The sequence below is a fragment of the Psychroserpens luteolus genome (genome assembly GCF_021032705.1).
In the GTDB taxonomy this organism is placed as follows: Bacteria; Bacteroidota; Bacteroidia; order Flavobacteriales; family Flavobacteriaceae; genus Psychroserpens; species Psychroserpens luteolus.
Map to the genome: position 1 here is coordinate 1,038,087 of NZ_JAHVXI010000001.1, position 230,686 is coordinate 1,268,772.

Below are 230,686 nucleotides of genomic sequence, written 5' to 3' on the forward strand. Positions count from 1 at the left end.
AATCAATTGGTTCAACTCGCTAATAAAGACAGGCATCAAGTTGTTGAGGAACTGTTTTATATGTCATCGTCTATGACAAACTTAAGTATTGATACGACAGATTTAGATCATTATACTTCGGAAACGGTTATTGGAAATAAGAAAAAATTGTTCGAATTTAGAGATAAGAGCAAGGAGAAACTTAAAGCGTACAATTTGGCTTGGATAGAACGACTCATTAACACCAGTGAAGCTTTAAGAGAACGAATGACTTTGTTTTGGGCGAATCATTTTGTTTGTCGAGATGAAAATATTTTTCATATGGTGCAATACAATAATATACTTAGAGCGAATGCACTAGGCAATTTTGGAGATTTTGTCAAAGCTATTTCAAAAGAACCATCGATGCTCAAATATTTAAACAATAAACAAAATAGAAAGCAAAAACCTAACGAAAACTTTGCTCGCGAACTTATGGAGTTATTTATGTTAGGAGAAAGTCATTATTCCGAAGAAGACATAAAGGAGAGCGCTAGAGCTTTTACAGGCTATAATAATAATTTTGAAGGCGAATTTATATTCCGGAGAATGCATCATGATTATGGTTTTAAAACGTTTTTTGGAAGTACAGGACGTTACAATGGTGATGACATTATTGATATTATACTTGAACAAAAACAATGTGCTCGTTTTATCTGTAAGAAGATATACAGCTATTTTGTAAATGAAACTATTGACGATGCCAAAGTTGAAGAACTAACATCTATATTCTATAAAGATTATAATATTGAAAAGCTCATGCGACATATTTTTATGTCGGATTGGTTTTACCAACAAGAACATATAGGTGCTAAGATAAAATCGCCAATTGAGTTTTTGGTAGGGATTTGTCGAACAGTACCTGTGACATTCGAAAGTGCTATGGATGTATTGAAAATTCAAAAGTTATTAGGTCAAATGCTCCTCAATCCACCAAATGTTGCAGGTTGGAAAGGTGGTAAAAATTGGATCGATAGTAATACCATTATGATTAGATTGAAGTTGCCATCAATACTTTTAGCTAATGCGCGAATATCAACAAAAGAAAAAGGTGAATTTGAAGACGCTTTTGAAACGTATATTACGAAAAAACGAAAAAATAAGTTTGTCAATGTGACCGTAGATTGGGAAACATTTGAGAAGCAATTTGCAGATTATAGCATTAACGAATTACAAGAGTTACTCTTATTACCTAAGCTAAGTGAAGGAACGAAAACCTATTTAAAGACATTGAGCAAATCGTCAAAACAAGAGTATTGTGTTCAGTTAATGTCATTACCCGAATATCAAATGTGTTAGTTATGGACAGAAGACATTTTTTAAAACAATCCACATTAGCGAGTAGTCTCTTTTTTGTACCTAATTTTATAAAGGCCTTTGAAAGTTTACCTTCGCATACTTTAGGTTTTAAACGCTTAGTTGTTATTCAACTTTCAGGGGGAAATGATGGTCTTAACACAATTATCCCTTTCAATAATGATAACTATTATCGAAATCGACCAACTATTAGCATTTCTAAGAGTGATGTGTTAAGAGCAAGTGATGATTTGGGATTTCATAAGAGTCTACTACCTCTTAAGAAATTATTTGATCAAGGACATCTAACAATTATCAATAATGTTGGCTACCCAAACCCCAATCGTTCACATTTTAGAGCGACAGACATTTGGCAAACGGCCAGTAGTTCTAATCAATACTGGCAAACAGGTTGGATTGGCCGTTATTTGGATGAGTATGGCAATAAACCATTTAATGCTCTTGAGATTGATGATAGTTTATCGCTCGCGTTAAAAGGACAAAACACTACTGGTATTGCAGTTAAGAATCCTTATGTGTTGTTTAAAACATCCCAAGATCCCTATTTTAAAAATGTACTAAACCATTATCAAGATGAACATTTGAGTGAGCATAATCTTGGTTACTTATATAAAACAATGATTACTGCAGAATCCTCTGCAAAATATATTTTCGAAAAACATAAAACGGCAGTATCAAAACAAGATTATCCAAATAATGAGTTTGCAAGACAATTGAAAACAACGGCAAAACTAATAGCCTCTAATATTGAAACTAAAGTATTCTATTCATCACTTGGTGGATTTGATACACATGCTGGTCAATTAAATAGTCAGGCTCGATTGTTAAAAACATATGCCGAATCCATGGAAACTTTTGTTAAGGACTTAAAACAACAAGGTACTTTTAACGATACACTTATTGTCACTTTTTCCGAATTTGGAAGACGAGTAAAACAAAATGCGGCAAACGGGACGGATCATGGTGCTGCAAGTAATGTGTTTATTATAGGCAATCAACTAAAAACGCCAGGGTTTTATAATAATCTGGCAAGCTTAAGTGATTTAGATGATAATGGAGACTTAAAATACACGATAGATTTCAGATCAATTTATGCTACAATCCTAGATAAGTGGCTAGCTGTAGACGATGAAACAATATTAAATGCATCGTTTCAAAAATTAAAGTTCATATAGTATTAGAAAACAAAAACCCTGTTTCACATTCGACGAATCGGCATTGAAACAAGGTTATATGTAATTGATTAATAGCACTACAAAAATGCTAAAAATTAAGATTGATTTCTAAAAAAAACTATAAGTGGTCAAAAAAACTGTATGAATGGTAAATATGATCAATTTTAAAAATCACATCTGTTTTTTTTGATGAAAAATCACTTACATAAATTGCAGAAAAAAACAAAAACCTTATTTCGTTATTGACAAGTCAACATTGAAATAAGGTTATATGTAATTGATTAATAGCAGTGCTAAAATCGTAAAAAACAAGGGTGGTCGGTGAAAAAAACTATGAGTGGTTAAAAAACCTGTATGAATGGTGTTTTTTGGAAAATTTATCAGATTAACTGTATTCTGATTGGTGTAATAATCAAGTATAATCATCAACACCGTAAGAGTTTTCATATAAATAGTTTAGAAATTAGCTATTAATGTCTAATTATAAGATTTTCAGCGAATTAAATTGATTTCGTGTTAAAATAATTCTTAAATTAAACCTGCTATTAATCAATACATAACCAATTATGAAAACTTTTTTTAAGTTAATTCTGTTGACTTTTTTTGTTTCTTTTGCCTCGTGCGAGACAGAAGATGTGATTACAGAAAATAACAGTAATCGAGAACCAATTAATGAAAAGGAATGTGAAACGGCTTTTGCTTATGGCAAAGAAGATGAAGCCATATGTTTTTTAGATGATGATGATTTAAATTCGAATAGATGGGGATGGTCAATTGGACCTCTTACACCAGATCATTATGAGTCGTATCTTATTTATCAAGCTGCAGGTGGATGTAATTTAAATAATGGAGAAGTCATAGGAACTTTGAATGTTGTTTATGAAGATGACTACGTATTAGTCGATTTTGTTGCCAATGAAGGCTATGGATTTTTTGAAACACATTTGTATGTAGGTGCCACGAAGTATCCAACAAAAAGAAATGGCCAATATACCGTAGCTCCAGGGCAATACCCTTACAGTAATGATATTCCTGATGGAGCTTCAGATGATAGTTATAAAATCGATGATGTCGAAGGCGGCATCTATATTATAGCACATGCTGTTGTTTGTCCTTTTAAAAAAGACGAAAAAAACTAACGCCAACTTCTAAATACAGTTAACTGTAAAGTGACAATTTATGGTTAACTGTATTTTACTTTTCTTAAAATTCTGGTAGCTTCTTGATAAGAATTATAAACCGCTTTACTGTGTTTTTTTAAGTAAGGCTTGGCTTCATTTAATTTGTTAATAGCATCAGGAAAATCATTGAGGTAACAGATGAGGTAAGTTGCTGGAAGATTTTTTAGATCGAGTTCTTCGTGTTTATTCAAAACGAAACCTTTCTTTAATTTTTCTAAAATGGTATTATTTGAATTATTAATATGATGGAGTAATTTTTTTTCAAATTGTGGTGGCTTAAATAACAAATTGGTTTCAATAGTATAATTAGCATTATCTTCAAAATGAATAATGGTTTCTTCTAGTTGATAATACTTGTTTTGATTTTGAAGCCCTAAACTCACATATTCTATAATTTTAAATGTATCACTATCATAAGTAATTGACACTTCATCTAACGTAGAAAAGAACAAACGAACTTGCTCATTAATGAGTTCTATATCTACACGAGAATAAAAAACTTCGTCTTTAACTGCTTTTTTTTGCCCAGACCAACACAGCACAAAGTATTCTTTAAATACCTTGTATTGCGGATTGTAATCTTTTCGTTTATTCATAAAATCAAAAACACCATCTAAAGTATATTCAATGTTGTTTTGCGCATGGGACTCGATGGCACTTACAATTTTAGAGTTGACATCTTTAATCTCAATGTCAAAAACCTTGGGCATACTCATACTGCCATCTCTAAAAAATACGGTACCTCCATAATATTTCCAGATGTTTTTACGTAAGGATGTGAGATTGTCAATAGCTCTAATCGTAACTAAGCCAACAACTTTATCATCTGGTAAATGCGGAAATGGGATATTTTCATATTGTACTATAGGTGGATTAGATAGATACGCATTTATAAGATTTTGAATTTTACTATCGTCAAAAAAATTAACACCAATGATCTTATTGTCTTCGTCTTCAACACCAATAACAATATAAGAGTTGTTTTTTGGGTTGCTATTAGAAAGTGCACAAATGTGTTTTAAAAATTTAGCTTTTCCTTCTTTGTGTGTAATATCGACTTTTCGTTTTTTATCATAAAAACTATTCTCATCGTTATGAGCTAATAGATTTTTAATAAGTAGTCGTTTATTAATCATTGTTCAGTTTCAGCAATAATAACTCCAAAATTCCCATCCAATTGCTCCCATTTTTTCTTCGGAATATAAGTTCTTGAGACAAAACCATCAAGATACAATGCATTTTTACAACCAAGGTTTTTAAAAAATTCGGCGAAGTCATATAAGTTGATGAGATCTTTTGACATAGCAAATAAGACTTGACCATTTGGTAAAATTCCAACGCCATTTCTAATGTGTAAGTTCTTAGATCCTTTTACAAATTTAGAATGAATATGACCATCTATAACTAACATAGGGCCAGATTGTGTTGCATAGCTAATGCTTGGGTTTATTTTAAAATCGGTGGTTTTACAAACGACACCTTGCTTGTTTTTTGTGATGTAGAAAATGCCATTAGGTTGTAAATAAAAATTACCATACGCTTCTTTTGTGGTGTCTATTTGTGTTTTAACAATTCCATTTTCAATATATAAACCTTGAGGAGAACCATCTTTTAAATACATACCGCCATTCATGGCAAAACGTAACTTTTGACCCTTTTTTTCTAATCTGGTTTTGAGTTTTTGGAGACTACCATAATTAACTCCAGAGGAATCTTTTAAATAAAACTTCAAGGCTTGTGACTTTAGATCTACCACATGGCCTACAAATCTATCATCATCTATATCTTGTGCGACAGAGGTACAAGATATACATAACATCAAAAGTGTACTTGCTACTATTAGAAATGTATTATTGAAAGTTCTAATACTATAATAAATGTTATAATAAACTAATTTCTTTTTCAATATTTTGTCGGGCTTGCGGTTCAAATTTGTCTCGATATAATTGGGTAAAATAAATTGATTTACGTTTTAAAAAATGTTGCATTGCTTCTTTTCGACCTCTTTTGTACATAAAATCGGGATAGATTGCATATTCTTTTCTAATGTTTTTAATATAAGTCTGGTAAATATCCCAATCTGTTCCTAAAATAGATAAATCGATATCCAAAAGATAAGCATTGTCATTGTTTTCTTGTAAAACAATATCGTGATTTTGTGTCGATTTAATTAAAATAACGACGTTTTTGATGCGTTTTTCATCAAAATTGAATGATTTTAGGCTTTTTTGAGCAAATTCTGCACTTTTTGTTTCGTTGTTCTTTTTTGTGGCTTTGTAAATAATATCATGATACCAAATGGCAAATCTAAAGACATCATAATCTATAATCTCATGTGTAATATCTTTAGCTTGAACAAGCATATGATAAATATGAGTTAAATTATGATAATGCCTGTTTTTGGATGAGTAGTGTTTTTTAATAGCGTTCCAATAGTGAGCTATCAAAAGTTCGTCTTCAGTATATTTTGAAGACAACTGTGTCCATTCACTTAGCAACCAATCTATCATAGATCTTTGTTTAATATGGTATTATTGGCTTGTGCTGTACAAAACATAAGTACATCGGCAATATTAACATGTGCAGGGCGAGAAATGGCAAACTGAATGACTTCAGCGATATCTTCTGCTTGAAGTGCTTTATAGCCTTTGTAGACATTATCTGCAATAGGATCGCCTTTAAAACGAACTTGAGAAAACTCGGTTTCTACTAGACCAGGATTAATGGCTGTGACTTTTATTCCAAAGGGATTCAAATCAAGACGCATCCCTTCGGTAATAGCTAATACAGCATGCTTGCTACCACAATAAACATTACCTTTTGGATAGACTTCCCGACCAGCCGAAGACCCAATATTAATAATATGACCACTTTTGCGTTCGGTCATTTGAGGAATGATTGCTTTGCTTACATAAAGTAAACCCTTCACATTAATATCAATCATAGCATCCCAGTCTTCTAAATTACCAGTGTGTATCGGATCTTTCCCATAAGCATTTCCAGCATTATTAATTAAAATGTCAATCGTTTTAAAACTATCGGGAAGAGAAGCGATGGCATTAGAAGTTGCTTTTTTATCTCTTACATCAAAGTTGAGTGTATAAACCTCTGTTTGTTTGCTCAAGGCTTTTTGTATGGTGTCTAGCCGTTCTTGTCGTCTTCCGCAGAGAATTAAATGAATACCGTGTTTTGCAAATTCGTGAGCTGTGGCTCTTCCTATTCCGCTTGTTGCCCCAGTAATCAATGCTGTTTTTTTCATGCTTATTTTTTTGTTTATGGTACCTTATGACCTTGGCATGCCACCAATATTTTAAACCAATCTTCGAGTTCCAAATTAATGTCTACTGCTTTAATTGCATTTGAAATACGTTTTGCATTTGTTGTGCCAATTACAGGATGAATTCGAGATGGATGTTTTAAAATCCATGCTAAAAGTAATTGGTCTTCAGTTGCGTCGTATTTTTCCAATAATTCACCAAGCTGTCTATGAATGCGTCTTGTTTGCTCATTGTCTTCCCTAAAAACACTACCTAAAGGAGACCAAGCCATAGATGTTATTTGATTGGTCATCATATGGTCAAGCGTACCATCATGCATAGCCTCATGTTGGGTTAGAGAAAATTCAATTTGATTGACTGAAATATCAACCGATGTGGACAATAATTCTACTTGGGAAGGCGAGAAATTAGACACGCCAAATGATCGTATTAATCCTCTTTCTTTTAAATTAGAAACTGCTTCTGCAATGTCATCTGGTTGCATTAAGGGACTTGGTCTATGAAGGAGTAACACATCTAGGTATTCCGTTTTTAAATGTTTAAGAGATGATTCGGCAGACCAAATAATATAAGACTTACTGTAATCATAATGTTTTACTGTATTATTAGGTCTGTTGTCACTTAAATATTGAATACCACATTTGCTAATCAATTCAATAGTGTCTCTTTGTATACCACTTTCAGCAAACGCATTACCAAATTCGGCTTCGGTAGTATAGCCACCGTAAATATCAGCATGATCAAATGTTGAAATATTATGAGTTATACAATGATGTATAAGGTTAATCATGTCTTTCTTTGGGAGTTGTTTTCCCCAAGTACCCCAAGTCATAGTACCTGCAATTAATCGAGAATATTTCACTTTTTTTTCTGTTTATGCCGTTTTTTTTGCAATTCACGTATAAAAATAGTCAAATCTGTAAGAAGAAAGTATTATTGCCATGTAATAATTAAGTCACCCAAATCATGAAATTTTTAAGTCATTACAAAACTGCTATTTACAGTATCATATTCTTATTTTTTTTAAGTAGCTGTTCTAAAGAAATCGAAACAGAAACTTTTGACAATAATAGCCTGATAACTGTTAAACTTCAAGGAACAAAAAGCCTCCTTAATCGCGCAAATATTGAAGTATTGGATGTACAACTTAGAGTTTTAGAAGATGAATCAAGTCCAAATGCCTGGATGAGCCTCAATACAATTAATACTGGAATTCATGATTTAACCGATATAACAGATAATGAAGTTGTGACTTTGGTTGATTTTGATGTGATACCAACAGGATTTGTTTACAACATAAAATTAATCTTAGGTGATCGAAACTCTGTTGTGAAAAACGGTGTAGAGTATGTGGTGAGCATGGCTCCAGAATATGAAAATGAATCGATAAACATGATCGGAAAAGAATTGAATGCTAATAAGTTATATGAATTTTTAATTGAATTTGATGTTGACCGATCTATAGAATTTTCTTCTCAAGGTGAAGTCAATCTCAATCCTCAAATTAGTACACATTTAAGACGTTTTGAATTATTTTAAGTCCCTATAATTTCAAATAAAATATGTAAGAGCAGTACCAATGGTGCTGCTCTTTAACTTTTAACCAATTATTAACAGCATCACAGAAAAAATTTTAACAATTTGCATAACTAAATTAAAAAGAGATAATCACAGCGTTTAAAACATACAGATAATGGAAGAAACTGGAACAATTGACATTAAGAGCATCAATGAAAAAATAGAAAAAGAAAGTGCTTTTGTTGATTTGTTAATGATGGAAATGAACAAAGTCATCGTTGGACAAAAACATATGGTAGAACGATTGCTAATAGGGCTTCTTGGTAGAGGTCATATTTTGCTGGAAGGTGTGCCTGGACTAGCAAAAACGCTAGCGATTAACACATTATCTCAAGCTGTAGATGGAAGTTTTAGTAGAATTCAGTTTACTCCAGATTTGTTACCAGCCGATGTTGTAGGTACATTAATCTACAATATGAAACTAAATGATTTTTCTATCAAAAAAGGACCAATCTTCGCCAATTTTGTTTTAGCAGATGAGATTAACAGAGCACCAGCCAAAGTACAATCGGCTTTACTGGAAGCGATGCAAGAAAAACAAGTGACCATTGGTGACGAAACATTTATCCTAGACAAACCTTTTTTAGTAATGGCTACGCAAAACCCGGTTGAGCAGGAAGGAACTTATCCTTTACCTGAAGCACAGGTAGACCGTTTCATGTTAAAAACGGTTATAGATTACCCAAAGCAAGCCGAAGAGCAACTTATTATGAGAGCTAACCTCAAAGGAGACTGGGATAAAGTAAATCCAGTAGTATCTGTTGCCCAAATTATAAAAGCGCAAAGTGTTGTTCGAGAGGTTTATATGGATGAAAAAATTGAAAAATATATTCTCGACATCATCTTCGCAACACGTTATCCAGAACAATACCGACTAGCCGATTTAAAACCACTCATATCATTTGGAGCTTCACCTCGTGGTAGTATCAATTTAGCAACTGCTGCTAAATGCTATGCGTTTATAAAAAGAAGAGGTTATGTGATTCCAGAAGACGTTAGAGCTGTTGTTCATGATGTACTTCGTCATAGAATAGGAATTACCTATGAAGCAGAAGCTGAAAATGTGACTTCGGAAGACATTATCAACAAAATTGTAAATGAAATCGAGGTGCCTTAAGAAATGGATCTGAAGAATTTCGACTTCAAAATTTTTCAAAAAAACATTTAGACAAAGTTCAGGATGCGCATCATAAGCATCAATAAAATTTTATGTCAAAACGATAGTTGAAAATAATGGATACTAAGGAATTATTAAAAAAAGTACGAAAAATTGAGATTAAGACACGTCGATTGTCTGATCATATATTTGGAGGCGAATACCACTCGACGTTTAAAGGTCGTGGTATGACTTTTTCCGAAGTACGCCAATATCAATTTGGAGATGACGTTCGTAATATCGATTGGAATGTTACTGCACGCTACAATGAACCTTTTGTTAAAGTGTTTGAAGAAGAACGAGAATTGACCATGATGCTTATGGTTGATATTTCGGGATCAGAATTGTTTGGTACTGATGTTCAATTTAAAAATGAAATTGTAACCGAAATTGCAGCAACCTTAGCCTTTTCGGCAACACAGAATAATGATAAAATTGGACTTATCTTGTTTTCAGATGATATTGAACTTTATATCCCTCCAAAAAAAGGACGTTCGCACGTACTAAGAATTATTAGAGAACTCATTGAATTTAAACCAAAGAGTAAACTGACTAACATCGCCGAGGCATTTAAGTTTTTATCTAATGTCATGAAAAAGAAAGCCATTGTATTTGTGCTTAGCGATTTTATTGCAGATGATTACAAACAGAATTTGAAAATTGCTGCAGGACGTCATGATATTACAGGGATACGTGTTTATGACAAGAGAGAAGAAGCCATTCCAAATTTAGGAATGGTGCAAATGGAAGATGAAGAATCTGGAGAGTTGGTGTTGGTGAATACAGCATCAAAGACTGTAAGAAACAACTACAGTAAATACTATAATGAAAAAGTAGAGTACTATAAAGACACCTTTACAAAATCAGGTTCGGGTACAATTAATTGTCGTGTGGACGAAAGTTATGTAAAAAAGTTATTAGGCTATTTTAAAAGAAGAGGATAAGCAGTGACAGGATCAAAAATTAAACATATAATAAATGTCTTGAGTAAGCAACTTACCGTACTCACGGTTTGTTGTTTTTTCTTTACAATAGCTTCCAATGCTCAGGTAACATCATCAATTGATACCACCAAAATTAAAATAGGAGAGCAAATTACCTATAAGATTCAAGTTGAAGCAGATACTACCGATCTTGTTGTTTTCCCTGAAGGTCAAACCTTCACGCCTCTAGAAATGATTGAGTCTTACAAGGTGGATACCACAAAAAATAATGCGAGATTCAAACTAATAAAAAAATACGGGCTAACACAATTTGACTCTGGGTCTTACATGATTCCAAAACAAAAGGTTGTCATTGGGACCAAAACGGTATTTACAGATTCGCTAAATGTTGAGGTCTTTTCTGTAGCTGTAGATACGACCAAGCAAAATTTATACGATATCAAACCGCTTATTAAAGTTGAAAAAGGAGCAAGTAATTGGTGGATTTACCTTTTAATTACTTTGATGGCTTTAGGTTTGATCGGATTTTTACTGTATTGGTTTATTTGGCGAAAAAAACCATTAACCGAAGAAGAGGAGATTGCAATGCTCCCACCTTATGACAGGGCAAAACTCGCACTAAAAAAACTTGACGAAAGTAACTATTTGCAACGATCAGAATTAAAAGATTACTATTCTGAGTTAACCTTTATCATTAGAAAATATCTTGACGAAAAAGTATATGATCGTGCCCTAGAAAGTACGACAGATGAGTTGGTAGATCGACTAAATATGCTTAAAGATGCCAATCAAATAGAATTGAGTCAAACAGATATTGATAATATTGAAACGATATTGAAACGTGCCGATTTGGTGAAATTTGCTAAGTCTGCTCCAGATATCGAATTGGCGAGAATTGATAGAGATACCATTGATGTCGAAATTGATCAAGTGAAAGAAGCATTACCAGAACCTACTGAAGAAGAAAAACTACTAAATAAACAATATAAAGAAGAACAAGATCGCAAGAAGAAACGAGAGAAAATCGTACTTACCGTTTGCGCTAGTATTTTAATTTTGGTAGCGACTTATGTTGGTTTCGGACTCAAATACGGATTCAAGTACGTTGCAGATACAATCATTGGGAATGAAACTAAGGAACTCTTAGAAGGAGATTGGGTTAAAAGTGATTATGGTGTACCACCAATTATGATATCAACACCAGTTGTTTTAGAACGAATAGAATTACAGGCTATTGACACAATTCAGCAAGTTAAACGAACGGCATTTGGTTATGGAGATCTAGATAGCGCGTTTAATATTGGTGTTGGAACCACTCAATATAATCTCCCAGAAGGTGAAGAAATTGATATAAATGGAGCTGTTGAAGAAACTATAAAATCCTTAGAAAATAATGGTGCAAGAAATCTTATAGTAAAGCAAGAACAATTTATTACACCAAATGCTGCTGAAGGATTAAAAGTGTTTGGTACAGGAGAGTTTCCAACTGATGTTAAAGATCAATATAGATCTGGAGAATATTTGATTCTAATCTTTGTTGCTGATGATAAATCTGTAATGCAAAAAGTGGCATTGATTTGGAATAATGAAGATGAATATACGAATCAAATTATGGATCGTATTTTAAATTCTGTAGAACTTAAAAAAGTAGAAGAGTGATGTTTGAAGGTGTAGAGTTCTTAAATAAAGAGTTTTTCTGGTTGTTTTTATTGCTGCCTATAGCTATAGTTTGGTATGTGTTTAAGAGAAAACGTCAAACCGCAGAGCTCAAAATATCTAGTATTAAAGGATTTCAAGTAGGACAGTCTATTTTGCCTAAACTACGTCCAACGTTATTTGTTTGTCGTTTATTGGCTTTAGCATTTTTGATTACGGCACTTGCAAGACCAAGAACTTCAGATGAAACTACCAAAACGAAAACGACTAAAGGTATTGATATCGTTATGGCTATTGATGTATCGGCAAGTATGTTGGCAAAAGACCTATTACCTAATCGTCTTGAGGCCTTAAAGAAAGTAGCTGCAGAATTTATTCAAGGACGACCAAATGATAGAATAGGTTTGGTTGAATATGCAGGAGAAAGTTATACAAAAACACCAATTACTAGTGATAAAGCAATAGTTCTACGTTCACTTAGAGATGTGAAATACAATGATATCATAGAAACGGGAACAGCTATAGGTATGGGGTTGGCAACCTCAGTAAACCGATTAAAAGATAGTAAGGCCAAGAGCAAGATTATTATTTTATTGACAGATGGTGTCAATAATTCGGGGTTTATAGATCCTAAAATCGCAAGTGAGTTAGCGGTAGAATACGGTATTAAAGTTTATACAGTTGGACTTGGAACCAATGGTATGGCTTTGTCACCTTATTCAATGAATAGAAATGGTACATTTCAATACCGAAGAGTACAAGTAGAGATCGATGAAGACTTACTAAATGAAATTGCAGATGTTACAGGAGGTAAATATTTTAGAGCGACTAATAACAAGAAATTAAAAGAGATTTACAACGAAATAAATAAACTGGAAAAAACTGAAATCGAAGAGATCAAATACACAAGCTACGATGAGAAATATCGTCCGTTGATTTTGATAGCTCTTGGCTTTTTAATTATTGAAGCCTTATTACGATTAACCGTTTTTAGAAGTTTTGTATAGCGATTATGTTTGATTTTCAATTAGAAGAAAAAGTTTGGTTTTGGATATTACTGGTAATTCCGGTGATTATCTTCCTGTTTGCTATACTACAGTTTTGGAAATATAGAACTCAAAAGCGATTTGCAAATTCGCAATTGTTAAAACGATTGAGCCCCAACCAATCCCTATTCAAGTCTATTTTAAAAATAGTAGTGCTAAGTCTCGCATTTGCTTGTCTAGCGATTGCCTTGGTAAATCCTAAAATAGGGACGAAATTAGAGACTGTAAAGCGATTAGGAGTTGATATTGTGTTTGCTGTAGATGTTTCAAAAAGTATGCTTGCCGAAGATATAGCACCTAATCGCCTAGAAAAATCAAAACAGTTAGTAACGCAGATTATAAACAATTTGGCTAGTGATCGTATTGGGATTATCGCCTACGCTGGCAAAGCATTTCCGCAGTTGCCAATTACCACAGATTATGGATCGGCAAAAATGTTTCTCCAAAATTTAAATACCGATATGTTGTCGTCTCAAGGAACAGCGATTAATGAAGCGATTGAATTGGCAAAGACTTATTTTAATGACGAAGAACAAACCAATCGCGTATTAATTATTATTTCCGATGGTGAAGATCACAGCGATATTGCCAGTAATGTTGCTGAAGAAGCTGGAGACGAAGGCATTCGAATTTTTACTATAGGTGTAGGAGATGAGAAAGGTGGTCCAATTCCTATCAAACGAAATGGCGTGCTTTTAAATTACAAAAAAGACAATCAAGGTGAGACTGTAATTACCAAACTCAACGAAGAAACACTTAAGGATATAGCAGATGAAGCCAATGGCGCATATATTAGAGGAAATAACACTTCTGAGGTAATCGATGAGATCAAAGATATTTTGAATCGGATGGAGAAAACCGAATTTGAAGCCAAAGAATTTGCCGATTTTAAAGATCAATTTCAATGGTTTTTAGGTTTTGGGATCTTCTTTTTGTTTATAGATATTTTCTTCCTCGAACGAAAAACAGGATGGTTAAAACGACTCAATCTTTTTAATGAGAATATGTAATCGTTTCGGTATTATATATTTTATAAATTCTTTAACTATATCAAGCCCTACAGTTTTTTATCTTGCTATTTACTAAATATGAGAATGAACCACATAAAAATTATAATTTTAGTCTTAGTGTTACCATTACTAAGTTTTGGTCAGGATAAAGATTTGTCTATATTCGAAAATCTAGTTGACAAAACTTGGAGTGCAGAAGGACAATGGGAAAACAACGGCCCAAAGTTTAAACAAGATGTGCATTTCAGTTTTGATCTAGAGCGTTCGGTTGTAATAGCAAAGTCAAAAGGCTTTGTGAATAAAGAACAAACCGAGTTTGGAGACAGAAACCATGGCGTTAGACACTATGATAAAACGACCAATACGATCAAGTTTTGGGAGTTTGATGTTTTCGGAAATGTAACTAAAGGAAAAGTGTTAGCCGAAGGTAAAAATATCATTTATCAGTATCAATATGGAGAATCAATAATTACTGATATGTGGGAATATGTAGATGATTCTACTTATAATTTTAAAGTAGGAAGTTACTACAACGGAACATGGGAACAAGTTTACTTGAATACCGTTTTTAAAGAACAGAAGTAAAATGAGGAAACTACTTATAATTTGTACGGTCTTAATGACGACCTTGAGTTTTGCTCAAGATAAAGACAAAGAGCGTGAAGAAAAATTAAAACTAGAGAAAGCTACTAATTATGTATATGAAGGCAACGAATTGGTAGATGCCGATAATTATATCTCTGCTGAGATGGAATACAGAAAGGCAATTTCTAAAGCACCTTCAGTGGTTGCTGGCTCGTATAATTTGGGAAGTACATATTACGAAAAAGAGAATTACGATGAAGCTTTGTATCGTTTAAAACTTGCTGCTGATAATTCAGAATCTAAAGAAGAAAAACATAAGATATTTCACAATATTGGAAATATCTTAATGAAACAAGACTTATGCGAAATGGCTGTGGAGTCTTTTAAAAATGCATTAAGAAACAATCCAACTGATGATGAAACGCGTTACAATTTGGCTATAGCTAAACAATGTGCTGAGCAGCAAAAGAAAGATCAAGACAAGGAAGAAGAGAAAAAAGACGAGGATAAAGAAGACGAAAAGAAAGACGAAGAAAAGAAAGAGGACGAGAAAAAGCAGGACCCTAAAGATGAAGGCGATCAAGATAAAAAGGAAGGAGACGATGAGAAAGATGAAGAAGGAAAGCCAAAAGATGAAAAAGATAAGGGAGAAGGAAAAGAAAAAGAGGATAATAAGCAAAAAGGAAAGCCAAAACCAAAACCTGGGCAGCTATCACCACAGCAAATTAAAAACTTGCTAGAAGCTATGAACAATCAAGAACAGAAAGTTCAGGAAAAAATAAATGCTGATAAACAGAAAGGAGTAAAAGTCAAACCTGAAAAGGATTGGTAGTACCCTTTTAAACATACAACCAAAATCCGAACACTATGAAATCTATTAAACAAACGCTATTGCTGCTGAGTATTTTTTCAGTTGGAATAGTATTCGCACAAGTGAATTTTGAAGTTAAAGTTAGTAAAGATAAAGTGGCTCCTAATGAATCTATTCGAGTAGATTTTGAGATGGATGCAGAGGAAGAGGAGTTTACACCACCAAGTTTCAGTGATTTTGAAGTGGTAAGTGGTCCACAAAAAAATGTGAGTAGAAGTTGGATTAAAGGCGAAGAGAGTTATAAAAAAACCATAACTTATTATGTTGTGCCTCAAAAGCAAGGCGATTTAACAATTGATCAAGCTCGAATGACTGTTGATGATGAAACTTACCTAACAAAACCAATGTCTGTTAAAGTTAATGATATGTATAAAAGTAAGGAAGATAATCCTCAACTTTTAAAATTTAATAATACGGTTCACTTGGTTGCTGAGGTATCTAAGAAAACGGTTTCAGTAGGAAGCTCTATTGAAGTTACCTATACACTGTATGTGTCTCCAGAAGTTGGAATTTCAAATTGGAAAGCATTGACTAAACCAGAATATGAAGATTTTGAATCTGAAGACATTGATGTAAAACCACTGAAAGTTGAAGACGGAACGTATAAAGGTGAAAAACAGCGCTATGTAGTGTTGAGCAAAACAAAATTAACGTCTAAAGAAAAAGGGCAGTTTCAATTAGAACCTTTAAAACTCAACGTCACAGTAGAAATGCCAACAGATAAGAATGATATTTTTGGTAGCCCTGTAATGCAAACTATAAATAAAACATTAACGACCAACGTTATTACAGTTACAGTTAAATAAAAAATAGAAACGAATCTATTGAGATGAAAATCGTAAAACACATAACATTATTACTTATTGTACTGACTTCGAGTATGGCTTCTACGCAAGTTAAATTTGAAGCAAAATTAAGTAAGCAAAAATTAGGTGTCAATGAACGGTTACGTATCGATTTTGTAATGAATAAGGATGGTGATAATTTCAATCCGCCAGATTTTGCAAATTTTAATGTGGTTGGAGGCCCTAACACTTCAGTGAGTAATTCCTGGCTTAATGGACAGCATTCTTATAATAAAACCTACAGTTATTTCTTAGCACCTACAAAGAAAGGTAAACTAAAAATTAGTGAAGCCAGTATCGAAATTGAAGGTGTAGTTTATAAAACAAAAGCCGTAACGGTAAATGTGACTAATGCTGTAAAACGACCAAATGATCCTTATAATGTTGACGGTGTTGCAGCCGAAAACATACATTTAGTTGCCGAAGTTTCTAAGTCAGATCCTTACCTTAATGAAGCTATTACTGTGGTTTATAAACTATACGTTTCGGCAAATACAGGTGTAAGCAATTGGAGAGAAGTTGATAATCCAAGGTATAACGATTTTTGGAGTCAGAAAATTGATACGAAAGGATATCGCATTCAAAATGGAAAATATAAAGGTCAAGATTATAGATATGTCGTTCTTCGTAAGACTGTACTTTACCCTCAGAAAACAGGAAAGCTAGAAATAGAGCCTTTAACACTGGATATCACAGTAGAAGTGCCAACTAAGAGGCGAGACATTTTTGGAGGAAGACATATGGCTCAAACCAATAGAACGGTTTCTGCTGGAAGTAGAACCATTAACGTAAAACCTTTACCAGACGAAGGAAAACCAGAGAATTTTACAGGAGCTGTTGGTGATTTTAAATTTAATGTCATTACGTCAAAATCTGAGTTAAATGCATCAGAATCTCTACAAGCTAGAGTTGAAGTGACTGGAAAAGGTAATTTGAATTTGTTTCAGTTGCCAAAATTAACTGTGCCGAGTTCTTTAGAGGTTTACGAACCAGAGCATAATGAAAACATAAGAACGAGATTAGACGGAATGTATGGTTCTATCTCAGATAGCTACACTATTATCCCACAATATAAAGGGAAATACCCGATACCAAGCCTTTCCTTCTCTTACTTTGATTTAGAGACCGAAACCTATAAAACCGTATCATCTGGTGAAATAGTTATTGATGTTATCGAAGGCCCAGTTAATAACAGTTCTAGTGATGATAATATTGCTGAATCTGATAGCAATAAAAAAGAAGTTACCTTAAATAGTGCGCAATTTGCATTTATAAAAACAAAAGCTAATTTAAAACCAACTAAACGAGAAAATTTCTTCAAGTCTGCTGAGTTTTGGAGCTCATTATTACTCCCATTATTAGCCATTCCATTAGCACTTGTATATCGTAAGAAAAAAGAAGAGCGTAATGCTGATGTCTTCGGAAATAAAATTAGAAAAGCAGATAAATTAGCAAGACGCTATTTAGGAGAAGCTAAAAAATCATTAGGGCATAAAGAAGCATTTTATATTGCTTTAGAAAAGGCATTGCATAATTATTTGAAAGCCAAGTTGCATATTGAAACAAGTGATTTTAGCAAAGAAAAAATCGAGACCATATTAATAGAGCGTCAAGTAAATGATATCACAGTTAAAGAGTTTATTAGCATTTTAGAGCATTGCGAATTGGCGCGATATACACCTATCACTAACGTGGAGATGCAACAAGATTATGACAAGGCAGCGTCAACTATTTCAATTATTGATAAGGAAATCAGGTAAGAATGAAGCAGTTATTTTACATATTAATAGTGTTTATAAGTACAAGTGCGTCTTTTGCTCAGAATGAAGCACTATTTAACGACGCTAATGCACATTATAATGAAGGAAATTATGCTGAAGCCATAGACAAGTATGAGTCTATCTTAGACACTAAAGAGCATTCTGCCGAATTGTATTTCAATATGGCCAATGCACATTATAAACTCAATCATATTGCGCCTAGCATTTATTATTATGAAAAAGCACTGCTGTTAAAACCTCGTGATAAAGATATTCAGAACAATATTGCTTATGCGAGAAATATGACAATCGATGCTATAGAGGTTATTCCCGAAGTTGGCTTTTCCAAACTCATACAAACTATTACAAATACCTTTAGCTTTAATAACTGGGCTAAGTTATCTGTAGCTTTAGTCGTTCTGTTTGTCATCTTATTTTTAGGATATTACTTTTCCAATAGTACTGCAAAAAAGAGAGTTGCTTTTGTGACGAGTTTGTCCTGTTTACTTCTAGCATGTGTAGCTGTTGCCTTTGCATTTCATAAGTATGACTTGGTGGAAAAGGATCAACCAGCTATTGTTTTTGCAAAAGAGGCTCAAGTTAAGAGCGAACCTAATTTAAGAAGTACAGAGGCCTTTAAACTTCATGAAGGCACTAAAGTTCAAGTTCTGGATACCGTGTCTAGTTGGAAGAAAATTCAACTATCTGATGGGAAAACAGGCTGGATTTTAAACGAAGATGTTAAAATGTTGAAGATTTTTTAGATGTTCTTTAACAAAATTATCAAAATCAAAGTTTATATTTGTAACTTTCATTTGTAATATGAGCAAAAACCAACTAGCCATTTTCTTTTCAATATTTTTTTTGTCGCTTACAACAGCGCCAACTATTGTGATGGTTGTTGATGATTCTATGGATGTATCATTTCTTTATGATATATCAGAAGAAGAAGAAGAAAAAAAAGGCAAAGACAAGAACAAAGAATTTGAAAAATTTCTTATCGATTCAGATAAGGATTTAGATGATTTTCCAGCCCTTAAAAAGGCAAATAATCTTGATTACGCCTATAAAACATACCCCAAACCACATCTCAATTTAATTTTCCCACCTCCCGAATTCATTTCATAATTTTTAGAGTACTTCGGATGTAATCATCCAAAAAAATTATTGAAATAAGCTATTGAGTTTCTCTTTAGCCTAAATGAATTTATATATGTTTAAAACTATTAAGAATGACTTGCCAGCGAGTATAGTCGTATTTTTTGTCGCACTACCTTTATGTTTAGGTATTGCATTAGCCAGTGGAGCACCTCTTTTTTCAGGACTTATTGCTGGTATCGTAGGAGGAATTGTTGTTGGAGGATTAAGTGGATCTAAAATTGGAGTTAGTGGACCTGCTGCAGGATTAGCTGCTATCGTATTAACTGCCATAGGTACTTTAGGAGGTTATCAAAACTTCCTTTTAGCTGTGGTCTTAGGAGGTATTATCCAGTTGATTTTTGGATTTCTCAAAGCAGGAATTATCGGGTATTATTTCCCGTCGTCTGTCATAAAGGGAATGCTAACAGGAATTGGTATTATAATTATTTTAAAACAAATACCTTATTTCTTCGGATTAGATAAAAACCCAGAAGGTGACTTCGCCTTTTTGCAATTGGATGGTGAAAACACCTTCACAGAATTGCTAAAATCAATAAATGCATTAATAAGTGGAAACTTTGATAAAGGAGCAACACTTATAGCATTTGTTGCTTTAGGAATATTGCTACTTTGGAGCAAAGTGTTGAGTAAAAAAGGCAAATTCTTTGAAGTTGTACAAGGACCTTTAGTTGCTGTTGTTGTAGGAATTATATTCTTTGTAATAACCAAATCTAACGATACATTAGCTTTAGAGACATCGCACTTAGTAAGTGTGCCTATTCCAGAAGATGCATCATCGTTTTTTGGACAATTTAGTTTCCCTAATTTTTCGGCAATTACAAATCCTGAAATATGGATTGTCGCCTTTACAATAGCACTCGTTGCAAGTTTAGAAACATTGCTTTGTGTTGAAGCTACAGATAAATTAGATCCTCATAAAAATGTGACACCTACTAATCGCGAATTATTAGCACAAGGTACAGGAAACATTGTTTCAGGAATGATTGGAGGGCTACCAATTACGCAAGTAATTGTAAGAAGTTCTGCCAATATCCAATCTGGAGGACGTAGCAAGGCATCTGCAATTATTCATGGTTTCTTTTTACTGATATCGGTGATTCTAATTCCGAGACTATTAAATATGATTCCATTGTCAGTTTTAGCTGCAGTTTTATTTATTGTAGGATTCAAGTTGGCAAAGCCTTCATTATTTAAAAAGATGTATAACCTAGGATGGAAACAATCTATTCCATTTTTTGTCACAGTTTTAGGTATCGTTTTCACCGATTTATTAGTAGGAATCGGTATGGGATTAGCGGTTGGAATCGTAGTGATTTTAATTAAAAGCTACCAGAATTCTCACTTTTTGCACATTGAAGATAAAAGTAATGGGAAGCATAAAATAAAAATGACGCTTGCCGAAGAGGTGACGTTCTTTAACAAAGGTGCAATCTTAAAAGAACTAGATAGTTTACCAAGAGATACCTACTTAGAATTGGATGTAAGAAAAACAAGATACTTAGATAATGATATTATCGAAATTCTTGATGATTTTGCATTTAAAGCAAAAGAGAGGAATATTGATATACAACTTATTTCAGAGCGTGGTGTTGTAGAAAACCCAGATAGCTTTTTAGAATTTTTCAAATTAAGACCAAAATCTGCTTAAAAAATTAATATTATGAAAACCAATAACAATAAATATAAAATACTTGTGCTTTCAGATATGAAAGACACAACTTCTAGAACACTTAAAAGTAGTGTTAGTCTCTCTAAAATGATAGATGGAAACATCCATTTTTTTCACGTTAGAAAACCAACTGAAATCATTGAAAAGGAAAGTCAGTTGTCAGCTATGAGAACTATTAACAAGGCTTATGTCTCTATTTCAAGTGAGATAAAAAATATAATAGAACCCATAGCTAAAGATTATAACACAGATATTACTTATAACCATACTTTTGGTAATGTAAAGAACGAAATTTTGAATTGCATTGAAACGCATAAGCCCGATATTATAGTGCTAGGAAAACGCAAATCAAAGTCGATTAATCTGCTTGGTGATAATATTACAGATTTTATAATCAAAAACCACAATGGTGCTATAATGATTGCATCAGAACAAGGATTATTAGAGCCTGAGACAGAATTGTCAATTGGACTGCTTGACGATTCAAACACCACCTATAATTTAGAATTTGTTGATGCGTTATTTAATCACACTCAGAAACCTCTAAAATCATTTAGAACGGCGAAAAAAGAAAGTCATAGTGGTGAAGAAAAGACGTTTGCCAATAAAGATACTGTAGAGTTGGTTTTCGATTATGGAGATAATTCTATTAAGAGTTTATCTAACTATTTAGCAAAGAGTGATGTTAATTTATTATACTTAAATAGAGCTAACAATAATAACACAAATCAAAGGTCTAAGATAAAGGATTTGATTAGTAATGTGAATGTGTCATTGTTTATTTCAGAAGAACAAAAGCAATAATCATAAATTCATGTTAATTGGAACAGGTAAGGGAGGGTTTAGCTTTTATTTGTTTAAAAAGTGCTAAATTTAGGGTTAACCTAACATCTCAAATATGAAAAATTTGTTTTCTAATATCAAGGGTGATGCCTTTGGTGGTATCACTGCTGGTATTGTAGCCTTACCTTTAGCCTTAGCTTTTGGAGTTTCTTCTGGGCTTGGTCCTAGCGCTGGATTATATGGGGCTATCTTTATTAGCTTCTTCGCAGCACTTTTTGGAGGAACCAGTACACAAATCTCTGGTCCTACTGCACCAATGACTGCTGTAAGTATGGTAATTATAGCAGGCATTATTGCGGCCAATGACGGAAGTGTTGAAAAGGCCTTACCTGCAATTTTATCGGTGTTTTTATTAGCTGGTTTAATGCAAGTAGGATTAGGAGCCATTGGGTTAGGTAAGTACATTCGATATATTCCTTATCCTGTTGTTTCTGGGTTCATGACAGCTATTGGTGTTATTATTTTAATCACACAAATCTTGCCGTCTCTTGGGTATTACCCTAAAGAGGATATGGATTATGTCAATGAGTTTAAACCTCAGGCAGAAGAGGTTATTCTAGAAAACATTTTGAAAGAAGAAGCTGCTGAAGATATTTTAGTGTTAGAAGACTTTAGGGAAACTATTTCTCGAGCCGAAAAGATTACCCAAGACGATATTTTAAAAGAGTCACAAACATTAGCTGCTAAAAATGCTTCTGGTGTTTTAGGAGCACTCAAGGTATTACCAAGGGCTTTAAAGAATATCAGCTGGCTTGAAGTCATACTAGCTTTAGGGACTATATTTATAATTTATGGATTTAAACGAATAACGACTAAAATCCCGAGTACTCTGGTAGCTCTGGTCGTCATGTCTACTATTGCTATTCTAGGAAACTTAAATTATAAACCTATTCCAGAAATTCCAGAAGGGTTACCAGTGCCAAATTTAGCAATTATCACAAGCTTTGAATTAAGTTCAATAACACCTTACTTTTTTACGGCATTAGCATTGGCGCTTTTAGGGGCAATAGATTCATTATTAACGAGCATCGTGGCAGATAATATGACCAAAACGAAACATAAGCCTAATAAAGAATTAGTGGGTCAAGGTATTGGTAATAGTATTGCAGCTTTATTTGGAGGTATTCCTGGAGCAGGTGCCACTATTCGTACTGTAGTGAACATTAATTCAGGTGGAAAAACAAAACTATCTGGTATGATTGCTGGAATATTATTGTTTAGCATCTTAATGATTCCTGGCTTGCCAAATTTGGCCTCTCAAATTCCTGCAGCTGTGTTAGCAGGTATATTAATTACTGTTGGTATTGGAGTGATGGATTATAAGGGCTTAAAAGCAATTCCTGCGATGCCAAAAGATATTAAATTGGGACCATTAAAACTGAGTTCAGAAGTATTGATAATGCTTGTAGTACTTATACTTTCTTCTTTTTGGGATTTAGTTTACGCCGTAGGTATTGGTTTGGTCATAGCGTCTCTAATGTTTATGAAAAAGATTGGAGATCTTACCGCAGAACGATCCGATGTAAAATCGTTAAATGAAGAAGCCTGGGCAGATGAAGGGAGTTTTCCTACTAATTTAAAAGAAGAAGTTTTTGTTAAGCACATTAAAGGACCTTTATTTTTTGGATCCACTAGTGATTTTCAAGCCTTGGCTCAGCAAATTCCAGGGACAGCGTCTTCCGTTATTATGCGATTAGACCGAATGCAATATATGGATCAATCAGGATTATATGCGATGGAAGATATGCTTCAAGATTTAAAAGTCAAAGGTGTCGATGTGCTATTTGTAGGACTGCTAAGACAACCACGTTATATGATGGAGCGAATTGATATCATACCCGATTTTATTTCTGAAGAACACATCTTCCAGTCATTTGATGAGTGTATAAACTGGATAAAAACAAACATAAAAGACGAATATTAATATTTAATTACAACAACAAATGAAAAATATAGCAATAACCAAAGACGTTCAAAGCGCATTAACACCTGATAGTGTTTTACAAGATTTATTACAAGGAAATAACCGTTTTGTTAGCGGGAGTTCCCAAGCAACAGATAACTCTGCTCTGATAAACCAAACTACAGGAGGACAATATCCTAAAGCAGTTGTACTATCTTGTATTGATTCTCGAGTACCAGTCGAAACTGTATTAGATCAAGCCATTGGAGATATATTTGTGGCTAGAGTTGCTGGTAATTTCGAAAATGTAGATATTCTAGGAAGTCTAGAATACTCATGCAATGTTGCAGGAAGCAAACTCATTCTTGTATTGGGTCACGAAAGTTGTGGTGCAGTAAAAGCAGCTTGTGATGGTGTCGAATTAGGAAACATAACAGCAATGTTGGATAATATTATGCCAGCAGTTAGAAAATCTGCCGATGAGGTTGATGGTGAAGCAAATTCATCTAATAAAGAGTTTGTAGCTAAAACAGTTGAAAATAATGTGCGATTGACGATTGACCGTATTCGCGAGAAAAGTAAAATTCTACAGGAAATGGAAGACAATGGAGAAATCAAGATTGTTGGTGGCGTGTATAATTTACATACCGGAAAAGTAGATATGTTGTAAAAATATCAATCTTAAAAAGCCGCTCATTGAGCGGCTTTTTTTTATCAAAATTTAACAGATATAAAAGTGTTATAACGAATACATTAGTAATGGTGTATTAGGCTTCAGTAGTGTCTTCTGAAGTGTCTTCATTTGGATCATCTTTTCCTTTATTCAAGATACTTGGGAAAATCATTGGCGCTAATGACTTTACAGGTTCATAAAGAATAGAATCTTCTAAGTCTTCCTTATCAGCAAATGGAATCGAATTATTCATATTATCAAAAACGATAAGTAGTACACTTAAAATTAAACCAATTTTTAATGCACCAAATACACCTCCCAAAAGTTTGTTCAATACACCCAATGCCGCAAAATCGGCTAACTTGGTTAGGGCTTTTCCTGCCAAGGCAATAACTAAAACTATAATGACAAATGTAATAGCAAACGCAACAATATTGATGTATTTTTCATCCCAATCCAGCCTGCTATCTAAGAATTCAGCCGCAAAATTACTAAAGTGAATAGCACCATATACACCTGCAATTAAAGCAACAAGAGACGCCACTTCTACAAAAAGTCCTTTCATAAAACCTCGTATCAATCCAAATAATAAAAGCGCTCCTAATATGATATCAATTATAGCCATAGTTTAGTCAGTTTTAACAAACCTACATAATTTTTCTCATTTTAAAATAATAACGCTAAAGTTGAGCTTATAGTTTATTAACTTTGCAAATTAAATAGCTTCGGTAAGAACTTATGGCAAGAGATGAGCAATTAAAACAACGTTGGGAATTAGTTGTAGAGAAATTATCTGCACGATTTTCAGATGGAGATCCCTTAGATCTAGACGCTATTATTTATTTAATAGGCGTTCAAGAATTAGGGCAACTGGATAGGCGTTTTAAAAAAGACCACAAGCTGGATCTGATGCACATTGCCATTTGTAAACTTTTATCGCCTTACGGTTATTACGAATTCGATTTTGTAGATGAAGAAGGCTGGCCGCATTACAAGGTAAAAGAGCAATTACCGCCTTTAAAAGCAGGTGAACAAAGTGTCTTGATGAAAGACGCTATTGTTAACTATTTCATTGAAACCGAATTTATAGAGTAATTAGTTAGTTGGGCGTTACCGCAAGGGTCGCGCTCTCGTCAGTCGCTTCCAGATAAAAAGTGTCTGGAGAGCTCCAACAAATGCCTCCATCGCTAACGCAAATCTCGATAAAATGATTAAATTTGCGTTTCATTTTCAGGTATTATGATAGATAAGATAAAAGAACTCATCGCTGAAGCCGAAGCATTTACAACCCAATCTAAAGAAGAGGTTGAAAGCTTCCGTATCAAGTATTTAGGGTCTAAAGGGCTCCTAAAGCAGTATTTTGCCGAGTTTAAAAATGTAGCAAATGAGCAGAAAAAAGAGTTTGGTCAAACCATTAATCAACTCAAAAAGACTGCTGAAGAAAAGGTTAATGCTCTAAAAGAGGAATTGGAGAGCAAGGAGGAAACAGCTGGTGTTTATGGTGATTTGTCTCGTCCAGGTGAACCTATAGAGATTGGTGCACGTCATCCAATTTCAATAGTAAAAAACCAGATTATCGATATCTTTTCTCGCATAGGTTTTAATGTAAGTGAAGGTCCAGAAATTGAAGATGATTGGCATAACTTTACCGCATTAAACTTACCAGAGTATCACCCAGCTCGTGATATGCAGGACACCTTTTTTGTGCAAACCAATCCAGATGTATTACTACGTACACACACCAGTTCGGTGCAAGTACGTTATATGGAGAATAACAAGCCACCTATTCGTACCATTTCTCCTGGTCGTGTATTTCGTAACGAAGCCATTTCGGCACGTTCACACTGCTTTTTCCATCAGGTAGAAGGTTTATACATTGATAAAGATGTGAGCTTTGCCGATCTCAAACAAACACTTCAATATTTCACTACAGAAATGTTCGGGAAGTCAAAAATTCGTTTACGTCCATCGTATTTCCCTTTTACTGAGCCTAGTGCTGAGGTCGATGTGTATTGGGGATTAGAAACCGAAACCGATTATAAAATGACCAAAGGAACCGGTTGGTTAGAAATTATGGGTTGCGGTATGGTAGATCCTAATGTATTGGAAAACTGTGGTATTGATTCTAAAGAATACTCAGGTTTTGCTTTTGGTATGGGAATCGATCGTATTGCTTTACTGCTTCATCAAATTAGCGATATTCGATTATTAAGTGAAAATGATGTGCGTTTCTTAGAGCAATTTAAGAGTGCCTTATAAGTTGTGAAAAAAGATATCCAAATCCCAGAGGTTAAAGACGTATTTGTTGCTGTTGTTCAAGAACAACATCCTGAGTACAAAACTGATGATTGGAACGCCTATATCATCAACAATAAAGATGTCGATCTCGATACCGTTTTAATCGTATCTAAAGGCTATTCCGAAGATAAGATGACACCGGTAATGCGTCATACTATAAAGCTACTTCCTGCCAGAAGCTATGCCAAAATAGAATTTATGCAAAATGATGTGTTACAGTTAAACAATGAGTTTAAAGTGACATTTTTTGAAGGTAATGCGATGTTAGACAAAACCTATGTGTTTAGAAAGAATACGATTAATGTTAAGGCTTTACAAACCATTCCGTTAATGCAATTAAAAGGAGTTTTGGTTAAGTAATGGTTTGTCATTGCGATAGAAACATTAGTTTTATTTTCTTGATTCTAAATTAACTAAGATCTCTCGACAAGCTCGAAATGACAAATGATTGCTATTCACATATGATGTATTGTCATTCCGACCAAAGCGGAGGAATCTATCATTTAGATAGTATCATTTAAAAATAACCATTTCGGATTGTTTAATTTTATTAGAGCTTCTTTTTTGTTTCTATTCCACTTTTTTAATTGCTTCTCTCTTTTTATGGCATCTTCAACCTTGAAAAAATGCTCGAAGTAAATAAGATATTTGCATTTATACCGATGTGTAAATGATTTAGAATTAGAGGAAGGAGTATTATGATAATGGAGTCTATTACGAAGATTATTGGTCATTCCAATATATAAAACCGTTCGACGCTTATTAGTTAAAATGTAGATGTAATAATTATGATTAGCGATTAATTTCGTCATGAATTAAATTAACTAAGATTTCTCGACAAGCTCGAAATGACAAATGATTTCTATTCACATATGATGTATTGTCATTCCGACCAAAGCGGAGGAATCTAATCCAACTTCTCCGTCAGTTTCTTAAAGACCTTCTTAGGGTTCTTGTTTTCATACAAAATATCGTAAACCGCATTTATGATTGGTAAGCGTGTTTTTTTTGTATTCTTCTTATTAAGCTCATGAGCACTTTTTGTAGCATAATAACCTTCGGCAACCATATTCATTTCCATTTGCGCAGATTTTACGGTATAGCCTTTTCCAATCATGTTACCAAACATACGATTACGAGAAAAGGTAGAATAGCCTGTTACTAATAAGTCACCTAGATATGCTGAGTTATTGATATTGCGTTTCATTTTATGCATTTTCTTGATAAAACGCTTCATTTCACGAATCGCATTACTCATCAATACACTCTGGAAATTATCACCATAACCTAATCCGTGAGCAATTCCAGCAGCAATAGCATAGATGTTTTTGAGCATAACGGCATATTCGGTACCAATAATGTCGTCACTAATTTTCGTCTTGATATAATTACTTGACAATGCGTCGGCAATGGCTTGAGCTTTATTAGCATCTGCACAAGAAATGGTAAGATATGACAATCGCTCTAACGCTACTTCTTCTGCATGGCAAGGTCCAGCGATAACAGCAATATTTTCAAATGGGATATGGTAAATATCATGAAAATGTTCTCCCACTAATAATCCAGACTCAGGCATGATTCCTTTTACAGCAGAGACCACAATCTTTTTTGAGATATCTACATTTAATTTTTCGAGTTCACCATGAATAAATGCCGATGGAATCACGAAAATCAAGACATCTGCCCACTCGGCGATATCATTAATATCATTACTTATGTTGAGTTGTTCGGTTTTAAATTCTACAGAACTGAGATAACTAGGGTTGTGTTGTTCTTTCAATAAATGCTCTTTAGTATATACACTTCGCATATACCAACCAATCTCATCGAGATTTTCAGAAAGCATCTTAACGATAGCAGTAGCCCAACTTCCTGCGCCAAATACAGCATATTTTAATGGTTGACTCATAAATGGATTATCAATTTCAGTTATTCAAAAATAAGGAATTTATGCGCTTTTCCGAAGGGAAACCAGCAGACTTTCAATTTTTGGCACGCGTTTTGAAAGTTAGTTATTAGAAATCAAAAAAGGGACAATTATGAAATGAACATAAACTTTAAGATCTGAATTTTGTAACCAAGATTTTTTAAAGTTTTGTGAATTCCATTTGACGGCATTTTTTTATAAAACATGGACAAATGAAAACGATGAAACTACTTTTAAGCTTTGCTTTAACCGCAACATTATTTACCTCTTGTTATACAGAGGAAGTTATTATCACAGATAACAATCCTGGAATTTCATTAAACCAGTTGTTAAACTCCTATGAGTTATGGTATGTAGATATCAATCAAACTTTAGGACCTGGTGAGACACCGTTTTTACAAATTGCATTTACGGTTTCATTTAGAAATGGGGTATTGTATGCTAATAACAATTTGGTTGGTTTTGGTAGCCAAGGTAATGGTTATGGCATAGACGTTGGAACTTACGATGCATACAATATGATTTTAGATATCAATCACGATATTGATGGCTTTGAAACCTTTGATGTGTATCAAATTGATAACAATACTATAGAATTATATAACCCATTTAATGATACCTCTTATTTTTTAAATGGATACCAAAGAAACACCTTTGATTATGATTTTGTATTCTATGATAACATTCACTATTTCTTGCAGGAATATGAGGCATGGGAAAAGACCTATACGAGTGAAATGGGTGTGTTAAATGAATTTGATAATGAAAACTACCTTCAGTTTTTAGCTGGTGGAAATGATTCAGAATTTAGAAGTTCTCAAGATGTAAATATCTCAAACCCAGATAATATCTATTGGGATTATACAGGAGTTTATGGTGTTGGAGACGTAAATGGAAACATGTATTTGAAAACATTAACACTAGATTATGATTTCTTTGACAATGAATTCTTCGAATTGAGCGTTATTAATGATCAAAGGATAGAATTATTCCATCCAGCATCTGAAACGGTGTATGAATTTACAGGACGAGGATACATTCAGTTCTTAAGAGAAGCAGATGCTTCAGGAAAGCGTATCACAGGTACGAAACAATTGAAAAAACGTAAGCAGAAAACTGCTAAAAAAGATAACCCTAGGGTAAGTACAAGGAGCTAGATTTTGGTTGGTTATTTAGACTCCATAAGGCGTCCATCTCAAATTATTTTGGGATGGGCGTTTCTTCTTTTATAAGGTGAAGTGACCTGAGCATATATCTTGTGTCCTAACTATTGGAAGCTGATTACATTATTGGAATAGAATCAATATTTTGTCAACTTTACAATAACAGTATTAACCTTAAAACAATATACAACTATGGGATTATTTTCATTTATTAAAAACGCAGGCGCAAGAGTTTTCGGAATAGGAAAAACAACAGAAGAAGAAGCGGCAGCAGCCAGAGCAAAGGCGAGGAGAGAAGCAGATGCAGCCGAGCTAAAATTAGAGGAAGCAGCAGCACGTAATTTGGAAGAAACCATTACCGATTTACAATTACAAGTAGAAGGACTTAGCATTTTTGTTGATGACGACATGGCTAGAGTATCTGGTATGGCTTATGATCAAGCTACAAAAGAAAAGGTGGTATTGGTGATTGGAAATACAGCAGGCATATCTACAGTTGATGATCAAATGACTGTGGAGCACGTCGAACCAGAAGCACAATTTCACACGGTTGTGAGTGGCGATACTTTAGGGAAAATTGCAAAGCATTATTATGGTAATGCCATGAAATACCCTGAAATTTTTGAAGCTAATAAACCTATGTTAACCGATCCTGATAAGATCTATCCAGGACAGGTATTACGTATACCACATTTAGATTAAGGTATAATTTGATGATATAAAAAAGGCGCAACATTTTGTTGCGCCTTTTTTAGTTTAGCTATACTTGTTATTTTAAAATGACTTTTAAAGCCTCCACATCATAGGGTTTTGCCACAATGGTTTTGTTTGTGTCTAATAGGAAATAAGACGGTGTCGATTCTATCCCATAAGCATCAGATGTTGGGTTATTCCATTTTCCTAAGCCTAGCACGTGAATAAAGTCTGGAAACTCAGCAATCTTCTTTTGCCAATTCTCAGCGTCATCTTCAAGTCCGAAAGCAATCACTTTTAAGTCTTTTTTATTGGCAAGCATAGTTTTTAATTTTGGTAACTCATCTAAGCAATGTCCACAAGTACTGCTCCAAAATACCACTAGATACTGTTTAGAAATATTCAAGTCATGAAGCGTTGTGGTTATGGTTTCACCATCTTTGGTAATGGCTAGGTCGAAATTTGCGGCTTTATTTCCAACCGTATTATTTTTATACACGATGAGTTGTTCGGTAAGAGCTTCGTAATTAACAATCTTAGTGAGTTCTAATAGGTGATTATCTGCGACATAATTAGCCAGTTCTGGATTGTCCATATCCTTAAAACGACGCCAAATCATTTCATATAAAATCGTTTTAATCTCTAAGTGTCCATCACCCATAGTCGCCATTAAGTGATCCACATCTTTTTTGTAAATAGCATTACTAGTATTAGCAGTCATTCCGAAGATATAGGCTAAAACACGATCTATAAGGAAATCGGAGCTTTGTAATAACGGACTTCCAAAGTCGATATGATCTAAATAGGTGCGCTTTAGATTTTTGGAGTAAGTTGATAGATCCTCAAATTCTTGAGGGATGTATGGTGAATTCGCTTTTATAAATTGCGATGCTAAGGTCTCTTTTGAAGAGTCTTCATAAGCCGTTTGTGTATCGCTCAATGTTTTTATAATATCTAAATACGCTTTTTTATCTGTGCTTTCTTGGGTGTAAAAGTTACTTAACGTTTGGTTTATCATGTCCATGCTTTTCATATAGCTTGCCCATAACTTGTTTTCGTTACTATTGGTAAACTCTAAACCTTTATCGAGGTCAAATGTAAATGCAACCGATTCCTTTCCGTTATATATGAAATCGAAATTATTTTCTTCAGGAGGCAAAGCATAGACGATTTTATAAATACCAGGTTTGGCTTCTGCGTCAAAAGCAATACTAAAGTTACCATCATCAGCTAGTTGTGCTCTATCGATATAGTCTGAACCCGTTGGCGTAGCACGATATAAAAAGGCATAGGTGAATTGTTCGGCAGGTGAAAATGTGCCACTTATGCTTTGTTGAGCACAAATTAATGAGGGGATTAACGTTAGAAGTAGTAAAAGTCTTTTCATTGGTGTTTTATTTATTTTAAACACGTTATCAGTTTCAAATATCAAGCCAAATATCAGGAATTTTTTCTTTTTGATCGCATACTTTCAATAACGACTGTAGAAATAATGAGTGCGCCACCTAAATAGGTATTCCATGTTGGGATTTCATTTAAGAAGAAAAAGGCAATGATAATTCCAAAAATGGGCTGTGTACTCGCTATGATACTTGCTGTACTTACTTTAAAATACTTAAGGCTATTAATAAACATGGTGTGGCCAATAGCAGTAGTAAGTAATGCTAATAAGATCACATATGGGAATTGCGTTTCAATAGCCGACGTTCCTAAAATAAATAGCGACGGAATTAAAACAGCCGCTAAGATGAGCACCTGATAAAACATGAGCATACTTCCATTATAAGAAGCGACATGCTGTTTTAGCATGAGTGTTCTAATCGCATAACATAAAGCCGACAACAACCCAAACAAAACACCTTTGAGTTGCGAACTTTCCAGATCAAACTCTGGTGCTAAAAAATAGATACCTATTAATACAAGTCCGCCGAGAACAAGATGAATAGGATCAAACTTTACTTTTGAGAAGAACGGTTCTAAAACGGCAGTTATGATTGGAAATGTAAATAAAGAGAGCATTCCAATGGCAACATTAGACAATTTTAGGGCATAGAAATAGGTAATCCAATGCGCTCCCAAAAACAGTGCAGAAATAAAAAACGTCATTCGGTCCTGACTAGAATGAATCTTGAGGTTGATCTTTTTGTATTTACAAAACAGGAATAGGAAACCTGCTGCTAAAGCAGATCGCCACCACACAATAACAGGAATAGGCATATCTATAAATTTGCCTAAAGCACCAGACGTACTTATAAATACGGTAGCAACTGTAAGCCAAAGTACGTGCTTTACATGCGTGTCTTTCATATTTCTTGAAGCCTGCTCAATGCTTGTTTAACTGATTTAACATGCTCAAATGTGAGTAATAAACGTAAACCGTTTCTGGTTTGTTTCTCTTTCATTTTACAATCTTTCGGACGACTTTGAATGTAGCTTAACACTTTCGTAAAATTATCACTCTGATAGAACGGACTCTGTTGATCATTGATAAAATAACCCACAAAGCGCCCTTGTTTCATGATGATTTTTTCAAGTCCTATTTTGGTTGCAATCCATTTTACACGAACACTATTTAATAAATCGGTGACTTGAATAGGCAATTCTCCAAAACGGTCAATAATCTCTGTTTCGAAGGTTTGTAATTCGTCTTCGGTTTTAAGTGTATTCAGTTTCGTATATAGATTTAGTCGCTCAGTAATATTGTTTACATAATCATCAGGAAATAGGAGTTCGAAATCAGAATCGATAGTAATATCCTTGACATAATCTTTCTCTTTTCCGTCATCTTGATACAAATCTTTGAATTCATTTTCCTTGAGTTCCTCAATAGCTTCATTCAGGATTTTTTGATAGGTATCAAACCCGATGTCATTTATAAAACCACTTTGTTCGCCACCTAATAAATCTCCAGCGCCACGAATTTCTAAATCCTTCATGGCAATATTGAAACCACTTCCTAATTCGGTAAACTGTTCGAGTGCTGTAATTCGTTTTCTGGCATCATTGGTCATTGCCGAATATTCTGGAGTAATAAAATAACAAAAGGCTTTTTTGTTACTTCTTCCAACACGACCACGCATTTGATGTAGGTCGCTGAGTCCAAAATTATTTGCATTATTGATGAAAATTGTATTTGCATTGGGCACGTCTAAGCCACTTTCTACAATAGTTGTACTCACTAAAACATCAAACTCTCCATTCATAAAGGCCAACATGAGTTGCTCAAGTTTTTTGCCTTCCATTTGTCCGTGACCTATTCCAATTTTCGCATCTGGAACCAAGCGTTGAATCATACCAGCCACTTCTTTAATATTCTCAATACGGTTATGTATGAAGAATATTTGTCCGCCACGTTGGATTTCATAAGTCACCGCATCTCTAATGGTTTCCTCATTAAATCGAATCACATGACTTTCTATAGGATAGCGGTTTGGAGGAGGTGTTGTAATTACCGACAAGTCACGAGCAGCCATTAAGCTAAACTGTAAGGTCCTTGGGATTGGCGTCGCTGTGAGTGTCAATACATCAACATTATCTTTAAGTGTTTTCAGTTTTTCCTTTACGGCAACACCAAACTTTTGTTCCTCATCGACAATGAGTAAACCAAGATCTTTAAACTTTACATTTTTATTGACTAGCTGATGGGTACCAATAATAATATCGACATGACCTTTTTCAAGTTTTTCGAGTGTGATACGTTTTTCTTTAGCAGTTCTAAAGCGGTTGAGGTAATCTACAGTTACCGGAAAATCTTTAAGGCGCTCTGTAAATGTTTTGTTATGTTGATAAGCCAAAATTGTTGTAGGCACTAAAACGGCCACTTGCTTTCCATTATCTACAGCTTTAAAGGCAGCTCTAATAGCGACTTCAGTTTTACCAAAACCTACATCACCACAAACGAGACGATCCATTGGTCTGTCACTTTCCATATCGGCTTTGATATCTGCTGTAGAGGTGATTTGGTCTGGTGTGTCTTCATAAATGAATGACGCTTCTAGTTCATGCTGAAGGTAGCTATCAGGTTTATACTGATGGCCTTTTTCTAGTTTACGTTTCGCATAGACCTGAATAAGGTTAAAGGCAATTTCCTTAACACGTGATTTTGTTTTTTGCTTGAGTGTTTTCCAAGCTTTGCTTCCTAGTTTATAAATTTTTGGAGGCTTTCCATCTTTACCATTAAACTTGGTGATCTTGTGTAGGGAGTGAATACTCAAATACAGCACATCACGTTCACCATATACTAATTTAATGGCTTCTTGCTTTTTGCCTTCAACATTAATTTTTTGAAGTCCGCCAAACTTCCCAATACCATGATCGATATGTGTCACATAATCTCCTACATCAAGATTGGTCAATTCTTTTAGTGTAATGGCCTGCTTTTTAGCGTAGCCATTTTTGAGATGGAATTTATGATAACGTTCAAAGATTTGATGATCTGTATAACAGGTGATTTTCTGGTCGTGATCTATAAATCCTTGGTATAAAGACAGTACGATGGTTTTATAATGCACCTCTTGATCAACATCTTCAAAAATATCATGAAAACGTTTGGCTTGCTGCTCACTTGCACAAACGATATAATTGGTGTAGCCTTTATTATGATTAGTATTGAGATCTTCAATTAACAAGTTAAATTGTTTATTGAACGACGGTTGAGGCGTGGTATTAAATTCGATTTGCTCTGTTGAAAATAAGCTGGATGTTCCAAATTCGACCAAACTAAAATCGAGTAATTGACGTTTCAGTATGTCTGAATTACAGAATAGTTCTTCAGGCTCAGAATGTTTTAATTCTGAAGATAAGGTCTTGAAAGTCTCTACAGCTTTTCCGAAGTTATCATCAATACGAGAAAAAAGGAGGTCGGTATTTTTAGCAAAAACAACTGTTTTTTGAGCGATATATTTTAAGAAGCTCTGTCTGCTTTCTTCTAAAAATTTATTAGCAACATTTGGGATGATTCCAATCTTTTTGATTTGTTCGGTAGAGAGTTGCGTTTCTACATCAAAGGTTCTAATGCTATCCACTTCATCACCAAAAAATTCAATACGATAAGGTTCGTCATGAGAAAATGAAAAAACATCTACAATACCACCACGTACCGAGAATTCACCAGGTTCGGTTACAAAATCGACGCGTTTAAATTGATATTCAAACAAGACTTCGTTAACAAAATCAATAGAGAGTTCGTCATTAACAGCAATCTTCAATGTGTTTTTTTCCAGTTCACGACGTGTGACCACTTTTTCAAAAAGCGCATCGGGATAGGTGACAATAAGGGCGGGTTTTTTTCGCGAGTTGATGCGATTAAGTACTTCGGCTCTTAGCAGCACATTGGCATTATCAGTTTCTTCAATTTGATATGGTCTACGATAACTTCCAGGGTAAAAAAGAACATCTTTATCATTGCGTAAGACTTCAAGGTCGTTGAGATAAAACGCAGCTTCTTCTTTATCGTTGAATATGAGTAAAAAAGGGAGTTCGGCCGCTTTAAATGCTTCACTAATAATGAGCGATAATGAAGATCCAACAAGACCTTTTAAATGAAGTTTACTTTGAGATTGGGCAATAGCAGTTTGCAGATTTTGCATTTGCAAAGCCTGAACATACGTTTGCGAGAGAATGGTTTTACTCAAGGCATTTTATTTTGTGCAAATATAATTTTTTTGTCCAATTTCTTATTGTTAAAATGTATTAATAAAACTATCTTTGTGCCACTTAAATAACAAAATATATGTCATTTTCAGAATTATTCGAAAGCGGATTTAAAAAGCGTAACGAAGACCACTTTGCAGCGATTGTTAGAGTTGCAATGAGTGATGGATTTATTAACGAAGCAGAAAGAGCTTTTTTAGACCGTTTAGCGACGCGTTTAGATATTACAGAGGCTGATTATAAAACGATATTAAAAGATTATCAAAGTCATCCAATTAATCCACCTGTATCTTATGATAAACGTTTAGAGCGTTTATACGATTTAGCACGTATGGTGTGGGCAGATCATATAGAAGGTGAAAGTCAAGTACGGTTATTAGAGAAGTTATGTATAGGTTTAGGATTTAATCCAGACAATGTAAAATACATTACAGATAAGGCCTTAAGTTTAGTACATTATGAAGTAGACTTAGACGACTTTATTGAAAAAATGAAAAAGATGAATCAATAAACGATTTACAAATTAATTTAAAAGCAACCTCTGAGGTTGCTTTTTTTATAATGTCTAGTTATGCATTTCGCATAAACTCTTCTGCTTTTTCTACCATGTTTTTGCTACCACAGATAAATGGCACACGTTGGTGGAGTTCGGTTGGTTCAATATCCATAATCCTATTAAACCCATCACTTGCTTTACCATTAGCTTGTTCTGCTATAAAGGCCATGGGATTACACTCGTATAGTAAACGTAATTTACCATTAGAATTTTTAGAACTTTTAGGATACATATAGATACCACCTTTGATCATGTTTCTATGAAAATCGGATACCAATGAACCAATATAACGACTTGTATAAGGTCGATCACCTTCTTCCATCTGGCAATATTTAATGTAGTTTTTTATGCCTTGCGGGAAGTGGATATAATTTCCCTCATTTACTGAATAGATTTTACCATCTTTAGGAAATTGCATATCGGGATGTGATAAGTAAAAGGTACCTATAGCAGGATTTAAAGTAAACCCGTTCACACCATCTCCAGTGGTATAAACAATCATAGTTGAGGTACCGTAGATAATATATCCAGCTGCCACTTGCTGATTTCCTTTTTGAAGAAAATCATCAATAGTAACAGGTGTACCTACAGGAGTTACACGCCTGTAAATAGAAAAAATGGTTCCTACCGAAACATTCACATCAATATTAGATGAACCATCCAAAGGATCGATAAGCACTACGTATTTGTTTTGATGGTTTTCATCCTGACTATTAATAGAAATGAAATCGTCTTCCTCTTCACTAGCAATACCGCAAACGATATTACGTTTAGTCATGGTTTGGATAAACTTCGTATTAGCGTAAACATCCAATTTTTGTTGATCTTCACCTTGAACATTAGTATCGCCTGCTGCGCCAATAATATCTACTAAACCAGCTTTGTTGACTTCGTGATTAACGACTTTTGCGGCTAATCTAATAGAATTAATAAGACGTGATAATTCTCCAGACGTGTATTTAAAAGAGGATTGATTTTCTATTATAAATTCACCTAGAGTTTGATTTTTTCGAGACATGTAGTGTGATTGTTTATGCAAATATCTCATTTTTTTAATCAACTACAACGTTTTCGTATTATAATTACATGATTAAATTCTCAAGTTTTAAACTATATTTGAGGTAAAGAAAAAATGATGACATTTTCCATACGTAAAGCGACAAAAGAAGACATGCCTAGAGTTCTAGAACTCATTGTAGAGCTTGCTGTTTTTGAAAAGGAACCAGATGCGGTGAAAGTCACTGTAGAAGATTTAGAACAAGGTGGATTTGAAGATCCAAAACAGTTTGTATGCTTTGTTGCTGAGTGTGAAGGAAAAATAGAAGGTATTGCTTTGGTCTACAATCGGTTTTCAACATGGAAAGGTCAAGTACTACATTTAGAAGATCTGGTTGTAAGTCAGTGTAAACGTGGTACAGGATTAGGAACAGCTCTATTGGATGAAGTTGTAAAATATGCGTATAGCTTAGGTGTAAAGCGTGTGAGTTGGGAAGTGATAGAATGGAATGAACCAGCGATTGCTTTTTACGAAAAAAAGGGAGCTCTAGTTAAGCGTGACTGGTTTGTGGTTCAGCTTAATGAAGAGGAAATAAAAAATTATATAGCAAATATTTAGCATGCAAGTATTCAAATTTGGAGGTGCCTCAGTAAAAAATGCTGAAGGTGTCAAAAACTTGGCGTCGGTATTACAACAGGTCGGTTATGAGAATACACTTGTGGTGGTGTCGGCCATGGGGAAAATGACCAATGCACTCGAAGTGGTTATCAAAAACTATTTTGATCAGCCATCAGAATTAGCAGGTTCAATCGAAGAGGTGAAAACCTTTCATCATAAGATTTTAGTAGATCTTTTTGAACATATACAACACCCTATATTTAAAAAAATAGCTTCCATTTTTGAGGAGTTAGATTACTTTTTAAGCCGCAATAAATCGCCCGATTATAACTTTGTATATGATCAAGTGATTGGTTTTGGTGAACTTGCCTCTACAACAATTATCAGTGCGTATCTAAATGAAATTGGCTTGACAAATAATTGGCTTGACGTACGTGAGTTGATTAAAACTGACGACTATTATCGTAGAGCAAATGTGGACTGGGAACATACGCAATGGAAAATAAAAGCAAAGCTTGATACTAAGGTTCTTAATATTACTCAAGGGTTTTTAGCAAGTGATGCCAACAATTTTACAACGACTTTAGGTCGTGAAGGGAGTGATTATACAGCAGCTATTTTTGCCTATTGTTTAAATGCGGAAAGCGTCACCATTTGGAAAGATGTACCAGGTGTTTTAAATGCCGATCCTCGTTATTTTGAAAATGCACAATTATTGAATAGTATATCCTATAGAGAAGCGATAGAACTTGCATTTTATGGAGCTTCGGTCATTCATCCAAAAACATTACAACCTTTACAGCAAAAGGAAATACCGTTGTTTGTGAAATCATTTTTAAATCCGAAAGAGGAAGGAACACGCGTTGGAAAAGGATTTGGAATTGAACCTAACATTCCGTGTTATATTGTAAAGAAAAATCAGGTGTTAGTGTCTTTATCATCATTAGATTTTAGTTATATCGTTGAAGAGAATATCAGTGAGATTTTCAAATTGTTGCATTTGTATAAGATGAAAGTTGATGTGATTCAAAATTCGGCCATTAGTTTTTCGGTGTGTTTTGATAACAATTATAACAACCTCGAACGTTTGCTTCAGCATTTAAAAGCAAAATTCAAAGTAACATCTCATAATAATGTGAGTCTATATACTGTAAGACATTATAATGAGCAGGCCATTTCCTCTATAGAAGAAGGTAAAGAATTGCTCCTAAAACAGTTAACACAAGAAACCATTCAAATCGTAACTAAATAAACAATTTAGTACATTTACACTCATGACTAAACAACAAGATATAGGATTGGTAACCGCCAAAGAAGTTGCGAAAGCAATTAAAGTAGATAAGTACGGATTTGTAGGTACGTTCTTTGGGTGGTTGTTGATGAAGGTCTTAAAGATATCGACGCTTAATAAAATTTACAAGAGAAATAAACATTTGAGTGATGGTGAATTTTTAGATGCTATTTTAGATGATTTTCAGATTAAATTTGAAATCCCAGAAGAAGATTTAAAACGACTTCCCAAAGATGGCGCTTATATCACGGTGTCTAATCATCCACTTGGAGGTATAGATGGTATTTTGTTGCTTAAACTCATGATCGAACAGCGTCAAGATTTTAAGATCATAGCTAACTTTTTATTACATCGTATAGAACCTTTAAAACCTTATATCATGCCTGTGAATCCTTTTGAAGACCGCAAGGATGTGAAGTCAAGTATTGCTGGTTTTAAGAATGCGATTCTGCATTTAAGGGAAGGTCATCCCTTAGGCGTGTTTCCAGCGGGAGAAGTTTCAACCTATAAAGACGGGAAATTAGTTGTTGATAAGCCTTGGGAAGAAGCGGCTATGAAACTCATAAAAAAGGCTGAAGTACCTGTAGTTCCAATTTATTTCCATGCCAAAAACAGTAAGCTATTTTATAAGTTATCAAAGGTTAGTGATACGTTTAGAACGGCAAAATTACCTTCGGAATTATTAACACAGAAAAACCGAATTATAAAAGTTAGAATAGGGAAACCTATTTCGGTCAAAGATCAAGAAGAACATGAGACACTCTCGGATTTTTCAGAATTTATAAGACGAAAGACATACATGTTATCAAATGCTTTTGATAAGAAACCAAAAATTTTAGATAATTTATCTAACACACTCAAACCACCTGCAAAACCACCAAAACGAATCGTTGGATCTGTAAGTACAGAAAAAATGGCGACCGAAGTTGATGCCTTACGTGAAGAAGATTGTAGGTTGTTGGTGAGTAAAAATTACGAGGTATACCTAACAGATGCAGAACGAATTCCTAATATACTTCACGAAATAGGTCGATTACGTGAGATTACCTTTAGAGCTATTGGAGAAGGGACTAACGAAGCAATTGATTTAGATAGTTTTGATACCTACTATCACCATATGTTTTTATGGGATACAGAAGCCAAACAATTAGCAGGAGCTTACAGGATGGGCTTAGGGTCTAAAATTTATGCACGTTATGGTATTGATGGATTTTATCTTCAAGATCTCTTTAGATTTGAGCCTGAATTATATAAAATGATGAGCGAATCTATTGAAATGGGCAGAGCTTTCATTATAAAGCAATACCAACAAAAACCAATGCCATTATTTTTACTGTGGAAAGGGATTGTGCACACCACGTTAAGATACCCAGAGCATAAGTATTTAATTGGAGGTGTAAGTATTAGTAATCAATTCTCTAATTTCTCAAAATCGCTAATGATTGAATTTATGAAATCGCATTACTACGATCCTTATGTAGCGCAATATGTACATCCTAAGAAAGAATTTAAAGTAAAGCTGAAAGACGCAGATAAAGATTTTGTTTTTGATGAGGCAGAAGCCGATTTAAATAAGTTTGATAAAATTATTGATGAGGTAGAACCAGGCGCATTACGATTACCAGTCTTACTTAAAAAATATATTAAGCAAAATGCAAAACTTGTCGCCTTTAATGTGGATCCCTTGTTTAATAATTCGGTGGATGGTTTGATGTACATAAAAATAGCCGATCTTCCTGAAAGTACTGTAAAGCCTGTTATGGAAGAGTTTCAAGCTGAATTGGAACGCAAATTCTCAAACAATAATGATGAATAGAGCGCTAGGTTTTATTTGCTTTTTTATTGTTACCTCATTACTTCATTCACAAACATTATCAGGAAAGGTTATTGATTTTAAAACCAAGGAACCGTTGATGGCTGTTTCTATCTATTTTGATAATACAACCATAGGAACAACAACCGATGACCAAGGTGTTTTTTCAATCGATTTTTCTGATGCAATCCAATCCAATCTCATTATTTCTTATTTGGGATATGAGACTATTATTATTTCAGATTATAGAACGACATCTACTATTTCAGTTGAGCTGAAGGAAACGTTAAACCAATTAAACGAAGTGGTTGTCAATGCAGATGACGGTTTAACACGAAAACAAAAATTGAAACTGTTTCGAAAAGAGTTTTTGGGCTTTTCTGAGTTTTCAAAATCCTGTAAAATCCTCAATGAAGATGATTTGATATTACGATTTAATAAGACAGATAAAATACTCACTGTTAGTGCTAAAAGGCCTGTTTTGGTGAAAAATAAAAGCTTACAATATGAAATTGCTTATGATATTCAAGATTTTGAAATCGCGTTTCGTTATGTAGATTCTAAGCTTGATCAATATTCCACACATTCAGTATTGTACACAGGTACATCATTTTATAAAGATGTAAGCAATGGGAAAAAGCGAAAAACAAAGAAGAATAGGGAGAAAGCCTTTAAGGGGTCTGTCCAGCATTTTATGCGCTCATTATATGATAAGAATTTAAGAAAAGAAGGCTTTGATATTTTTCATAAAAAATTTCAAGTAAATGAATGGGAATTTTTTAAAATAGAAGATGTAAAAGATTCTTCATTCAAGAAGGTAACGCTCAATACCAAAGTTAATATTCTTTTTGACCTTAAAGACCAATCTGTTTTAGAGCCTAGGGTCTCTTATTTCTATATTGATGCCTATGGCAATTATTCACCTATTACAGAGCTCCTTTTTGGAGGAGTTATGGGAAGTCATCGAATAGGCGATTTATTACCCACTAATTACGGATTAGAAAGCAATTAGAAATTCTCGTTGACAAAGGCTTGGAAATAAGATCGAATTTCATTTCTGGCTTTTAGAAACGCATCATGTTTTTCAGAATCACTTCCAACAACTTTTGATGGATCAAAAAAGTTATGATGCAATCTTACAGCATTTTTACTTGGAATATATGGACAGTTTTCATTAGCATGATCACAAACAGTGATGATATAATCAAAATCAATATTTTCATAGTCATCGACGTGATTAGACGTGTGATTTGAAATATCAATATGATCTTCTTTCATAATAGACACTGCTCCTGGATTTAAGCCATGAGTTTCTATTCCAGCGCTATAGATGTTTGCTTTTCCTTGAGTAAATGTATTGAGGTAACCATGAGCCATTTGGCTTCGACATGAATTACCTGTGCAGAGAACAAGTATGTTTTTCATTAAATTCCTACGTGGCCACTTCGTCTTTCTAAAAGGACGTTGTCAAACCATTTATTATTAAGTTTTCCTATTTTCTCGCGTATGCCAATCACTCTGAATCCGCAAGATTTATGTAAATGTATGCTAATTTTATTGTCTTTAAAAATACTTGCTTGCAATGTCCAAAATCCTCTAGATTCACTTTCTTTTATAAGTCGTAAAAGCAGTTGTTTTCCAATGTGCTTACCTTGCATTTGTTTGGCAACATATACACTTACTTCAGCGACACCTTTATAAACATCTCTCTGAGAAACTTTAGACAACACAGCAAATCCGATAATGTCTTGATTAATGGTAGCTACAATTCTTGGATGATCAATATATTTTTTATTCCATAATGACCAATCTGGTAATTTGGTTTCGAAAGTAGCAATTCCAGTGCGTATACCATCTTCATAGATATTCAAAACCTGTTGAAAATCATCTTTTCTGAATGTCCTTAGAATAATACACATAGTTGAGCTTAGCAGCAATTGCCATTAGGTGTGCAGCAAGGTTCATCATTGGTTACTAATTCTTTCTTTTGATCAGTAACTCCACAAGCTTCTTTAGCCTTACAATCTGTTTGTTCTACAGATAACTTGATGATAAGCTTATTACTTTCTATTGTAAAGTCATTAACAAATAATTGAGCTGTATGAAATGTCTTATTACTGTATTCAAATTTGACTTCAGCATTTAAATCATATGGCTTCATCTTTCCAACCTTATTAAGAATTCCTAAAGCTTTATATACAGACATGAAATCGGTTTTGCCTATTTCACTTGGACTTTCCCATAGCTGAATAATCGTTTCGTTCCAATTATCAGTTTGAGCACCACAATCTACAGAGTTGATTGTAATATGTTTGACTTCGGTAATATGATAATTTGCACCAACGAAAGCATTAGGTATGTATTCAAAAAGTAAAGACTTGTCTTGGTTTTGTTCCAGGATTGAGAATAATTCTTGTGTTTTCATCTTAATTTAATGTTTAGTTTTTTGCACGAGTGTACTAATTAAAGCTGATTACCGACTAGCAGCAGTTAGATGTTGTTTTGTTAAAAAATGAATTTAATAGTATTTGAAATTCTTCAAAGCGTTCTAAGTTAAGACAGTAGCATTTCTTCTTACCTTCAAATCGACCTTTTAATAAACCAGCATCACCAATAACAGATAGATGCTGAGAGATGGTGGCCTGAGATAAACCAATTTCATCGACCAAATCATTGCAAATACAACCCTCTTGCTCACTAATGTATTTTAATATAGCGATGCGAGCAGGATGTGCAAATACTTTTGCAATATTGGCAATTTCATTAATATTTTCGGTATAAATAAACCGTTTTGTAACACCCATAGTATTCTATTAAAGTACAAAGATAGCAAATTATCGTAATATTGCAATATTACGATAATAAAAATTAATAAAAAGCCAGAATAAATAATTCCGGCCTCTATTTTTATAATGTTTTAAACCAGTCTTGAAATTGTTCGCCTAATAAAAAAACAGGCTTTTTTTCTCCACTCAAAGCACCAATTATACTCATTACCCATAGGATAATTGTAATTAATGATAGAAATCCTAAAAGAGGCATAACAAAACTCAATACCCAAATTCCTAGACTAAGAATACATATGCCTAGCATTTGTCTAATATAAAATGAGCCATATTCGGTCCTATTGCTTCCATTCATAACTATTGCTATAATAAAACCTATGATTGTAATATGAGCTATTATAGCGACATTCTTTCCATCGCTAAGAACCTCTTTAGCGTCACTAGCAAATTCTTTAGCAGATGCTTTAGCTTCTTCGGCGAACTCACTAGCTTTCTCTTTAGCTTCTTCGGCAAATTCGCTTGCTTTTTCACTTACTTTATCGGCTGCTTTTTTTGCACCTTCTTTAGCATCGCCTAACATGTCATTAAGGTCGTCACTTAAACTTTTATTATCGTCAGACATAATATAATTGGTTTATGGTTATGATATAAAGTTAACAAAAAAGCACTAGATGGATTTATTTTTTACCAAACAACCTTTGAAAAAAGCCTTTTGTTTTTTTCTTAGCTTCTGTATAGGTTTCTTTAGCATCTTCTGCCAAATCTTCTAATTTATCTTCGGCAACATCTGCAAATTCACCTAATTTTTCACCAGCTTCATCAATAAATTCAGCTGCCTTTTCTTTTGCCTCTCCAGCAAATTCTTTGGCATCCTCGGCAAGGTGAGACGCTTTTTCTTTGGCAACATCTGCAAAAGCACTAAGTTTTTCACCAGTTTCGCTTGCTAATTCTGATGCTTTTTCTTTTGCATTATCGAACATTTCTTTACCATCTCCCTTAATAAACTCGGTAGCTTTATCCTTTACATTTCCTAAAACTTCTTTAGCGTCTTCTGCTAATTCTGATGCTTTTTCTTTAGCGCTATTAAAAGCGTCAGCAGCATTATCTTTTAAATCACTTGTTTTATCTGAAGCGGCACCTGTTATTTCGTTTACCGTATCTTCTGTAGATTCAATTTCACTATTTAAGTCGTCTTCTAGATTTTTGTTGTTGTCTTCGGTCATTGTTGTTACTTGTTTATTTATGAGTAGTTTAAAATTACAATTTGTTACACCTCTACTTAAACGCTTGATCTACTGGTTCCCAAAGTTCAATTTTATTACCCTCGTTATCTAATACCCAACCAAACTTTCCATAGTCATATTCTTCCATCTCTCCTACTATTGTGACCCCTTCTTCTTTTAAAGTCACTAAAAGTTCCTTTAAATTTTCAACACGATAATTAAACATAAACTCTTTTTTAGATGGCTCAAAGTATTTAGTATCGTCTTTAAAAGCACTCCATTGTGTGGAGCAATCATTACCTTCTTTATCTTTCCACCAAAAGGTGCAGCCATAGTCATCAGTATTAAAACCTAAATGCTTTTTGTACCAATCTTTTGACGCTTTAGGATCTTCCGACTTAAAAAATAAGCCTCCTATTCCTGTTACTCTATTTTTCATCTATTTTTTGTTTAGTGCTGTTTCATAAATATCTATCCACTCTTCAACAGTCATTTTTCCTAAAAGCTCTTCAATGAGATCATAAGGAATATCATCTATCTTTTTAAAACGAATACAACTTTTTCCCATATCCAATTTATATTTTGAATGTTTTGGATATTCTGATACAAACCAGTCGTACAATTCTTTCTTTGCATACATCCCAGAATGGTACAATGCGATAAAGTTTTTTTGTGACGCCAAATTAATAAATGGTAATGGCGGGAATGGCTTACAATGATAACCCGCCGGATAAATGGATTTTGGTACGTAATATGCTAACATACCATATCCCATTCCAGCTTCAAGTCCTTTGGGCATGTGTTTTTTTATAAGATTGTCTAATTTCGTAATAGGGGCTTTTCTTTCTTCTGGTAATTGACTAATATAGTCTTCAGGTGATGTTGCTTTGTATTGCATAATATTAATTTTATTTACGTTGGAGGATTAATGCAGAAATTAAAGATATAATAAATCCTATAATTACGACACTAGCGAACATGATAAATGCTAGAAAACCAGAACCTCCATAATCATTCATTTGCTGTGTAAGTTCATTTTTTTTGGCTTCTAATTCTGCTCCAGAATAAGTTTCCTCTAAACCTTTAATAGAAGTGTCTAAAAACTCTTGAGAGAAATCTGGATTTATAACTGTAGTGTATAGGTAATCTGCAATTCCGATACCAATACCAACCATTGCAGAAATAAGAACACCGATTAATAAGGCTTTACCAAAACTTATCATACCATCATTAACATGATCACGGTAATGTTTTATTCCAAAGAAAACGAAAGAAAGCGAAGCCACCATAGTAGTATAACCTATAATTTCCTGAGTGGAATAACTTAAACCTTTTCCAAATACTAATGCCAATAAGAATAAAATAACGGCAACTGCAAGACCATAAAGTCCAAATCTAATAACTGTGTTTTTCATAATGTGTTGATTTAAATTAATAGTCCAAAAGTAGATTAATGATGCCATTAAAGGCTCATACTAAAGTACCAAAGCGGTCATACTTAAGTATAAAATACTATGTTTTTATATAATGTTGATGTCTTTTGCTATTTGAAGCGCTTGTGTACGACGTTTGGCATTTAACTTTGATAGCAGATTCGAAACATGTGTCTTTACAGTGCTTTCTGAAACAAAAAGTTTATCTCCAATTTCTTTATTAGATAAGCCTTCGGAAATGCCAATGAGCACTTCATATTCACGTTTACTAATATCCAAGGCTTCGATTTTTTTATGATCAATTTCTTTTAAAACTTTAGTAGACTTGTGGAGGCTTTTTTTGTTGAGGTATACACCAACAAAAAAGAAAACCACAGCAATCAAAGCAATAGTGAATTCTGACTTTAGATCACCAGAAATAATGGCATATTTACTAAACTGAAACAGCAGTAACAATCCAAGAATGAGCAATCCAAATACAAGAATGGTTCGTTTCACACCTTTGAATTTTGGTAATTATTAGTGTTGGTTTTATGTTTTAAATTTAGCAAAATTCTGCTTTTATCTTATCAACAATCGTTTGTGCTAGCTTTTTTTTACTTTCAACAGTCCATCCAGCAACATGTGGTGTGAGAATAACATTTTCTGCAGAAATGAGATACTTGAAGGGTTCTGGCATTTCAGTCGTAAATAAGTTTTCAAAAGAGGACTTCTCATATTCTAATACGTCCAATCCAGCACCTAAAATTTTACCTAATTTTAAAGCATTTACCAAATCTTTGGTGACAACGCTTTTCCCACGTGCTGTATTGATGAGCCAGAAAGGTTTTTTAAAGGCATCGATGAATTTAGAATTCACCATATTGATGGTTTGAGATGTTTCTGGTGTATGAAGACTTAATACATCGGCATGGTTCTGCAATTCTTCTAGAGAGACTTGAGTAGCGTTATCATCACCAACATTGTGCTTAATGTCATAACAGAGTACTTTAACCTCAAAACCTCTAAGTTTTTTGGCAAAGGCTTTTCCCATATTGCCATAGCCAATAAGACCAACTGTTTTCCCATCGAGTTCTAAACCGCGATTGTTTTCTCGCCTCCATTTACCATCACGAACTTCTTTATCTGCAATATTTAGTTTATTAAAAAGGGATAATAGCATGGCCAGACTATGCTCACCAACAGCATTACGATTACCTTCGGGAGCAGCAATAAGTTTGATCCCTTTTTGTTGTGCGTAATCCGTATCAATATTTTCTAGCCCTGCACCAACACGACCAATAAATTTTAAGTTTTTTGCTGCATTTAAAAATTGAGCATCAATTTTAAAACGACTGCGAATAATTAAACCGTCATAGTGATGGATAATTTGTTCGATAGTACTTTTTGAATCTGTATAATTTTCATCGTTAGTAAAACCTAAAGCATTAAGTTGCTCTATAAGTAATAGATGATTGGTGTCTAGGTGGAGTACTTTCATGTGTAATTATATCCAAGGATACTCTGTTTGTGTTTTTTCATCTTGCACATTTCCTGTATGTGCCGTGTCTAGTTTTTCGAACAAGAGTAAATGTACTTCTTCACCATTTTTAGTAGATGGATTATGCTCTACACCTTTAGGTACAACAATCATTTCTCCTTCTTTCACGACTTCTGTTCGATCTCTAAATTGCATGTATAGCGTGCCTTTGATGACTTGAAATAATTCATCTTCATTATCGTGACTATGCCATACAAACTCGCCTTTTATTTTGGCTAGTATGACTTGCATATTGTCTACAGTTGCAATACGATGTGGATGCCATTGTTTTGAGAAAAGCGTATGTTTTTCTTTGATGTTTATGGGTTTCATTAGGTATAGATGTTTTATGCTTTAAAGTTACAAAGTTTTGCGTTAGTGATGGAGCAATTGTTGGAGCTCCTCAATGAGAGCGACTTGTGAGAGCACGACCTGAAAGGTAACGCCCTAGATGTTAAGGATCAATTTGGCAATCCAAAAATAGATAAGTATACCAAAGATATCATTGCTTGTAGTAATAAATGGACCCGTTGCAATAGCTGGATCAATACCTCTTTTGTCTAAAAACAAAGGGACAAACGTGCCAATTAAACCTGCAACAATAATAACAGCAATTAAAGATACTGAAATGGCAAGCGCTGTATAGAATTCGCCTTTAGTAGCCCAAACAAATAAAAACAAGAAGAGCGCTAAAATGGTCCCGTTTAGTGCAGCGAGTAACATTTCTTTTATTAGACGACTATTGATGCTACCTTTAACATCGTCATTAGCCAGACCTTGTACGATAATTGCACTAGACTGTACACCAACATTTCCAGCCATCGCCGCAATTAATGGTGTAAAAAAGAATAGTACAGCATATTTTTCAAATGTATTTTGAAAACCTTCCATAATCAAAAAGGCACCAACACCACCAACTAAACCTAAGAACAACCATGGTAAACGCGCTCGGGTAAGCTCTATAATACTATCATCGGCTTCAACGCCTTGGGTAATACCTGCTGCTAATTGATAATCTTTATCGGCTTCCTCTTTTAAGACATCGACAATATCATCAATGGTAATTCTGCCAAGTAAAGTTTGCAAATTATCTACTACAGGTATGGCTTCTAAATCATATTTAGCCATCACTTTTGCAACATCCTCTACATCATCTGCAACATTGACGAAATCTACATTTTCTTTTGCTATGTCGGCTATTTTTTGTTCACTCTTTGCAACGATTAGATCTTTTAATGATAAGCGCCCAATGAGTTTTTCTTCTTTATCAACGACATAAATAGAATGTACTCTAGTCACTTCTTTAGCTTGCCCTCTAATACGACGCAAGCATCCTGCTACTGTCCAAGTTTCGTAAACCTTAACAAGTTCTTTTGCCATTAAACTACCTGCAGTGTCATCGTCATAGGTAAGTAGTTCTGTAATTTCATCCCTATGTTCATCATCTTCAATTCTTGAAATAACTTCGGCTTGACGTTCTTCGGGTAATTCGGCAATAATATCTGCGGCATCATCGGTATCTAATTCTTCTACTTCTTCAGCAATTTCTTTGGCCGATAGATTTTCAAGAACTTTTTCTCTGGTATCTTCATCAAGTTCTGTAAGAATATCTGAAGTGGTTTCAGAATCTAATAGTTTAATGACATAGATAGAATCATCGAGGTCTAGTTCATCTAGAATTTCGGCAACATCAGCATAATGAAAATCATTCAATAGCAGTTTTAACGCTTTATCATCGCTATTAGCGACAAGCATTTCTACCTGCTCAATGAGTTCATGAGTAAGCTCAAATTGGATATTTTCTTTCTCTTCGATCAAACGAGATGGTTTTGCTAATTTGTACTATCGTTTTCAATGAGCTGTGTGAGATCCAAAAATGAATCTACACTCAACTGCTCTGGACGTTTGCCAAATATAACATTTGCTTTTAAATTATTGGAAAGATTGAATGTTTTTAAACTGTTACGTAATGTTTTTCTACGTTGCTGAAACGCTGTTTTTACCACTCTAAAAAATAGCTTTTCATTGACTGGCAAGGTGACGTTTTCTTTTCGTTTAAGTAGTAGTACACCAGAGTCTACTTTTGGTGGTGGATTAAAAACAGTTGGTGGCACTGTAAATAGATATTCGGCATCGTAGAATGCTTGTGTGAGTACTGAGAGAATTCCGTAGACTTTAGAACCTTCTTTAGAGCAAATACGCTGAGCAACTTCTTTTTGGAACATCCCAGAAAACTCGGGAATTTGGTTGCGCATCTCTAATGTTTTAAAAACGATTTGTGTTGAAATATTATAAGGAAAGTTTCCTATGATGGCAAACGGCTCATTACCGAAAATTTCAGTAAGGTCATACTTTAAAAAGTCTTGCTCATATACGCGATTGGCTAAATTTAAGTAATTGGCTTTTAAGTAATCTACCGATTCGGAATCGATTTCAATAACATGTGTTTTGATAGGTTTGTCCAGTAAGTACTTAGTGAGAACACCCATTCCTGGTCCAATTTCAAGCACATGCTTATAGCCTTCTAAAGATAAGGTGTTGGCGATATCTTGAGCTACAGATTCGTCAGTCAAGAAGTGTTGACCTAAGTGTTTTTTTGCTTTGACCTGATGGTTATTTGCCACGTTATTTAAAATTTACAGTGTATTCATCTACTATTTGAAGTTCTGTTCTAAAGGCCAGCATTTTATCGGCGAACTTTTTTAATCCGTCGGATCTAAGTCTTTCAGCATCTTCTCTATAGTAGGCGTCTAGTGCTTCACGAGAGTAAGAACGATATTGAACAGAATAGGTTTGTCCGCCCATTTCTTCTTCTACCAACACTTTGGTCAAGGTGGCTTTATCAAATTTTCCAGTTCCTAATACTTGAGGAATGTGTTCTTTTATCCAAAGTAACCATTCGTCATGAACACTATCGTCTATATTGATTGTGACGTTGTATATAATCATTTGTATGTATTTATGTGTTCTGCATCACAAGCAGATCATGAGTTTTATAAATCTTTTACAAATAACAGAAGTTCTTCGTCGTTGTCAAAGGGTTTTACTCTTTTTTGGTAAGATAAGCCTAATTTTTCCAAAAGATGTATGGATGGTTGATTTTCTGCAAGCGTAATGGCGCTTATTGTTTTTATATTGAACGTGTTTTTGGCGAGCCTCATTACTGCGTTGGCACCTTCGAAACCATAGCCTAGACCTTCATAATCTGGAAGTAATGAAAAGCCAATGTCAACATGATCCAATGTATCACGTTTTAATAAGCCAAACGAGCCTATAGGTGTCATGCTTTTAGATTTAATTCTAGCAATATAGTACCCAAATTCAAAATCTTCATAACACTTAAGTTGGTTATTCTGAATATATGTTGCCGCTTGTTCTACTGTTTTTACATTGCGATCACCAATGTATTTGATCCAACCAGGCGTATTCATTAATTCTAAAATAAATGGTGCATCACCTATTGTGATTTTTGAGAGGATGAGGCGATTGGTTTCGGCTATTTGCATTGGTTTCTAATTAATAGCATCACCACGTAATCGTCTAAAGCGTTTTCTGGCTTCAATAAAGTAGATGCTATCTTCATGATTAAAAATAATTTTCTCATAAAGCTCTTTGGCTTTTTCGGGTTGGTCCAATTTGGTCTGGTAAAGCTCGGCTAAGTAGTAATGTGCATCATCTGCTAGAATTTCATCCCTGTAATTGGTGATAATGTATTCATAATTATCAACAGCCTTACTAATTTGATTGGTTTTTTCAAATAATTTGGCTTGCATAAACAGCGCTTGATCTTCTATAGTTTCGCCTTTGTGCTCGGTTAGTATTTTATCTAAAAGAGCAATAGCTTCTTCATTTTTATTTTGAAAAGACATTAAATCTGCTTTCGAGTAGAGTTTTAATGACGTTTGTAATGAGTCTTCATCTTTATTGTCTGAAATCAATAACTTAAGATCTAAAGCGTCATTAGCGATTAACTGAGATGTAGATGCCTTTAATATTTTTAATTGTGATTCGGCCCATTGAAAATCTCCTTTATAATAGCTGGTCTTTGCCACTTTAAATCTGGCCTCTTGGGAAATGGTACTATTTTTAAGGTTGGCTTGAATTTGTGTATAGTAAATTAAGGCTTCATTAAACCGTTCTTGAAATACAAGAATATCACCTAATTTCAGTTTGACTTTTGCTTCTTGAAATACAGATAGTTGCAGCTCTAAACTTTTTTTCAAGAAATCACTAGCGTCCTTTGGTTGATGTTTATGGAAGGCGATAAAATTTCCGTAGGCAATCTGTAAGGCGATGGTTTGCTCGTATTTACCATATTGATCAAATAGTTGGTTAAACTTGTCATCGATTGCATCGAGTTGCTCTTTATTGGCTTTTTCAATTTCTATATCCAACATATATTGGTGAGCCGTAAGTCTAGTCTCTATATCTTGAGAATTATCTAATATAAACTGAAATATAGAATTGGCGACTTCATTTTCTTTTTCCTTGACTGTTGCTAAAGCCAGATCGAGAATACGACTTAGACTTTCCTGATTGCGACGGTAAAGCGCTTTTTCTTGCGTAAAGGCTTTATTGTATTCCTTTTGCTGAATGTATAACCAACTCAACATGTCATACCAGTATGGTTCTGGACTGGACTGGAGTTTTTTGAGCAATAATTTTCTTAAAATGAGATTATTCTCATTGTCTTTGTTCTCTGAAACAAAATCACTAAACGCCCGTTTAGCATTACTTAAGAAGTTGGGTTTAATTTCGATATAGTCGATATAATTTGAAAAGAGCAGTTCAATATTACCTTGCTCTCCATAGATACGAGCCATTTGCATATTAAAGTTAAAGTCTGGATTGGTTTCCATACCTTTTTTATAGGCTTGAAGCGCTTGTTCTAATAGCGAATGGTCTTCAAATTTTTTGGCAATACCATAAGTGTAGCTTGGCTTCTCTTCGACTTTAAGAATGGCTTCTTTGTAATATTTGTCGGCAAGATCTGTGCTATCCATAAGTTGATAATTGTAACCCAGTTCTACGAGAAGTGCAGGATAATTAATCTCTTTCATGCGTTGTAAGATCATATCTCTTGCCTCTTCATAACGTTCGAGCTGTTGAAGTGTGGCCACAATTTTGTAGATGTACTTAGAACTCTTTTTCTTGGCGTTTAGCTTTTCGTAGGATAAAAGCGCTTTTTCAAACTCACCACGTTTAAAATAGTCGTTGGCCAATTGCTCGCTTTGAGAGAATAGGAGTCCGCAACTACAAAAAGTTAGAATGATTAAGAGATGACGCATATATATTAATTTATGTAAATATAACAAATGCAATTACGAGATATTGTGAATGTTTTTATAATTAATTCGTTAAAGTGCAAAAAAAATGCCCAAACGCAAGTTCAGGCATTCACAACAAAATAAATGTGCTATTAATCTATTCTTTACAAAATGATTCAGATATTCTGCTATGGCTTTTGTAGGTCAAGTTGGTGGTCTTTATTTTAGAAAAAGACTTTGCTAGCCATGACAATAAGAGTCACTAGCAGTACGATGCGTTTAATGTTTTTCATAATAAGTAGGTTAGTTCTTATTTGGATTACTAACATCATAATTATTAATTGAAAAACAAAGAAAAATGCGAAAAAATCGTTAAACAACGTCTTTTTTTAGCATTTAAACGATAAATAATAGTAAAATTCCTACAAATTAGATTTTATTGAATCCTGTATAAGGGATTAGAACTTCAGGAATTTTGATACCGTCTTCGGTTTGATAGTTTTCTAAAATGCCAGCTAAAACTCTTGGTAAAGCTAAAGAGCTTCCATTAAGTGTATGGCATAATTGTGTTTTTCCGTCTTTATTTTTAAAACGTAATTTTAAACGATTGGCTTGAAATGTTTCAAAATTTGAGACACTAGAAATTTCTAACCATCGGTCTTGTGCTGTAGAAAAGACTTCAAAATCGTAAGTTAGAGCAGAAGCGAATGTTACATCTCCACCACAGAGTCTTAAAATTCGGTAAGGTAATTTGAGTTCTTTTAAAATGTCCTTGACGTGATCTATCATTCCTTCAAACGCCTTATATGAATTATCAGGATGTTCAACACGTATAATTTCAACTTTATCAAATTGATGCAATCTATTGAGTCCTCTTACATGAGCGCCATAGCTTCCTGCTTCTCTGCGGAAGCAAGGTGTATAGCCCGTAATTCCAATAGGTAGATCTTTTTCAGAAAGCAGTTCATCTCTAAAAATATTAGTTCCAGGTACTTCAGCTGTTGGGATTAAATACAGATTATCTTCGCCAACATGATACATTTGACCTTCCTTATCTGGTAATTGTCCTGTTCCAAAACCAGAGGCTTCATTTACCAAATGAGGTAATTGATATTCGGTATAACCAGCGGCTGTATTTTTATCTAAAAAATAAGCGATTAAAGCACGTTGTAATCTAGCACCTTTTCCTTTGTAAACTGGGAAACCAGCACCAGTGATCTTATTGCCTAATTCAAAGTCGATAATATCATACTTTTTTGCAAGTTCCCAATGCGGAAGAGCCCCATCATGAAGTTTAGGAATATCACCTTCAATAAATATCTCTTCGTTGTCTTCATCAGAATTTCCATTAGGAACGCTCTCATGAGGAACATTAGGAATTTTATAAAGTAAATTATTTAAGGTTTCAGCTTTTGCGTTAAGCTGTTCTCCCAAAACTTTAGAATCTTCTTTAAGTTGTGTGGTTTTTTCTTTTAGCGCATTGGCCTCGTCAGCTTTACCAGATTTAAAGAGGTTACCTATTTCTTTTGAAATACTATTAGATTCTGCAAGTGTATTATCTAGTTTTGTTTGTAATTCTCTACGTTCTTCGTCTAAGGTAATTACATCATCAATCATTTGAGACGCATCTAAGTTTCGTTTTTCCAAACGTTTGATGACATCGGCTCTGTTTTCTCTAATAAATGCTACTTGCAACATGGTGTTATTCTGTTTTTTGAAACGCCAAATTTAATGAATTGTCAGTTATTCTCGTCTTGATTTGATGGTAAAATCCAATCGTGGTGCTTAAAATGATTCCATTTCACGTTAGCTAAGTCAATTTCTGGATCAATAAGTTGCTTTGTAGGTTTTCCATTAACACTAACAAATGCTCTTACGTAGACTTCTATATCGATACCTTTTTCGGCATAAAGACGTTTTAAGCGCTGTGCAAATTGCCACATAACATCCGGTTTTGAACTTACCGATCTAATCTGTTTTATAGAAAGATAATCTTTGAGTTTAATTGGAATAACAGCATTTGTGGCTTTATTAACCACTCTAAAACTTGTGTTTGCTCTTTTTGACCTTAGCATCATTCGCCATGATAATCTATGACCTTCCTCAGTCCAAAGTACATTGTCCTGTATAAAATGATGTCTTAGAGGCAATGCGATTTGAACAATAAAATAGAGCACAAATACAGTTTTAAAGAGAGGTGCGTAGTTTGGAACGTCTATTTTTTCATCCTTATAAATAACTTTTCGCTTTAAAAATAACTTTTGAATATGCTTAGGTTCAAAAAAGAATACCGCAAAGGCCAATGATAAATAAGGGAAAATACCAACTTGGAATATAAATGAATTGAACAGGTGAAAAAAGATTGAAGCAAAGAATGCTATTTTACGTGTTCGTTTCCACAAGAGCAAAGGAATGATGAGTCCGTCAAACAAAATGCCTCCATAAGCAATACCATAATGCACAAATTTATATTGCAGAAGGTCACCTACAAGTACATAATGTTTTTTACTTTCCATTAATAATTTAGGAACACTTAAATCTAACCAATCGGGATACATTTTTGCTATTGAAGCATAAGTGTATAAAATAAATAGTTGAATGATAAAAACCCATCGACACCAATTGGGCATTGAAATACTTTTGATATTTGGGTTTTGTTTAGCATCGATTGATGCATACTTATGTGCAGGTAAAAATACCATGATAGCACTCAAAAGCATTAAAAAATAATAGTGATTATTATAGGATGATTTTTGCATTAAATAGGTTCCAGTCCATAGCACTGCAAACCCTAACATACTTACCCTGTATTTGTAGCCTATCATTACACCTATGCCACAAAGTCCCATAATAATGTAGTAGACATACATCCATTGTCCAGGAAGTGGTTGTAACCAATCAAAACCTATAAAGTTAAATGTAAATTCTGGCTCTATAAGTGTTCTTTTAAGCCAACCTGTGAAGATTGCACCTATACTTTCAAGAAAAATCAAAGCACCAAACATCATCCTAAAGACAATAAGCGAAGTGTTGTCTATATGTTTAAACAGAAACTTATTCATGTTTTTGGATAAATTCTTGAGCGTGTTTTTTATCTAAGTTAAGCTGATTAGTAAGTTCTTTTATAGATTCAAATTTTTGCTCATTTCTAAGGCGATGTAATATATTTATTTTCAAGGCGGTATTGTATAGATCTTCATCAATATTAAAAAAGTGAACCTCTATAGATTGTTTCTTTTCATTAAATGTTGGGTTTGTTCCAATATTCATCATTCCATAAACAGTTTGTTTTTCAATTCTAGAACTCACAACGTAAACACCATTTTTAGGAATGAGTTTATAGTCTTTCTCTACATCAATATTTGCTGTGGGAAATTTTAAGGTTTTACCAATTCCTTTTCCTTTAATGACGTTTCCAGTTATAAAGTATGGATATCCTAAATAAGCATTAGCAGTCTTAATATCACCTTCTACTAAAGCATGTCTTATTTTAGTTGAGCTTACGGCAACATCTTTTATATCTTGAGCCGAAATTTCTTCTACAATAAAATCAAATTCTTTTCCAAAAGCTTTGAGGTCATTAATATTGGCCGTTCTGTTTTTTCCAAAATGATGGTCATATCCAATAATAATATGTTTAGCGTTTAGCTCATCAACAAGGATTTTTTTTACGTAATCTCGGGCTGAAAGATTAGCGAAATCATGAGTAAACTCTTTAATAACCAAATGATCTAACCCTAATTCTTTAAGTGTCTTTTGCCGTTCATCAATAGTATGTAATAGTTGAATTTTAAAATCAGGTTGTAATACCATACGAGGGTGAGGAAAAAATGTAAGCACAACAGATTTTAAATGTTTATCATGTCCAGTTTTTACTAATCGTTCGATTATTTTTTGATGACCAACATGAACGCCGTCAAAAGTGCCAATTGTTATAACAGAAGGCGTATTAGTTTTTATATGATTTTTATCTAGAGATTTCAATATCAATTTTTTGATAAAAATAACTATAAACCTAAAATGAATAAAAAAAGAAGGAATAAGATATTCATTTTTTTATATGATTTTTCTGAATATTTGTTAATTAGCCTAGCTCTTTTTGTTAAAATCCTAAAATTTTGTTAACAAACAGGGTAGTTTTATGGTTGATTTTCACTAGATTTGATGTCATTATTCAAAAATTTACTTTTAACTAAAAAATCATCTAATGGAAAAGAATTTTACTTTAAAATCAATTTTTGCAATACTCATACTTTTATGTACTATTCATAGTTATGCCCAAGAACGAACTTGTGGGATGGTTGAGTACATGGAAGAGCAAATGCAGGATCCCGAGTTTGTCAAAGAGTATGAAAAAAATCAGGCCATATTTAAAGCGCGATTGGCCGAAGTTATGGCGCAAGGAGAATTTAGTCAACGCGGTACTAATGTTGTCATTCCTGTTGCGGTACATTTTCCTAATGCCAATGAAGCAGATAGAGCTTGTTTAGAAGCATTGGCACAAAATCAAATAGATATTTTAAATGCAGATTATGCTGGTACTAATGCAGATATTTCAAACTGGACTGCAGCCAGTGCATTTTATCCAGGTGTAAGTACAGGTAATGCTAATATTTCATTTTGTATTGCAGTATCCAATCATCCTATAGGTTTAGATCCAGAATTACTGGAAGGTAATCCAGCGGTGACCATTGGTTACAATTTTGGAGGTGGTAATAATGCCGATACCAACTGGGCAGGATATATGAATTTTGTGGTAAGACCAATTGGAGGAGGAACTTTAGGGTTTTCTCCATATCCAGGAAGTATTGCTGCTGGTCAAGCCGTAACAATGAATACTTTTGCATTTGGATCTGGAGCGGGTTGTCCTGGTTCTGGAGTTGTTCCTGATACTACTTTTGGCCTTGGAAGAACTGTAACGCATGAATTAGGTCATTTTTATAATTTAGATCACACTTGGGGTGGTGCAGGCGGTTGTGCTAATGATGATGGTATAGCAGATACACCTAATATAACAGGCCCAACTTATGGTTGTCCAGCTAACGGAAGTGAAGCTGGTTGTACGGCGACACCATCACTTACCATGAATTATATGGATTATGTTGATGATGCCTGTATGTACATGTTTAGTGCAGGTCAAACAACTACAGTAAATACATATGTGAATAGTGTCTTATTAAGTCAACTTAAACCAGGCGTTTGTACACCGGCAGCTCCAGGGTTTAGTATCGTAGGAGCTAATAGTCCAATAAGTGATTGTTCTGGTGAAGATGTTGTATTTATGATGAATTATAATACAATTCAAGATTTCTCTGAAACTACAACCTTTTCAGTTTCTGGAAATCCAGCAGGTTCTAATGTCGTATTCAATCCGACATCAATGTCTACAGATGGTGTTTTTACAATGACTGTTGAGAATTTAGGAGGGGCTGCTTTAGGTGATTATACAATGACTGTTACTGGAACATCCGCAACTCAGACTAAAACAGCGGATGTTACATTATCTATTGTTGATGATTTATGTCCTTCTTCAGGAAATACAACCTTTCAAACAAGTAATGAAGGCGTTGTTTTTGGAACGATTAGTAATTTAAACACAGGAAAACCATCAGGTTATAGTGATTATACTGCGACATATAGTACTGATGTTAATAAAGAAGAGTCTTACGATCTTACTGTTAATGTCAATACAGATGGAAACTTCCCTGTAGAGACTAGAGTATGGATCGACTGGAACCAAAACTGTAGTTTTGATGACCCAGGAGAAGAATATGATTTAGGTTTTACAGCTAATGTTGCTAATGGGCCATCTGGAGGATCTCCATTATCGATTACTATTCCAAATAGTGCTACGACTGGAGCAACAACAATGCGAGTTGCAACTAAGTATGTAAATACTGACGATCCAGGGCTTCCAGAATCTTGTTTAACAAATTATGATGGAGAAACTGAAGATTATACACTTAATGTAATGGCTTCATTATCTGTAGGAGAAAATCAATTTGAGAATTTTGCAATTTTCCCTAATCCGAATAAAGGTGAGTTTACGATTAAGCTAAGCTCTTATTCTGGAAATGATATATCTGTTGATATATTTGATATTAGAGGACGTAGAATTTTTGATAATTCTTACTCAAGTAATTCCGACTTTAACCAAGTTATAAAGCTAAATGATGTGCACTCTGGAGTTTATCTAGTGTCTATAAATGATGGCGATAAGAAAACTACAAAGAAGATAATTATAGAGTAATAAAGGCTATATTAAATTTAAGAAGGAGAGACCAAACGGTCTCTCTTTTTTTATCCTAATACTTAGATGTTTATGTGGACAATGCGTATTAAAACGGTAAATCATCTATTTTGATACAAGTTGGTATAGTAATGTTTTAACATTTTTATTGTCAATATGCTCGAATATCTAGTTTTTTTTAGGGTAAAGCCATTGTTAAATGTTTATAAGAGTATAAACATATAAATAATCAACCAATTTAATTAGAACTAACCTTAAATCATAGTCTCATGAAAAAAACAGCAACTCAATTTTTTATGATTTTCTTTTTATTAATTGTTAATTCCTCATTTGGACAAAAAAGTGATTGGCAATCCATTTCACCTGATAGGGCAATTAATAAAAGTGAATTGGAAATTTTAGATGAAAGGCATTTTAGCCTATTTCAATTAGACATCGAATCCTTTAAATCTAAATTAGTTAATGCACCATTAAGAAGCCAATCAAATGGCATCTCAAATGTGATTATTGATTTTCCAAGTTTAGACGGAAAATTACAACGGTATCGTATTGTTGAAACATCTATTTTCTCTTCAAACGATAATGCGTCTCAACATGAGAATATTAAGACCTATTTAGGGTCGAGAGTTGATGATCCTAGAACAAGAGTAAGATTTAGTGTAACTCAATTAGGTTTAAATGCAATGATTTCTCAGCCGGACGAGGACACGTTTTTTATTCAACCAGCCACAAAAGTTTCAAACGGTCAGTATCTCTTATATAGTAAAAGTGCTAGACAAAACTCTTCTGAAACCTTTGAATGTTTAACAGAGAATGCTGAAATTTCTAACAGAGCAACCAACAATACAATTAATAGGGATGCAAACGACCAGCTATTAAGAACCTTTAGAATAGCAATTTCGGTGACTCAAGAGTATACCAATTTTTGGGATGATGGAAATAATGCCAACGGAAACAATCGAGCTGATGCCTTAGCGCAAGTAGTATCCACACTTAATAGAACTAATGAGGTGTTTGAGGTGGATATGGCCATTACTTTTGTACTTGTTGATACTGCTGATGATCCTGCTATTGACCTCATTTATTCACCGACATTTCCAGATCCATATGGAGGAGCCTTTAATAGCCAATTACAAACGAATTTGACAGCAGTTGTAGGGCCAGCAGATTATGATATTGGACATTTATTTGTTTTTGGCGGAAATAATGGAAATGCTGGATGCATAGGTTGTGTTTGTGATAACACAGTAAACCCTCCTATTTCAGAAGGAAAAGGAAGTGGTTTTTCTTCTCATACCTTTTTAGATAATGACGGAGGACCATATATGGCAGATTTCTTTGATATTGATTATGTGCCTCATGAAATAGGACATCAAATGGGTGCTTTTCATACACATTCTCAAGCGGATAATAATTCGGTGAATTTTGAACCTGGAAGTGGAACTACCATTATGGGTTATGCAGGAATTACTGGAGATAATAACGTACAAAACCATAGTGATCCTTATTTTCATTATGGAAGTATCAGTCAAATTTTAAATAATGTGGCTACTGCGCCTAATAATTGTGCTGTGACTACAGGTATTACTAATAATCCACCAGTAGCAGATGCAGGAGCAAATTTCACGATTCCTAATGGTACAGCATTTATTTTAAAAGGAGATGCTACCGATCCAGATGGCAGTGATGCATTAACCTACACGTGGGAACAAATAGATGATGGTTACACAACCAGAAATGATTTTACACCTACCTTAACCAATGGGCCATTGTGGAGATCTAGACCGCCTAGCACTTCTCCTGATAGGTATATGCCTGTACTTGAGCGTGTGTTAAACGGACAGCTAACAGAATCTAATCCATTATTATCAGCAAATAATACAACATGGGAAACGGTGTCTACTGTTGGAAGAAGTTTAAATTTTGCTTTAATAGTAAGGGATCGCTCTGAAGCGGGAGGTGTTAACCAAATGCCGCAAAGTGACTTTGATACCATGACTGTAACTGTGAGTGGTACTTCTGGACCATTTGCAGTAACCTCTCAAGATAATGGGGCACTTTGGACTAGTGGTACAGCCGAAATGATTACTTGGGACGTCGCAGGTACAACTGCTAATGGAATTAGTACGTCAAATGTGAATATCTTATTGTCAACCGATGGAGGACAAAATTTCGATACAGTTCTTGCTTCTAATACGCCTAATGATGGTTCTGAAATGATTACAGTTCCAAATGTACCTGCACCTTATTGTAGAATTATGATTGAAGCTGTAGGCAATATTTACTATGCGGTAAACAGTTCAGAATTTCCAATAGATTATGAAGTGACTACGACCTGTACACAATACGCGTCGGGTAATGTGGCTTTAGCAATTCCTGATGGTACAGGAGCTAACCAACCTGGAGCTGCCATAACTAATACTATAAATATTCCTGATGCAGGTTCTATTGGAGAAGTTAAAGTAAATGTAGATGCTTCTCATACTTGGATTGGTGATTTAGTTGTTGATGTCATTCATCCTAATGGAACTGCTGTAAATACGGTTTGGAACAGAACATGTAATGGGTCAAGACAAACAGATTTTGATGTAATTTTTGAAGATGGAGCACCAGGTGTGGCATGTGCCTCTCCAACAACAGGAACCTTTAGTCCTTCATCACCATTAAGTGTTTTCTCTGGATTGGATAGTGCAGGTGATTGGACTATTGAAATTCAAGACTTTTTCAATGCTGATACTGGTACGCTAAATGATTGGTATATTGAAATTTGCTCTACTACAGAAACTCCTTTAAGTGTTGATGAGTTTGGTGTTAACGACTTTGCGATCTACCCTAATCCGAATGATGGAGAGTTTACGATTAAATTAAACTCATCGTCTAATAAAGATATCAATGTGAATGTTGTAGATATTAGAGGAAGACTGATTTTTAACAATGCTTATGAAAATAATTCAGACTTTAATCAAGTGGTAACACTTAATAATGTGCAGTCTGGAATATATCTTGTCACTGTGAATGATGGTGATAGAAAAGCTACAAAAAAGATAGTTATTGAATAATTAGTATAAATTGCTATACATAAAAAAGCGAGGTATTAACCTCGCTTTTTTATTTGCCATTAAAGGTATTCATCGTATTGTTAACACCTGCAGTACCAAATGATTTGATAAGTTCGATTGATTTTTCGAGTCGTTCAGGAAGTTTTTCAGATTCTTCGTCAGTCCATTCACCTAATACATAATCAACTTGTCTGCCTTTACTAAATTCGTCACTAATACCGAATCTGAATCTATTATATTTACTGGTTTGTAACACATTTTGTATGTCTTTTAGGCCATTATGACCACCATCACTTCCTTTTGTTTTTAATCTCAGATTTCCGAAGGGAAGATTAAGATCATCGGTTACAACTAACAAGTTTTCTAATGGTACTTTTTCTTTGGTTAACCAGTATTTAACAGCTTTACCGCTTAGATTCATATAGGTACTAGGTTTAAGCAAAATGAAGGTTCTGCCTTTAAACTTATAGGTGGTTAAATCTCCTAATTTTTGAGTTTCAAACTTGAGTCCTTCTTTCTTAGCAAGAGCATCTAAAATTTTAAAACCTATATTGTGTCGAGTATTGGCATATTTATCTCCAATATTGCCTAGTCCAGCGATGAGAAATTTTTTCATAGGATCTGTATCTTCAACATCTTTGGTTGTCGAATTCCATTTAAATAAATTACGTATAAACTTCCAGATAATTGACGTGTGTTTTTTGTAAAAATAAAAAAGCATTCTAAATAAATAGAATGCTTTATATAATTATAGAATAATAGTTGTTCTATTCTTGAGCTGGTGCTTCAGCTGCTGGAGCGTCTCCTCCTTCAGTTGCTGCTGCAGTTCCTTCTGCTCCTTCTTCTAATTCTTCATCTTCATCTTCATCTTCAACAATAGCAGTTCTAGCTGTCTTAATTTGAACAACAACTGTATTGTCAGAGTGTAATAAAGAATATCCTTCACCTGCTAATGCTGTAACATATAGCTTGTTACCAATTTTAAGTGGTGTGATATCTGCTTCTAAGAAATCAGGTAAATTTTTAGGTAGAGCTTTTACTCTCAATTTACGTCTGTTTCTACGAAGAACACCTCCATTTAAAACACCTTTAGATGTTCCGATAACGTGTACTGGAATATCCATAGCAATTTCTTTGTCTTCGAATAAACGATAGAAATCTACGTGTAAGATTCTATCTGTTACTGGGTGAAACTGGATGTCCTGTAAAACAGCATCATAAGTTTCGCCATTGTCTAAGGCAATCACAACTGTATGCGCATTTGGCGTGTATACAAGTTTAGAGAAAGCCAATTCTGGTGCAGAGAAATGCACGTTTTGGTCTCCTCCGTATAATACGCAAGGAACCTGACCAGCATTACGTAGGGCTTTCGTTGCCTTCTTGCCCACGCTTTCTCTTTGAGATCCATTGATTGTAATTGATTTCATTGTTTGTGTTTATATTAATATTAAATTACATTAAAAATTTAGAGCTAATCGATTTGTTGTAATGTACATTTTGCATCACTTCAGCAAATAAATCAGCACAGCTTAATACTCTAATTTTGTCACTTTTTTGTTTTAAAGGAATTGAATCTGTGATAATCAATTCTTGTAATTTAGAGTTTTCAATTCTGTTATAAGCATCACCAGATAAAATAGGGTGTGTACAAATAGCTCTTACACTAAGTGCTCCTTTTTCCATCATTAGATCTGCCGCTTTCGTTAATGTTCCAGCGGTATCTACCATATCATCTACCAAGACTACATTTTTACCTGTAACATCACCAATGAGTTCCATATGAGAAATCACATTTGCTTTTGCACGTTGTTTGTAACAAATAACTACATCGCTTTCTAAAGCCTTAGAATACGCATAAGCTCTTTTAGATCCTCCCATATCAGGAGAAGCAATAGTTAAATTGTCTAAAGCCAATGATTTTAAGTAAGGTAAAAATATGGTTGAAGCAAATAAGTGGTCAACTGGTTTTTCAAAGAATCCTTGAATTTGATCGGCATGTAAGTCCATAGTAATGATACGTGTTGTACCTGCAGCCTCTAGCATCTTAGCTACTAGTTTAGCAGCAATAGGAACTCTAGGCTTGTCTTTACGATCTTGTCTTGCCCATCCAAAATAAGGAAGTACAGCTGTAATATGTCTGGCCGATGCACGTTTTGCAGCATCGATCATTAATAGCATTTCCATTAAATTTTCTGGACCAGGATGCGTAGAGCCAATAATAAAAATTCGTGTTCCTCTGATAGATTCTTCGTATGATGGTTGAAATTCACCATCACTATACGTTGATGTAATTACATTACCCAAAGGCACACCAAAAGTCACCGCGATCTTCTCTGCGAGTTCTCTACTTTGTCCACATGCAAAAATTTTTGCTTCTGTTGTTACGTTTGGCATTGGTAATGAATTATTTGTAATACTTACTACGCTTTATTTTAACGAGGTGCAAATTTAGGAATTTATTTGGACTGAAAAAGCATAAAACCTACTATTTTTAATTGATTGTAATAAAATATTTTATAGTTTTGCAGTCCAAAATTGCTCAAGTGGCGGAATTGGTAGACGCGCTGGATTCAAAATCCAGTGACTTCGGTCGTGTGGGTTCGATTCCCACCTTGAGTACAAAAGGCTTTAACCATATCGTTAAAGCCTTTTTCAATATCAATTATAAACCGTAAATTTGGTTCAACCCAAATAAAAATACATTATGATTGACAATTTTGTGTCAAATTTTCAAGATGGTGTTTTTCACGTACTCCATTTAACAGCCTACGACCACATTTTATTTTTAATCGTGCTCGCAGTTCCATATCTATTTAAAGATTGGAAGCGTGTATTATTATTAATTACCATGTTTACACTTGGACATTGTGTGTCCTTGGCCTTAACGACCTACGATATTATAACAGTCAACGTGAAGTTAGTTGAGTTTTTAATCCCTATTACAATTTTAATTGTAGCCCTTTTCAATGTTTTTACTTCAGGAAAGAAATCCCATGGTAAGACCATAGGGTTGCTGTTTTTTGCAACGTTGTTTCTGGGGTTAATTCACGGTTTAGGATTTGTTGGAACTTTTGAACGTCTTATTTCAAGTTCTGAAAGCAAATTACTCGCCCTCTTAGAAATAGGTTTAGGGATTGAAGTTGGTCAACTTATCGTTGCATTTATTGTAGTCTTTTTGAGTTTTTTATGCCAAACAATCTTTAGATTTTCAAAACGAGATTGGGTGATGGTTATTTCGGCAATAGTGGTTGGATTTGTCTTACCAATGATTATTTCAAGTGAAATGTTGTCCTAAAAAGTATTGTTGATAACGGTTTTGATAAAACTTTAACGAAAAGTAAACAGTTTATGCAATTCTATCCTTTTATATTCGTTAAACATAAATGAAATTTTTTTTATTGTACAAGTTCAATAGTCTGAGGAGATTATTCTTATTATTGCCTCTTTTTTTAGTGTCCTGTTTTCAGGAAAATGAATACAAAATGGTGCTTGAAGAGTATGTAGATGAAGATGTTAGACACAATAAAAACAGAAAGGAATATGAAGTGTCATCTCTGGAAAGTTTGGCAGAAGAAAGACCAGAAGAGTTTGAGTTAATGTATGAAGAAGCTAAGAACATTAATGTTCTTGTTTCTGAATTTGAAAGTTTTATTCTGAAATCAGAAACTGTTGATGCTATTAATGTAAAATTAAAATTCTTCAAAGAAAATATATCGACACTCAATTTGAAAGAGTTCAGCATGTTAAATGAGGAGTTAGATTTACAACCATTAACAAGACGATCTGAAAAGTACAAGCTTTTAAGAAAGTTAAAAAATATAAACTTTGAAAGGTATAACTTATTGTCATCAATAGGATGTGATTTGTCTGGAATGTCAAGTTATAGAGCCAAAATGTTGGCATCTAGGTTAAATGATAGTGTAGTTGTATTAAATATCTTTAGTAGATTATTAAAACGGTACAATACTAATTTTGATGATTTGTCTATAAACATTGCTATAAAAAATAATAAAGCAAATGCTTTTGTAGGTGTTAACGTAAAACCAAGCACTAGTTATATGGCGTATCTTGTAAAGTCAAGGTCTGATACACTTTTTATAGATGCAGTTTTAAAAACAAACGAAAGAGCTAAGCTTTTAGTTGCAAAAAATTCATCCTATATTTATGTTGGACAATTAAAAGAGTTCGATGAAAATTATGTGGAGGACTATTTTAAAGAAATCTATAATTAATAAAAGTGTTCAAAATAAATGCCGAAAGAGAAACAATTACGTTACGATAAAGCTTATCTTAGAATTGCCAAAGAATGGGGAAAATTATCACATTGTAAGCGCAAGCAAGTAGGTGCATTAATTGTTAAAGATAGAATGATAATATCTGATGGATATAATGGGACACCTACAGGTTTTGAGAATTATTGCGAAGATGATGAGGGTTATACAAAATGGTATGTATTGCATGCCGAAGCTAATGCCATTTTAAAAGTAGCATCCTCTACGCAGTCTTGCAAAGGCGCTACACTATATATTACGTTGTCTCCTTGCAAAGAATGTAGTAAACTTATACATCAAGCAGGAATTGTAAGAGTCGTATATAATAAAGCCTATAAAGATTGCTCTGGAATAGCATTTTTAGAAAAAGCAGGAATAGAATTAAAATTAATAGAAGACGTCAAAGTATAAATGACATTCGATAAAAAATACATACCGTTTGTTGTAGGAGTTGCAATTGCAGCTGGTGTATTTATTGGTGGTAAATTAAATTTCACCGATACATCCGATCGCTTATTTACATCAAACAGTAAAAAAGATAAACTTAACCGACTCATAGATTATATCGACTACGAGTATGTTGATGATATCAATACCGACAGCATTGTTGATGTCACTGTGAATGGTATTCTAGATAACCTAGATCCGCATTCTACCTACATTCCAAAAAGCGAATTAGAACGTGTCACTAATAATATGAAAGGTGATTTTGTTGGTTTAGGCGTTAATTTTTATACCTATAATGATACCATTACCGTAATTAGAACTGTAGATGGAGGGCCAAGTGAGAAAGCTGGCATTAAAGCTGGTGACCGAATTTTAATGGCTGATGGTGATTCTATCTTTGGAAAAGAATGGAGTAATGCCGATATCATTCAAAAGTTAAAAGGCGAAAAAGGGTCTAAAGTGAAACTTTCGGTCTATAGAAAAGGTGAAGACAAGCTACTCGAATTTAAAGTAAAACGAGATGTAGTACCTATAAAAAGTGTCGATGCAGCTTATATGCTAACGGATAAATTGGGCTATATAAAAATTAACCGTTTTGCCGAATCTACCTATAAAGAATTTAAAAAGGCTCTTGATAAATTACAGGATCAAGGGGCTACACAGCTGGCTTTAGATTTGAGAGATAATCCAGGAGGTTTTTTGGCTATAGCAGAACAAATTGTTGACGAATTTTTGGAAGATGATAAGCTTATTCTATTTACTAAAAACAAAAAAGGAAAAAAGGAGTACAGCTATGCAACACGTCGTGGTGATTTTGAAGAAGGCGACATTTATATTCTAATCAACGAAAGTTCGGCTTCTGCAAGTGAGATTGTGGCAGGTGCTTTACAAGATAATGATAAAGGTACTATTGTAGGTCGTCGAAGCTATGGGAAAGGACTGGTGCAGCGAGAAATGTCATTAGGTGATGGTAGTGCTGTACGATTAACAGTATCAAGATATTATACGCCAACAGGACGCTCAATTCAGCGTCCGTATGATAATGGAAAGAACAGTGATTACTATAATGACTATTACAAACGGCTAAGTAGCGGTGAATTTGAAGATGCCGAAAGCATTAAAATTGCAGATTCTCTAAAGTTCAAGACGCCAGAGGGCAAAATCGTTTATGGTGGCGGAGGAATTATTCCAGATATTTTCGTACCGCTTAATACGACCGTTCAAAATGAAACATTAAACTATTTAAAGCGTCGCGAGTACATTAGTAATTTTGTGTTTACCGAATTGGACAAAGACCGAAGTATTTATGAAGGTGTTGAAGCTAATGATTTCATAAATAACTTTGAAGTTAGTGATGATATCGTAGTTAAATTTCAGGATTTTGTTAATCTGAAAGAACGCACCAATATTACATTTGTGGCTTATCATGATCAAATGCGACGACTTATAAAATCTGAATTGGCCGATCAGTTATTTGGAAGTAATGTTGCCGAAAAAATCTTGAATGAAAATGATGATGTGATCGAAGAGGTGATCTTGCTAAGTCAAAGAGATGAAGCCTTAGAAGATCACTAAGATCAATTAGTTGATTATAGTTTTGTGTAAACGTACACGAGGTAGCCCATACACACTAAAAAGAAACAACCTACAATTAAGCCAACAAAATCATTAGATTCAACTTCCTCTTTTAGCTTATTGGGGTCGATATAATTAGTATCTGCTTTTGTGATTTGATATATGGATTTGCTATCGTTTATTGCCAAGGTAATATGATCTCCTCTGGTAACTTCAGCTAAGAATTTCTCTTTATTTAAAGCACTAATATAAATTCTTGGAATGGTGTACTTTTGATCATCTAAATAAACAGCGTAATACGTCTTTCTGGTTTTATTGGTTTTTCGTTTTTTTTCTTCGTATTTCACAAAAACACCGCTTACTTTTGCTGTTTCTTCAAGGTTTTCAGAAAAATACGCATATAAACCTGCTAACGATATAAGCGCGCTTAGCGCGATTAGGATAAGTGTTTCTTTTTGACCTGTTTTTTTGTTCTTCTTCTTTTTCTTCTTCCCCATTATACTTTATCATGTATTTTAGTATGTTTCCCATAATTCCAAAGCGTTAAAATATCTGTGGCTACTTGAGCACCACTTCCTGAGGCTATAGCAAACTGACTTCTCCAACCTGCCAAAGTTCCGGCTACATACAAACCGTCATCAATCAAATGATTGTCATTCTTTAACCAAATACGATTTTTTTCCAGATTGGCTCTTGGATGAGGTTCGATATAGTCTTCCAATCCTTTAATCGTAATAAGATTGGTATAACCTACTGAAATCACAACAATTTTGGAGGTATAGGTGTTTTTATTGGTAGCAATTATAAATCCTTCTGAAGACTTTGCGACCGATTTTACTTTTTCTTTGTCAATCTGTTCAACATGAGGATATAGGTTTTGCAGTTGTGCTTTTCCATGTTGTAGAATATCGGCTCCTAAAGTTCCAGGAGTTAATCCTAAAACATTATTAAACAAGGCATTTTGAAGATGCGATGTGCGTTGATGCATGACAATACCAATACGTTTATGTTCAGCAAAGGGCTTGGATTTGGCAGAACCTAAAACCAAAGCACAAGACATACCTGCTGCTCCACCACCAATAATAAAAGCATCAAACATTAGTCGCGTCCTTTTAATTTTTGATCTACACGTTTAGATAATCGTAAGATTTGTAAGAGTGCAACAGCACAAAGTGAGGCAAGAATTGTTATGAGAGCTACAATACTTTGTCCTTCAAATAAATTATCAAAGTCAAGTCTTGTTGCATTGTAAATAATGAGACCAAAAGCAATTATGGTCGCTAAAATGGTAAAATATTTCATCTGTTAAAACTATAAATTATGCTAGTTCAAAAAGCGCTTTAATGTTGTGAGCAAATAATTTTACTGCGATAGCTAAAAGAATAACACCAAAAATTTTACGGATGATGTTAATTCCGTTTTGTCCAATTAAACGCTCAATTCTAGCAGAGGTTTTTAGTACGATAAAGATAATGATAACATTTAGTATTACGGCAATAATGATATTCTCAATTCTGTATTCGGCTCTTAATGATAACAATGTTGTTAAACTTCCTGGTCCAGCAATTAATGGGAATGCCAACGGAAAGACAGAGGCTGTCATTTCGGTGCCTTCTTCCTGTTTATATAAGGTAATACCCAAAATCATTTCTAAAGCGATAAAAAATAAAATGAAAGCACCAGCAACGGCAAAAGAGTTGACACCAACACCTAAAAACGAAAGAATTGTTTTTCCTAGAAACAAAAAGAATACCATAATGATACCAGCAATAATTGATGCTTTTTCACTTTCAATATGCCCAGCTTTTTTTCTTAAATCTATAATTATTGGAATATTTCCAATAATGTCAATTACAGCAAATAAGATCATAAATGCTGTAAAGATTTCCTTGAAACTTAATTGAATATCCATGATTCGTATATTTTCCGCAAAAGTAGTTCTTTAACAGAGATATATAACATTAAATAATCGTAAAGTTTGACTATTTTTGTCTGCAATATTTTTATTATAACAGCATGTTTCAGTTAGGAAAAACAATAGTTTCAGAAGACATTATCGAAAAAGATTTTGTGTGTAATTTATCTGCTTGTAAAGGAGCTTGCTGTATTGATGGTGATGCTGGTGCGCCTTTAGATGATGAAGAGTCAAAAATTTTGAAAGACATTTACCCTAAAGTGAAACCTTTTTTACGTAAGGAAGGTATTGAAGCCATTGAGAAGCAAGGTGAATATATCACAACCGATTTTGGTGATTTGGAAACACCATTAATAAATGGAGCCGATTGTGCGTATGTTATTTTTGATGATAAAAAAACAGCACTTTGTGGCATTGAAGAAGCTTACAATCAAGGGGTTATCTCATGGAAAAAACCAGTGTCTTGTCATTTGTATCCTATTCGTGTTAAAGCATATTCTGAGTTTTCTGCAGTAAACTATGATAAATGGGAAATTTGTGATGATGCGTGTGCTTTAGGAAAAGAATTACAAGTTCCAATCTATAAATTTGTGAAAGAAGCATTAATTAGAAAATTTGGAGAAGATTGGTATTCAGAATTGGAGAAAGTCGCAGAGAATTATCGTTAAGCAGTACGTAAAACGCTTGAGCGTGTTGGAATATCTACAATAACTTTAGTGCCTATAGGGTTTTGATTTGAATCGTATAAATCTTCTATCACAATTCTGTAGTCGTTAGTATAGCCTTTAGAGAAATTAGCAAGACGCGCTTTTGTGATTGCGATACCAACAGATTTTCGTTTGAGAAGCTTGTCTCGGTTAATTTTTTCGGCTTCTATTCTGCCAATACCATTATCGGTTATAGAGATACTTACATAATCTTCTTCGATGCGATAGACATGTAAAGTTATCTTTTTATCATTTGCTTTTGATGATAGACCATGCCACAGCGCATTCTCTAAAAACGGTTGCAGTACAAGTGAAGGTACTTTTACATTGGCCGTATTAATATTGTCATCGATCTTAATCTGAAAATCTATCTCGTTAGAAAACCTAATATTTTCAATATTCATATAAAGCTGCATCGTGTCTAATTCATCTTCTAAGGAAATCTCTTTTTCTGAGGAGGCGACGAGAATTTTTCTAATGAGCTTAGAGAATTTATTTAAATAATAGACGGCATTCTCTTTTTCATTATTGATAATGTAAAGCTTGATCGAATTAAGAGAGTTAAAAATAAAATGTGGATTCATCTGACTACGAAGCATGTCTTGCTCAAGCGTTAAGATTTGCTTTTCTTGCTGTAACTGTCGGTGTCTGTAAAGTGAAACTAAAAGTCCAACGATTACCCCTAATGCGAGCATAGAATACCAAAAAATCTTTTTATTGCGTTCTAACTTAGATCGTACAATTAAATTCTCATCTGCGAGCGCTTTTATCTCTTTGTTTTTTGCTTCGTTCTCATATTGAATGATGACATCATTAACATAACGTAAGTTGCGATCGTTATTTATGGTTTTCTCAACTTCAACAGATTCCTTATAATGATCTAAAGCTAATTGGTACTCTTTCGTCATATTATATAAATCTGAAAGATGTTTATCTGCTTCAACAATGGAGAGGTTAAGATTGTATGTTTTTGCGACTTGGAGTCCTTTCTTGAGATTGTCTTCCGAAGCAGAAAGATCACCCAATTCTTTTTGAACCCATCCCAAATTAATATAAGATGCTGCAATATAGAATTGATCATTAATCGTTATTGCTTTAGCAAGTGCTCTTTCAATAATCACTTTAGCATCTAAATATTTACGTTGTTTTATATAGACTTGTCCAATGCTATTATAACAGATAACGCGTCCTAAATTAGAATTAATCTGTTCATTGAATTCTAAAGACAATTTATAATTACGAAGTGCATTTTCAAGCTCACCTTCGGCTTCATAGGCATATCCAATATTTTGATAGTTGATTGCTAGTCCTAATCGATTGCCTGCCTTTTTTTCTATTTCTAGAGATTTCTCAAATTGCTTTAGAGCCAAATCATACTGCTCTAGAATAAGATAGATATTACCTATGCTATTTTGTGATACCGCAATATTATAAGATAGTGTTGGAGATGGGTTTTCTATTGATCTTGAAATATCTAAGGCTTTGGTATGAAAGTCTAAAGCAGGTTTTACCAAATCCATTCTTCGATAAGCCACACCTATATTATTAAGGCTTATAACTTTTAATTCTGTATTTTCAGCAACATCCGCTAACGCTTTTGCTTTTTTATGCGCTTCGATGGATTGTTCATAATACGAGACATTTCTATAAATAACACCTAAAGCATTTAAGGCGTAACTCTCTGCTTCTGGATAATTAATGCTATTGGCTTTTTCAATAAGAATTTTTGTTTTTATACTATCATTGGAATACCTCTTGAATATAGAATCAATGCTAGTGTAACGCTTGGTTTTTGAAGCCAATAAGTTGATAATGTCCTGATCGAATTTTGATTGTTGGTCTTGGCCAAAAGATGCACTAGAATTAAAATAAAAGCATAGCACCATAGGGAACAGTAAATGGAATAGTCTATGTTTCTTATTTAATTTTAGGGATTTCATTTAGGGATTATAAATTATAGCTTTTCTAAAAAGTCTGATTTACGCTGCCTTGCAACGGGGATTTTATGGTTAGACTCCATAACAACATAACCTTCGTTTTTGATGAACTCTTTTATTTTATTCAAGTTAATAATAAAAGAGTTATGAATTCTGAAGAAGTAATGCTCTGGTAAAATAGCATTCACTTCTTTTAACTTTTTTGTAATGACAATATTTTGCTTTTTTGTTGTGACGATGGTGCTGTAATTTCCATCAGACTCTACAAATAAAATGTCGTCTATGTCTAAAAATATTAACTTTCCGTCAGTATTGATAGTGATTTTCTTCTTGTCAAACCGTTCATTAAAACTCACTAAAACCTCTTCAATTTTTGAGGAGTTCACTAATCTAGAGTTAAATTTCTTTATTTTTTGAATGGTATCCTGTAAGTCGTCAGAATCTATAGGTTTTAATAAATAGTCAATGGCTTCATGTTTCAAGGCTTTAATAGCATACTCATCGTAAGCCGTTGTAATAACGACTGCAAAATCCTTGTTGGATAGCTTTTCAAGAAATTGAAAACCATCCATCGTTGGCATCTGGATATCTAAAAACAAACAATCGGGAGTATTGTTATTTAAATATCGTATCGCTTCATCAGGGTTAGAAAACGTTTCTATAATCTCTATGTCGTCGCTAAAATTTGTGAGTTCCCATGACAATCCTTGAATTGCTTTTGGTTCGTCGTCGACGATAACTGCTTTAATCATAGTATCAAAGATAAACTATAATCCAATACTATGTTCGTATTATGTATAGTTAGCACTATTTCCTGTGTAATGTGTTTTAAAGATTGTGTTTGCCACATGCGTTACCAATTATACACTTTTTGTAACCAACCATACATATGGGAACTTTGAGTCTAAAAATATTTATCATATTTGAAATGAAATTAAGATGGTCAATCAACTTAATCGAAAAATATAGAGTGATCGTGGGGATTCACTTTTTGATTAAATGCTATTAATCATTAAAAAGTCAGGCTCACACCTGACTTTTTTTAATCTTAATTTCAATTAACACGACTTCATATTAGTAAATAGTTTTAGTTAGTTTAGTTAATTATTAGGGATAAAAGAGAGCAGTTCGTTGCTCTCTTTTTTTGTTCACTTTTTATTCGGTTTTGCAGAATAGAAATTTGCAGTAAACATCACTTGCGACTGACAATTTAATAGGATAATACTTACGTTTTTTAGTTCAACAAAATTTTTATAAATGATTGACTATCAAGTAATTAAAAATATTTTTAACAATTCTTTGATTTTTTTGCTAATTCTCTAATTGTTAAAAACTTGTTGAAAAGGTTTCTGAAAAAACCCTAGAATATCTCATACATTTTTGAATCTTTGTTAGTCCCAAATCACACTAAAATTTTCAGCTTTTTTTTAATTTAAAAAACCAATTAGTATGTCTCAAGTTGTAGAACCAATTTTACAAGAAAATAAAGATCGATTCGTGATTTTTCCAATTCAGCACCATGATTTGTGGGAATGGTATAAAAAATCTGAAGCAAGTATGTGGACTGCTGAAGAAATCGATTTACACCAAGACATTACAGATTGGACAGATAAATTAACAGACGATGAGCGTTACTTTATTAAGCATGTTTTAGCATTTTTTGCTGCAAGTGATGGTATAGTTAACGAAAATTTAGCTGAAAATTTCGTGAATGAAGTTCAATATAGTGAAGCCAAATTTTTCTATGGCTTTCAAATTATGATGGAAAACATTCACAGTGAAACCTATTCATTGTTAATTGATACCTATGTAAAAGACGAAAAAGAAAAAGCAATGCTTTTTAATGCTATTGAAACATTTCCTGCGATCAAAAAGAAAGCAGATTGGGCATTAAAGTGGATTGAATCTCCAAGTTTTGCAGAACGATTAATCGCTTTTGCTGCTGTAGAAGGTATTTTCTTTTCTGGATCGTTTTGCTCAATTTTTTGGTTGAAAAAGCGTGGTTTAATGCCAGGTTTAACGTTTTCTAATGAACTGATTTCTCGTGATGAAGGTATGCACTGTGACTTTGCAGTTCACTTACACGAACACCACCTCGTAAATAAAGTGCCTAAAGAGCGTATCAAAGAAATCATTGTTGACGCCTTAAATATTGAGAGAGAGTTTATCACAGAATCTCTTCCAGTAAGTTTAATAGGAATGAACGCTAAACTTATGTCGCAATACCTAGAGTTTGTAACCGATGGATTACTTGCCGATCTAGGTTGTGAAAAAGTGTACAATACAGCAAACCCTTTCGATTTCATGGATATGATTTCGTTACAAGGAAAAACTAACTTCTTCGAAAAACGTGTGTCTGAATATCAAAAAGCTGGTGTTTTGAATAAGGAAGAAGAAGAGAATAAATATGACTTTGGTTCAGATAATTTCGATTTCTAGAACTAAAAGTTAATCAAAGACAGAATTGTTTTAATTGGCATATCATTTCCGAAGCTAATCAACTTCAGAACACATGGTTACTGCCAGTTTTAAATTTCAATATAAAAACCTAATTAATTAACATACTATAAATCAACTCCCTGTCGATTTGTAGTTCCAACTAACCCTTTTTCTGAATCGTAGCTTCAGAAAAGAACTAAAAAAACGTGTAAAGTATGTATGTAGTAAAAAGAGACGGAAGAAAAGAGCCAATCATGTTCGACAAAATTACGGCAAGAGTTCGTAAATTATGTTACGGACTTAACGAACTTGTTGATCCTATTAAAGTGGCCATGCGTGTCATTGATGGATTATATGACGGTGTAACCACAAGTGAACTGGATAATTTAGCAGCAGAACAGGCCGCAACAATGACAACAGCTCACCCAGATTATGCACGATTAGCTGCACGTATTTCTGTGTCTAACTTACATAAAAACACAAAAAAGACCTTTAGTGAGGTGATGACAGATTTATACACGTATGTCAACCCACGAACTGGTAAAAAAGCACCTTTATTAAGTGATGAGGTGTATAAAGTTATCATGGATAACAAAGATAAATTAGACTCTTCTATTATCTATAACCGTGATTTTGGTTACGATTACTTTGGGTTTAAAACACTAGAACGTTCTTACCTTTTAAAATTAAATGGTAAAATTGCTGAACGTCCACAACACATGTTAATGCGTGTGTCTATTGGAATTCATTTGGATGATCTAGATGCTGCAATTGAAACCTATGAGTTAATGTCTAAAAAATACTTTACACACGCTACACCTACATTATTTAACTCTGGAACACCAAAACCGCAAATGTCATCTTGTTTCTTATTAACAATGAAAGATGATAGTATTGATGGTATTTATGATACACTAAAACAGACAGCTAAAATTTCACAGTCTGCTGGAGGAATAGGATTGTCTATTCACAATATTCGCGCAACTGGAAGTTACATTGCTGGAACCAACGGAACAAGTAATGGTATTGTGCCAATGCTAAAAGTATTTAATGATACAGCACGTTATGTTGATCAAGGAGGAGGAAAGCGTAAAGGAAGTTTCGCAATGTACATCGAACCATGGCATGCCGATATCATGAGTTTCTTAGACTTAAAGAAAAATCATGGTGCCGAAGAATTACGTGCACGTGATTTATTCTATGCGATGTGGATGCCAGACCTATTTATGAAACGTGTTCAAGAAGATGGTGAATGGACACTAATGTGCCCTAACGAATGTCCAGGATTATGTGATGTTCATAGTGAAGAGTTTGAAGCGCTCTATACAAAATATGAAACTGAAGGTAAAGGACGTAAATCAATAAAAGCACGTGAACTTTGGGAGAAAATATTAGAATCTCAAATTGAAACAGGTACACCTTACATGTTGTACAAAGATGCAGCAAACCGTAAGTCTAACCAGAAAAACTTAGGTACGATTCGTTCATCAAACTTATGTACAGAGATCATGGAGTATACGTCAAAGGATGAAGTTGCTGTATGTAATTTAGCATCGATTGCTTTACCTATGTTTGTGAAAAACGGAGCGTTTGATCATAAAGAGCTATTTAGAATCACAAAACGTGTGACTAAAAACTTGAATAGAGTTATAGATAGAAATTACTATCCTGTAAAAGAAGCTGAAAATTCTAACTTCCGTCATAGACCAGTTGGTTTAGGCGTTCAAGGATTGGCAGACACATTCATTAAATTGAGATTACCTTTTACAAGTGATGAAGCTAAAAAATTAAACCAAGATATTTTCGAAACACTATACTTTGCTGCAGTTACAGCAAGTATGGAAGAAGCAAAAGCCGATGGTCCTTATGAAAGTTACGAAGGGTCTCCAATTAGTAAAGGAGAATTCCAATATAACCTTTGGGGAATTAAAGATGAAGAATTAAGCGGACTTTGGGATTGGGCGAAATTGCGTAAGCAAGTCCTTAAAAATGGTGTTCGTAACTCTTTATTAGTGGCACCAATGCCAACAGCATCTACATCACAAATTCTTGGTAATAATGAGTGTTTTGAACCATACACATCTAATATCTATACGCGTCGTGTATTGTCTGGAGAGTTTATCGTAGTGAATAAACATTTATTAGAAGATCTAGTAGAACTAGGGCTTTGGGATGAAGGATTGAAAAATGAAATCATGAGAGCGAATGGATCTATACAAGGTGTAGATAATATTCCTCAAGATATAAAAGAGCTTTACAAAACAGTTTGGGAATTGAGTATGAAAGATATCATAGATATGTCTCGTCATAGAGGTTACTTTATCGATCAGTCTCAATCACTTAACTTGTTTATGGAAGGTGCTACAATGGCAAAACTAACATCGATGCATTTCTATGCTTGGAAGAGCGGATTAAAAACAGGAATGTACTACCTACGTACGAAGAGTGCAGTAGATGCTAAGAAAGTGACCATTGCCAGAACAGAAAAAGCGCAACCTGTTGCTCAACCGCAACAAGTAGTAGCCGTTGATAATGTTGCCCAAAAGCAACAAAAAGCTGCTGAAACTGCTGCTAAATTTGCGAAGCAAACAGCAGAGAAAGTAGAGGTAGAACCTATGAGTGCAGAAGAAATGAAAGCGCTAATTGCTCAAGCTAAAGAAGGCGAAGGCGATGACTGCTTAATGTGTGGTTCTTAGTAATTAAGTGTTAACTAAAAAGCATCTCGAAAGAGGTGCTTTTTTTATAGTTGAACATATCTCTTATTACATGGAAAAAAATAAAGGAAATAAGCTCAAAGAGGTTGCTAGTGTGTTTTTTAAACTAGGCTGTTTTGCCTTTGGAGGTCCAGCGGCACATATAGCCATGATGGAAGATGAAATAGTGACCAAACGACAATGGATGACCAGAGATTATTTTTTAGATTTAATTGGAACGACCAATTTAATTCCTGGACCCAATTCTACCGAAATGACCATGCATTGTGGCTATGAAAGAGCTGGAAAGATAGGACTTTTTGTGGCTGGGATTTCATTTATATTTCCGGCAACCGTAATTACTGCAATTCTGGCTTATTTGTACGTGTCTTATGGAACACTGCCAGAAGTTGAACCGTTTATTTTTGGTATTAAACCTGCAGTTTTAGCAATCATCGCTTCCGCAGTAATAAAACTGGGAAAGAAAGCTGTTAAAGGTCTTGAACTTGCTGTTTTAGGAGCTTTGGTGTTGGGAGCAAGTTTATTAGGCGTTAATGAAATTATAGCTTTATTATCGGCTGGTATTTTAGGCATGTTGTACTTCTCGCTAAAGGATAAGGCCATTAAAAGCACTAATAGTATATCGCCTTTATTTCTATTATCTGGATTGGGAACTTCGGTATTAAAAGTATCTACACTTAATGTGTTTTGGGTGTTTTTAAAAGTAGGAGCCATTCTCTATGGAAGTGGCTATGTGCTTTTTGCATATCTAGATGCCGAATTAGTCACCAGAGGATGGCTAACCAGAGCAGAATTAATCGATGCTATTGCAGTTGGCCAGTTCACACCTGGACCAATATTATCAACATCAACGTTTATTGGATACCAATTATCGGGATTTTATGGAGCATTGGCAGCAACGGCAGGTATTTTTCTGCCTTCCTTTTTGTTCGTTTTGATATTGAATCCTTTCATTCCTAAAATGCAAAAGTCCAAAATATTAAGATACTTTTTAAATGCTGTTAATGTTGCTGCCGTAGCTGTAATGTTAGCGGTTTTGGTCATTATGACCAAGGAAACCTTAATAGATTGGAAAGCTATTGTCATTGCTTTGATTGCAGTGGCTTTAACGTTTAAAACAAAAAAAATCAGCCCGATATGGGTTATCATCATTGGAGCCGTCTTGGGTTATGTTCTTGTTGGACTACTACCTAGTTAGATTTTAATTTATCGGTTCCCAAATACTTGTCATCTTTATTATAATACCAAGCTCTGTTTTTTGGCATTTTAATCCCATTAATAACGGTTGTGTCAGTTAGTAAAATATATTCGCCGCTATCTGGTTTTAGTTCTCCGTTATCATCAGTTTTAAAAAACTGGTAAATTTCCATCGCATACGTTTTTGGGTTGAAATAAAAATACCAAACGTCGCTCCCTACACTTTTGTCATAAGACGCTTTTAAAACAAGATAGTCTTTTCCTTTGAACGTTTTACGCTCCACTTTGTCATGAATAATGGTTCCTTTATCTTTTAATTTCATTGGTAAACCATAGAGATAGGTATAATAATTTTTATAAAGGTTCGCTCTATCACAAGAGAGGTTGTTTTCTTTTTTTTGTGCTTCGGAAAGATCGCTTTTTCCATTCAATTTGATAGAACATCCGTTCTTGTCAACTGTATATTCTGTCGTTGTGGTATCACGAGTTGCACTGACGTAGAAATACGCTTTAGGTAGGTTGATTACAATTTTACTATCACGATTTGAATTATTAGGCGTTTCCATAGTAATATGGAGCTCGCCATTAAAAGTGTCCCAATTTAGGTTTGGATCATGGTATTTAATTGCGTTTTCTAGGAGTTCTTTTCCAGAAAGTTCTTGCGCAATTGCAGATTGAAAACTCAATAAAGTGATGATTAGTAAAGAAAGATAGTTCATAACCTGAAATTTTGAGATACTAAATTAAGCTATTTGTTTTTAATTATAGAATACTATATTTGAAAGACATTAACCAAATTTCAACTATGAACCATACCAAATATGCTGTGACCAAAGATGTTCTAGCTAACAAGGAAATACGATTTGCAAATTATATTATAGATTTTATTGTCAAATACGCATTGAGCTTTGGCGTAGGGATTTTAATAGGTCTATTTTCAGAATTAACAGGAAATTATACGTTTTTGGATATGCTGTTAGATGAAGATACTGGTTTGATATTTGAATATGTTATTGGGTTTTTAATAGTTCTAGTTTATTATACAACGTTTGAAACATTAACAGGGCGTTCTTTAGCTAAGTACATCACCAAAACTAAAGTTGTGCTTTATGATGGTTCTAAGCCAACGATTAATGAGATTTTGATACGTTCATTATGTCGAATTATTCCATTTGAAGCCCTATCATTTTTAGGTGAAAATGGAAAAGGATGGCATGATTCTATTTCAAAAACATATGTGGTTAGTGTAGATAAGTTTGAAGCTAAAAAGGAGACTATTGATGGCTTAGAAGAAATAGGAAGAATTGGTGAGTAAACAAAAAAACCGTCTCAATAAGAAACGGTTTTTCAATACTATCTATGATTATAAACTTATTCTTCAGAATCATTAGTAGGAGGCTCAACAGAAATTGTCTTTGGTTCTATAGAGCTATCATGTGAGTTGTAATACTCTTCTAAAAGATTCATAGTTGCCGTAAGTAAATCTTTAGTTTCTAATAATAGTCCAAAGTATAAAGTTGTATTCTTAGGACTAGATTCTTCTGTTCTAGTTCTTGCAACTTGTTTTACAATTTTATCAGTAACTAAGTCAAATAACTCTTTCTTACGATTTATAATTGATCCAATCTTTTCAAATGAACGCGAATCAAAAGCTTCTTTCGTTTCATTAAACAGTACTTCTAACGTATCATCGACCTCTTTAAGCTCTCTAATCTGACTAAACTTAAGTTTCTTATGATTGTTGTTAATATGCTTATGACTAACTTTAGAAATGTATTCTAACGACTGCGTCATATCTTGTAAGTACCCAAGAATATTGATATAAAAACTACTAGCTCTTAAACTTGTTTCTTCTAAGTTTTTAATGAAATAGAAAATATTATCACGTAAACTGTCAACTTCAGTAGAAAGCTTATCAATTTGTTTCTGATTCTTTTTTAGTAATGCTAAATCTTGTTTAGCTAAACCTTTTACAGCATTGGTGTAAATTCTATTTCCACGTTTTATAACATTAGAAATATTAGAAGCACTCTCATGAATAACACCTTGAACAGAACGACTTCCTGTTTCAGTAAGTGAATCTTCATCTAAAGTTTTATTAGATTTCTTTTGATGAGACTTGTAATTTCTGTACAATAAAAACGCAGTAATCAATAATAAAATAGGCGTCATTACACTTGGGTTCCAGTTAATTAGGAATACGATAATACCTGCAGCTGTAAAGGCTCCAAAAGCAGTACCAAACCATCCTCCAATAACATTTAAAACACCCGCTACTCTGTAAACAGCACTTTCTGCTCCCCAAGCACGATCGGCTAAAGATGTACCCATAGCTACCATAAACGTCACATAGGTTGTAGATAGTGGTAATTTCATAGATGTAGCAATAGCAATTAACACACCAGCTACCATAAGGTTAACAGAAGCTCTAATCATATCAAATGCAGGAGCCTCAACACTTTGTGCCTTAGTTAGATTTTCATCTGGCTTATGGAAACTATGCGCTATACGTTCTTGAGTTGCTTTTGGTACTATAGAACCTAAAGCGTTAGATAACCAAGTTGTTCCTTTTACTACAGCTCTAGATATTGCGTTTGGTTCGAATTTTTCATGAGTTTCACCTTGACGTGATAAGCTAATTTCGGTTTCGGCAACCGTTTTTGCTTTTTTAGAAAACCACAATGTTACCACCATTATACCACCAGCAATAAATAATAAGAAAGGCTCGGCTGGCATTTTCTTGTCTAAGACATCCATCATAAATCCTGAGGCAGCACCACCATCTAAAGTCCATGCTTCATAGGAGTGATAAGCAGCCATCGGTACACCAATAAAGTTAACTAAATCATTTCCAGAAAAGGCTAATGCTAATCCAAATGTACCTACAGCAATAACGACTAGAAGAATACTCTTTTTTGTGATTTGCTGAAAAGCATATGAGAATAAAGTAAATAAGGCAAAGCCGATAGCGATGATATAAATCTCATTTCCTTCAACATATCCTTTTAGATCTTTATAGTAAGGTGTTCCTTTTAATCCTTTCATGAAAATAAAATAAAGGATGGCTGTTAAGGCTAACCCACCAAATAAAGCACCAAAGCTCTTCATTTTCTTTTCGTATTGGAATGTGAAAATAAGTCGAGATATCCATTGTACGAACGCACCAACACTAAAGGCTATGACGACAGACAATAAAATACCACTTATAATTTCCATGGCTTTTTTAGTATTGATGTAACTACCAAGATCAGCAAAAGTTTGCGTATCTGAATTGCCAATTTTAATCAAAGCCATTACAACGGCTGCACCTAATAAATTAAATACAATAGAAACGGTTGTTGATGTTGGTAAACCAAGTGTATTAAAGAAATCTAATAAAAGAATGTCGGTTATCATTACCGTCATGAATATGAGCATGATCTCATGAAAACTAAACATACCTGGAACAAAAATCCCTTTACGAGCTACTTCCATTAGTCCACTAGAATATACGGCTCCAATGAATATACCTAAACTAGCTACAATCATAATAGTTCTCATTGAAATTGCTTTAGAACCAATAGCAGAGTTTAAGAAATTAATCGCATCATTACTAACTCCAACTATAATATCAGCAACAGCTAATACCGTAATTGCAATTAACATAAATAAATAAATATTATCCATAATCTTTATAGTTTAAAAAGGTGTGCAAATATCTTTAGAGTATCTCTTTAGAATGTTACCTTATTGTTATGTTTTTATTGTTTAAAAGTGAAGGTCGAAACCTATTCTAAATGTAATATTGTCATCATTCCCATCTAGAGTCGTATAGCTAACATCAGATTGCACCTTTAATTTGTGACCTAAAACATATTTAGATGCTCCTAGCGTATACTGTTCTCTAGGTAGTGTTCCAGTCACAGATTCAAAGTCAACAGTAGTAAAACGACCAACAACTTCGTAATTGCTTTTAAATAAGTAACCCGCTTGAAGGTTTAAAGCGTTCCCAGTTAATACGATATCACCAGTAGGTGTCGTTCCGTCAATATCAACTGCTACCGGATCATCTGCAGTTCTTTTTGCATATTCTCCCATAAATGAGATGCCTTTGTATTTAAACATTGCATCTGCAAAAATAGTAGTTTGATCTGTTTCGTATAAAGAACCATCAGATTTAAACATGTAATCTCCAGCAAAACCTCGTTCTCTTACAGCATTTTGGTTAAGGTTATAAGTGAAACCAACCATTAATTTTGGCTTGTCTTCACGTTTAAGGTCTGCTTGACTATAATCTCCTTTAGATTTAAATTTCCCAAAAGGTAAAAATTCAACACGTGCTGTGTATTGTAAACCACCTTCATTGCCTTCGGTAACGTTACGTCCTTCACCTTGAGAGATTGAGAGTTTTTCGCGCATTAAAAAATCACCACCTAAGTTACTTTTATGTCGTATTTGAATTCCTAAGTCACGGTCAATGTTAAAACGACTGTTAAGTAATGATCGATCAATTAATTGCAAGTTACCCGAAGATACAACACGCTCAACGTTACCAGGAAGTTTTGTCTGTCCTGCCCATAGTTCCCAATTAGCTGCAAAATTCCACATAATAACAGCATCTAGTATGTAGCGTGGCGTATTTCTATTGAACTGATTTGCTCCTGAAATATCTCTGTTAGATAAACCTAACTCTATTTTATATCTAAGTTTAGGGCTGTATGCATATCCGTCAAACTTTAGACGTGCACGTCTAACTATGAAATTATGATCCGGACTTCCATATTGATCACCATCGTGATCCCACGATGAGACAGAACGTACCTGAAAACGAGGTGCAAATTTTATGCTAAATGAGCTGTCTTTTGCGGTAAAGTTTATTAATCCTTTACCAAATGAGGTATCACTAATTTCTTGAGCGTTTACATAGGATACAATACACAATAGTAGTGCTAGGGTTGTAAGTTTAGATTTCATTATAAGTATTAGTTTTTGTCGCTGCAAATAACCAACTCTAATGTTAACTGAATGTTTCCTAATGATTAATTTTAATGTGTATTATTAAAATAAAAAAAGGCTGCTTTTTTAAAAAGCAGCCTCATTAGTAATCATAATTACTTAGCCGACAAAAACTAATAAATTTATATGAAATACTAATTGTGTATTTAAACACAATTACAAATATGGCTACGGAACGTAATATAATTGTAATGCTAATATTATCTAATTATTAATATTTAGATTAAATTTTAAATAACTGATTATCAATTAATTAAAATGTCAATGTTAATTTAATGTTACGTAAACGTTTGAATATTGTAAATTTTTAGTTAAATTTGATTAGCTATGTTTAATTAAAACCCAAATTCAAAATGAAGAAGATATTAGCCATAATATTAATGCTAAGTGTAACATTTACATTTGCTCAAGAAAAACAAAAAGTTGCCCTCAAAAAGGATGGTGATGTAACTACTGCTACCTATTTTTATGACAATGGAGCCGTTGAACAGATTGGGACTTTTAATAAAGAAGGAAAACTTCATGGTATTTGGACAAGCTATGACCTAAACGGCAACAAAGTCACTGTAGCAAACTATGAGAATGGAAAGAAAGTTGGGAAGTGGTTATTTTGGTCTGGTGATAAACTTAGAGAGGTTGATTATGTAGACTCAAGAATTGCTAGTGTGAGCGAATGGACAGATAAAGTTCAGCTTGCTGTCAGAAATTAACTAAGAAGGTATTTTATAAACTAAAGAAGTTCCCAACAACGTTGTTGGGAACTTTTTGTTTGAAGACCAATTCAAAAATTAAGTTTTAAAACTTATAGCTATATCCAAGAGATATTTCAGTGCCTGGTTCTCTAACTGAGAATAACTGATCTCTGGTTCCAAAAGACACATAGTCACTTTGTCTTTTACTATTTAAAATGTTGGACACTTTAAAATCTATAGAAGACCTTCTATCTTCTCCAAAAGCTTTGTTTAATGTGAAGTTCAAACTGTTAAAAGGTTTAGTGTATACATCAGGAACTAATCCAATACCAACAACCTCAAGTGTTTCTCCTTGTACATTATAGAATAATCCCGTTTGAAAACCAGAATCTTGGTCGTTATAGTCTAAACCGAAATTAATAAGAAATGGTGCTTGACCTTGTAAGTCTCTTTCTCTATCAACACTTTCACCATCTCTTGCCGCTAATTGCCTGCTTTGAAATTCTGCATCAGACATAGTTAGTTCAGATGTAATAAAAGACACATTTGCATTAAACTTTAATTTATTTAAACCATCAGTGATAAATCCTAGACGTTGTCTCACTTCAAATTCCACACCATAAACTTTAGCATTACCTAAGTTAGCTACTGTTAGCTGAGTTGGTGCTTGTAAAAAGAATGACTGCTCAATAGGGTCTTTAAAATCTTTATAGAAACCACTTATAGCAAACATTTGACCATTCTCTCCAAAACGCTCATATCTCAAATCAAAATTATTCACGTACGTTGGTACTAAGTTGATGTTACCAATGAATAAACGGTTAGTAATAGGGTCGAAGATTCTAGCAACCGACGATTCTTTAAAAGAAGGACGCGCAGTTGTGCGAGAATATGATGTTCTTACATTAGAATTATCATTAACCGAATAGATTAAGTTAGCCGAAGGAAAAAGATCAAACTCATCTAATATTGATGCTCTATTAAATTGTGTTTCATTGTTTTGTCCAGTGTAAAACGATTTAAAAAGTTCGGTTCTAATACCTACAACTGTTTTAAGTTTTTCAGTAACATTAAACTCGGCAGAAATGTATGTCGCACCAATATTCTGTTCACCTTCATAAGCATCGATTGGGTTAAATTGATCACCAAAAACTAAGAATGTTCCCGAATCTGTAGTTGGATTCCATACGTTTTCTGATGCCAATAAGTTGTCGGCATTTCCATCTGCAACAAAGGAATCGTCACCTTGTATATTGAATGTGTAATCGTCAATGCTGAAATCTCTAAACTTATAAGTGTAAGCGCCTCCAAATTTTAGTTTTCCAGGTCTACCAAAGATGTCAATCGTTTTGTCTAAATCAACTTTACCAGCCCAGTTTTCTTCAATAAGATTTCTCCACAATTGAATTGGAAATGTAGAAGCCGACGGACTCACAAAGAATTGACCTTCTCCAGACTGTTGGAATGGTGTAATTCTGTGAGCTTTGTCCATAACTTTTGAAAATGTTGGCGATAGTTTCCATTCTAAATTAAACGCATTCTCATCATCACTTAACCTGTGCTTTCCGTTAAGTAATAAGTTTGTGATCGAACGCTCCGTATAGGTTAATGAGTTTTTTACTAAAGGCTCAATTCCGCCTCCAACACCATCTTGTGATATATCTTGTTCAAAAAAACCAGCCGTTGATTCTCCATTTTGAATATGTAAGAAATTGGCTTTGTATTTAGATTTATCGGTTTTATAAGTTAAGCCAAGCATTCCATTAAGGATGACATTATTGATTCCTTCTGATCCTCTTGAATCTAAAACAGAACTTAAGTCGTTAACTGAAGAATCATTAAAGTTCTTGACAAAGGCACCATCGTTTCTGTTTTCATAAAACGTAGTTTCGTTTTTATAAGAAAATGAAGCTTGATACCCTAATTTATGATCTCCAACATCGTATTGATTTCCTAGGGTGAAACCAATATCAAAGTTCATTCCGCTAGTTTCTTGTTTTGCTTGTAATTCCTTCTGAAATCTATTAGTTAAGGATGTTAACAATAATCTGTTTTCAAATGTACCAGGAATAGGTTGGTATCTATGTATTGGAAGATCTCTCGTCCCATCATCAAAACCAAAAAAATCAGTATCACTTCCAGTATAAGTAAGATACTTATCATTAAAGTGCATATCAGGATTATAAGAAGTACCTACTGAAAGCGTATACTCAGGTTTTGTAGGGAAGTCTTTAGTGACAATATCTACAATACCACCAGTAAAATCTGCTGGATATTCTGCAGATGCCGATTTCAGTACTATAACATTATCTAATATGTTCGTTGGGAATAAATCCATTTGAATCGTATTTCTATCTGGATCTAAACCAGGAATGTCAATACCATTTAAGATAGATTTCGTATAACGGTCACCCAAACCGCGAACATAAACGTATTTTCCACCTTCAATTGAAACACCAGGAACGCTTTTAACAGCACTGGCAAGGTTGCCTGCACCAGAACTTTTTATTGACTGGGCCGATAATCCATCTAATACAACCACAGATTTCTTTTGTAAATTTAAAACTGAGTTTTCAGTATTACGCTTTACAGAGGTTTGAATAATTACCGTATCTAATGAATTTGTTTCTAAAGTCACATCAAGATTAGTAACTTCTCCAGCCTTAATGACAATGTCTGTTATTTCTTGAGTGTTATATCCAACAAATGAAAAGACTAAGGTGTAGGTCCCCGGTTCTAATTCTAATTCGTATTTCCCATCAAAATCAGAAGTGGTTCCAGTAGTAGTTCCTTTTACTAAGATATTAGCAAAGGCCATTGGTTCTACAAACTCACCATCAATGACGTTTCCAGCGACTGTTCCTTTTTGAGCATTAACAAGACCAACACTTATAAATAGAAAGAAAAGAAGGGAGTAAATGTTTTTATGCATGATTATTTAATTATTGAAACTATTGCTCACCTTAATTGGTGAGCAATAGCTTTGTTTTCAAACTATATGGTTTGATTATTTTTTTAGAATCCTAAGTTGCCAGCATTGTTAGCATAAGTCCAACTTAAGCTAGACGTTGTAGCACCAACAGTATTAGCACCTTCAGTTACAGCTGTAGCAGTAGCACCAAATCCAGTAACCATAACTGTTTCAGCTTTATTTACGAAAATGCTAGTCACATCTGTAACACCTGTAGGTAATACAATTTCCCAAGCTCCAAAGGTTAGGTCTCCTGTATTGTAGTTTGTTGCAACACCATCATTATCTAACTCAACATCTGAAGAATCTTTAAATCCGAAAGCATAAATATTAGTTGTGAATCCTGTAGCACCAGATCTGTAATCGGCATATTCACCATTTTCAGTAACAGTATTACCAATAATAGTTGCATTTTGTAATGTAAATGATCCTGTTGCCGAACCTTCAGGTCCATCGATTTCGAAAGCATGATCAGAGAAATCTCCTAAAACAACAACCGCATTATCGATTGTACCAGAATACGCTTGATCAATATCTAAAGCGTCATCACCTTGAGCCCATACTAATAGGTTAGAAGCATTTACTGTTCCTCCAAAAAATTCAATACCATCATCAACATTAGCAACGACTTCAATATTGTTGATTATTGTTCCATTACCAACACCACCTAAAGTTAAACCGTTGATTTCATTTCCTTCACCAATTAAAGCACCTCCATGACGAATAGATATATATGATAATACTCCTGAGTTATCAGCAGCATCTGCACCTCCATAAAGTCCGAAAGTGTCATCGGCAGGAATTCCTTCTATTTGAGCTTCTGTAATATCTCCTGAGAACGAACAAGGTGCATTACCTAATACGATTAAACCTCCCCAAAGCCCTCTATCATTTTCATCTAAGTTGGTGCCAGCAGTTTCACCACAAGTAATATTGTCACTTGTAGATGTGAAGATTATTGGCTCAGACGCTGTACCTACCGCATTTATTTGTGCACCTCTGGCAACAATTAAAGCAGAAGCTAAAGATCCTGTTCCAGGTGTTCCTTTTATAATAGTTCCAGCTTCAATGGTCAAAATAGCACCATTGTCAACCACCACTTTTTGGTTTAATTGATAGATGTTATCGTTTGTCCATGTTGTATTTTGCGTAATAGCTCCAGTTACTGATACTATTGGACAGTCATCACCATTTCCATTTCCATTTTGAATAATAGTAATTTCTTCAATGATAATAGGCGTGTCGTCATCTTTAAAACATCCCGTAAATACTAGAGAAGAAGCGATTAATGCAGATAATACTAATTTTTTCATGATTATTTTTTTAAATAGTTTTTATGTTCTTTTAGTAATGGTGCAAAGATGATTGCATAATGTAAAGTCAAGGTTAAGTTGATATTAAACCTAAATCATAAAACCGTTAATTAAGTGTTATGAGAAATTGCTATTTTTTGTTAATTCGAAACATTAAATTAACATTGAAATAGTTTATCTTGCTGCTGCTAAAACGATACTATGAATTGGGAACAATTACTCTCCTTAAAACGATTTGGAGATACTCATAAACGCTTACGAAAAGAACAAGATGAAACACGATTAGGCTTTGAGGTTGATTATGATCGTATTATATTTTCTTCAGAATTTAGAAGCTTACAAGATAAGACACAAGTAGTACCTTTATCTAAAACCGATTTTGTTCACACGCGATTAACCCATAGTTTGGAAGTGAGTGTTGTTGGACGATCCTTAGGCCGTAAAGTAGGACAGAAATTATTAGAAAAACATCCGCATTTAAGAGACGTTCATGGCTATCAGATTAATGATTTTGGAGCTATAGTTGCGGCCGCAGCATTAGCACACGATATTGGAAATCCGCCTTTTGGACATTCAGGAGAAAAAGCTATTGGAGAATTTTTTAAAACAGGAGAGGGTCGTTATTTTGAAGATCAATTAACAGCAAAACAATATGAAGACCTATGCAGTTTTGAAGGTAATGCTAACGGATTTAAAATTTTAACCGAAAGTAGAAAAGGACGTATAGGTGGTTTGCGTTTAAGTTATGCAACACTTGGTGCTTTTACAAAGTACCCTAAAGAATCGCTTCCCAAAAAACCAACAAAACATATAGCCGATAAGAAGTATGGTTTTTTTCAAAATGAAAAAGATCTCTTTCAAGATATTGCTGAAGAATTAGGTTTGGTAAAAAGAGGAAGCGACAATGATGTGAGTTATTGTAGACATCCATTGGTATATTTGGTTGAGGCAGCTGATGATATTTGTTATACGATTATAGATTTTGAGGATGGTATCAATTTAGGACTAATTCAAGAAGAGTACGCCTTAGAATATTTAATCAACTTGGTGCGTGACTCGATCCAGACCAAAACTTATAATGCGCTAGAAAGTACTCAAGACAGATTAAGTTATTTACGAGCATTGGCCATTAATACACTTATAAGTGAAGCTGTTGATATTTTTATGGAGCATGAAGAAGCAATCCTATCAGGAGAGTTCTCGAAAGCACTTATAGATTACAGCGATTATGAAGCGCAAATAAAAGATATCATTACCTTAAGTATTAGTAATGTGTATCAATCTACAGAGGTGGTTGATAAAGAAATCGTGGGTTATAAAGTCATAAATGAACTTCTCACTGTTTTTAGTAAATCGGTAGTTAATAATCTACAAAATAATGTATCTAACTTTGATAAATTGATATTAAAGTCAATAAAAGATCATGTCGATCTCGAAAAGGACAATCTTTATGATAGTTTGTTATCAGTTTGCTTTTATGTTTCAAAAATGTCAGACTCTAATGCAATTTTAACATATCAAAAATTAAAGGGTAATCACCTGTAATTCAACATGTTGTTTTGGTATTTATGATGGTGTTGATAGAAGTGTTGATAATTATTCTTTAGTGTAAATAAATACTGACATTTATGTGTGATATTTGGCATCTTAAAGGGAAGAAGCTCACGAATTCCTTTTTATTTAATGCATTTCATCGATTAAATTTGTATTTTAACGATAATTAGCTATATTTGTTTAACCTAATCTTTTAAACCTACACAGATGAAAAAGAATATTCTTGGAGCTGCAGTGATTTTTTTCGTAACACTAGCGTTCTTGTTAATGATTGATGATATTACTAGTAATGGTAATCACCAGCCACAGCAACAGACTAATGTTCAGGTTTACGATGTAAATGAGCAGCCAGATATTGCTACTACTGACGAAGAGGAGCAATAGATTTAAACAAAAGACTTAAACTTTCGACATCAATCTCTACAGATTGATGTTGTTGTTTTATAGAGGCATGTTCAATGAAATGATCTGGGATGCCTAATGTTCTTACAGGTGTATTATAATTGTTTTTTGAAGCAAATTCTAAAATAGCACTTCCAAATCCGCCCACCACTGTACCATCCTCGACAGTTATAATTTCCTGATACGTAGTGAAAATCTTATGTAATAGTGTTTCATCAAGCGGCTTTACAAATCGCATATCATAATGAGAAATATAGTCATCACTTTCACAATTAATAATAGCGTTTTCAACATTGGATGAAATTGATCCAATGGTTAAAACAGCTAAATAATGTCCTTTTTTAAGTTGAACACCTTCTCCAATTTTAAGTTCTGAAAATGGCTGTTTCCAATCCATGATATGTCCACGTCCTCTAGGATATCTTATTGCAATTGGATGATCCAAACCTAACTGAGCTGTATACATAATATTGCGTAATTCGATTTCATTACGAGGTGCAAAAACGATCATATTCGGAATACATCTTAAATACGCCAAATCAAAAACACCATGATGTGTCGCACCATCTTCACCTACCAATCCTGATCGATCTAAACAGAAAATAACCGGAAGATTTTGTAGTGCAACGTCATGAATCACTTGGTCATAAGCGCGTTGTAAAAATGTAGAATAGATATTACAAAACGGAATCAAACCTTGAGTGGTCATTCCAGCTGCTAAGGTCACCGCATGTTGCTCAGCAATTCCAACATCGAATGCACGATCTGGAATTTGCTCCATCATAAACTTTAAAGAACTTCCTGTAGGCATAGCTGGTGTAATACCGACAATCTTTTTATTGTTTTTGGCCAACTCTACAATAGAATGACCAAAGACATCTTGAAATTTTGGAGCTTGCTGTCTAGAGGCAGATTTAGCATACACTTCTCCTGTATCTGGGTCGAATTTGCCTGGTGCATGATATTGTACTTGATTGTCTTCGGCTTGTTTGAGTCCTTTTCCTTTGGTGGTGATCACATGTAGAAACTTTGGACCTTTAACCGATTTTAATCGCTCTAATTCTGAAATCAAAGTCGTAAGATCATGACCATCTACAGGTCCTGAATAATCAAAATTTAAGGCTTCAAAAACATTGTCTTGTTTTTCCTTGCCTTTTTTGACATTGGTTAAATACTGTTTTAAAGCACCAACACTTGGATCGATACCAATGGCATTATCATTTAAAATAACCAATAAATTAGCATCAGTAACACCAGCATGATTTAAACCTTCAAAAGCCATTCCACTAGCAATTGAAGCATCACCAATCACAGCAATGTGATGTTTATCTTCGCCTTTAAGTTGCGAAGCAATAGCCATTCCTAAAGCAGCAGAAATGGAAGTTGAAGAGTGTCCAACACCAAAGGCGTCGTATTCGCTTTCAGCACGTTTTGGAAATCCGCTAATTCCACCTTCTTGTCTGTTGGTATGGAAAATGTCTTTTCTGCCAGTTAGTATTTTATGTCCGTAAGCTTGATGCCCAACATCCCAAATAAGGAGATCTTCAGGTGTATTAAACACATAATGTAACGCTAAGGTTAGTTCTACAACACCAAGACTTGCGCCTAAATGTCCTTCTTTAGTCGCCACAATATTGATAATAAACGCACGCAACTCTTTGGCAAGTTTTGGCAAGTCATCAAAATTTAATTGTCTTAAATCTTTAGGAAGATTGATATGGTCTAATAGTCGCTTTTGCACAACACAAAAATACGAGAATTAATTAGTCTTTAACTTCGAAAATTATTGGTAAGCTATAAATCATTTCAATAGGTTTACCTTCATGTTTTGGAGGAACAAATTGCGGTAATAACTTAATGACACGGATTGCCTCTTTTTCTAATAACAAATTTGAACCTCTAGTTTTTATGTCTTTTGTATAACCATCTCTATCTATTGTAAATTGTACATATATTTTTTGTCTTCCAGATAGGTCTAAACAAAGTTGTGGATTAATTAGAAAATTGTCATTTACTATATTTGATATTTTCTGTTGAAAAAATTCTCTTTTTTCTTTTATGTCGAGATTTTTTGGAGTGTCTTTGAATTCAGGTGGACTTTGAACGGTAAATAAACCAACGGTAACCTCATCATGAATTCTCATTTCACCTTCAACCTCAGGATATTCAGGTTCAATAATTAAATCTACAGGAATGGGATCTCGTGTATTGTCTATAATTTCACCAGTAACAATCATGCCATTTATGACAGGTTTAGGCGGAGGAGGAATTTGTTTTTTTAGATTGACACTATCTGTTTTGACTTTTGGTTTACAAGTTGCAGTAGAGTCTAATTGTTGTTTTAATTCTACTTCAGCAGAATCTATTTTAAGTTCTATAATCTCAACACTTTCAATTTTTTTAACACGACCATTTTCATCAGAACAACTAAAAAGTGATGTTCCCATGACCAAAAGTAAAGCTAATAAAAACAGTTTATGAAAACTCATATGCTGTTCAAATACCGTTTCCGACACCTGTAAATTAATAGCATCTAACTGGTTTTGTTTAATATGCCCACAAATGCGTTGGTCTTTATTATGATGAATAAAGGCTTGAACTTCATTCATGTTCATTTTGGTGAAGTCGACAACCGTTTTAGAGCAAGATTGGCAAAAGCGTCCTTTTTCGTTTGGTGTCATTTTAGACCAGTTTTCGTGACAAGGTTTGGGAATTGAGATAGCGTAGCGTGATTTCATAGTGTTATGATTTCTAGAATAGTATCAAATTTCTTGCCGATTTGTATTTCATTAAATGATAATAGAAAAGCACTATTATAGGAGATTAAAATAACGTAGGAAAATAACGACAAAAAATTATGGCTTTGAAGTTTTTTTGATGTATATTTAGTTGCCTCTTTTATTTTTTTTTAACCATTAAACCCAAATCTCATGAAAAAAATTATTTTTTTTACATTACTTATTCCTTTTTTTTTAAACGCTCAAAATCAGTGGTTTGCTTCGCCAACAGGTAGTCCGTCGGCAGGAGGAACGTCACAAACAGACGCCTGGAACCTTCAAACAGCTCTAGATGGAGGCCCTTCAAACCAAGTTCAACCAGGAGACACCGTTTGGCTTTTAGATGGGCAATATAATGGTCGCTTTGTTAGTGCATTAAATGGTACAAGTGCAATGCCTATTATAGTAGCTTCTTATCCAAATGAATGGGCAATTCTTAATGGAAATGTCCCATCTGTTGAGACAGCAGTACTAACTGTGACAGGTGGGAATGTTCACTTTATGGACTTTGAAATCACTCATGTTGGTACTTTTCCCAGAAATGCTGATGCTACACTTACGTTTACCGGAAGCAAAAAAGGTTTACCATCAAGTATAATAAGTCCTTTTTCTAACTGTGGAGGTATAACTCATACAGGAGGTGAAGATTGTAAATTTATTAATTTGGTTATTCATGATAATCCAGGAACAGGAATCTTCTCTGGAAAATTCACAGGAGGGACCCAATTTTACGGTTGTATCATTTATAATAATGGTTGGGTTGAACCCACGGGAAGATACGAACATGGTCCTGGTTTTTATGTGCAAAATGCTAGTGAAAATACTAGACTTATTGAAAACAATATTGTATTTAATCAATTTTATAAAGGTTTTGAAGTTTGGTCGGCTTGCCCTAATGTGGTAACAGATATGACAGGTTGTGGCGCAGGAACTGTAGATGAATATGTTAAAAATATAACTGTAAAAGACAATTCGGTATTTAACTCAAGTAACCCTGTTTTCAATCTAAGTGATCCTAGTAGTACTAATTCTATTGGCGGATTGAATGATAACATTTTTGTTGGAACTAATGATAATGATGGCGCTAACCTCATAAAAAATGTTAGTGTATTAAATAACGTTTTATATCATAATACAGACTATTCAGCTGGTGGTACTTTGTACGAAGCACCTAGTATGACATTAGGTTGGAATGTTGAAAATGCAGCAATAGAAAGTATCACTGTAACCGATAATATTATTTCAGGTAGAAACAATGCTTTAAAGTTTTTAAATATTGCAGGAATGACATTTGATAATAATAGAGTTTGGGGAAGATATATGATCATATCAAACACTAATGTTAGTAATAGTAATATTTTAAATTGGAACAATAACAATAATATTTATTATTCGAGATATAATACTGCTTTCAAAGTTGGAGGAACTAACACAACTTTAGCTACGCTACAGAGTTCATATGGTATTGAAACAGGATCTGTAAGAAAAAACTATACAGAATTTGGAGAAAACAATCAGGTGCGAATAACTCAAAATGCCTATAAGACCAATCTATATAAAGTAGATGTGATCAATATAGGAGGAGGTAGTACCGCAATGGCAGATTTTAGTAGTTATGGTATTCCTGCTGGTACAACTTTTACGATTAGAGATGTTGAGAACTATCATGTGATTGCATCATCTGGTACAATTGGTAGTAGTTCGGAAATTACGCTTACAACGAATTTATCGGGATTGGAAAACCCTTTAGGAACTGGGTTTACTAATTATACACAAAAGTCACCTGCAAATTTTGGTGTGTTTTTAGTTGAATTTGGTAGCATAGATACTGATGGAGATGGCATTGTTGACGCTGAAGATAATTGCGTTGATATTCCAAATACAGATCAAGCCGATGCCGATGGAGATTTTGTTGGAGATGTTTGTGATGACTGTCAAAACTGTAATATCTTCTTTGATTATGTCTCAATGAAAATAGAGCCTGGATGTAGCGGAAATTATATTCTTAAAATTCCAGACATTGCATTTCCGCACGGAGGATATCAATTAGATGTTTCTTCAGACACAGCTAGCTACACCTATACAGAGCTCCCTAAGGATAGTGAAACATATTTCCGTAGATTTTTAACTACAGCACCAATCGGAACGCCTAACCTATTTGTAGTGATCAATGAATATGATGGTGGAATTGGTGCAGGATTTGGAGGTGCGCAGTGTACAAGAAAATATAATATTGTTCATGATGCTACAACCTGTACATCGTCTTTTGAAATAACAACATATGACCCTGATGGTGACGGAGTTGATAATTGTGCATTAGAACCTTATGGTTCTGGAGGATCAGGAGGCATTGTTTCTAGACAAGCTAATAACCTAGATCAGGATATTCAAAAAACTAAAGTGATTCCAAATCCAAATAATGGAAGTTTTAGTTTAAATACTTCTAACAAATGGAAGTTAACAAAAACGACTATTACTTTGTATAGTATAAAAGGCGTTAAAATAAAATCTTTAAATCTTGAAAGTCATATCCAAGACATGGATTTAAGCTACTTAAGTAGTGGTGTTTATTTTATGACGCTAAATGATAGTGTTAATTTTGAAACCGTTAAGGTCATTATTAAGTAGTAAATATTTTAATACTTAAAATAAATTTTCGAAAGACAGTTAAGAAATTAACTGTCTTTCCTATTTTTATACCTATGGAAAATCCATTTGACGACACCTATTTTATGAAAAAAGCCTTGCAAGAGGCTGAGGAAGCTTTCGAGAAAGGCGAAATTCCTGTAGGTGCTTTGGTGGTCATTAATGATCGCGTTATAGCCAGAGCTCATAATCTGACTGAACTTTTAAATGATGTCACAGCTCACGCCGAAATGCAAGCCATTACTGCTGCGGCTAATTTTTTAGGTGGAAAGTATCTCACAAATTGTACTTTATATGTGACTTTAGAGCCTTGTCAAATGTGTGCAGGTGCTTTGTATTGGAGTCAAATTTCTAAAATCGTATATGGTGCTAGAGATGAAGAGCGCGGTTGTATTAATTTAAAAACTAAACTCCACCCAAAAACAAAAATAGTTGGTGGTGTTCTGGCCAATGAAGCGTCAGATTTATTAAAACGATTTTTTATTCAGAAACGAAATTTGAATTGACAAATCTTTGATTTGTCATGCTGAACTCCTGTCTGCCTATAGGAAGATGTTTCAGTATCTCTCGCGTTAAGGATGGAGGTTTTGTTGGAGCTCCTCGAAGAGAGCGACTGCCGAGAGCCTGACCGAACGACGTTGGGTAACGCACAAAAAAAACGTCTAACTTTCGTTAGACGTTGAAACTGTAATATAAAGTATATCTTCTTAAAGAACTTGTACGTTAGCCGCAACCATTCCTTTTCTTCCTTCTTCTTCAGTGTACTCTACATTATCGCCTTCACGAATTTCAACACCGTTAAGGTTTGATACGTGTACGAAAATGTCTTTTCCTGTTTCTTCGTTGGTAATGAATCCAAATCCTTTTGAATCATTAAAAAATTTAACTGTTCCAGTCATTGTAAAAAAAATATATTAATTAAGCTACAAATGTAAGCTATAAAATAATGCAAAAGGTTAATTAATTGTAATTTTTTAAAATATTGATTTTCAATAGGTTTTATTTTTCTGATTTTCACGCATCTTATCTAAGTTCTCTTGCGTTAACATATAATCTTTTATGTCTTTATCTTTCCAGCGATAATATCCAAAAAGAGGAAACACCACAATAAAAAGACCTATCACACCAAACCCTATAAGCTTTTGTGAATAGGGAAGGTCTAAGAAGTAACCACAACATATGCTACCAATTGAAGCTAAAAACGCAATAAGAATGAGATATTTCATAAGGCTGTTTTTTGTTAAATATCAATATCTGATTTACGATGTAAAATTAATTAATTCTCGTCGGTAAGCCGTTAACAATTTAGATTTTGATACAAACCCATAATAACTACCACCTTTAATTACAGGAAGATTCCATGCGCTACTATCTTGAAATTTACGCATTACATCTTTCATGGAGTCACTTTCATAATAAATATAATCTGGCGGATTATGCATAAAAGTTTCTACCGAAGTCGTCTCATAAAGTGATTGATCAAACATAACCGTTCTAATGTCATCAAGTAAAATAACACCAACCAAATATTGATTGTCGTCAACTACAGGAAACAGATTTCGACTCGACTTAGCCACACCTTGGTGTAGCATTTCACCAAGGGACATTTCTGGATTTAAAACAGTGAAGTCTTGCTCAATAACACTATCGAGTTTCATGAGCGTTAATACCGACTGATCTTTATTATGTGTAAGCAATGCTCCTTTTTCGGCAAGCTCTTTAGTATAGATGGTATGATCAACCGCATTTTTAGTAATAATAAATGACATAGAAACGGTAATCATTAAAGGAACAAACAATTGATAACCACCTGTAATTTCTGCAATTAGGAATATAGCAGTTAAAGGTGCATGGAGCACACCAGCAATTAATCCTGCCATACCGATTAGTGTGAAATTTGATTCTGAAACTTGAAATCCGAAACCTATATTATTAATAATTTTGGCAACAACATTACCTAATGCACTTCCCATAACCATAGTTGGGATGATAATTCCACCAGCTCCTCCTGCGGCAAAAGTCGTGGTCATGGCAACAGCCTTAAAAATAGTAATACCAATAAGTAAGGCAATAACCACCCAAATATTATCTAAATAGTCATCAAAGGGAGTTTTACCTAAGGCATGTAAATGATTACCATCGAGCAAATCATTAATAAATCCGAAACCTTCACCATATAGTGGAGGGATAAAATAGAGCATGACACCAATGGCTAAACCACCGACTATCAGTTTTTGTCCATTCGTTTTAAACCGTTCAAAAAATTTATAAACGGCAAAATAAATTTTAGAGAAATAGATGGACGCAATACCAGTTCCAATGCCTAAAATAATAAAGAATAAAGTGTCTCTTAATGCAAATGTAGTAGCTACATTATAATTAAATAAGACACCATTTCCGAGGAAAAAATATGAGGTGAGTACAGACGATACCGAAGCAATCAATAATGGTAATAATGAAGCAAAGGTCAGGTCGAGGCTAAAAACTTCAACGGCAAAAATTATAGCTGCGATAGGCGATTGAAAAATAGATGCGATAGCACCTGCAGCGGCACAACCTATAAGCAATGTTCTGGTTTTTCTATCGACATGAAATAATTGTCCAATGTTTGAGCTTACTGCCGAAGCCGATGCAATTGCAGGCCCTAATAATCCAACCGAACCACCAAAACCAGCAGTTAGTGGTGCAGTGATTAGTGGTAAATATATTTTGCTTCGTTTGAGTAAGCCATTTTTTTTGGATAGTGAAAATAATATACTTGGAATGGCGTGTTCGACAGGTCGCTTGGAGACATATTTAGCAAATAAATACACCAACCAAAGACCTATAACTGGTAAGATGAAATAAATACTATTTTGCGAAACAATGATGCTTTTTTCTAGAAGCCATTCAATACCATATGTGATGTTTTTTATGGTCACAGAGACCAATCCAGATAATAAACCAATAAGAATAGCTAATAGAAACACAAAGTTTTTTTGCGAAATGTATTTGTATCGCAAAATGAGCAAGCGTTTTATAACGTTTTGGGTTGGCATAGATTAAATCTACTAAAAAATCCTGCATGAAGCAGGATTTTTAATTTATGATTTTAAGTTGAGTTTTAAACTTAGTTCTGTTAATTGCTCATCATCAATTGGCGCTGGCGCGTCAATCATGACGTCTCGACCATTATTGTTTTTGGGGAATGCGATAAAATCTCTAATGGTTTCTTGTCCGCCAAGTATGGCTACTAGTCGATCTAAACCAAATGCGAGTCCGCCATGAGGAGGCGCTCCATATTGAAAAGCGTCCATTAAGAATCCAAATTGCGCTTTAGCTTCTTCGGGTGTAAATCCTAAGTAATCAAACATTAAGGCTTGCGTTTCTTTATCATGAATACGAATAGATCCACCACCAATTTCGTTTCCATTTAAAACTAAATCATAGGCATTTGCCTTAACAGCTCCTGGATCGGTTTTTAGTAATTCTATTTGGCCAATCTTAGGTGAAGTAAATGGATGATGCATTGCATGGTAACGCTCTGTGTCTTCATCCCATTCCAGAAGCGGGAAATCCATAACCCATAGTGGAGCAAACTCGTCTGGCTTACGTAAGCCTAAACGTTCTGCTAATTCCATACGCAATGCACTTAATTGAGCTCTCACTTTATTGGTATTTCCTGAAAGCACACAAATAAGATCTCCAGGTTTAGCACCAGTAACTTCAGCCCATTTTGCTAAATCGTCTTGATCATAAAATTTATCCACAGACGATTTGTAACTTCCGTCATCATTACATCTGCAGTAGACCATCCCTAAGGCGCCAACTTGTGGGCGTTTCACCCAATCAATTAATTTGTCTATCTCTTTTCTAGTGTAACTATTTCCGCCAGGAACAGCAATTCCAACAACTAATTCGGCAGAATTAAACACATTAAAATCTTTATGCTGTGCTACCGCATTAAGTTCGCCAAATTCCATTCCAAATCGAATATCTGGCTTGTCATTTCCGTAAAGTCGCATAGCGTCATCATAAAGTAATCGCGGAAATTTTTCGATGTCAACACCATTAACTTCTTTAAGAAGGTGACGTGTTAATCCTTCAAATGCATTTAAAATATCTTCTTGTTCGATAAATGCCATTTCACAATCAATTTGTGTGAATTCTGGTTGTCTATCGGCACGTAAGTCTTCATCTCTAAAGCATTTTACAATTTGAAAATATTTATCCATGCCGCCAACCATTAAGAGCTGCTTGAATGTTTGAGGCGATTGTGGTAAAGCGTAGAATTGCCCTTGATTCATTCGAGAAGGTACTACAAAATCACGAGCACCTTCAGGAGTTGATTTGATCAAATATGGTGTTTCTACTTCGATAAATCCTTCTTGAGATAAATAGTTTCTTACTTCTTGAGTGACTTTATGTCTGAAGATGAGGCTATCTTTTACTGGATTACGACGAATATCTAAATAGCGGTATTTCATTCGTAGTTCTTCGCCACCATCAGTATCATCTTCAATGGTAAAAGGTGGTAGTTGAGCTTCATTTAAAATGTTCAATTCTGAAACTAAGATCTCAATATCTCCAGTTGGGATATTAGGGTTTTTAGAAGCACGTTCAATCACAGTACCTTTAACTTGAATAACGAATTCACGACCAAGTTCCTGGGCTTGTTTCATTATAGCTTTAGAAGTGCGTTCTTCATCAAACACGAGTTGTGTTATGCCATAGCGATCACGTAGGTCTACCCATACGATAAATCCTTTGTCGCGAGATTTTTGAACCCAACCTGCAAGTGTAACTTCTGTATTGATATGTGATGCTCTTAATTCACCACAATTATGACTTCTGTACATAGTAAAAAATTGAAGTGCAAATTTAACAAGTTAATATGTTTATTTCCATGTTTCTCTACAATTTATGCTTAAAGAAATTAATTTTTAATCGTTTTAAACAAAATATTTTTTACATTTTTTTAACAATATCTATAAGATTATTAAGTTTTTATTAAGATATTTAACATGACTAATTCAAAAAATTAACATTATGAACTACACTTTATCATTAAAGTTGCTTCTTTTTTCATTTCTTTTTATTCCGTTACTGACTTTCAGTCAGAACGTTACGGGTAAGATAATGGATGGAAGTACAAATCTACCTTTAGCTGGCGCTAACGTCATTATAAAGGGAACTAATACTGGAGCACAGACAGATTTCGATGGAAATTTTTCGCTCAACGTTGATAGTTTTCCAGTAACGCTTACGATTTCTTCATTAGGTTTTGAAACTGTTGAACAAGTTGTAAATGAGCCAGGAGTGGTAAACATAACACTCAAAGAATCTGCTACAGCACTTAATGAAATTGTTGTTACAGGTTTAGCATCTTCCACAAAACGATCGAACTCGGCCAATGCTGTTGCTTCTATTTCTGCATCAGATCTTACTGGTGTAACTGTTCAGTCTGGTTTAGATGGCGCATTATACGGTAAATTTAATGGTGCAGAGATCAAAGCCAATTCTGGAGCTCCAGGAGGTGGTATTTCAATGAGACTAAGAGGTGTGACATCAATTTTTGGTGATCAACAACCGCTATTTGTTGTAGATGGTGTTTATGTAGATAACTCTTCAATTGGTTTAGGAAACAATGTTGTAAGTCAAGCTGCAGGAGGTGGTAACCCATCAACAAATCAAGATGATGCATCCAACAGGATTGCAGATATTGACCCAGAAGATATTGAAAGTGTTGAGATCTTAAAAGGAGCTTCGGCTGCTGCGATTTATGGATCTCGAGCTGCAGGTGGAGTTGTTATTATTAAAACAAAACGAGGAAAGCAAGGTAAACCTACCGTTCAATTTTCACAAGTTGTAGGTTTGAGAAGCCCAACACAACTTCTAGGTTTAAGAGATTATACTCAAGCACAAATAACGGCACTTGGAGGACCAAGCAATCCTGTGCTTAGAGATTATGAAGCAGAATTATTTGATCATACCAGAGTGTCTACTACAACAAGATTTTCAACATCTGGAGCAAAAGATGATACCGATTATTTTTTAGGCGCAACACATAGAGATGAACCTGGTTTAGTTGATAACACAGGTTATACTAAAAGTTCTGTTCGTTTAAATGTTGGACAGCGATTTAATGATTGGTTAGATATTTATGTAACGTCAAATTATATCAATTCGAAAGCAGATAGAGGATTTTTCAATAATGGTAATGCCAATAGAACTGTTGGTTATGCATTAGCATTTACTTATCCATGGGAAGACTTATCTCCAGTTAATGGTGTATATCCTCAAGGTGGAGCAGGATCTAATGTATTAGAGACAGTTGCTTTGACAACCAATAGAGAGGAAGTAAATCGATTTATTGGAAGTGCGAAATCAAACATTAAATTATTAACTACGGATCAGCACAGATTAAAACTTGTTCTTGAAGGTGGTTTCGATCAATATACCTTAAGAACGACGAGTATTTTCCCTAAATCCTTATCATATTTCGCTTCACCGACGTCCTTAGGAGGTGTTTCGATTTCAGGAACAACGATCAACACAAATTATAACTTATCTGCATTCTTGGTTCATAACTTTGATTTGGATAACGGATTGAGTTTTACGACACAATTAGGTAGTTTCTATCAAGACTTCGATCGTAATACCGTAATCACTATTGCTACAGGTTTAAATGGTTCGCAAACCAATTTAGGTCAGTCAACCAATGTGTCAACACAACAAATTATTAGACCGCAACAGGATACAGGGTTCTTTGTTCAAGAAGAAATCAACTATAATGATCAAATTATTGGTACTATAGGTCTTAGAGGTGATAAGTCGACAAACAATGGAGACGCCAATAAAATGTATTATTACCCTAAAGCTAATTTAGCAGTAAACATACATAAGTTTGATTTTTGGAGTTTGGATGAAGTTAGTTATCTAAAACCAAGAATAGCTTATGGAGAAGCTGGACGATTTTCAAATTTCAACGACAGATTTACGCCAATGAATCCTCAGTTTATTGGAGGGCAGTCTGGTTTAAGTCCAGGGAACTTACGTGGAAACCCTAATGTAGGACCAGAGCGACAGTCTGAATTAGAATACGGTCTTGATTTCGGATTATTAGATAGTCGCTTAAATTTTGAGATTTCATTTTACAATAAAAAGATTGATGATCTTTTAATCCAGTCTCAAGTGCCAACCACAACAGGATTTACAAATCAGGTAGTCAACGGAGGTGAGTTGGAAAATAAAGGTATTGAACTTGGTTTAAATGCCAATATCATGGAAAAAGATGATTTCTCATGGAAAGCAGGAATAAAATGGTGGAAAAATAAATCTGAAGTAACGCGCTTAGATGTTCCTTCTTTTACAACTGGAGGTTTTGCCGCTTCTCTTGGTACATTTTTAATTCAAGAAGGGAAAAGTGCAACTCAAATTGTTGGTACGTTCGATGCCACTGCATTTACACCTGAAGAAATTGCAGCTAGAGACCCAGAAGGAGATGGTTTCTTTGTCTATGGAAATGCTGAACCAGATTTCCAAATGTCATGGTTTAATGAAATCAATTATAAAAGGTTTGATTTCACATTCCTATGGCACTGGAAAAAAGGTGGTGATAATATCAACCTAACAACACTATTATATGATTTAGCTGGGACAACTTGGGATTATAACGACACAGGTTTAGATCCGAGTGGTCAGTTATCTAATGGAGATTATCGTGCAAGTCAGGCCTTTGTTAATCCAGATCCAGTAATTGAAGATGCTGGGTATTTAAAACTAAGAGAAGTTGGTGTGTTTTACACATTACCTAGCGATTTAATAAAGTATGCTAATCAAATTCGAGTAGGCGTTTCAGGTAGAAACTTAATTAACATTTTTGATTATAACAGTTATGATCCAGAGGTTTCAAATTTTGGAAACAATGTCTTAGGGAATAACGTTGAGGTTACACCTTATCCAACATCGAAGTTTGTAAACTTTCACTTAAATGTCACGTTCTAAAAAAATAATATTATGAAAAATAGAATTATAAAAATGATCTTTTTTACACTGGCCTTTTCTTTTGCTGGATGTCAATTAGATGAAATACAAAATCCAAATGCGCCTTCTGTAGGAAGTTTTGCAAATGGTGCTAGTCAAGCAGATATTCAATTATTAGCCTCAGGTCTTGAGGCAGTAATGAGAAATGATTTAGCTTTTCATTATGATACTGTAAGTATTCTCGGAAGAGAGTATTATGATTTAACTGGTGTTGACCCTCGTTATACAGGTGAGCTTTTAAAAGGACCTTTAGATAATAATGGGTTTTTAACTACGAGAGCATTTGCTGCTTGGTATAAAGTTGTTAAATCTGCTAATATACTAATTGAGGCAGTTGAGAATTCCTCGGCTGGATTCACCGATGAGGTCAAGAATAGTTATTTTGGTTACGCAAAAACGTTAAAAGCGTATGCACTATTAATGGTAGCAAATCGACAATATACTAATGGTATTCGACTTGATGTAGAAGATCCAGATAACCTTGGACCTTTTGTAGGCTATACTGAAGCACTTACCGGAATCATGGCTTTATTAAATGAAGCAAATGACGATCTGTCTAGTGCGTCTGGAAATTTCGATTTTAGTATTAGTTCTGGTTTTGCTGGATTTAATACAGCAACAACTTATAGTCAGTTTAATAGAGCGGTTGCCGCTAGGGTTGCATTATATCAAGGAAATAATACTATGGTGTTATCTTTATTAGGAAATTCCTTTTTTGATATTAATGGTGATTTATTTAATGGTCCAGCACATATTTTTGGACTTACAGGTAATGATATCGTTAACGCTCAATTTCATGTTCAAGGGCAATCTGGACAAGAGTTCATGATACATGACTCTTGGGTTGCAGATGCCGAAGCTGGCGATACTAGAGTTACCGAAAAATCTTTTCAACTTCCAGGCGGAACTATGTTTGATGGCCTATCAGCAGATTATCAAATAGCCGTTTACGATACCAATGTAGATCCAGTATATCTTATCAGAAATGAAGAGCTTATTTTGATGTACGCTGAAGCTAATATTGGAACCAATAATCCAGAAACTGTAGCTGCAATAAATAGAGTGAGAAATGCTGCAGGATTGGGAGATTATGCAGGCAATCCAACTGATGCTACAGAATTGTTAGAAGAAGTATTAAGACAGCGACGTTATTCTCTTTTAGCTGAAGGTCACAGATGGATTGATCTTAGACGATTAAATAGACTAAATGAAACATATGTTCCTCTTGATAGAGCAGGAGACAATATAATTGACGCATTTCCTACACCATTTACTGAAAATGAATAGGTAATTATAGAGTAGTTTAAATCAAAAGCCTCAACTAAATGTTGAGGCTTTTTCGCTATTAATCAAAACCTTTTCTAATTCCCTAAAAGGTTTATCGCACATTGATATAAAATCAAATGTGTATCGTTAGACTTGACCTTCAAGTCTTTTATCCATATTAAACGTTTCTGTTTCTACAAGTTCTGTTTCTGTGTTTGTATTAACACCTTTCATCCACATTTTTAAACGTGTTACTAAATAAAATAAGATAGGAACAACAATTAAGGTTAAGAACGTTGCAATGAACAATCCGTAAATCACAGTCCAAGCTAGTGGCCCCCAAAATATAACGTTGTCACCACCTACATAAATGTTAGGGTTAAACTCACTAAACAGTGTAAAGAAATTAATATTTAAACCAGTAGCTAATGGTATCAATCCTAAAATAGTAGTGATAGCTGTAAGTAATACTGGACGTAAACGTGCTTTACCTCCTTTAACAATAGCATCTAATAAATCATCTTTTTCTAAATACTCATCGTCATCTAAATCTCTTTTAAGTTTCTTTCTATCTACCAGTAATTGTGTGTAATCCAGAAGTACTACACCATTATTAACTACAATACCAGCAAGTGAGATGATTCCCATCATGGTCATCATAATAACAAAGGCTTTGCCTGTTATAATCAAACCTCCAAATACACCAATAAGACTCAAGAAAATAGCTAGCATAATGATTCCTGGTTTTGATACAGAGTTAAACTGAAATATAAGTAGAAAGAAAATTAAACCAAGACCAATAAAAAATGCAGACATCAAAAATGCCATTTGCTTGTTTTGTTCTTCTATTTGACCTGTGTAATCAATTTTAACATCATTGGGTTTGTCATTAAAAGACTTCATTTCGTTCTGAATTTCGGTAACGATAGCACCAGCATCTGTATAGCCTGCAGCTAATGCAGAGTAAACAGTTACAACACGTTTCACATCTTTATGCTTAATGGCACTAAACCCTGAAGAATTACTTTGACTCGCTACGGCAGACACAGGAATCTCCTTTATTTGACCAGAGGCCATATCTCTAAACGTAATTTTCTGATTGAAAATAGCACTTTTATTGTATCGGTTTTCTTCATTAAAGCGTACATAGATATCATAATCATCTCCACCTTCTTTATAAATTCCGGCTTTGGCTCCAAAAATTGCATTACGTAATTGTTGCCCTACTTGACCTGAAGTAATTCCTAACTCACCAGCTTTTTTACGATCTACATTAACTTGCATAGAAGGTTTTGAGCGATTGACATCAATTTTTAACTCTTCAATACCTTGGATATTTTTAGTATTAATGAAGTCACGCATTTTTTCGGCAGTAGCAATGAGTTCTTCATAATCTTTACCTTCTAACTCTATATTGATTGGATAACCTGCTGGAGGTCCAACAGCATCTTTTTCAACAGAAATTGCAACACCAGGATAAATACCATCCAAGGCATCTTGCACTTTTTTTAAGAGCTCATTACTATCAGCACCTTTTCTAAATTTATATTCGCGCATAGTCGCTGTGATCTTTCCACGATGCGGCATTTCGGCAGCAGAACCACCATCGGTTTGAGGATTTCCTGCGCCTTCACCTACTTGGGATACAGCACTTTCGGTTAAGAAATTGTAACCATCATTAACATAGGTGCTTTCATTAATAATGTTGTATACACGCTGTTCAATGTCTTTAGTAATGGCATTAGTTTTTTTAATGTCTGTACCTTCAGGGTATTCAATGTAAACTATAATCTGGTTTGGCGTATTATCAGGGAAGAATTCAACCTTTGTACGTTGACTAGAAACAGAACCGCCAAAACTTGCAAAAGCTATAAATAATAACACTACAGTACCTACAGTAATAAAAATTGGACGCTTCTTTCCTAATGCACCACGAAGTATTTTTTCATAAAAACGTTCCCATTTAGGCAATGTTTTAGACTGAAAATTATTAGCCCATTTTCTAAGAAATAAGCGATATGCCCAGAGTAAGATTGCTGTAAATACCATAACAGTACCTAATCCTCGATAGGCACCACCAAAGAATATAATTGTTAAACCTATGATTCCTAAAATAGCTGAAACCTTAATAATTTGTTTTAACGGCATTTCTTTGTCTTCTATGGTCATGTATCGAGATACTAATACCGAATTGAAGAAAATAGCAACAAACAATGATGATCCTAAAACTACAGAAAGTGTCACAGGGAAATAAATCATAAACTGCCCCATTACACCTGGCCAAAGCCCTAATGGCACAAATGCAGCAACTGTTGTTAGGGTTGATATAATAATTGGAAACGCAATTTCACCAATACCCTTTTTTGCGGCTTCAATACGACTCATGCCTTCTTTTTCCATCAAGCGATAGACATTCTCAACAACCACAATACCGTTGTCAACTAACATACCAAGTCCCATAATTAAACCGAATAGAATCATGGTATTCATAGTATATCCTAAAAGGTTTAGAATCATTAACGACATGAACATCGACATTGGAATTGCAAACCCGACAAACAAGGCGTTTTTAAATCCTAAGAAAAACATTAAAACGGTTACTACTAGAATAATACCGAAAATGATGTTGTTTACAAGGTCATCTACTTGTCCGATTGTTTTTTCAGATTGATCGTTTGCAATGCTCACTTTTAGATCTGGAGGAAACACATTGGCAACGGCATCATCAACCATAACCTGAATTTTATCAGCAGCATCCACCATATTTTTTCCTGCTCGTTTTTTTACGTCGAGCATCACAACTGGATCTCCAAATTCTCTCGCATAGGTGGTTTTATCTTCATCTTTAAATGTAACCTTTGCGATATCTTTTAAGTAAATAGGATTATTACGTTCACTCTTGACTACAAAGTTTTCCAATTCTTCTGGATTGTCAATTTCACCTAAAATTCTGATTGTACGACGTTGCCCGCTTGAAATTAAATTACCAGCAGACATAGTCATGTTCTCATTACTAATCGTTTGAATAATATCATTAAAGCTCACTTGCGCAGCCATCATTTTGTAAATATCTACAGCGACTTCTACTTCTTTATCTTGAGCACCTCTAATATCAACTTGTTTGATTTCTTGTAAGCCTTCTATTTCATCTTCAAGATATTCTCCAAATGATTTAAGTACATCTACAGGATAGTCACCAGAGATATTAATGTTGAGGATTGGAATTTCCTCAGACATACTCAAATCAAATACATTTGGTTCTACTTTTGCACCATTAAAGGTTGGCCAATCTTCACTAGCTGTTTCAGAATCTACCTCGTCCTTTACTTTTTGTTTAGCAGCTTCAACAGAAATATTCTCATCAAACTCGACAATAACAATAGAGTAATCTTCTTGTGATGTTGAAGTAATCTCAACCACATTACTCACAGTTTTTAGTTGATCTTCGATTGGATCTGTGATTAACTTTTCAATATCTTCAGCAGTGTTTCCAGGATAGACAGAACTGATGTAGATTTTAGTTTCTTTAATCTCTGGGAAGTTTTCACGAGGCATACTAAAGTAAGCACTTGCGCCTAAGATTAGGATAAGTGTAATTAATACATACATCGTGGTTTTATTATTAATAGCCCACGAGGATAGTACGAATTCCTTATCTACTTTTTTCTTTTTTTTGTCTTTTTTGCTCATTGCAATCTCAGGTTTAGTCGTTAGTAGAATCGTTTGTTTCGAGGATAAGAATCTTAACTTCTTGACCGTTTTTTACACTTCTTGCACCTTCTTGTATGATTTCGTCATTATTAGTTAATCCAGAAAGAACTTCAATGTAATCGCCTTGTGTTTTTCCAGTTTCAATAAAAGCACGTTTAGCCGTAGCTTTATCGTCAGATTTATTAGTAATTGTATATACATACTGTTGGCCTTCGGCGTTTTCTGAAATGATACTCAAAGGAATAAGGATGGCTTTTTCATTTGTGTAATCGTTAATTTTCAGTTTTGCAGTAAGGTTTGGCTTAATATTTTTATTAGTATTCGGAATCGTAACTTCTACTTTAAACGTTCGGTTAGCTGGATTGATAAAACTTCCTGCTTGACGTACCTTAGCTTCCATAGTAGTATCTAGAACAGGAAATTCTACTTCTACCATTTTACCTTCGGTCACGTTGGTAATGTAGCTTTCAGGAACATCAGTTTCAATGTACATTTCATCCAAATTCACTATTCTAAACAATTGCGATTGTCCAGGAGCAACAACACTTCCTTGTTCTGTAATTACATCATCAATAGTACCAGAAAAAGGAGCTTTAACAACTGTTCTAGCCACTTGTTGCTGTAATTGGTTAACCGCTTTTTGTTGCGCTTCATAATTGGACTTTGCTTGTAAAAATTGAATTTCACTTCCTATATTTTGATCCCATAGGCGTTTTTGTCGCTCGAATGTGGTTTTTGCTAAATCGGCTTGGATTTGCAATTGTGCCACTTGCTGACTTAATCCGCCGTCATCAATTTTGGCTAATGTTTGTCCTTTTGAAACTTTTTGCCCTTCTTTTACAAATACACTTGTCATTACACCAGAGTATTCTGGGTAAATCACTAAGTTTTTCTTTGTGTCCACATTTCCTTGTAATTCTACATAATGTGTAAAGACGCTTTCTTTTGCAGGAAATGTCGTAATCAATGGAATTTTCTCTTGAGGATCTAATTCTTTAATCTTAGAACTTAGTTGTTTCAACTGTTCGGCAAGTGCTTGTTGTTGAGCATCGAGTTCGGTTTTCTTTTGACGAATTTGTTCTAGGTCATTAGAGGCAATGATGTCTTCTACACTCTGTGTTTTCTCATTTCCGCAGGAAAACAATACAAGAGCGACTAGTGATAAAGTTATAATATGTTTCATTTGAATAGTGTTTAATTGTTGATTGGTGAATTAAGTACAGTTTCTAATTCTGCTTTTGAATTAATAACATCAAGCATGGCTTGAAGTAATTCTTGTTGAGCGGTGTACAATTGGGTTTGCGCTTGACGAAGTTCAAAACTTGTAGCAATACCTTCAAAAAATTTGGTTTGATTTTTTTGTTCGATTCGTTCGGCAAGTGCTAAATTTTCTTTTTTATTTTCGTAATCTTCAATTGCAAACTGATAATTGCTTTTTGATGACGCGATCTCAAGTTGAATTTTTTGTGCCGTTTCGGTTAAATCATTTTGTGCTTTTTCGAGATTAATAGCGGCTCTTTGTGTTGAAGCACTTCTCATACCTGAACTAAAAATTGGAATTTTCATCGATACGCCAAATATTGACGATCCGAACCATTGTTCACTACTACTTGTGAAGTTGAACGCCTCTCTGTTTGCAGTATATGCACCATTTATAAAAGCATCTAAGGTAGGTAAAGCTTTACTTTTTTCTAACTTTAACAAAAGCTCTTTTGAGCGTTTATCATTTTCAGAAATCTTATAATCAATGGTGTTTTGAACATTGTCCTCAATAGTTAAAAGATCTAAAAGGGTGTTTTGGTCTGTAAGACTTTCGAGGTTGTCTGTTAATGTCGTTTTAGAGTTAACATCAATACCAAGTGTAATATTTAGCATTTGGTAAGCTAAATCTTTCAATCTTGTTGTATTGTTTAAATTACTTCTAACACCTGATAATGTAATCTGTAATTGTTCTACACTTTCTTCTTCTTCAAGACCATTTTCATAAATCTTAGTGGTTTCATCTAAGTTTTTTTCTAAAACGGCAATGTTTCTGTTAAAGATATTAATGCTTTCTTCAGCCAATAAAACATTACCATAAGCATTGATCACGGCTTTTCTAATCTCCAAATCGGTTTTTTCCTTGGCATTTTTAGAAATTTCTAAAAATACTTTTGCCGATTGTAAACCAACCAAGTAAGAGCCATCAAAAAGCTTTTGATTTAATGTGGCTGTGGCAACCAAAGAATGTTTTGGTCCAGCTTCAATGATTTGGTCTCCGAAAACGAAAACGTTTCTTTTTATGGCATTTTGATAATCGACCTGACCACTTAACTGCGGTAAACCAGTGGCAATTGTCTCCCATTTTTGCTTTATAGCTGCATCGACATCATAGGCCGCATTTTTTGCAGTTCTGTTGTTCTCTAAAGCATAATCTATGGCTTCCTGTAAAGAGAAACTTTGAGGAGTTTCTTGAGAAAATCCGTTATAAAACAGATGTATGCTTAAAAATAATATGAGTGTTTGTCTCATAGTTTATGATTGGTTTTTTGTTATAAATTGATTTAATATTTTGAATCCTTTATCGGTAACAATGGCCCTTAAATGGTATTCTAGGTAGCTTTCCATTAAGTATTCCATTGGAAACTTTTCCTTAGGAAAAATGGCGCCATCTTTAATTCCAGTCATACCATTAAAGTACATTCTAGAAATAAAATCTACATCAATACTATCTCTAAATAGACCAGTGTCTATTCCATCTTGCAAGCTTTCTTGTACAGATTCATGCATTTTCTCAAATTGCTTGATTTTTAGCACACTATAGATCTGAGGATAATATTTCCTTAGTTGATATTGTGGTGACGATTTCTCATTTTTTAAATGATGCATCACAAACATTTTTATATCGTATAGTTCTTCAATTGGGTTTTTTGACGCCTCACAAATGTCATCTATGCCATCACAAATAGTTTCAAATAGATAAAATGTTACGGTTTCTACAAGTTTGGTTTTATTACTAAAATGGACATAGATCGTTTTTTTTGAGATCCCCATTTCATTAGCTATATCGTCCATTGTTACACTTTTAAAGCCAAGTGTAAGAAAGAGTTCAGTGGACTTATGTATTATTTTTTGTCTCATAATGAGGCGCAAAGATAAGTCAGGAAACTTTAAAAACAAAAAAAGTTTCCTAAGTTTTAATGTTTTTTTAACATTGCGTTAAAGTGTTGTGCTTGATTTATTCATTTGCATTATTTTTGCACAATGCAAAATATTCAATCCTACCACGACGCATTTGTAAAGCATCTTGAGGCTTTCGTAACATCAAAGCAACCGGAAACACTTTACAACCCTATCAACTATATTTTACAACTAGGCGGTAAACGTTTACGTCCAATTTTAACATTAATGACTGCCGAAATTTTCGAAAATGATTATAAGAAAGCGTTGGATGCGGCATTAAGTGTTGAGGTATTTCACAATTTCTCTTTAGTTCATGACGATATTATGGACGATGCACCCTTACGAAGAGGAAAAGAAACAGTTCATGAAAAGTGGGATATAAACACAGGGATTCTATCAGGAGATGCTATGCTTATTATGGCCTATCAATTGTTTGAAAATTATGAGCCTCATGTATTTCAAGATTTAGCAAAGCTATTTAGCAAAACAGCAATTGAAGTTTGTGAGGGTCAGCAATATGACGTTGATTTTGAAACTCGAGATGATGTGACGATTGCTGAGTACCTTAAAATGATTGAATATAAAACAGCAGTTTTAGTTGGAGCTGCTATGAAAATGGGAGCTATTGTTGCCGAGGCTTCTCAAGAGTGTCAGAATTCTATTTACGACTTCGGAAGAAACCTAGGTATTGCATTTCAACTACAGGATGATTACTTAGATGCTTTTGGAGACCCAAAAACATTTGGAAAACAAGTTGGAGGTGATATTATAGAAAATAAGAAAACCTATTTGTATTTGAAGGCTCTCGAATTTTCAAATAAAGAAGATCAATTACAACTAGAACATTTATATGGCGTAAGTCCATCAGATCCAAGTGAAAAAATTGAGACAATAAAACAATTATTCGTAGCAACAGGTTCTGCTGAAGCGACTAAGAAAGAAATTGAAAACTATACAAAGAAAGCATTCTCGGTTTTAGAATCCATTAAAATTTCCGAAGCTAACAAAAATGCACTTATGGCATTTGGTGAAAATTTAATGAATCGTAATGTATAATGCAATTACCTACCACGTTTGAACATTTAATCTCAGAAGCTGAAGACCTAAACCTCTACGTTAAACTTATAAATCAGGTCAATAAAGATTTTTTATTGGCTAATATTGATCTTGATTTTCAAGACGATGTTTTACCATCACGTTTGAAGTATGTTCTGCATGAGACGATTTATAAGCTTATTCAAGAGAAGTTTACCGATTATTTGAACTTACTGTATATCGTTGATGTTTCCGAAGAAAAAATTAAGCAATTAGATGGTAGTGATACTTTAAAACTTTCTGAGCAAGTCACTTTTTTAGTGTTACAGCGCGAATGGCAGAAAGTATGGTATCGCCACAAGTTTTCTTAGAAGAACACACGAACAAAAGGCGCCCAAGGATCGGCATAAATACTTTTGTCTCTATCGTAAAGTACGTCATACCTGATACCGAGTGTTACATTATTGGACCTATAACCAACACCTAAAAATAATGCTGGATACCAATAGTTTTGATCTTCAAATTGGTTGTTTTCAAATTTCCGATTTACATTAAGCTCTTCAAACTCTCCAGATAATTGAACTTCAGGAATTGGATTGTATAAACTAATAATGCTAGCTCCAAAAATTGTAGAATTATAAGTGTTTTTTAAGCTGTTATAAGTGCCATTAAGCCCTAAGCCTAAGGCAAAATCTGAATTAAATTGATAAATGGCACTAGGCGCAAGCGTCCCACTAAAAAAGCCATCACCAAAACTTAATCCTAAACCACCACCAAAACGAACGTGATTCCAAAAATCGTTAGTACTATCTTGAGAAAATGAACTAAATGAAAAACTCATAATGAGCGATAGAATAACTAAGGATTTCAAATTAAAAAGGCATGGAAATTTCATAAAGCAAAATTTGAGTTAAATATGGCTTATAAATATACCAAAAAGGTATCTATTTTTAGTAAATGTTGTATTTTTGACTAAATTTTGTTGAAGCGAAAACGACTTATACCAAATAATGGATAAATATTCCTTTTTAAACGCAGCACACACAGCATACTTTGCTGATTTATACGAACAATACCAAAAAAATCCTGATTCAGTTGAGCCAAGTTGGAGAGCCTTTTTTCAAGGTTACGATTTTGGTAGTGAAAGTTATGGGATGGATGGTGACCTAGTTGAAGGAGTTTCGACCCAAATTCCGGAACAAGTTCAAAAGGAGTTTCAGGTGGTAAAATTGATAGATGGTTATAGAAGTAGAGGTCACTTGTTTACAAGAACTAATCCTGTTCGTGCACGACGAAAGTATGCACCTACTCTTGAGATTGAAAACTTTGGGCTATCACAAAATGATATGGACACGGTGTTTTCGGCTGGAGAAATAATTGGTATTGGTAAAAGAACATTAAGGCAGATAGTTGATCATTTAGAAAGAATTTATTGCGACTCTATTGGTGTCGAGTACATGTATATTAGAAAACCAGAAGAAATTCAATGGATTCAAAATAAACTTAATGTCAATGATAATCAGCCTCAGTTTTCAGCTGAGCAAAAAAAGCACATCTTAAAAAAATTAAACGAAGCCGTTTCTTTTGAAAGCTTCTTACATACAAAATATGTTGGTCAGAAGCGTTTTTCACTAGAAGGAAATGAATCTTTAATTCCTGCATTAGACGCGCTTATTGAAAATGCATCAGAGCATGGAGTTAAAGAATTTGTTATGGGAATGGCACATCGTGGTCGTTTGAGTACCTTAACCAATATCTTTGGAAAATCTGCGAAAGATATCTTTAGTGAATTTGACGGAAAAGATTACGAACAAGAAGTTTTTGATGGCGATGTAAAATACCATTTGGGTTGGACAAGTAATCGTGTAACGGATAGTGGAAAGCAGATCAATTTAAATATTGCTCCAAATCCTTCACATCTTGAAACCGTAGGCGCAGTTGTTGAAGGTATTGTACGAGCAAAACAAGATGATAAGTATAGTGATAATCCTTCACAAGTGTTACCAATTGTTGTTCATGGAGATGCTGCTATATCTGGTCAAGGTTTAGTTTACGAAGTTGTTCAAATGGCACAACTGGACGGTTATAAGACCAATGGAACAATTCACATTGTAGTGAACAACCAAATTGGATTTACAACCAATTACTTAGATGGACGTTCTAGTACCTATTGCACAGATGTTGGTAAAGTGACGTTGTCACCTGTGTTACATGTTAATGCCGATGACGCCGAAGCTGTTGTTCATGCCATGTTATTTGCACTTCATTTTAGAATGAAATTTAAACGCGATGTTTTTATCGATTTATTGGGCTATAGAAAATATGGTCATAATGAAGGTGATGAACCACGTTTTACACAGCCAAAATTATATAAGGCTATCTCTAAGCATAAGAACCCAAGAGATATTTATGCCGAAAAATTGATGAATGAAGGCGTTATTGATAAAGGGTATGTAGCGCAATTAGAAAAAGATTATAAAGATAAACTCGAAGTAAAACTTGAGGACTCTCGAAAAATAGATAAGACTGTCATTACGCCATTTATGGAAAATGAGTGGGTAGATTTTAATACTGTAGTTGAAGATAAAATGCTTCAGCCAGTTGATACTTCATATCCTAAGAAAAATCTAAAACATATTACTAAAGTTATATCTAACTTACCAGAAGACAAGAAATTTATTCGCAAGATTGAGCGTTTAGTTCAATCACGACAAAAGATGTTTGATGATGATAAATTAGATTGGGCAATGGCAGAGCATTTGGCCTATGGAACTTTATTAGAAGAAGGGTATGATGTGCGTATTTCTGGTCAGGATGTAGAACGTGGAACATTCTCTCATCGTCATGCAGTAGTTAAAGTAGAAGATAGCGAAGAGGAAATTTTATTACTCAATCAAATAAGCGAAACCCAAGGTAATTTCTATATCTACAATTCGTTACTTTCTGAATATGGTGTCGTAGGTTTTGATTATGGATATGCTATGGCAAGCCCTAAGACTTTGACGATTTGGGAAGCTCAATTTGGAGATTTTAGTAATGGTGCTCAGATTATGTTAGACCAATACATCTCGGCAGCTGAAGATAAATGGAAACTACAAAATGGTTTGGTTATGTTGTTGCCACATGGTTATGAAGGGCAAGGTGCAGAACATTCATCTGGTAGAATGGAACGTTATTTACAGTTGTGTGCAAAAGATAATATGTTTGTTATGGATTGTACAACACCAGCAAATATGTATCATTTACTTCGTAAACAAATGAAAGCGGAGTTTAGAAAACCATTGATTGTATTTACACCTAAGAGTTTGTTACGTCACCCATTAGTAGTGTCTTCTGTAGATGAATTTGCAAATGGAAGTTTTCAAATGATCATAGATGATGCTTCTGCTAAAGCAGATAAAGTAAAAACATTGGTTTTTGTAACAGGGAAATTCTATTATGATCTGTTAGAGCAAAAAGAAGAGCTTAAACGAGAGGATGTTGCTTTGGTGAGAATTGAACAATTATTCCCGCTTCCAGAAAAACAGATTAAAGACATTATAAGTCAGTACAAAAACGCAGATGATATTGTTTGGGCTCAAGAAGAGCCAAGAAATATGGGAGCATATAGTCATATGTTAATGCATTTAGATGAAGCAAAATCATTTAGAGCGGCAACCCGTAGACCTTATGGAGCTCCTGCGGCAGGAAGTGGTGTGAGATCTAAAAAACGTCATCAAGAGGTTATTGACTTTGTATTTGACAAAACCAAAAATAACCAACGCTAGAAAAAAAAGATTTTTATAAAAATATAACTTGTTATAAACGCTAAAAAATAAAATTACAGAACGATGATTTTAGAAATGAAAGTTCCTTCGCCAGGAGAATCAATCACAGAGGTAGAAATTGCAGAATGGTTAGTTGCAGATGGAGACTATGTTGAAAAAGATCAGGCCATTGCAGAAGTTGATAGTGACAAAGCTACATTAGAATTGCCTGCAGAAGCAAGTGGAACAATTACGCTCAAAGCTGAAGAAGGAGATGCGGTTGAGGTTGGAGCTGTTGTCTGTTTAATAGATACAAGCGCTGCAAAACCTGAAGGTGGAGATACTGCGCCAGTTAAAGAAGAAAAAGAGGAGGAAGCACCTAAAAAGGAAGCTCCAAAAGTTGCTGCTACCGAAACGAAAACATATGCTACAGGTACAGCAAGTCCTGCTGCTAAGAAAATATTAGATGAGAAAGGGATGGATGCATCGTCTGTTTCTGGTACAGGAAAAGATGGTCGTATCACTAAAGAAGATGCGGTTAATGCTGTGCCTTCTATGGGAACTCCTACAGGAGGAAGCCGTGGTACATCTCGTAGTAAAATGTCTATGCTAAGACGCAAGGTTGCAGAGCGTTTGGTTGAAGCCAAAAACACAACAGCGATGCTAACGACTTTTAATGAAGTTGACATGTCTCCTATTTTTGAATTGCGTAAGCAGTACAAAGAAGATTTTAAGGCAAAGCATGGCGTGAGTCTTGGATTTATGAGTTTCTTCAGTTTAGCAGTTGTTAGAGCATTAAAATTGTATCCAGCTGTAAATTCTATGATAGACGGTAAGGAAATGTTAAGTTATGATTTTGTAGATATCTCTATTGCCGTATCTGGACCTAAAGGATTGATGGTACCTGTTATAAGAAATGCTGAAAATTTAAGTTTTAGAGGTGTTGAATCTGAGGTTAAACGCTTAGCTATTAGAGCAAGAGATGGTCAAATTACAGTTGATGAAATGACTGGAGGAACATTTACTATTTCTAATGGAGGTGTTTTTGGTAGTATGCTATCTACACCAATTATCAATCCACCGCAAAGTGGAATTCTAGGGATGCATAATATCGTTGAACGTCCTGTAGCAATAGACGGTAAAGTTGAGATTAGACCTATTATGTATGTAGCGCTTTCATATGATCATAGAATTATTGATGGTAAAGAAAGTGTTGGATTTTTAGTAGCTGTAAAAGAGGCTTTAGAAAATCCGGTAGAGTTATTAATGGATAATGATATAAAGAAAGCCTTAGAAATGTAATCTAATTACATGATTAAATGATACAAAAAAGCGCAATTCAAAAATTTGGATTGCGCTTTTTCTCCCTAATAAAAATAACTAACTAATAACTAAAAAAAATTTACAAGAATATTTATTGATATAATTAAAATGGCACTAAATATTAAGCCCGCAATAAAGATCTTGTTTGTAAGGCTTTGTTTGTTTTTCATCGTTTCCATTTTTATATATTTTAAATTATACTTTTCGATTTCAATAAAGCTCTGAGCTTATGAAGACACTCAGAGCCTTATATACCCTAATTAATTAATAGAGTTACTATAAAAAAATCCCTCTAATCTTAATAACTCTGATGTAAAATTCGCCATTAATCGCATACCAAACAATACGTAGTTCTACGTATATTTCATGTTTTAAATGTTAAAGTTTTCTTTTTTGGTGACTTTTCATAAAAAAAGCTCTGAATTAATAAAAATCCAGAGCCTTTATTCCTTTTTCCCAAAAGGAAATTGATTAATAGCATGACAAACTTCGGTAATATTATGATGCAAAACAATACGTAGTTCTACGTATATTTTATTTAATCTGGTTTTTGTTGGATTTAAAAATGAAACCCTGAATTGAATTTCAATCCAGGGTTATGGATGATTTGATTCTTCCATTAAGAATAATAGCGACAGTAAATTTCAACAATAAAAAGAATAAAGTCAATACGTAGTTCTACGTATTCTGAAAAAAACAAAAAACTCTAAATCAGTGAAGATTCAGAGTTTTCTAGTTAATTAAATTCTCCCTATAAGAATAAATAGCTAACACAAATTTCTGTATTTTTCTTCATAGAAACAATAGGTATATTTACCTGTTTTTATAAAATAAAAAACTCCAAATCAATAAAGATTTAGAGTTTTAGTTAATTAAATTCTCCCTACAAGAATAAATAGCTGAAACAAATATCAGTATTAAATCTCATGGAGTCAATACGTAGTTCTACGTATATTTTGATAAAAATTCTTCATGCTCTTTAGCATATAATACAATACTATTAGCTTTCGATTCAAGTTTTAGCTTTGTTCTGATATTACTTTTATGTTTTTCTACTGTTCGGTCTGAGATAAATAAAACACTTGCAATTTCTTTAGCAGTTTTGTTTTCGGCAATGAGTTTAAAAACCTTCATTTCTGAGTCGGTCAATGTCTTTAATTCATCAGGTGTTTCTTTTATTTCAAGGTATTCGATTAACTCTGGGCTAAAATAAGAGGTTTCTTGAAGCACAGATGCGATACAATTTTCAATTTCAGCTATAGCAAACTCTTTAAGTATATAACCATAAATACCTAACGACTTTGCTTTATTATAGATGTCTTGACTCTTCTCAAAAGTGATAATTATGATTTTAGTGTTAAGGTTAAAGGTCTTGCATTTTTCGGCAACCTCTAGACCAGTAAGCATAGGCATTTGAATATCTAAAATTGCAATATCTGGCTTGTGTGCATTAATAAGAGTTAGCGCTTCTTTACCGTTTTTTGCACTGGCGATGACATTAAATTGTTTTTCTAAAAGGAAGTCGTTTAGACCTTTAAGAATTAATGGATGATCGTCTGCTATTATAATTGACGTAGACATTGGGCTATTAATCTGAGGGATTGAAGTCTAAAGATAACGAGTTTTGTTAATGTAAAGAAATAATTCTTACAATTTTAAATACAGATATTTTGTATCATAGTCTATGACGGCTTTGGATTTTTTTAAAATGTCTGCTCCAATAATCCCATCAACTGGTTTTGAATTATGGGTTGTAAGCGCTGTATTAACATGAGTAAGATTGAATAAGATTAAAGCAACTTTATCTTTTTTCCATTTACCTATTTTAAGTGTATTTTTTTTAGAAACCTGAGTTTGCATGTCTATAGCGCCTGCTCCTGCAGCTTTTATTTTTGAATCTTTAGCAATTAATTTAAAGGTCTCTATGGCTTCAAAGCCAACACAGGAACTTGATGCACCAGTGTCTAATATAAAGAGCCCTTTTACTCCGTTTATTGAAGCCTTGATTTCGAAGTGATTCGTCTTGGTCAATTTTAATTTCACCTTAGTGTATCCTTTAGCCAACAAATACTCTTGTAGAGTTTCCATAACAACAATTTTAAGCAAAGATAATAGTATACAAATTAGCAATTGACTTTATTATTAATTCATTTATTTTTGCACAATGATAATTACAGACACACATACACATTTATATAGTGAAGCATTTGATACTGATAGAAAAGCGATGATCGAACGTGCTATTTCTCAAAATGTATCACGCTTTTTTATTCCTGCTATAGACTCTACTTATACTAAGGCTATGATGGCGTTGGAAGCCGATTTTCCTGATCATGTTTTTTTAATGATGGGATTACACCCTACTTCCGTTAAGGACAATTATATGGAGGAATTAAAACATGTAGAAGATTTATTAGCGAAGCGCCATTTTTACGCTGTAGGTGAAATTGGAATTGATTTGTATTGGGATGCATCCACATTGCACATTCAACAAGAGGCATTTAAATACCAGATAGAACTGGCCAAACAATATGGCTTACCTATTGTTATACATTGTAGAAATGCTTTTGATGAAATTTTTGAAGTACTTGATGAAGTAGTAGATGACAAACTATTTGGGATCTTTCACTGTTTTACAGGAACATTGGAACAAGCACATAGGGCAATTTCTTATAATATGAAATTAGGAATTGGCGGTGTAGCTACTTTTAAAAATGGAAAGATAGATCAGTTTCTTAAGGCGATTGACTTAAAACATATTGTATTAGAGACCGATTCTCCATACTTGGCTCCAAAACCGTATAGGGGAAAACGAAACGAAAGTGCGTATATCATAAAGGTATTAGAAAAATTAGCTGAAATATATTCGGTTTCCGAAGAAAAAATTGCCGAAATTACCACAGCAAACTCTAAAGATATATTTGGAATATAAAACATGACAGTAAATCAACCTAACATATTGTTAGTCTATACAGGTGGTACCATTGGTATGATCAAAGATCCTGAAACCGGAGCACTGAAATCTTTCGACTTCAAGAATTTATTGGAGCGTATTCCAGAGCTTAAACTTTTAGATTGTAATATTGAGACAATTTCATTTGATGATCCTATTGATTCTAGTAATATGAATCCAAAGTATTGGGTTCAAATTGCTGAAATCATTGAAGAAGAGTATCATAATTTTGATGGATTTGTTGTTCTTCATGGAAGTGATACAATGAGTTATTCGGCTTCGGCATTGAGTTTTATGTTTGAAAATTTAGCAAAGCCAATCATTTTTACAGGATCTCAATTACCAATTGGAGATTTACGTACAGATGCCAAAGAGAATTTAATTACATCTATACAAATGGCTACGCTGCAAAGAGCAGGTAAACCAGTGATAAGAGAAGTTGGTTTATATTTTGAATATAAATTATATCGCGGAAATAGAACGACAAAAATCAATGCAGAACATTTTGAAGCATTCGAATCTTTAAATTATCCGCACTTAGCAGAATCGGGTGTACATTTAAACGTAGAGTATGATGATTTGTTTAAGCCCAATACACGAAAAAAACTTGTCGTACACAAACAATTCGAAACTAACATTTTATTAGTAAAATTATTTCCGGGAATTTCTGAAACTATTTTAAAACCACTTTTTAATAGTGCAGCTGTTAAGGGTATAGTGTTAGAAACCTATGGTGCTGGAAATACAACTACAGAGGCTTGGTTTATAGATCTATTAAAGCAAACTATTAAGAGAGATATCCCAATTATTAATGTGACTCAATGCTCTGGAGGAAGTGTTTTAATGGGACAATATGAAACGAGTACACAGTTGAAATCTATAGGCGTTATTTCTGGAAAGGATATCACTACCGAAGCAGCTTTAGCTAAGTTAATGTTTATGTTAGGAGAAAACGTGTCTATTAAAACATTTAAAACTATTTTTGAAACCTCTTTACGTGGCGAAATGAGTTAATAACTAGAGAGGTGGCCGAGTGGTCGAAGGCGCACGCCTGGAAAGTGTGTATACTCCAAAAGGGTATCGAGGGTTCGAATCCCTTCCTCTCTGCGAATACATGAAAACACCTTAGAGAATTTGTCGAAGCTTGCTTCAGTAAATTCTCTAAGGTGTTTTCATAAGCAAATGTAAGTTTGCTGTTATAGTGTGTTTCCAGCATTGCCTTTAGGGATCAGCGTAGCTAATCCATGATGTATTGTCGAAGCTTGCTTCAGTAAATTCTCTAAGGTGTTTTCATAAGCAAATGTAAGTTTGCTGTTATAGTGTGTTTCCAGCATTGCCTTTAGGGATCAGCGTAGCTAATCCATGATGTATTGTCGAAGCTTGCTTCAGTAAATTCTCTAAGGTGTTTTCATAAGCAAATGTAAGTTTGCTGTTATAGTGTATTTCCAGCATTGTCTTTAGGGATCAGCGTAGCTAATTCCAGTTTAGTACCCAAGACCAATAAGGAAGAGATATACCAATTCTACATTTAATATGAGCGAATTTTCAGACTTAAAACGTCTTCAAGGCGTTAATTTTACAAGTTTTTTTAGGATCATAACAAGAAAAACAAAACATTTTATTTAAATTCGTCATCGTAAAGATTTCAAATTGAGTTAAACAACGTTAAACCTCACTACTCAATTGGGATTTTTATTTTTTAATTACAATTTTTTTATATCTTTAACACTTTAACTAATAAAATTAAGAACAAGAACGATGAAAAGACTATTTTCTATCTTAGCCATAGCATGTATCATGGCTTTCAGTACTGTTAATGCAACTACAAATGCTTATACAGTAGAAGCTGCAACTACTGCAGTTACCACATCATTTCAAGAAGACGAAACACCAGCAACAGCTGACGAAGAAAAGTCTTTTACACAAGTAGTAAAAGAACGTTTTATTGAAGGTGGTCCATTTTTTATGGGAATTGTATTGCTATGTTTAATTCTAGGATTGGCTATTGCTATTGAAAGAATTATCTATTTAAATCTTGCAACTACAAATTCAAAGAAATTAACTGCTAATGTTGAGGACGCTCTTAACTCAGGAGGACTAGAAGCAGCAAAAGAAGTTTGTAGAAACACAAAAGGACCTGTTGCATCTATCTTTTATCAAGGATTAGATAGAGCAGATGAAGATCTTGATGCCGCTGAAAAAGCAGTAGTAGCTTATGGTGGTGTTCAAATGGGACAATTAGAAAAGAATGTATCTTGGATATCATTATTTATCGCATTAGCACCAATGCTTGGTTTCATGGGTACAGTACTTGGTATGATTGATGCCTTTGATAAAATTGAAGCTGCAGGAGACATGAATCCTTCGTTAGTAGCAGGTGGTATTAAAGTAGCCTTATTAACAACAGTATTTGGTCTGATTGTTGCTATTATATTACAAATCTTTTACAATTACATTATATCAAAAATTGACAGCATCGTTAACGATATGGAAGATGCATCTATCTCACTAATGGATTTATTAGTAAGACATAAGAAATAAGAAACCAATTATTAAATCAAACATAACATGAATATTCAAAAAATAATCAAAATTGTTGCTTTGGTAATCGGTCTAATTGCAGTATTCTTTTTAGTAAGAATTATGATGTTAGGAGATGAAGCTATTGAAACAGTGGAAGAGAACCAAGCCGTTTTGGGTTGGTTTGCAAACTTAGCCTACGTGGTTTTAGGTATTGCTACAGTATCCGCAGTGGTATTTAGTTTAGCTAATTTAGTAAGCAGTCCTGATAAACTTAAAAAGTCATTAATGTCAGTAGGTGTCTTTGTAGCTATTTTAGCAGTTGCATGGTTTGCATCTTCAGGAGTAGAAACACCATTGAATGATGGTAAAATGTTATCTGCATCTGGATCTCAAATGATTGAAGCAGGAATTAAGGCATTCTATATTTTAATTTTGTTAGCAGCAGGTTTAATGTTGTTCTTCGGAGTTAAAAAGATGCTAAGTAAATAAATTAAATTATGGCAAAGCGATCAGCACCAGAAGTTAATGCAGGATCTATGGCAGATATTGCATTCTTACTTCTTATATTTTTCTTGGTAACAACTACAATTCCTAAAGATTCTGGAATTAATCGTAAACTTCCTCCAATTGAAGAAAACGATGAAGACGTTATTATCAAGCAAAAAAATATATTTACTGTTTTAATTAATGGTAAAGATCAATTATTAGTTGAAGATGAACTAATGGAACTTGAAGATTTAAGAGCAGCTGCTATTGAGTTTTTAGACAATGGAGGTGATGGTTCTTGTGATTATTGTAATGGAAAGAAAGATGCTGCGTCATCAGATAATCCAGATAAGGCCATTATTTCATTAAAGAATGAGAGAGAAACTTCTTATAAAACGTATATCTCAGTTCAAAATGAATTGGTAGCGGCTTATAATGAGTTACGTAACAGAAGAGCACTTTTAATTGGAGCAAGAAAAGGATTTCCAGATATGGATTTTGTAAAGATGGAAAAGAACTTCAAGGATGCTAAGTTTGTTGGTAACAAAGACAAATTGAAAGAAGTTATTGACCAGATAAGAAACGAGTATCCTGAAAAGCTCTCTGAAGTTTACACTAAATAAAAACACAAGAAAATGTCTAAATTTAAAAATAAAAAAGACGATGCTTTACCAGCTGTAAATACAGCATCTTTACCAGATATTGTTTTTATGTTGTTATTTTTCTTCATGGTTGTAACGGTTATGAGAGAAGATACGTTACTTATTGAAAACAAATTGCCATTGGCAGATCAAGTAGAAAAGCTAGAGAAGAAATACCCAATTAGTTATATCTATGCAGGTAAGCCTACAAAAGCATTTGAAGATCGATATGGTAAAGAAGCACGACTTCAACTTAATGATAAGTTTGCAGAAATTAGTGAAATAGAATCTTTTATTAATTCAGAAAGACTATCTATACGAGAAGAGTTAAGAGATTTCTTAACTGTATCGTTAAAAGTTGATAGTGAAGCAAACATGGGTATTGTTAGTGATATCAAACAAGAACTAAGAGAAGTTAATGCTTTAAAAATTAATTATGCAACAGGTTCTGGTAGTGCATTAGATAATTAATATCTTGAATCAACAATAAATAAAAGCATCCAATTTGGGTGCTTTTTTTATTCTATACACCCAAAATTTTTTAATCACTATTGAGTTATATTTGTACTATGAAATATGTTTTATATGTAATAATTGCACTAATGAGTGTTCAAACTATTGAAGCTCAAAATGCGTTTGAAACAGAAAAAAAATCAGATTCTATTGTTGATGAAAACTATAGAGAGGATCAGTTTTATCTCTCAGTAACTTATAATCTACTTGGTAAAAAATTAGACGGCGTGTCTCAAAGTGGTTTTTCAAGTGGCTTTCATTTCGGGTTTATCAGAGATATGCCTATCAATACTAAACGTAATATTGCTGTTGGTGTAGGATTGGGTTTATCAACGAACTCCTATAATCAAACCTTATTAATTTCCGAGGACAATGGAGTTACAAGCTACACCATCTTAGATGATGATACAACATTTAGTAAGAATAAGTTTACTACCTACTTATTAGAAATGCCAATTGAATTTAGATGGCGAACATCAACGTCTACCGACTATGATTTCTGGAGAATATATACTGGAATCAAATTGGGTTATGTGGTGTATAATTCATCAAAATTTGATGGGAGTCCTAATGATATTAAGTTATCTAATATTGATGATTTTAATAAACTTCAATATGGACTGACCTTAAGTGCTGGATATTCAAATGTGAGTTTCCATTTCTATTATGCACTTAATTCTATATTCGATTCTAATGCGAAGCTAAGCACTACTAATCAGTCTATAGATATGAACGTCGTTAAAATAGGGTTGATTTTTTATATTCTATAACAATTACATCCAGTAGTTTAACAAGATTAATTGCGGCAATAGACCTACAAAAAAACCTACAGCTAATTCTGCGGGAGTATGTGCCTTCAAGTGTAAGCGCGAGGTTGCAATGGCACCTAAGATAACGCACATCAATGCAATAGTGCCATTAATATTTATTTTGAAATGAATAGCAATAGCCACAGCAAACATAAAAAATCCAGATGATGCTATCATGTGTATACTCGCTTTAAACTTTGCAAGTACGAGCGTAAAACATGTTATTGTCGAAATAAGAATTCCAATGAAAAAGAAATACAATTCAGGAAGCTCACTAATAGGTAACACACGGGCTAAAATAAGGATGACTATAAAACTATTAATAAGTAAAGGTAGTCGTCGCTCTGAAACCTTCTCTAAGTGAATTGATTCTACTTTATTGAGTGTTTTTAAAAGATAAAACAATAAAATAGGTAATATAATGGTGAGAATTGCTATTGAAAACACTTTGGCTTTCATCAATGGCATTGGTACAAAACGTGGTGTTTTTGAAAAATAAAAGACCACACCAAGTAAGGGCATCAACAATGGGTGAAAAATATATGATATGCTTTTGAGGAGTTGATCCATTATATTTTTTTCCTCAATCGTGCTACAGGAATATCCAGCTGTTCACGATATTTAGCTACTGTTCTACGAGCAATAGGATAGCCTTTTTCTTTAAGTATTGTCGCAAGTTTTTCGTCAGTTAGTGGTTTCTTTTTATCCTCTTCTTCTATAACCGTTTCCAGTATTTTTTTGATTTCACGTGTTGATACTTCTTCACCTTGATCATTGGTCATCGATTCGCTAAAGAATTCTTTAATGAGTTTTGTACCATAAGGCGTGTCTACATATTTACTATTGGCAACACGAGACACAGTAGACACATCCATATCGATTTCATCTGCAATGTCTTTTAAGATCATTGGTTTTAACTTACGTTCATCACCTGTAAGAAAGTATTCCTTTTGATAATGCATTATGGCACTCATAGTCACAAAAAGTGTCTGTTGACGCTGTTTAATGGCTTCTATAAACCATTTGGCAGCATCTAACTTCTGTTTGATAAACATGACGGCGTCTTTTTGAGACTTGCTCTTATCTTTGGTAGCCTTGTAACCCTTCATCATATCACTGTATTCACGTGATACATGAAGTTCAGGAGCGTTTCTGCCGTTGAGTGTAAGTTCTAATACTCCGTCTACAATTTTTATAGCAAAATCTGGAACCACATGCTCTACCATTTTATTGTTTCCTGCATAAGAGCCTCCAGGTTTTGGGTTGAGACGCTCTATTTCTTCAATAGCATCTCTGAGTTGAACCTCAGTAATATCAAATTTTTGAAGTAGTTTTTTGTAGTGTTTTTTTGTAAATTGATCAAAAGCCTTATCAATAATATCAATGGCTAACTCGACATCTGGATGTTTCTCCTTTCGATGTAATTGAATACTTAAACACTCCTGAAGATTTCTTGCACCAACACCAGCTGGATCTAATTGATGTACTTTAAGAAGTACTTTTTCAATTGTCTCTTCAGTAGTAAACACATTTTGAGTAAAGGCCAAGTCATCCATAATATCACTTAGCGACCGACGGATATAACCACTTTCATCAACACTACCAACTAAAAATTCGGCAATTTCTCGCTCTTCATCGCTAAGTCTGAAGGTGTTTAACTGATTTCTTAAATGCTGCGTAAACGATGTTCCAGCAGCATACGGTACATTCTTTTCTTCGTCATCAGCACTATAATTGTTGGCTTGGGTGCGATATTCAGGGATATCATCATCACTCAAGTATTCATCAATATTGATGTCTTCAGTATTGATAGTCTCATTATCATCGTATTCGTCAGCTGAGTTATCAAACTCATCTAATTTATCATCGTCTTTAGTATCTTTTCCTGTATCTAAAGCAGGATTCTCTTCCAGTTCTTGTTTTATGCGTTGCTCAAATGCTTGCGTAGGTAGCTGTATCAACTTCATGAGTTGAATTTGTTGCGGAGACAACTTTTGAGATAATTTAAACTGTAAATATTGTTTGAGCATAATCTAAATTTGGTACAAAGTAAAGTTAAAAAAACTATTGATAACTGCTTGCAAAAACAATGCCCTTTTATAATAATTTAAAAGACCTACTAGATTTTAAATCTAATAGGTCCTTTATATGTGTCTATATGAAATGTCTTAAATTAAAATTCTGCATTTTGTGGTGTTCTTGGATAAGGAATCACATCACGTATGTTACCCATACCAGTCGCGAACATTACTAAACGTTCAAACCCTAAACCAAACCCAGAATGCACGGCAGTTCCATATTTACGCAGATCTAAGTACCACCACAATTCTTCTTCAGGGATATCAAGTGCTTTCATCTTCTCTTTTAATACCTCCAGGCGTTCCTCACGTTGCGATCCTCCTACCATTTCTCCAATCCCCGGGAATAAGATGTCCATGGCGCGTACAGTCTTTCCGTCTTCATTTAAACGCATATAAAACGCTTTAATATTTGCTGGATAGTCAAATAAGATAACAGGACATTTGAAATGTTTTTCTACCAGGAAACGCTCATGTTCAGATTGTAGATCTGCTCCCCATTCTTCAATAATATACTTGAATTTCTTTTTCTTATTTGGCTTGCTGTTCTTTAAAATATCTATGGCTTCAGTGTAACTAACTCGCTTATAATTATTATCAACTACAAATCTAATTTTTTCAATCAAACTCATTTCCGAACGCTCAGCTTGAGGCTTAGTTTTTTCCTCATCTTGTAAACGTTTTTCTAAAAACTCTAAGTCTTCACGATTGTGTTCCAAAATGTATTTTAGTACCGATTTCATAAAGTCTTCGGCTAAGTCCATGTTTCCTGCTAAATCCATAAAGGCCACTTCTGGTTCTATCATCCAGAACTCTGCTAAGTGACGTGTAGTGTTTGAATTTTCAGCTCTAAATGTTGGACCGAATGTATATACTTTTCCAAGAGACATCGCATAGGTTTCTGCTTCTAACTGGCCAGAAACGGTCAAGTTGGTCTCTTTTCCGAAGAAATCTTCTTCAAAATTAACCGTTCCATCTTCATTTAGTGGAGGATTCTTCGGGTCTAATGTGCTAACTCTAAATGTTTCACCTGCACCTTCAGCATCACTTGCAGTAATAAGTGGTGTATGCATGTTGTAAAATCCATTTTCAGTAAAATATTTATGGACAGCAAAAGATAAATTTGATTTTATTCGCATTACAGCACTAAAGGTATTTGTTCTCGTACGCAAATGTGCGTTCTCACGTAAGAACTCAAAGGTGTGTTTTTTAGGTTGAATAGGATAGTCTTCAGGATCTGAGTCACCAAGAATTTCGATAGACGATACTTGTATTTCTACGGTTTGTCCTTTTCCTTGACTTTCTACCAAATCCCCTTTAATATGTACAGCGGCTCCAGTTGTGATACGCTTTAATAAGTCTTCATGTGTATTTTCAAAATCAACAACACACTGTATATTATTTATCGTCGACCCATCATTTAGAGCAATAAAACGATTGGCTCTAAAGGTTCTAACCCAGCCTTTTATTTCTATAGGCTGAAATGTAATATCTTGTGTTAATAGTTGTGAAACGGTATAGTTCATTATTTTGAAATTTTATGCAAATATAAAAGTTATCGGTTTAATTTTCTTCAGAAGTTTCGTCTTCCTCTGGAATAATATTTATAGAAGGTTCACGCATGACTTCCTTATTGGCAATACTTCGTTCTAGTGACAATAGTAAGGATGGAAGTAGCAGCAAATTAGATAACATAGCAAATAGTAAAGTTGCTGAGACCAAAGCACCTAAAGCAACAGTCCCTCCAAAACTTGATGTTGTAAATACAATGAATCCAAAAAACAAAACGATTGATGTATAGAACATACTCACGCCAGTTTCTCGTAATGCGCGATAAACAGATTTACGTATTTTCCAATGGTTCGCTTGCAGCTCTTGTCTATATTTTGCCAAAAAGTGAATAGTGTCATCTACCGAAATTCCGAAGGCAATACTGAATACTAAAATTGTTGATGGTTTAATAGGAACACCTAAATAGCCCATGAGTCCTGCAGTAATTACGAGTGGTAATACATTGGGAATTAATGAGACAATAATCATCCTAACAGATCTAAACATGTAGGCCATGAATATAGAGATCAATAAAATCGCTAGCGATAATGAAATGGCTAAGTTTTTTACGAGGTATTTTGTCCCTTTTTGAAAGACCAGCGCTTTCCCAGTCATAATAACATCGTAACGATCTTTTGGTTGAAATGTTTTATCAATTTTATTCTGAAGGTCTTCTTGAATACGTTCCATTTTATCAGTACCAATGTCCTTCATAAACGTAGTGATGCGTGCATATTGACCAGTACTGTCTACAAAGTTTTTTAACAGATCAACATCTGAAGATGAGTTTTTTGCATAAGACAGTATGAAACTATTTTCTTGGCTGGTAGGTAATTGGTAATATTTAGGATTACCATTGTAATACGCTTGCTTACTATATTTTACCAAACTTACTACGGAAATTGGGCGAGACAATTCAGGGATTTCATCGATAAGATCCTCCAATTTCTCCATTTTTTTGAGTGTACTCAATTTCATGACACCTTTTTTTCGTTTGGTGTCAATCATAATCTCGAGAGGCATAATTCCGTCGAACTCCTCTTCAAAGAATCGAATATCTTTAAAAAAGGCTTTCTCTTTTGGCATGTCTTCTATAAGGCTTCCCGAGATTTCAATTTTATAAATTCCAATAATACTTGCAATAATAAGCACTAATGAGGTTACGTAAATAGCAATCTTCTGCTCTCTCACCATACGCTCGATCCAATTTACAAAACCACCTATCCAGCGTTTGTTTAAGTGCTCTAAGTGTCGATCTTTAGGATAAGGTAAAAAGGTGTAAATAATTGGAATAACCAATAGACAAAGAATGAAAATGGCAAGAATACTAAGAGACGCAACAATACCAAATTCTTTTAAAAGTTTACTTTCAGTTAAAATAAAAGTAGCGAAACCAGATGCTGTAGTCACATTGGTCATCAAGGTTGCATTTCCAATTTTGGTAATTACACGTTGTAATGACTTAACTTTATTACCATGAAGTTTTACTTCGTGCTGATATTTATTGATAAGGAAAATACAATTAGGTATTCCAATAACAATAATTAGTGGTGGAATTAAAGCGGTAAGAACCGTAATTTCATAATTGAGTAATCCTAAAATTCCGAAGGTCCACATCACACCAACACAAACCACGATTAATGAGATAAAGGTGGCTCTAAATGATCTAAAGAAGAAAAAGAAAATTAGAGATGTGACACCTAAAGCCAAACCTATAAATAGACCTATTTCATCAACAATATTTTGAGAATTAAGTGTACGTATGTATGGCATACCAGAAATTCTGATATCTAAATCATTGGCATCTTTAAAAGCTTTAATTTTTTTATCAAGCGTCAGCATGATAAAGTCTTTTCTAGCTGCCGTATTTACAATCTCTTTTTTAAGATAGATTGCGGTTCTAATCGTACCAGTTTCGGTATTGAATAAGAAATTATCATAGAAAGGATATTTCTTAAATAGTTCATTTTGCAGGGTTTTGATTTGCTCTTGAGATGAAACAGAATCTTTGATAAATGGAACCAGATCAAATTTTTCGGCATTGTCATTTTTGACTAGTTTTTGTAAATCGTTTATTGAAACTACTGTTTCAACTTCATCATAGGCTTTAAAATTTTCTGAGAGTTGGTTCCAAGCATTTAGTTTGTCAACTGTAAATAATGTAGAGTCTTTGACACCAAGCACAATGAGATTGCCCTCTTCTCCAAAGATCTCAAGAAATTTGTTGTAGGTCACATTAATGTCGTCGTCGTCTGGAAGTAAGTTAGCCTCAGTGTAAGTGAAGCGCATGTTATTCCACTGAGAGCTAAAGAAAAGGGTTGCTAAAATAATGGCAATAAGAATACCAATTTTATTGCGCAAAATAAGTCGCGCAACAACTTCCCAAAAATTCTTAGTAAACAATTTAAACATGTGCCTTGTAAAAGAAGCGCAAAGTTAGCAAAAAGCAAGTGATTGTGTGTAAAAAATAAGATTTATTAACACCCCTGTTTTTTAAAAAAATATCTATAAATATTATTCTGGATTTAACATTTCGATATTAGAATAATAGTGGAAATATATATAACTTGAAATAAAAATTGAATTGTATAGAATTTACGTTTATAAATTGCGGGTTTTAGTGTTGTTTTTGCTGTTGCTCACAACCAATTTGTTGGCGCAAACTAGTAAATCATACATGCATAATTCGTTGGCTGAAAAGGTTTACTTACAGCTTGATAATACCGTTTACACAACTGACAAAACCATATGGTTTAAAGCTATTCTTATTAACGCTGGAACCCATCAGACGGCTTACTCTAGTGGTATTTTATACGTAGACTTAATAGATTCAAAACAGCATATTGTTAATTCTAAACTCATTAAAATCAATGATGGTATTGGTAATGGTCATTTTGAATTAGATAGAAGTTATGAACCAGGAATGTACTTGATTAGATCTTATACCGAATGGAATAAAAATTTCAATTCGGATTTTATCTTTGAAAAGGACATTCAAATATTTTCTGAAAATAAAAACGACAAGTACCATAAACCAATTCAAAATATTAGACGAGTAGATAGTAATGCAATCGCTCAGCGGTTTAAAGCCAATTTATATCCAAAACTAATTGACCCAGATCATAAAAAGAGTTTAATGGTTTTTGTAACTCAAGATGATCAAATAGATACGCTTATTTCGAAGAGAGGAAAAGAGGATAGTTATGTTTTAGACTATGAGATTTCTAATCAATCTAAGCGTGTTGAATTAAGTTTTTTAACCGATAATGAGCGTTCATATTCAACGTCGTTTTCACCACAATTAGACTATATAGATTTACAATTTTTTCCTGAAAGTGGACATCTTATAAATGGTTTGTCTAATAGAGTGGGTTTCAAAGCAGTTGGAGCAGACGGTCGAGGTGTTTTTGTTGAAGGATATGTTTTGAATGAAACAAATGACATCATAACATCATTTAAGAGTAACACTTTGGGTATGGGAAGTTTTAAATTGGAAGATGTATATAGCTCTGCACGATATAAGGTGCAACTCAAGTCCGATTATAATACTTCAGAGAACATATATTATTTACCGCAAGTAATACAATCAGGTTATTTGATGAACGTTATTTCTAAAAAAGATAAAATTTATGTAGCTGCTAAAACTAATATTAAGGGCGACAATTCAATAGTCTTGAAAGGAATGTCTCGTGGGTTTGAATATTTGAAACAAGAGGCGACTTTAATTAATGGCAGTTTTATTTATGTGTTTCCAAAGCAATTATTTCCTGAAGGAATTATTGCTTTTACATTATTTGATAATACCAATAGGCCTGTGGCAGAACGTTTATTTTTCAATCATGATGTAAGTAAACGGTTAATGATTAATTCGACATTTGACCAAAAAAACAGATACCAAAGAGATAAAATAGATTTAAGCATTTCAACTCAAATGCCAGATAAAATTCCAGTTAGTGCTAATGTTTCGGTGTTAGTATTAAATAAAGAAAACCTAGATAGTAATCATCAAAATATACAATCTTATTTTTTGTTGAGTTCTGATTTGAAAGGCCCTATAGAAAATCCAAAGTTCTATTTTCAGGATGGACACATTGAAGATATTGATTTTTTGATGTTAACTCAGGGTTGGCGCAGATACAAATACCATGATCCTATAAGGAAATTGAATTATAAACTCGAAAAAAACTTGAATGTTTCTGGAATTGTAACACCCAAAAATTCCAAAAATAAAAACAACCCTATTGAATTGATGTTGATGACTTTCGATACGCAGCGCTCGGTTTATACAACAGATGTTGTAGCTCCTGGAAGTTTTGAGTTTCAACTAAATGATATATACGGACAGGAGCAGGAAATTGTAATTCAAGCTCTTGATAATACTAAAACAGATAAGAATGATTATCATATAGCTTTAAATAAGAAAACAGAACTTCCGGTTGATTTTGTTCTAAATACGATAAGCGGAGTTAAGGATAGTTTAGTGCAAAAAATTGTAGAAAAAAATAGAGCATTTAAAAACAAACAGGAGCAATACTACTTTAATACGTTTGGTACAACCAAGTTAGATGAAGTTGTCATTAATGGCTATAGGATGACACCCTTGAGAAAAAAGATGGCTGACAATTATGGAAGGCCAAATGCAGTAATTGATGGTAAAGATTTAAGAGAAGCAGAAAGCGAACTATCAACAGGTCTTTTCAGTGTGCTTTTTAGTAGTAGTTTCAGAGATAAGATTATTGTCACTAGAGGCGTTACAGGAGGTCTTAGTGCGAAAACAGCTAAAGGAGGACGAGGTCATATAACCTTATTTGTTGTAGATGGAGAGCCAGTGACCGAAGTCAATATGCCATTGCTTCAATATTTGTTGGTAGATGAGATTACGAGTGTAGAGGTTATTGATAATCCAAGAAAATTAAAAAAGCTATACAGTATTGTTATGTCTGCACCTCCACCACACGGTCGTTTTGAGGGCAGTATTATATCCATTTACACACGTTCTGCCAAAGGTTTATTTGGAGCTATTAGAACTTCAGAAGAGAAATTAGAATTAAATACCATACCTGTATTTTCTATTGAAAAGGAGTTTTATGCTCCAAAGCACGATTCTAATCATGTCCATGATTTATCTGTTCCTGATCTTCGGTCTACTATCTTCTGGGAACCACAATTGCTCATAAATGATAAAGGTGTACAAACTCTCAGTTATTATCATTCTGATAATGTAGGAACATTTCAAATAATTATTGAAGCCATTTCTAAAACAGGTGAAATAGGATATCAAGTCTTGAATTATACAGTAGAAGAACGCACTAATTGACCTTATAGCGTAACATTGAATGTGAACTTGGCGGCAAAATTATCAGCCCATGATGGCAGGTGATAACCACCATAACGATAGGCAAAACTCAATCCAAAACCAAAAAGAAGCTTGTTTAGCTCAATGCCAGCTTCAGAATACCCCTTAGACAGGGTGTTAAATTCTATACTTTCATGACGTTCAATATTACTCATGTCACCAATCGCAAATCTTGAAATAAGGACGAGTTGTGGTCTGTAACGTTCCGTAATTTTAAAAGGTCTTACAAAGTGTTTGAGTTGTAATGTGGTAAAACGATCAGAGAAGAATTCGTTAAAATACATGGTTTCAAAACTGTTGATTCCTGCTACAGAAAAACGTTGTAAAACAGTTTCTTTGGTTATATTATTAGGATAAGCGTGGTATAGATGTGTTAAGGGCGTATTTCCTAAGGCTAGACCAGAAGTTAAAATGGCTTCGGTAAAAACTTTGTCATTAAATATAAATCGATGTACAGTTCTAAAATCAGTTTTGAAAAAGTTAAAGTCACCTTTTAAAACATTTCTAAAGCCTTGTGTCAATTGCAATGAGAATTTAGGATAACCACTTTTGGTTTCTTTGACTTGACCATCATCGAGTTCAAAATTACTAAAAGGACTCCATTGCAAAGATACTTTTGCAGTGCTTAGGTCAAAGGTCTCATAAGAGGTGTCATCAATGGTATAAAAATAATTATATGTTGGATTGATCTTACTTATGGAAAACTCGGCCTCAGATAACAAATGATTTGAAAATTGATGTTCAATACCAACGGCTTTTGTAATGTGTTTATGGAAAAGGTCAATATTTAATAGTCGTGGCTCGAAAAACGAAAAAAAGCGTTTGTCTGTTAAAAATGTTGAGCTACCTGTCTCCTGTAAATCATCAGTATAGGACAGATTTATCCATGTGTCTGTATTTTTATTTACCCTAAAGCCTCCACCAATTTTATATTTAAATCGATGATCTCTAAAGCCATAAACCACATAGCTATTGATTCGATATTTTTCAGAAAACCCATCGTTAGTCTCACCGCCAAGTCCTGTTCTAAACCCTTCATACTGATTAAATTTTATCAAGTACTTTAAGTCTATATTTAGAAATTTAGTAGGAAAAAAACCGTTGCCTAACTGTTTTAGAAATTCCCTTTTGTTTATGGAATCGTTTTTAACTTTTGTAGAATCGTTATTTGATGTCGGATTTTGTGAATGTAATGCACAAGTAAAAAGCGTAACAAAAATTAGGCAAAAGATCTTATGCATGTAATCGTTAATATATTTAGGATTAATAAAAAAAGCGACGTTGTGTTAGTCGCTTTTTTGAATATTATACTGTCATGATTTCATTCTCTTTGACATCAAAAGTATCGTCTATTTTCTTAACGTACTTGTCTGTCATTTGTTGTATGTCAATTTCAGCATTTTTTTGCTGATCTTCTGAGACATCAAGATCTTTAATTTCATTGTTTGCATCTTTACGTGCACTTCTAACACCAACTTTTGCATCTTCGGCTTCTGCTTTTGCCTGTTTGGATAATTCACGTCTACGCTCTTCTGTTAAAGGAGGAACATTGATTATTATGGATTCACCATTACTCATTGGGTTAAACCCTAAATTTGCAACCATTATACCACGTTCAATCTCTTGAAGCATGCTTTTTTCCCAAGGTTGAACTGTAATGGTTCTACCATCAGGTGTATTGACGTTGGCCACTTGATTTAAAGGTGTTTGAGTGCCATAATAGTCTACCATTACACTTCCTAACATTGACGGACTAGCTTTACCAGCTCGAATGTTTACAAATTGCTTTTCAAGGTGCTTTATTGCAGCATCCATAGCTTCTTGAGCTGCATCTAATATAAATTTTATGTCTTCGTTCATAGTTTAAAAACTTTAATTCGTAAAATGCTTACCAAAAAATAAGCCAAACATTATAAATTAACTTTAGTTCCTATATTTTCTCCGGATACTACTTTCAGTAAATTTCCTTTTTTGTTCATATCAAAAACGATAATTGGAAGTTTATTTTCCTGGCTCAATGTGAATGCTGTTGTATCCATGACTTTTAGTCCTTGACGTAGCACATCATCAAATGTAATATGATCAAATTTGATAGCATCGGCATTTTTCTCCGGATCATCATTATAGATACCATCAACACGTGTTCCTTTTAAAATAACATCTGCTTCAATCTCAATAGCTCTTAAAACAGCTGCAGAATCTGTAGTAAAATAAGGATTTCCAGTTCCTCCACCAAAAATAACTACACGTCCTTTATTAAGATGGCTCATCGCTTTTCTTCTAATAAAGGGTTCTGCTACTTCATTAATTTTAATCGCAGTTTGTAAACGGGTTTTTACACCAGCATCTTCTAAAGCATTTTGCAAAGCTAAACCGTTAATTACGGTTGCGAGCATTCCCATATGGTCACCTTGAACACGATCCATTCCATTCATAGCACCAGCAACACCTCTAAAAATATTTCCTCCACCGATTACAATGGCTACTTCAACGCCAAGATCGGTAATTTCTTTAATATCTTTAGCATATTCTCCCAGACGTTCTGGGTCAATTCCATATTGACGAGAACCCATTAGAGCTTCACCAGATAATTTAAGTAGGATTCTTTTGTATTTCATTTCTTATATTGAAAGTTTAGCAAATATAATCATTATTGTAATTTAGAAAAGTAGAATTGAGATATAAAAAAATGCCTGTGAAAATGACAATTACTTTTATGTACTTATGAAAAGACAATAATTTTGTATTGATTATGAGCAATTTAATTTTCGTAACATAAATAATTTTCGTTTTTTTATAAAGTATTCTATACCAGCTATTATGAAAAATAGAACGTTTCTTTTACTTTTCTCCTTTGTTTTAATTTTTTCATGTAGAGAACCTGCACCTAAAGGATTGGACACAAAACTTATTGCTGCCGAATATTACAAAGGTGTTGTGAAAATAATTATGCTTGATCCAGAATTAGAAAAAGAAAAACCTGGTAAAGGCTATTTAAGCAGAGGTTCTGGTTTTATTGTGACTAAAGATGGTTATGTTTTTACCAATAAGCATGTCGTGGAAACAGCTGTTAAAGGGTATTTAGACTACGACTATAATGTTGGTAAAACCAAAAAATCTAAAATTGATGTATATTCTGAAGACATTGTAAATGATAAGAATTTAGTTAAAGTTTATCGAGTTGGACATACAGTTCCTGTAATTCAGGTGTTTAATGGGAAGAGTGAAAATGACTATAAATTATATAAAGCTAAGGTTGTTTCAATAGGAGCAGGTGCTTTTGATGGCGCGCTATTAAAAATAGTTAGTGATCTAAATGATAATCCAGTAAATATGAATTTTACCAAGTTGCCTGTTGGAAATTCTGATACGGTATCACAAGGAGAAAAATTATGTGTGTTTGGATATCCAGCTCAATTTCAAGGCTCAGCAGACCTCATGTTAAGAGATTTAAGCACCCTAAGTGTTGGTATTATGAGTGGTAATGATTTTGTGTTTAATTCTGATTATGGGTATATTAAAACTGATGCTGAAATTCACCCTGGAAATAGTGGAGGACCTGTTTTTGATGAGAATAATAAAGTTATTGGAATTGCAACTGCTAAAGGGAATAAAACAGGAATTGGACTTGTAGGTGGTATTAATGGAATGTACTATATTTCTGCTATTGATAATAAAGCTCACACAAAATTAATTGCAGATGGGTTAACATTACCTAATCGTTCATCATCAATAAATACGATTAAAGGGGATAAGCAATTAACAAAAACCAAAGCACAGATTAATGCGGCAATAGCCTTACGAGTTAAAAAGGAAAATGACCTAAAGAAACCACCTGCTAATTATGTGTCTTATTTAAGTTCTAAGGTGTTTTTCTCAAATGTTTCTGCAAAAAAGAACAATAATCTAATACCAGATGCCTCCAAACGATACTCTAGTTTTACAATAGATAAGTCTTTGGGAGGCATAATTTGGATATATGTTGAAAATAAGCCTTATAAACTAGGAACAGACAGAATGAAAGTGTATGTAGATTTAATGGATGAAAATGGTAATTATAAGCAAGTTAAAACCTTTAATGTCACTGAAGTTAACAGCAGTTCATCTATAACGCATTTCTCCAATTCATTTTACAAATCGGGTAAGTATAAAATCAGTGTTTATTCTGATACTAAATTTATAAACTCTGGATATATGACGCTTTCTTATAAATAAAAAAACCTCTCAAATTAATGAGAGGCTTCGTTTTATATTGAGAATAAAATAGATTATCCTACTGTAGCACGTTTAAACCCAGTAACAGTAACGTCACCGTAAGACTCTACATACTGAGCAACAGTTTTCTTTTCATCTTTAATGAACTTTTGATCTAATAAACATTGTTCTTGATCTAAAGTTGTGTTATCAGAAATGAAACGCTCCATTTTACCTGGTAAAATTCTATCCCAGATTTGTTCTGGTTTACCTTCTGCTTTTAATTCGGCTTTAGCGGCTTCTTCAGCTTGTGCTAATACTTCAGGAGTTAATTGTGCCATTGAGATGTACTGTGGTACATTCTTTAAGGTCTTACCTAAACGTCCTAATTCGATATTATCTTTTTCGATTACAGCAATTCTTGCTTCAGTTTCAGAAGCAACGTATGCAGGATCAAAATCTTTGTAAGATAATGTTGTAGCTCCCATAGAAGCCACTTGCATAGCAAGGTCTTTTACCAACACTTCAGCGTTATCTACGTTTGCAGATAACCCTACTAATGCAGCAATTTTATTGATATGAACATATTGTCCAACATAAGGTGCATCTAATTTTTCAAATGCAGTGATGTCTAATTTTTCACCAATAACTCCTGTTTGTTCTGTTAACTTTTCAGCAACAGTCATTCCACCAAAATCGGCAGCTAAGAATTCTTCCTTAGTGTTATAGTTTAATGCAATTTCTGCAAATTGATTAGCTAATGCTACGAAGTTTTCATTTTTCCCAACGAAATCAGTTTCACATCCTAATACAATAGCAACACCAGATGTGTTGTCTGCATTAATTTTTGCGATTGCAGCACCTTCAGATGAATCTCTGTCGGCTCTTTTTTCTGCAACTTTTTGTCCTTTTTTACGAAGTACTTCAATGGCTTTGTCGAAATCGCCTCCAGCTTCAACTAAGGCTTTTTTACAATCCATCATACCAGCGCCTGTGGCTTGTCTTAATTTATTTACTTCTGCGGCTGTAATTTTTACAGTATTTTCCATTGTTTATAAAAATTTAAAAAAGTCGTTTAATTTATATTTCGTAATGAAAACAATTAAACGACTTAATTATATTGTGTAATTGTTTATTTATTCTTCTTCGTTAGTTGCAACTGGTGCAACTACTTCAGCTTTTTTCTCAGCTTTTGCTTCAGTTTTCACTTCTTTTTTTGCTGCTGGTGATTTTTCACTTTTAGCATCTCTTTCCGCTTTTTCTGATTTTCTTTCAGCTAATCCATCTGCAACTGCCGATGTTACTACTGATAAGATTTTGTTAATTGACTTAGACGCATCGTCGTTTGCAGGAATTAAATAATCTACTTCACGAGGATCTGAGTTTGTATCTACCATTGCGAAGATTGGAATGTTTAATTTCTGTGCTTCTTTAATGGCAATGTGCTCACGTTTGATATCTACTACAAAAAGTGCACCAGGTAAACGTGTCATATCAGAAATAGATCCTAAGTTCTTTTCTAGTTTAGCTCTTTGACGATCTACTTGTAAACGCTCTTTCTTAGATAAAGAGTTAAATGTTCCATCTTTCTTCATACGATCAATCATAGCCATTTTCTTAACAGCTTTTCTAATCGTAACAAAGTTAGTTAACATTCCACCTGGCCATCTCTCTGTGATGTAAGGCATGTTTACAGCGCCTGCTTTTTCAGCAACGATGTCTTTTGCTTGTTTTTTTGTAGCAACAAATAAGATTTTCTTTCCAGAAGCTGCAATCTTGTGAAGCGCTTCAGAAGTTTCTTGAATTTTTGCTGCGGTTTTGTAAAGGTTAATGATATGGATACCGTTACGTTCCATATAAATGTAAGGAGCCATGTTTGGATCCCATTTTCTTGTCAAGTGACCAAAGTGTACACCTGCCTCAAGTAAGTCTTTTACTTCTACTTTTTCCATTTTGTAATAGTTTACGTTCTGTTAAATTAGCAATGGTTGAGTGGTTGCTCTCGATAATCGAGGGATTAATTACTTCTCTATTTTTTTAAACCTTAAGGTTGTTTTATACAAACAATTTCAAAGTTTAATCTAAAGTAACTTGCTCGCCTTAACCATTTAGATGCTAAACTGTACCTGAACTCGTTCCAGGATTTTTTTAATTGTTGCCGAATGGAAATTCAGCGGTTTTAATTTAAAGCTGTTCTGAGGGTTAATCAGAACAGCTTTGATTTTTTTATATTCCGAAGAAAATTCAGAATAATAAAAAAGGATAGGATTAACGTTTCGAGAATTGGAATTTTTTCCTTGCTTTCTTCTGACCGAACTTTTTACGTTCAACCATACGAGGGTCTCTAGTTAATAATCCTTCTGGCTTTAATATTAGTCTGTTTTCTGCATCAAGTTCACACATAGCGCGAGATAATGCTAAACGGATCGCTTCGGCTTGGCCTGTAATGCCTCCACCGTAAACGTTTACTGTAATATCAAAGTTGCCATCATTGTTAGTCATAGCTAAAGGTTGGTTTACCTTGTACTGCAATGTTGCAGTAGGAAAATAAACCGCCATGTCTTTTTTGTTCACCGTGATGTTACCTTTTCCTTTGGCAACGTACACACGAGCAACAGCCGTCTTTCTACGGCCAATTTTGTGAATTACTTCCATTAGTTAACTTTGTTTAAGTCAATTGCTTTTGGCTTTTGAGCTTCATGTTTGTGCTCAGAACCTACAACAACATTTAAATTACGGAATAAATCTGCACCTAATTTGTTTTTAGGGAGCATTCCTTTTACTGATTTTTCTACGATTCTTGCAGGATCTTTTCCAAACAATTCATTCGCAGTTAAACTTCTTTGACCACCTGGATACCCTGTGTGACGAATGTACGTTTTGTCATTCCACTTGTTTCCTGATAAGTTGATCTTTTCTGCATTGATAACAATAACGTTATCTCCACAATCAACATGTGGTGTGAAGTTAGGCTTGTGTTTACCTCTTAAAAGTATTGCTACTTTAGAAGCTAAACGACCTAGCGTTTGATTCTCAGCATCAACTAAAACCCACTCTTTATTAACAGTAGCTTTGTTTGCTGAAATCGTTTTGTAGCTTAATGTGTCCACACTTATTAATTTTGTTATTAAACATTCCTCTCTTAAAAAAGAGTTTGCAAATTTACGATTAAATATTTGATTACCAAATCCTATTTAGCCAATATTTTAAGTTGCATCCAAAATAATTTTCCTTTTGTATGAGATTGATAGCGAAGCCATTCGTTAAAATTTTCTCAAACATGATGATTTAATGTAACAAAGACTTTAAATTGAAGTCTTTACAACGAAGACTAATCAATCAAATCAATGAAAATCTATTCACTAATTACTGCAGTATTCCTATGCAGTTCATTTACTGTTTTTGCACAAAATGAGCCATCTATTCCAAAAAGAGTTTACACTACCGTGCCTATTAAAGATTTAGAAGCACCAACTATTGATGGTGTTCTCGATGAAGCGGCTTGGGGCATTGTAGAGTGGACATCCGATTACGTAGAATTTCAGCCAGATGTAGGAACACCGCCTTCTGAGCAAACCAAGATGAAAATAGTTTATGACGACAAAAACTTATATGTTGCTTTCAAATGTTATCAAGCAGATCCTTCAACTATCGAAAAACGCATGGGAAGACGTGATGATTTTCCCGGAGATTGGGTTGAAATCAATCTTGGAAGTTATAATGATGACCGAACGGGATTTTCATTTACCATTTCAGCATCTGGAGTAAAAGGCGATGAATTTATATCTGACAATGGAAATTTTGATGGCAGTTGGAATCCAATTTGGTATGCTGATACAAAAATTGATGATGACGGTTGGACTGCCGAAATGCGAATTCCGTTAAGTCAGTTGCGTTTTGGAGACCTCGAAGATCAGGTTTGGGGCTTACAATCGACACGACGCTATTTTAATAATGAAGAACGATCTACATGGCAGCCTTTACCTGCAAATCCGCCAGGATGGGTAAGTGAATTTGGTGAGCTACGCGGACTTGTTGGATTAAAACCTCAAAAGCAATTAGAAATTCAACCCTATACTGTGGCACAATTAGATACCTATCAAGCCGAAGCAGGGAACCCATTTAGAGATGGAAGTGATACTAAACTTACTGGAGGATTGGATGCCAAAATTGGAATTACAAACGACCTCACTGTTGATGTGACTATTAATCCAGATTTCGGACAAGTAGATGCCGATCCAGGAGCAATTGCATTAGATGGATTTGAGATTTTCTTTCAGGAACGACGACCATTTTTTGTAGAGAATAAAAATGTCTTTGACTTTAGAGTGGGAGGCGGAAGAGATAATGTATTCTTCTCAAGACGTATTGGTCGAACACCGCAAGGCTTTACAACAGCCGAAGAAAGTTTAGGTGAATATGAGGACATACCAAATTTTACAACAATACTTGGTGCAGCAAAATTTAGTGGTAAAACAAAAAATGGCTGGGCTATCGGACTTTTAGAAAGTATTACAGCTAAAGAATATGCCGAAATTGAGTTAGATGAGCGTGAAGATGTTATTAATAGTTTACCTCAAGTTGGCGAACGACGTGAAGAACTCGTTGAACCGTTTACGAATTATTTAGTAGCAAGAGCGCAGAAAGATTTTAATGATCGTAATTCGTACATAGGTGCCATTGTAACATCTACAAATAGAAAATTGGAAGGGAATTTAGATTTTCTAAGAAAGAGCGCTTATACAGGTGGTGTTGATTTCAGACATAACTGGAAAAATCGTAGGTATTACATTCAAGGAAATCTCACATTGAGTACTGTTAATGGAAGTAAGGAAGCCATTACCAACACCCAAACCTCATTAACACATTTATTTCAACGAACTGATGCCAGTCATGTCGATGTCGATCCTAATAAAACCTCATTAACTGGTTCGGGAGGACGACTAGAGTTTGGACAACGTGGTAGTGATAAATGGCGCTATACTATCGGCGGAAATTGGAAATCCCCAGAATTAGAACTTAATGATATTGGGTTTTTAAGACAAGCAGATATTATCTCTCAATACGCTAACGTGAGGCGCTTATTTAATAAACCTACAAGTTGGTTTAGGAGAGCAAATATTGGTTTAGAACAATTTACGCAATATGATTTTGAAGGTAATTATAATAGGATTCAGTATGAAATGAGCGGAAATATCAATTTCATAAATAACTGGTTTGCCGATTTTGGAGCTGCACACAAACCTAGAATATATAGTAATACGGTATTGAGAGGAGGTCCGAGATGGCGATGGAATGAAGAAAATTTTTGGTATATGTTTATAGGAACCGATCAGCGTAAAAAACTAAGTACGACCATCGGTTATGTGAACTCTAGAGCAAAACAAAACAACTTTTCATTGGACCGTTACGAATTAAGATTTAGATACCAGCCTTTAAATTCATTGAGCATGTCTTTAAATTTTGAGTACGAAGAAAATCCAAATAGAACTCAATATGTCACCGAATCAGAGTTTAACGGAACACCTCGTTATATCTTAGGTGAAATTGATAACGAAAGTTTGAGTGCTACCTTGAGAGTCAACTATAATATCAATCCTAATTTGACCATTCAATATTATGGACAGCCTTTTATATTCAAGGCGAAGTATTCTAACTTTAATTTTGTAAACAATCCTACTGCCGAAAACATTAACGACCGTGTCACTTGGTATGATTCTAATCAAATTTCAGAAGAAAATGGCTCGTACGTTGTAGATGAAGATGTAAACGGAACATCAGATTATAGTTTTGGAAATCCCGATTTTGCTTTCGTACAGTTTAGATCAAACCTTGTGGTGCGTTGGGAATACATTCCAGGATCAGAAATATTCTTAGTATGGTCTCAAGGCATTACAGGTCTTGGTGATGTAAATAATGATTTTGGAGCCATTATTGACAACCAAATTTTTAATCAGAAACCCGAAAACACCTTCTTAATTAAGGCGACATATCGATTTGTATTATAATGGTTTAGAATACGATTTTAAATGCTCATATCTATAATTCTAGCATCAGCGCAGTAATTTTTAATTACTTTTGCAAAAGGATGAGTGAATTAAGACTTTCAAGTTGGTTGCCTACCACAAATAAAGAGGTTAAGATACGTGGGTGGGATGCGCTAGACGTTATTTTGTTTAGTGGAGATGCCTATGTAGACCACCCAACCTTTGGTCCTGCTGTTATTGGACGATTACTTGAAAGTTTCGGATTGCGTGTTGCCATTGTGCCACAACCTAGTGTAACTGATAATCTTCAGGATTTTACAAAGCTTGGTGCGCCAAAATTGTTTTTCGGCGTTACAGGTGGCTGTATGGATCCAATGATTAGCAATTATAATGCAAATAAAAAACGTCGTGACAAAGATGCCTACACACCAAATGGCGATATCGGATTTAGACCAGATTATGCGACAACCGTGTATTCTAATATTCTGAAAGAGAAATGGCCAGATGTGCCTGTACTTATTGGAGGTATTGAAGCATCGTTGCGTCGTGTGACGCATTACGATTATTGGAGTGATAAGTTAATGCCTACCATTTTAGAGAGTTCTAAGGCCGATTTATTGGTGTACGGAATGGGCGAACAACCGCTACGAGAAGTGGTGCGCTTAATGCAAAAAGGTGTTCCATTTTCTAGTATCACCACAGTTAAACAAACGGCAGTACTTTTAAATAAAGATGCAAAGATCCCGAAGAATAGTAATTGGGAAGATGTTGAAATCGCATCACATGAGGTGTGTATAAACGATAAGAAACAATATGCGTCCAACTTTAAAATCATAGAGCAAGAATCTAATAAGCTTGCTGCGCGACGTATTTTTCAAAAAGTTGGTGATAGGACATTAATGATTAATCCGCCATATCCAACGATGACGGAAGACGAAATTGATGCGTCTTTTGAATTACCTTATACACGATTACCACATCCAAAATATAATAAGCGCGGACCAATTCCTGCATATGAAATGATTAAGTTTTCCATCAATATCCATCGTGGTTGTTTTGGTGGTTGCAGCTTTTGTACCATTTCGGCACATCAAGGAAAATTTATAGCCTCCCGAAGTCAGGAATCTGTCTTGCGAGAAGTCGATACTGTGGCTAATATGCCAGATTTTAAGGGGTATTTGAGTGATATTGGTGGACCAAGTGCTAACATGTATAAAATGAAAGGTAAGGTGCAGTCTATATGCGATAAGTGTGTGGCACCTAGTTGTATTTCGCCTGTGATTTGTAGCAATTTAGATACCTCACACAAACCCTTAACCGATTTATATCAAGCAGTTGATAGTCATCCGAAAGTGAAAAAGTCTTTTATTGGTTCAGGAATTCGTCATGATATGCTAGTGCCAGAGTTTAATAAAAATGCCGATCCGAAAGAGCTCGATGACTATACCGAAGAAGTGATGACCAAGCACGTCTCTGGCCGACTTAAAGTTGCACCAGAGCATACCAGTGATCCTGTATTGAAATTAATGCGGAAACCGTCGTTTAAGTATTTTCATAAGTTTAAAGAGCGCTTTGATAAAATCAATATTAAGAAGGGTTTAAAACTGCAGTTGATCCCTTATTTTATTTCGAATCATCCAGCATGTGAAGCTGAGGATATGGCTAATCTCGCTGCCGAAACTAAAGATATGGGCTTCCAGTTAGAGCAAGTTCAAGGGTTTACACCAACACCTATGACGGTTGCTACTGTCATCTACTACAGTGGTTATCACCCTTATACTTTAAAAAAGGTAAGCACACCTAAAACACGTCAAGAAAAAGATGAACAGCATCGTTTTTTCTTTTGGTATAAGGACGAGAACAAAGCGTGGATTAGAAAGACCTTAAATAAACTTGGGCGTCAAGATTTATTGGATGTGCTACTGCCAAAAAAGGACGAGAAATGGCGTAAAAATAAACCCAAAGGTGAGGCTAAAAACACCTTTAATGATGCCGTGCCTTTTAACCAACGGAAAAATAAGGTGAAGTATAAGGGGAAGAAGAAGCAGAGGAGGTAATTGCTAATTTAATGCGCCTCCAACCAATTATCACCAATATCTAAATCGACATCGAGTGGAACCTCCAGTTTATAGGCATTTTCCATTTCCGTTTTGATAAGTGATTTCATGGCTTCCAATTCTGGTTTATAGACATCAAATACCAATTCATCGTGCACTTGTAACAACATTTTTGATTTATAATCGCTAGCTTGTAGCTTCTCATGAATCTTGATCATGGCAATTTTAATGATATCGGCTGCACTTCCTTGGATTGGAGCGTTTACGGCATTACGCTCGGCTGCGCCGCGAACGACTGCATTACGTGAGTTGATGTCTTTTAAATAACGACGACGTCCTAAAACGGTTTGCACATAACCATTATCACGAGCAAAATCCACTTGCTCACTCATATAAGCACGCAATTTTGGATAGGTCGCATAATAGGTATCGATAAGCTCTTTAGATTCACTTCGTGAGAGATTGGTTTGATTACTCAATCCAAAGGCAGACACACCATAAATAATTCCGAAGTTAACCGTTTTTGCATTACCACGTTGCTCACGTGTCACTTCCGAAATAGGGACATTAAATACCTTGGAAGCCGTTGAGGCGTGAATATCTTCACCGTTTTTAAAGGCTTCTATCATCGTTTCTTCTTGGCTTAAAGCCGCAATAATGCGTAGTTCTATTTGTGAATAATCGGCAGCCAGCAAGGTGTGATCTTCATCTCTTGGTACAAAAGCTTTTCGCACTTGACGACCACGTTCGGTACGAATAGGGATGTTTTGTAAATTCGGATTGTTACTACTCAAACGTCCTGTGGCTGCAACCGTTTGCATATAATCGGTATGTACATGACCTGTTGTTTCATCAACCTGAAGCGGTAAAGCATCAACATAGGTGCTTTTCAGTTTTGATAAACCTCTAAAATCTAAAATATTCTGAATGATCTCGTGATCTTTGGCAAGGTAACTCAAGACATCTTCAGCCGTAGAATATTGACCCGTCTTCGTCTTTTTAGGCTTATCGACCAGTTTCATTTTTTCAAATAGAATCACTCCCAATTGCTTTGGTGACGCAATATTGAACTCTTCGCCAGCAGCATCGTATATTTTCTTTTCGAGTGTCGCAATATCGTTATTCAATTCTTCTGATAATGAATTGAGAAAGGCTTTATCCAGATTGATGCCTTCTAATTCCATGGCAGCAAGCACACGTAGTAAGGGTACTTCGATCTCATCAAATAGTTTTTGAGTGTTGGCTTCGCCTAGTTCTTTTTCGAAATGTTCTTTTAATTGGAGTGTAATATCTGCATCTTCAACCGCATATTCAGTTTGCTTATCTAATGGCACCTCTCGCATCGACAATTGATTCTTCCCTTTTTTACCAATCAATTCGGTAATAGAAATAGGTGTGTAATTAAGATAAGTTTCGGCTAGCACATCCATATTATGTCGCATATCGGGATTGATGAGGTAATGCGCTAACATGGTGTCAAAAAGTTTACCTTTAACTTCAATATTGTATTTGGCCAAGACTTTAATATCGTATTTTAAATTCTGACCGATTTTTTCAATGTGTTCATTTTCAAAAAACGGACGTAACACTTCTATGAGTTCTTGTGCCTGCTCTTTTTCCTCCGGAAATGGAACATAAAAGCCTTTCCCTGCTTCCCAAGAAAATGCGATGCCAACGAGTTCTGCTGTTAAAGGATTAAGCCCAGTGGTTTCTGTATCAAAGCATACCGATGTTTGATTCAATAAATTTTTGACAAACAATTTGGTGGCCATACCTGGAGCAATACTTTGATAAAAATGTGAAGTCGTTTCAGCTGTTTTTCTTGTGTATTCTGAAACAGTTTCGGTTGCATCAGCATCGTCGCCACCAAACAGTGAAAATTGTCCAGAGCCAGCAGAAGATTTTGTTTTAGGAATTGCCTTTGGTGCTTCTTTTTGAGCTGTAGCTTCAGTTGAAGCAGCAGTCGCTTCTGTAGCAAATGTTTTTAGGAAATTATCGGTTAATCTTCTAAATTCTAGATTCTGAAATATCTCTTTTACTTTTTCAACATCTGGATGATCCAATTCAAAGTCCTTAGCGTTGAATTCTACAGGAACATCAAGCATAATGGTAGCGAGTTTTTTTGAGAGTAAGCCTAGTTCGCCATTAGCTTCCACTTTCTCTTTCATCTTACCTTTAAGCTGATCGGTATTAGCAAGCAAGCCTTCCATACTTCCAAACTGATTGATAAATTTCTTAGCCGTTTTTTCACCAACACCAGGAAGTCCTGGAATATTATCGGAAGCATCACCCATCATGCCTAGAAAATCGATGACTTGCATCGGACTCTCGACTTCAAATTTTTTCTGAACTTCTGGAATACCCCAAGTTTCATAACCACCTCCAAAAACAGGTCTGTACATAAAAATATTATCGGTAACCAATTGCGCAAAATCTTTATCAGGAGTCACCATATATGTTTTATAACCTTCTTTTTCGGCTTGACGAGATAAGGTTCCAATCACATCATCGGCTTCATAACCTTCTTTAACCATAATTGGAATATGCATGGCTTTAAGAATCTCGTAGATATATGGAACAGCCGTTTTAATCCCTTCAGGCGTTTCATCACGATTGGCCTTGTAAGCTTCATACATTTCCACACGATCTGCGCTTCCACCTTTATCAAAACAAACGGCTAGATGATCTGGTCGCTCACGTTTAATCACATCAAGTAGTGAATTCATAAATCCCATGATGGCTGAAGTATCTTCACCTTTTGAATTGATTCTTGGGTTTTTTATAAACGCGTAATACCCACGGAAAATGAGTGCATAAGCATCAACTAGAAATAGTCGTTTTTGGTCTGACATTGGTTTGTATTTTGAAGTTTATAAAGCTACAAAAACTTATGCGTTTATATGGAACAAATTGAACTACAATTTGTAATTTTCCGCAGTAAAAAATAATACGATGAAAAATTTCTCAATAGCCATTCATGGAGGCGCTGGAACTTTGGTAAAAGGACTCATGACTCAAGAATTGGAAGCACAATACAAAAAGGCCTTACAAATTGCTCTAAATAAAGGTTATGATGTTTTAAAAGAAGGAGGAAATGCCGTTGATGCCGTTGAAGTTGCTGTTAAATCTCTAGAGGATACACCATTGTTTAATGCAGGAAAAGGGTCTGTGTTTACTGCCGAAGGAACGCATGAAATGGATGCGAGTATTATGGATGGAAATACATTAAATGCAGGAGCAGTGTCTTTAGTGACTGGGATTAAAAATCCGGTGTCATTAGCACGAGATGTTATGGATAAAAGTTATCATGTGTTTTTGGCAGGTGAAGGTGCAATGCAATTTGCAAAACAGAACGGTTATGAGATTGAAACGCCGTCTTATTTTTATGATGAAGTACGTTATCAGCAATGGCAAGGTATTAAGGATAGTGAAGATTTTCAGTTAGATCACAGCGTTAAAAAGGATGGGAAATTTGGAACAGTTGGTGCTGTGGCCTGTGATCAAGATGGAAATATTGCTGCTGCGACTTCTACAGGTGGTATGACCAATAAAAAATGGGGACGCGTTGGCGATAGTCCGATGATTGGCGCTGGTAATTATGCAAATAATGAAACATGTGCGGTGTCTTGCACTGGAAGTGGTGAGTTTTTTATTCGAGGTGTCGTGGCCTACGACGTCTCTTGTTTAATGGAGCATAAAGGCATGAGCTTACAAGAGGCTTCGGAAGAAGTGATACACAAACGTGTTCTTGATATTAAAGGTGATGGTGGTTTGATTGCTGTTGATTCTAAGGGTAATATTGCTATGCCTTTTAATACGGAAGGCATGTATCGCGCGAGCAAAACTTCTGACGGAACAGAACATATTGCCATTTACAAATAATTGGTGCTTATAGTCATTCAGAATTGCTTAATTTTAGTTCGTATGTTTCAAATAAAACGCGAACTAAATTAGAATTAATGCAACTTGATATTTGGTCTATTGGAATTATTATAATTGTATGTCAAGGACTATTTCTATTTTCTATATTAATAACATCGAAAGATAAGCGACAACAGCGAGGAAGTGGCTATTTAATACTAACCATCTTAGTCCTTATTTGGTTTTTGGTTGAATTTTTTACAATAAGAAACAAAATCGATATTGGATTCAATCTATTTTATGGAACACGTTACGGATCATGGTTTTTACTTGGGCCACTAACTTATTTTTATTTTAAATCCATAACCGATTCACAGTGGAAATTTTCAAAGTGGCATTGGCTTCACTTTTTACCTTTTTTAATTTTTGTAATTATTATTCCTTATATCGCTTACAAAGGTTTAAATGACAGACAAATCAATTACGGCATGTTATCGGTATTTGATCATCGTAAAAAAGTACTGACGACGTTTCAATGGATGTATTCGTTTGTTTTTATTCTACAGTTTATTCATTTAGGAAGCTTTTTAATTAGAAATCTGAGCATTGTTAGTAGATACTCTAAAGGTTTGAAAGCCGAATATTCTACTATTGATACTAAAACAAAATGGCTTAAATATTTCAATCTTGTTTTGCTTATCATCCTTACATTTTCAGCTATTTTCTTGTACATCTTATTGGTTACAGATATATACAGAAGACATCTTGATTATATTTATGTGTTGCCCATTGGTGTACTTTTCTATTTCATCAGTTTTAAATTTATGCGTACCGAATGGAAGCATGTTGAACCTAATGATAAGTACTCAGGAAGTTCCTTAAATGCAGATGAAATTCCAAAACATACAGCCAAGTTAGACCAGTTAATCACTGAAGAAAAGGTGTATTTAAATCCTGCCTTAAGATTAAACTACTTGGCAGAACGGTTATCTATTAGTAAGCATCATTTATCTCAGGTCATCAATCAGCATTATGGCATGTCGTTTTTTGATTTTATCAATCAGTATCGTATCAATGAAGCTAAAACACTAATTTCAAATCATCCAGAATATACCTTGTTAAAAGTTGCATTCGAATCAGGATTCAACAATAAAACGTCCTTTGTAAATGCCTTCAAAAAATTTGAAAGCATGACACCTTCAAAATACAGGGATACTCTACGGTATTAATTTTTTCTTAAAATGAAGCAATCTTTATAAAAGTTGTCGTGATTATAAGTCGATAATACTACTATTATGGTTTTAATTCTAAAACCTATAATTCATGAGAACCGTATTTACTTTTTTTACAATTTCACTTTTATTTATTTCTGAACTACATGCTCAAACTTATAGTATTGATGCAAGTCATAGCACAGTGCAAGTTAATGTTGAACGATTTGGGGTTGTTGATGTGTCGGGTCGATTTAAAAAAGTTGAAGGCACAATTACCTATGATAAGGAAGACAGTTCTAAAACAACTGCTCATGCAACAATTGCTGTAGATAGCTATGATGCTAATAATGTTGGTGGAGAGAGTGCTGTAAAAAGTAAAGCGTTTCTCGATGCCGAAACCTACCCAGATATTTCCTTTAAGGGAACAAAAGTGATATCAAAAAACAACAGTAATTATTTAGTTGGTGATCTCACAATTCATGGTGTGACTAATTCAATTGAATTGCCTTTTACAATTAAAGGACCATTAGTTGATCTACCAACACGAAAACAATCTATAGCGTTTAATGCTTCTATAACTATCAACAGACAGGATTATGGAATTACATTTGACAGGAAGTTACCTAATGGCACCAGTCTTGTGAGTAACGATATCAAGATTACACTTATGATTCTGGCTATAGCAGAGTAGTATGAAAACCTTAAGCCTAGTCATTATTGCATTTTCATTAATTGGACAACTATCTTTTGCTCAGACTAAAACCTATAAGATTGATCCTAAAAGAGCCAGAGTTGAGTTTAAAATATCTCATCTTGGCGTCTTAACTGTAAATGGTGTTTTTACTGAATTTGATGGCGAGGTCGTTCTTAAAGGAGGAAAGGTGTCTATGTTAAAAGGACGTGTATATGTTAAGAGTATAAATACTAATGAAGATGCCAGAGACAAGATTTTGTTGAGTGAACCATATCTTGATGAAAACACCTATCCAATAATACATTATCAATCCAGTACTATTGATAAAGCTTCAAAAATGATTAGAGGCGAATTGACTATTAAAAATGAAAAAAGAAGTATTGAAATGAGCTGTGAAATTCTGGATAATCAAATAGATATAACGACTAGAATTAGCAGAAAAGACTTTAATTTAGATTTTGGAGCAATGAATGGCTTAATTGGAGATTCTATTGAGATAAAAATTCAACTAGCTATTTAAAAAATTAGATAAAAGGCGCTTCGATTGGAAGAACTGTTACCTTTCTGTTTTTAATATCATATTGATCACCATTTGAAAGAACATGAACTGTGAGATTGGCCATAGTCATTGGAGTGCCTTCTTGTAGTACTTTTTCATTGTTGTGCGTAAGCTGACTTCCGTCAAAAACGATAACCATTCCTGAACCAATAATAGTACAATCGTTTCCATTTTTTATAATAAGACCTGTGTCTTCGGCAAGTCCTAAACCAACTAAACTTGGAAATTTAGCAATAGCTTCACTTTGTCGTCCAAAACGTCCGCGTTTAATAAAATGGGTGTCAATAATTAAACTAGGAATCAAGCTCAGACCTTTATACATATTTACTGCACCTTTTATAAATGCTTCAGAAGCGCTTCCACCAGCAATCATTTCTTTAGCCATGACCATTGCTCCAGCACTAGTTCCTGCTATCACGAAGCCAGTTTCGTTGATATAACGATCTAAAAGAATATTATGAATAGTTGTACCTCCAATTTTATCGGTAATTTTAGATTGGTTCCCACCAGAGAACATGATGCAGTTAGCAGATTTAATAAGGTCTATAGATTCTTGTTTTTCAGAATCTTCCTTACTTCTAATATCCAAAACACTAACATTCTTACAACCAAGAGTTTTGAATGCCGATAAATAATTGTCACCAACTTCTTCAGGAATACTTGAAGCTGTAGGAATAACTACAATATTCGCATCAACACCACCAGCTTCTTTGACAACATGGTATAAAATACCTTCGTCTATGAATTCCAGAGTGTACATTTCGTTGTCTTCTAGACCTTTGTCTTCATTTCCTCCAATAGGAATAAGAGTTCCTTTTATCTTCTGCATAAAAATCTTCCTGTAGATTGAATATTGAGCAAAAATAAGCTAATTTTTTTATTGAAAAATGTTATATTTATAATCTTTCACTTAAAAAATCAACCAAATGGATATACGTAGTATAAATGCAATGCGAGGACCAAATTACTGGTCTATTAGACGACACAAATTAATTGTTATGGTTTTAGACCTTAAAGAAATGGAGGAGTTACCATCTAATAAAGTTGATGGATTTTATGATCGTCTTAAAGCTATGTTTCCTGGTATGTATGAGCATCGTTGTTCTGTAGGTGAGCCTGGAGGTTTTTTTCAACGCGTAGAAGAAGGAACCTGGATGGGACATATTATAGAACATATTGCCCTAGAAATACAAACACTTGCTGGAATGGATGTTGGTTTTGGAAGAACAAGAGGTTATGGTGAAGAAGGTGTTTACAATGTTGTATTTGCCTATATGGAAGAATCGGTTGGTCGATATGCAGCAAAAGCATCAGTAAGAATATGCGAAGCTTTGATAAGTGGCGAAGCCTATGACTTATCAGAAGACATTCAAGAAATGCGAGAATTACGAGAGGCAGATCGTTTAGGACCAAGTACAGGATCTATAGTTGAAGAAGCGGAAGCTCGTGGCATTCCTTGGATTAGATTAAATAAATACTCACTATGTCAACTAGGATATGGTGCTAATCAAAAACGGATACAAGCTACAGTAACTAGTGAAACCAGCAGTATAGGTGTTGAACTCGCTTGTGATAAAGAAGATACAAAGTACTTATTAGAACAAGCCGAAGTAGAAGTGCCTCGTGGTGATATTATTCGTCGCGAACGAAGTTTAGAAGAAGCCTGTCGTTATGTGGGTTATCCTTTAGTGATTAAACCAATTGATGGAAATCACGGACGAGGAATAACCGTAGATATTCAAAACTATGATGATGCACTTGTAGCATTTAGACATGCAAAAGACAGTTCGAGAAGTGGTGCTATTATTGTAGAAAAATTTATTGTTGGTGAAGATTATAGGTTACTAGTTATTAATAACCAATTGGTTGCTGCTGCATTGCGTTCTCCAGCTCATGTTGTAGGTGACGGAAAGTCTACAGTTCAAGAATTGATTGATGAGGTTAATAAAGATCCGCGTCGTGGTTATGGTCATGAAAAGGTATTGACTCAAATTTCGGTTAATGAATTGACTAAAACGATTATTAAGGACGCAGGTTATACTTTAGATTCTGTAATTGCTGATGGTGAAAAACTTGTTTTGAAAGACACTGCTAATTTAAGTACTGGAGGAACAGCAGAGGACGTGACAGATATTGTACACCCTGCAAACGTGTCTATGGCTGAACGTATTTCCAAAATTATTGATCTGGATATTTGTGGAATTGATATTATGACTACAGATATTTCTAAACCATTATCTGAAACAGGAGGAGCAGTTCTCGAAGTAAATGCTGGACCAGGGTTTAGAATGCACTTAGCACCAACAACTGGACTCCCACGTAATGTCGCTGCACCAGTGATTGATAAATTATTTCCTCAAAAAGGAGATACAGGACGTATTCCTATTATTGCAACCTCAGGAACCAATGGGAAAACGACCACTACAAGACTCATTGCTCATATTGCAAAAATGAAAGGGTATAGAGTTGGTTATACAACTAGTGACGGCGTGTATATCCAGAACAGATTATTAATGACAGGAGATTGTACAGGGCCTGCAAGTGCTGAGTTTGTACTCAAAGATCCTACAGTCAACTTTGCTGTTTTAGAATGTGCCAGAGGTGGTTTGTTACGTGCAGGATTAGGATTTAAAAAATGTGATGTCGCTGTTGTAACTAATGTAGCTGCAGATCATTTAGGGTTAAAAGGAATTCATACTATAGAACAATTAGCTAAAGTAAAAGCGGTGGTTCCAGAAACAGTATTACCAGACGGTTATGCGATATTAAATGCCGATGATGATTTGGTATATGATATGCGTCGTAATGTAGACTGTAATGTAGCGCTATTCTCAATGGATGAGAATAATCCTAGAGTAAAGGCATTACAACGTCTTAATGGTATTACAGCAGTATACGAAAATGGTTTTGTGACGATATGTAGAGGTGAATGGAAAATGCGCTTAATGAAAGCAGAGCATATTCCATTAACCTATGGAGGCAAAGCAAAATTTATGATTCAAAATGTACTTGGAGCCGTTCTTGCAGCACATGTTCAAGGGATTAGTATTGAGGACATGAAAGCGGCTCTAGAAACATTTATTCCTTCGGCTTCGCAAACACCAGGGCGTTTAAATTTATTTGAATTTAATGATTTTACAATTCTTTTAGATTATGCGCATAATCCAGCAGGTATGAGAGCGCTTCAAAAATTCACCGATGAATTAGAGGCTACTATAAAAGTTGGAATTATTGCAGGAATTGGAGATAGACGTGTTGAGGATAATAATGAAATGGGAGCAATTGCAGCTGAAATGTTTGACGAAATTATTATTCGTCAAGATAAACGTTTGAGAGGAAAAACTGAAGAAGAACTCATCAAGATGCTTAATGATGGTATCAAGATGAAAGATCCAAATAAGAAAACAACTATCATTCCTTCAGAAAAAGAAGCGATTACCCATGCGGTAAAAAATGCAGTTAAAGGATCGTTGATTATATTGTGTAGTGATGTTATTCCTGATGCATTAGAATTAGTAAAGCAATTTAAAGAACAAGAGGCTAAAGGAGAATTAAACTTTGCCTAGAGCTTACTTTTTAATTGAGGTATAAAAAAATCCGAAACATATGTTTCGGATTTTTTGAATCTATTTTTAAAACTAATTAGCAAAGCTTTACTGTTTTTACTTTAATCTGTAAACTCTTTCTGTAAGCTCTAATACTAATAATATCTGAACTCTTCTTTCTGTTTATTTTCAAAACTTGAGCTTTAACAGCAGAAGAAGATGTTGTTTCTTTTTTTATTTTTTGAGTTTTACTCTTATTTTCGACTACAGTTTCTACAGTATCATTATTTTTGATATCTACATTAGTGTCCTGTCCTACTGAAAGTAGAGGCAACATTGCAAAGGCTAATATGGTTAATACTTTTTTCATAATCGTTGAGGGTTTTTTGTTTTAAACTCAGTTCAAAGAAACGCAACAATTTGAGTGATTATGAATATTTTAGATAAAACGGATGATTTTTAGTTGAGATGAACTTGTTCGTAAAAAACATCGATGAAATGCACAAAAACGGCTCGCAGCCCAATAAAAACGTTAAGGATTAAATGACAAATTATTCAGATAACAAGTATTTTGAACTGTTTGAAACACAAAAAGCAAATCAATATCATATAGGAAATACAACTTATAAAGCTCGTATTAAAAAACTGAAAGCTTTAAAATTTGCACTTGAACGCACCTATAAAAATGCTATTGAAGAAGCACTTTATCAAGATTTCAAAAAACCTAAAGTAGAAACAGGACTTACAGAAATTTATTTAGTTGTTAAGGAAATCAAATATGCCATTTCTAATTTAAGATCTTGGTTAAGTGATCAAAGAGTAAGTACACCTTTGACCTTATTAGGAACGTCATCTTATATTAGGTATGAACCTAAAGGTGTGTGTTTAATTATTTCACCATGGAATTATCCTGTGAATCTTACATTCGGACCTTTAGTATCTGCAATAGCTGCTGGAAACACTGTGATTTTAAAACCGTCTGAAATGACACCAAATACATCTGCTGTGATGGCTAAAATCGTTAAAGATGTATTTAGTGAAAATGAAGTGGCTTTGGTTGAAGGTGAGGTCGAAGTATCTCAAGAGTTATTGAAATTGCCTTTTAATCATATATTTTTTACTGGATCTCCTACTGTAGGTAAGATTATCATGTCTGCAGCTTCAAAGCATTTATCCTCAGTAACTTTAGAATTAGGAGGAAAGTCACCTACGATTATTCATGAATCGGTTGATTTGAAAGCCGCAATGAAGAATATAGTTTGGGGTAAATATTTAAATAATGGGCAAACCTGTATTGCTCCAGATTATGTATTTGTGCATGAATCTATTAAAGATGAATTCATTGAAGCATTCAAAGCAAAAGCTCTAGAGTATTACTCTGAAGATCCTAAAACTTCAGAATCGTATAGTCGAGTTGTCAATGAGAAACATTTTAACCGACTTGTAGCTAGCATTGAAAATGCCAAAGAACAAAAAGCTACGATTGAGTTAGGAGGCGATTATGATGAGGCTTCAAATTACATTGCGCCAACATTAATATCAAACTTACCTGAAGAAGCAACATTGTTAGCCGAAGAAATTTTTGGTCCAATACTACCCATAAAAACGTATAAAGCAATTGATGAAGTTATTGATTATATCAATTCAAAAGAAAAACCGCTAGCACTTTATATTTACGCAAGACGTAAAAGAGTTATCAATAGGATATTAAAGTCTACACGAGCAGGTAGTACTTGTATTAATAGCAATGCACTTCAATATTCAAATCATCATTTACCATTTGGAGGCTCAAACAATAGTGGTATAGGTAAGGCGCATGGTTTTTTTGGTTTTCAAGAATTCACCAATGCACGCTCTGTTTTGAAAAGACACTTTCCTGGACCTTTATATTTACTATTTCCGCCTTATAATCGGTTTAAAGAGAAAATAACGAAAGCAGCGATTAAATGGTTTTAAGCTTTATTAAAATAGTCTGACTGTATTTGCTCATTTACACCATCTTGAAATTTAGTCATACTAAACCACTGGTGGATAGAGTAACTTCCAGTCTCACCTTTTTTATTAACAGCAATATATCCAACTTGAAAATCTTTATAGTTGCTGTTGGGTTTATTCACAATTCTACTAATGGCTTCTTCGCAGGCTTCTTGAGGTGATTTCCCTTGTCGCATCAATTCTACGACCAAAAAACTACCGACAGTTTTTACCACTTCTTCACCAAGACCAGTTGCTACACAAGCTCCAATTTCATTGTCTACAAATAGACCCGAACCAATAATTGGCGAATCACCAACACGTCCTCCCATTTTATAAGCTAAACCACTCGTAGTACAAGCGCCAGAAATATCACCATTTTTATCTATAGCTAACATTCCAATGGTATCATGATTTTCAATATTAATTATAGGTTTGTATTTGGCTTCTACTTTCCATTTTTTCCAAGCTTCTTTAGATGCTTCAGTAAGTAAATCTTCTGGTTCGAAACCTTTTGATACTGCAAATTGTTTAGCACCTTCACCAGCAAGCATGACATGAGGTGTGTCTTCCATCACTTTTCTTGCAACAGAAACGGCATGTGTAATGTTTTGGAGATATACCACCGAACCACAATTACCATGTTTGTCCATAATACAAGCATCTAATGTGACATTACCATCGCGATCAGGTAAACCACCTTTACCAACAGATTGACCTTTTTCATTTGCTTCTTCAACCATACAACCTTGTTCTACGGCATCTAAAGCATTGCCTCCAGCTTGTAATACTTCCATAGCTTTTGCAGTAGCATCAATGACATGCCATGTAGCAATAACTAATGGTAATGTTGCTTTAGAATGCGTTGAAGACGTCGCAGCAGTAGCTTTTTTCTCTTCGGAAGTTTTTTCAGCACAACCAACAAGTGTACTTCCAACTGCCAACCCAACGCTTGTTAATGAGGCATTTTTAATAAAGTGTCTTCGTTTCATAATTTAGTTTATTAATATTCTACACCTTGTTTATCAAGTACAGTTTTTGTTCTAAATGCATAAAATAATAGGTAAGCAAAACAGGCTACAGCTATCCAATAAGACGATTGAATTGTAAATACATCAGCCAGTTTCCCTTGTACAGGAGGAATAATAGCACCACCTAAAATCATCATGATTAAAAAGGCCGAACCTTGAGACGTGTATTTTCCTAAGCCAGCAATACTTAATGTAAAGATACAAGGCCACATAATTGAGCAGAATAAACCTCCAGATAAAAATGCAAATAAAGCAACATTACCAGAAGAAAATAAACCAATCAGCATGCCTAAAATTCCTAAAAAGCTGAATATTTTTAGCGTTTTAACCGGATTATCCTTAGCCAAGAAAAAGCCTCCTATTTGAACGGCTACACAAATAGCGAAAAATAAAATTTCGTTGGTGGTAAAACTACTTTTAAATGAATTTGCTAAAAGAATAACACCAAAAGCTATGTATGGGACAATGATAAGTAACACTTTCTTTAACCCTTTACTAGGATTAAACACGGTGATTGCTCCAACCCAACGTCCAATCATGAGTCCGCCCCAGTACAATGAAATATATTTTCCAATTTCCGAATCATTTAATACGGGTAATCCAAGTGCATTGAGATTTGAACTGTCAATACCTTGTTTTAATAGTTCTCCGAGATTACTACCAATAGTTACTTCTACACCTACATAGGTAAATATGGCTAACATTCCTAAAACCAATTGAGGGTATTTCATGGCGCCCCAACCCGATGATCGCTTTGAAGCCATAGAGTTGGCTATGAACACAGCAATTATAACGGCAAAAAGGGCAACAAATAGAATCATTAATCGTGTCTGCTCCAAGTCGTCAGTTACAGGAGTATCACCAGAATACGTACTAAAAATATAGCCAAAACAACCTACGATAACCAGTGTTAAAATAACGAGTAAGTTTCGTGCTTTGTTGGCAGGCTCAAAAGCGGTGTCTGACTTTAAAGATGGTAGTTTTTTAGAAAAATGAAATAAAGCTGCGGCTACTAAAAATAAGGCGCCAACACCAAGATATAAGGCTTGAACAGTCACTAAGGTAATTTCATTGTTAGTAATCATCTCAGCCAATTCATCAGTACTCCAAGTTGCAGATCCAAAAATGACTAAGCTTACAACAATTGGTCCTATAGTAGTTCCGAAGGAATTAATACCACCTGCTAAATTTAGACGATGTGAACCTGTTTTCGGATCTCCAAGAGCTATGGCAAAAGGGTTAGCTGCTGTTTGTTGTAAAGAAAAGCCTAAACCAACAATAAAAAGTGCAATAAGGACTAAATAGAAAACACTAGTTTGACCTTGTTCAGCACCTGCTGTTGACGGATACATTACAAATGCTCCTATAGCCGATAATAGCAGGCCATAGACAATACCAGCCTTATAGCCCCAGGTATTGAGAATATCTTTTTTAATCGTACTAGACATAATAAAAAGCAATAATGCACCAATATAATAGGCACCATAAAATGCAAAATCTACCAATTGAGATTGAAATTGATCTATATTAAAATAGGTTTTACAAAATGGAATAAATACGCCATTTGATGCTGCTATAAATCCCCAAAAAAAGAAGACAGTCACTAAAGTGGCTAAAGCAGATTTGTTGTTTTGATTTGTCATAAGTTAATTGATTAGTTATCTAATTATATTTATACGCTATTTAACTGAAATTTCATCTACAAACAACCAGCTTCTACCATCATGAGGATAGCCTAAATGCCACTCTGGGAGCTTGCCTAGTTTTTTTGCAATAATCTTTATGTACTGAAATTCCTTTGGAGTTTGTTTAAAAATAATAGTTTCAATCTCTACGTCTTCTGAAGGTTTTGCTGTATCGATAGTTCTTACAGCATCAATGGTTGTAAAGTTAACACCGTCTTTTGATCCAAGGCATTCGATACGTGTTGGGTAGAATATCCAAGAACGTTGATCCTGAAGGAAGTTAACACTAACTGAATGTACCTGTTTTGTACTGCCTAAATCTACGGTTGCTATTAAATCTTCATCAAAATAACCTTGCCAAGTTCCTGTTCTAAAGTCCTGTGTTCCCAAAATGCCATCGATAAGCGCATCATTACCTCCAGCATTATATTGGTTGGCATATTTGGTTTCTAATTTAATAGACAAGTTTGGGTCTATTTTATAGAATTTAGTTTCAATGATAGGACTTTTTGTGCCGTTTTTTTCCGAGTAAACATTTAGGGTTGTTGGTTCCGAAATTTTGAATGGTTTATCATAAGTAATAAAATTTTGGTCATTAATGCTATATAAAATGGATGCATTTTTATCTACATTTTCTAATACAACTTCGGTATCACCTTTAAAAGCCACATCTCCTTTTGCAATAAATGGTGCCGCAACTATTACATGGTCATTAATTTCGGTTGTAGGCTCGTTCCCATCACGACTTCCCCAAACGGCCGGATTATCGGTCATTTTGAATTCTAAAGCACCACCAGACATGATGTCTTCGTGAGAAATAAATGTCTTATCAAGTGATTTTCCGTTGAGGTAAGCATATTCGACATAGATATTTGTGTCACTTAAATTATCGGCTACAATAGTAAATTGTCTTCCATTTTCAAGATTAATAGTTGCTTTATCGAACAATGGTGTTCCAATAATGTATTGATTACTTCCAGGCGTTACTGGATAGAATCCCATCGATGAAAATACATACCATGCACTCATTTGTCCACAATCTTCATTACCTGAAATTCCATCAGGTTCATTGGTATATAATTCGGTTAAGATTTGATGGACTTTTTCTTGGGTCTTATGAGGTTTGTTTACAAAATTATAAAGGTAAGCCATGTGGTGACTAGGTTCATTCCCATGAGCGTATTGTCCAATTAGCCCTGTGATATCAGCTTGGTTACGTCCCGAGGTTTCAGCATTTGCCGTGAATAATTCATCTAACTGAGCTTCTAGTTTATCTTTTCCGCCGAGAAGCTTTATAAATCCTGAAATATCCTGAGGCACATAAAAACTATATTGCCATGAGTTGGCTTCGGTATAGTTGAAATTGACTTCATAGGGATCAAAAGGTGCAAACCACGTATTGCGAAAACGCCCACGCATAAACTGGCTTTCGGGATCGTATATATTTTTATAGTATTGTGCGCGTTCACTATATGTTTTATAGTCATCATCCTTACCCATGGCTTTTGCCATTTGCGCTATGGTCCAATCATCATAAGCATATTCTAGTGTTTTTGATACCGATTCACTTTCCTCTTCAACAGGAATAAAACCAAGTTCTTTATAGCTCTTGAGTCCTAATTTGTCTCTAGTAGCCGAATGCTTCATAGCTTCTAAAGCTTTTTCAGTGTCATAATTAGTGATGCCCTTTAAATAAGCATCAGAAATTACTGGAACCGCATGATAACCAATCATGCAACCTGTATAACAAGCCGAGAGATCCCAAATTGGCATAATACCGCCTTCGTCATATTTAGCCAAAAACGTATTTATAAAATCATTGGTTCGCTCTTGCTCAATAATAGTATACAAAGGATGTGCAGCACGATACGTATCCCATAACGAGAACACAGTATAGTATTCAAAATCATTAGTTTCATGGATATCAAGATCCATACCTCGATATCTGCCATCGACATCCTGATAAAGATTAGGTGCGATCATGGTGTGATACATCGCCGAATAAAAGTTAGTCTTGTAATCTTCATTTTGGGACTCAACAACTATTTTTTCCAGTTGGTTTTCCCAAGTTTGTTGTGCTTCAGTTTTAATTTGCTCAAAGGTCTTGTTTCCTATTTCTTCTTGCCTATTATTTTCGGCGCCATTTACATCAACAGCCGAAATTCCTATCTTAACATAAACCGGGTCGTTATTAGGATTGTCAAATTCAATGGCAGCTTGCTTACTTTGATATTTATAATTTTTAGAGACTAAAATTCCATTTTCATTATAGGTGATGTCTCTTATAGGCTTTGAAAACTGAATACTATAAAACAGTCTTTGGTCAGTTGCCCAAGCTTTAGAATGCCTAAAACCTGAAATGGTAGAATCGTTTATTTTCTGAATTTTATAATCTAAGATTTCATCGCGATGATCTAAATCTAATATTACAATTTGATCATTTGAAGATGGAAATTGATACTTGTGAATTCCACTACGTTTTGAAACCGTTAATTCTACATCAATGTTAGTAGAATCTAAATGTACCTTATAATAGGCAGGTTCTGCTATTTCATTATCATGAGAAAAGTGTGCGCGATAACCTGGTTTTTCGTCGCTACCATTATTGAAGTTAATGGCATTAGTTGGCATTAGTAGTATATCGCCATAATCGCTAACACCAGTTCCGCTCAAGTGCGTGTGCGAAAAACCGTAAATGTAGCTATCACTATAATGATAACCGGAGCAACCATCCCATCCATCTAGTCTTGTGTCTGGACTTAATTGCATCATTCCAAATGGCATTGTTGCTCCAGGATAGGTGTGTCCGTGACCGCCAGTGCCAATAAACGGATTGACATATTCAATAAGTGGCTTGTCTTTTTTAGCGATTTCTATTTGAGGTTTGGTTTCGCAACTCGTTAGAGATAGTGCAAGAAAAACGATAGAAAAAAGATATTTCATGGAAGATTTTATTAATCGAAAGGGAAGATACTAAATCTTAAGGTATCGTTAAATATATTTTAACAACTAAGTTCCTTTTTAAAATGACTTATCTTTGCAAAAACTTCATTATATGGTGCGTTGGATTATATTTATTTTAATCTATAGTCTTTTTTCATTTTACGGATTTCAAGCTGTTAAGACAGTTACAAAAGCTACTTGGATACATTATTTATTTATTGCTATTGCACTTATTATTGCGGGGAACTTTATTTATCAATTTTCAATAGGTTCAGAAGGTAGAGTGCTTAATCCGGCAAAGAGCTATGCTTTTGGCTTTTTATTGGCTTTTATGTCATTAAATTTAGTAATCGTACCAATCCTTCTTGGTGAGGATATTGTAAGAAGTGTTCTTGGATTATATGATAAAGTGGTGACTAAAGAATCTTTTTACATGCCTTCAAGAAGAAAATTTATTAGCCAAATAGCTTTAGGATTGGCGGCAATTCCTTTTTCCTCTTTACTCTACGGAATGTATAAAGGTAAATACAGGTTTAGAGTTTTAGATTACACCTTGCACTTTGAAGATTTGCCTGATGCTTTTGATGGTTATCGTATTACCCAGATAAGTGATATCCATTCAGGGAGTTTTGATAATCGAGAAAAAATAGAATATGGTGTTGATCTTATCAATCAGCAGCAGTCTGATGTAATCATGTTTACTGGTGATATGGTTAACAATAAAGCGTCTGAGATGGTACCATGGAAAGATGTTTTTGGAACTTTGAAAGCTAAAGATGGTGTGTTTTCGGTATTAGGAAATCATGATTATGGTGATTATGTAAGTTGGCAGTCTGAAAGTGATAAAACCAAAAATTTGGATGATCTTAAGGCACTTCAGAAAGAAATGGGATATGATTTATTACTAAATGAATCTCGGTTTATAGAAAGAAACGGACAGCGAATAGCTTTAGTTGGTGTTGAAAATTGGGGTAAAGGCGGCTTTAAAAAAGCAGGAGACCTAAAAAAAGCATCGCAAAATGTAAGTCCGGATGATTTTAAAATCTTAATGAGCCACGACCCAAGTCATTGGGAAGAAGAAGTTATAAAAGATGATTACCATTATCATCTCACGCTAAGCGGACATACACATGGTATGCAATTTGGGATTGAGATTCCAGGTTGGATTAAATGGAGCCCTGTGAAATGGCGTTATAAGTATTGGGCTGGTATATATCAGGAACTGGGTCAATACATTAATGTTAATAGAGGGTTTGGATATTTAGGATATCCAGGACGCGTTGGTATCTGGCCTGAGGTTACGGTAATCACACTTAAAAAAGGCACAAATAATGCATAATAGTGTCGAAATGTTATTTTTACTCTGAAATTGTTTATTTTTATAAATATGTCAGAGTGAACCTAGTAGATTGGTTAATTTAAAGTATTACCAAAAAATTGTTTAGGTTTGTATATACATATCTGATTTAAAAGTTTAAACGTATGTCAAAATTTGGGGAACTTATAGACGTGGATATTCCAGTTCTGTTAGATTTTTTCACAGAATGGAATGAACAATCTACTGCAATGCATCCTGTGATGAGAGATGTGGCTGCAGCTCTAGGTGATAAAGCCAAAGTCATAAAAATAGACGTTGATAAGAATAAGGAGTTAGCCGAAGCTCTTCGAGTAAAAGGTTTACCAACTCTTATTATTTACAAAAATGGCGAGATGAAATGGAGACATAGTGGGGAACAGGACGCTAACACACTAATAGGCATTGTTCAAGAGTATATCTAAGATTACAAGGTTTTAAACACAAATCCTTTATCACTGAACAATTCTAACACCTTTGGAAGCGTGTACATCAAATTTCTTGACGCTTTCACGCTATCATGAAACACAATGATACTTCCTTTTTTACTTTTAGACATAACATTCTCAAGGCACTTTTCTTCAGAAATTTCTTTTTCCCAGTCGAAAGACAGTACATCCCACATAATTATTTGATAGCCAAGATTGATGAGTTTTTTCCCTTGTTTTGGCTTTATTTGTCCATAAGGCGGACGAAAAAGAAGCTGAGTTTCAGAGTTTTTATAAGAATTAATAGCGGTTTGGGCAGTTTTGACTTCTTTTAAATAATCTTTGGTCTTAGTTGTCCAACCTTTAACATGATGTTGCGTGTGATTCCCAACTGTATGACCATTATCTATAATATTTTTAAATACATCAGGGTATTTTTCAACATTAGAACCGATACAAAAAAAGGAAGCCTTTGCATTGTAATCGTTAAGCGTATTTAAAGTCCAATCTGTGATCTTTGGTGTTGGCCCATCATCAAAAGTTAAATATAACTCCTTATTATTTGTTGCCACATCCCAAACATAATTAGGGAACATTTTTTTAGCAACAATAGGTGTTTTTACCGGAGCTATTTTCATCTCAATATACTATTGTTGTACACCTAATATACTATCAATAGTATCTTTTTGGAGGTCTCGATCTTCTCTAACAGGCTTCGCGTCTGGTTCTTCCTCTCCAGTAAAATGACTAAATCGTTGTAAATAATTGTTGAACTTTTTCGTTTCTTTTATGGCAAATTCTTCATCATTATATATAACTAGAATATCAACTAAGTTTCTATACCATTCAATATCTGAAACAATTTCTTCTAGATAACGTTCTTGATTTTCAATAGAGAGTTCACTCCAATAGATGAGTTTTTCTTGATATTTCCCTGTGACATCTGTATAGAGTTGTCTCGCTTTTTCTTTATTACCTATTTCATAGTATCCTGTTATGTAGGGTTCTAGTAAGGTATAGAAACCAAACTTATCTACTGGCATTTTCTCTAGGGCTAAGTCGGCTACTTTTTCGGCCTTATCAAGCTGATCTTCATTGATTAACTGTTCCATAAGTCTTGCCAAATTGCCTCTATAGGTAATTCCATTTTTTCTAGTTTCTACGTCATGATAAATTTTGTCACTACCACTATTTCCCCAGTCCCAAGACATAACTTTTTCATACATTAAGTCACTATCAATTCGTCCCATATCAAATGGATTTGCTCGATTAACAGGTGTTTTAATTGGTACCAGTTTATAGCATAAACCATCGAGTTGTAAGTAATCTTTCATCCAGATATAATCTTCGTCACCAAATGCTCCGCCAGTAAAGTATATTGGACGTTTCCAATCATTATTTGCTATGATGTCTAGCATTAACAATCGGTTTTTGTATAGAGCATTACTAGTGATTTTGACATCAATGTAAGGTGCAATTTTATCTTTGTCTTTGTCTTTAACAACACCATTTTCTAAAACATTGTCTTTGTTGACAGGTATTCTAATATTTGATGTTGGCAGATAGTTTGAGTTTTGTAATTGCGCAGGATATGCATTTGGGTTTTCACCTCTACTTTGCATAGCGTATTTAACTTTATACCGTTTATCATCATTGGATATGAAATTCATGAAGTCTTTAATCATCATTGTATCTTGAGTAATCTCATATTTCATGACAACGTCACGTGTTCCAAATTTATATTGATCATGCGTCAACTGTGATGGTATAGGGTCACTCTCATAAGCTTTTCGCTTCATTTGATCTATGTACCAATCGGTTTGAAATAAACTTGTGTTCACGACACGTACATCTGTTCTCACACCTTCAATTTCTTGTAAATACCATAGCGGGAAACTGTCATTATCACCTATGGTAAATAAGATAGCATTGGGCGCGCAGGATTCTAAATATTTCCGAGCCATGGCCTGCGCTGTATATTTTGCTGATCTATCATGATCGTCCCAATTTTCAGCAGCTAAAATCCCAGGCACTAAAATCAAGCAAACTACTGTAATTGCAGGAGCTAAGAATTTTGAATTTGCATATTTCCGAAGTAAATCAAAAATAGCATAGACTCCAAAACCAATCCAAATAGCAAACACATAAAATGAACCTACTACAGAGTAGTCTCTTTCACGAGGTTCAAAAGGTCTTACATTAGTATAAAATTGAATCGCTAGTCCGGTAAATAAGAAAAACACTAATAGGACCCAAAAACGCTTAGGATCTCTTGTAAGAACAAACAAAAAGCCAATAATCCCAAGTATTAACGGTAACATATAATAGGTATTTCTTGCTTTATTATCGGCAACGTCGCTGGGTAAATTGTCTTGAGACATTCCTAAATGCCATTTATCTAAGGGACCAATTCCACTAATCCAATTGCCATGAAGATCATCGTATTTTCCTTGGATATCATCTTGTCTTCCAGAAAAATTCCACATAAAATAACGCCAATACATATAACCTAACTGGTAATCTATCATGTAGTAAAGATTGTCACCAAAGGATGGTTTCTCTATGTCCAAAAAGTCTCGACCAAATTGTCTCAGGAAATTATGGTAATCTTCATAATTTATCTTTCCTTGTGCGACTTCGCTTCTAAATTTATTAACCAAACCACGTATGTCGTTATCCATTTGATATTCGGGTTTGATTTTGAAATCTAACAAGCCAGTAAACATCATGTAATTTTCTGCGTGCTCAGTACTCCACATTCTTGGTAGCCACGATGCTTGAGTAGCGTTGTAATTTTGTTTAGATTTTTCCCAGTTGTTGACAATAACATACTCGCCTTTCTCATGATCTTTCTCATATTTAGGTTTGTCGTCTAAATAAGGATTATCTTCATCTAATCCTGTGTATTGATCTGTAAATAGTGGTCCATAAAACAAATGAGTTTCTGGGTATTGTTCTAAATTGTAATAGGCCAAAAGTTCACGTGCACTTGACGGATTGTTTTCGTTAATTATAACATTAGCATTGGCTCTTATAGGTAGCATTACCCAAGACGAAAATCCGATAAAAATAAAAATCAGGCAAAGTGTTAATGTATTAGCATATTTGTAGCCTTTATTTTTCGTGTATTTTAGTCCGAAGTAAAACAATGCTACAACGACAATTCCAGCAATTATTGAACCTGAGTTAAAAGGAAGACCGATAGTATTAACAAAGAAAATTTCCGAAGCACTAAATAATCTAAGTGCATTAGGCAGTAATAATTTAAATATAAATAATAAAATGGCGGCGGCAATAACATTAGCCAGAATAAAGTTTCCTACAGTGATATTTTTATAATTCTTAAAATAATAAATAAGAGCTAAAGCAGGAATGGTAAGAAGACCCATGAAATGAACACCAAACGATAGACCAATAACGAAAGCAATTAATATTAACCATCTATGACCTCTAGGTTCATGCATGTCTTGTTCCCATCTTAAACCAAGATAAAAGAGGATTGCCATAATTAAAGTAGCCATAGCATACACTTCGGTTTCTACGGCATTGAACCAAAAGGAATCTGTAAATGTAAAGGCTAAACTACCAACCAAGGCACTACCTAAAATAGCAATATATTGATGCTTTGAAAGTACTTTATTGGTTTCATTTTCCTTTCTTGGATCGGCAATAAGAACAATCTTTCTTAATAATAAACTAATGGACCAAAACATGAATAGTATGGTAAATGCACTTGAAACAGCACTCATCATATTTAGCATCATACCAATTTGAGCAGGTTCTAGAGCAAACATTGAGAAAAATGCGCCTAACATTTGAAATAGAGGTGCTCCAGGAGGATGCCCAACTTGTAGTTTTGATGACGTCAATATGTATTCTCCTGCATCCCAAAAGCTAACTGTTGGCTCTATTGTTAATGCATAAGTAATTAAAGCTATGGTAAAAGCTAGCCATCCTAAGATGGTATTCCATTTCTTGAAGTTGAAATGTGTCATAAAAATAGTCTATTTAATGCGAGCGAATTTACTAATAAATATGATAAACGCTATAGATTTTAAGTAAACGTTACCATTTTTTAATTATTTTATAGAAATTTTTTTGCGCAAATCAAACTTTGTACTAAATTTGCATCCTCATTTAGAGAATGGCCTATGGTGTAACTGGCAACACGTCTGGTTTTGGTCCAGAAGAGTCTAGGTTCGAGCCCTAGTAGGCCAACAAAAAGTCTTCCAATTTTGGAAGACTTTTTCTTTTTATTAAAATTTCAAACTAAATCTTAAAGGTAATTACTGGTCTATTGGCATGATTTACTAAGTCTTCGCTAATACTTCCATTAAAGAAATGTGCTATGCCTTGTCTACCATGAGTGCTAATCCCTATTAAATCGGCATCGATTTGTTTAGAATAATTCAACACGCCTTTTTCAACAGACTCGTCATTATAGATATTAACAGTGTAGTTTTTAAAACTATAGTCTTCTATAAAGTTGTTAATTCTGTCATTTGCTTTTTTGGTCGTTGTAAAATTACTAGCTGTATTTACCATAAGCAAATGTAATTGTGCACCAAAAGCTGTAGCAAATTCTGTGGCTTGGCGATAGGTCTCTTTATTATCATTTTTAAAATCTGAAGCAAATACAATATCATCTACACTAAAATCATCATGATTATTCTTAATCACTAATACAGGTACGTCTGAGTTGCGAACTGCTTTTTCGGCATTGGATCCAACAAACATTTCTTTAAAGCCACTAGCACCATGCGAACCCATAGTAATCATGGTAATACCGTGTTCTTTGCATATTTCTGAAATACCATTAAAAGACCCATCTGGTTTCACAATCTCGTGTACATTTAAACCTTCGAGATAAGGACTATTCATAATGTCTTCAAATTTCTGATGTGCCATTTTCATAAAAAACATGACCTCTGGCACTTCAGCTTGAGTGCTTACAGCATCAATCTCTTGTAATGGGATTTCTAGCATGTGTAATAAGTAAATCTCACTACCATGCTTTTTTGCAATTTGAGAGGCCACTTTTAATGCATTTTCCGCCTCTTCTGAAAAATCAGTTGGAACTAGTATTTTTTTCATATTGATGTAGTTGATTTGTAGTATATAAATTTAATAATAAAAATCGACATAGGCGCAGTTGTAAAAATCAATAAAATTGTTGTATATTTGCAGCGTTGTTTGAAGAAAAAAGAATAATGAGCGGACGAGAAGTCCGCTCTTTTTATACTAAAAATGTTCAGAGAAACTGTAAAAAATTTATTAGAGGAAGGATTAAAACAACGTGAAGACCTGTTTTTGATCGATTTTGATGTGTTAGCAGATAACTCAATAAAAATTGTAATTGATGGAGATAATGGTGTTTTAGTAGAAGATTGTATGTTTATTAGTCGTGCTATTGAGCACAACTTAGATAGAGAAGAACACGATTTTTCTCTTGAAGTATTATCCGCTGGAGCAACAGCGCCATTTACAAATAAAAGACAGTACAAAAAAAATATAGGGAGAACACTTAGTGTTAAAACCACCGAAAATGAAACCATCGAAGGGACGCTTACTGAAGCTAATGATGATAAGATCCTTTTAGAATGGAAAGCTAGAGAGCCTAAGCCCGTTGGTAAAGGCAAAGTAACCGTAAAAAAGCAAGCTGAGATATTGTATGATACGATTTCAAAAGCTCAAGTTGTAATAAAATTTTAATTCATAGTTATGGAAAATATTGCGTTAATTGATTCTTTTTCAGAATTTAAAGACGATAAGTTAATAGATCGTGTAACGTTAATGGCGATTTTAGAGGATGTGTTGAGAAATGCACTGAAAAAGAAATATGGTGATGACGATAATTTTGATATTATTATAAATCCTGACAAAGGTGATTTAGAAATTTGGAGAAATAGAATTGTTGTTGCAGATGATGAAGTTGAAGAACCTAATCAAGAAATTGCATTATCTGAAGCTCAGAAAATTGAGCCAGATTTTGAAGTTGGAGAAGATGTTGCCGAAGAAGTGAAGTTAGTTGATCTTGGTCGTCGTTCTATTTTAGCATTACGTCAAAACTTGATCTCTAAAATTCATGAACATGACAATACAAACATCTATAAGCAATTTAAAGAGCTAGAAGGTGAGATTTATTCGGCTGAGGTTCATCATATTCGCCATAGAGCGATTATACTTTTAGATGATGAAGGTAATGAAATCATCCTTCCAAAGGATAAACAAATACCTTCCGACTTTTTTAGAAAAGGAGAAAATGTTAGAGGAATTATTGAAAGTGTTGAATTAAAAGGAAATAAACCTGCCATTATTATGTCTCGAACTGCACCAGCATTTTTAGAGAAATTATTTGAGCAGGAAATCCCAGAAGTATTTGATGGTTTAATTACAATCAAAAATGTGGTTAGAATACCAGGAGAGAAAGCTAAAGTAGCTGTAGACTCTTATGATGATAGAATCGACCCTGTTGGTGCGTGTGTTGGTATGAAAGGTTCTAGAATTCACGGTATTGTTCGTGAATTAGGTAATGAGAATATTGATGTTATTAATTATACTAATAACTTACAATTATTTATTACTAGAGCACTAAGTCCAGCTCGAGTAACGTCTATTAAGTTAGACGAAGAAAACAAACGTGCTGAAGTATTACTAAAACCAGAAGAAGTGTCAAAAGCTATTGGTAGAGGTGGTCACAATATTAGATTAGCTGGTAAATTAACCGGTTATGAAATTGATGTATTTAGAGAAGGTGCAGAAGAAGATGTAGAATTAACTGAGTTCTCAGATGAAATCGAAAGATGGATTATAGATGAATTTAGTAAGGTAGGTTTAGATACTGCTAAAAGTGTATTGGAACAAGATGTTGACGACCTTGTAAAACGTACCGATCTTGAAGAAGAAACAATATTAGATGTTATTAGAATTCTTAAAGAAGAATTCGAAGATTAATGCCAACTTAGTATTATAAAGTTAATTTGGTAGAATAGATTTTTAAGTTATATTACACAATTTATGGCTCAAACGAGATTAAATAAAGTATTAAGGGAATTAAATATCTCTATAGATCGCGCTGTTGATTTTTTAGAATCAAAAGGTGTCGAGATAGAGAAGAGTCCTAATACAAAAATATCAGAAGAGGTTTATACGATTCTTTCCAACGAATTTCAAACCGACGCGAGTAAAAAAGTAGCTTCTTTAGAAGTTAGCGAAGCAAAGCTAAAGGAAAAAGAAGAACTACGTGAGCAACGTGAGCGTGAATTGGAAGAAAAAGCTCAAAAAGAAGCAAAGAGTCGTGAAGTGGTTAAGGCTAAAGCAGAATTAAGTGGCCCTAAGCAAGTTGGAAAAATCGACTTAAATAAAGAAAAAGAGGACGCTCCAGCAGAGGAAGCACCTAAAGTAGAGAAACCTAAAAAGGAAGTAGCTCCAAAGGTTGAAAAACCTAAGAAAGAAAAACCTGTTGAAGAAGCGCCTAAAAAAGAAGTGCCTAAAGCTGAAGACAAGCCAAAAGCAAAAGAAGCGCCTAAAAAGGAAGTAGAAGAGCCAGCATCTGAACCTGTAGAGGAAACGCTTAAAACAAAATACAAGAAACTTTCCGGACCTAAAATTGCTGGTGATAAAATTGACTTATCTCAGTTTAATAAGCCGAAAAAGAAAAAAGAAGAAAAGAAACCTGATTCAGATTCTGATAATAAAAAGAAAAGACGCCGTATTAGTAAAGGGCCATCGGGAGGTGGAGATAATAGATCTAATAACAGAGGTGGAAACCAAAGAGGTGGTTACAAAGGCAAAAATCAAGGCAAATCTGTTGTAAAAGAAGAGCCAAGTGCAGAAGAAGTACAAAAACAAGTACGTGAAACCTTAGAAAAACTTCAAGGTAAATCCAATAAAGGAAAAGGTGCAAAATACCGTAGAGAAAAAAGGGAGCAACATAGAGAGCAAACTGAAAAGGATCTACAAGCTGAAGCAGCAGAAAGCAAAATTCTTAAAGTAACAGAGTTTGTTACAGCAAGTGAGGTAGCAACGATGATGAATGTGTCGGTTACCGAAATTATTTCTGCATGTATGTCATTGGGTATGATGGTGACTATGAACCAACGTTTAGACGCTGAAACCCTATCTGTTGTTGCAGATGAATTTGGATATGAAGTTGATTTTGTCACTGCTGATATTGAAGAATCTATAGAAGAAGTTGAAGATAAGCCAGAAGATTTAATACCTCGAGCTCCTATTGTGACTGTTATGGGTCACGTAGATCACGGTAAGACATCGTTATTAGATTACATACGTAAAGAAAATGTAATTGCTGGTGAATCTGGAGGAATTACTCAGCATATTGGAGCTTATGGAGTTCAGTTAGATAATGGACAAAAAATAGCCTTCCTTGATACGCCTGGTCACGAGGCCTTTACAGCCATGCGTGCTCGTGGTGCTCAAGTTACCGATTTAGCAATTATTGTTATTGCAGCAGATGATGCCATAATGCCACAAACAAAAGAAGCAATTGCCCATGCTCAAGCAGCAGAAGTGCCAATTGTATTCGCGATAAACAAAATTGATAAACCTGGAGCAAATCCTGATAAAGTAAAAGAAGGATTAGCTAATATGAATTTATTAGTTGAAGATTGGGGCGGGAAAATCCAATCCCATGATATTTCAGCTAAAAATGGAACAGGTATTAAAGAATTATTGGAAAAAGTATTGCTAGAAGCCGAATTATTAGAGCTTAAAGCAAATCCTAATAAAAATGCTAATGGTACTGTTGTAGAAGCGTTCTTAGATAAAGGTCGAGGATATGTGTCTACTATCTTAGTACAAGCCGGAACATTAAAAGTTGGTGATTACGTACTTGCTGGTAAAAACAGTGGTAAAGTAAAAGCAATGCATGATGAACGTGGTAATGAAGTTGAAGCGGCTGGACCATCAACACCAGTATCGATCTTAGGATTAGACGGAGCACCACAGGCAGGTGATAAGTTCAATGTCTTTGAGGATGAGCGAGAAGCCAAGCAAATTGCTGCGAAACGTACACAGTTACAACGTGAGCAATCTGTTAGAACACAACGTCATATTACACTTGATGAAATTGGACGTCGTATTGCACTTGGTGATTTCCAAGAATTGAATATTATCCTTAAAGGTGATGTGGATGGTTCTGTTGAAGCATTGACAGATTCATTCCAGAAATTATCTACCGAAGAAATTCAAGTAAATATCATTCATAAAGGTGTTGGTGCTATTACCGAAAGTGATGTGTTATTAGCAACCGCTTCAGATGCGATTATTATCGGGTTTAATGTAAGACCAATGGGTAATGCACGTCAAATTGCTGATAAAGAAGAAATCGATATCAGAATGTACTCGATTATCTATGATGCGATCAATGATCTTAAAGATGCAATGGAAGGTATGTTATCGCCAGAGCTTAAAGAAGAGATTACTGGTACTGCAGAAATTAGAGAGACATTTAAGATTTCTAAAATTGGTACTATTGCAGGTTGTATGGTAACCAACGGAAAGATTTACAGAAACTCTGGAATTCGCCTCATTAGAGATGGAGTTGTAATTCATACTGGTGAATTGGTATCATTGAAACGTTTTAAAGATGATGTTAAAGAAGTGTCTAAAGGATACGATTGTGGTATGCAACTTAAAGGTTATAATGATATTCAAGTTGATGACGTTTTAGAAGCCTTCCAAGAAGTTGAGGTTAAGAAAACACTCAAGTAAATAGAGTTTTACATAGTTTTATAAATTTTCAAATTTTATTCTCCCTATAATATAGCTTTTGAAAATTCAAGCAATTTATGTTTATTACAACATTGATAGTTTAATATATGGGAGAAATAATTGAAAATCATGAAGGTTTATTTGTTGGTTTATCGTCAATACCAATTTATTCAAATGAGAAATTTGATATATCAAATTTCAGCAACAACATTATAGATAAAACCTTTGCTCAGTTTAGAGAGGAGTTAAAAAATAATCTTAAGGATAAAGATCAGTTAGATGATGAGCTTTATAAGTCCATAAATTTTTATGCTTTTGGGTTCTTTAATTTAATTACGTTTAGTTTCATTGATGATTTTCACTTCGGAAACTTTTCTTTCAGACCTTATAATAAACATATTGGCGAGGGTGTCAATAATTCAAATTTTCAATTTCAAGTTGTTAATGGTTATAACTTAAGGTATAATAATGAAAACCTGACAACGCAACTTGAGGAGTCACCATTTATTTGTGTTTGTAAACTAAAAATTAATTCTTCTTTATTAATAGGAATTGGTCGTCAAGTTATAGAAGAGATAATTAATGAATTGAAGGCTACTTATTGTGATCAAAATTGTAGATTAATTATTTCAGAATCTTTTTCGTGGCACGAAATCACGGTAATACTTATGAGTGATAACTTAACCTCGATTATGGAAAGGGTTAAGAAGATGCGATTTCAAACTACAGATACTTTTCAATGGGATGTAGATTTAAAAAATAGTTTAGCAAGTTTCTTAACAAATGAGAATACTGAGGGGATAAATATATTTACTGATACAGAATCTATTTTTGGGATTAATCCAAAATTTTTCGGAAACCAGCTAGGGAAGAAGACAGCGTTTTTTAAAAATTATGAGAAATTAAAAATTGATGATGAGATAAAGATTTCTACTAAAATACAAATGAAAACGGGTCATGCTAGCCAGATTCAAAAGGAGTTTTTTGAAAATGAAAGCGTTAAAGCGTTAATCGAAGAAGGCCTCAATATTACTAGTGGTAGAAGTGATTATACATTTAGGTATAAGCAAAATTCTATAATTAACTATATCAATTTTTGGGATTTAGTTATAAATGATAAAAGTATTAAGAATGTTATAAATTCTAATGTTAGGAAATTACATTCTAATATCAGTATGAAATTCAATGGTTCAGTTGATTGTAAGCTTAATACTGATATGCATGCCAACTTGTTTAAGAAATTAAAATTTAGTGGAGTTGAGATAGGAGTCATCGAAAGCCAACTTAAAAAATTAAAGGTTTCAAAAGAAATAAGTAATTCAGTTCTTACGCTATATACTAACTTTAATGATATTATATGCGATGTTAATTTATATTGTTTTTATATAGATCTTAAATCCTTATTGGATAGTTTAAAAGGTATTATTTATAGATTATCTAACTACTCCAGTAATCATGATCAAATGTTTTCTGGAAATAGTATCTTTCAATATAGAAAAGTTACCGAGATTTCAAAAATGTTACTATTGTATATCCGTAATTTTCAAACGGCTTATGGAAATAGGTTTTTAGATAGTAAGAGAAATGGTTACAATTTAGATACTAAAGGAGAGTTTAATGGAGGGGTTCATCAGGTTATACATGCTTATGATTCGCTGTTTAAGATTGCATCAGAATCTCTACGATTAGCAAACATCTCTAATTCTAAAGATTATTTACCTATTGCTTCTTTTGGTGATTATGAAAATGGCATAAAGGCCTCTATTAACAATCTACACCTAAATTATTTTCAATTATTTCAACCCGAATTCTTCTTATTTAGTATGATAAAGGAGAGTATAAATGCGCTGTTAGATTTTTCTTGGTTGGAAAAGACTGATGATGGTATTCAAGCAGAAGAACTACTTGCACTTGGAAAACTCAAAAGAGAATTAGCTATTAGTATAAATAGTGAACCGAGTCTAAAAAACAAGGAGTTACTCTTTGAGTATTTGCCGCCGGAAAAAATAGATAGAAAAATCAACTACTTTTTATATTATTCAACCTTTATAGAATTAATTTGGAAAGATGATATTGAAACGTTTACATTCTGGTTATGGAATGTGTACATTCAAACCTCAAATCTATACAATATAGATGGTACAATTAGGATAGATCTCTTCAAAGAACATTTTGCTGCTTATTATATATCTGTTAGACATTTATATCTTAACCAGGATAATATAAATCAAGTCATAACAACTTTGATAAAAGATACGATTACTTCACCAGATTTACTGTTTTATATTTTTGATAAAACAGATGGTGAAGACAGTGTTTTTGAAGAGTGTGATAAATTATACAATTACATTTTAAAAAATGATAATGAGTATAAAATATTACAGATATTAACAGTTTATAAAAATCATGCCAATAAAATGAAGCTTGGTGATTTATCAGATAATGACTTTTTTAATAAGGTGTCTAAGCTGATTACAACCAATATAGTTTTGTTTAAAGATATGATTGAGAGCTCAGGAGATGGAGGTATAACATCCTACGTTAGAAAGCCTGCATCTGGGCACGGAATTTATAAAGATAACTATAGTGATGCTGTTTTTGATCCTCACGGAGGTCTTTTTGTCAGGGAACCCAATTTAAGAAAAAAGTTTTTATCCCTAAGGATGAACATCATTAATGAAGCCAGAGATATAAGTTATAAATATAAAATAGCGTTTTACAAAAAGGAGATAGAAAAAAATAAAAAGGAGGGAAAATAAGCTATTCCTCATCAAACATACCAATATAAGTACTCAAGTTCTCCACTGAAGGAACTTTAAATTTTAAATTTTCTTTTTGTTCTTTAAAGCGAGCAAGATCTTCATTTTGCAATGCTTTCATTTTGTCTGAATGCTTTTTGGTGAGTGCTTCAATGATTTTTTTATTGCTAGGGTTTCCATACCATTTTCTAAGGTCTAAATACAGAGACCTATCATAAAAAGGAGGCAAACTTTCGACTTTTGATGCATAAAAATCACCCCAAAAGGGGTAAATAGTGATATATTGTTCAAATAACTCTTTCACGACTAAAGTTTTGGTTAAACTATTCTATAAAGATACTAAAATTACACTTTTTAACTGAAATCTTAACGTTTATTAGCAATATTAATCGCTAACTACCAGTTTTTTACACTTTTTTTAACAAGCTTTGAAGCTCTTTTCTAATGTGTTTTGTAAGCATTGGATTTTTTAATAAATCTTGTTCTGTTAAATAAATCCCTTCAATTATATCATTTACTTTTTCATCATCGATTGTTTCAAATTGGTTTAAATTCATTAGTGTTTCTTTTTTACGCTCAGAACCAGTTTTTGATAATCCGTTATTTAATTTTAAATCATAATAAAGATCAATGTTTGTATAATTGGAATTTATTTTGTCTATGTATTTCTGATCTTTAAAGATTCGAATTCGTTTATTAATCTTGTCAAAATTATTTTTTAGTAAAGTTTTTAAAGGAATATCATATATAATAAAATACTTTCTAAATAGATCTACCTCAATTAAATTTACGCTACTAATCGAAGATTTCGATTGCTTGGTATAAACACCATTGCTAGTATAGTATGGAGGATCAAAAAGTTTACCGTGAGTATGACCATTTAAAACTAAATCATTGTTACTAATTCGTTCATAAAAACTTGTGTTTTGTTTACAGACAAAATCTGTCGTTAATTGAGTTTTAAAATAATTATTATACTCTTTTAAACTACTTTCATTGATTTTTTTTTGCACTTCTATTTCAATAGAGTTTTTATCATGCCAATTTAGAAGTCTTGGAAAATGATGAAAGAGTGAGAGGGAAAATGTCGTGTTATTTTCTTTATTCTCAATAGAAGGAAGCATTTTGTAGATTTCAGAATTGATTTTATTACCAACTGAAATGTTTTCATAATCCGTTGGGTATATAGGAAGTTTTCCATCACTTAAATTTTTCCAATCTTTGTTTGACATAGACAACCACGATGTATTAAACCAGCTTACTAAAACTTTACCATTTCCAATATTGAACTCATCGAAGCCAATAGTAGAATCCCCGTTTCGAATAGCGCCTATTTCACTACAAAAATGATTGTAAGCTTTGAAGGATGACTCAAGCTTGGTTTGAAATTCATCAACAATTTCATAATTAGGAATCCATTGCTCTTTTAATATGGAATTTTTATTTATTTTTTTTTCTAAAACTTCGAATGTATTATTAAAGTCTGAATCATGATTGCCAGGTGCACAGTAGATTTTTGTTATCTTATCTTTGCAGACTACTTTCGATAAGTCTTTAATTAATTCAATTGCAATGTTATGATTGGGCTTACTATTAAGATTTACTGAACCGTTTCTGTCCATCATATCACCTGTAATTGACAATATATCCAAGTGTTCTCTGTCTTTTGAGTTTAAGAAGTATTTTAAATTTTGGATTAAGTTTTTTTTTGTTGCTTTATATTCTTTTTTTTTAGAAATCTCTTCATTTAAATGCCAGTCTGACAATTGAAGAATATATATAGGATTAGGCATAAGCGTTGAGTTAGTTTAGTTAAATTTAATAAAACCTTATACTATAACAAAAAAAAGCAACTTAATTAAGTCGCTTTTTTTTGTTATATCTATTGAATATCAATCGTTTAATTGTCCTTTTTTGGTTCAAAAACCATAGCTTTCGAAAACTTCTTCTTAATTTTTAAAAGTGCTATATCTGCTTCTAGTCGCGTGCTGAAATTACCAACCCAAACTTTATAATTTGGTGTTTCATATACCACATCGGTTGGCCATTGAGAAAATGTATTGCGAAACTTCTGCTCTAATGCCATCGCTTTTGAACGTGACCCAAAATCTAATTGAATCTTATATAAATCGACCGTCTTTACATCTTTTTTATATTCTAATAGCTTAGTAATATCACTATCTTGGTCAATAGTAACAGTACCTTCCTGAGCAAATGCTTGATTTCCAACTGCCAAGAACACCAAAATTAAGACTACTATTTTAAGGATATTTGCTTTCATATTTTTTGAAATTTAGTACAAAGAAAACGATTTTTTTTAACTGTTGTTTCCTTAGTCAAAATTAATAACTAAATTGGGTGCCAAATTATTATTTAGAATCCTTATAAATTATCAATTAACAGTTCTGTAACATTTTCAAAATCGACTTTATATGTTATTTTTGCATGAGATTTTACAAACGTTTTTTTCAATAGCAATAATGAAAAAATCATACCAAAGTTTAGAAGATAATTCAACTAACAATATGATACAGGTGATTTACCGTCAACTAGCCTCAAAGATTCCTTATTTAGGACTGGTTATTTTACTCACGTTTACTACTTCACTTAACGCTCAAGAAGGTGATCCTGCAAAAGGAAAAGCTTTATTCAATACCAATTGTGCTTCTTGCCATAATCTTGATAGAGATATGACAGGACCAAAACTTCGATATGTTGAGTCGAGACTTGAAGAAGAGCAAGGTTTAGATAGAGAGTGGTTAACAAAATGGATTAGAAACAGTGCAGGTCTTATTAAATCTGGAGATGCATACGCTAATCAGGTATTTAACGAATGGAATCAAACACCAATGACTGCATTTGCAGCTTTAGAAGATCAAGATATTGCAGATATTTTGGCTTGGACAGCAACTGATCCAATTGTTACTGAAGATGATGGACCAGATACTCCAAAAGAGCCAGTTGAAGGTGGAATCTCAAACAAATTAATTCTTGGTGCTTTAGCTGTTTTGTTTGCATTATTGGCTATGGCTTTAGTGTTGGTAAGACGTACTTTAAATCGTTTTGCTGAAGAAAAAGGAATCGAAGCCGCTTCAAAAGACAAGAGTATTTCAATATGGAAGGCGTTTGTACAAAACCAATTCTTAGTATTGGTGACAGCAATTTTCTTCTTATTGGCAAGTGCTTATTTTGTATATGGTTATTTATCTCAAATAGGTACAGATCAAGGTTACGAGCCTGTGCAACCAATACATTATTCACATAGAATTCATGCTGGAGCAGCTGAAGATGGTGGTAATGGTATTGACTGTAAATACTGTCACTCTTCTGCTAGAGTAAGTAAGCATTCAGGTATTCCTTCATTAAATATCTGTATGAACTGTCATAAAACGATTTATCAAGTATCTCCTGAAACGCAAAAGCAAGGTTTAGAAGAATTTGGTAAAGATTACAATGCCGAAATTCAAAAACTATACAAAGCTGTTGGTTGGGATGAAGCAACACAATCGTATACAGGAGAAACTGAACCAGTAAGATGGGTTAGAATACATAACCTTCCAGATTTCGCTTATTTCAATCACTCTCAACACGTTGAGGTGGCTGGAGTACAGTGTCAAACATGTCATGGCCCTGTTGAAACAATGGAAGTGATGTATCAGCATGCGCCTTTAACTATGGGATGGTGTATCAACTGTCACAGAGAAACAGAAGTTAACGTAAAAGATAATGCGTATTACACAAAAATACATGAGCAATTATCTAAAAAATATGGTGTAGATAAACTTACAGCTGCTCAAATGGGTGGACTAGAATGTGGTAAGTGTCACTACTAATAAAATTTAATAAGAAGTAATTCAATTATATAATATGTCATCAAACAAGAAATACTGGAAAAGTGTTGAAGAGCTAAAAGAGAATAGCTCTATTGTTGAGACGCTAAAACAAAATGAATTTGTTGAAGAGATTCCTACTGATGAATTTTTAGGAGATAAAAAAACATTAGAATCGTCTTCTACAACGCGTCGTGACTTTTTGAAGTATGTAGGTTTTAGTACTGCTGCTGCATCTTTAGCAGCTTGTGAAGGACCTGTAATTAAATCAATTCCTTATGTGGTTCAGCCAGAATCTATTGTTCCTGGTGTTGCCAACTATTATGCAACAACAATTGCAAATGGTTTTGATTTTGCTAGTGTTTTAGTAAAAACACGTGAAGGTCGTCCAATCAAAATTGAAAACAACAACTTAGCAAAAACAAACAATAGTGCTAATGCAAGAGTTAACGCTTCTGTGTTAGGATTATATGATAGCTTAAGAGTTCAAGGTCCAATGAAAGGCGGCAGCGCTATTTCATGGGAGACTTTTGATGCTGAAACAAATCAAGCCTTAAACAATGTAATGACAGCTGGTAAGGAAATTGTATTGTTAACACAAACATATGCAAGTCCTTCTACCTCTAAGTTGATTTCTGAATTTAAAGCGAAGTACGGAAATGTACGTCATGTTGTGTATGATGCTGTTTCAGAATCTGCTGCGTTAGATGCTTTTGAAGCGAAGTATAATACTCGTGGAATGGCAAATTACGATTTTTCTAAAGCCATGACAATTGTTTCAGTTGGAGCAGATTTCTTAGGAGATTGGCAAGGTGGTGGATTTGATGCTGGATATGCACAAGGACGTGTTCCGAAGAACGGAAAAATGTCTCGTCACATTCAGTTTGAATCAAATATGTCACTTACTGGTGCAAACGCAGACAAGCGTGTGCCATTGACGCCAACACAACAAAAACATGCTTTAGCAAAACTACATAGTTTAGTGGTTGGTGGAGCTGCATCTACAGATTTACCAGAGCATATAGATCAAGCTGTTCAAAAAGCAGCTTCAGAATTGAAAAGAGCAGGAAGCAATGGTGTTCTTGTTACTGGTATTCAAGATGTAAATGCACAAACAGTTGCATTAGCGATTAATGAATCACTTGGAAGCAAGGCATTCGATCCAAATACTCCAATTTTAACAAGACAAGGTAATAATGCTTCGGTTACTAAATTAGTAGCAGATATGAAAGCTGGTCGTATTGGTGGTATCATCATGAGTGGTGTTAACCCAATGTACACATTGCCTAATGCTTCAGATTTTGCTGAAGGTCTTGGTAAAACAGACTTATCAATAGTATTTTCAATGAAAGCAGATGAAACGGCTTCTCTTGAAAGCGTTGATTATATTGCAGCAGCACCTCACTACCTAGAGTCTTGGGGAGATGTTGAATTTAAAAAAGGACATTATAGTTTAATGCAACCAACGATTCGTCCGTTGTTTGATACACGTCAATTTCAAGACGCTTTATTAAAGTGGACAGATAATGGCATGAACTATCGTGAATATATTAAAGAGGCTTGGGGAAGTAGTATCCTTACTGGATCATCTTTCAACAAGGCTTTACAAGATGGTGTTTATGTTGGTAGCATTGCTACTGAAACTGTAGATACAACATCAGATACTGATTCTTCTATAGATGATTTATTAGGTGAATCTGTAACAGCAGTTTCTGCAGGAAGTGCGGCAAGAGCATTAGCGTCTTCTAAGTCTTCTGGAGATTTAGAATTAGTTCTATACACTAAAACAGGAATGGGTGATGGTCAACAGGCTAATAACCCATGGTTACAAGAATTCCCAGATCCTATTACAAGAACATCTTGGGATAACTACTTAACAATGTCTGCAAAAGATGCAGAAAAGTATCAGGTTAAGAATTATCATGTAGCAGATGGAGGCTTAAATTCTAGCTTCGTAGAATTAACTGTTAATGGAATTCCTGTTACGATTCCTGTTATTATTCAACCAGGACAAGCACAAGGTTCTATAGGTTTAGCCTTAGGATATGGTCGCAAAAATGGATTGAAACCAGAAATGCAGACTGGAAAGAATGCATACCATTTCTATAAAGATTTTAATACAACTCAAACAGACGTTTCATTAAAAGATATTGGTGGAGAACACGAATTTGCATGTGTTCAATTACAAAATACCTTAATGGGTCGTGGAGACATTATAAAGGAAACAACTTTAGAAATCTTCAATACTGAACATAGAAATGTTTGGAATAAAGTACCAACAGTATCTTTAAATCATGAAGAGGTTGAAGTCACATCTCCTGAAGTTGATTTATGGGATGAGTTTGACCGTTCAATAGGACATCACTTTAACTTATCTATAGACTTAAATTCTTGTACAGGTTGTGGTGCATGTGTAATTGCATGTCATGCCGAAAACAATGTCCCTGTAGTTGGTAAAGAAGAAATTAGACGTAGTCGTGATATGCACTGGTTACGTATTGATAGATATTACTCTTCTAATGATACATTTGAAGGTGATGTTAAAGAAAAGGAAAGTGCAGATGGATTAGGCTTAGGAAACTTCGTATTTGGCGATGGTGAAGGCGATGGTTCTTTATCTACATTTGCTAGATTAGAAGATCCAGCTGATAATCCGCAAGTAGCTTTCCAACCAGTAATGTGTCAGCATTGTAACCATGCACCTTGTGAAACTGTATGTCCTGTGGCTGCAACATCACATGGTCGTCAAGGTCAAAACCATATGGCATATAACCGTTGTGTTGGTACACGTTACTGTGCAAATAACTGTCCGTATAAAGTACGTCGTTTCAACTGGTTCTTATACGCTCAAAACGATGAGTTCGATTACCACATGAATGACGATTTAGGTCGTATGGTATTGAATCCAGATGTAACAGTTCGTTCACGTGGTGTTATGGAAAAATGTTCTATGTGTATTCAAATGACACAGAAAACAATTCTTGATGCGAAACGTGATGGACGTCCAGTTAAAGATGGTGAATTCAAAACAGCATGTTCTGCAGCTTGTAGTAGTGGCGCTATGGTGTTTGGAGATATCAATAACAAAGACAGTAAAGTTGCGAAACTTAAAAAAGATGATCGTATGTATCACTTATTAGAAAGTGTTGGTACTAAACCTAATGTTCAGTATCAGACTAAAGTGAGAAATACTAAAGAAGCATAAAAATTAATTAAGAAACAATTATAATAGATTATGGCGTCTCATTACGAAGCACCTATTAGAAGACCCTTAGTTACAGGAGAAAAATCATATCACGATGTATCGGTAGATGTGGCTGCACCTGTTGAAGGAAAAGCAAATAAATCTTGGTGGATTGTATTTTCAATAGCACTTGTCGCTTTCCTTTGGGGAATTGGGTGTATTATCTATACAATTTCTACAGGTATCGGAACTTGGGGTTTAAATAAAACCGTAGGTTGGGCTTGGGATATTACTAACTTCGTTTGGTGGGTTGGTATTGGTCACGCAGGAACCTTAATTTCTGCTGTACTTTTACTTTTCCGTCAAAAATGGAGAATGGCGATTAACCGTTCTGCAGAAGCAATGACAATTTTCTCGGTAGTTCAAGCAGGTTTATTCCCAATTATTCACATGGGTCGTCCATGGTTAGGATACTGGGTATTACCAATTCCAAACCAGTTTGGTTCATTATGGGTTAACTTTAACTCTCCATTACTTTGGGATGTATTTGCGATCTCTACGTATTTATCGGTATCATTAGTTTTCTGGTGGACTGGTTTATTACCTGATTTTGCGATGATTCGTGATAGAGCTGTAAAACCATTCCAAAAGAAGATTTATTCATTATTAAGTTTTGGATGGTCTGGTCGTGCTAAAGATTGGCAACGTTTTGAAGAAGTATCATTGGTACTTGCAGGTTTAGCAACACCATTAGTACTTTCTGTACATACTATTGTATCGTTTGACTTCGCCACATCGGTAATTCCTGGTTGGCATACAACCATTTTCCCTCCATACTTTGTTGCTGGAGCGATTTTCTCAGGATTTGCTATGGTGAATACCCTTCTTATTATCATGAGAAAAGTATGTAGCCTTGAAGATTATATTACAGTACAACACATCGAGTTAATGAACATCGTCATCATGATTACGGGTTCTATTGTTGGTGTGGCATATATTACTGAGTTATTTATCGCTTGGTATTCTGGAGTAGAATATGAACAATATGCATTCTTGAATAGAGCAACAGGTCCTTATGCTTGGGCCTACTGGATGATGATGTCTTGTAACGTGTTCTCACCTCAGTTTATGTGGTTTAAAAAATTAAGAACGAGTATTATGTTCTCATTCTTTATATCTATTGTAGTAAACGTAGGAATGTGGTTTGAGCGTTTCGTAATTATCGTAACATCATTACACAGAGATTATTTACCATCATCTTGGACAATGTTCCAACCAACATTTGTTGATATTGGAATATTTATTGGAACCATAGGATTCTTCTTTGTATTATTCCTATTATATGCTAGAACATTCCCAGTAATTGCTCAAGCTGAAGTGAAGACAATATTGAAATCTTCAGGTGAACGTTATAAGAAAATTAGAGAGCGTGGTGATAGTTTAGTTGGAACAGGTGCAGATACAAGAACATCAAATGCTACAGCCGATGTTAAGACTGAAGTAGTTAAAGATGTTTCAGATGAAGATAATTCAGCTAAAGTTGACGATTTATTAGGAAGCATTGGTGCTTTTGATCCAAATACGCAAACTGCTGATGACTTGAAAAAAGTAAATGGTATTGGTCCAAAAATGGAAGAAGTACTTAATAGTATTGGGATCTATACATTTTTACAGGTTAGCAAGATGACAAAAAGAGAATATGACTTGTTAGATTCAATTACAGGTTCTTTCCCAGGAAGAGCAGAACGTGATGACTGGTCTGGACAAGCTAAAAAATTAATAAACTAAAAATAGTACATGGAAGCTTCAAAAGTAATTCACGCTATTTATACAGATGACGATGTTTTAATGGCTGCCGTTAAAAAGGTAAAGTCTGCGCATCATCATATTGAAGAAATTTACACGCCTTTTCCAGTTCACGGATTAGACAAGGCAATGGGATTAGAGCCAACAAGAATAGCTATAGCATCATTTATCTATGGTTGTATTGGTTTAACAGTAGCAATTGTCATGATGAATTTTATCATGATCGAAGATTGGCCTCAAAACATTGGTGGAAAGCCAAGTTTTAGTTATATCGAGAATATGCCTGCGTTTGTACCAATTATGTTTGAGCTTACTGTATTTTTTGCAGCTCACCTAATGGTTATTACATTTTACTTAAGAAGTAGAATGTGGCCATTTAAAAATGCAGAAAACCCAGACCCAAGAACTACAGATGACCATTTCTTAATGGAAATTGCAGTTCATGATAACGAACAGGAACTCTCTAATTTGTTAAAGGAAACGGGAGCAGTAGAAATTAATTTAATTGATAAAGCGCATTAATTTATACAGATGAAAAGCTTATTTAAAATAATAGTGGTATTAATGGTATTTGCAAGTGTTGTGGCCTGTAAGAATGACACAAGACCTAACTATCAGTTTATGCCAAACATGTACGAGCCTGTAAGTTATGAAGCTTACCAAGAGGCTGAAATTGTAGTTGATGGTCAACAAATGCTCATTGAGGATATGGAAGCACAATTACCTGCCGAAGGTAGTATTCCTAGAGGTGGTCACATGCCATTTGAAATTGAGAATACTAATGAAGGTTATATCCTAGCTAAAGAAACATTAACCAATCCTTTAGACTCTACGCAAATTGATAACCCTAGAGGAGGGAGATTATACGATATTTATTGTGGTATTTGTCATGGTAAAAAAGGAGATGGTCAAGGGAATTTAGTTAAGCGTGAGAAAATATTGGGTGTGCCAAGTTATGATGATGCTGGGAGAGCAATTACTGTTGGAAGTATTTATCATACCATTTACTATGGAAAGAATTCAATGGGTTCATATGCTAATCAATTAAATGAAGAAGAACGTTGGCAGGTTGTTGATTATGTGTTGAAGTTGAAAGCTGATTTAGAAAAATAAGATTTAGTTAAAGATTATATAATGGAATACAAAATTTCAAATAGACTAAGATTAACTGCTATTGTTTTAATGATAGTTGGAGTACTAGGTGTATCATACAGCTTTGTAACTTCAGGCAAAACATTTGAACAAGTAGAAACGATGTTGGCTAACGAATCTCATCATGGTGGAGGTCATGGAGAAGAAGCCGGTCATGATAAGGAAGCAGATCACGATACTCATGCATCAGAAGAATCTCATGCTGAAACAGCTGGTCATGATAATGCAGAAAGTCATGGAGCTCATGCTGAAGTAGATGAACATACTAAGCACGTTAACCATGTTATGCATGCTATGCACAAAAGACCTTGGGCTGCAATTTATGTAGCTGCATTTTTCTTTTTTATGATTGCACTTGGTGTATTGGCATTTTATGCTGTACAATATGCTGCTCAAGCAGGATGGTCACCATTACTTTTAAGAGTGATGGAAGGTATTACCGCATATATGCTGCCTGGAGCCTTAATCGTTTTAGGTATAGCAATTGCTTCTGGTTTGATAGGTCATTATGGCTTATTTGTATGGATGGATCCAGATGTAGTAGCTCATGATAAATTAATTCAAGGTAAATCAGGATGGTTGGATATCACTTGGTTTGGAGTTAGAGGATTAATATTTATTGCTGGTTGGTGGTTATACAGACACTTCTCTCGTAAATTCTCGATTGCTCAAGATAATGCAGACGACAATAAAAACTTTAAAAAGACATTCCGTATCTCGGCAGCATTTTTAGTATTCTTTTTATATACAGAATCTATGATGTCTTGGGATTGGATTATGAGTGTTGATCCTCACTGGTTCTCAACATTATTTGGATGGTATGTATTGGCAGGAATGATGGTTTGTGGTATCACTGTAATTGCAATGATTACTATTTATTTGAAATCAAAAGGATTGTTACCAAAAGTAAACGATAGTCATATCCATGATTTAGCGAAATTCATGTTTGGATTTAGCATTTTCTGGACGTACCTATGGTTCTCGCAGTTTATGTTGATATGGTACTCTAACATTCCAGAAGAGGTGACTTATTTCATAGCTAGATTTAACGATTATCAACTACCATTTTTAGGAATGGTGGCTATGAACTTTGTGTTCCCATTATTGATATTAATGAATAGTGATTATAAACGTATTCCATGGTTTGTGATCATGGCTGGTATCGTTATTTTAGTAGGTCACTATGTAGATATATTTAATATGATTATGCCAGCTACAGTGGGAGACCAATGGGCAATTGGCATACCAGAAATTAGCTCAATATTGTTATTCGCTGGATTGTTCATATTTATTGTATTTACAGCATTAACTAAAGCACCTTTAGAACCAAAACGAAATCCGTTCATCAAGGAAAGTGAACATTTCCATTATTAATAAAAATTATAAAGAACAGAAACGACAATGACTGCTTTTTTAACAATTATAATAGTAATTTTCATAGCTGTTGCCATTTGGCAAATGGTTAAGATATTTGATTTGGCTCAAGTAGGCGCTTCAAACGATCAAGTAGCTACAGATAAAGACAACAAGATTAATGGATATTTAATGATGGGGTTCTTAGTCTTCATTTATGCCATCACTATTGCTAGTTTTTGGTATTTAGGAGATTTACCTTTGATGTCTAATTCTGCTTCAGAGCACGGACCGCAACTTGACAATTTAATGATTATCTCTATGGTAATCATATTCATTGTTCAAACATTTACGCAATTCTTATTGCATTACTTTGCTTACAAGTACAAAGGAGAAAAAGGACGTAAAGCATTATTTTATGCAGATAATAATACATTAGAAGCGATCTGGACGTTTATTCCAGTGATTGTTTTAGCAGGTTTAATTATTTATGGTCTATTCACTTGGACAAGCATCATGAATATTGATGAAAGTGAAGATCCATTGGTAGTCGAATTATATGCACAACAGTTTAACTGGAAAGCACGTTACGCAGGTGATGATAATGTTTTGGGTATGGCTAATGTTAGATTGATTGATAATGACAGAGCAAATATCTTAGGTTTAGATGAGTCTGATCCTAATGCTCAAGATGATGTTATTACAACAGAACTACATTTACCAGTTGGAAGACCTGTATTATTTAAAATGCGTTCTCAAGATGTTTTACACTCTGCTTATATGCCGCACTTTAGAGCGCAAATGAACTGTGTACCAGGTATGATTACTCAGTTTGGGTTTACACCAACTGTAACTACCGCAGATATGCGTAAAAATCCTGATATTATTGAGAAAGTAGAGAATATCAACGCCATAAGAACAAAGAATAGAAAAGAAATAGAAGCTAAGGGAACGCAAGAAGTTATATATGAGTTTGATTACTTATTACTATGTAATAAAATTTGTGGAAAATCACACTACAATATGCAAATGAAGATTATTGTAGAAACTCAAGAGGAGTATGATGCTTGGATTAAAGAGCAAAAAACGTTCAAAAATTCTTTAACTAACAACTAAAAGATTAAAAAAGAAAATAGATTATGTCAGCACACGCAGATACTCACGCACACGACGATCACGGACATCATCATAAAGAGACTTTTGTAACTAAATATATATTTAGTCAAGATCATAAAATGATTGCTAAGCAGTACCTAATAACTGGTACTATTATGGGTGTTATTGGAGTTTTGATGTCAATAATGTTCCGTATGCAGATTGCATGGCCTGAGGAACCTAATGTATTGTTTGAAGCATTACTTGGAAAATGGGCTCCCGAAGGTGTTATGGATGCAGATATTTATTTGGCATTAGTAACCATTCATGGTACCATAATGGTATTCTTTGTATTAACTGCAGGATTGAGTGGTACATTTAGTAACTTATTAATTCCGTTGCAAATTGGAGCACGAGATATGGCATCTGGTTTCCTTAATATGGTGTCGTATTGGTTATTCTTCTTATCTAGTGTAGTGATGATTATTTCACTATTCGTAGAAGCTGGACCAGCGGCAGCAGGATGGACCATTTACCCACCTTTAAGTGCGTTACCAATGGCACAAGGTGGTTCAGGAATGGGTATGACCTTATGGTTAGTATCTATGGCTATCTTTATTGCATCCTCGCTACTAGGATCGTTAAATTATATCGTAACAGTTATTAATTTACGTACTAAAGGAATGTCTATGACAAGATTACCATTAACAATCTGGGCATTCTTTGTAACAGCTATTATTGGTGTGGTGTCTTTCCCAGTATTATTATCTGCTGCTTTATTATTAATCATGGATAGAAGTTTTGGAACATCATTCTTCTTATCTGATATTTTCATTCAAGGTGAAGTATTGCATTACCAAGGAGGTTCTCCAGTATTGTTTGAACACTTATTCTGGTTCTTAGGTCACCCTGAAGTATATATTGTATTACTACCTGCATTAGGTATTACGTCCGAAATTATTGCTACTAACTCCCGTAAACCTATTTTTGGTTATCGAGCGATGGTAATGTCAATTTTAGCCATTGCCTTCTTATCAACGATAGTTTGGGGTCACCATATGTTTATCTCAGGAATGAATCCATTCTTAGGTTCTGTATTTACTTTTACAACCTTATTAATTGCAATTCCTTCTGCAGTAAAAGCATTTAACTATATCACCACACTCTGGAAAGGTAACCTCCAGATGAACCCAGCAATGCTATTCTCAATTGGTTTAGTATCTACGTTCATCACAGGTGGTCTTACAGGTATTATCTTAGGTGATAGTGCATTAGATATTAACGTTCATGATACGTACTTCGTTGTAGCGCATTTCCACTTAGTAATGGGTATATCTGCGCTTTACGGAATGTTTGCAGGAATCTACCATTGGTTCCCAAAAATGTTTGGTCGTATGCTAAATAAAAACCTTGGATATTTACATTTCTGGGTAACGGCAATATGTGCTTATGGTGTATTTTTTCCAATGCACTTTATAGGTATGGCAGGTTTACCAAGACGTTATTATACAAACTCTAACTTCCCATTATTTGATGACACCGCAAATGCTAATGTTGTGATTACAATATTTGCAATTGTAGGTGGTATTTTCCAATTGGTATTCTTATGGAATTTCTTCTACTCTATTTTCTACGGAAAGAGAACAGTACAGAATCCTTGGAGATCAAATACATTAGAATGGACTGCTCCAATAGAGCATATGCATGGTAACTGGCCAGGAGAAATTCCTCATGTACACCGTTGGGCTTACGATTATAGTAAACCAGGACATGATGAAGATTTCGTGCCTCAAAATGTGCCATTATATGATGGAGAAGAAGAATTGCAACATTAAAAATTCTTTATATAATATTGAAAAGCCTTTCGTAACTATCGAAAGGCTTTTTGTTTATATTTGTGTTATATGAACGAAAACCTAGATCCAACAAATGATAATTTTTCTCCAGAAGAACTGGATGTAGAAAAAAAATTAAGACCACTATCCTTTGATGATTTTACTGGTCAGGATCAGGTGTTGGAAAATCTTCAAATTTTTGTTCAGGCTGCGAATGGTAGAGATGAAGCTCTAGATCATACCTTGTTTCATGGACCTCCTGGACTTGGTAAGACAACATTAGCCCATATCCTAGCTAGTGAACTTAATGTAGGTATAAAGGTAACCTCTGGACCAGTTTTGGATAAACCAGGAGACTTAGCGGGACTATTGACGAACCTTGACGATCGTGATGTATTGTTTATTGATGAGATCCATAGGTTAAGTCCTATTGTTGAAGAGTATTTATACTCGGCAATGGAAGACTACAAAATCGATATTATGATCGAGTCTGGACCAAATGCTAGAACGGTTCAAATTAATTTAAACCCGTTTACCTTAGTTGGAGCAACAACACGCTCAGGGTTACTAACTTCGCCTATGCGAGCACGTTTTGGAATTCAAAGCCGACTTCAATATTACAACACCGAATTGTTAACGACCATCGTACAGCGTAGTGCTTCCATTTTAGATGTACCCATTTCTATGGAGGCCGCTGTCGAAATTGCTGGGCGAAGCCGAGGCACACCTCGAATTGCTAATGCATTACTTCGAAGAGTTCGTGACTTTGCACAAATAAAAGGAAACGGAAATATTGACATAAAGATCGCTAAGTTTGCTTTAGAGGCGCTTAATGTAGATGCACATGGTTTAGACGAAATGGATAACAAAATTTTAGAAACCATCATTGATAAATTTAAAGGTGGCCCAGTTGGGATTACCACATTGGCTACTGCTGTTAGTGAAAGTGCCGAAACCATAGAAGAAGTATATGAGCCCTTTTTGATACAACAAGGGTTTATAATGCGAACACCTCGCGGACGGGAAGTGACAGAACTGGCTTATAAACATCTTGGAAAAATTAAAGGTCCAATACAAGGCGGTTTGTTTTAGTATAACACTTCAATTGGTTTTAAAACGTATTATACTATCAAAGGAAATCATACATAATGAATCCAAAAAAAGAAATACCTACTGTTCCTTTAAAACGTTTCTTGAAGCATTCATTAGATATTTTAAAAAACCCATTACCATTTCATCATCGCAACTTTATAGAACAAGGCGATGTGTTTAGATTGAAAATTGGATTCAATACTAGCGTATTTTTTTGTAGAGATGCTGCTTTGGCCGAGTATGTCCTTCAAAAGAATCAACGCAATTATGTCAAGTCTAAAATTCAAACCGAAGATTTAGTAAAATATGTTGGTAAAGGATTATTAACTTCAGAGGGAGATCATTGGCGTAAGCAACGAAAACTCATTCAGCCTGCGTTTCATAAAAAACAATTAGAAAACTTATTGGAATCTATTCATGATGCAATTACTTCAGAGTTTCAACGAATACAGCCTGGTGAAGTCTTAGATATATTTCCAATTTTAAATGATCTCGCATTTCAAGCTGTCGTAAAATCCTTATTTAGTAGTGCTGCAAATCAAGATGATATAAGCCGTTTACAGCATATTACCGAGACAGCTCAAAAAATGCTTGTCAAAGAATTACGTCAACCTTATCTAGGTTGGTGGTTTAAAGCAAGTGGTGAAATTAAAAAACACATTGGCTTAACTCGGGAAGCTAGAGACATATTAAAGCGTATTGTTCATGAAAGACGCAAATCCAATACACGAGAAAATGATTTATTAGATATACTTCTTGATGCTAAATATGATGATGGTAAATCAATGAGTGAGGAGCAACTTATAGATGAAATTTTAATTTTATTTACAGCAGGGCACGAGACGACATCTAATTCGTTAACATTTACATGTCAACTTCTAGCTTTACATCCCGAATGGCAAGAAAAAATATATGAAGACTATATAGCCATACACCAAAAGGCGGACGATTTGATGACTATCGTTACGCAATCTAAAGTTTGTCAACAAGTTATTGAAGAATCAATGCGGCTATATCCTCCAGCCTATTTTATTGATCGTGTAAATGTTGCAGAAGACCATTTCAATGGCATGCAATTTAAAGCAGGCTCCAATATCTTGTTTTCAGTTTACGAAATGCATCGCCATCCAAATTTGTGGGATAAGCCAAACGAATTTATACCTGAGCGATTTTCGGAAGGTGGACGGAAATTTTCGTCGCAATATTTCCCATTTGGCGCAGGACCAAGAAAATGCATAGGAAATAATTTTGCTATGTTTGAAATGATTATGGCCATGTCTGAATTAGTAAAGACTTTTAAAATATATCCAGATTTTGAAGCAATAGACATAACACCATTAATTACCTTAAAGCCTAAAAATGCGTTTTTAAAATTTGAAAAGCGAAACAAATGACTGCAAATAAATCTAAATACAGCAAGTTTATAAAAACAGAAGCCAAACGTCTTGGTTTTTTATCTTGTGGTATTAGTAAAGCAGAGTTTTTAGAAGAAGAAGCACCACGATTGGAAACATGGCTTAAAAATAACGCGCATGGTGAGATGCGGTATATGGAAAATCATTTTGATAAACGCCTTGATCCAACCAAATTGGTTGAAGGTTCTAAAAGTGTGGTGTCTTTATTATTAAACTATTTTCCTTCGGAAATTCAAAATACCGAAAGTTATAAACTCTCTAAGTATGCCTTTGGAACCGATTATCATTTTGTGATTAAAGATAAGTTAAAACAACTATTGCACAGTATTCAGAATGAAATAGGAGATGTTCATGGTCGAGCCTTTGTAGATTCGGCACCTGTGCTAGATAAAGCTTGGGCAGCAAAATCAGGTTTGGGGTGGATTGGGAAGCACAGTAATTTATTAACGCAGCAAGTAGGATCGTTTTATTTTATTGCTGAATTGATTATTGATCTGGATTTAGAATATGATCATATTGTTTCAGATCATTGTGGTACATGCACAGCATGTATTGATGCTTGTCCTACGCAAGCCATTACTGAGCCTTATGTTGTGAATGGAAGCAAATGTATCTCTTATTTTACGATTGAATTAAAAGATAATATTCCTTCAGAATTCAAAGGACAATTCGATGATTGGATGTTTGGTTGCGATGTGTGCCAAGATGTTTGTCCGTGGAATCGTTTTTCAAAAGCACATAGTGAACCATTGTTTAATCCGCATCCTGAGTTATTATCAATGACAAAAAAGGATTGGGAAGAAATTACTAAGGATACATTTAATAAAGTATTTAAAAAATCTGCTGTAAAACGCACTAAATTTGAAGGTTTAAAGCGTAATATTAGCTTTTTAGATACTTAATACTTTAATTTTGATAAGACCTCTATAACACTTAAAAGATAAAAAATGCTAAGACAATTTTATTTTATTCTTTTTCTATTATTGATTGGTTGTGGTCAAAAAAGCCATGATGAACGGCTTAAAAATGATATCAATACATTAAAGAAATTACAAGATTTATCTAGTAAAGAGGTTAACGATTCAACATTATTATATCTCAATGAAGCTAAAAGAATCATAGATGCTAATGATGACATACCAGATACGCTTCGGCTTGAGAATATATTTTTAAAAGGATATTATTATAGGCGTATTAATAAGATAGATTCGGCATCTTATTATTTTCATAAAACAATAGATTTAATTGAAGCACCAAATTCAAGATATAGAAACTTGGTATATTATAGAAATACTTGGGAAACAGATGAAAATAATAGCAAACTCGCAAATGCAATTAGCACAGCACAAAAGTTTGTTGATATTTCTGATGAAGATAAAAATGCTAAAGGACTCACCTATGCCTATAATTTTCTTGAACGTGTTAATTTAGATCTTGGCAACTACGATAAAGCATTATATTTTAATGCCAAAACCTTAAAAGCTGCTAAGAAATCTTCAGATACAGCAATGTATGTGATCACATCAATTTCTAGAGCTCACCAATTGTATAGTTTAGGAAAAAAAGAGCAGGCTTATAAGCTTCTTGACAGTGTAGATCATATCAAAACAGTTCCTAAAGATGTAAGGAGGCAGATATTTCGAAATTATGGAGCTCTGTATTTTTATGATGGAGAATATACTAAGGCTATAGAGAAATATAAACATGCCATAGAATTTTCTAAAGCCACAGAGGGTAATAAAAATTATAATTTGATTGAATCTTATAATAATATTGCTGAGGCTTATATAGAAAAAGGAGATTACCCATTAGCTAAAATATATTTAGATTCTACTCGGGCTATAATTCAACCTAATTCATTTCCTGACTATGTTACTTTTTATCATGAATTAAGGTTTAAACTCAATTATCTAACTAAAACTAATGAGGATGAAATACTCGAAGAGTATTTGGGTTTAATAGCAGGTAATAATAAACAGCATGAAGAAAAAATAAAAGAAGAACTCATAGCGTTAAAATTATCTAACGAAAAAGAGCAAGATGCATTAACGAAAAAGAAAGAAGCTGAGATTACTAATGTAAAGTTAATGTCTCTATTAGGGTTTTCTATATTGTTGCTTTTGATTGGGTATTTGTTTTACAGACAAAGACGATTTAAATTTGAAAAGCAAGACTTACAAATGCAACAGCGCTTATTACGATCTCAAATGAGTCCGCATTTTATGTTTAACACGTTGTCTGCAATTCAAAATCAAATAAAAGGGAATCAAAAAGGTGCAGTGAATTATCTAATGAAATTTTCTAGATTATTGAGATTGATTTTAGAAAATTCATTACATAATTATGTTGAAATAGACAGTGAGTTAGAATCACTGCGGAAGTATATAGATTTACAATTATTACGATTTCCTAATCAGTTTGAGTATACAATTTCATTAGAAAATTTTGAAGAAGATGAAGGGGTTTGTATTCCTCCAATGCTACTTCAACCTTTTGTTGAGAATAGTATCGAACATGGATTTTTAGGAATTAATTACAAAGGACAAATACATATAAAATTAGAATTACAAGACAAACATATACTATGCGAAATAGAAGACAATGGTATTGGCTTACAACCTCTTAATAAAGCTTATCGAAAATCGGTGTCTACACAATTGATTTCAACGTTTATTTATAAAACAACTAAACAGAAAGTTATAACTTTAGATAAGAAAAATGAAAACCTTTCCAGTTCAGGAGTCATTGTTAAATTTTTAATTCCATATAAATTTTCAGAACATGATTAGAGCAATAATAATTGATGATGAAGCTTATGTAAGAACTATCGTGAGTGATAAATTATCACAATACTTCAGTAATGAAATTGAAATTATTAGCGAGGCTGATAGTGTTGAATCTGGAGTGAAAATCATTGAAGATAAGAACCCAGATTTACTTTTTCTAGATATTCAGCTGAGAGATGGAACCAGTTTTGATATGTTAAATACAATAAAAGATAAAAATTTTGATGTCATATTTATAACAGGTTTTGATGACCATGCTATTAAAGCAATAAAGGTTGGAGCCTTAGACTATATTTTAAAACCTATTGATGATGAAGAGTTTAAAGAAGCGGTAAAGAAAGCCATCGATAATAGTAAAGAGGAAAATAATATCGAAAAACTGGTTGAAATATCAAGTGAATATTTTCAAGGAGTAAAAAAGAAACGGATTGTTTTAAAAACACTAGAAAATGTATATGCAGTGTATGAAGATGATATTTTATATTGTAGATCTGAAGGTAACTATACTACATTCTATACCAAACAATCTGAGAAAATATTAGTATCTAAGTCTATGAAAAAAGTATTAGAGTTGTTATCCGAAGATATTTTTATTAGATGTCATCAATCATATTTAGTTAACAAAAAACATGTGTTAAGATATAATAAACAGGGCGTTTTAGTAATTATTAATGAGATTAAAGTTCCTGTTTCTAGTCGAAGAAAGGATTACGTTATTGAAAAAATTTTTTGAGATACGAATTTGAAATCAAAGCCTACGAATTTGAATTTAGTAATGGTCGAATTTGAAATCTTCATTTTTAAAAGTGATTATTTATTAAATTACAAAGAAAAATAGCTATCCATCATGAAAAAAAATCACAAATTATTAGTCGTATTCTGCCTACTCATTAGTTTCAACTCTTGCGAAAAAGAGACTGTAAATGACTACGAAATAAATAGTAAAAATACACAAATAACAGATGTGTATTCTAGAGCAAAAGCTCAAACACAAACACAAACAAGCGATTCAGAAGCATTAGAAAATAACATGCAATGGGTAGCCTATATGACGGCACAAATATTAATAAAGGACGTCAATGCTACAAATCAATTTATGAGCAGATATAATTCTGGAATGATTAATAATGATTACTCAATTATTAGATTATCGGAGTTATTAAACAATCAACAAACAAATCAATCCTTTCGGGATGCTTTTGAAAATGAGTTCAATATTTTTACTGGAGAGATACATAATCCATGTGATAATCAAGGCAAGCCAAAATTACGCCCAACTCCTCCACCATGTAGTCCACCTCCATGTGTTTTACCAAATGAAGATATATTTGAAATCTATGTAGATTATTTAATATCAGAGCATTGTTTGGAGATTTATGTGAGTGGTGGTCTTGATTTATCGCAAAGTATAACGTCTTCTGCTCATCCATTGAATACGACCAATATTAATGCTGGATTTGAGCATTTTAATTTGAATCAATGCTTGGTTAATGAAGTCACTATAGATGGTAATGGAGTAGGTAATCTGTATACCAATTTAATTGTTGTAAGACCTTATAGAGAAATACATGAATGTGATTATCTTCAATTTCCAAACATCCCTGATTTCTCACAATTCCCGTATTAAGAATTCTAAACACTCATACTCTAAAGCTTTTTGATTCATGTCAAGAAGCTTTTTTATTTAAAACTATTTCCATTCAACGAATTTGAAATGGTTACGATCACTTATGAATTTACAGTAGCATAGTGCTGTTTTTTTTATGATTTTCAACATAGCAAATGACATATAATTCATAATCAAAAGTGTATAGCTATGCAAGATCAACTCTATAAGATACTTGAGAAACTGATTGTTAAAACTAATATTCAAGTTAATAAGGAAGAACTTAAACTTCAATTTTCAAGCCATCCGTCCTATCCAAGCTTACATGCTCTAACAGGTGTTTTAGACCATTTTAATATACCAAACCTAGCACTGCGTTTAGCTGTTAATGAAGACATGTTACAACAGCTTCCTAAACACTTTATTGCAAACATTGAGAGCGATCAAAAGGATATTTTGGTATTAATTGAAAAGAAAAAAAATGGAATTAAAATAACAAGCAACCCTAGAGAAAATAAAATAATTACTAACGAGGAATTTTTAAAACGATGGAATGGGATTGTTGTCGCCATAGAAAAAGATGAAACCGTAAAAGAAACATTTGAGAGCCCAACTAAAAAAATGGCTAAATGGATCTTATCTGGACTTGGGATATTACTAGTTGGATATCTTATATTATCAAATAACAGTGTATTTGCCAGCACACATTTTTTACTAAGTATTGTAGGTTTAATAATTAGCGTGTTTATATTAAATCATGAACTGGGATTACAATCAAATACAACAAATAATTTTTGTAATCTATCAGAACATACAAGTTGTGATGCCGTATTAAATTCTAAAGGAGCTTCATTTTTTGGCATATTAAAATTGAGTGATATTAGTATCATTGTCTTTTCTTGCTATTGTTTATGTTGGTTATTATTCTTTGTAAGTGGAACTTCCAATTATTCAATACTGTCAATAGCTACGTTATTGGCATTTCCTTTTGTAGTTTATTCGTTATACTATCAATATAGCGTTGTAAAAAAATGGTGTCCATTATGCTTGAGTATAGCATCAGTTTTAATACTACAAATTACAGCTTTAGTTGTCTTTGGTGCTTTTTTTAAAACGATAAGGATTGATGTACAAACAATGGTTTTGTTTTCTATGGCGACATTAACTTCAATAGGAGTATGGAGCTTTATAAAACCATTATTAAGAAAAAAAGAAGTCCTAGAAAAAACAGAAATAGCCCATTATAAGTTCAAACGTAATTTTTCATTATTTAATGTACTTCTTAATGAAGGGGATGCTTTTAGCGCTTTTAATTCAATACCAGGTGAAATAGTTCTAGGTAATAAAGATGCAAAGATTGAAGTGGTATTAGTAACAAGCCCTTTTTGTTACTACTGTAAAAAAGCCCACAGAGATATTGACCAGCTTTTACATAGAATAGGTGACAAAGTCAAGCTAATCATAAGGTTTAATGCAAATGTTAATAATCCAGATGATCAACTCTTTCAAGTTGCGTCGAGACTTCTCAAAATATATAATACTCAAAGCAAAAACGAAATTTTAAAAGCTCTTAATGAAGTATATAGTGATGATGTTAATCTTGAACATTGGATAAATCACAAACCATATGAAGTTTCGGTCTTTTATAATACAATTTTAAAGATCCAAAGCGATTGGTGTCAAACTAATGCGATTAATTTCACGCCTGCTTTATATATAAATAACAAACTATTTCCGAAAGAATATGATAGAAAAGATCTCATCTATTTCATTGATGATCTCACAGAACAACTTGATACTACTATTTCTACTAATTCAAGAGTTGAAAGCAATACATCAATGGCATCTTAAGAAGTTTCTCGCGCGGAGATAGACACAAACTGTGAGTGTCTCTAAATGTTCACGACTATTTTAAACTTTATAAATAATTTATTATGAAAAATTTATTAAAAACAGAAGGTTCTAAAAAGCTTAGTAAAACAGAGCAGAAATCTATTAATGGTGGAGGTGAATGGTGGTATGATGCTCTCTTAATTCCTTGTGATGAAGGTTGTCCTCCATCAATGCCAAGTTGTTTAAATGGATTCTGTTCAGACTATAACATTAGATAGGCTAATTAAACTAGGGTTATGATATCGTATCCCTAGTTTTTTTATGTGTAATCAATTAAAAAACTATACAATTTAAAGATACTTTTTCGCGAAGAGTAGACACAAACTGTGAGTGTCTCTAAATGTTCACTTTAGTAATAATTCTTAAATAAATTCATTATGAAAAATTTATTAAATGTAGAAGGAGCTCAACAATTGACTAAATCAGAACAACGCTCTATCAACGGAGGGCATAACTGTATTTACGGTTGTCCAACACATCTTCCAGGTTGTAAGTGTGTTAGTGGCGTTTGTCAAGGTCCTATCTATTGTCATGTTAATAGATAATTAACTCCTTTAGAAGCTATCTGTGTTTACAGATGGCTTCTTTTTAAACTGAAATCAATAATTGAAGAAAAAATTTCCAACATATAAACAAACAGAGGCTAAAGATTGTGGCCCAACATGCATTAAGATTATTGCTAAACATTATGGTAAAACCATAAATACGCAACAATTAAGACAGTTAAGTGAAACCACAAGAGAGGGAAGTAGTTTATTAGGATTGAGTGAAGCCGTCGAATCTATTGGATTTCGTTCTCTAGGCGTCAAATTATCGTATAAAAAATTAAAAGAAGCATCATTACCTTGTATACTACATTGGAATAAAAATCATTATGTCGTACTCTACAAAATTAAAAAGGGTAAAGCTTATGTGTCTGATCCAGCACATGGATTATTAACCTATAGCAAGGCAGATCTTATTAAGTCTTGGATTGGCAATAATGCTAATGAAACTACAGAAGAAGGTGTGGCACTAATGATAGCGCCAACACCAAAATTTTATAAATCTGAATTTGATGACGCTCAAAAATTTGGTTTTAGCTTTATCTTTAAGTACCTCTTTCAATACAAAAGATTTATCATTCAATTAATCATTGGTCTATTGGCAGGAAGTTTATTACAGTTAATTCTTCCTTTTCTAACTCAAAGTATTGTAGATATTGGTATAAATAACAGAGATTTAAACTTTATTTACCTTATTCTTTTTGCTCAAATAGCATTGTTTTTGGGCAAAGCTAGTTTAGAAATTATTAGAAGTTGGATTTTATTACACTTAAGCACACGTATTAATATTTCATTGATTTCAGATTTCTTCATTAAACTAATGAAATTACCAATATCCTATTTTGATGTACGAATGACAGGTGATTTATTACAACGTATTAACGATCATAAACGAATTGAACGCATACTTACAACATCGTCATTAACCGTGTTATTTTCCTTTTTTAATTTAATTATATTTAGCTTGGTTTTAGGCTATTATAGTCTTCAAATATTTTCAATTTTTGTAATTGGAAGTGTTTTTTACTTCACATGGGTTTTATTTTTCTTTAAAAAAAGAGCAGAACTAGACTACAAAAGATTTGCCGAAATAAGTGATGAGCAAAGTAAAGTTATTGAGCTTATAAGCGGTATGCAAGAAATCAAATTACATAATGCTGAAAAACGGATGCGATGGAACTGGGAATATGTACAAGTGCGTTTGTTTAAAATTGCTTCTAAAAATTTAGCCTTAGAGCAAACACAAAGTGTTGGTTCTAATTTTATTAATGAACTAAAGAATATGCTTATTACTGTGTTATCGGCTAAACTAGTTATTGATGGAGATATCACTTTAGGAATGATGCTAGCTATTAGCTATATCGTTGGCCAATTAAATGGACCAATTAATCAACTTATAAGTTTTATGAGAGATGTCCAAGATGCTAAAATATCTATAGATCGTTTAGGAGAAATCCACAATATGAGTGAAGAAGAGGTAGAAGGGGAAAAGAAGATAACATCAATTCCAGAGAATGCAACAATAGAACTAAAGAAAATTTCATTTCGGTATACAGGGGCATTAAAACCAGTACTCAAAAATCTCTCTCTTACAATACCAGCAAATAAAACTACAGCAATTGTAGGTGTTAGCGGCTCTGGTAAAACAACATTAATGAAAATATTATTACGTTTTTATGAGCCAGATAAAGGCGAAATTAACATTGACAAATTTAATTCAAACATAATTTCTCAAAAAACATGGAGATCACATTGTGGTGTGGTGATGCAAGAAGGTTATGTGTTCAATGATACCATCGCTAATAATATTGCAGTTGGTCAAGATCACATTGATGAAAAAAGGTTAGCTCACGCTATAGATGTTGCTAATATTTCAGATTATATAGATGGCTTACCCCTAGGTTACAACACTAAAATTGGAGCAGAAGGATCGGGGTTAAGCACAGGGCAAAAGCAACGCTTGTTTATTGCTAGAGCCATTTATAAAGATCCAAAATTCTTATTTTTTGATGAGGCGACTTCTGCTTTAGACGCCAATAATGAGAGTGTTATCATGAAAAAGCTAGATGCTTTTTTTAAAGATAAAACAGCAGTCGTAATTGCGCATCGATTGAGTACAGTAAAAAACGCGCATCAAATTGTGGTATTAGACAAAGGAAAAATTGTTGAAATAGGAAATCACAATACATTAATAGCACAAAAAGGAAATTATTACAATTTGGTGAAAAATCAATTAGAGTTAGGAAACTAAACAAGTCAACTAAAAAATATGCCATATACGTCCAACAACATAGAACTTCGTAGCGAACAGGTTCAAGATATACTTACTGCGATCCCTAATTGGATGATACGTTGGGGAAACTCATTAATATTTGTCCTATTATTAATGTTATTGGCAATATCTTGGTTTGTAAAATATCCAGATATAATAAATGCAAATGCTATAATTACAACTGAAATTCCTCCGCAAAAAGAATATGCAAAATTGACAGGAAGACTGAGTGCCTTGTTTGTTTCAGACAATGAAAAGGTAACCAATGCGCAACCTTTGGCAATTATAAAGAACACGGCAAATTATGAAGATGTATTTATGTTAAAACGAATCATAGATACCATAACAATTAATACAAAAACGTTTAACTTTCCAATCGATAGTGTTCCTGTTCTTTTTCTTGGTGATATTGATACACAATATGCCTTGTTTGAGAATAGTTATATTCAGTATAAATTAAATAAAGAACTTCAACCTTTTTCAAATGAAGCTCTAGCAAATCAATATTCTATTTCAGAATTACACAGAAGACTTCAAAGTTTGAGATCTCAAAGAGATATTAATGAAAAAGAGCTAGAGTTTAAAAATAAAGAATTGCTACGCCATAAATCTTTATTTGATAAAGGTGTTATTTCTGCTCAGGATTATGAAAATAAAGAGTTAGAATACGCGCTTACAAAACGTAATTATAAAAATTTTGAAACGTCGATTTCTCAAATAAAAGAAGGTATTAGTAATGCTCGTAAAACATCCAAAGGCTCAGAGATTAATAAAATTAAAGAAGAAATGAGCCTACTTAAAAATGTCATACAATCTTTTAACCAATTAAAAAACGCTATAGCAAACTGGGAACAAAAATATGTGCTTCAATCTAGTATTGATGGACGCGTATCGTTTTTAAATTATTACAGTACCAACCAAACTGTAAACCAAGGTGATTTGGTATTTACAATCATACCTAAAGAAAGCTCAACATTTATAGCCAAATTAAAAACACCTGCTCAAAACTCAGGTAAAATTAAAATCAATCAAAAAGTGAATGTTAAAGTGGATAACTTTCCAGATACCGAATTTGGCGTTTTAAAAGGCGTAGTGAGATATATTTCGGCTATTCCAGATAAAGAAGGTTGGTATCTTGTAGACGTAGAGTTGCCTAAAGAATTAATTACATCTTACAATAAAAAAATAGATTTTAAACAGGAGATGTTAGGGTCTGCTGAAATTATAACAGAAGACTTACGTTTAATTCAAAGATTTTTCTATCAGTTTAGAGAGGTATTTAATCGATAATTCAGAAATGAGTTGATAGGATCTCTCCTGTATTTATATTCCTCTTTCTCATAAAACACTTACATTTGCAATTCGGTTTGTTTACAAAAACAAAAATTGCAAATTGATTAATTCGTGTACAATATATGAGCAAGCAAAGTAAACGTAGAGAAGCTTTAGTATATCACGCTAAACCAACTCCTGGTAAAATTCAGGTCGTTCCTACTAAAAAATATGCAACACAAAGAGATTTATCCTTAGCCTATTCTCCAGGAGTTGCAGAGCCTTGTCTAGAGATTGAAAAAGATAAGAACAACGTCTATAAATACACAGCCAAAGGCAACTTGGTCGCCGTTATTTCAAATGGAACTGCTGTTTTAGGTTTGGGTAACATAGGACCAGAAGCTTCAAAACCAGTAATGGAAGGTAAAGGTTTATTGTTTAAGATCTTTGCCGATATTGATGTGTTTGATATTGAAGTTGATACCGAAAACATAGATGAGTTTATTGAAACGGTAAAACATATCGCTCCAACATTTGGAGGGATTAATCTGGAAGATATTAAAGCTCCCGAAGCCTTTGAAATTGAACGTCGTCTTAAAGAGGAGTTGGATATTCCTGTAATGCATGACGATCAACATGGAACAGCCATTATTTCTGCTGCTGCTTTATTGAATGCTCTTGAATTAGCCGAGAAAAATATTGAAGATATTAGGATTGTTATAAGTGGTGCTGGTGCTGCAGCTATTTCATGTTCAAGATTATATCAAGCCTGTGGTGCGAAACGGGAACATATGGTGATGCTAGATAGTAAGGGAGTTATAAGAGATGACCGTGAAAATCTGACAACAGAAAAAGCCGAGTTTGCAACACACCGAAAAATAGATACACTTGATGAAGCTATGAAAGATGCCGATGTGTTTATTGGCCTGTCAAAAGCAGATATTGTATCTCAAGAGATGTTAAAAGTGATGGCAAAAAACCCGATTGTTTTTGCTATGGCTAATCCAGACCCAGAAATAAAATATCAATTAGCAATAGATACGCGTGATGACATTATTATGGCTACAGGTCGAAGTGATCATCCTAATCAAGTAAATAATGTTCTAGGGTTTCCATTTATTTTTAGAGGAGCTTTAGATGTTCGTGCAACAAAGATTAATGAAGAAATGAAAATGGCTGCGGTCTATGCGTTAGCAAAATTAGCTAAAGAGCCAGTGCCAGAGCAAGTGAACATTGCTTATGGTGAAACACGTTTAACTTTTGGTAGAGATTATATCATTCCTAAACCTTTCGACCCAAGGCTAATTGCCGAAGTTCCTCCAGCTGTTGCAAAGGCAGCTATGGAAAGCGGTGTTGCTCAAGAACCAATAGAAGATTGGGACAAGTATAAAGACATATTGTTGGAACGATTAGGTTCTGATAATAAAATCGTTAGACTGCTTTTAAATCGAGCAAAACTTAATCCAAAACGTGTTGTATTTGCTGAAGCAGATCAGTTAGATGTTTTAAAAGCTGCACAGATTGTTTATGACGAAGGTATCGCAATCCCGATATTATTAGGGCGTCGTGATAAGATTCTTTCTCTAATGGAAGAGATCGAATTTGAAGGCGATTTAGAAATTATCGATCCAAAATCTGACGAAGAAGAAGAACGTAAAAATAAATATGCTAAAGTATATTGGCAGCAACGTAAACGTAAAGGTGTCACGTTGTATTCTGCTGAAAAATTAATGCGTGAACGCAATTACTATGCAGCAATGATGGTTAATGAAGGTGATGCAGATGCATTGATCTCTGGATATTCAAGAAGTTATCCTTCGGTAGTAAAACCAATGTTAGAGCTTATTGGTCTAGCACCTGGTTCTACCCGAATTGCGACCACTAATGTAATGATGACACAGCGCGGACCAATGTTTTTAAGTGATACTTCTATTAATATAAACCCAACAGCAAATGATTTAACAAGAATTGCTCAAATGACAGCTGGTGTTGTTAAAATGTTTGGAATGGAGCCTGTAATGGCAATGATTTCATACTCAAACTTTGGCTCATCAAAAAATCAAACAGCAATTAAAGTTAGAGAGGCCGTGGAGTATTTGCATAAAAGACATCCAAACTTAATCGTAGATGGTGAGTTACAAACCGATTTTGCACTCAATAGTGAAATGCTACAGGATATATTTCCGTTTTCTAAACTCGCAGGTAGAAAGGTAAATACACTTATTTTTCCAAATTTAGAGTCGGCAAATATTACCTACAAATTGTTGAAAGAACTTAATAAAGCAGACTCTATAGGGCCTATTATGATGGGAATGAGAAAACCAGCTCATATACTTCAGTTAGATGCAAGTGTTGATGAAATTGTAAACATGGCTGCTATAGCCGTAATTGATGCGCAACAGAAAAGTAAAAAGAGAAGTGAATAAGCATAGCGTTTTAGCCAACTGATGACCTTTGAAATGTAAATAATTTTATTACATTTGAGTTTTTAACGAAAGCGCGTAAATGATTACACATATTCAAGGTAAATTGGTGGAAAAAAACCCAACAGATGTTGTTATAGATTGTAACGGTGTTGGCTACCTTTTAAACATATCCTTACATACGTTTTCTCAGATTCCAGATAGAGAGGCTCTCAAATTATATACGCACTTAATCGTAAGAGAGGATTCGCATACGCTATATGGTTTCTCTTCAGTAGCTGAACGTGAAATTTTTAAACTTTTATTATCGGTTAGTGGTATAGGAGCAAATACTGCTCGTACAATGCTATCGTCATTATCTCCGCAGCAGGTAAAAGAAGGGATTGCTCATGGAGATGTGGCATTAATTCAATCCATTAAAGGCATTGGAGCTAAAACTGCAGCACGTGTTATACTGGATTTAAAGGACAAAGTGCTAAAAGTTTACGATATTGACGAAGTTTCTGTTAATAAAAACAATACCAACAAAGATGAAGCGTTATCAGCTTTAGAAGTTTTGGGGTTTGCTAAAAAGCAGTCCGAACGTATTGTGGATAAGATTGTGTCTCAGCAACCAGACGCAAGTGTTGAGACTATTATTAAAGAAGCTTTAAAAAATTTATAAAATTTGATTACAACTAACTTTACTATATCAAAATCATTACATCATTTATTATTTGTTCTTGCTTTCGCATTGTTTAGCAGTTTTACTTATGCTCAAACTACACCTGCAACACAGGATTCAACTAAAACAGGTTTTTCTTTAGGAACTTTAAAGTTTCCTAATCCGCAAAGTATAGTCTCTAAATATACATACGACCCAATTACAGACCGATATATTTATACCGAGAAAGTTGGAAGTTTTAATATCAATTACCCTATCATCCTAACTCCAGCAGAATTCCAAAAGTTGGTCTTGATGGAACAACAACGTTTATATTACAAGCAAAAAATTGATGCTAAAGAAGGTAAAAAAGATGGGACTGAGGAACAACAAAAAAACTTAATACCTGAACTGTATGTCAATTCTGGTTTTTTTGAATCTATATTTGGAGGAAATACGATTGAAGTTATTCCTCAAGGTTCTGCCGAAGTTGACTTAGGAGTCTTATTTACAAAACAAGATAACCCAACATTTTCTCCAAGAAATCGAAGTAATTTCACATTTGACTTCGATCAACGTATTAGTTTGAGTTTATTAGGTAAGGTTGGTACGCGTTTACAAGTCACTGTAAATTATGATACCGAATCTACATTTGACTTTCAACAGTTAACAAAATTAGAATACACTCCTACCGAAGATGATATCGTTAGAAAAATTGAAGTAGGTAATGTGGCTATGCCAATAAACAGTTCTTTGATTACAGGTGCGCAAAGCTTATTTGGTGTAAAAACCGAATTGCAATTTGGTAAGACCAGAGTGACTGCCATTTTTTCTGAGCAAAAATCACAATCACAATCTGTGGTAGCTCAAGGTGGAGGAACTGTTGAAGAGTTTGAGTTTTTTGCTAGAGACTATGATGAAAATAGACACTACTTTTTAGCCCAATACTTTAGAGAGACTTACGACGAATCGATGTTGCGTTATCCGTTTATTAATAACAATATTCAAATTACTAGGATAGAAGTTTGGGTAACTAATCGAAGTAATCAAACCGATAATGTTAGAAATATAGTTGCGCTTCAAGATATTGGTGAATTTGAAACTATAGGTCTTAATGATGGTGTTCCTCCTGCTGGGTTTTTAAGTGGCTCTGGATCTCAATTTCCTGACAATGGAAATAATGCCTTCGACCCTACAAATATTGGCGGCGCAGGTTCATTTTTATCACCTACTGTAAGAGATATTACAACAGCAGAGCAAGGTATTTTAACAACTGCTAATGAAGGTTTCGACTTCGGAAAATTAGAGAACGCAAAAAAATTAGAGCAAGGAAGAGATTATACATTGAACCCACAATTAGGTTACATTTCCTTAAATCAAAGATTATTAAATGATGAAATCGTAGCTGTAGCCTTTCAATATACGATTGGTGGTGAAGTATTTCAGGTTGGAGAGTTTGCCAATGACGGTATTAATTCAACAGCTACAAATGATGATAATGATGGTGACGGTATTCCAAACATTGCCGATGTTGATCAAGATGGTGATGGTACTCCTGATAATGGTACTGATACAGATGGTGATGGTATAAACGATCAAACAGATTCTGATGTTGATGGTGACGGACTTATAGATAACGGTCCAGATACAAATGCCGATGGAATTAATGACAGCTTTGTTGTAGCCGAAGGTTCTACTCAAAGTTTAATCGTTAAAATGTTAAAGAGTCCAATCACTGATGTCAATCAACCTATTTGGGACTTAATGATGAAAAATATCTATGATACTGGCGCATTTCAGCTAGATCAAGAAGATTTCAGACTTAATATTTTCTATACAGAAGCCTCTCCTTTAAATTACATTGCTCCTGTAGATGGTACAGCCTTCCCAATATTTGGGAATAATACACCTTTTGATAATACAGATGATGGCGAAATTTTAGATACACCTTTAATTCGATTATTTCATTTAGATCGATTAAATTTTAACAACGATCCACAAGCTGGAGGTGATGGATTCTTTGATTTTGTTCAAGGACAAACTGTATTAACTCAAAATGGAAAAATTATCTTCACCAAGGTAGAACCTTTTGGGCGTTACCTCTTCGATATCCTAGATGATGATGGGAATCCAAATAATAATGATGCCGACTATGAATTAGAGACCTATACCAACCTCAATCAAGAGAAGTATGTATATGATATTCTATATAAGCAAACAAAGACAGCTGCTCTAGATGAAGCTGAAAAAAATAAATTTCAAATCAAAGGTCGTTTTAAATCGTCAGGAGGCGATGGTATTCCTTTAGGTGCATTTAATGTACCAAGAGGGTCAGTTATTGTAACTGCAGGAGGGCGTACACTTGTTGAAGGTCAGGACTATACAGTTAACTATCAAATTGGTCGTGTGTATATCATAGACGAAGCTTTAAAATCTTCAAACATTCCTATTAATGTTTCTGTAGAAAACAATGCTGTATTTGGTCAGCAAACTAGACGTTTTACAGGTGTGAATGTTGAGCATCAATTCAATGAGAACTTTGTGTTAGGAGCAACTTTATTAAACTTAAATGAGCGTCCAATTACTCAAAAAGCGAATTTCAATACCGAACCAATAAATAATACCATTTTTGGATTTAATGGAAACTATTCTACCGAAGTTCCTTTCTTTACACGATTAGTAAACAAGCTACCAAATATAGATACAGATGCACCTTCAAATCTTTCGGTAAGAGGTGAATTTGCGTATTTAGCTCCTGGAGCTCCAAAAGGAACCGATTTTAATAACGAGGCTACAGCTTATGTAGATGATTTTGAAGGCACACAAGGCGCTATTGATTTACTATCACCACAATCTTGGTTCTTATCAAGTAGACCACGAACGGTTAATGGTGTTCCTGAAAATGATCCTATCAATAGTCCTGGAATTGAAAATGGATATGATAGAGCCTTCTTGAATTGGTATACAATTGATCCTATTTTTTATAGCAATCAAAGACCAGATGATATTGGTGATGATGATGTATCAGATTTATACACAAGACGGGTGTTTATAGATGAGGTTTTTCCTGAAATAGATATTGCACAAGGACAAACAACAGTGATCAATACTTTAGACCTTGTCTATTATCCAACTGAAAGAGGACCATACAATTTTGATCCAAGTGCAGCAAATGATAACCTAGACCCTTCAACAAGTTGGGCAGGAATTACAAGACAAATTACATCAACAGATTTTGAGCAGGCCAATGTAGAGTACATTGAGTTTTGGCTTCAAGATCCATTCTTGAATGAACCCGCTGGCAGTGGTTTATCTGGAAAACTATATGTGAATCTTGGGAATATTTCCGAAGATGTTTTAAAGGATGGTAAAAAACAATATGAAAATGGATTGCCAGAAGATGGTGATATCACACCTTTATTACCACAAACAGCTTTTGAAACTGTTGTTCCGAGGAACCAATCACTAATTTACACCTTCTCTACTGGTGGTCAAGAACGTACCAATCAAGATGTTGGTTATGATGGTTATGATGATGCCGAAGAAGCAACTCAATTTACTAATGGCGGATTGTTTGGTCCAGATCCAGCAAAAGATAATTATACGTATTACTTAAATACTACTGGAAATATTTTTGAACGTTATAAGCAATATAATGGTCTCGAAGGAAACTCTCCTGATGTCTTTACCGATACTAATAGAGGATCTACACCACAGCCAGATGTTGAGGATATCAACCGAGATAATACGATGAATACGATTGATAGTTACTATCAATATGAAATTGAAATTAACCAAAATACACTTGATCTCAATAATCCTCAAATCAATGATATTAAAGATAGAGATGTGACTTTGCCAAACGGTCAAACAGCATCTGTGAGATGGTATCAATTCAGAGTTCCTATTGGAGAAAGCCCTTTTAGAACTGCTGTTGGAGGTATATCTGATATTCGATCTGTACGTTTTGCACGTTTATTTTTAGAAGATTTTACGCAAACAACGGTCTTGCGTTTTGCAACATTAGACCTAGTACGTAGTGATTGGAGACGTTATACTTTAACTTTAGATGACGAACCAAACAATGATAATGACAATACCGAATTTACAGTAGGAGTTGTTGGACTTCAAGAAAATGATGGTAACTATGTATTGCCTCCAGGTGTTGTTTTAGAACAATTGAACAACAATAATAATATTATTAGACAGAACGAACAATCCTTACAAGTTGAGGTATGTGACCTAGAGCCTGAAGATTCTAGAGGTGTCTTTAAAAATATTAATGTCGATATGCGTCAGTATAATAAACTACGTATGTTTATTCATGCTGAAGAGGGTGAAACAGGACCACTTAATGATGGTGATTTGGTCGGTTTTATTAGAATGGGTAATGACTTTACGCAAAACTTCTATCAAATTGAAGTACCATTACAGGTTTCTTCTGGTATGTCTACTCCTGAAAGTATATGGCCAGAAGTGAATGAGATTAATATTGAATTGGATGTGTTAGAACAAATGAAATCTTTGGGTATCGCCAACGGAACATTAGCCAATATTGATCCTACATTTTATGATCTGGTTGATGGCCAACTAACAGAAGTTTCAGAATTTGACCCTCAAACTATCGGTCAGCAACGATTAGCGATTAAAGGTAATCCTAACTTTGGAGATGTACGTGTATTAATGGTGGGTGTTAAGAATTCTGGACAGAGTGGCGCTAATGCCTGTGGCGAAATTTGGTTTAATGAACTACGTCTTGCCGATCTAGACAATGAAGGTGGTTGGGCAGCTGTAGCAGCTTTAGATGCTAACTTTGCCGACTTTGCCAATGTAAGTGCAACAGGACGAAAAAGCACAATAGGTTTTGGTTCGGTAGAACAACGACCAAATGAAAGAAGTAGAGAAGATGTTGAGCAATATGACGTAGTAACTAATTTAAACCTCGGACAATTATTACCTAAAAAATGGGGTATTCAATTACCATTTAATTATGCTGTAGGAGAACAAATCATTACACCAGAGTATGATGAATTCTATAGAGATATTAAATTACAAACCCAATTAGATAATACGACCAATCAAGATTCGATTTTAAGAGTTAATGAGAATTATACCAAACGAAAGAGTATTAATTTTATTGGTGTTAGAAAAAATAGAACCACAGATAAAAAGCCACGCTTTTACGATGTGGAGAACTTGACATTTAACTATTCTTATAATAAAGAAGAGCGACGTGATTTTGAAATTGAACGATCGCTAAGTCAAAATGTTAGAGCAGGTGTAAATTATAACTATACCTTCGAACCTAAGAGTATTGAACCTTTTAAGAAGAATGATTCTTTGTTTACTGGAAAGTATTGGAAGATCTTAAAAGATTTTAATTTCAACCCAGTTCCAACGAGTTTTTCTGTCAATACAGATATTATTCGTCAGTTTAATAAACAAAAATTTAGAGAGGTTGATTTGACAGGAGATAATATTGGTTTGGAAGAATTATTCCGAAGAAACTATAATTTCAACACGCAATATGCAATTAATTATAATTTAACAAAAGCCTTAAGTCTAAACTTTACAGCTTCCAACACTAATATTGTTAGAAACTATTTTGTTGATGATGTCATTAATGGTAGACAAGATCCTAGTTTAGATGTTTGGGATGGATTCTTTGATTTAGGAGATCCAAATATTCAAAATCAACAGCTGCAAGTTAATTATGAGATACCGTTGTATAAGATTCCTACCTTGAGTTTTATGCGTGCCACTTATTCGTATACTGGAGATTTTCAATGGCAAAAAGGGTCTGACTTGAACAGTAATTTACCAATACAAAATGAAGATGGATCATTTACATCTTTCAATTTGGGTAATTCTATTCAAAATGCAAACACACATAACATTAACTCTACATTTAATTTAGAAACGCTATACAAATATGTTGGTTTAACCAAAAAGAAGACAAGAGGCTCAAGATCTAGAGGAGCAACACCAGCTGCATTGAGTAAAGATGGGAAATCGACAGCAGCTGCACGTGGTAATGCTAATCAACCAGCCAAGAAAAGTGCTGGATCTAAAATCCTAAATGGCGCTTTAGATATACTAACTTCGGTAAAACGTGTACAAATTAATTATACTGAAAACAATGGATCTTATTTACCTGGTTATTTGAGAACTCCTGGATTTATAGGAACATTTAAGCCTACATTAGGTTATACGTTTGGTAGTCAACGTGACATTAGAGATCTTGCTGCAAGAAATGGATGGCTAACTGTTTTTCCTGATTTCAACCAACAGTATAGTGAAACAACCAATCGCATCTTAGATATATCGGCAGATGTTGAATTGATCAAAGATTTAAATATTGACCTTACTGGTGGACGTGTATATTCTGAAAATACAACGCAAAACTTTAATACAACAGATACAACTGGTGACGGATTTAGTAATGTTTACAATGCATTAATTACAAATTCCTTCGGAAACTTTAATATTTCAACCGCATTAATAAAAACGGCGTTTAGTAAAAGTGACGAAACCCAATCTGCTGCATTTGAAGATTTCAGAAATAACAGATTAATTGTCGCAAGACGATTAGCAAGAAACTTTTATGGAAATGATAACTTTGCTGTTGATGGTGAAGGATTTCCACTTGGGTTTGGTAAGAACAGTCAAGCAGTATTATTACCATCGTTTTTAGCAGCTTATAAAGGAACCAATCCTGATAAGATCAGTTTGTCTGCCTTTAGAGATATTCCAATCCCTAACTGGCAATTAAAATATACGGGCTTCATGAAAATGAAGTGGTTTAAAAAGAACTTCAAACGTTTCTCAATTACACATGGATACCGTTCAAGCTATACGATAAATCAGTTTAGAACAAACCTAGATTTAGATCCAACGTTATTACAGCCAGGTGTTGCTTATGAAAACCAAAACCCAGATGTATTAGACCAATCAGGTAACTTTAAAAATGGAACAGTATTTAGTAACATCAATTTAGAAGAGCAATTTAGTCCATTATTTAGATTAGATTTCGAAATGAAAAATTCAGTCAAGATCTTAGCCGAAATGAAAAAGGATAGAATCTTATCGATGAGTTTTGATAATAATTTGTTGACCGAAATTCAAGGTAAAGAATACATTCTAGGCCTGGGTTATCGTATTAAGGACCTTCGTATTCGCTCTAAGCTTGCTGGACCAAGACAAGTCATTAAAAGTGACCTAAACATGAAGGCAGATGTATCGGTTAGAAATAACAAAACTATTATTAGATATTTAGATATTGAGAATAATCAAATTACCCAAGGTCAAACAATTTGGGGAATAAAGTACACAGCCGATTACGCATTTACCAAAAACCTAACGGCTATTTTCTACTTTGATTACACATTTTCAGAATATGAAATATCTACAGCATTTCCGCAAACAACGGTGAGAACCGGATTTACATTACGATACAATTTTGGAAATTAAATAGTAATTAAAGTCTAAAAAAATTACATTTGTAGCATACATTAATTTCAATTTATAAGATGAATATACCATCAGATTTAAAATACACCAAAGACCACGAGTGGGTTAAAATAGAAGGTGATACAGCCACAGTGGGCATTACAGATTTTGCTCAAGGCGAATTAGGAGATATTGTTTATGTTGAAGTGGAAACGGTTGACGAAACGTTAGACATCGAAGAAATTTTCGGTACCGTTGAAGCTGTTAAAACGGTTTCAGATTTATTCTTGCCATTGTCTGGTGAGATTACAGAATTCAATGAAAGTTTAGAAGATGAACCAGAAAAAGTGAATTCTGATCCTTATGGTGATGGTTGGATGATTAAAATCAAATTTTCTGATGCGTCTCAAATAGATAGTTTATTATCTGCCGATGATTACAAAGCTCTTATTGGCGCTTAAAAAATGGGCGCTTCCTATTGTTATTGTTTACGCAATAGCTTTAACTATTGGAAGTTTGGTTCATATTGGAAGTATTCCAAGCTTAGGTTTTTCGTTTGATGATAAAATTTATCATTTTTTAGCCTATTTTGTATTTACGATATTGGTATTTAATTATTTTAATACAAAACAGATCCATCATGCCATATTAATTTCAGCGTGTATTGTTGTTGTTTATGGCATTATTATTGAGGTATTACAAAACATGATAACATCTTATAGAACTTTAGATGTTTATGATGTAGTGGCGAATGCGCTAGGTGTTGTTTTTGCAACTCTTGGATTAAAATTCAGAAATAAACTAAAGTTAAAATAAATTAATCGCTTGCTTTTTTAACAAATAATTGGTTAATTTAGCATTCTTAAAACCTGTTAAACACATGGAACCTAAAAAAAACGTAAAAGCAGATGTAAGCCGAAATAGTTCGCTTTATTTTGCTGTAGGGATGGTATTGATGTTAGCTTTGACGTATATGACTATTAATTATAAGACATACGAAAAAGAAGCAATCGATATTGGCCAATTAGATTTGGATGCACTTGACGAAGAAGAAATTCCAATTACTAACCAGGAAATAATTCCTCCACCACCTCCACCACCACCACCAGTTGTGCCAGAGGAAATAGAGATTGTGGAAGATGAAAAAGAAATTGAAGAAACTGTAATCGAGTCTACTGAAACTGATCAAGAAGAAGAAATTGTTGAAGTTGAGGAAGTAGAAGTTGAAGAGGTAGAAGAAGATATTGAAGTACCATTTGCTGTAATTGAAAACGTGCCTATTTTCCCAGGTTGCGAAAGAGAAAAAGGCAACAATGCAAAAAAGCAATGTATGTCTGATAAAATTAGCAAGTTTGTAAACAAGAAATTTAATACAGATCTGGCTAGTGATTTAGGATTATCAGGAAGACAACGTATTAATGTGATCTTCAAAATTGATAAAACAGGAAATATTATTGGTATACAAGCGAGAGCTCCGCATCCAGGTCTTGAAAAAGAGGCTAAGCGAGTAATTGGATTACTGCCAAAAATGAAACCTGGTAAGCAAAGAGGAAAAGCGGTAACTGTACCTTACTCTTTACCAATCTTATTCCAAGTACAAGACTAGATATTTATAACATATCATAAAATTTCAAAATCCCATCTAAATAAATTAGATGGGATTTTTACTTTGGTATGCTTATTGTGATTTTGTCATAATATTAACATTTTAAATTAAGTATTATGAAAGATTTTGACAAATCGCACAATATTGCTGGTCAGAGCAATACAACAGTGCAAAAATCACACAAGCACGATGCAAATTTACAAAAAAACTCATCGCTGTATTTTCAAATTGGTTTAATTCTCTGCCTTCTGAGTACATACGCCATGTTTGAAATGCAATTTGAGAAGAAGGCCTCTAAAGGCGACATCGTTTATGTGGAACCTGATGACACAATTTATTACACACCTAACATTGTAATAGAACCAGACGCACCCAAACAAGAGCCTGTTAAAAAACAAAAGAAAAAAATTGTCGTTTCTAATAACCTAAAAGCGGTAGATAATAGTGAGCCAGTAATTGAGACACCAGATTTTTTAACAGAGCCTCAACCAAAACCAGGTCCAATAATCGATCCTGATGCATTAACAGATGCACCAAAGGTTGATGACATTCCAAAGGTGTTTCCAATGACAGGCGTAGAAATTGTACCTATCTATCCAGGTTGTGAGAAAAAGAAAACCAACACAGATCGCGTTAAATGTATGTCGGATAAATTAGGACGACTTGTACAAAGAAGGTTTAATACTGATCTCGCTAGTGAGTATGGTTTAACAGGTGTACAAAAGATCCAAGTTCAGTTTAAGATCGATCCAAATGGAAATATTACAGAGGTATTAACTAGAGCTCCACACCCAAGTCTCGAAAAAGAAGCCGAACGATTAACAAAAAAGATTCCTCAAATGGAACCAGGAAAGCAAAGAGGAAAATCTGTGTCAGTTATCTATAATTTACCAATTGTTTTTAAAGTAGATTAATAGTACTTTAATTTTAAAATATTCAAGACGGTTTAAAGAGCTATTTAAGCCGTCTTTTTTTATAGCTTGCTTTTTGAAAAAAATAGTATCTTTCGACAACTAATATGATGCGCTTGCTCTATGAAGAATAGCTTCTTATTCATTATCTTTTTTTCTTTTGGTATACTATCTGCACAAAATGTTTCAACTTTTGAAAAATCACCTATTTATCCAGGTTGTGAATCAGAGCCTATCGATGAACTAAAAACGTGCTTTAATAACAAGATAAACACTGAGATATTCAGTTCGTTTAAAGTGCCTCAAATTGTTACAGACGACAATTATAAAGGTGAACTTAATGTGCTTTTCGAAATTGATAAGGAAGGAAACATTAGTATTCTTTATGTAGATGCTGTTTATGAAGAACTGAAAGAAGAAACTAAACGTTTTTTTGAAAGCTTACCCAAAGTTGTTCCTGCAACTTATAACGGAAAACCAACATTTTACCAATATTCCCTTAGTATAAAAATACCTTTAGAAGATCCAGCCGAAATTAAAACGCAAAAAGAAGTATCTTCATTAATAGATATAAATAATACCGAAGACCTTAATGCAGATGTAAGCAATGAGTTTGATAGTGTTAATGATGGTATTGTGACTTATGAAAAACTAGAGTACAGCAGTCAGTTAAATATTCCATTTACACATAATTATTATTCGCGATTTGATCAGCAAATGAATGGACTAGGAACTAATAGTCACACAGCCGCAAAACCATTTATATATGAAGATGTGGCCAAGTATTATGATTTTAAAGCTGAAAAAGAAGCATTAATTAAAGGTAGTGATGCGTGGTGGAGTAGAAAATTATGGAATGAACATCTTGTTGCGGTTCAAGGAAAAAACTTTTGGTTTACGGCAGATCCAGTTTTTGATTTACAGTTAGGGACCGATACAGAAGCCGATTTTAGTACGACTTATAATAATACCAGAGGTATATTTATTCAAGGCGGCTTAGGCAAAAAATTTAATTTCACAGCGTCAATCTATGAAAGTCAAGGTCGTTTTGCTCAATATTTCAATGAATATGCGATAAGTCTTGAAGCTGAAGGTGCCGAGCCAATCGTACCAGGAAGAGGCCTGGCCAAACCATTTAAAGATAGAGGTTTTGATTATCCGGTAGCTGAAGCTTACCTGTCTTACACGCCTGCTAACTTTATTAATATCCAGTTTGGACATGGGAAGAATTTTATAGGTGATGGTTATCGCTCGCTACTACAAAGTGATGCGACGAGTCCATACCCATTTTTAAAACTTAACACGACCTTTTGGAAAATAAAATATACCAATACTTGGATGTGGTTGAGAGATGTTAGGGCAGAAGTTACCGAAGATGGTGCGTTTCTCACTAAATATATGGCGAATCACTATTTGAGTTGGAATGTATCAAAACGATTGAACATTGGTTTGTTTGAATCTGTATTATGGTCTAATGATAACGATAGAGGTTTTGATATTAATTATTTAAATCCAGTCATTTTTTATAGAGCTATCGAGTTTTCTACAGGTCAAGATGCTGGAAATGCTATTTTAGGAGCTTCGGCAAAATACAAATGGAATAATAAGGTAAACCTCTATGGGCAATTTATTCTTGATGAATTTTCTTTAGATGATATTACTGGAGGAGAAAAAAGTTGGAAAAATAAGTTTGGCTACCAATTAGGTGTCAAATATTTTAATGCCTTTAAAGTCGATAATTTATTACTACAATTGGAGTACAATCGTGTTAGACCTTATACGTATTCTCATAACTCCATTGTACTCAATTATGCTCACAATAATCAACCTATGGCACATCTTTGGGGAGCAAATTTTAGTGAAGCTATTGCTATTGGTCGCTATCATTACAAGCGTTGGTTTGCAGATGCTAAATTTATTATTGGAAAACGAGGCTTCGATTTTAACGAAGGAGATGATTTTGCTAATTATGGTAGTAACATCTACAGAAGTGAAGTTGATCGTAATGCCGAAACAGGAATTACTGTAGGACAAGGCAATACGACTAATGTCTTTCAGGCCGATCTAGGCGGTGGTTACGTTGTCAATCCTGTTACTAACCTAAGACTATTTACGAATATTACATTTAGAAATTACGATCCACAAGCCAATACAGCGGCAGCTCTAAATACAAATACGCTATGGTTTACTGTTGGTGTGAGAACCGACTTATTTAATTGGTATAATGATTTTTAAGATTTTATTTCTTCAAACTCAAATAAAATGTACGGCGTATTCGTTCAGAATTTATAAAACCTGTGCCATAGTTTAAATCATCGTATGTTTTTGTAATAGTTTCATTTTTCGCCACCTCTTCTTCGGTTTTTCCAGCTTTAATTTCGGCAAGAACAGCAGTTCGTAATGCTTCGAGCATTGTTAAAAATGATTGATATTCCGCTTTGTTGGATAAGCTGCCGTGACCAGGAATAATTTTGGTTTCATCATCAATAAGTTGAAGCCCGAGCTTAGCGGCTTCAATATAACCATTAACGCTTCCACCAGATTTTAGATCGATGTAAGGATAGCGGCCTTTAAAATACGTATCACCCGTATGAAGTACATTGCTTTTGGTAAAGTATAAAAGAGCGTCGCCATCAGTATGCGCATTGTCTACATGAAATACACCTATTTTTTCACCATTAACATGAATACTCATTTTATCATTAAAAGTAATTACAGGTAAAGCTTCTTTAGGTTGAGATGTGCCGTCGCGTTTTGGTGTGGTTTCTAAACGTTCTCTTACATTGTCATGTGCAATAATAGTAGCGCCCAGTTTTTGCATATTCGCATTTCCGCCAGTATGATCTCCATGGAAATGGGTGTTGACCAAAAATGTAATAGGCTTATCACTTAACGCTTTTATAGCTGTATTTATTTTTTCGGTAAGTGGAGCAAATTGATCATCGATCACAAAAACACCATCGTCTCCAACAGAAACACCAATATTTCCACCAGCTCCTAAAAGCATGTAAACGTGATCAGAAACTTTAACGCTTTCTATCTTAACATTATCAAAGCGTTGTGCGTAAACAAGACTTCCGAAGAGAAAAAAAGCAATAATAAAAAATGTAGAATTGTGTTTCATGGTATATTATTTTTAAGCTAAAGTCTCCTAAAGATACAGAAACTTACAGTTTCTAATTGATATTTATGCGCTAAGCTTGTTTCTGAAACCTATATAGGCTTCAATATTATGATTATATAGATAAACGGTCTGCTATCTTATTCTTATTTTATTAAGTTTAGAATTGCCCAAAACCTTTTTTCAGAGTATCTTTGCAAACGCAATAAAAGAGCGAGTATTGAGTACTACAAAATCTTCTGTTAAGCAGGCTTCAATAATTTCAGATTTTAAGGAAATCACCAAGATGAGACTTTCTATAAGTGTTGTGTTTTCGGCACTTGCTGGATATTTGCTTGGTGCTATTGAAGTCGACGCTTATACGCTGGTTCTATTGGCCTTTGGCGGATACTTTATGGTAGGTGCTTCTAATGCATTTAACCAAATCATCGAGAAAGACTTAGATGCATTGATGGATCGCACCAAAAACAGGCCAGTTCCTGCTGGACGAATGAGTGTGCGTTCTGCATTTATAATCGCAACTATATTTACAATTCTTGGTATTGCAGTGCTCTATGTCATTAATGAGAGAACAGCAATGTATGGTGCCATTTCAATTTTCTTATATACCTGTGTTTATACACCATTAAAAACGAGAACACCTTTAGCAGTGTTTGTTGGAGCTATCCCAGGAGCCATACCTTTTATGTTAGGATGGGTAGCTGCCAGAAATGATTTTGGAATAGAACCTGGAACCTTGTTTGCTTTACAGTTTTTTTGGCAATTCCCCCATTTTTGGGCTATTGGATGGTTTTTATTTGAAGATTATCAAAAGGGCGGATTTTACATGCTTCCTACAGGTAAGCGTGATAAAGGTACCGCAGTACAAACAATTATGTACACCATTTGGACGATATTGGTGTCTATAGTGCCAGTATTTGGAGTTACTGGAGATTTAAAATTATCAATTGTAGCAGCAATCATTGTATTTGCTCTCGGGTTGTTAATGCTGTATTATGCATTTGAATTATTTAAAAAACGAACAGCTAAAGCAGCAAAACAATTAATGCTAGCTAGTGTGTCATATATAACATTACTTCAGATAGTTTATGTTGTAGATAAATTTATAAGATAAAATGGATTTAACCGAAGGAACAATAGAAGAAAAAAATGACAGAGCTAAACGCATGATGCTTTGGTTTGGGATAGGCTCCTTAATCATGTCATTTGCTGGATTAACCAGTGCTGTTTTAGTAAGTAGAAAACGAGACGATTGGTTACACGATTTTACAATGCCAAAAGCTTTTTTAATAAGCTGCGGATTAATTGTAGTAAGCAGTTTAACATTTATTATAGCTAAACGTGCTTTAAAAAATAACAATAGAAGTTTAACTACTCTAATGCTATTGGTAACTTTTATCTTGGGTGTTGCTTTTATTTATAGTCAGATTGAAGGCTTTAAAGAAATCAAGAATTCGGGATATTATCTTACGGGAGATTCATCGAATGTGACCATGAGTTTTATTTATGTTATTGCCGCAGTACACATTTTGCATGTTGTGGCTGGACTCTTGTCATTATTGGTCGTAATTTATAATCATTTTAAACAAAAATATTCTGCTACTAAAATGTTAGGGATGGAGCTCTCTGCAACCTTTTGGCATTTTGTAGATATACTGTGGTTATTCTTGTTTTTATTTTTAACATATTTAGCTTAAATTTTTAATCATTTTTATAAGCTGAAATAGATGATTTAGTCTAGTAAAGACGGATGTTCTTAAATTTTAGAAACGGATGTTTTTTTAGATAGATAAAATGATTATTTTTGTGCAACTTTTAACAACTAAATGCTTTATATGGATAATACAGTAGCAAATACTGGAACAGAAGGCAAAACTTGGGGTGGCGGAAATCAGCCACTAAAAGCGAGTTATGGTAAAATGATGATGTGGTTTTTTATTGTCTCTGATGCCTTAACATTTTCTGGATTTTTAGCAGCTTACGGATTTTCAAGATTTAAATTTATTGGTTCATGGCCAATAGCAGATGAGGTATTTACTCACGTTCCGTTTTTTCATGGGAACTATCCTATGATCTATGTTGCTTTCATGACCTTTATTTTAATTATGTCATCGGTAACAATGGTATTAGCTGTTGATGCTGGTCATCACATGAAAAAGAACAAAGTAACTTGGTACATGTTCTTAACCATTATTGGAGGTTTAATATTCGTTGGTTCACAGGCCTGGGAATGGGGAACATTTATTAAAGGTGACTATGGTGCAGTACAAACTAAAGGAGGAAATATTCTTCAATTTGGTGAATATGTAACTGTAGAGGGAGAGCAGAAATTTAAGCGTGTTGCATTAGGTGACTTTGCAGTAGCAGAAGAAAAATATAGAACAGAACACGATCGCAAAAATGGATTGTGGTTTGTTCAAGAAGGCACATTGCCAACATATACTGTTGATGAAGTTTATAAAGGATTAGAATCTCATCCAAATGTATTGGTTAGAACTCAAATCATTAATGACGAAGGTGAAAAGACTGTTTTAAGCAGAGAAGAATCTCTAATGCAAATAAAGAATAACGGTAAACTGGTTGTTGAAGGAGCTAATCTACACGTCAATGAATATGGAACCTCATTATTTGCCGATTTCTTTTTCTTTATTACAGGATTTCACGGATTTCACGTATTCTCTGGAGTAGTGATTAATATCATTATTTTCTTTAACGTCATCTTAGGAACCTATGAACGAAGAGGAAGTTATGAAATGGTTGAAAAAGTTGGTTTATATTGGCACTTTGTCGATTTAGTTTGGGTATTTGTATTTACATTCTTCTACCTAGTATAATCAAGAATAAAAGTTAAAAAATGGCACACGCACATAAATTAGAAATATTAAGAGGCTTAATAAAGTTCAAATCAAATACTCAAAAAATTTGGGGAGTTTTGATATTACTATCTATTATTACTGCAGTTGAAGTAGTATTAGGTATATATAAGCCAGAAAGTTTGATGACCAAAGTTATCGGGATGAAACTCTTAAACTGGATTTTCATCATCTTAACTATAGTAAAAGCCTATTATATCACATGGGATTTTATGCACATGAGAGATGAAACTAAGGCATTGAGGCGTATGGTTGTTTGGACAGCTGTATTCTTAATTTGTTATTTAGTATTCATCTTATTACAAGAAGGTGGTTATATTGAAAGCATTTATTCAAGTGGTTTTGTTAAAAGAGATTTTTAACATCTTATGATAAATATAAAGTATAGTAAAAGACGGTTTTTTTAAGCCGTCTTTTTTATTTTTGCAATATCAAATAAGCGATTAAAAATTGAACTATAATCGTATAAAATTGTAGTCATTAGCAGATGGAAAAGAAGAATGTAAAACGAAATGTGGTATTAGGGATTTTATTTTTTCTACCAGTAGGATTTTTGTTAATGTTATACCCTTCGACACATAACTATGATCCCTTAGAAATTGTAGATGAACATGTTTCAGATCTGCAATTATTTTCTTCAAGTACAGAAGATGATGTTTTACTTGAAGATCATATCACTGTTTTAGGTTTCCTCGGAAATGATCCTGTAAAGAACGTTATTGCTGCTTCTAATCTAAAGGAACTAGTATATGACAAATTTAAGGGATTTAAAAAATTTCAAATCGTTATTGTATTACCAAAGGGGTCTGAAGAAAGAGCTAAGCAATTGCATAAGGAGATTAATAATTACGACGACATGCGTTTTTGGCATTATGTCTTTGGGCAACCAAATGATATTAAAACCTTATTTGGTAGTATGAAAACCGAAGAGGCACTTGATGAAAATCTATTTACAGATCATGTGTTTATTGTAGATAAAGATTTAAAACAACGTGGCAGATTAGACGATAGAGAAGATAAAGAGATAGAACGTAAAGAAGCGATTTATCCACTTTACTCTTACGATTGTATTGAAGTGGCTGAGGTGAAAAATAAAATGAGTGATGACCTCAGGATTCTATTCACCGAATATCGCCAAAAAAGAAAAGGAAAGTTTGATTCGTCAACAAGACGAAAAGAAGATATAAAAACAAACAAAGAAAATAGTGGTATATGAGTGCTAAAAAAACAAATTACTCTTACATAGGCATTGCCTTTATTTTATTAGTCTTCGGAATCATATTTGTTCCAAGAATCGTGGATAGAATAAAAGGTGGTGATGTAACCAGAACAGAAAGTAGAACTAAAGATGTATCAACCGACGCTGAAGGTTATATATCAGACCTTCTGTTTTTAGAAATTAATGGAGAAGCTAAAAAAGTACCACCATTTTCGTTTACAAATCACGAAGGAAAAACCATTACTAATAAAGATTATGAAGGGAAAGTATATGTCGTAGAATTTTTCTTTACCACGTGCCCAACTATTTGTCCGCGTATGAATAGAAACTTGGTTCAGATACAAAATACATTTGCTGATTTTGAGGATTTTGGCGTGGCTTCATTTACCATCAATCCAGATTTTGATACTCAAGAAGTTTTAAAATCTTATGCTGATAATTACGGAATTACGAATCCAAACTGGCACTTAATGACAGGTGATCAAGAAGCGATCTATGCATTAGCAAATATTGGTTTCAACATCTATGCAGGCGAAAACCCAAATGTTGAAGGTGGTTTTGAACACTCAGGAAACTTTGCACTTATTGATAAAAATGGATTTATGCGCTCGAGGAAAGATGATTTTGGGAATCCAAAAATTTACTACAAAGGTATTATAAGTGAAGAAGAGAAAGTAGATGAAGACGGAGAGACTGAAGAAATAAGTTTACTTAAGGAAGATATTGCTAAACTTTTAAAAGAAGATTAACCCTATGAGTACTCTTGAAAATCCTTCCGAAGAAAAAAAGTACAATAAATGGATCGTAATCTTGTCTATTGCAATTCCGCTTGTTGTCGCAGGTCTATTCGGAATTAATTTACGCAGATTAGGTTTTGATGTAGAACCACTTACCTTTTTGCCTCCTATCTATGCCACAATTAATGCACTAACGGCTCTTGTTTTAAGTATTGCATTTTGGGCCATTAAAAACAAAAAGCAAAAGCTTCATGAAAAGTTAATGAAGTTTGCAATTATGTTGTCTGTAGTATTTTTGGCAATGTATGTTGCATATCATATGACGAGTGATTCTACCGAATTTGGAGGAGAAGGTGCAATCAAATATTTTTATTATGCCATCTTGATTTCTCATATTGTATTATCTATTGTGGTCATTCCATTTGTCCTTATCACTTATGTAAGAGCTATTACAAACAATTTTGAACGCCATAAAAAGATAGCACGTATTACATTTCCAATTTGGTTATATGTTGCCATAACTGGCGTTGTGGTATATATAATGATTTCTCCATACTATGCTTAAATCATGAAAAAACAAGTTGTTTTTACTATTTTATTTTTGCTAATTTCGTTTTGGTCAAATGCGCAATGTGCGATGTGTCGTGCAGTCTTAGAAAGTGAAGAAGGGCAAACTACAGCCGAAGGTGTTAATGACGGAATTATGTATCTAATGACGATTCCTTACTTATTAGTAGCAGGAGTTGGGTTTTTAATTTACTGGAACTTTTTTCGTAAAAAGAAAGAAACCGAATAAAATACAGGTATTTACTGTAACATATTTAGGATTTGGTCGTCATTTAAATATCAATCAAAATATATTTCTTAACAATTAGTTAGCATAAACCCTATCGGGATTTACTTAATTTTGTTAGAATTAACCATCCATATTATGATTCAAATCAAAGATTTGCATAAATCTTATCACATGGGAAGCAATTCGCTTCATGTTTTAAAGGGGATTAACTTTGATGTTAAAGAAGGAGAACTTGTATCTATAATGGGTTCGTCTGGATCGGGAAAATCTACACTGCTTAATATTTTAGGAATGTTAGATGAAGCAGATCAAGGTCAATATATCCTAGATAATGTTCCTATTAAAAATCTAAACGAGAAAATAGCAGCTAAATACAGAAATGAATTTCTCGGATTTATTTTTCAATCATTCAATCTTATCAATTATAAAAGCGCATTAGATAATGTGGCAATGCCTCTATATTATAAAGGTGTCAAACGCAAAGAGCGCAATGATACAGCCATGCACTATCTTGAAAAAGTTGGGTTAGCAGATTGGTCACATCACTTACCAAGCGAACTGTCTGGAGGACAGAAACAACGTGTCGCTATTGCTAGAGCTCTAGCCAGTGACCCTAAAGTTCTTATGGCCGATGAACCTACTGGAGCTCTCGATACAAAAACATCATACGAAGTTATGGAGCTCATTCAAGGAATTAATGACGAGGGTAAAACAATCTTGGTAGTGACACATGAGCATGATATTGCTCAAATGACAAAACGTATTGTTAATCTTAAAGATGGATTAATTATAGATGATAAAAAAGTGCAAC

193 protein-coding genes and 3 tRNA genes (2 of these 196 only partly in view) are annotated in these 230,686 nt (G+C 34.1%); 113 read left to right on the forward strand and 83 right to left on the reverse strand.

The genetic code is table 11. The features are described 5' to 3' along the window. The 3 genes from KWG70_RS04625 to KWG70_RS04635 form a co-directional block, all read left to right on the forward strand. On the forward strand, positions 1-1,317 hold the 3' portion of the coding sequence (locus tag KWG70_RS04625; protein WP_230934808.1) for a DUF1800 domain-containing protein. 57 nt of this gene lie to the left of the window's left edge; 1,317 of the gene's 1,374 nt are visible here — the last part of the coding sequence; its start codon lies off the left edge, out of view; the stop codon is at positions 1,315-1,317. Between the two features lie 2 nt (positions 1,318-1,319). After that, positions 1,320-2,510, forward strand: coding sequence for a DUF1501 domain-containing protein (locus KWG70_RS04630; protein WP_230934809.1), 1,191 nt, complete (start codon positions 1,320-1,322; stop codon positions 2,508-2,510). 566 nt (positions 2,511-3,076) lie between these two features. Continuing rightward, the gene (locus KWG70_RS04635) at positions 3,077-3,649 is read left to right on the forward strand and encodes a hypothetical protein (protein ID WP_230934810.1); all 573 of its coding nucleotides are present in this window, start codon (positions 3,077-3,079) and stop codon (positions 3,647-3,649) included. 44 nt (positions 3,650-3,693) lie between these two features. Here KWG70_RS04635 and KWG70_RS04640 read toward each other — a convergent pair whose 3' ends face one another. Genes KWG70_RS04640 through KWG70_RS04660 form a run of 5 tightly spaced genes read right to left on the reverse strand, consistent with a single transcriptional unit; the run spans position 3,694 to position 7,831 of the window. Then, positions 3,694-4,827 (reverse strand): ATP-binding protein, encoded by a 1,134-nt coding sequence (locus KWG70_RS04640; RefSeq protein WP_230934811.1) that lies wholly within the window; start codon positions 4,825-4,827, stop codon positions 3,694-3,696. Further along, the gene (locus KWG70_RS04645; protein WP_230934812.1) at positions 4,824-5,597 is read right to left on the reverse strand and encodes a phosphodiester glycosidase family protein; all 774 of its coding nucleotides are present in this window, start codon (positions 5,595-5,597) and stop codon (positions 4,824-4,826) included. The genes KWG70_RS04640 and KWG70_RS04645 overlap by 4 nt, the downstream gene beginning before the upstream one ends. Next, positions 5,572-6,201 (reverse strand): HD domain-containing protein, encoded by a 630-nt coding sequence (locus tag KWG70_RS04650; RefSeq protein ID WP_230934813.1) that lies wholly within the window; start codon positions 6,199-6,201, stop codon positions 5,572-5,574. The genes KWG70_RS04645 and KWG70_RS04650 overlap by 26 nt, the downstream gene beginning before the upstream one ends. Beyond that, positions 6,198-6,950, reverse strand: coding sequence for an SDR family NAD(P)-dependent oxidoreductase (locus KWG70_RS04655; protein ID WP_230934814.1), 753 nt, complete (start codon positions 6,948-6,950; stop codon positions 6,198-6,200). The genes KWG70_RS04650 and KWG70_RS04655 overlap by 4 nt, the downstream gene beginning before the upstream one ends. A 14-nt stretch (positions 6,951-6,964) precedes the next feature. After that, on the reverse strand, positions 6,965-7,831 hold the full coding sequence (locus KWG70_RS04660) for an aldo/keto reductase (protein WP_230934815.1): 867 nt from the start codon (positions 7,829-7,831) through the stop codon (positions 6,965-6,967). Positions 7,832-7,935: 104 nt separating this feature from the next. On the opposite strand from KWG70_RS04660, the gene KWG70_RS04665 reads away from it, so the two are divergent. The 16 genes from KWG70_RS04665 to KWG70_RS04740 all read left to right on the forward strand — a co-directional run bounded on the left by KWG70_RS04665 (position 7,936) and on the right by KWG70_RS04740 (position 24,666). After that, on the forward strand, positions 7,936-8,508 hold the full coding sequence (locus KWG70_RS04665) for a DUF4382 domain-containing protein (protein ID WP_230934816.1): 573 nt from the start codon (positions 7,936-7,938) through the stop codon (positions 8,506-8,508). A 154-nt stretch (positions 8,509-8,662) separates the two neighbouring features. Then, complete coding sequence (locus tag KWG70_RS04670) at positions 8,663-9,664, forward strand: AAA family ATPase (RefSeq protein WP_230934817.1); 1,002 nt, start codon at positions 8,663-8,665, stop codon at positions 9,662-9,664. A 116-nt stretch (positions 9,665-9,780) separates the two neighbouring features. Continuing rightward, a complete protein-coding gene (locus KWG70_RS04675; RefSeq protein ID WP_230934818.1) occupies positions 9,781-10,647 on the forward strand; it encodes a DUF58 domain-containing protein in 867 nt (288 codons plus the stop codon). 18 nt (positions 10,648-10,665) lie between these two features. Continuing rightward, positions 10,666-12,306 carry a hypothetical protein gene (locus tag KWG70_RS04680; RefSeq protein WP_449619088.1) on the forward strand — a complete coding sequence of 547 codons (1,641 nt, stop codon included), beginning with the start codon at positions 10,666-10,668 and terminating at the stop codon, positions 12,304-12,306. Beyond that, positions 12,306-13,310, forward strand: coding sequence for a vWA domain-containing protein (locus KWG70_RS04685; RefSeq protein ID WP_230934820.1), 1,005 nt, complete (start codon positions 12,306-12,308; stop codon positions 13,308-13,310). Before KWG70_RS04680 ends, KWG70_RS04685 begins: the two co-directional genes overlap by 1 nt. A gap of 5 nt (positions 13,311-13,315) precedes the next feature. Then, positions 13,316-14,359 (forward strand): vWA domain-containing protein, encoded by a 1,044-nt coding sequence (locus KWG70_RS04690; protein ID WP_230934821.1) that lies wholly within the window; start codon positions 13,316-13,318, stop codon positions 14,357-14,359. A gap of 84 nt (positions 14,360-14,443) precedes the next feature. Next, positions 14,444-14,944 (forward strand): hypothetical protein, encoded by a 501-nt coding sequence (locus KWG70_RS04695; RefSeq protein ID WP_230934822.1) that lies wholly within the window; start codon positions 14,444-14,446, stop codon positions 14,942-14,944. 1 nt (position 14,945) lies between these two features. Continuing rightward, positions 14,946-15,776, forward strand: coding sequence for an aerotolerance regulator BatC (locus KWG70_RS04700; protein ID WP_230934823.1), 831 nt, complete (start codon positions 14,946-14,948; stop codon positions 15,774-15,776). A 35-nt stretch (positions 15,777-15,811) separates the two neighbouring features. Continuing rightward, positions 15,812-16,621 carry a BatD family protein gene (locus KWG70_RS04705; protein WP_230934824.1) on the forward strand — a complete coding sequence of 270 codons (810 nt, stop codon included), beginning with the start codon at positions 15,812-15,814 and terminating at the stop codon, positions 16,619-16,621. Positions 16,622-16,644: 23 nt separating this feature from the next. Next, the gene (locus KWG70_RS04710; protein WP_230934825.1) at positions 16,645-18,420 is read left to right on the forward strand and encodes a BatD family protein; all 1,776 of its coding nucleotides are present in this window, start codon (positions 16,645-16,647) and stop codon (positions 18,418-18,420) included. A gap of 2 nt (positions 18,421-18,422) precedes the next feature. Continuing rightward, positions 18,423-19,184, forward strand: a complete 762-nt coding sequence (locus KWG70_RS04715) for a tetratricopeptide repeat protein (protein ID WP_230934826.1) — start codon at positions 18,423-18,425, stop codon at positions 19,182-19,184. Positions 19,185-19,242: 58 nt separating this feature from the next. Continuing rightward, complete coding sequence (locus tag KWG70_RS04720) at positions 19,243-19,548, forward strand: hypothetical protein (protein ID WP_230934827.1); 306 nt, start codon at positions 19,243-19,245, stop codon at positions 19,546-19,548. Between the two features lie 85 nt (positions 19,549-19,633). Next, positions 19,634-21,229, forward strand: coding sequence for a SulP family inorganic anion transporter (locus KWG70_RS04725; RefSeq protein ID WP_230934828.1), 1,596 nt, complete (start codon positions 19,634-19,636; stop codon positions 21,227-21,229). Positions 21,230-21,241: 12 nt separating this feature from the next. Next, positions 21,242-22,054 carry a universal stress protein gene (locus KWG70_RS04730; protein WP_230934829.1) on the forward strand — a complete coding sequence of 271 codons (813 nt, stop codon included), beginning with the start codon at positions 21,242-21,244 and terminating at the stop codon, positions 22,052-22,054. A 94-nt stretch (positions 22,055-22,148) separates the two neighbouring features. Beyond that, positions 22,149-24,017 (forward strand): SulP family inorganic anion transporter, encoded by a 1,869-nt coding sequence (locus KWG70_RS04735; protein WP_230934830.1) that lies wholly within the window; start codon positions 22,149-22,151, stop codon positions 24,015-24,017. 19 nt (positions 24,018-24,036) lie between these two features. Continuing rightward, positions 24,037-24,666: a carbonic anhydrase family protein gene (locus tag KWG70_RS04740; protein ID WP_230934831.1), complete on the forward strand. Its 630-nt coding sequence runs from the start codon at positions 24,037-24,039 to the stop codon at positions 24,664-24,666. Between the two features lie 97 nt (positions 24,667-24,763). Here the strand turns inward: KWG70_RS04740 and KWG70_RS04745 are convergent, their stop codons facing one another. Beyond that, positions 24,764-25,294 carry a CvpA family protein gene (locus tag KWG70_RS04745; RefSeq protein ID WP_230934832.1) on the reverse strand — a complete coding sequence of 177 codons (531 nt, stop codon included), beginning with the start codon at positions 25,292-25,294 and terminating at the stop codon, positions 24,764-24,766. Positions 25,295-25,407: 113 nt separating this feature from the next. On the opposite strand from KWG70_RS04745, the gene KWG70_RS04750 reads away from it, so the two are divergent. From KWG70_RS04750 to KWG70_RS04760, 3 genes are all read left to right on the forward strand, one after another. Further along, entirely contained in the window at positions 25,408-25,764 is a 357-nt protein-coding gene (locus tag KWG70_RS04750) for a hypothetical protein (protein ID WP_230934833.1), read from the forward strand. Positions 25,765-25,908: 144 nt separating this feature from the next. Beyond that, complete coding sequence (gene pheS, locus KWG70_RS04755) at positions 25,909-26,928, forward strand: phenylalanine--tRNA ligase subunit alpha (protein ID WP_230934834.1); 1,020 nt, start codon at positions 25,909-25,911, stop codon at positions 26,926-26,928. Between the two features lie 3 nt (positions 26,929-26,931). Further along, on the forward strand, positions 26,932-27,327 hold the full coding sequence (locus KWG70_RS04760; RefSeq protein ID WP_230934835.1) for a hypothetical protein: 396 nt from the start codon (positions 26,932-26,934) through the stop codon (positions 27,325-27,327). Positions 27,328-27,470: 143 nt separating this feature from the next. Here the strand turns inward: KWG70_RS04760 and KWG70_RS04765 are convergent, their stop codons facing one another. Both KWG70_RS04765 and KWG70_RS04770 read right to left on the reverse strand, forming a co-directional pair. Next, positions 27,471-27,779, reverse strand: a complete 309-nt coding sequence (locus tag KWG70_RS04765) for a GIY-YIG nuclease family protein (protein ID WP_230934836.1) — start codon at positions 27,777-27,779, stop codon at positions 27,471-27,473. 95 nt (positions 27,780-27,874) lie between these two features. Next, positions 27,875-28,876 (reverse strand): NAD(P)H-dependent glycerol-3-phosphate dehydrogenase, encoded by a 1,002-nt coding sequence (locus KWG70_RS04770; RefSeq protein WP_230934837.1) that lies wholly within the window; start codon positions 28,874-28,876, stop codon positions 27,875-27,877. A 230-nt stretch (positions 28,877-29,106) separates the two neighbouring features. On the opposite strand from KWG70_RS04770, the gene KWG70_RS04775 reads away from it, so the two are divergent. Then, the gene (locus tag KWG70_RS04775; RefSeq protein WP_230934838.1) at positions 29,107-30,051 is read left to right on the forward strand and encodes a nicotinic acid mononucleotide adenyltransferase; all 945 of its coding nucleotides are present in this window, start codon (positions 29,107-29,109) and stop codon (positions 30,049-30,051) included. 198 nt (positions 30,052-30,249) lie between these two features. Further along, on the forward strand, positions 30,250-30,759 hold the full coding sequence (gene lysM / locus KWG70_RS04780; RefSeq protein ID WP_230934839.1) for a peptidoglycan-binding protein LysM: 510 nt from the start codon (positions 30,250-30,252) through the stop codon (positions 30,757-30,759). 67 nt (positions 30,760-30,826) lie between these two features. On the opposite strand, the gene KWG70_RS04785 is transcribed toward lysM, so the two are convergent. Genes KWG70_RS04785 through mfd form a run of 3 tightly spaced genes read right to left on the reverse strand, consistent with a single transcriptional unit; the run spans position 30,827 to position 36,383 of the window. Further along, on the reverse strand, positions 30,827-32,137 hold the full coding sequence (locus KWG70_RS04785) for a TlpA family protein disulfide reductase (RefSeq protein WP_230934840.1): 1,311 nt from the start codon (positions 32,135-32,137) through the stop codon (positions 30,827-30,829). A 53-nt stretch (positions 32,138-32,190) separates the two neighbouring features. Then, positions 32,191-33,057 carry a DMT family transporter gene (locus tag KWG70_RS04790; protein WP_230934841.1) on the reverse strand — a complete coding sequence of 289 codons (867 nt, stop codon included), beginning with the start codon at positions 33,055-33,057 and terminating at the stop codon, positions 32,191-32,193. Then, positions 33,054-36,383, reverse strand: coding sequence for a transcription-repair coupling factor (gene mfd / locus KWG70_RS04795; RefSeq protein ID WP_230934842.1), 3,330 nt, complete (start codon positions 36,381-36,383; stop codon positions 33,054-33,056). Before mfd ends, KWG70_RS04790 begins: the two co-directional genes overlap by 4 nt. Positions 36,384-36,481: 98 nt before the next feature. Between mfd and KWG70_RS04800 the strand changes: the two genes are divergently transcribed. After that, positions 36,482-36,913, forward strand: a complete 432-nt coding sequence (locus KWG70_RS04800) for a tellurite resistance TerB family protein (protein WP_230934843.1) — start codon at positions 36,482-36,484, stop codon at positions 36,911-36,913. A gap of 58 nt (positions 36,914-36,971) precedes the next feature. On the opposite strand, the gene fbp is transcribed toward KWG70_RS04800, so the two are convergent. Next, positions 36,972-37,976 carry a class 1 fructose-bisphosphatase gene (fbp, locus tag KWG70_RS04805; protein WP_230934844.1) on the reverse strand — a complete coding sequence of 335 codons (1,005 nt, stop codon included), beginning with the start codon at positions 37,974-37,976 and terminating at the stop codon, positions 36,972-36,974. A 117-nt stretch (positions 37,977-38,093) separates the two neighbouring features. Here fbp and KWG70_RS04810 point away from each other — a divergent pair, with 117 nt between their 5' ends. Genes KWG70_RS04810 through KWG70_RS04825 form a run of 4 tightly spaced genes read left to right on the forward strand, consistent with a single transcriptional unit; the run spans position 38,094 to position 42,689 of the window. Continuing rightward, positions 38,094-38,573 (forward strand): GNAT family N-acetyltransferase, encoded by a 480-nt coding sequence (locus tag KWG70_RS04810; RefSeq protein ID WP_230934845.1) that lies wholly within the window; start codon positions 38,094-38,096, stop codon positions 38,571-38,573. A gap of 1 nt (position 38,574) precedes the next feature. Next, complete coding sequence (locus KWG70_RS04815) at positions 38,575-39,825, forward strand: aspartate kinase (protein WP_230934846.1); 1,251 nt, start codon at positions 38,575-38,577, stop codon at positions 39,823-39,825. Positions 39,826-39,847: 22 nt separating this feature from the next. Beyond that, complete coding sequence (locus KWG70_RS04820) at positions 39,848-41,680, forward strand: GNAT family N-acyltransferase (protein WP_230934847.1); 1,833 nt, start codon at positions 39,848-39,850, stop codon at positions 41,678-41,680. Beyond that, the gene (locus KWG70_RS04825) at positions 41,673-42,689 is read left to right on the forward strand and encodes a carboxypeptidase-like regulatory domain-containing protein (RefSeq protein ID WP_230934848.1); all 1,017 of its coding nucleotides are present in this window, start codon (positions 41,673-41,675) and stop codon (positions 42,687-42,689) included. The genes KWG70_RS04820 and KWG70_RS04825 overlap by 8 nt, the downstream gene beginning before the upstream one ends. On the opposite strand, the gene KWG70_RS04830 is transcribed toward KWG70_RS04825, so the two are convergent. The 20 genes from KWG70_RS04830 to KWG70_RS04925 all read right to left on the reverse strand — a co-directional run bounded on the left by KWG70_RS04830 (position 42,686) and on the right by KWG70_RS04925 (position 57,889). Beyond that, entirely contained in the window at positions 42,686-43,102 is a 417-nt protein-coding gene (locus KWG70_RS04830; RefSeq protein ID WP_230934849.1) for an arsenate reductase ArsC, read from the reverse strand. The two genes, KWG70_RS04825 and KWG70_RS04830, sit on opposite strands and share 4 nt — an antisense overlap. Next, entirely contained in the window at positions 43,102-43,596 is a 495-nt protein-coding gene (locus KWG70_RS04835; protein ID WP_230934850.1) for a GNAT family N-acetyltransferase, read from the reverse strand. Before KWG70_RS04835 ends, KWG70_RS04830 begins: the two co-directional genes overlap by 1 nt. An 8-nt stretch (positions 43,597-43,604) precedes the next feature. Then, positions 43,605-44,102: a DUF6428 family protein gene (locus tag KWG70_RS04840; RefSeq protein ID WP_230934851.1), complete on the reverse strand. Its 498-nt coding sequence runs from the start codon at positions 44,100-44,102 to the stop codon at positions 43,605-43,607. Positions 44,103-44,157: 55 nt separating this feature from the next. After that, positions 44,158-44,481: an ArsR/SmtB family transcription factor gene (locus KWG70_RS04845; protein WP_230934852.1), complete on the reverse strand. Its 324-nt coding sequence runs from the start codon at positions 44,479-44,481 to the stop codon at positions 44,158-44,160. Positions 44,482-44,584: 103 nt separating this feature from the next. Then, the gene (locus tag KWG70_RS04850; RefSeq protein ID WP_230934853.1) at positions 44,585-45,085 is read right to left on the reverse strand and encodes a CsbD family protein; all 501 of its coding nucleotides are present in this window, start codon (positions 45,083-45,085) and stop codon (positions 44,585-44,587) included. 55 nt (positions 45,086-45,140) lie between these two features. Then, positions 45,141-45,686 carry a DUF883 family protein gene (locus KWG70_RS04855; RefSeq protein WP_230934854.1) on the reverse strand — a complete coding sequence of 182 codons (546 nt, stop codon included), beginning with the start codon at positions 45,684-45,686 and terminating at the stop codon, positions 45,141-45,143. Positions 45,687-45,738: 52 nt separating this feature from the next. Then, positions 45,739-46,125 (reverse strand): VOC family protein, encoded by a 387-nt coding sequence (locus tag KWG70_RS04860; protein ID WP_230934855.1) that lies wholly within the window; start codon positions 46,123-46,125, stop codon positions 45,739-45,741. After that, complete coding sequence (locus KWG70_RS04865; protein ID WP_230934856.1) at positions 46,126-46,584, reverse strand: DUF1801 domain-containing protein; 459 nt, start codon at positions 46,582-46,584, stop codon at positions 46,126-46,128. 10 nt (positions 46,585-46,594) lie between these two features. Next, positions 46,595-47,101 carry a DUF4199 domain-containing protein gene (locus KWG70_RS04870; protein WP_230934857.1) on the reverse strand — a complete coding sequence of 169 codons (507 nt, stop codon included), beginning with the start codon at positions 47,099-47,101 and terminating at the stop codon, positions 46,595-46,597. 105 nt (positions 47,102-47,206) lie between these two features. Continuing rightward, positions 47,207-47,617, reverse strand: a complete 411-nt coding sequence (locus KWG70_RS17945; protein WP_298893979.1) for a response regulator transcription factor — start codon at positions 47,615-47,617, stop codon at positions 47,207-47,209. A gap of 46 nt (positions 47,618-47,663) precedes the next feature. Further along, a complete protein-coding gene (locus tag KWG70_RS04880) occupies positions 47,664-48,599 on the reverse strand; it encodes a 2-hydroxyacid dehydrogenase (protein WP_230934858.1) in 936 nt (311 codons plus the stop codon). Between the two features lie 6 nt (positions 48,600-48,605). Continuing rightward, entirely contained in the window at positions 48,606-48,971 is a 366-nt protein-coding gene (locus KWG70_RS04885) for a cupin domain-containing protein (protein WP_230934859.1), read from the reverse strand. Between the two features lie 114 nt (positions 48,972-49,085). After that, positions 49,086-50,456 carry a magnesium transporter gene (gene mgtE / locus KWG70_RS04890; RefSeq protein ID WP_230934860.1) on the reverse strand — a complete coding sequence of 457 codons (1,371 nt, stop codon included), beginning with the start codon at positions 50,454-50,456 and terminating at the stop codon, positions 49,086-49,088. Positions 50,457-50,470: 14 nt separating this feature from the next. Continuing rightward, positions 50,471-51,262: a 16S rRNA (adenine(1518)-N(6)/adenine(1519)-N(6))-dimethyltransferase RsmA gene (gene rsmA / locus KWG70_RS04895; RefSeq protein ID WP_230934861.1), complete on the reverse strand. Its 792-nt coding sequence runs from the start codon at positions 51,260-51,262 to the stop codon at positions 50,471-50,473. Position 51,263: 1 nt separating this feature from the next. Further along, on the reverse strand, positions 51,264-51,587 hold the full coding sequence (locus tag KWG70_RS04900; RefSeq protein ID WP_230934862.1) for a DUF4286 family protein: 324 nt from the start codon (positions 51,585-51,587) through the stop codon (positions 51,264-51,266). Positions 51,588-51,631: 44 nt separating this feature from the next. Then, positions 51,632-52,144 (reverse strand): GNAT family N-acetyltransferase, encoded by a 513-nt coding sequence (locus KWG70_RS04905; RefSeq protein WP_230934863.1) that lies wholly within the window; start codon positions 52,142-52,144, stop codon positions 51,632-51,634. Between the two features lie 6 nt (positions 52,145-52,150). Then, positions 52,151-53,926, reverse strand: a complete 1,776-nt coding sequence (locus KWG70_RS04910; RefSeq protein WP_230934864.1) for a tetratricopeptide repeat protein — start codon at positions 53,924-53,926, stop codon at positions 52,151-52,153. Between the two features lie 408 nt (positions 53,927-54,334). Continuing rightward, the gene (serS, locus tag KWG70_RS04915; RefSeq protein ID WP_230934865.1) at positions 54,335-55,603 is read right to left on the reverse strand and encodes a serine--tRNA ligase; all 1,269 of its coding nucleotides are present in this window, start codon (positions 55,601-55,603) and stop codon (positions 54,335-54,337) included. A 41-nt stretch (positions 55,604-55,644) separates the two neighbouring features. Beyond that, positions 55,645-56,967 carry an HTTM domain-containing protein gene (locus tag KWG70_RS04920; protein WP_230934866.1) on the reverse strand — a complete coding sequence of 441 codons (1,323 nt, stop codon included), beginning with the start codon at positions 56,965-56,967 and terminating at the stop codon, positions 55,645-55,647. Beyond that, the gene (locus KWG70_RS04925) at positions 56,960-57,889 is read right to left on the reverse strand and encodes a bifunctional riboflavin kinase/FAD synthetase (protein ID WP_230934867.1); all 930 of its coding nucleotides are present in this window, start codon (positions 57,887-57,889) and stop codon (positions 56,960-56,962) included. Before KWG70_RS04925 ends, KWG70_RS04920 begins: the two co-directional genes overlap by 8 nt. A gap of 223 nt (positions 57,890-58,112) precedes the next feature. On the opposite strand from KWG70_RS04925, the gene KWG70_RS04930 reads away from it, so the two are divergent. After that, positions 58,113-60,155 (forward strand): zinc-dependent metalloprotease, encoded by a 2,043-nt coding sequence (locus KWG70_RS04930; protein ID WP_230934868.1) that lies wholly within the window; start codon positions 58,113-58,115, stop codon positions 60,153-60,155. A 269-nt stretch (positions 60,156-60,424) separates the two neighbouring features. Next, positions 60,425-63,214 carry a zinc-dependent metalloprotease gene (locus tag KWG70_RS04935; protein ID WP_230934869.1) on the forward strand — a complete coding sequence of 930 codons (2,790 nt, stop codon included), beginning with the start codon at positions 60,425-60,427 and terminating at the stop codon, positions 63,212-63,214. Positions 63,215-63,263: 49 nt separating this feature from the next. Here the strand turns inward: KWG70_RS04935 and pth are convergent, their stop codons facing one another. From pth to KWG70_RS04950, 3 genes are all read right to left on the reverse strand, one after another. After that, on the reverse strand, positions 63,264-63,830 hold the full coding sequence (gene pth / locus KWG70_RS04940) for an aminoacyl-tRNA hydrolase (protein WP_230934870.1): 567 nt from the start codon (positions 63,828-63,830) through the stop codon (positions 63,264-63,266). 151 nt (positions 63,831-63,981) lie between these two features. After that, positions 63,982-64,641 carry a 50S ribosomal protein L25/general stress protein Ctc gene (locus KWG70_RS04945; RefSeq protein WP_230934871.1) on the reverse strand — a complete coding sequence of 220 codons (660 nt, stop codon included), beginning with the start codon at positions 64,639-64,641 and terminating at the stop codon, positions 63,982-63,984. A 25-nt stretch (positions 64,642-64,666) separates the two neighbouring features. Continuing rightward, complete coding sequence (locus KWG70_RS04950) at positions 64,667-65,608, reverse strand: ribose-phosphate pyrophosphokinase (protein ID WP_230934872.1); 942 nt, start codon at positions 65,606-65,608, stop codon at positions 64,667-64,669. A gap of 143 nt (positions 65,609-65,751) precedes the next feature. On the opposite strand from KWG70_RS04950, the gene KWG70_RS04955 reads away from it, so the two are divergent. From KWG70_RS04955 to KWG70_RS04975, 5 genes are all read left to right on the forward strand, one after another. Then, a tRNA-Leu gene (locus KWG70_RS04955) sits at positions 65,752-65,833 on the forward strand. A gap of 85 nt (positions 65,834-65,918) precedes the next feature. Beyond that, positions 65,919-66,509 (forward strand): HupE/UreJ family protein, encoded by a 591-nt coding sequence (locus KWG70_RS04960; protein WP_230934873.1) that lies wholly within the window; start codon positions 65,919-65,921, stop codon positions 66,507-66,509. 88 nt (positions 66,510-66,597) lie between these two features. Continuing rightward, complete coding sequence (locus tag KWG70_RS04965) at positions 66,598-67,446, forward strand: hypothetical protein (RefSeq protein WP_230934874.1); 849 nt, start codon at positions 66,598-66,600, stop codon at positions 67,444-67,446. A gap of 18 nt (positions 67,447-67,464) precedes the next feature. Continuing rightward, positions 67,465-67,896, forward strand: coding sequence for a deoxycytidylate deaminase (locus KWG70_RS04970; RefSeq protein ID WP_230934875.1), 432 nt, complete (start codon positions 67,465-67,467; stop codon positions 67,894-67,896). Next, positions 67,897-69,507: a S41 family peptidase gene (locus tag KWG70_RS04975; RefSeq protein WP_230934876.1), complete on the forward strand. Its 1,611-nt coding sequence runs from the start codon at positions 67,897-67,899 to the stop codon at positions 69,505-69,507. 14 nt (positions 69,508-69,521) lie between these two features. Here the strand turns inward: KWG70_RS04975 and KWG70_RS04980 are convergent, their stop codons facing one another. Genes KWG70_RS04980 through KWG70_RS04995 form a run of 4 tightly spaced genes read right to left on the reverse strand, consistent with a single transcriptional unit; the run spans position 69,522 to position 71,413 of the window. Continuing rightward, a complete protein-coding gene (locus KWG70_RS04980; RefSeq protein WP_230934877.1) occupies positions 69,522-70,004 on the reverse strand; it encodes a hypothetical protein in 483 nt (160 codons plus the stop codon). Further along, a complete protein-coding gene (locus KWG70_RS04985; protein WP_230934878.1) occupies positions 70,004-70,606 on the reverse strand; it encodes an FAD-dependent oxidoreductase in 603 nt (200 codons plus the stop codon). The genes KWG70_RS04980 and KWG70_RS04985 overlap by 1 nt, the downstream gene beginning before the upstream one ends. Beyond that, positions 70,606-70,809 carry a hypothetical protein gene (locus KWG70_RS04990; protein WP_230934879.1) on the reverse strand — a complete coding sequence of 68 codons (204 nt, stop codon included), beginning with the start codon at positions 70,807-70,809 and terminating at the stop codon, positions 70,606-70,608. The genes KWG70_RS04985 and KWG70_RS04990 overlap by 1 nt, the downstream gene beginning before the upstream one ends. Before the next feature lie 16 nt (positions 70,810-70,825). Continuing rightward, on the reverse strand, positions 70,826-71,413 hold the full coding sequence (locus tag KWG70_RS04995; RefSeq protein ID WP_230935020.1) for a MarC family protein: 588 nt from the start codon (positions 71,411-71,413) through the stop codon (positions 70,826-70,828). Positions 71,414-71,523: 110 nt separating this feature from the next. Here KWG70_RS04995 and KWG70_RS05000 point away from each other — a divergent pair, with 110 nt between their 5' ends. After that, positions 71,524-72,090 (forward strand): DUF3109 family protein, encoded by a 567-nt coding sequence (locus tag KWG70_RS05000; RefSeq protein ID WP_230934880.1) that lies wholly within the window; start codon positions 71,524-71,526, stop codon positions 72,088-72,090. Here the strand turns inward: KWG70_RS05000 and KWG70_RS05005 are convergent. Both KWG70_RS05005 and KWG70_RS05010 read right to left on the reverse strand, forming a co-directional pair. Continuing rightward, complete coding sequence (locus KWG70_RS05005) at positions 72,087-74,069, reverse strand: tetratricopeptide repeat-containing sensor histidine kinase (protein WP_230934881.1); 1,983 nt, start codon at positions 74,067-74,069, stop codon at positions 72,087-72,089. The two genes, KWG70_RS05000 and KWG70_RS05005, sit on opposite strands and share 4 nt — an antisense overlap. A gap of 14 nt (positions 74,070-74,083) precedes the next feature. Continuing rightward, positions 74,084-74,818, reverse strand: coding sequence for a LytR/AlgR family response regulator transcription factor (locus KWG70_RS05010; protein WP_230934882.1), 735 nt, complete (start codon positions 74,816-74,818; stop codon positions 74,084-74,086). A 697-nt stretch (positions 74,819-75,515) separates the two neighbouring features. Here KWG70_RS05010 and KWG70_RS05015 point away from each other — a divergent pair. The 3 genes from KWG70_RS05015 (at position 75,516) to chrA (ending at position 80,417) form a co-directional block, all read left to right on the forward strand. Then, positions 75,516-76,505: a ribonucleotide-diphosphate reductase subunit beta gene (locus KWG70_RS05015; RefSeq protein ID WP_230934883.1), complete on the forward strand. Its 990-nt coding sequence runs from the start codon at positions 75,516-75,518 to the stop codon at positions 76,503-76,505. Positions 76,506-76,720: 215 nt separating this feature from the next. Beyond that, positions 76,721-79,201 (forward strand): ribonucleoside-diphosphate reductase subunit alpha, encoded by a 2,481-nt coding sequence (locus KWG70_RS05020; RefSeq protein ID WP_230934884.1) that lies wholly within the window; start codon positions 76,721-76,723, stop codon positions 79,199-79,201. 70 nt (positions 79,202-79,271) lie between these two features. Next, the gene (gene chrA / locus KWG70_RS05025; RefSeq protein WP_230934885.1) at positions 79,272-80,417 is read left to right on the forward strand and encodes a chromate efflux transporter; all 1,146 of its coding nucleotides are present in this window, start codon (positions 79,272-79,274) and stop codon (positions 80,415-80,417) included. Here chrA and KWG70_RS05030 read toward each other — a convergent pair. Then, the gene (locus tag KWG70_RS05030) at positions 80,410-81,135 is read right to left on the reverse strand and encodes a DUF6503 family protein (protein WP_230934886.1); all 726 of its coding nucleotides are present in this window, start codon (positions 81,133-81,135) and stop codon (positions 80,410-80,412) included. The genes chrA and KWG70_RS05030 overlap by 8 nt on opposite strands. An 86-nt stretch (positions 81,136-81,221) precedes the next feature. On the opposite strand from KWG70_RS05030, the gene KWG70_RS05035 reads away from it, so the two are divergent. Further along, complete coding sequence (locus KWG70_RS05035; RefSeq protein WP_230934887.1) at positions 81,222-81,731, forward strand: RDD family protein; 510 nt, start codon at positions 81,222-81,224, stop codon at positions 81,729-81,731. A gap of 56 nt (positions 81,732-81,787) precedes the next feature. On the opposite strand, the gene KWG70_RS05040 is transcribed toward KWG70_RS05035, so the two are convergent. Together KWG70_RS05040 and KWG70_RS05045 are read right to left on the reverse strand one after the other, a co-directional pair. Then, positions 81,788-84,082, reverse strand: a complete 2,295-nt coding sequence (locus tag KWG70_RS05040) for an inorganic phosphate transporter (protein ID WP_230934888.1) — start codon at positions 84,080-84,082, stop codon at positions 81,788-81,790. Between the two features lie 81 nt (positions 84,083-84,163). Further along, positions 84,164-85,369 (reverse strand): porin, encoded by a 1,206-nt coding sequence (locus KWG70_RS05045; protein ID WP_230934889.1) that lies wholly within the window; start codon positions 85,367-85,369, stop codon positions 84,164-84,166. A 395-nt stretch (positions 85,370-85,764) separates the two neighbouring features. Here KWG70_RS05045 and KWG70_RS05050 point away from each other — a divergent pair, with 395 nt between their 5' ends. Beyond that, positions 85,765-86,121 carry a toxin-antitoxin system YwqK family antitoxin gene (locus KWG70_RS05050; protein WP_230934890.1) on the forward strand — a complete coding sequence of 119 codons (357 nt, stop codon included), beginning with the start codon at positions 85,765-85,767 and terminating at the stop codon, positions 86,119-86,121. Between the two features lie 85 nt (positions 86,122-86,206). On the opposite strand, the gene KWG70_RS05055 is transcribed toward KWG70_RS05050, so the two are convergent. Both KWG70_RS05055 and KWG70_RS05060 read right to left on the reverse strand, forming a co-directional pair. After that, the gene (locus tag KWG70_RS05055; protein WP_230934891.1) at positions 86,207-89,035 is read right to left on the reverse strand and encodes a TonB-dependent receptor; all 2,829 of its coding nucleotides are present in this window, start codon (positions 89,033-89,035) and stop codon (positions 86,207-86,209) included. A gap of 83 nt (positions 89,036-89,118) precedes the next feature. Continuing rightward, positions 89,119-90,387 (reverse strand): hypothetical protein, encoded by a 1,269-nt coding sequence (locus tag KWG70_RS05060; RefSeq protein WP_230934892.1) that lies wholly within the window; start codon positions 90,385-90,387, stop codon positions 89,119-89,121. A gap of 201 nt (positions 90,388-90,588) precedes the next feature. Between KWG70_RS05060 and KWG70_RS05065 the strand changes: the two genes are divergently transcribed. Beyond that, positions 90,589-91,932, forward strand: coding sequence for a deoxyguanosinetriphosphate triphosphohydrolase (locus KWG70_RS05065; protein ID WP_230934893.1), 1,344 nt, complete (start codon positions 90,589-90,591; stop codon positions 91,930-91,932). Positions 91,933-92,148: 216 nt separating this feature from the next. Further along, positions 92,149-92,325 (forward strand): hypothetical protein, encoded by a 177-nt coding sequence (locus tag KWG70_RS05070; RefSeq protein WP_230934894.1) that lies wholly within the window; start codon positions 92,149-92,151, stop codon positions 92,323-92,325. On the opposite strand, the gene KWG70_RS05075 is transcribed toward KWG70_RS05070, so the two are convergent. Then, positions 92,303-94,084 carry a 1-deoxy-D-xylulose-5-phosphate synthase gene (locus tag KWG70_RS05075; protein ID WP_230934895.1) on the reverse strand — a complete coding sequence of 594 codons (1,782 nt, stop codon included), beginning with the start codon at positions 94,082-94,084 and terminating at the stop codon, positions 92,303-92,305. The two genes, KWG70_RS05070 and KWG70_RS05075, sit on opposite strands and share 23 nt — an antisense overlap. 22 nt (positions 94,085-94,106) lie before the next feature. Continuing rightward, positions 94,107-95,081 carry an energy transducer TonB gene (locus KWG70_RS05080; protein WP_230934896.1) on the reverse strand — a complete coding sequence of 325 codons (975 nt, stop codon included), beginning with the start codon at positions 95,079-95,081 and terminating at the stop codon, positions 94,107-94,109. A 192-nt stretch (positions 95,082-95,273) separates the two neighbouring features. Between KWG70_RS05080 and KWG70_RS05085 the strand changes: the two genes are divergently transcribed. Beyond that, entirely contained in the window at positions 95,274-97,748 is a 2,475-nt protein-coding gene (locus KWG70_RS05085; protein ID WP_230934897.1) for a T9SS type A sorting domain-containing protein, read from the forward strand. Between the two features lie 74 nt (positions 97,749-97,822). Next, entirely contained in the window at positions 97,823-98,272 is a 450-nt protein-coding gene (locus KWG70_RS05090; protein ID WP_230934898.1) for a nucleoside deaminase, read from the forward strand. Positions 98,273-98,473: 201 nt separating this feature from the next. On the opposite strand, the gene KWG70_RS05095 is transcribed toward KWG70_RS05090, so the two are convergent. The 4 genes from KWG70_RS05095 to aspS form a co-directional block, all read right to left on the reverse strand. After that, positions 98,474-98,665, reverse strand: coding sequence for a cold-shock protein (locus KWG70_RS05095; protein WP_230934899.1), 192 nt, complete (start codon positions 98,663-98,665; stop codon positions 98,474-98,476). A 90-nt stretch (positions 98,666-98,755) separates the two neighbouring features. Further along, positions 98,756-98,992, reverse strand: coding sequence for a hypothetical protein (locus KWG70_RS05100; RefSeq protein WP_230934900.1), 237 nt, complete (start codon positions 98,990-98,992; stop codon positions 98,756-98,758). A gap of 33 nt (positions 98,993-99,025) precedes the next feature. After that, positions 99,026-100,804, reverse strand: coding sequence for a chloride channel protein (locus KWG70_RS05105; RefSeq protein WP_230934901.1), 1,779 nt, complete (start codon positions 100,802-100,804; stop codon positions 99,026-99,028). 45 nt (positions 100,805-100,849) lie between these two features. Further along, positions 100,850-102,604: an aspartate--tRNA ligase gene (gene aspS, locus KWG70_RS05110; protein ID WP_230934902.1), complete on the reverse strand. Its 1,755-nt coding sequence runs from the start codon at positions 102,602-102,604 to the stop codon at positions 100,850-100,852. 190 nt (positions 102,605-102,794) lie between these two features. Between aspS and KWG70_RS05115 the strand changes: the two genes are divergently transcribed. Together KWG70_RS05115 and KWG70_RS05120 are read left to right on the forward strand one after the other, a co-directional pair. Continuing rightward, on the forward strand, positions 102,795-105,752 hold the full coding sequence (locus KWG70_RS05115; RefSeq protein ID WP_230934903.1) for a SusC/RagA family TonB-linked outer membrane protein: 2,958 nt from the start codon (positions 102,795-102,797) through the stop codon (positions 105,750-105,752). Between the two features lie 12 nt (positions 105,753-105,764). Continuing rightward, positions 105,765-107,078, forward strand: coding sequence for a RagB/SusD family nutrient uptake outer membrane protein (locus KWG70_RS05120; RefSeq protein ID WP_230934904.1), 1,314 nt, complete (start codon positions 105,765-105,767; stop codon positions 107,076-107,078). Positions 107,079-107,204: 126 nt separating this feature from the next. On the opposite strand, the gene KWG70_RS05125 is transcribed toward KWG70_RS05120, so the two are convergent. Genes KWG70_RS05125 through KWG70_RS05140 form a run of 4 tightly spaced genes read right to left on the reverse strand, consistent with a single transcriptional unit; the run spans position 107,205 to position 113,888 of the window. Continuing rightward, a complete protein-coding gene (locus tag KWG70_RS05125; protein WP_230934905.1) occupies positions 107,205-110,747 on the reverse strand; it encodes an efflux RND transporter permease subunit in 3,543 nt (1,180 codons plus the stop codon). Between the two features lie 13 nt (positions 110,748-110,760). After that, positions 110,761-111,951 carry an efflux RND transporter periplasmic adaptor subunit gene (locus KWG70_RS05130; RefSeq protein WP_230934906.1) on the reverse strand — a complete coding sequence of 397 codons (1,191 nt, stop codon included), beginning with the start codon at positions 111,949-111,951 and terminating at the stop codon, positions 110,761-110,763. An 11-nt stretch (positions 111,952-111,962) separates the two neighbouring features. Then, complete coding sequence (locus KWG70_RS05135) at positions 111,963-113,279, reverse strand: TolC family protein (protein WP_230934907.1); 1,317 nt, start codon at positions 113,277-113,279, stop codon at positions 111,963-111,965. Positions 113,280-113,282: 3 nt separating this feature from the next. Next, positions 113,283-113,888, reverse strand: coding sequence for a TetR/AcrR family transcriptional regulator (locus KWG70_RS05140; RefSeq protein WP_230934908.1), 606 nt, complete (start codon positions 113,886-113,888; stop codon positions 113,283-113,285). Between the two features lie 123 nt (positions 113,889-114,011). On the opposite strand from KWG70_RS05140, the gene KWG70_RS05145 reads away from it, so the two are divergent. Next, positions 114,012-114,986 carry a polyprenyl synthetase family protein gene (locus tag KWG70_RS05145; protein WP_230934909.1) on the forward strand — a complete coding sequence of 325 codons (975 nt, stop codon included), beginning with the start codon at positions 114,012-114,014 and terminating at the stop codon, positions 114,984-114,986. Further along, on the forward strand, positions 114,986-115,336 hold the full coding sequence (locus tag KWG70_RS05150) for a hypothetical protein (RefSeq protein WP_230934910.1): 351 nt from the start codon (positions 114,986-114,988) through the stop codon (positions 115,334-115,336). The genes KWG70_RS05145 and KWG70_RS05150 overlap by 1 nt, the downstream gene beginning before the upstream one ends. Here KWG70_RS05150 and KWG70_RS05155 read toward each other — a convergent pair. Then, complete coding sequence (locus tag KWG70_RS05155) at positions 115,333-115,860, reverse strand: alpha-ketoglutarate decarboxylase (protein ID WP_230934911.1); 528 nt, start codon at positions 115,858-115,860, stop codon at positions 115,333-115,335. The two genes, KWG70_RS05150 and KWG70_RS05155, sit on opposite strands and share 4 nt — an antisense overlap. A gap of 115 nt (positions 115,861-115,975) precedes the next feature. Between KWG70_RS05155 and KWG70_RS05160 the strand changes: the two genes are divergently transcribed. Next, on the forward strand, positions 115,976-118,732 hold the full coding sequence (locus tag KWG70_RS05160; protein ID WP_230934912.1) for a 2-oxoglutarate dehydrogenase E1 component: 2,757 nt from the start codon (positions 115,976-115,978) through the stop codon (positions 118,730-118,732). A gap of 63 nt (positions 118,733-118,795) precedes the next feature. Further along, positions 118,796-120,013, forward strand: coding sequence for a 2-oxoglutarate dehydrogenase complex dihydrolipoyllysine-residue succinyltransferase (odhB, locus tag KWG70_RS05165; protein WP_230934913.1), 1,218 nt, complete (start codon positions 118,796-118,798; stop codon positions 120,011-120,013). 966 nt (positions 120,014-120,979) lie between these two features. Here odhB and KWG70_RS05170 read toward each other — a convergent pair. Then, entirely contained in the window at positions 120,980-121,615 is a 636-nt protein-coding gene (locus KWG70_RS05170) for a response regulator transcription factor (protein ID WP_230934914.1), read from the reverse strand. 66 nt (positions 121,616-121,681) lie between these two features. Then, on the reverse strand, positions 121,682-122,122 hold the full coding sequence (locus KWG70_RS05175; protein WP_230934915.1) for a retropepsin-like aspartic protease: 441 nt from the start codon (positions 122,120-122,122) through the stop codon (positions 121,682-121,684). Between the two features lie 76 nt (positions 122,123-122,198). Here KWG70_RS05175 and KWG70_RS05180 point away from each other — a divergent pair, with 76 nt between their 5' ends. From KWG70_RS05180 to KWG70_RS05215, 8 genes are all read left to right on the forward strand, one after another. Next, positions 122,199-122,966 carry a TatD family hydrolase gene (locus KWG70_RS05180; RefSeq protein ID WP_230934916.1) on the forward strand — a complete coding sequence of 256 codons (768 nt, stop codon included), beginning with the start codon at positions 122,199-122,201 and terminating at the stop codon, positions 122,964-122,966. Between the two features lie 3 nt (positions 122,967-122,969). Further along, on the forward strand, positions 122,970-124,001 hold the full coding sequence (locus tag KWG70_RS05185; RefSeq protein ID WP_230934917.1) for an asparaginase: 1,032 nt from the start codon (positions 122,970-122,972) through the stop codon (positions 123,999-124,001). Between the two features lie 5 nt (positions 124,002-124,006). Beyond that, positions 124,007-124,094 (forward strand) — tRNA-Ser (locus KWG70_RS05190). A gap of 651 nt (positions 124,095-124,745) precedes the next feature. Beyond that, entirely contained in the window at positions 124,746-125,528 is a 783-nt protein-coding gene (locus KWG70_RS05195; RefSeq protein ID WP_230934918.1) for a MotA/TolQ/ExbB proton channel family protein, read from the forward strand. Between the two features lie 27 nt (positions 125,529-125,555). Continuing rightward, on the forward strand, positions 125,556-125,999 hold the full coding sequence (locus KWG70_RS05200) for a hypothetical protein (RefSeq protein ID WP_230934919.1): 444 nt from the start codon (positions 125,556-125,558) through the stop codon (positions 125,997-125,999). 8 nt (positions 126,000-126,007) lie between these two features. Then, the gene (locus KWG70_RS05205; RefSeq protein WP_230934920.1) at positions 126,008-126,619 is read left to right on the forward strand and encodes an ExbD/TolR family protein; all 612 of its coding nucleotides are present in this window, start codon (positions 126,008-126,010) and stop codon (positions 126,617-126,619) included. Positions 126,620-126,631: 12 nt separating this feature from the next. Beyond that, entirely contained in the window at positions 126,632-127,108 is a 477-nt protein-coding gene (locus KWG70_RS05210; protein ID WP_230934921.1) for an ExbD/TolR family protein, read from the forward strand. Between the two features lie 98 nt (positions 127,109-127,206). Further along, complete coding sequence (locus KWG70_RS05215; protein ID WP_230934922.1) at positions 127,207-127,920, forward strand: porin family protein; 714 nt, start codon at positions 127,207-127,209, stop codon at positions 127,918-127,920. A 3-nt stretch (positions 127,921-127,923) separates the two neighbouring features. Here KWG70_RS05215 and KWG70_RS05220 read toward each other — a convergent pair whose 3' ends face one another. The 4 genes from KWG70_RS05220 to KWG70_RS05235 all read right to left on the reverse strand — a co-directional run bounded on the left by KWG70_RS05220 (position 127,924) and on the right by KWG70_RS05235 (position 134,000). Beyond that, positions 127,924-128,529, reverse strand: a complete 606-nt coding sequence (locus KWG70_RS05220; protein ID WP_230934923.1) for a hypothetical protein — start codon at positions 128,527-128,529, stop codon at positions 127,924-127,926. Further along, positions 128,529-129,989: an RNA polymerase factor sigma-54 gene (gene rpoN / locus KWG70_RS05225; RefSeq protein WP_230934924.1), complete on the reverse strand. Its 1,461-nt coding sequence runs from the start codon at positions 129,987-129,989 to the stop codon at positions 128,529-128,531. Before rpoN ends, KWG70_RS05220 begins: the two co-directional genes overlap by 1 nt. Positions 129,990-130,132: 143 nt before the next feature. Further along, the gene (asnS, locus tag KWG70_RS05230; protein WP_230934925.1) at positions 130,133-131,563 is read right to left on the reverse strand and encodes an asparagine--tRNA ligase; all 1,431 of its coding nucleotides are present in this window, start codon (positions 131,561-131,563) and stop codon (positions 130,133-130,135) included. Positions 131,564-131,600: 37 nt separating this feature from the next. Next, positions 131,601-134,000, reverse strand: coding sequence for an efflux RND transporter permease subunit (locus tag KWG70_RS05235; RefSeq protein ID WP_230934926.1), 2,400 nt, complete (start codon positions 133,998-134,000; stop codon positions 131,601-131,603). A 265-nt stretch (positions 134,001-134,265) separates the two neighbouring features. Here KWG70_RS05235 and KWG70_RS05240 point away from each other — a divergent pair, with 265 nt between their 5' ends. Continuing rightward, complete coding sequence (locus KWG70_RS05240; protein WP_230934927.1) at positions 134,266-136,905, forward strand: hypothetical protein; 2,640 nt, start codon at positions 134,266-134,268, stop codon at positions 136,903-136,905. Between the two features lie 2 nt (positions 136,906-136,907). Here the strand turns inward: KWG70_RS05240 and KWG70_RS05245 are convergent, their stop codons facing one another. From KWG70_RS05245 to pyrH, 3 genes are all read right to left on the reverse strand, one after another. Further along, positions 136,908-138,002, reverse strand: coding sequence for a DUF5686 family protein (locus tag KWG70_RS05245; protein ID WP_230934928.1), 1,095 nt, complete (start codon positions 138,000-138,002; stop codon positions 136,908-136,910). A gap of 247 nt (positions 138,003-138,249) precedes the next feature. Next, positions 138,250-138,804 carry a ribosome recycling factor gene (gene frr, locus KWG70_RS05250; protein WP_230934929.1) on the reverse strand — a complete coding sequence of 185 codons (555 nt, stop codon included), beginning with the start codon at positions 138,802-138,804 and terminating at the stop codon, positions 138,250-138,252. A gap of 50 nt (positions 138,805-138,854) precedes the next feature. Then, positions 138,855-139,562 (reverse strand): UMP kinase, encoded by a 708-nt coding sequence (gene pyrH / locus KWG70_RS05255; protein ID WP_230934930.1) that lies wholly within the window; start codon positions 139,560-139,562, stop codon positions 138,855-138,857. A 202-nt stretch (positions 139,563-139,764) separates the two neighbouring features. Between pyrH and KWG70_RS05260 the strand changes: the two genes are divergently transcribed. Beyond that, entirely contained in the window at positions 139,765-141,159 is a 1,395-nt protein-coding gene (locus KWG70_RS05260) for a S1C family serine protease (RefSeq protein ID WP_230934931.1), read from the forward strand. A 53-nt stretch (positions 141,160-141,212) separates the two neighbouring features. Here the strand turns inward: KWG70_RS05260 and tsf are convergent, their stop codons facing one another. The 4 genes from tsf to rplM form a co-directional block, all read right to left on the reverse strand. Beyond that, positions 141,213-142,187: a translation elongation factor Ts gene (gene tsf, locus KWG70_RS05265; RefSeq protein WP_230934932.1), complete on the reverse strand. Its 975-nt coding sequence runs from the start codon at positions 142,185-142,187 to the stop codon at positions 141,213-141,215. Positions 142,188-142,274: 87 nt separating this feature from the next. Beyond that, on the reverse strand, positions 142,275-143,090 hold the full coding sequence (gene rpsB, locus KWG70_RS05270; protein WP_230934933.1) for a 30S ribosomal protein S2: 816 nt from the start codon (positions 143,088-143,090) through the stop codon (positions 142,275-142,277). Between the two features lie 316 nt (positions 143,091-143,406). After that, positions 143,407-143,793 (reverse strand): 30S ribosomal protein S9, encoded by a 387-nt coding sequence (gene rpsI / locus KWG70_RS05275; RefSeq protein ID WP_230934934.1) that lies wholly within the window; start codon positions 143,791-143,793, stop codon positions 143,407-143,409. Beyond that, complete coding sequence (gene rplM / locus KWG70_RS05280; RefSeq protein ID WP_230934935.1) at positions 143,793-144,248, reverse strand: 50S ribosomal protein L13; 456 nt, start codon at positions 144,246-144,248, stop codon at positions 143,793-143,795. The genes rpsI and rplM overlap by 1 nt, the downstream gene beginning before the upstream one ends. Before the next feature lie 237 nt (positions 144,249-144,485). Between rplM and KWG70_RS05285 the strand changes: the two genes are divergently transcribed. Together KWG70_RS05285 and KWG70_RS05290 are read left to right on the forward strand one after the other, a co-directional pair. After that, positions 144,486-147,146, forward strand: coding sequence for a DUF5916 domain-containing protein (locus KWG70_RS05285; RefSeq protein WP_230934936.1), 2,661 nt, complete (start codon positions 144,486-144,488; stop codon positions 147,144-147,146). 80 nt (positions 147,147-147,226) lie between these two features. Next, positions 147,227-149,182 (forward strand): YgiQ family radical SAM protein, encoded by a 1,956-nt coding sequence (locus tag KWG70_RS05290; protein ID WP_230934937.1) that lies wholly within the window; start codon positions 147,227-147,229, stop codon positions 149,180-149,182. A gap of 8 nt (positions 149,183-149,190) precedes the next feature. On the opposite strand, the gene polA is transcribed toward KWG70_RS05290, so the two are convergent. Beyond that, positions 149,191-152,034, reverse strand: coding sequence for a DNA polymerase I (gene polA / locus KWG70_RS05295; protein ID WP_230934938.1), 2,844 nt, complete (start codon positions 152,032-152,034; stop codon positions 149,191-149,193). 100 nt (positions 152,035-152,134) lie between these two features. Between polA and KWG70_RS05300 the strand changes: the two genes are divergently transcribed. The 4 genes from KWG70_RS05300 to KWG70_RS05315 all read left to right on the forward strand — a co-directional run bounded on the left by KWG70_RS05300 (position 152,135) and on the right by KWG70_RS05315 (position 155,471). Next, positions 152,135-153,064, forward strand: a complete 930-nt coding sequence (locus KWG70_RS05300; RefSeq protein WP_230934939.1) for an isoaspartyl peptidase/L-asparaginase family protein — start codon at positions 152,135-152,137, stop codon at positions 153,062-153,064. A gap of 77 nt (positions 153,065-153,141) precedes the next feature. Beyond that, entirely contained in the window at positions 153,142-154,272 is a 1,131-nt protein-coding gene (locus KWG70_RS05305; RefSeq protein ID WP_230934940.1) for an AraC family transcriptional regulator, read from the forward strand. A 94-nt stretch (positions 154,273-154,366) separates the two neighbouring features. Next, a complete protein-coding gene (locus KWG70_RS05310; protein WP_230934941.1) occupies positions 154,367-154,948 on the forward strand; it encodes a YceI family protein in 582 nt (193 codons plus the stop codon). Between the two features lies 1 nt (position 154,949). Further along, complete coding sequence (locus KWG70_RS05315; protein ID WP_230934942.1) at positions 154,950-155,471, forward strand: YceI family protein; 522 nt, start codon at positions 154,950-154,952, stop codon at positions 155,469-155,471. Positions 155,472-155,475: 4 nt separating this feature from the next. Here KWG70_RS05315 and KWG70_RS05320 read toward each other — a convergent pair whose 3' ends face one another. Next, positions 155,476-156,339 (reverse strand): cyanophycinase, encoded by an 864-nt coding sequence (locus KWG70_RS05320; RefSeq protein ID WP_230934943.1) that lies wholly within the window; start codon positions 156,337-156,339, stop codon positions 155,476-155,478. A 97-nt stretch (positions 156,340-156,436) separates the two neighbouring features. Between KWG70_RS05320 and cphA the strand changes: the two genes are divergently transcribed. Continuing rightward, on the forward strand, positions 156,437-159,076 hold the full coding sequence (gene cphA, locus KWG70_RS05325) for a cyanophycin synthetase (RefSeq protein WP_230934944.1): 2,640 nt from the start codon (positions 156,437-156,439) through the stop codon (positions 159,074-159,076). Between the two features lie 76 nt (positions 159,077-159,152). On the opposite strand, the gene KWG70_RS05330 is transcribed toward cphA, so the two are convergent. Next, positions 159,153-159,425: a hypothetical protein gene (locus KWG70_RS05330; protein ID WP_230934945.1), complete on the reverse strand. Its 273-nt coding sequence runs from the start codon at positions 159,423-159,425 to the stop codon at positions 159,153-159,155. Positions 159,426-159,598: 173 nt separating this feature from the next. Between KWG70_RS05330 and KWG70_RS05335 the strand changes: the two genes are divergently transcribed. Next, positions 159,599-161,011, forward strand: a complete 1,413-nt coding sequence (locus tag KWG70_RS05335) for an aldehyde dehydrogenase family protein (RefSeq protein ID WP_230934946.1) — start codon at positions 159,599-159,601, stop codon at positions 161,009-161,011. Here the strand turns inward: KWG70_RS05335 and KWG70_RS05340 are convergent. Genes KWG70_RS05340 through KWG70_RS05350 form a run of 3 tightly spaced genes read right to left on the reverse strand, consistent with a single transcriptional unit; the run spans position 161,008 to position 166,688 of the window. Then, the gene (locus KWG70_RS05340) at positions 161,008-162,021 is read right to left on the reverse strand and encodes a N(4)-(beta-N-acetylglucosaminyl)-L-asparaginase (RefSeq protein WP_230934947.1); all 1,014 of its coding nucleotides are present in this window, start codon (positions 162,019-162,021) and stop codon (positions 161,008-161,010) included. The genes KWG70_RS05335 and KWG70_RS05340 overlap by 4 nt on opposite strands. Positions 162,022-162,032: 11 nt before the next feature. Next, positions 162,033-163,703: an MFS transporter gene (locus tag KWG70_RS05345; protein WP_230934948.1), complete on the reverse strand. Its 1,671-nt coding sequence runs from the start codon at positions 163,701-163,703 to the stop codon at positions 162,033-162,035. Between the two features lie 36 nt (positions 163,704-163,739). Then, a complete protein-coding gene (locus KWG70_RS05350; RefSeq protein ID WP_230934949.1) occupies positions 163,740-166,688 on the reverse strand; it encodes a GH92 family glycosyl hydrolase in 2,949 nt (982 codons plus the stop codon). 112 nt (positions 166,689-166,800) lie between these two features. Here KWG70_RS05350 and KWG70_RS05355 point away from each other — a divergent pair, with 112 nt between their 5' ends. Both KWG70_RS05355 and KWG70_RS05360 read left to right on the forward strand, forming a co-directional pair. Further along, complete coding sequence (locus KWG70_RS05355; RefSeq protein ID WP_230935021.1) at positions 166,801-168,027, forward strand: metallophosphoesterase; 1,227 nt, start codon at positions 166,801-166,803, stop codon at positions 168,025-168,027. A gap of 143 nt (positions 168,028-168,170) precedes the next feature. Beyond that, complete coding sequence (locus KWG70_RS05360) at positions 168,171-168,467, forward strand: thioredoxin family protein (RefSeq protein ID WP_028871703.1); 297 nt, start codon at positions 168,171-168,173, stop codon at positions 168,465-168,467. Positions 168,468-168,469: 2 nt separating this feature from the next. Here KWG70_RS05360 and KWG70_RS05365 read toward each other — a convergent pair whose 3' ends face one another. Both KWG70_RS05365 and KWG70_RS05370 read right to left on the reverse strand, forming a co-directional pair. Beyond that, positions 168,470-169,108 (reverse strand): polysaccharide deacetylase family protein, encoded by a 639-nt coding sequence (locus KWG70_RS05365; RefSeq protein WP_230934950.1) that lies wholly within the window; start codon positions 169,106-169,108, stop codon positions 168,470-168,472. Positions 169,109-169,117: 9 nt separating this feature from the next. Beyond that, positions 169,118-172,465: a glycosyltransferase family 117 protein gene (locus tag KWG70_RS05370; protein ID WP_230934951.1), complete on the reverse strand. Its 3,348-nt coding sequence runs from the start codon at positions 172,463-172,465 to the stop codon at positions 169,118-169,120. A 150-nt stretch (positions 172,466-172,615) separates the two neighbouring features. On the opposite strand from KWG70_RS05370, the gene KWG70_RS05375 reads away from it, so the two are divergent. Then, positions 172,616-172,688: transfer RNA gene (locus tag KWG70_RS05375), tRNA-Gln, on the forward strand. Positions 172,689-172,739: 51 nt separating this feature from the next. On the opposite strand, the gene KWG70_RS05380 is transcribed toward KWG70_RS05375, so the two are convergent. Beyond that, a complete protein-coding gene (locus KWG70_RS05380; RefSeq protein ID WP_230934952.1) occupies positions 172,740-173,564 on the reverse strand; it encodes a universal stress protein in 825 nt (274 codons plus the stop codon). 153 nt (positions 173,565-173,717) lie between these two features. On the opposite strand from KWG70_RS05380, the gene rimP reads away from it, so the two are divergent. The 4 genes from rimP (at position 173,718) to KWG70_RS05400 (ending at position 180,961) form a co-directional block, all read left to right on the forward strand. Next, a complete protein-coding gene (rimP, locus tag KWG70_RS05385) occupies positions 173,718-174,182 on the forward strand; it encodes a ribosome assembly cofactor RimP (protein ID WP_230934953.1) in 465 nt (154 codons plus the stop codon). A 9-nt stretch (positions 174,183-174,191) separates the two neighbouring features. Continuing rightward, positions 174,192-175,424: a transcription termination factor NusA gene (gene nusA / locus KWG70_RS05390; protein ID WP_230934954.1), complete on the forward strand. Its 1,233-nt coding sequence runs from the start codon at positions 174,192-174,194 to the stop codon at positions 175,422-175,424. Positions 175,425-175,487: 63 nt separating this feature from the next. Then, positions 175,488-178,202, forward strand: a complete 2,715-nt coding sequence (gene infB / locus KWG70_RS05395; RefSeq protein ID WP_230934955.1) for a translation initiation factor IF-2 — start codon at positions 175,488-175,490, stop codon at positions 178,200-178,202. Between the two features lie 107 nt (positions 178,203-178,309). Next, the gene (locus KWG70_RS05400) at positions 178,310-180,961 is read left to right on the forward strand and encodes a hypothetical protein (RefSeq protein ID WP_230934956.1); all 2,652 of its coding nucleotides are present in this window, start codon (positions 178,310-178,312) and stop codon (positions 180,959-180,961) included. A 1-nt stretch (position 180,962) separates the two neighbouring features. On the opposite strand, the gene KWG70_RS05405 is transcribed toward KWG70_RS05400, so the two are convergent. The 3 genes from KWG70_RS05405 to KWG70_RS05415 form a co-directional block, all read right to left on the reverse strand. Continuing rightward, complete coding sequence (locus tag KWG70_RS05405) at positions 180,963-181,265, reverse strand: hypothetical protein (RefSeq protein WP_230934957.1); 303 nt, start codon at positions 181,263-181,265, stop codon at positions 180,963-180,965. Positions 181,266-181,368: 103 nt separating this feature from the next. Next, positions 181,369-182,754 (reverse strand): metallophosphoesterase, encoded by a 1,386-nt coding sequence (locus tag KWG70_RS05410; RefSeq protein ID WP_230934958.1) that lies wholly within the window; start codon positions 182,752-182,754, stop codon positions 181,369-181,371. Between the two features lie 107 nt (positions 182,755-182,861). Continuing rightward, a complete protein-coding gene (locus KWG70_RS05415; RefSeq protein ID WP_230934959.1) occupies positions 182,862-183,242 on the reverse strand; it encodes an SPOR domain-containing protein in 381 nt (126 codons plus the stop codon). 244 nt (positions 183,243-183,486) lie between these two features. On the opposite strand from KWG70_RS05415, the gene KWG70_RS05420 reads away from it, so the two are divergent. The 27 genes from KWG70_RS05420 to KWG70_RS05550 all read left to right on the forward strand — a co-directional run bounded on the left by KWG70_RS05420 (position 183,487) and on the right by KWG70_RS05550 (position 223,364). Then, entirely contained in the window at positions 183,487-184,794 is a 1,308-nt protein-coding gene (locus KWG70_RS05420) for a c-type cytochrome (RefSeq protein ID WP_230935022.1), read from the forward strand. Between the two features lie 34 nt (positions 184,795-184,828). Continuing rightward, positions 184,829-187,996 (forward strand): TAT-variant-translocated molybdopterin oxidoreductase, encoded by a 3,168-nt coding sequence (locus KWG70_RS05425; protein WP_230934960.1) that lies wholly within the window; start codon positions 184,829-184,831, stop codon positions 187,994-187,996. A gap of 30 nt (positions 187,997-188,026) precedes the next feature. Then, positions 188,027-189,763, forward strand: coding sequence for an NrfD/PsrC family molybdoenzyme membrane anchor subunit (gene nrfD, locus KWG70_RS05430; RefSeq protein ID WP_230934961.1), 1,737 nt, complete (start codon positions 188,027-188,029; stop codon positions 189,761-189,763). A gap of 9 nt (positions 189,764-189,772) precedes the next feature. After that, complete coding sequence (locus KWG70_RS05435) at positions 189,773-190,303, forward strand: DUF3341 domain-containing protein (protein ID WP_230934962.1); 531 nt, start codon at positions 189,773-189,775, stop codon at positions 190,301-190,303. Between the two features lie 9 nt (positions 190,304-190,312). Further along, positions 190,313-190,894, forward strand: a complete 582-nt coding sequence (locus tag KWG70_RS05440; protein WP_230934963.1) for a c-type cytochrome — start codon at positions 190,313-190,315, stop codon at positions 190,892-190,894. 21 nt (positions 190,895-190,915) lie between these two features. Then, the gene (locus KWG70_RS05445; protein ID WP_230934964.1) at positions 190,916-192,307 is read left to right on the forward strand and encodes a quinol:cytochrome C oxidoreductase; all 1,392 of its coding nucleotides are present in this window, start codon (positions 190,916-190,918) and stop codon (positions 192,305-192,307) included. Between the two features lie 27 nt (positions 192,308-192,334). Next, positions 192,335-193,402, forward strand: coding sequence for a cytochrome c oxidase subunit II (locus tag KWG70_RS05450; protein ID WP_230934965.1), 1,068 nt, complete (start codon positions 192,335-192,337; stop codon positions 193,400-193,402). 23 nt (positions 193,403-193,425) lie between these two features. Then, a complete protein-coding gene (locus KWG70_RS05455; protein ID WP_230934966.1) occupies positions 193,426-195,216 on the forward strand; it encodes a cytochrome c oxidase subunit I in 1,791 nt (596 codons plus the stop codon). Positions 195,217-195,285: 69 nt separating this feature from the next. Beyond that, positions 195,286-196,308, forward strand: a complete 1,023-nt coding sequence (gene ruvB / locus KWG70_RS05460; protein WP_230934967.1) for a Holliday junction branch migration DNA helicase RuvB — start codon at positions 195,286-195,288, stop codon at positions 196,306-196,308. Positions 196,309-196,364: 56 nt separating this feature from the next. Next, positions 196,365-197,702, forward strand: coding sequence for a cytochrome P450 (locus tag KWG70_RS05465; protein ID WP_230934968.1), 1,338 nt, complete (start codon positions 196,365-196,367; stop codon positions 197,700-197,702). Continuing rightward, entirely contained in the window at positions 197,699-198,625 is a 927-nt protein-coding gene (gene queG / locus KWG70_RS05470) for a tRNA epoxyqueuosine(34) reductase QueG (protein ID WP_230934969.1), read from the forward strand. Before KWG70_RS05465 ends, queG begins: the two co-directional genes overlap by 4 nt. A 45-nt stretch (positions 198,626-198,670) precedes the next feature. Next, positions 198,671-200,512, forward strand: coding sequence for a histidine kinase (locus KWG70_RS05475; RefSeq protein WP_230934970.1), 1,842 nt, complete (start codon positions 198,671-198,673; stop codon positions 200,510-200,512). Next, positions 200,505-201,242: a LytR/AlgR family response regulator transcription factor gene (locus KWG70_RS05480; protein ID WP_230934971.1), complete on the forward strand. Its 738-nt coding sequence runs from the start codon at positions 200,505-200,507 to the stop codon at positions 201,240-201,242. Before KWG70_RS05475 ends, KWG70_RS05480 begins: the two co-directional genes overlap by 8 nt. A gap of 114 nt (positions 201,243-201,356) precedes the next feature. After that, positions 201,357-202,136, forward strand: coding sequence for a hypothetical protein (locus KWG70_RS05485; RefSeq protein WP_230934972.1), 780 nt, complete (start codon positions 201,357-201,359; stop codon positions 202,134-202,136). Between the two features lie 189 nt (positions 202,137-202,325). After that, entirely contained in the window at positions 202,326-203,966 is a 1,641-nt protein-coding gene (locus KWG70_RS05490; protein WP_230934973.1) for a vitamin K epoxide reductase family protein, read from the forward strand. 83 nt (positions 203,967-204,049) lie between these two features. Further along, positions 204,050-204,226: a hypothetical protein gene (locus KWG70_RS05495; RefSeq protein ID WP_230934974.1), complete on the forward strand. Its 177-nt coding sequence runs from the start codon at positions 204,050-204,052 to the stop codon at positions 204,224-204,226. 159 nt (positions 204,227-204,385) lie between these two features. Next, positions 204,386-204,553 (forward strand): hypothetical protein, encoded by a 168-nt coding sequence (locus KWG70_RS05500; RefSeq protein ID WP_230934975.1) that lies wholly within the window; start codon positions 204,386-204,388, stop codon positions 204,551-204,553. 61 nt (positions 204,554-204,614) lie between these two features. Then, the gene (locus KWG70_RS05505; RefSeq protein WP_230934976.1) at positions 204,615-206,804 is read left to right on the forward strand and encodes a peptidase domain-containing ABC transporter; all 2,190 of its coding nucleotides are present in this window, start codon (positions 204,615-204,617) and stop codon (positions 206,802-206,804) included. Between the two features lie 18 nt (positions 206,805-206,822). Continuing rightward, positions 206,823-208,115 (forward strand): HlyD family secretion protein, encoded by a 1,293-nt coding sequence (locus KWG70_RS05510; protein WP_230934977.1) that lies wholly within the window; start codon positions 206,823-206,825, stop codon positions 208,113-208,115. Positions 208,116-208,240: 125 nt separating this feature from the next. Next, a complete protein-coding gene (locus KWG70_RS05515) occupies positions 208,241-210,523 on the forward strand; it encodes an NADP-dependent malic enzyme (RefSeq protein WP_230934978.1) in 2,283 nt (760 codons plus the stop codon). A gap of 79 nt (positions 210,524-210,602) precedes the next feature. Further along, complete coding sequence (gene ruvA, locus KWG70_RS05520) at positions 210,603-211,184, forward strand: Holliday junction branch migration protein RuvA (protein WP_230934979.1); 582 nt, start codon at positions 210,603-210,605, stop codon at positions 211,182-211,184. Between the two features lie 3 nt (positions 211,185-211,187). Continuing rightward, entirely contained in the window at positions 211,188-218,633 is a 7,446-nt protein-coding gene (gene sov, locus KWG70_RS05525) for a T9SS outer membrane translocon Sov/SprA (protein WP_230934980.1), read from the forward strand. A gap of 59 nt (positions 218,634-218,692) precedes the next feature. Continuing rightward, entirely contained in the window at positions 218,693-219,073 is a 381-nt protein-coding gene (gene gcvH, locus KWG70_RS05530) for a glycine cleavage system protein GcvH (protein ID WP_230934981.1), read from the forward strand. After that, positions 219,045-219,428, forward strand: coding sequence for a VanZ family protein (locus KWG70_RS05535; RefSeq protein WP_230934982.1), 384 nt, complete (start codon positions 219,045-219,047; stop codon positions 219,426-219,428). The genes gcvH and KWG70_RS05535 overlap by 29 nt, the downstream gene beginning before the upstream one ends. Positions 219,429-219,492: 64 nt before the next feature. After that, a complete protein-coding gene (locus KWG70_RS05540; RefSeq protein ID WP_230934983.1) occupies positions 219,493-220,218 on the forward strand; it encodes an energy transducer TonB in 726 nt (241 codons plus the stop codon). A gap of 116 nt (positions 220,219-220,334) precedes the next feature. Further along, the gene (locus KWG70_RS05545; protein ID WP_230934984.1) at positions 220,335-221,132 is read left to right on the forward strand and encodes an energy transducer TonB; all 798 of its coding nucleotides are present in this window, start codon (positions 220,335-220,337) and stop codon (positions 221,130-221,132) included. Between the two features lie 120 nt (positions 221,133-221,252). Continuing rightward, positions 221,253-223,364 carry a gliding motility protein RemB gene (locus tag KWG70_RS05550; protein WP_230934985.1) on the forward strand — a complete coding sequence of 704 codons (2,112 nt, stop codon included), beginning with the start codon at positions 221,253-221,255 and terminating at the stop codon, positions 223,362-223,364. A gap of 4 nt (positions 223,365-223,368) precedes the next feature. On the opposite strand, the gene KWG70_RS05555 is transcribed toward KWG70_RS05550, so the two are convergent. Further along, positions 223,369-224,253, reverse strand: coding sequence for an MBL fold metallo-hydrolase (locus KWG70_RS05555; protein WP_230934986.1), 885 nt, complete (start codon positions 224,251-224,253; stop codon positions 223,369-223,371). 217 nt (positions 224,254-224,470) lie between these two features. Between KWG70_RS05555 and cyoE the strand changes: the two genes are divergently transcribed. The 9 genes from cyoE to KWG70_RS05600 all read left to right on the forward strand — a co-directional run. Then, positions 224,471-225,364, forward strand: coding sequence for a heme o synthase (gene cyoE, locus KWG70_RS05560; protein WP_230934987.1), 894 nt, complete (start codon positions 224,471-224,473; stop codon positions 225,362-225,364). A gap of 1 nt (position 225,365) precedes the next feature. Beyond that, on the forward strand, positions 225,366-225,947 hold the full coding sequence (locus tag KWG70_RS05565; protein ID WP_230934988.1) for a cytochrome c oxidase subunit 3: 582 nt from the start codon (positions 225,366-225,368) through the stop codon (positions 225,945-225,947). 138 nt (positions 225,948-226,085) lie between these two features. Beyond that, positions 226,086-227,084: a cytochrome c oxidase subunit 3 gene (locus KWG70_RS05570; protein ID WP_230934989.1), complete on the forward strand. Its 999-nt coding sequence runs from the start codon at positions 226,086-226,088 to the stop codon at positions 227,082-227,084. 20 nt (positions 227,085-227,104) lie between these two features. Then, on the forward strand, positions 227,105-227,485 hold the full coding sequence (locus KWG70_RS05575) for a cytochrome C oxidase subunit IV family protein (protein WP_230934990.1): 381 nt from the start codon (positions 227,105-227,107) through the stop codon (positions 227,483-227,485). Positions 227,486-227,610: 125 nt separating this feature from the next. Further along, positions 227,611-228,339 (forward strand): hypothetical protein, encoded by a 729-nt coding sequence (locus tag KWG70_RS05580; RefSeq protein ID WP_230934991.1) that lies wholly within the window; start codon positions 227,611-227,613, stop codon positions 228,337-228,339. After that, positions 228,336-229,091 carry an SCO family protein gene (locus KWG70_RS05585; protein WP_230934992.1) on the forward strand — a complete coding sequence of 252 codons (756 nt, stop codon included), beginning with the start codon at positions 228,336-228,338 and terminating at the stop codon, positions 229,089-229,091. Before KWG70_RS05580 ends, KWG70_RS05585 begins: the two co-directional genes overlap by 4 nt. Positions 229,092-229,095: 4 nt before the next feature. Continuing rightward, positions 229,096-229,644 carry a DUF420 domain-containing protein gene (locus KWG70_RS05590; protein WP_230934993.1) on the forward strand — a complete coding sequence of 183 codons (549 nt, stop codon included), beginning with the start codon at positions 229,096-229,098 and terminating at the stop codon, positions 229,642-229,644. A gap of 3 nt (positions 229,645-229,647) precedes the next feature. Beyond that, on the forward strand, positions 229,648-229,875 hold the full coding sequence (locus tag KWG70_RS05595; protein WP_230934994.1) for a hypothetical protein: 228 nt from the start codon (positions 229,648-229,650) through the stop codon (positions 229,873-229,875). Positions 229,876-230,010: 135 nt separating this feature from the next. Next, on the forward strand, positions 230,011-230,686 hold the 5' portion of the coding sequence (locus tag KWG70_RS05600) for an ABC transporter ATP-binding protein (RefSeq protein ID WP_230934995.1). It continues 26 nt past the right edge of the window; 676 of the gene's 702 nt are visible here — the first part of the coding sequence; the start codon lies at positions 230,011-230,013; its stop codon lies off the right edge, out of view.

Excerpts from the sequence above, each read along its gene's own strand:
- KWG70_RS04630 (WP_230934809.1), top strand. The coding sequence starts at position 1,320 with ATGGACAGAAGACATTTTTTAAAACAATCCACATTAGCGAGTAGTCTC.
- KWG70_RS04635 (WP_230934810.1), top strand. The coding sequence starts at position 3,077 with ATGAAAACTTTTTTTAAGTTAATTCTGTTGACTTTTTTTGTTTCTTTT.
- KWG70_RS04640 (WP_230934811.1), bottom strand. The coding sequence starts at position 4,827 with ATGATTAATAAACGACTACTTATTAAAAATCTATTAGCTCATAACGAT.
- KWG70_RS04650 (WP_230934813.1), bottom strand. The coding sequence starts at position 6,201 with ATGATAGATTGGTTGCTAAGTGAATGGACACAGTTGTCTTCAAAATAT.
- KWG70_RS04655 (WP_230934814.1), bottom strand. The coding sequence starts at position 6,950 with ATGAAAAAAACAGCATTGATTACTGGGGCAACAAGCGGAATAGGAAGA.
- KWG70_RS04665 (WP_230934816.1), top strand. The coding sequence starts at position 7,936 with ATGAAATTTTTAAGTCATTACAAAACTGCTATTTACAGTATCATATTC.
- KWG70_RS04670 (WP_230934817.1), top strand. The coding sequence starts at position 8,663 with ATGGAAGAAACTGGAACAATTGACATTAAGAGCATCAATGAAAAAATA.
- KWG70_RS04675 (WP_230934818.1), top strand. The coding sequence starts at position 9,781 with ATGGATACTAAGGAATTATTAAAAAAAGTACGAAAAATTGAGATTAAG.
- KWG70_RS04685 (WP_230934820.1), top strand. The coding sequence starts at position 12,306 with ATGTTTGAAGGTGTAGAGTTCTTAAATAAAGAGTTTTTCTGGTTGTTT.
- KWG70_RS04690 (WP_230934821.1), top strand. The coding sequence starts at position 13,316 with ATGTTTGATTTTCAATTAGAAGAAAAAGTTTGGTTTTGGATATTACTG.
- KWG70_RS04695 (WP_230934822.1), top strand. The coding sequence starts at position 14,444 with ATGAACCACATAAAAATTATAATTTTAGTCTTAGTGTTACCATTACTA.
- KWG70_RS04700 (WP_230934823.1), top strand. The coding sequence starts at position 14,946 with ATGAGGAAACTACTTATAATTTGTACGGTCTTAATGACGACCTTGAGT.
- KWG70_RS04705 (WP_230934824.1), top strand. The coding sequence starts at position 15,812 with ATGAAATCTATTAAACAAACGCTATTGCTGCTGAGTATTTTTTCAGTT.
- KWG70_RS04710 (WP_230934825.1), top strand. The coding sequence starts at position 16,645 with ATGAAAATCGTAAAACACATAACATTATTACTTATTGTACTGACTTCG.
- KWG70_RS04715 (WP_230934826.1), top strand. The coding sequence starts at position 18,423 with ATGAAGCAGTTATTTTACATATTAATAGTGTTTATAAGTACAAGTGCG.
- KWG70_RS04720 (WP_230934827.1), top strand. The coding sequence starts at position 19,243 with ATGAGCAAAAACCAACTAGCCATTTTCTTTTCAATATTTTTTTTGTCG.
- KWG70_RS04725 (WP_230934828.1), top strand. The coding sequence starts at position 19,634 with ATGTTTAAAACTATTAAGAATGACTTGCCAGCGAGTATAGTCGTATTT.
- KWG70_RS04730 (WP_230934829.1), top strand. The coding sequence starts at position 21,242 with ATGAAAACCAATAACAATAAATATAAAATACTTGTGCTTTCAGATATG.
- KWG70_RS04735 (WP_230934830.1), top strand. The coding sequence starts at position 22,149 with ATGAAAAATTTGTTTTCTAATATCAAGGGTGATGCCTTTGGTGGTATC.
- KWG70_RS04740 (WP_230934831.1), top strand. The coding sequence starts at position 24,037 with ATGAAAAATATAGCAATAACCAAAGACGTTCAAAGCGCATTAACACCT.
- KWG70_RS04745 (WP_230934832.1), bottom strand. The coding sequence starts at position 25,294 with ATGGCTATAATTGATATCATATTAGGAGCGCTTTTATTATTTGGATTG.
- KWG70_RS04750 (WP_230934833.1), top strand. The coding sequence starts at position 25,408 with ATGGCAAGAGATGAGCAATTAAAACAACGTTGGGAATTAGTTGTAGAG.
- pheS (WP_230934834.1), top strand. The coding sequence starts at position 25,909 with ATGATAGATAAGATAAAAGAACTCATCGCTGAAGCCGAAGCATTTACA.
- KWG70_RS04765 (WP_230934836.1), bottom strand. The coding sequence starts at position 27,779 with ATGACGAAATTAATCGCTAATCATAATTATTACATCTACATTTTAACT.
- KWG70_RS04770 (WP_230934837.1), bottom strand. The coding sequence starts at position 28,876 with ATGAGTCAACCATTAAAATATGCTGTATTTGGCGCAGGAAGTTGGGCT.
- KWG70_RS04775 (WP_230934838.1), top strand. The coding sequence starts at position 29,107 with ATGAAAACGATGAAACTACTTTTAAGCTTTGCTTTAACCGCAACATTA.
- lysM (WP_230934839.1), top strand. The coding sequence starts at position 30,250 with ATGGGATTATTTTCATTTATTAAAAACGCAGGCGCAAGAGTTTTCGGA.
- KWG70_RS04785 (WP_230934840.1), bottom strand. The coding sequence starts at position 32,137 with ATGAAAAGACTTTTACTACTTCTAACGTTAATCCCCTCATTAATTTGT.
- KWG70_RS04790 (WP_230934841.1), bottom strand. The coding sequence starts at position 33,057 with ATGAAAGACACGCATGTAAAGCACGTACTTTGGCTTACAGTTGCTACC.
- KWG70_RS04800 (WP_230934843.1), top strand. The coding sequence starts at position 36,482 with ATGTCATTTTCAGAATTATTCGAAAGCGGATTTAAAAAGCGTAACGAA.
- fbp (WP_230934844.1), bottom strand. The coding sequence starts at position 37,976 with ATGTCTCGAAAAAATCAAACTCTAGGTGAATTTATAATAGAAAATCAA.
- KWG70_RS04810 (WP_230934845.1), top strand. The coding sequence starts at position 38,094 with ATGACATTTTCCATACGTAAAGCGACAAAAGAAGACATGCCTAGAGTT.
- KWG70_RS04815 (WP_230934846.1), top strand. The coding sequence starts at position 38,575 with ATGCAAGTATTCAAATTTGGAGGTGCCTCAGTAAAAAATGCTGAAGGT.
- KWG70_RS04820 (WP_230934847.1), top strand. The coding sequence starts at position 39,848 with ATGACTAAACAACAAGATATAGGATTGGTAACCGCCAAAGAAGTTGCG.
- KWG70_RS04825 (WP_230934848.1), top strand. The coding sequence starts at position 41,673 with ATGAATAGAGCGCTAGGTTTTATTTGCTTTTTTATTGTTACCTCATTA.
- KWG70_RS04830 (WP_230934849.1), bottom strand. The coding sequence starts at position 43,102 with ATGAAAAACATACTTGTTCTCTGCACAGGTAATTCATGTCGAAGCCAA.
- KWG70_RS04835 (WP_230934850.1), bottom strand. The coding sequence starts at position 43,596 with ATGTGTATTATTCTAAGGACATTCAGAAAAGATGATTTTCAACAGGTT.
- KWG70_RS04840 (WP_230934851.1), bottom strand. The coding sequence starts at position 44,102 with ATGAAAACACAAGAATTATTCTCAATCCTGGAACAAAACCAAGACAAG.
- KWG70_RS04845 (WP_230934852.1), bottom strand. The coding sequence starts at position 44,481 with ATGGGTGTTACAAAACGGTTTATTTATACCGAAAATATTAATGAAATT.
- KWG70_RS04850 (WP_230934853.1), bottom strand. The coding sequence starts at position 45,085 with ATGTCTGACGATAATAAAAGTTTAAGTGACGACCTTAATGACATGTTA.
- KWG70_RS04855 (WP_230934854.1), bottom strand. The coding sequence starts at position 45,686 with ATGACCGAAGACAACAACAAAAATCTAGAAGACGACTTAAATAGTGAA.
- KWG70_RS04860 (WP_230934855.1), bottom strand. The coding sequence starts at position 46,125 with ATGAAAAATAGAGTAACAGGAATAGGAGGCTTATTTTTTAAGTCGGAA.
- KWG70_RS04865 (WP_230934856.1), bottom strand. The coding sequence starts at position 46,584 with ATGCAATACAAAGCAACATCACCTGAAGACTATATTAGTCAATTACCA.
- KWG70_RS04870 (WP_230934857.1), bottom strand. The coding sequence starts at position 47,101 with ATGAAAAACACAGTTATTAGATTTGGACTTTATGGTCTTGCAGTTGCC.
- KWG70_RS04880 (WP_230934858.1), bottom strand. The coding sequence starts at position 48,599 with ATGAAAGTACTCCACCTAGACACCAATCATCTATTACTTATAGAGCAA.
- KWG70_RS04885 (WP_230934859.1), bottom strand. The coding sequence starts at position 48,971 with ATGAAACCCATAAACATCAAAGAAAAACATACGCTTTTCTCAAAACAA.
- KWG70_RS04900 (WP_230934862.1), bottom strand. The coding sequence starts at position 51,587 with ATGATTATATACAACGTCACAATCAATATAGACGATAGTGTTCATGAC.
- KWG70_RS04905 (WP_230934863.1), bottom strand. The coding sequence starts at position 52,144 with ATGCAAATAGCCGAAACCAATCGCCTCATCCTCTCAAAAATCACAATA.
- KWG70_RS04910 (WP_230934864.1), bottom strand. The coding sequence starts at position 53,926 with ATGCGTCATCTCTTAATCATTCTAACTTTTTGTAGTTGCGGACTCCTA.
- serS (WP_230934865.1), bottom strand. The coding sequence starts at position 55,603 with ATGTTGCAAGTAGCATTTATTAGAGAAAACAGAGCCGATGTCATCAAA.
- KWG70_RS04920 (WP_230934866.1), bottom strand. The coding sequence starts at position 56,967 with ATGAATAAGTTTCTGTTTAAACATATAGACAACACTTCGCTTATTGTC.
- KWG70_RS04930 (WP_230934868.1), top strand. The coding sequence starts at position 58,113 with ATGGAAAAGAATTTTACTTTAAAATCAATTTTTGCAATACTCATACTT.
- KWG70_RS04935 (WP_230934869.1), top strand. The coding sequence starts at position 60,425 with ATGAAAAAAACAGCAACTCAATTTTTTATGATTTTCTTTTTATTAATT.
- pth (WP_230934870.1), bottom strand. The coding sequence starts at position 63,830 with ATGAAAAAATTTCTCATCGCTGGACTAGGCAATATTGGAGATAAATAT.
- KWG70_RS04945 (WP_230934871.1), bottom strand. The coding sequence starts at position 64,641 with ATGAAATCAATTACAATCAATGGATCTCAAAGAGAAAGCGTGGGCAAG.
- KWG70_RS04950 (WP_230934872.1), bottom strand. The coding sequence starts at position 65,608 with ATGCCAAACGTAACAACAGAAGCAAAAATTTTTGCATGTGGACAAAGT.
- KWG70_RS04960 (WP_230934873.1), top strand. The coding sequence starts at position 65,919 with ATGATTGACAATTTTGTGTCAAATTTTCAAGATGGTGTTTTTCACGTA.
- KWG70_RS04965 (WP_230934874.1), top strand. The coding sequence starts at position 66,598 with ATGAAATTTTTTTTATTGTACAAGTTCAATAGTCTGAGGAGATTATTC.
- KWG70_RS04970 (WP_230934875.1), top strand. The coding sequence starts at position 67,465 with ATGCCGAAAGAGAAACAATTACGTTACGATAAAGCTTATCTTAGAATT.
- KWG70_RS04975 (WP_230934876.1), top strand. The coding sequence starts at position 67,897 with ATGACATTCGATAAAAAATACATACCGTTTGTTGTAGGAGTTGCAATT.
- KWG70_RS04980 (WP_230934877.1), bottom strand. The coding sequence starts at position 70,004 with ATGGGGAAGAAGAAAAAGAAGAAGAACAAAAAAACAGGTCAAAAAGAA.
- KWG70_RS04985 (WP_230934878.1), bottom strand. The coding sequence starts at position 70,606 with ATGTTTGATGCTTTTATTATTGGTGGTGGAGCAGCAGGTATGTCTTGT.
- KWG70_RS04990 (WP_230934879.1), bottom strand. The coding sequence starts at position 70,809 with ATGAAATATTTTACCATTTTAGCGACCATAATTGCTTTTGGTCTCATT.
- KWG70_RS05000 (WP_230934880.1), top strand. The coding sequence starts at position 71,524 with ATGTTTCAGTTAGGAAAAACAATAGTTTCAGAAGACATTATCGAAAAA.
- KWG70_RS05005 (WP_230934881.1), bottom strand. The coding sequence starts at position 74,069 with ATGAAATCCCTAAAATTAAATAAGAAACATAGACTATTCCATTTACTG.
- KWG70_RS05010 (WP_230934882.1), bottom strand. The coding sequence starts at position 74,818 with ATGATTAAAGCAGTTATCGTCGACGACGAACCAAAAGCAATTCAAGGA.
- KWG70_RS05015 (WP_230934883.1), top strand. The coding sequence starts at position 75,516 with ATGTCTCAAGTTGTAGAACCAATTTTACAAGAAAATAAAGATCGATTC.
- KWG70_RS05020 (WP_230934884.1), top strand. The coding sequence starts at position 76,721 with ATGTATGTAGTAAAAAGAGACGGAAGAAAAGAGCCAATCATGTTCGAC.
- chrA (WP_230934885.1), top strand. The coding sequence starts at position 79,272 with ATGGAAAAAAATAAAGGAAATAAGCTCAAAGAGGTTGCTAGTGTGTTT.
- KWG70_RS05030 (WP_230934886.1), bottom strand. The coding sequence starts at position 81,135 with ATGAACTATCTTTCTTTACTAATCATCACTTTATTGAGTTTTCAATCT.
- KWG70_RS05035 (WP_230934887.1), top strand. The coding sequence starts at position 81,222 with ATGAACCATACCAAATATGCTGTGACCAAAGATGTTCTAGCTAACAAG.
- KWG70_RS05040 (WP_230934888.1), bottom strand. The coding sequence starts at position 84,082 with ATGGATAATATTTATTTATTTATGTTAATTGCAATTACGGTATTAGCT.
- KWG70_RS05045 (WP_230934889.1), bottom strand. The coding sequence starts at position 85,369 with ATGAAATCTAAACTTACAACCCTAGCACTACTATTGTGTATTGTATCC.
- KWG70_RS05050 (WP_230934890.1), top strand. The coding sequence starts at position 85,765 with ATGAAGAAGATATTAGCCATAATATTAATGCTAAGTGTAACATTTACA.
- KWG70_RS05055 (WP_230934891.1), bottom strand. The coding sequence starts at position 89,035 with ATGCATAAAAACATTTACTCCCTTCTTTTCTTTCTATTTATAAGTGTT.
- KWG70_RS05060 (WP_230934892.1), bottom strand. The coding sequence starts at position 90,387 with ATGAAAAAATTAGTATTATCTGCATTAATCGCTTCTTCTCTAGTATTT.
- KWG70_RS05065 (WP_230934893.1), top strand. The coding sequence starts at position 90,589 with ATGAATTGGGAACAATTACTCTCCTTAAAACGATTTGGAGATACTCAT.
- KWG70_RS05070 (WP_230934894.1), top strand. The coding sequence starts at position 92,149 with ATGAAAAAGAATATTCTTGGAGCTGCAGTGATTTTTTTCGTAACACTA.
- KWG70_RS05080 (WP_230934896.1), bottom strand. The coding sequence starts at position 95,081 with ATGAAATCACGCTACGCTATCTCAATTCCCAAACCTTGTCACGAAAAC.
- KWG70_RS05085 (WP_230934897.1), top strand. The coding sequence starts at position 95,274 with ATGAAAAAAATTATTTTTTTTACATTACTTATTCCTTTTTTTTTAAAC.
- KWG70_RS05090 (WP_230934898.1), top strand. The coding sequence starts at position 97,823 with ATGGAAAATCCATTTGACGACACCTATTTTATGAAAAAAGCCTTGCAA.
- KWG70_RS05095 (WP_230934899.1), bottom strand. The coding sequence starts at position 98,665 with ATGACTGGAACAGTTAAATTTTTTAATGATTCAAAAGGATTTGGATTC.
- KWG70_RS05100 (WP_230934900.1), bottom strand. The coding sequence starts at position 98,992 with ATGAAATATCTCATTCTTATTGCGTTTTTAGCTTCAATTGGTAGCATA.
- KWG70_RS05105 (WP_230934901.1), bottom strand. The coding sequence starts at position 100,804 with ATGCCAACCCAAAACGTTATAAAACGCTTGCTCATTTTGCGATACAAA.
- aspS (WP_230934902.1), bottom strand. The coding sequence starts at position 102,604 with ATGTACAGAAGTCATAATTGTGGTGAATTAAGAGCATCACATATCAAT.
- KWG70_RS05115 (WP_230934903.1), top strand. The coding sequence starts at position 102,795 with ATGAACTACACTTTATCATTAAAGTTGCTTCTTTTTTCATTTCTTTTT.
- KWG70_RS05120 (WP_230934904.1), top strand. The coding sequence starts at position 105,765 with ATGAAAAATAGAATTATAAAAATGATCTTTTTTACACTGGCCTTTTCT.
- KWG70_RS05125 (WP_230934905.1), bottom strand. The coding sequence starts at position 110,747 with ATGAGCAAAAAAGACAAAAAAAAGAAAAAAGTAGATAAGGAATTCGTA.
- KWG70_RS05130 (WP_230934906.1), bottom strand. The coding sequence starts at position 111,951 with ATGAAACATATTATAACTTTATCACTAGTCGCTCTTGTATTGTTTTCC.
- KWG70_RS05135 (WP_230934907.1), bottom strand. The coding sequence starts at position 113,279 with ATGAGACAAACACTCATATTATTTTTAAGCATACATCTGTTTTATAAC.
- KWG70_RS05140 (WP_230934908.1), bottom strand. The coding sequence starts at position 113,888 with ATGAGACAAAAAATAATACATAAGTCCACTGAACTCTTTCTTACACTT.
- KWG70_RS05145 (WP_230934909.1), top strand. The coding sequence starts at position 114,012 with ATGCAAAATATTCAATCCTACCACGACGCATTTGTAAAGCATCTTGAG.
- KWG70_RS05150 (WP_230934910.1), top strand. The coding sequence starts at position 114,986 with ATGCAATTACCTACCACGTTTGAACATTTAATCTCAGAAGCTGAAGAC.
- KWG70_RS05155 (WP_230934911.1), bottom strand. The coding sequence starts at position 115,860 with ATGAAATTTCCATGCCTTTTTAATTTGAAATCCTTAGTTATTCTATCG.
- KWG70_RS05160 (WP_230934912.1), top strand. The coding sequence starts at position 115,976 with ATGGATAAATATTCCTTTTTAAACGCAGCACACACAGCATACTTTGCT.
- odhB (WP_230934913.1), top strand. The coding sequence starts at position 118,796 with ATGATTTTAGAAATGAAAGTTCCTTCGCCAGGAGAATCAATCACAGAG.
- KWG70_RS05170 (WP_230934914.1), bottom strand. The coding sequence starts at position 121,615 with ATGTCTACGTCAATTATAATAGCAGACGATCATCCATTAATTCTTAAA.
- KWG70_RS05175 (WP_230934915.1), bottom strand. The coding sequence starts at position 122,122 with ATGGAAACTCTACAAGAGTATTTGTTGGCTAAAGGATACACTAAGGTG.
- KWG70_RS05180 (WP_230934916.1), top strand. The coding sequence starts at position 122,199 with ATGATAATTACAGACACACATACACATTTATATAGTGAAGCATTTGAT.
- KWG70_RS05185 (WP_230934917.1), top strand. The coding sequence starts at position 122,970 with ATGACAGTAAATCAACCTAACATATTGTTAGTCTATACAGGTGGTACC.
- KWG70_RS05195 (WP_230934918.1), top strand. The coding sequence starts at position 124,746 with ATGAAAAGACTATTTTCTATCTTAGCCATAGCATGTATCATGGCTTTC.
- KWG70_RS05200 (WP_230934919.1), top strand. The coding sequence starts at position 125,556 with ATGAATATTCAAAAAATAATCAAAATTGTTGCTTTGGTAATCGGTCTA.
- KWG70_RS05205 (WP_230934920.1), top strand. The coding sequence starts at position 126,008 with ATGGCAAAGCGATCAGCACCAGAAGTTAATGCAGGATCTATGGCAGAT.
- KWG70_RS05210 (WP_230934921.1), top strand. The coding sequence starts at position 126,632 with ATGTCTAAATTTAAAAATAAAAAAGACGATGCTTTACCAGCTGTAAAT.
- KWG70_RS05215 (WP_230934922.1), top strand. The coding sequence starts at position 127,207 with ATGAAATATGTTTTATATGTAATAATTGCACTAATGAGTGTTCAAACT.
- KWG70_RS05220 (WP_230934923.1), bottom strand. The coding sequence starts at position 128,529 with ATGGATCAACTCCTCAAAAGCATATCATATATTTTTCACCCATTGTTG.
- rpoN (WP_230934924.1), bottom strand. The coding sequence starts at position 129,989 with ATGCTCAAACAATATTTACAGTTTAAATTATCTCAAAAGTTGTCTCCG.
- asnS (WP_230934925.1), bottom strand. The coding sequence starts at position 131,563 with ATGAACTATACCGTTTCACAACTATTAACACAAGATATTACATTTCAG.
- KWG70_RS05235 (WP_230934926.1), bottom strand. The coding sequence starts at position 134,000 with ATGTTTAAATTGTTTACTAAGAATTTTTGGGAAGTTGTTGCGCGACTT.
- KWG70_RS05240 (WP_230934927.1), top strand. The coding sequence starts at position 134,266 with ATGCATAATTCGTTGGCTGAAAAGGTTTACTTACAGCTTGATAATACC.
- frr (WP_230934929.1), bottom strand. The coding sequence starts at position 138,804 with ATGAACGAAGACATAAAATTTATATTAGATGCAGCTCAAGAAGCTATG.
- pyrH (WP_230934930.1), bottom strand. The coding sequence starts at position 139,562 with ATGAAATACAAAAGAATCCTACTTAAATTATCTGGTGAAGCTCTAATG.
- KWG70_RS05260 (WP_230934931.1), top strand. The coding sequence starts at position 139,765 with ATGAAAAATAGAACGTTTCTTTTACTTTTCTCCTTTGTTTTAATTTTT.
- tsf (WP_230934932.1), bottom strand. The coding sequence starts at position 142,187 with ATGGAAAATACTGTAAAAATTACAGCCGCAGAAGTAAATAAATTAAGA.
- rpsB (WP_230934933.1), bottom strand. The coding sequence starts at position 143,090 with ATGGAAAAAGTAGAAGTAAAAGACTTACTTGAGGCAGGTGTACACTTT.
- rpsI (WP_230934934.1), bottom strand. The coding sequence starts at position 143,793 with ATGGAAGTAATTCACAAAATTGGCCGTAGAAAGACGGCTGTTGCTCGT.
- KWG70_RS05285 (WP_230934936.1), top strand. The coding sequence starts at position 144,486 with ATGAAAATCTATTCACTAATTACTGCAGTATTCCTATGCAGTTCATTT.
- KWG70_RS05290 (WP_230934937.1), top strand. The coding sequence starts at position 147,227 with ATGAGTGAATTAAGACTTTCAAGTTGGTTGCCTACCACAAATAAAGAG.
- polA (WP_230934938.1), bottom strand. The coding sequence starts at position 152,034 with ATGTCAGACCAAAAACGACTATTTCTAGTTGATGCTTATGCACTCATT.
- KWG70_RS05300 (WP_230934939.1), top strand. The coding sequence starts at position 152,135 with ATGAAAAATTTCTCAATAGCCATTCATGGAGGCGCTGGAACTTTGGTA.
- KWG70_RS05305 (WP_230934940.1), top strand. The coding sequence starts at position 153,142 with ATGCAACTTGATATTTGGTCTATTGGAATTATTATAATTGTATGTCAA.
- KWG70_RS05310 (WP_230934941.1), top strand. The coding sequence starts at position 154,367 with ATGAGAACCGTATTTACTTTTTTTACAATTTCACTTTTATTTATTTCT.
- KWG70_RS05315 (WP_230934942.1), top strand. The coding sequence starts at position 154,950 with ATGAAAACCTTAAGCCTAGTCATTATTGCATTTTCATTAATTGGACAA.
- KWG70_RS05320 (WP_230934943.1), bottom strand. The coding sequence starts at position 156,339 with ATGCAGAAGATAAAAGGAACTCTTATTCCTATTGGAGGAAATGAAGAC.
- cphA (WP_230934944.1), top strand. The coding sequence starts at position 156,437 with ATGGATATACGTAGTATAAATGCAATGCGAGGACCAAATTACTGGTCT.
- KWG70_RS05330 (WP_230934945.1), bottom strand. The coding sequence starts at position 159,425 with ATGAAAAAAGTATTAACCATATTAGCCTTTGCAATGTTGCCTCTACTT.
- KWG70_RS05335 (WP_230934946.1), top strand. The coding sequence starts at position 159,599 with ATGACAAATTATTCAGATAACAAGTATTTTGAACTGTTTGAAACACAA.
- KWG70_RS05340 (WP_230934947.1), bottom strand. The coding sequence starts at position 162,021 with ATGAAACGAAGACACTTTATTAAAAATGCCTCATTAACAAGCGTTGGG.
- KWG70_RS05345 (WP_230934948.1), bottom strand. The coding sequence starts at position 163,703 with ATGACAAATCAAAACAACAAATCTGCTTTAGCCACTTTAGTGACTGTC.
- KWG70_RS05350 (WP_230934949.1), bottom strand. The coding sequence starts at position 166,688 with ATGAAATATCTTTTTTCTATCGTTTTTCTTGCACTATCTCTAACGAGT.
- KWG70_RS05355 (WP_230935021.1), top strand. The coding sequence starts at position 166,801 with ATGGTGCGTTGGATTATATTTATTTTAATCTATAGTCTTTTTTCATTT.
- KWG70_RS05360 (WP_028871703.1), top strand. The coding sequence starts at position 168,171 with ATGTCAAAATTTGGGGAACTTATAGACGTGGATATTCCAGTTCTGTTA.
- KWG70_RS05365 (WP_230934950.1), bottom strand. The coding sequence starts at position 169,108 with ATGAAAATAGCTCCGGTAAAAACACCTATTGTTGCTAAAAAAATGTTC.
- KWG70_RS05370 (WP_230934951.1), bottom strand. The coding sequence starts at position 172,465 with ATGACACATTTCAACTTCAAGAAATGGAATACCATCTTAGGATGGCTA.
- KWG70_RS05380 (WP_230934952.1), bottom strand. The coding sequence starts at position 173,564 with ATGAAAAAAATACTAGTTCCAACTGATTTTTCAGAAGAGGCGGAAAAT.
- rimP (WP_230934953.1), top strand. The coding sequence starts at position 173,718 with ATGTTCAGAGAAACTGTAAAAAATTTATTAGAGGAAGGATTAAAACAA.
- nusA (WP_230934954.1), top strand. The coding sequence starts at position 174,192 with ATGGAAAATATTGCGTTAATTGATTCTTTTTCAGAATTTAAAGACGAT.
- infB (WP_230934955.1), top strand. The coding sequence starts at position 175,488 with ATGGCTCAAACGAGATTAAATAAAGTATTAAGGGAATTAAATATCTCT.
- KWG70_RS05400 (WP_230934956.1), top strand. The coding sequence starts at position 178,310 with ATGGGAGAAATAATTGAAAATCATGAAGGTTTATTTGTTGGTTTATCG.
- KWG70_RS05410 (WP_230934958.1), bottom strand. The coding sequence starts at position 182,754 with ATGCCTAATCCTATATATATTCTTCAATTGTCAGACTGGCATTTAAAT.
- KWG70_RS05415 (WP_230934959.1), bottom strand. The coding sequence starts at position 183,242 with ATGAAAGCAAATATCCTTAAAATAGTAGTCTTAATTTTGGTGTTCTTG.
- KWG70_RS05420 (WP_230935022.1), top strand. The coding sequence starts at position 183,487 with ATGATACAGGTGATTTACCGTCAACTAGCCTCAAAGATTCCTTATTTA.
- KWG70_RS05425 (WP_230934960.1), top strand. The coding sequence starts at position 184,829 with ATGTCATCAAACAAGAAATACTGGAAAAGTGTTGAAGAGCTAAAAGAG.
- nrfD (WP_230934961.1), top strand. The coding sequence starts at position 188,027 with ATGGCGTCTCATTACGAAGCACCTATTAGAAGACCCTTAGTTACAGGA.
- KWG70_RS05435 (WP_230934962.1), top strand. The coding sequence starts at position 189,773 with ATGGAAGCTTCAAAAGTAATTCACGCTATTTATACAGATGACGATGTT.
- KWG70_RS05440 (WP_230934963.1), top strand. The coding sequence starts at position 190,313 with ATGAAAAGCTTATTTAAAATAATAGTGGTATTAATGGTATTTGCAAGT.
- KWG70_RS05445 (WP_230934964.1), top strand. The coding sequence starts at position 190,916 with ATGGAATACAAAATTTCAAATAGACTAAGATTAACTGCTATTGTTTTA.
- KWG70_RS05450 (WP_230934965.1), top strand. The coding sequence starts at position 192,335 with ATGACTGCTTTTTTAACAATTATAATAGTAATTTTCATAGCTGTTGCC.
- KWG70_RS05455 (WP_230934966.1), top strand. The coding sequence starts at position 193,426 with ATGTCAGCACACGCAGATACTCACGCACACGACGATCACGGACATCAT.
- ruvB (WP_230934967.1), top strand. The coding sequence starts at position 195,286 with ATGAACGAAAACCTAGATCCAACAAATGATAATTTTTCTCCAGAAGAA.
- KWG70_RS05465 (WP_230934968.1), top strand. The coding sequence starts at position 196,365 with ATGAATCCAAAAAAAGAAATACCTACTGTTCCTTTAAAACGTTTCTTG.
- queG (WP_230934969.1), top strand. The coding sequence starts at position 197,699 with ATGACTGCAAATAAATCTAAATACAGCAAGTTTATAAAAACAGAAGCC.
- KWG70_RS05475 (WP_230934970.1), top strand. The coding sequence starts at position 198,671 with ATGCTAAGACAATTTTATTTTATTCTTTTTCTATTATTGATTGGTTGT.
- KWG70_RS05480 (WP_230934971.1), top strand. The coding sequence starts at position 200,505 with ATGATTAGAGCAATAATAATTGATGATGAAGCTTATGTAAGAACTATC.
- KWG70_RS05485 (WP_230934972.1), top strand. The coding sequence starts at position 201,357 with ATGAAAAAAAATCACAAATTATTAGTCGTATTCTGCCTACTCATTAGT.
- KWG70_RS05490 (WP_230934973.1), top strand. The coding sequence starts at position 202,326 with ATGCAAGATCAACTCTATAAGATACTTGAGAAACTGATTGTTAAAACT.
- KWG70_RS05495 (WP_230934974.1), top strand. The coding sequence starts at position 204,050 with ATGAAAAATTTATTAAAAACAGAAGGTTCTAAAAAGCTTAGTAAAACA.
- KWG70_RS05500 (WP_230934975.1), top strand. The coding sequence starts at position 204,386 with ATGAAAAATTTATTAAATGTAGAAGGAGCTCAACAATTGACTAAATCA.
- KWG70_RS05510 (WP_230934977.1), top strand. The coding sequence starts at position 206,823 with ATGCCATATACGTCCAACAACATAGAACTTCGTAGCGAACAGGTTCAA.
- KWG70_RS05515 (WP_230934978.1), top strand. The coding sequence starts at position 208,241 with ATGAGCAAGCAAAGTAAACGTAGAGAAGCTTTAGTATATCACGCTAAA.
- ruvA (WP_230934979.1), top strand. The coding sequence starts at position 210,603 with ATGATTACACATATTCAAGGTAAATTGGTGGAAAAAAACCCAACAGAT.
- gcvH (WP_230934981.1), top strand. The coding sequence starts at position 218,693 with ATGAATATACCATCAGATTTAAAATACACCAAAGACCACGAGTGGGTT.
- KWG70_RS05535 (WP_230934982.1), top strand. The coding sequence starts at position 219,045 with ATGATTACAAAGCTCTTATTGGCGCTTAAAAAATGGGCGCTTCCTATT.
- KWG70_RS05540 (WP_230934983.1), top strand. The coding sequence starts at position 219,493 with ATGGAACCTAAAAAAAACGTAAAAGCAGATGTAAGCCGAAATAGTTCG.
- KWG70_RS05545 (WP_230934984.1), top strand. The coding sequence starts at position 220,335 with ATGAAAGATTTTGACAAATCGCACAATATTGCTGGTCAGAGCAATACA.
- KWG70_RS05550 (WP_230934985.1), top strand. The coding sequence starts at position 221,253 with ATGAAGAATAGCTTCTTATTCATTATCTTTTTTTCTTTTGGTATACTA.
- KWG70_RS05555 (WP_230934986.1), bottom strand. The coding sequence starts at position 224,253 with ATGAAACACAATTCTACATTTTTTATTATTGCTTTTTTTCTCTTCGGA.
- KWG70_RS05565 (WP_230934988.1), top strand. The coding sequence starts at position 225,366 with ATGGATTTAACCGAAGGAACAATAGAAGAAAAAAATGACAGAGCTAAA.
- KWG70_RS05570 (WP_230934989.1), top strand. The coding sequence starts at position 226,086 with ATGGATAATACAGTAGCAAATACTGGAACAGAAGGCAAAACTTGGGGT.
- KWG70_RS05575 (WP_230934990.1), top strand. The coding sequence starts at position 227,105 with ATGGCACACGCACATAAATTAGAAATATTAAGAGGCTTAATAAAGTTC.
- KWG70_RS05580 (WP_230934991.1), top strand. The coding sequence starts at position 227,611 with ATGGAAAAGAAGAATGTAAAACGAAATGTGGTATTAGGGATTTTATTT.
- KWG70_RS05585 (WP_230934992.1), top strand. The coding sequence starts at position 228,336 with ATGAGTGCTAAAAAAACAAATTACTCTTACATAGGCATTGCCTTTATT.
- KWG70_RS05590 (WP_230934993.1), top strand. The coding sequence starts at position 229,096 with ATGAGTACTCTTGAAAATCCTTCCGAAGAAAAAAAGTACAATAAATGG.
- KWG70_RS05595 (WP_230934994.1), top strand. The coding sequence starts at position 229,648 with ATGAAAAAACAAGTTGTTTTTACTATTTTATTTTTGCTAATTTCGTTT.